The following is a 226892-nucleotide window of genomic DNA, read 5'->3' on the forward strand; positions in this document are numbered from 1 at the left end:
GCGGCGGCGGAGCGGCGAGATCCGGGTGCCGCGCGGGCGGCATGCGAGAGCCACATCCAGCTGGCAGGTGAGCTCGCAGTCGTCGCGTACACCGGTCGGCTGTCCGAGGCAATGGAGCCGACCACGTAGCCTGAGTTCTGTCATACGGTATTACGGAGATGTGGTTTTGCGTCACATTCGCGACTGTCAGACCCCATGGAGATGTACGTGAGCTCAACTCTTGATTCGGATTTCGACCGCAGGCGCCTCGCGCAGGTCCGTGAGGCGTTCTTCTCTGCGCCGTCTGTGACGGGCGTAGTCAGAGCGGATGTCCTCGAGTCCTGGCAACGTTCCAGACAGGCTCTGGGCACACCCACGGCGGTCTCGTCGGTTCCGCATGTCGGCGACGAATACCTCGACGAGGAACTGGTGACGATGTTCGCGGCACCTCTGGCGCGCGTATCGGAGGGGTTGGCGGACACCGACCTTGGTCTGGTTCTCGCCGACGCCCACGGCCGCGTGCTGAGGCGCTGGTTCCAGGACAGGACGGCAGCGGAGCATCTCGATCGGCTTGGCACGGTCCGTGGTGCAGTGCTCTCGGAAGACTCTGTGGGGACTAACGGACTCGGCACCGCAGCCGCCACGGGCCGGGTGACTCAGATTTCGGGGGCCGAGCACTTCGCGGAGTTTTACCAACAGGCCAGTTGTACGGGCGCTCCAGTCCGTCATCCGATTACCGGGAATCTGCTTGCTGTCATTACCATTTCCACCGGCGCCGCGGCGAATACGCACCTGCTGAAGCCGCTGGTCCATTCGGTCGCCGTTCAGTTGGAACAGCACGCGCTCGATGTGCAGCAACCCGCGGCTCGAGTGTTGCTTGACGCGTTTCTGGAAGCGTCGCGTGTCCATCTGCAGCCCGTCGTCGCCTTCGGCCCGCAAAACATCGTGATGCAGAGTGTGACAGCAGCGACGCTGGCGCCCACGGACATCGGAATCCTTCGGCAGCGTTCCGGGGACTCCGGGCACCGACATACCGCTCGGATACCAGTCGAGCTCTCGGTAGGTCAGTTCGACGCTCATGTCACTGCCCTCGGGAGTGGGGCGGGTTCAGTCGTCGTCCTCGAACGCCGACGGTCGTACAGCGCCGGCGGCGTCACCCACATTGAATTCCGGTTGGCGGGCGGCTCACGTTCGTGGGCTACGGTCGTGCAGCGCATCAACCAGCATGTACTCAAGGGGACTCCCGTCGTGGTGGGGGGAGAATCGGGGACTGGGAAGACTTCCGCGGTGATGGGCAGGCAATTCACACCTGGTGCACCGATGCCCAGAACGGTCGTGGACGCGGCTGAGCATCTCACTGTGGGCACCGCGGCGTGGCTCCAACGGGTGGCAGGGCTCATCAGTGGCACGACACCGGTGGTGATCCGTGGAATCGACGCGCTGGACGGCCCGCTCCTGACCGGGCTACGCGCCCTGCTTCAGTCGGAGGCGCGCCAGACCGCAGTCCTGCTGACCCTGGCTGCCGAGTCACCTATCGACACCGAGACTGTGGCAGGCAAACTCGAAGTCGACCATGTTTGGCTGCCGCCACTTCGCGACAGGTCTGCCGACATCGGTCCGCTCTGGCAGCAGTTCGTCGAAAAGTTGACATTGGGTGCTGGCATGCAATTGTCCGCGGAAGCTTTGGAGGTGATGACTGCGTACTCGTGGCCGGGGAACGTCTCGGAGTTGAGGTCCGCCGCAGAGAAGCTGCACCGCGCTGGAAAGCGGGGAGTGGTACGCGTTGCGGATTTACCTGCCGCTGTTCAGGGCGGCCGGGCTCTCACGATGATCGAGCGTGCCGAACTCGATGCCTTGCGCCACGCGCTCGAAGAAGCAGGCGGGAACCGCTCCAAGGCGGCGCAGATCCTGGGGCTGTCGCGTGCCACTGTCTACCGGAAGATGAAGGCGTATCGACTCGGCGCGTGACCGGAGGTCACTGGGCCAGGTAGCCGCCGTCGATGACGAGTTCGGAGCCGGTCATGAAGCTCGACTCATCCGAGGCCAGGAACACCACACCGTGTGCGATCTCCTCGGGCGTGCCTGCACGGCCCATCGGTGTGCGTGAAAGGACGAACTCGTTGACCGGCGCGGCTTGCGCTTCCGTCAAAGGAGTTTCGACGAACCCTGGGTGTACCGAGTTCACTCGGATGTTGTTCTCCGCGTAGCTAATCGCGGCGCTCTTGGACATGTTACGCACAGCGCCTTTCGTTGCGTGGTAAGCGTGGGCGCCCGCGACTGCGGCCGACCCCCAGATTGACGAGACATTGACGATCGACCCGCCGCCTTGCTCGATCATGTGAGGGACGACAGCACGCATGCCCAACCACGTTCCTGTCTGGTTGGTAGCGACTACCTCTTCCCATGCGTCCCTGGTTAGTTCGTGGAGCGCCTCGTACGCGATGATGCCGGCGTTGTTGACCAGAACGTCGATTCGTCCGTGTGTGCGGATGGCCTCGTCGACCACGCAGGCCCAGTCCTCCTCGCATGCCACGTCGAGTCTGCGGCTGAATGTCTGTTCGGAACTTGTATCGGACATGCTGCGGCCGGTGGCGATAGTGATCGCCCCTTCGCGGGCGAACCCATCCGCTATCGCTCGACCTATGCCTTGGCCGGCACCGGTGATGATGGCGACTTTTCCTTGCAGGCGGTTCATGACGGCTGAATGATTCCTCTCATGGTGGTGTCGGCCCTCCTGAGATAGCTGGAGTGACGGGTGCCACAGTGGGCCGGGTCTCAGCGTCATGGACGCGAACGGGCCATGTGCGGGATGAGTCGTGATGAGATCGCGGTGACTCATAATGCGACACTCCCGAAAAGCGTGATGCCAGGGGCGGCATCCTCGTGGTCGTGATGGACGTCACCGGTGAGGAATCAGGCTCTCGGCGCGTTTATCGATGACCGCACAGGAGCTTGCAATGCCGATAAATCGACCAACAGACCCACTGGGGCGCATTTACGCCGAATGGACAACGGAGTTCGAAGCCAATCCTGAGATGTCACTGCAGCTGATGCGGTGGGTCTTCGAAGACTGGCAGCGGGTGACCACGGAACCGGAGGGCGTGACCTACCGCTCCACGGAGTTCGGTGGTGTTCCTGGGATCTCCGTCGAGCCGCTCGACGCCGACCCGCGCGAGGTGCTGCTTGTGCTGCACGGCGGCGGTTTCGCGCTCGGATCATCGGCTAGCCACCGTAAGTTGGCAGGTCACTTGGCCAGGGCCTGCGGTGCCCGCGCTTTCGTCGCGGATTTCCGACGTGCGCCGGAACACCCGTACCCGGCGCAGCTCGACGACGTGACTGCCGTCTTCGAGGCGTTGCTCGCCGAGGGGATCTCGCCGCGCGACATCACATTCGTCGGCGATAGTGCGGGAGCCAGCTTGAGCGTCGCGACGACGCTCCGCCTGCTGGCGCAGGACCGGCCTCACCCCGGCCAGGTGGTGACGATCTCTCCGTGGCTAGACATGGAGAACTCGGGCGCCACTCTCGTGACGAACGACGACACCGATTTCCTGATCACCCGAGAAGGTTTGCAGGGCAACATCGACCGGTACCTCGCGGGTGGCGCCAGACCGACCGATCCGCTGGTCAATCCGCTGTACGCCGACTTCACGGGGTTCCCGCGGCTGTATATCACCGCGTCTGATTCCGAATCCCTGTACGCCGACGCGACGCGGCTGCACGAACGTGCCGTCGCGGCCGGAGCGGACGTCACCTTTGACAGTGCGTCGGGCGAACAGCACGTCTTCCCGCTTCAGGCGGGTCTTCACGAAGCGGCCGACGATGCCGTCGCCGCCATCGCGACCTGGTACCGCGCCGGCCGTGCAGTGGACGCAGCCGAGAGCACGACACACACCATCGCCTGAGCAGAAACCCGAAAGGACCACGTTCGACATGAGCAATTCTTTAACCCCCTCCCGCGATTACGATGCCGTCGTGATCGGTGCTGGATTCTCCGGTCTCGCACTGCTGCACCACCTGCGCGAGATCGGTCTCCGCACACTGGTCGTCGACGGTGAAGCCGGTATCGGCGGAACATGGTGGGTCAATCGGTACCCCGGAGTGCGTACCGACAGTGAGTACAGCTACTACTCGTTCTCGTTCTCGAAAGAGGTGCGCGAGGAATGGACCTGGACCGAGCGCTACCCCTCCGGGGGCGAGGTTCTCGACTACCTCAACTTCGTCGCGGATCGGCTCGATCTGCGCAAGGACATTCAACTGAACACGTGGGTGGAGTCGGCCGTATACGACGACACCGCAAACACCTGGATGGTGAGGTTCGCCGACGGCCGCGAAATCACGACCAAATATCTGGTCAGTGGGATGGGCGTGTTGTCGCAGGCCATCTATCCGGACATCGCGGGACTGGACACCTTCGCCGGCGAGAAGTACCACTCATCGCACTGGCCGAAGGACGGTGTCGACTTGAAGGGCAAGCGCGTCGGGTTGATCGGCCTCGGTGCGTCGGGCATCCAGATCGTTCCGAGGATCGCGCCCGAAGTGGCGGAGTTCTTCGTGTTCCAGCGCACCCCGAACTACGTCGTCGAAACCTCGAACGAGGCCGTGACCGCGGACGACATGGCGTACCTCCGGGAACACTACGACGAGATCTACGAGAAGGCTGCCAACCATCCGTTCGGGGTGGCGATGGAACCGGCGCAATACAGTGCGCTGGAGGTCGACGACGAGACCCGCCGCGAGATCTTCGAGAGCAAGTGGAACCAGGGCGGCTTCCACTTCGCCAACGAATGCTTTAACGATCTTGCCAGCAACCATGAATCGAGCGAACTGGCATCCGAGTTCATCCGCTCGAAAATCCGCGAGATCGTCAAGGATCCTGCGACCGCCGACCTGTTGTCGCCGAAGAACTACTCGTTCAACGGTAAGCGGGTTCCGACCGGCCACGGCTACTATGCTGCGTTCAATCTCGATCACGTTCATCTGATCGACGTGGCGGGCACTCCGATCTCCGCGATTACCGAAAAGGGTGTAATCGTCGGCGACACCGAGTACGAGATCGATGTGCTTATCTTCGCGACCGGGTTTGACGCCATGACCGGAACGCTGACCAACATCGACATTGTCGGCAGGAACGGAGTCACCCTGCGCGACAAGTGGGTTGACGAAGGACTTCGATCCAATCTGGGGATCAGCGCGCACGGGTTCCCCAACTTCTTCATGTCCCTTGGGCCGCAGACGCCCTACTCGAACCTCGTCGTCCCGATCCAGCTCGGTGCGCAATGGTTGCAGCGCGCCTTGGTCTGGGCCGCGGAGAATGGCGTCGAACGTTTCGAGGCCACGCCTGAGTCGGAAAGCTGGTGGGTCGAAGAGACCGAGCGAACGGGCAAGGCAACCGTGATGTACAGCGAGGGAAAGAAAGCCAAGGCCTGGTTCCTGGGCGACAACGTCCCTGGCAAGCCGGAGGAATTCCAGGTCTACATGGGTGGCGGGCACGTATACCAGCAGTACTGCCGTCAGGCTGAAGCAGACGGCTACACCTCATTCCTCGCCGACAAGGGCGCGCTCACCCACTAGTCCTGCAACGGAATCCGGACGCGACGTCGACGATGTTCGCCACGGGCCGACCATATTGTCCACCGCAGCCGGTGTCGTTTGTGGACACCACCGGCTGCGGTGAACAAGGCACGCGCACACTGCCGACGTCCAATATTTCGGTCCTGCATGGCAAGTGGAGGAATCAGATCGGGATCCTTCCACACATTCGAGTCCGACAGTGTGTGGTTGCAGTCGAGAAGTTTCCCACGTACGGACAGTCAACAGCTCTGTACGCCGCCCAAGCTTCGAAAGGAATTCTGTGAGTGACTCGAGCTCTGAACCCCAGAGCAGTTTTTGTCTACGTGGTCGCAAAGCGCTTGTCACTGGCGCCGGCCGCGGAATCGGCAAAGCCATTGCTAAAGCGTTGGCGGGCGCTGGCGCCGATGTCGTCCTGACCTCACGTTCAGTCGACGCGCTCAACATCACTGCCGGTGAAATCGAATGGATGGGCAGGTCGGCTGCTGTCATTGCTGCCGACCTCAGTGAGCATTCGAGTATCAGCGATTTTGTCGATCGGGCTGAGGAGGGTGGGCCAATCGACATTGTTTGCCATGCGGCTGGAGCCCAGCATCGGGAGGCGGCGACCACATTTCCCTTGGAGGAGTGGGAACACGTGCTGGCGGTGAATCTCACCTCCCCATTTCTGCTCAGTCAGGAAATCGGGCGACGACAGCTCGAGCGGCAGACATCAGGAAGTCATGTGTTCGTGGCCTCACTAACCTCGGTGCTGGGACTGCCCGATTTGGTGGCGTACAACGCCGCCAAATCAGGTTTGATGGGCGTCGTTCGCGCGCTGAGTCGTGAGTGGTCAGGCAGCGGTCTCCGGTTCAATGCTGTTTCACCCGGCTACGTGGAAACCGAGATGACGAAGGATCTCTTCGCGGACGAGCAGAAGAGAGCATCGCTGTTGGCACGAATCCCGATGGGAGAATTCGGAACACCCGAGCAGCTTGGCGCACCGGCCGTATTCCTCGCTTCTGACGCATCCGAGTACATGACAGGGCAACTACTCATCATTGATGGCGGGTGGGCCGCCGCCTAGCTAGCAGCGTGCTGATTAGCGTCTTGTGTCGTCATGCGGTCGGACTCGCAGGCGATGACGGCGGATGGAGTGGTGCAATGTCGACGGCAGGTGGTGGCTCGGCGCGGTAGTGATGTGCTCGGGACGCGGACCCACTGCTCAACGGCCAACGGCCAACGCGATGCGATCGCCAGCGAATTGCTTTTGTAGACGTCTGCGGCGGCCCGGAACAACTGTTGGGGCACGGTGTCGTCAAGCGGTGTGATCCCCGGGCACGTCGACAAGGTCGTCGAACGCCTGCTGAGGGCCAAATTCGCCGGTACCGCATCTGTACCCACCCTCGACTCCAGCGCGACACCGCTAGGACAGAGGCATGAAGGGACGGAGCGATACCGGCTTCCTTCGCTGATCGTAGGGGGGTTCTGCGTAGTCAGTTTCGGCAGATGTCGGCGCCGATACAGCGGTCACGCGCCGAGTTGTGGGCGATAGATCGTGCACGGTTGGTCAGCGTGCAGAGGACGATCGTGTGATCGTTGACGCCGTCGCTGCGATCTCAGGATGCTGGATCGGAAATCCGACGTGGACAGCAGGCCTCACAGGCCTGGCCGTATTCGCGATCGCTGACCGTTCTCTGGGGTCGGAAAATCTGCCGGTAGAAACCTGATGAAGTACTGCAAGCTGATAGATCAACTGTGTCGAGGAATCCTCCGGGTGAGTGATGGCACGCGCCAGCATCGATCCTGCGTGCTTTTGGGAATATGCTGGGAGTGCTTTTGGGACATTGGGTTGTACGGGGTTTGTGGTTCATATGGGAGACGAAGACTACTGCCGCACTCAGCGGGATGTTGGCGGCACTTCGGCTGCAATCGAATTGGTCGCCCACGGATTCGAGGATGTCACCGAGATCGGTCGTGGGGGATTCGGTACTGTCTTTCGCTGCCGTCAGCCGGACCTAGGCCGAGTTGTTGCTGTGAAGGTGCTGACGTTCGGGGATGAAACTGGATTTCATCCTGCTCTGAGCGAGCAGCTCGCGATGGGTCGACTTACAGGTCACCCGAACATCGTGGACATCTTCGATTTGAGCAGAACGAGGTCTGGTCGGGCATTTATCGTGATGCCCTACTTCGCATGTGGCTCATTGGATGCACTCATCCGCGAGCGCGGGCTCCTCAGCCTTGAAGACTCCCTTCGGATTGGTATCAAACTCGCGAGTGCGGTTGGAACTGCCCACCGCATCGGTATTGTTCATTGCGACATTAAGCCGGCCAATGTATTGGTGAGCGACTACGGTGAGCCCGTACTCGCAGACTTTGGTATCGCTCGCATCGCTGGGCACTCCGACGGCGAAGTCGGAGCGGTTGTCGGTTCGCCTGCATTCCTTGCCCCGGAACTGTTCAGCGGCGTGATGCCCACCCCCGAATCCGATGTGTACGGACTTGCCGCAACCGTCTTCTGTGCGCTGACAGGTCGGGCAGCATACGAAAGGCGCTCAGGCGAAACACTCGCTGACCAGGTCAAGCGTGTTCTTTCGCAGCCGGCACCCGATCCACGAAACAGTGGAATCCCAGCAGATGTCAGTACTGTCGTCCAGACTGCAATGTCGCGTTCCCGAAGTGAAAGGCCATCGGCCCTGCTATTTGGTGAACAGCTTCAGCGACTACAAGCTCGGCACGGATTTCCAGTAGACGAGATAGCGCTCTTCGCAGGCAGGGAACGTGCTCTGACAGGCGTTGCCAGACGTCCCATCCAGCCCGGCGAACAAAGAAGCTCACCGGCCACCATCGAAGGTAACTTGCCGTCCGAGCTGAACAGCTTTGTTGACCGCCGCAAGGAGGTTGGCGAGACAAGGAACTTACTTGGCCATGCGAGATTGGTGACATTGACAGGTGTGGGAGGCGTCGGTAAGACACGGTTGGCATTACGCATTGGGCAGAAGGTTCGCTCGGGGTTTCCGGACGGGGTGTGGATGGTCGATCTATCCGAACTACGGGATGGTTCGTTAGTCTCCGAAATCGTTGCTGAAACGCTGAAGCTGCGCACTCAGCCCACGCAAACGCCCGTGGATGCGTTGCTGAATCGACTGAACTCGAGTCGGACATTGCTTATCCTCGACAATTGTGAGCACTTGCTCCACGCCGTTGCGGTGCTAGTTGACACATTGTTGCGACGGTGCCCGGAGCTGCGGATACTCGCTACTAGTCGCGAAGCAATCGGAGTGGATGGCGAAGCAATCCAGCAGGTTCTCCCGCTTCCGGTTCCAGATGTCGAGAGCGGTGGTACCGGCGGCGTCGTGCCGAAATATGATGCTGTTTCGCTCTTTATCGAAAGAGCATCAGCGGTTTCCGGACTCGAAGTGACTACTGAGCAGTATGAGACAGTGGCGCGAATCTGTACCGAACTCGACGGCTTACCTTTGGCGATCGAACTTGCCGCAGCCAGGTCTAATTCTATGTCTGTCGATCAGATCCTCGAGAGACTCCCACATCGTTACGCGTTGCTGACGCGAGGACGGCGTGGAGCTCCTGAACGCCAACAGACGTTGCGCTCAGCGATTGACTGGAGCCACGATCTCTGCAGTGAACAAGAGCAACAGACGTGGGCACGCATGTCTGTTTTCGCAGGCAGTTTCGGACTGGACACTGCAGAAGACGCGCTGGAAGGACAATTGAACCCAGCCGAGGTACTCGATGTAATTTCGTCGCTAGTCGACAAATCGATCCTTCTCAAAGAAGACGTTGGCCAAGTCGTCCGCTTCCGCATGCTTGACACGATTCGAACCTACGGGCTCGAACGGCTCGAAGGTAGCGGAGAAAAACCGCTCTGGTATCGGCGTCACCGAGATTGGTATGCCAGGCTCGCAATTGACGCGAACTCAGCTTGGATCGCCGGCCAGCAGCGAGATTCCCACAATCGCTTGGCGCGCGAACTTGTCAACATCAGATGTTCCCTTTCATACGGTCTGACAGATCCTGGCGATATCTCTACTCTCCGGGTGGTGAATGCGCTGTTTCGGTTTTGGTTGGCTCGTGGAATGCTCACCGAGGGACGGTACTGGCTTGACCGTGCATTGCTGTCGGCGAATGAGTCTGAGTGTCAGCGAGAAGATCTCCTGGCAGCGTTGTGTGCAGATACCACCCTGGCTTCACTGCAAGGAGATCTGGAAACCGCACGATCCCTTGTTGCACGGGCGAGATCGCTTGACGTAGGGACCCAGGAGCCGGCGATCCACGGGTATGCGCTTCACGCAGAAGGATTCTTGTCGCTTTTCACAGGCGAATCCACAAAGGCCCAAAGGCTTTTGGAAAAAGCGCTTCAGGTCTTCGGGGACTTGCATGACACCAGTGCTCAATTCGAGGTCCTGGTGAAGCTGGGGTGGGCGTACGCCTTGGCGGACGACTTCGTCAGTGCCGAAGCGCACTTTGAGAAGGCTAGGTCAATCACCGAAACTCATGGTGAAGAGGTGTACCAGTCATATGCCCTTCGCGGTATCGGGTTTGCCTTGTGGAGACTGGGCGATCCCGAGGGTGCAGACCAGGCTCTGATTCAGGGCTTGAAGTTGGCAAGGCTGCGCGACGATCCGTTTGAAGCTGCACTCTGTATGGAGTCGATGGCATGGGTGGTATGTGATGAGGGGGACCCGGCTCGGGCCGCAACTCTGATGGCGTCTGCGAAATCGCTTGTCCAACAAGCTGGTAGTACAACTGTTGCGTTTCCCTCGCTGCTCCCGTACCACGATGCCTGTGCGCGAGCAGTCATGTCAGCACTGAGCCCCTCCACGGTCGAAGCCATACACAAGCGCGCGTCGTGGTGTGATCTCGCTTCGGCATCTGCCTACGCATTGAATGAAATGCGTGAAACACAATCCACAGGCAGTAAACAGCTGGCAGGGTTGACCAAGCGAGAATACGAAGTGGCCGAATTGGTTTCGGAAGGGTTGACCAACAAGGCAATCGCCGGAAAATTGGTTATCTCACTCCGCACCGTCGGTGGACATGTCGAGCACATCCTCACAAAACTCGGCTTCACCTCACGCGCACAAGTCGCAGCTTGGATGGCAATCAGGCGTCAATCCGGTTCCCGATAATGTCCCTTTCACTGATCTGTCAACGAGGGAGACCTGCCGGATTTTCCGTGACTCAGCCCGAACCTGCCGAGGAGCCCTGAAAGTCGATTCGAAAAAGTCGAAACATGAGCTGTTGCCAGGCAAGGTGCGATCGCCGGTCTACGCAGCTCCCCACGATCGAACGGTATCAGGTCGTTATCGGTGATTTGATCAAGTTTCAAGAAATGGATGGTGGACTGTGTCCGATCACATTGGCCCACAACCGAAGCCATGTATCGGACCACCGTCAGTGAGTAGTTGATCGTAGGATCGGTTTTTGTTGGGGCAAAAATCGGGCTTGGATGTCGACGATCTTGCGCCGAAGCGTCGCCTCGCGGGCATACGAATGCCGATCGGGAATCGATGTCGATGAACGCATGATCGGTGAGCCAATGGGAATATCAGCTCGGGAGGCAAGTGAGACGATGTGTCACGCAGTGATCCGAGTTGACGATCCTGCCCGAAGGTGGACTCGTGCAGCAGTATTCCGATTGTCGAGGGTACGTGGACGTTGCTGAACAGCCTCTTTGTGCCACCGTATGAAGTAGGTAAGGTCGTCGATGCTGTCCGCGCTGCGCACGTCCCGCCGATCGGTGTCGCTAATTCCGGTGCGGGATTTACCGCGTCGCCGTGATCTTCGTGGCGCTGATCGCGATCTGGTCGGAAAGTAAGTCTGGCTACTCGGCTAACCTCATCACGGGGACCAGCCCCGCTCAGAAACGATGTGGTTTTCGTCGAACAACAGCGGAGTCGTCGACGACCTTCTGGGACCCTTCCTGGAAGTGCCTTTTCTGAGATGGTGGACTTGTTGTGCTGGGAAGCAGTATGAATAGGTGGTTTCATTGACAACCACCTATTCATACTAACCAAGGACGGTGAGTAGATAAGCAAACCAGCACAACATCATATGTCGACGCGCCGGTTGTTTCGCGAGCGGAGATTCAACTATCGGTTGCCCGAACGACCGCAGCGGGTATTAATTGCAGTTGGCTGAGATCGGATTACTGGTTTGGACGGCTGAGTCGGTAGTGAAGCTAGGGCTATCACACCTGGGCTGCGGCCTCCTGTGATTTCCGGCTAAAGCGTCCCTCGGACTGATGGGCGCGGTATCCAGACCGCGTTCTGCCCTGGCCCGTTGTACCTCAGCTAACGCGCCGCTGTCGAAATATGTGCGAGCCGCTCGGGAAAACGCTGACGACGACCACTCAACACATCGGGGTGCGACCTCCGATGAACCGGAACTCCGGTCTCGAGGAGATCAACGATTATCGCTTTGGGGGAGGAGTTTCATTCGCATTCAACTCTAGATCTGCGTTTCGTGCGGTGGCAGTCCTGGTGCCGAGAGCTTCTCCGGTCCAGCGATCGTAGGGGTGTGGTTGCGGATCGTTCCGGATTCGTCGGACGGTGAACTTCCAGTCGCCTTCGAGTCGACGGAACTCGTCGAAGTACTTCCCGGACGCGAAAATGTGAGCAGGTCGTTCGTTAGTCACCGCGGGAAACACGGTGGATGTCGCTCGGACTGCAAGGTAGTCGCACGTTGCACGGGCTTCGTCGCCTGCACCTTCGACAAGTATGTTGTAAGTCATATGCCGTACGCTCCATCCCGCATCCGCCGAAGCTCGAAAGCTGTGGACGATGTCTGCGAGTTCGCCTCGGCCTCGGCGTGGGGTAGGTAGGGGTCCACCGGGTGGCCCGAAGGGCTCAAAGACCGCGTCCTCGGAGAAACAGTCGCTGAAGGTGTCGATGTCGAAGCTGTCGAGAGCGGCGCTGTACAGGGCTATTAGCTGCCTGATCTGGTCGCGGTCGTCGGCGGTGAGGGTGTTCTGAGAGAGTGCGATTGTGTTCATTCAATTACGACCTTTTCGGCGAAGACGTCTTTGAGGATTGTGGTGTCCAGAATTTGGTTCGGGTCGGGCAGTTCGGAGTAGCCTCCAAGTCGTAGCGCTTCCCACATCTGACCGGTGAAGAGGTCGGGGTCGATTCGCATGAGCCCATTTGCGACGGTGTAGTCGGACTGTGCCAGGTCGACGCCGAGTTCGTTGGAGCGGTTCGTCGAGGTTGAATCGAGGCCCAGACTTTTGCCGTACTGGTCCACTGTTAACTGTGCCCCATACTGTGGATCGCTGACGTTGTCTTGCCAGCCTTTGACCGTTGCGCGCATAAATCGCACGATCTTGTCTCTTTGGTTTCGTATCGAATCGCTTTTAGCGAACACGATATCGGCGTAGGCAGGTAGGCCCATATCTGCGAAGGTAGTCACTTCGTAGCCTGAGCCGCGTTGGAGACCGAACTTTTGCTCTAACACAACTGGCTGGTTAGTTACGAAACAAGTCAGACAGTCACCTTCGCCTTTTGCTAGCGGTTCCGGATCTACGCCGCTCGCGACCAGCTGATAGTCCGAGCTCACATTATTGACTCGGCACACTGCGTCGAGGGTTGGACGCATATTCACCTGGGTAAGTATGCGCGACTTTGACATCGCTTCAGCCGATGTAATTGGATTTTTTGCCAGCGAGAGCAAACCGATGGGTGAACGCTGGAAATCCGCTGCAAAAGCTACGAGGTCGTTACCTTGAGTGATCGATGTGGTCAGGTTCCCGAGGGATGCCTGCACGCCGATATCGGCGCGGCCTGCGGCGACTAAGGCCTCTGGAGATGGTGAGCTGGGGCCACCTGGAATGAATTCGACATCGAGACCTTCAGTTGCATAGTAACCCTTTGCGTCTGCGATGTAATAGCCCGCGAACTGTGCATTGAGGAAGTACCCGAACGCGACGCGAACGGTGTCGCCGCTCAAGGCGGAGTTGGACGCTCGCGTTCCCCCTGGCGCGCACGCAGCCAATGCGAGACTGACACTTCCCAGTCCAATCCCTGCAAGAATGGAGCGCCGGTTCACTAGGGCGTCGGTCATTTGGTCGACCACGGTGTCTCCTGCAAGGTGATATTCGTGGACTTGGGCGTCGAGACGGTATCGACATTGAAAAATGGCGGGTTGTCCGGTTTGCCTGCCATGGCGAAGAGGACTACCGCACCGTCCGGCGACAGATACTGAAGGTGGCTCCCGGCTGAAATTCCGAATGCAGTTCCGGCATTAAGAGTGACCGAGTCGTCGTTTTTCAGGTCGATGAGCGTAAGAGTTCCTGAAATGAGATATTTAACTTCGTCGCGTTTGCTCTCACTCGGGGTGAGGGGCGCCCCAGACGGAGTGTGGACAACGAATACGCCGCCGAAAAGTGGTAGTGAGGATCCCTCTTCGCTTTCAAAGAATCTCATATTGAGATTGCTGTCAGATGATCCGTAAGACCATTTCTCGAATATTGCCGAATCAATCGGTGTAACTGTTACTGTCATTGCATTTCTCCGAGGTTCCGTGAGTGCGGGTATTTAACAAGTTGAATGGTCTAAAGTTCGGACCACGAGGGGCTACTGAGAGGACGTCCGGTGAGGCCTTCGTCTCCGAAAGGTGCGTTGTCGTGGGGCTCTCCAGGGGCAGTTGCTGTCCACAGCACCGTTGCGCCTGTCTCCGAAGCATAAGAGACGGAATCACCGCGACGGGCGGTGAATGACTCACCAGGATTGAGCGTCCATGTACGGTTGGTGTCAATTTCCCGAATGACCAAAGTTCCTTGAATGACTACTTTCAGTTCGTCTCCGTTGATATTCGAAGCGACAAGGCACTCGCCCGGGGCCGTACAGACGGTGAAGATTCCGCCGAACACTGAGTAGGTGTCCGAAGAGAAGTGGAACAGCTTTGCGACATCGGTGTCACTGTTTCCGTATCTCCATCGCGCCATGTCGTCGGTCGAACGGGAGAGAATGGTAACGGTCATTTTGGTACTCTCATTTCTTTTTAATGGCTGGTGTCATGGTTTTCACAGGATGAGTGAAGAGATCGTGGAGGAGTCGCTGACCTCGGTCACGAGTGCGCGGACCCGTTCGAGTTCTTCTTTTGCGTGCTCCGGTGACGTCCAATCGAGCATGACGATGAGTTCGTCGAAGCCGAGTTCGTATGCGCGTCGCACCGTCGCAATGTTCACATCGCCAGAGGCGCCGATCGAGAGGAGACGTTCGAACCCGTGTCTCGTCGGTGCCTCTGGATCAAGCGCCGACCACGCTGTCCGAGACACAGTGGCCAATTGCTCTGGCCGGGCCAACGCGATCCAACCGTCGCCACGTGCCAGGGCACGTCGCTGTGCCGCGTTCGACATGCCCCCGATAAGGACTGGAATTGTTCCCGCCACCGGTCGGGGATAGCAACGCAACCCTTCGGGAAGATCGAAGACTGCTCCAGACAAGGCAGGGACGTCGCCTTGCCAACAGGCGCGAAGCACGTCGATGGCCTCGTTGAGGCGACGACCTCGGTCCTCGAAAGTCCAACCGAGCGCTTCGATTTCGCTGGTCTGCCAACCTGCTCCAACCCCCAGCCGGAGGCGCCCTCCCGAGAGGAAGTCCACAGTTGCCGCAATCTTGGCTGCCAAGACAGGGTGCCGTTGGGTCAGCACCAGGACATTTGTTCCAATGGTTGCCCGTGTGGTGCAGACGGCAACTGCCGCCAGCGTTGTGAGCGGCTCCAGCCATTGGGAGTTCAGACTCCAGCGGGCGATGCCCTCCGCGTCATAGGGGTATCGCGACTTGTCTGTCGCGGACAGCACTACGTGGTCGCCGATCCAGAGAGAATCGGCCCCCAACGTCTCTGCTTCACTCATTGTCTGCGCGAGGAATAGTGCGTCCCCGGCAGACGCCACGTTTGGGATGTTGCATCCGAACCGCACCCTGGTGCTCCTTGCTTTCGATAGCTGGTCTGTTGTTTGCCGTTGTGTGTTCTGGTGATCTACGTGGTGCGATTCCGTCCCCATGCTTCGAGGTGCTTCGAGAGTGAGAACGCGGCTATCGATATCCCCGTCGCAACTACCGCCAGTGACCATCCTTTGAGGACTTCCCCGTAGGCGATGGCGAGACCGAACGAGACCCCCAAACCGTCTTGGCCGATCAGGTACTCAGCGAGCATCGTGGCAACGATGGCCATGGGAGCTGTAGTTCGTGTCGCGGCGAGGATCGAGATCACCGCTTCGGGTAGCAATAGGCGGGTCATCAAGGTTCGCCGCCGTGCGCCTAACGTATCGAACAGATCGTGTGTCATCCCGCGGGGTTGCTGGAACGCAGCCAGCGTGAAGACGAAGACGGGAACCGTCGTGACAATTGCGCAGGCGACAATTACCGCGGGTCCACCATAGCCAGCTATCCGCGCAACGATTGGGATTAGCGCCACCATAGGTACAGACCTTGCGACAAATGTTGCGGGAGCGATCGCGCCAGCGGTCACTCGCGACCACCATGCACCCACCGCGAGAAGTAATCCCACCGCGGTACCGATGAGCAGTCCGGAAATGGCGCGGAACACAGTCGGAGATGCGAACTCAATTAGCTCCCAAGGGTGGCGGACGATGTACTCGAGTACATTCAGTGGTGACGGCGCAATGACGCCGACAAAGTTGTTGACTATCAGCCACATCCACCAAAGACCGATCAGGAAACTGACAAGCCAATATCGGTCTAAGAGTCGAAGGATACTATGCCAGAACCACTTCCGGAGTTCTGTGATTCGATCCCCCCGGGTTCTGATTGCGTCGGGCCTTACTTGAATCACGTCATCCGCCTTACAATTACGAAGCGGGCAAGACTGAGGACAATTTGCGCTGCGGAGACAAGCAGCGTGCACGTCAGTGCTGCCGCCCAAAGCAATTCGATCTGGACATTTTGCGCAGCATTTATGATGACGACACCTAGCCCTGCGTAGGCGCCAAACCATTCCCCGGTGAGGGCGCCCATGACAGCGGCAGCAACTGCCAATGCCAATCCGTCCAGTACTAGGGTGAGCGAAGAGGGGAGTCGCACCTCGATAAAGGCCTTGAATTGAGTCGCTCCGAACACCTCCACCATGTCCATGTGCTCTGGGCGGGCGCTTCGAAGCCCCGAACCCACGGCGATGAAGACAGCAAAACCGGCACCGACAGCTGCCGTAATACAGGGGGCGAGCCCCGGGCCAACCGTGATGGCTAGCAGCGGACCCAGGACTACGATCGGAACGGCATTAGCGAGGGCGGCGAAACGCTCAGTACCGTTATCGAGCTTCGGCACCAAGACCGATAGCGCGGCCAGGGTCAGTCCGATCATTCCCCCCATCAATAGACCGACGCCTGCCTCAATTATGGTGGTTCGGGTTGCGGACGTTAGCAGCGCGAAGACTTCAGGCCTAAAAGCCTCCGTCGCAACGGATGTTAGGGAAGGCCATGCTGAGCCCACCAGCTGTAATCGCCCAACGACTTCCAAAACTGCAAGGGTGAGAATCGCTCCCGACATCAGCCGAAAGTTTCGGGATGTTGAGTTTCTCAATCGAAAACTCCTTCCTCGAGCTGACGTGTCAACCGTCCGACCTTCGTGATGAATTCGCTTGTGTCAGTGAGCTCTCGCGTTCGAGGCCGTTCGAACTCACTGTGCTCCTTGTGTACGACCCGGCCAGGTCGCGTGCCCATGACTATTACGTGATCGGCAAGAAACACTGCCTCGTCGATGTCGTGGGTAACAAGCACAGTAGTGGTCTTCTCAGTCTCCAAAATGCTTGCCAGTTCTACGTTTAGCCGCCGGCGGGTGGGCACGTCCAGGGCTCCAAAGGGCTCATCGAGGAGTAGGACATCTGGCTGTAGGACGAGACTGCGCGCTATAGAAACCCTCTGCCGCATTCCGCCGGATAGCTGTTTTGGACGTGCGTCACCGAATCGGTTGAGCCCGACAAGGTCAATTAGGTGATCGACCCGCGCTGAGTCGATACGCTGACCTGAGATTCTGTATGGCAGTTCGATGTTCCGCCGTACACTGCTCCATGGCAATAGCGCGTGATCTTGGAAGGCGACGCCTAACCGGTGTTGTCGCGCTAATGCGGCCGGAGTGTCGCCCCCTATCGTGACTGTTCCTGAGGAGGGCTCGTCTAAACCGGCAATCATCCTGAGAATTGTGGATTTCCCGCATCCTGACGGACCCACAATGGCGAGAAATTGGCCTGCGTCGACGTCAAGACTCACATCCGTGAGCGCAGCCGTAGTTGAGCGCCGCGAAGTAACGAACTCCCTGCTGACAGCATGTAAAGAAATCGCTACTTCACGGTGCTGCGCGATGGAGCCCACGTTGGAGCTGTACGAGATTGTAGTCATGCCTGGCAACCTTCGATTCGGGTCCGACATGCGAAGGCATGCAGAGACGATGAGGGAGATATGCGATGTGAGGAAGAGCGACGAGTATCGGAGCAATCGTCAGCCAGCACGGAGAAGAAGCACCTGCAAACACAGAAGCAAAGCTGCGCAGTGCGTCTTCGAGAGGTAGGGCCGTAGTGGGCCGGCAATAGTTCAAATGAAGACCGGCAATAGTTCAATGAAGATACGCAACTGAGAACTGGTCATGTAGCTGAACGGCCCTGCAGATCAGTTGACTGGATTGACGCGACTCAGCCGCCGCCGCCGCCGCCGGCGATAAATTCGGAGGGCGCGAGGCGGCAAAGTTGGGCCACGGGAAGTCGGTTGCGACGAACGTGATTCCAGAACATCGGACTGACTCCTCCCGTGACTAACGAACACTTGCCCGTCTGTTCTTGAAGTTAACAAGCGCTTTGTTGCAAAATCGTTTCGGGGGAGTCAAATCTATGTCAGGCCAGACAGTCCGGGTGGCCGATGGTGACGCGTAGGGAGATCGGATGCTCCTACTGAACGCCAGCCGCTACTGCGGAATTGTGCCGGGTGTGCGAGATGCGCAGACCGTGCCCAGTCGCCGGTTTGGGCGCCTTTCCCCTCATCGATGTCGAGCTTGCGGTAACGAGGTGAGGGGTGCTCTTCCGGAGCGGCGGTGAAAGACTGAGCACCCAGCCGGTCTCTGCATATTTGAACTCGGCGACCCCGGTAGTCTTGACAGTTTGAAAGAGCAGATTTCGTAGTGCCCGTCTTCGCGATCACGCATTTGGGGATGGAGGAAATCAAAGGTGTTGCGATTGAACATCTTCCAAGTGACTTCCATGTCGGTGGCTTCGCAGTTCAACATCATCCCGTGCGGATCTACTCGGAACCAGTTCGGCAAGCATGGCCACGAAACGGAAGCCCGCCATTGCTAGACGATGTAGCATTGCGGCATCCGGTAACGATGCTGGCGCATCGGCGAAAACGGCGTCAGCACCTGTCCGGGACGTGAGAAATGTTGGGTTGTGCATCGATGGCTGCAATCAGGCGGAGACGTTGTCTGATCATCCGCTGATATTCCAGTGGTGGAGCCCCCCGCTGTATCGACGGAAACCATGGTCGGCACGCCATTGGATACGCTGACAAGGAGATCCGACGGTGAGGATGTTCGTAGTCCCTGATCGCCGTGCTACTCGGTCTGACTGTCGCCCTGCCGGCGGTCGGGGACCCAGTTCGCTGGTCGGGTGGACATGACTTCATAGGGCTTTATGATGTCTCGTCAGTGTTCTGTCGGCCTCCCGACCGGCGTCGACTTATCCGATCGGCACGGAATGCGCGACATCATGACAGTACTCACGAAGGAAGAAGCCCGGATTATCGGTGGTGCCGCCACTCATGCCTGCACCCTTCGCGGCGTGGCGATCAACCCTCTTGGTCGGGCACTCGGTGATTGCGAGTTCCCCACGACTCCTGCCGGTTCCGCGCTGCTCTGGAATTTCTGGGAGCTTTCGGTGTCGTGTCCTGCTTGGGTATCGAGGGCACCAGTTCCTCCGGTGCTGGGCTGACGAGCGCAGCACGCAGTGCCAGGATCACGGTTCGTGAAATCATCCGCCCCGGGTGGTCGGTTCGTCGCCTCCAGAGCAAGCACGATTCGATCGACGCATTGCAGGCTGCGCGGGCAGTGTTGTGAGATTGTGCTGAAGTTAGTCCAAGGACGAGGGATCGAGGTCCTGCATGCATTACACAATGCAAGTAAGTCGGCGGTAAAGCCCGCACTGCGGCAATGAACCAGATTCATCAGATGCTCGTCACCTCACCTGTAGATGGCTCTCTGTTAGACCTGCATCGACCACGGGTTGCCAAGGCGACTACCGTTCGCGAAATCCATGACCCCGGAGTTTCTTGTTACACGGCCAGCAAAACGCGGTTTGTGCGTGTTTGCCGGATTGTCGGGTCGAGGGTGAGACGCCGGCAAGAGTCGCCAGAGCGTCATAAGTCGGGAAGCGATTGCGGCAATCCCCGATCTCCGCAAGAAGGTTTGCAGCCCTGACTATTTCGGACCGTGCGATAGCATGCGAAGATCTTCTGATCGGGATGTGCGTCGAAGAGTGTTCGGATCGGTGGCTCGATCCGGCGATTTCCGCGGTCAGCGTTTCGATGGTGGTTGACCAAACTTGTCGTGATCTGACCGCGAGCCTCTGCTTCGGCTGGAGAAGGGGCAGGGCGCCGCGCTGTCGACGTGCCGGTACAGCGTCTGCGCGGCGATGCTGCCGGTGTAACCGACCGATCTGAGCCACCGAACACAGCGAGTCCGGCATCGATCAGGACCTTCCGCGACCGGCCCGTCGCCGCGCTCGACCGCTATTGTGTGCACCCTGGCCTTGCGGAACTTCAGTCACCATCACGCGCAGCGCATGTTGTCGTGCGTGACATCGAATCGCTCTTTCACCTTGCCGTCGCTCTCTGAGGTTCACGCTGCGTGAAGTTCAGCGGCACAGTCGATCCCATCTATGACACCTGATTCCTGGACATTCACCTTCTCCGCTTCGCCTTCGATGCTTCGCCAGGTGGGCGCTGGTGTTGGTCGCTCAGTGCACGGCGCTGATGAACGCACGGCGCTGTCGTCAGTTTCAACGCCGGGCCGCTGGGTTCTGCGGTGCTCCTATTGGCTCCCGATGGGCAAGCATTCACAGCAGTGCCCCATCGGCTGCCGGGTTCAGCACTAATCACCCTTTCAAAAGGCGGTCGGTACAACCATGGTTGTTCAGTGAGCTTCATTAGCGGAACGTCAGGAAGGTTGGGAAGGTAGCAAGTTAGCGGCGTTCTGGTCATACGAGACGACTGACGCACTGGCAGCGTCATCGTCTCGCCGGGTGCATTCTCTGGGAACTGCTGCCCATAGCGGTCGGCTGTCTACTTCGTCGATCGGATCATGTAGCTGAAGGTGAGTGTGTATCGAATTGTCGCGAGGTGCTCAACTTGGCGCGATAGCGAATTGATGAAAAGCGCACGTAGTCAACATGTTTGCTGCACCTCGCGGGAGCGGGCGAAAAACACCAGCTGTTCAGCCATGGACATCATCGAGTTCAGCACTGCCGGGTCCGCGACCTCACCCGCCTCGAACAAGGATCTGTCGGATGTGTTGAGCGCGATTCCGAGAGGAGTCGGCCATCCTCGCAGCGCATGCGTGATTTGCCTGAGAGTCGACAGTGTGCTCACCGCGCCTTGCCACCCGAATGCGGTTGCTATGCATCCGACGGGAAGTCCGTCGAAGTAGGTTCGGTCGTCTTCTCTAAGTTCCTCGGTGTAGTCGAGCGCATTCTTTACCAGTCCGGAAACTGATCCGTGGTACCCCGGCGATCCGATCACGACTGCGTCTGCTTTCCGAAATGCGTCGACGAGTCGAGCAGAGGAGGGTGAGTGCTCAGCGCCGGGTTCATAGGGTGGTAAGGCGAGTTCGGGGCCTGCGAACATCTCGGTGGTGCAACCGAGTTCCGCAGTCTTTGCGAGGATTCCGCGTGTCACCACTTCTGTGGATGAACCGCGCCTCGTTGATCCGCCGATTCCGACTATATGTAGTTGGTTCATGTCAGTCCGTTCTTCGGATGTGGTGTGCGGGTAGAACCTGTTAATCGCAGCGGGTTCTTGTAGGTCTCCTTCATCGGCGTGACGGATGCGGGGCAGAGAGTCGCTGCCGGAACTCCGAGAAGTGCTGGCGCGAAGTCGATCTGTTACCGCGGTGTCGCAACGCACTTCGTGGGCGAAACGGCGGTCCTCGTCTAGAAATTTGATGTCGTTGATTTCGGCGGATTTCTTTGAGTGCGATTAACGTCAATCTGCAAGTGGAACGGCGGGCCGATCGAAAGCGATGTACCAGGGTCATCCGCACCCCATCTCCGCTTCGAGTCTCAATCAAGTTCGAGTTAAATATATTGTCCTGCAATTACTTCCAATATGGTGTACCTGTCCGGATTTGCCGGTGTCGCTGCTCGAACCGTTCTGACTTTCGGATGTTGCGGCTCCGCCGTTTCGCCTACTGGTTGGAATCCGCGCTGTTGACTTCAGTTCGAGAAATCAATGCCGATCCGGCGGAATGTGCGTGTGCGGCCCGCCATCGTTTCACCCGGCGGTTATCCAACCCGGACGGTAGTCAAAATGTTGTATCCGCCATTCGTTGTCTGCCAGGGTGAGTTCGAGCCGGTAATGGGCTCCGTAGATGCGACGTCCATCCTCGTTGTGGTCTTGTTGAGGTATTACCCGTCCAACGATCATCGTGGCTCGGGATCCGTCTCCATGGATGGTGATTGCCAACGGGTGGCCGAAATGCTGCATGTACGGCCAATGTCGTCGGAATGCTTTTTGTTGGCCGATGATGTCGCGGCGTCCGTCGCGGTGACCCATCGGCGTGAATTCTCCGGAAGCGTCCGAGGAATACGCTGTGATCAAGAGGCTGATGTCTCCTTGATCGATGGCCCACGCGTAGCGAGTGAATGCGTCGGCGACACGCTGCTCTGGGGTGAGGTCGGTCAAGACCGGAACATTCCGGATCCACGGCGAATCGATTTCGCTGACGATTACCGGAGTCTCGTCGCCGACTTGCCATCCCACTGCTGCTGGCAGGTGCCAGCTGTCAACTTGCGCGAGATTGCCTTCGGTGAAGGTCACTTCGAGGCGTAGGTCGTCGAAGACCCATCGGTCGTCGCTGTGGCGCAATTCGCCGAGCAGGACTGCACCGAACACTGCGGCACTTTCTGTCTCGTCATTGGCGAGCACGCCATAGAGGTAGGCGGTTAATGTCGCTCGTGCGTCATTTCCGGCCACGTATGTGTTCGTCGAAACCAGCCGCGGCGGATTTGCGCGGGAGAAGTCTGACCGCAGGTGAGCAGCAATCTCGGAGGCACCGGACAAGGCTCCATGGGTGTTGCTGTGAAATGTCGCGTCCAACGTGAAGACGTCGGCCAGCTTGTCGTGGTCGTCCGAGCGCCAGTCCCGGGTGAACGTGTCAAGCGTCTTCAGCACTCCGTTCCTGATCGATGTGGTCATCGTTTCTCCTGTGCAGATCATTCGAGAGGTCTTCCGAGTGGGCGAAAGGCGCTGGAAGGGTTGAGATTTGGTTGAGTTTGGACGTAGCGTTAGACCCTTGCGGTGCCTCGAACTGTCATAGTCAGTTCGTAGGGTGTGGAAGTTCGAGGTCGTTGTTGCCTGGCAGTCCTCCACCGACCGCCGGCTCCGGCCATGTGACGTCCAGGCGGGTGCGGCTGATGCGCCACCCGTCGTTCTCGATGCGGTACTCGTCGGCGTAGGTTCCCAGCAGGATCCATCGGTCCTTCGAGGGATCGGTCTGCAGGTCGATCAGGTACGAGCGCCCCTCAGCGATAGTGGGCCCGGTGAATTCGACCCAGTGGTTCGTGATCGCGTGATGGAACGGGTAAATGCCGTCACCGGTCTGGTCGTACGCCGCGTACGCCTCCTTAAGTCCGGCGATGACGTTTTCCAGTCCTTCCCATTGGCCTCGGCCCGCGTCCACGATCGCGTCCGAGGTAAACACTTCGTCGAGTCGGTCGATGTTATTGCTGTCGAGTAGATGGGCGTATTTGATGCGGAGAGTACGGATTTCTTCCGTGGCGAGCAGGCGGTCGAGGGGGTTCATGAGGTTCCTATCGGTGGACGGGGGATGGGTTGATATCTGTAGCCGGCATCTGATGAAAGTGCGTTATCGAGACGGGTGTGGGCAGTGCCGCGTCCCAGCTGTCCTCGAATTGCCACCTTGATACTCGCGGTTCGCAATTCTGTTCCTGCACAGTGATTGTGGCGGTGTACGACGAGGCTGGTGCCGGCGCGGGTGCCCAGGCCTGGATTACCGCGTCGCTGGGAAATCCCAGCGCCTCTGCGGCGCCCGGATTGAGGTCCGGTGCGCTGAGCAGGGTGTAGAGATATGCCTGTGCTCGATGGGCAGCCCACGAAGCCTGATAGTTCGGTTCGGTGTTGGGTAGCACAGGCGTTTTGTCGAGTGCAGCGAACCGCGCAGTGCCGCCGTGGAACGTCACCGTTGTGGTGTACCTGATGATCGATCCGACCGGCGGGAGGTCCTCCCGGGGCGCTTGGTATGCGACGACGAAAGAGAGTGAGCCGCCATCGGGTCCACCGTCGGTCCATACGGAATGCAGGATGTGGTGTGAACTCGTCGGGTCGGGGACGGCAGCGAACCATGCCCTGAGCTCATCTCGATCTCGTGCGAACACAACCGTCCCATCGCGGCCCGACAGGGTAACCGACGGGTCGAACATCTCGAGGTGCTCGAGGGTTTCTCCCCATTCGGTCTCCAGGAACCCGAACCAGCGATGTGCTAGAGCCAGGGCTGCGTACCGACGGGATGCAATCGTGGTTTTCATCGAGGCGTCACGTCCTCGAGCAAAGTATCGCCGTCGATGACGTTGACAACGTGACCCACCGCTCGATCGGTTGTCGCGAGAAGAGCGAGGAGCGCTGCGGTGTTGGCGCGGCTGGTTGTCCCCTCATATACGTTCTCGCCGATCGTTACCCGTCCTGTTGCCGGATTGTCGTTCAAGAGGCCAGGACGCACAATGGTCCACCGCAGAGTGCTCGCCCGGAGTGCTTCGTCGGCAGCATGTTTCGCCTGTTGATACGCCACCATGTCAGGACTGGTACCCGGGGCGGATGGTTCGTCGGCTCCGAGGTACGAAACCTGGACGAAGCGCACGATATCGGCGAGCGCCGAGGCCTCCATTGCGAGAAGTGCACCGGCGCGATCGAGTGAGTCTTTGCGCTGCGGACCTGAACCGGCGCCTGACCCGGCCGTGAATATCGCGCTGTCAGCGCCGCGGATTGCTTCGGCAACATCGCTCGGCGTCGCACGTTCGAGGTCGAGAATAATTGCCGTCCCGCCATCGTCTTCAACGTCGTTGCGGTGGTCAGGATTTCGAATGGCAGCAAGGACAGTGTGGCCCGCGCTCGCCAGTGCGCGGGTTGTGAGACGCCCCACCTGTCCGTGTGCTCCGAAGATTGCGATGGTGCTCATGCTGCCTCTTTCGTCGGCTGATCGGTTTCGAGCTCGCGGGCCAGTCGCGCGAGGACTGCGGTTCGATTGCGCTCGTCGGGTACCATCGGATTGATCATCACCTCGTCCGTTCCGTAAGCGTCGGCAAGTTGACGGAGTTGTTCGACCACTCGCGTAGGCGTTCCGGAGATCAGCCGGCCGGCGTTCCGCTCACGAGTGGTTAGTTCGCTGTTGGTCCAGCGGTGTTCGCGGGTGGTCGCGATGGAGGGGATTCTGTCGAATGGTGTTGGACTCTCCGCGTGGGCGAGCCAAAGGTGGAATGCATCGGCAAGTTCAACCGCATCCTGCTCGGTATCGCCCACGGCTACGAACACCGCGACGATCACGGACGGTTGCGCGAGAAATGTGCTGGGTACGAAGGATTCGCGGTACTGTTTCGCGGCCGCCGCACCACGGCCTGACGGGTTGATGAAGTGCGCAAACGTGAAACCCAGGCCATACATACCGGCGAGGGCGGCGGTTGAACCGCTGGCCGCGAGCACCCATGGGACGGGTACGGTGGGCGCTGCCGGCGACGCTGTGAGACCCGTGTAGCCCGACGCTTCCGCGTGCCGACCCGTGAGGAACCCGACGAGGTCCTCCACCTTCGATGGATAGGGGAGCACGCCTGTTTTCTCGTCGTTGAGCGCTGCCGTCACCAGTCGGTCGGCTCCGGATGCGCGACCGAAGCCGAGATCGATCCGCCCGGGGTTCAACGCCTCGAGGGAACGGTAGTTTTCGGCAACCTTCATGCTGCTGTAGTGCGGGAGCATGACCCCGCCGGAACCGATCCGAATGGTTTTCGTGTGTGCAGCGATGTGCGACATGATTACCTCGGGACTCACACTCGCAAGTGCTTCAATTCCGTGGTGTTCGGATACCCAGAAGCGTGAGAAACCCAAACGTTCCGCCTCTTGAGCCAGGCGTGTCGATGAAGCGAGAGCCTCGCTGGCGGTGAGGTTTTCGTCGATTGGCGAGTAGTCGAGTACTCCTAGTCGCATGTGCTTGCTCCTTCTGCTGTGTTCTGACAATCAGAAGGCTAAAGCTTCACACCTATGTGAAGGTCAAGTCGAAGCGTGATCGGACCCGGATGTCGACTTCGCTTGCTCTAGATACCGTCGAATTGCCTCGGCTTGCTCAGTGAGCGTCGCCACCCGTTCCTCGATCGTGCTGAGCTCTTGGGCCAGGTTCGCGGCCATCTCCGGGTCGGACATTGCTCGCAACGTCTCGCCCTCCCCGGTGAAGCAGGGCAACAAGCGTCGTATGGCGCTTGTACTCAGACCGGCCTCCAGAAGTGCACGGATCTGAAGGACTCGTTTCACACTCAGTTCGTCGAAGTCGCGATAACCATTGGCCAGGCGATTCGGGTGGATGAGGTCTTGCTCCTGGTAGTACCGCAAGAGTCGGGTGGAGACACCCGTTCGTTGTGCAAGGTCGCCGATCTGCATGTCCTGATTCAACCCAAACCATGACATGCATGGCAAGGAGCGCGCCGTCGAGTCCAGGTCCGCTCCGGCAAACGATTCCACCAATTGACGTTGATGCCGAGTTCAGGGAATTTCTGCGTAGCCTCCGTGTATCGTCGGGATGCGCTGTCAGGTGAGAGGCGTTGGTGCGGGACTCTCACTGCAAGGCCCTTGAAGTGCATGGCCTTATCGCCAGCCTCAATGCCGGGTTCGCCGGGCCCTGCGATACTCGTCTCAGCCCTCGAAGGGTGAGGATCTGCGGCAGTGATTCAACGGCTACTGGGTTGCGCACCAACCACATTCCCTGAAATGGTGCCTGTGGAGGCATGGTCGTTCAGCGAGTATCCACTTGGAGCTGAGATTCACGATCAGTACACGCTGCACATGCCGTCGCTCGTGACCTCGTTCACGAGCGACTCCTGAACGAGCTCGGTCTTGACGGCGTGGTTGCGTTCAATCATGGACTTGTCCCTGTGGCAACTCGCGGTAGGTGAACTCAACAGCGATTGATGGGTGTACACCCTTCGTGGGGCAGATAACAATAGACTGGTGGTCTGATATTCTGGCCGGATGGTGGCGACTCACGGATTTCAGCGCGCGCGCAAACCGGAGCAGATCGAGGCTCGGCGATGCGCCATTCTCGACACCGCCCGCGCACTACTCGGATCCAGGTCCGTTGCAGACATCAGTTTGCGTGAACTCAGTGAAACCGTCGGACTGGCAAAGTCGAATGTGCTGCGGTACTTCGACAGTCGTGAGGCCATCTTCCTGGAAGTCTTGGACGAGAACTGGGTGGCGTGGCTCGGCGGTTTGGAAGCCTCGGTGATCCCGACCGACGACAGCTCGCCGTTTGCCGCCGAGATCCATCTGGCGTCGACCATCGCGGAATCGCTTGTCCCTCAGCGTTTGCTGTGCGAACTGCTGAGCGTGATGGGGAGTGTTCTGGAGAAGAACATTTCGGAGGACTTCGCCCGCGACTTCAAGAAACGTGCAGCGGTCAACACGACTCGGCTTGCATCACTTGTGCATTCGCAATTGCCTGATCTTGCAGATGAGGACGCGGCACATTTTGCCAAGGCAACTCTGGTGATCGTCGCAGGAATGTGGCCATACGCTGAACCGGCAAAGTCCATGGCTGTTGTTCTCGGTGAGATGCACGCACCACCCGCCGCGGAAATGTTTGCCACGGGGCTCCGGGAAGGTCTGGTCAATCAACTCGTCGGGTTGTCGGCACGGGCGGCAACCCGAACGAGCTGACTGACATCTCAGGAGCTGTGCAAGGTCAGTACGGTGATCTCGCTCGGCGCGAAGACTCGGAACGGTGGGCCCCAGAATCCTGTGCCACGGCTCGTGTACAGCTGGGTGCGTTCGCCGTGACGGCTGAGACCCGACACTGACGGTTGATCGAGTTTGACCAGGAAGTTGAAGGGCCAGATCTGACCGCCATGGGTGTGTCCGGCCAGCTGTAGATCAACTCCGGCAGAAGCGGATTGGGGAACCTGCTTCGGTTGATGGGCGAGCATCAGGATGGGCAGTTCAGGATCGGCTCCTGTCAATGCGTCCTCGAAGTTCGCACCGTGTCCTTCCAGTCGCGACCCCAATGCGGTGGCGTCGTCGACGCCGGCGATCACCAGACTGTCGCCGCCTTTGGTGACAACGATGTGGCGGTTGTGGAGCGAGTCCCAGCCGATCGACGTCATGTAGTCGAGCCACTCCTGTGCTTCATGGAAGTACTCGTGATTGCCGGTCACGTAGACGCGGGCAAGCCTGGCGTCCACCGAACTGAGCGGAGACGTTTGGTTGCGTCGCTGCTCGACTGTTCCGTCGGCGATGTCTCCGACATGGGCCACGATGTCCGCGTCGAGTTCGTTGACGGCGGCAACAACCCGAGACGACCACTTCGCCCGGTTGATCGGACCGAAATGGGTGTCGGTGATTGCGACGACACGAAGCTTGTCCATGCCGGCGCCGAGGCGCGGAATCGTGACGTCCACGTGCTTGATCCGTGGCAATCGCATCGCTTCGCGATAACCCCAGATCAGTAGAGCTGCCGAGATGATCAGTGCCGCAACGGCAACAACGCGTGCGCGAAGTGGGTTCTCCACCCCGCCGACGAGTAGGCCGAGCCGCAAGACCTCGCCGAGCAATGTCCAGACGAACACGACCCAGATGATTCCGAGGAGCGCATCGCCGACCAGTCGAAGTCGATCACGATCGGTGTGTCCGTTGCTCAGCACCATGCTGGCGGGCAGGGCGATCAGGAGGGCAGCAAACACGACGGTGCCGATAATCGTCACGGCGCCCGGCCAGTCCGGTCGAATGACCAAGCTCCACCAGGGATAGGCGAACAGCAATGCCAAGATCGAGGCGACGACCGCGCTGATGGCGACGATCTTCAGTGGCTTGCGGCGCTGGACGTGGGCAGCTTCGGTCGCCGGTGGTGTAGTCACCCCGTCCAGAGTAAAGGTCCAGTGGTCTATTAACAAGGGGACGGCGGTCCGCTATTTGGACGTCGGTACCTTCGGATAGGTTTCGAGGCGTTGGAACTCGACCCGAGACCAGGTGGGTGGCACATGGAAAAATTCGACGTCAAAAAGGCATACAAGGAACTGTATGCACCGAGTCGGCGCGATTTTTCGCTGGTGACCGTGCCGCGTTTCAGTTACTTTGCCGTCGACGGCCACGGTGATCCCAATACCGCCACCGAATACTCCGAGGCGCTCGACGCGCTCTATGCAGTGTCCTATGCCACCAAATTTGCGAGCAAGAAGGAACTGGACCGGGACTACGTGGTTGGCCCGCTCGAAGGATTGTGGCGGGCCGATGACCCCGAGGCGTTCGTAACGCGCGACAAAGCGTCGTGGGACTGGACGATGATGATCTCGCAACCGGAGTGGATCACGTCAGCCGAACTCACTGCCTCGATTGCCGCAGTCGGTGCAAAGAAGAACCTCGCCGCCCTCGACAAGGTGCGGTTCCTCGAACTGGAGGAGGGCCTGTGTGTGCAGATCCTCCACATCGGGTCGTACGACGACGAAGCTCCGACGTTGGATCGCCTGCACAACACCTTCATTCCGGCCAACAATCTGAGTTTCAACGGCGATCATCACGAGATCTACCTCAGTGATGCACGCCGGACGCAGCCCGAGAAGCTCAAGACGGTTCTGCGTCAGCCTGTTTCGAGGCCGTGACGGCGGATTCCGGCATACGCGCGTGGTGCATATCGTGCGCGAAGTGGCAGAAGATGCCAGAAACGATCCGACAACGTCAGGAAGCGCGCGAACCAGACGTAGATGCGCTCATCTCGCGGAGTCCATTCCCATTCGAGGGTCTGACGTGCCTTGTCGGGCATCAGTGCTTTGCAGATCCAGTTCGAGGCAGCAACCGTCGGGCGCGAGATGAGCGTCCACGCCCAACGTGGCACCTTGGGTGGTGGGGCGATTCGGTGTTCGGCGACGCGTGTCGACCACTTGGTGGTGTGGGTATTGATCAACTGATTGTCGAGCATGTCTTCCCAGTACGTGTGAAAGCTCGCGTAGTTGTCGAAAGCCGGCCGATCAGTGAGACCGTAACAGCGCCACCACGTTACAGCTTCGCGGACGAGTTGATCCTTCTGTTCTTCGGTGAATTTCTTGTACGCAAACCGCTCGTTGAAATCGAGGATTACCTCGAAGAACGTAACGTGGGTCCACCAGAAAGTGTCCGGAGCCAGTGCGTGATACCGCCGGCCGGTTTCGTCGGTTCCCTTGAGTTCGGTGTGAAAGTTGCGGACGAGCGTTCCGGTGCCGTGATCGTTCCGGTCGTACACAACTCCGTAAATGGAGGGAAGCGAGCGGAACAGTCGATCGAGAGGGTCGGTGAAGAAGTTCGAATGATCTTGCAGCGCACCGCTGACCGCTGGATGCATGTTCTGAAGAGTTCCGGCGCGCGCGAGGTACAGCAAGCCGCGAATGTCGCCGAAGTGCAACCACGTCAGGGAGCCTGGTCCGATGGGAGCAGCTCGAAGTGTTCGTGGCTCGGGATTACTGACCGACTTCTCGGAAACCGTATCTGCATCATTGGTCATTCGGGTGACCTCTTGCCTCTCGCGCGGACATGACAACGCATGTTGTCATGTTTTGACTTTCGCGTCACCGAGCAGAAATGTCAATCGTTATGCGGAGATCGACGGCACCGAAGTTCAGAGATCGATGCCCCGTAGTTTCTCGAGATCGCGTCGTTCGCGCTTGGTGGGGCGGCCCGCTCCGCGATCGCGCATCGGTATCGACGCCAGCAATTCCGGGGGTGGGGGCGGCGGTGAAATGTCCTTCAAACAATCGTCGACCAGCACTGCGCCAACCCGTTTGGTGATGGGCTTGACCACGACAACGATGCGTTCGACGCCCGAAACGCGTACCCGAACCTCGTCGCCGGCCTTCACCTGCTGAGCAGCCTTTGCCGAAGTTCCGTTCACCCGCACATGGCCGGATCGGCACGACGCCGCAGCCTGGGACCGGGTCTTGAAGAGGCGGACGGCCCACGTCCAACTGTCCACGCGGACACTGATCGCGTCGGGAGGTAGTTGGGCCATGGCTACGACGATACCGGCCGTGTGAGTGGTGATGCGACTACGGAACCTTGAGGGTAGTGGAGGCGCCCGCCGGCTCGTCTTGCTCGATGTCCGCTAGTTGCTCGATACCGGTCTTGGTGCCGAGAACGGCATTCGGGAGGAAGATGACGCAGATCAGGGCAATGACGGCGAACGGAATCGAAATGAGGAATACCTCCCCGACTCCCTGCCCATATGCCGATTCGACGATGTCGCGTACGGGATCTGACAACGTGTCGATGTTCGGGAGTGCCCCCTCCGTCAGTCCGCTTGCCGATCTCGCGATACCGGATTCTTGTAGCCCGTTCTCGATTTCGGTATCGACTCGCGCAGAGAGGGCTGCTCCGAGCATCGTCACACCAAGGACGCCGCCCAAGCTGCGGAAGAATGCGGCGGCCGAGCTGGCCGCGCCGATCTCGCGCACGTCCGTGGCATTTTGTACAACAAGGACAAGGTTTTGCAGCAGCATGCCGAGGGCGAGACCGACGAGCGGTAATGCAAGAAAGAGCACGACGATATTGGTGTCGACTCGCAAGGTCGAGAGCAGGATGCTGGCGACGGTAAGTAGAGATGCTCCCGTGATCAGCCAGGGTTTCCAGTGCCCGGTGCGCGAGATGAGCCCACCCACGACAGTGGATGCGATGAGGTTGCCTGCGACCTGGGGGAGGGTGATCAGGCCCGCTCCGGTGGCCGATGCGCCTCGGCTGAGTTGCATGTACTGGCTGATGAAAATGGCGACGCTGTAGAGGACTATCCCAACGCACACGCTGGCAACGATCGACAGGGTGAAGGTTTTTCCGCGGAACATATGCAGGGGGAGTACGGGGTACTTCACCTTGCTCTCGACAACCAGCGTCACGGCAATCAGCACCGCGGTGCCGATTCCCATGCACCAGGACGCCGCGGAGTTCCACTCGAATACCTTGCCGCCGAGCGAGAGCCAGATGAGGAGTGTCGAGATAGCGGCAGTGAGAAGGACCGATCCGACGTAGTCGATCCGTCCGGTGCCCTTTCGTCTCGGCAGGATGAGCTTCAACTGGATGACGATCATCGCGACTACCGCAAAGGGAATGACGATGTAGAAGTTCCAACGCCAGCCGATGGTATCGGTGACGAGGCCGCCCACGAGAGGTCCGCCGGCGGTGCCTGCCACGACGACAGCCCCGAGGACGCCCATGTACTTGCCGCGTTCGCGAGGGCTGATGATGTCCGAGATGGCGATCTGAGAGAGGGTGATGAGCCCGCCGGTTCCGATTCCCTGAACCAGCCGCGCTGCGATCATCAGGGTGGGTTCACTCGCGAAACCGGCCGCAAGTGAGCCGATCATGAAGATCAGGAGCGCGATGTGCAGTAGAAGTCGACGGCTGAAGAGGTCGGCCAGCTTGCCCCAGATCGGTGTGCAGACGGTGACTGCGAGCAGTGATCCGGTGACGACCCAGGTAAGGGTCGTCTGATCGCCATGGAGATCGGTGACGATGCGCGGGAGGGACGTGTTGATCACCGACGTCGACAACACGGCGACAAGCATTCCGATGAGGATTCCGCCGAATGCTTCGTTCACTTGGCGTCGAGACATTGTCGGCGCTGGTCCGCTTTCGCCGGTCGATTCCGTCATGGGGTTCCTCGCCTAGCCGTCAAAGTATGTGACCGAAGTCAATCACATTTAGTTGATTTCAGCAACTATATTGCGGAACGGGTGACGTGGAAGGTCCTATGCTGACCAGGTGAGGTCGACAAAACCTGAAGCTGATATTCACGCGATTCAATGGGCAATCCGGCGACTGGTGCAAGGTTCCCGGAAGACGCTGATCGCCGACGCGGGTGCGGCTGTACCGGAGATGACTCCCGCTGCTTTTGTCATCATGACGCGCGTCGTCGACATGTTTCCGGTGTCTCCCGCGGCCGTCATCGCGGTTACAGGTTTGGATCGAAGTGTCGTGAGTCGAAATCTGACTGCTCTTACCAAGCAGGGCTACGTGGTGTCCGAATCCGATCCGGATGACGGACGGGTCTCGCTGTTCTCTCCGACGCCGGACGCTGCGGCAAAGTTCGGTGAGGCGAGCAGGGCGAATCGTGATCGGATCGCCGCCGCGATCGACGACTGGTCCCCAGAGGATGTGTCGACGTTTGTCACATTGTTGGAGAGATTCAACAAGTCAGCCTACGAGAGCTGAAGGATACAGAAAGACTTTCGGCCCCACACCTTCGAAAAAGTATGGGGCCGAATGCAAATGCCGGACAGGTTACGCGTAGTCGTAGAAGCCGCGACCGGTCTTCTTGCCGAGGCGGCCGGCGTCGACCATGCGGCGCAGCAGTGCCGGGGGAGCGTAGTGCGGCTCGGCGAACTCTGCGTACAGCGACTCTGCCGCTGCGAGAGCAACATCGAGGCCGACGGTGTCGAGGAGCGTCAGCGGGCCCATCGGGTAACCGCAGCCGCCCTTCATTGCCTCGTCGATGTCTTCGGCGGTGGCGTAGCCGGAATCGAGCATCCGGATTGCCTGGCACAGGTACGGGATGAGCAGTGCATTGACGATGAAGCCCGAACGGTCGCCCGCGCGAACTGTCTTCTTGCGCAACGTGTTCTTCGCGTAGTCGGTGACCGCGAGGACAGTCTCTTCGGACGTGGTCAGGCTGACCACGATCTCGACGAGCGGCATGACCGGCACCGGGTTGAAGAAGTGAACGCCGACAACCTGGCCGGGGCGCGAGGTGGCCTTGGCGATCTTGATGACGGGGATCGACGACGTGTTGGTCGCCAGGATGCCGGCCGGCTTCACGATCTTGTCGAGCTTGCCGAAGATCTCGTACTTGAGTGCTTCGATCTCGGGAGCAGCCTCGATCACCAGATCGCGATCGGCGAACTCTTCCATGTCCAGGGTGACGCGGACGCGAGCGATGGCGGCGTCTGCTTCTTCCTGGGTGATCTTGCCCTTGGCTACGCCGCGGTTGATCGACTTGGCGATCCGCTCGCGTGCGGAAGCGGCAAATTCTTCCTTGGTTTCGAGCACCAGTACCGAGCTACCGGCTTTTGCACATACCTCGGCGATGCCGGCACCCATGGTGCCGCCGCCGATTACGCCTACAAGTTCCACAATTCTCCTCAAAAATTAGGGGCAAGCCCCTGTGCGCCTTTCCGGTAGTCAGAACTACCAGAAAGGCGCACGGGGCGCGAAGCGCCTTACTTCAACAGCGCACGCGACATCACGACGCGCTGGATCTGATTCGTGCCTTCGTAGATCTGCGTGATCTTGGCGTCGCGCATCATGCGCTCGACGGGGAAGTCAGTGGTGTAGCCGGCGCCGCCGAACAGCTGCACCGCGTCGGTGGTGACCTCCATGGCAACGTCGGATGCAAAGCACTTGGCTGCAGCGGAGATGAAGCCGAGGTTCTTCTCGCCGCGCTCTGCGCGAGCAGCGGAGGTGTACACCATCAGGCGAGCGGCTTCGACCTTCATCGCCATGTCGGCGAGCATGAACTGCACAGCCTGGAAGTCGCTGATGGACTTGCCGAACTGCTTGCGGTCCTTGGTGTACGCCAGTGCCGCGTCGAGGGCGCCCTGAGCAAGGCCGACGGCCTGTGCACCGATGGTAGGACGTGTGTGGTCGAGGGTTTCGAGTGCCGTCTTGAAGCCGGTGCCTGGTGCGCCGATGATGCGGTCGCCGGGGATGCGGCAGTTCTCGAAGTACAGCTCAGCAGTGGGGGAGCCCTTGATGCCGAGCTTCTTTTCCTTCGGTCCGACGACAAAGCCCTCGTCGTCCTTGTGGACCATGAAGGAGGAGATGCCGTTTGCACCCTTGTCGGGGTCGGTGACAGCCATGACGGTGTACCAGGTGGACTTGCCGCCGTTGGTGATCCAGCACTTGGAGCCGTTGAGGATCCAGTCGTCGCCGTCGGCCTTTGCGCGGGTGCGCATGGCGGCTGCGTCGGATCCGGCTTCGCGCTCGGACAGTGCGTACGACGCCATTCCGCCGTTCACGAGGTCCGGGAGAACCTTGGCCTTGAGCTCTTCGGAGCCCTTGAGGATCAGGCCCATGGTGCCGAGCTTGTTGACGGCGGGGATAAGTGAGGAGGAGCCACAGACGCGAGCAACTTCTTCGATGACGATGCAGGTGGCAACGGAATCGGCGCCCTGGCCGTCGTAGGCCTCGGGAACGTGGATGGCGTTGAAGCCCGACGCGTTGAGCGCGGTGAGTGCTTCCTCGGGGAACCGGGCGTTCTCGTCGACGTCCTTGGCGTGCGGCGCGATTTCCTTCTCGGAGAGTCCGCGGATAGCTGCCCGCAGCTCGTCGTGCTCTTCGTTCAGAGAGAAGAGATTGAAGTCTGGGTTTCCGGCCATGGGAGCACTCCTTGATGGAAGGTGGATCGAACGGCGCCAACAGAACCAGCATGGCTCGTCGGCGGACTGGTGCCAATGACGTCAGTCAAACACGGCACTCAGTGCCACGTCAAGGGAATGGGGTGTGACGTTGCGGTGTACGACAAGTATCAGCCGAGTTGTTCGTGAATTTTTTTGCTGATCTCTTCAGCTGAAGTTCCCGGAGGAAATGCCACTACCAGCACAGACTTCTCTTCTCGTGGACTGGACTTTGAACCAGGGGCAACGCCGTACGTGCGACGCACATTCAGCAGTGCTTGGCGCAGTGCGTCGGCTGTGGCGTCGGAATCGCCCTTGATCATGCTGCGCAAGAGGTAGTTGTGGCACGCGGTGACAGCGGCGGCGAATCCGACAACCTCGAGCACCGGTTCGCGCGGGACAGCGCTGCGCAGATAGTCGACAAAAAGCCGCTCGTACCGGAAACCTGTCACCAGTTCGCGGTCGCGCAAAGCAGGAACGTGCTGCACGACGCGGTATCGCCGCATCGACAGATCACGATTCTGCTGGAAGAAGTCGAAGACCAGACCGGCTGCTTCACAGACCGACGCCCACGGATCTGGCGACTCAGTGGACAGGAACTGCGCGACATGCGCGAGAAGCGACTCGTGATCGGCGAAGATCACGTCTTCCTTGGAACGGAACTGCCGAAAGAACGTGCGACGCGATACCCCGGCAGCAATGGCAATCTGTTCGACGGTGGTGGCTTCGTAGCCGTTCTCCGAGAACAACCGAATGGCTTGGGACGCGACATGGACGCGGAACTCTGTCGGATCGGTTCCGGGAATGTCTGGACGCTCATTCATGAATGCCAGTATCCACACTGCTTGTCGAATGACGGGCCTCGTACCTAGGACTCCGCTCGTAGTGCCGGCGAATCCCGCTTCGCCTACTCGGCTTCGATCGGCGCGAACGGTTGGCCGGGCAGAGTGTGTCCGGGCCCTGGCACAAACAGCGTGATCTCTGTTGGCGGACCAGTCGTAGTCGTCGTCTGAGGCTTTTCCGATCTCGACTGTGGCGCGGTAACGCCGATCGGAGGCGCTCCGATGGTGTCGTATAAACCGTAGTCGTCGGTGATGAGTTCACCGTCACTGAACAGGCTGAGCCCGAAGCTGATTCCGGTGAATCCGTCCGGAATCTGCGGAGTGGTCCATTCCGCTTCGGTGTAGCTGTCCTCAGGCCCGAACCAGGGACTCGCAGTCCAGTACGACCAGGCCCCAACAGCGTTACGCAGATAGACGGCAAACTGCGTGTTGGTGGTCGCGGTGTACCAAGCCCGTATTGAGTACGCATGACCTGGTGTGACGCTCGGTGCGCAGTTGCCGAGGTCGAGGGTCGGGATCAATTTACCGTCTCCGTCGACGTGTGCGGACATCGTCAGCTTCTGGGCTGTCGTGCCGGTTCTGCCGGGCGAAACAGGAGCGACGGCCCGGGAGTTGGTTCCGTACCCGCCTGCGCTCCAGCAGTCGGGAAGCCCTTGTGCTCCTGTGGTCTCGAGGCTTGGGTTCTGCAGTCCGTTGACGCCGGGGGCCGGAGCGGGCACAACCGCTCCGGGGTGCGCCGGCGTCGTGAATCCGCCGATTACCTGTCCGACGGTTTTCACCTCGGTTGTGTCGCTGCGCGCGGCAAGCCACGTGGCGAACTGTTCGAACAACGCCGGTGTGACGGCGAGTGGGCTGCAGTTGTCCGCGCATATGTTGTGGAAGGTCAGTTGTACCCATCCTCCACCGGTGTTCTCCGCGTTGGTCACGGTGTTTTGTAGATCTTCCAGCGTCCAGGTGTTGTCGACCTGTGCAGGTGCTCTGGTCGACAACCTGTTTCGGGGCGGCGTCGACTCCGCGTAATCGCAGTTTTCGCAACCGAACCGGGTCTTGAGATCCCCGAGTCTGCGGGCACTGTTGTATCCGCAGTCCGCGACAATCGATTGAGCCGCAAGGTTCATGGAGGCAAAGGGATAGGCGAAGTTGGCTGCGGGTAGACCCCAGTTGCTCAGATTGACTCGATCGTTGCACACCTGTCGAGTCACTTCCGCGGCCGGCAGTGCTGCAAGATCTGCGTGTCCCACTGTGTGTCCCGCTATCTCGTGACCGTCAGCGGAGAGAGATCGTAGATCGGCGAGGGTCAGGTGGCCTGGCGCGCCCACGAACCCGGTAATGACGAAGTACGTTCCCGCAAGGCCCTTCGACGTCAGCACCCGGCCGGCAGCAAGTGTGTCGGCATTGGAGTCGTCGAACGTCAAACTCACGATGGTGTTACCCGAATCGACGGGCGGGATGGTTGTGGGCGGCGAGGTTGTCGAATTGCCACCGAACGATCCACTCGATCCTGACTCGAACGGCGCTGCCTGCGCGACCGACCCGACGGGCATGTCGAACGCGACGAGGGCTGCGCTCGCCGCAACCATAGCGGTAGAAAGCAGTACTGTGGTAGTTCTTCTGCTACACAACAATATTCATCTCCATCGGTGTCGGGCAATCGATCTATTCCACGGTCACGGATTTGGCAAGATTTCGTGGTTTGTCGACATCCCTTCCCAGTTCGAGCGCGACGGCTCGGGCGAGAATTTGCAGTGGGACGACGGCTTCGAGCGGACCCCACGGAGTCGGTTCACCGGTGAGTACAGGAATTGTGCTTCCGTCATAGCCGACAGTGACGACTCGGGCACCGCGAGCACGAACTTCGGAAATATTCGCTCTCAGTCTCGGGTCGCCGTTTTCGACGGCAACCACGGGCGTTCCCGGCTCGATCAGCGCAAGTGGGCCGTGCTTGAGTTCGCCTGCGGGGTAGTGCTCGGCCCAGCGGTAGCTCAATTCTTTGAGCTTCAATGCGCCTTCCGCTGCGTAGGGGAGTGCGGAACCGCGTCCGAGGAAGAGGAAACCGCTTGCTGTGCTGAGATCGTGTGCGATCGCCGGCACTACGCGGCGCGAGATTTCGAGTGCGGTGGTCAGCTGTACCGGTAGTCGGCGCAACTGCTCGACAAGTTCGAGGGTTGCCGTCACAGAAAGTCGGCCCGATGACACCAGAGCAGACAACACAGCGCAGACTCCGACAATCACCTGGGCAACAAATGTTTTGGTCGCTGCGACGCCGATCTCTGGGCCGGCGGAGTATGCCAATACTGCGTCGGCGCGACGGCTCAGCGTCGAGTGCGGATTATTGGTCAATGCGAGTGTGCGCACTTCCGTCGGTACCGGGTGGTCGAGCGCTCGCAGGACGTCGGCTGTTTCTCCGGACTGGCTGATCGCGAGACGCAGGGTGCGAGGCAGGACGACGTCGTAGGCAACTTCGCTGCCGAGCGTCAGGGTTGTCGGAACTGCGGCGAGGCGCCCCAGTGTTTGCGCAATAACCCGTCCCGCATGCATCGACGTGCCGCAGGCGATGATCTGCAACGCGTCGAACGGGGGCAGCCCGAGCTCGTCCCACAATCGTCCGTTGGCGATGGCCGGACCCAGCTCGTCGATCAATTTTGCTGCCAGCACTGGCTGTTCGTCGATCTCCTGATCCATGAAGTCGGAGTGTCCTCGTAGTTCAGCCGGCGAATGCGTCCGGGCGAAATCGACGGGTGTCGGTGGATCGATCATCAGTCCGGAGTTGCGCCACCGAAGGGTCTCGCCGGCTTCGACCACATCGCCGTCTCTCAATATGTGGAATTCCGATGCCCACTCGGATACCGCTGCCGGATCACTGGTCACGAAGGTTCCGGCATCGTTGTGCGCCAGTAGCAGCGGTGAGTGATGAGCCGCTGCGACGAGCCGTCCCGTGCTTTCCTCGAGGACTGCCAGAGCCCACGAGCCTTCGAGTTGCGTCACGGCAGTCTGGACGGCATCGAATAAGTCGGACGATTCGGCAAGGCGCGCCTCGATCAGGTGGCAGACGACTTCGCTGTCCACGGCAGAGGAAAACTGATGCCCTGACGTCGTCAAGGTTGCGCGAAGCTCGTCGCAGTTCTCGATTATTCCGTTGTGCACAAGACTGATTCGTCCGGTGCAGTCGCAATGAGGGTGTGCGTTGGCTTCGTCGACGGCTCCGTGTGTGGCCCAGCGTGTATGGCCGATTCCGACGTTACCGAGTCGGGCTCCGTTCCAATCGTTCACCCGGTGTTCGAGGTCGTCGATACGGTGAACGGTGCGTATTCTCGCGAGAGTTCCTATCTCGGTGCTCACGGCGATTCCAACTGAATCGTATCCTCGGTACTCGAGATTCCGGAGTGCGGACAAGAGGACCGGCGCCGCGTGATCGCGGACTCGACACGCGACGATTCCGCACATCAGCGGGACTCGTGTCGCTGGAACATATTCAAGCGAGATGACGGGACGGAGAATGTGTTCACGGAGACTTCCTCGGAGAGTGGGGGTACGAGCGGTTGAAGTGATGTCGACGGTGACGGCAGGTCAGGAAACTACATCCCAGATTTCGGGGTCCTCGCCGCCGAGTCGCCACAGTGCGATCCCGTCCAGTTGATAGTGCTGTGCAACAGCGATTTTCGGCGCGATGCTGCGGGCGTCCTCGAACCAGACTTCGTGGGTTACGTCGCCTGTTCGATACGTGAAACGATTGGATCGACTGACCGGATCCCAGGCCGGTGTTGCAGAGTAGGTGACGCTCAGTTCCACCGCTTCCTTCCAGGTCAGTGGCGTGCCGCTAGCGCCGGTCCAGTCGTATCCGTACAGCGGGATTCCGAGCAGGAGCTTTTCCCGGGGTATCTGTTCTGTTGCGTACTGCACGACGCTGTTCACCCAGTCGTATGGTGCGATCGGACCGCTAGGGCTGTTCTCCCAATGCCGGTCGTACGCCATCACTACCACTTTGTCGGCAGAACGTCCGATAGCTGCGTAGTCCTGCGCCAGGTTGCGTGTGTCGTACCCGGCGTCGTCCTCTTTGGGGTGGACCGTGACATAGAGGACCTTGCCGATCTCCCGTATCCGGACGGCAAGATCGGATACGAAGGAGGAGAACAATTCTCGATCGTCGGTATGGAGATCCTCGTAGTCGATCTGAACACCGGAAAATGTATCCGACGCGGTGAGCGTGGTCAACGAATCGATATGCGCAGCGCGGAGAGACGGATCGCGCAGAATACGTGCCACGGTGGTGCGATCCCAGCGTCCAGCGGTGGTATTCGCGACCGAGGGCACAACCTGCAGATGGTCTGCCTGCGTGCGAATCTCGTCAATTCGATTGACGGCGTGTTCACTTGAAGGCTCTGGTACAATCGACCCGTCTGCGCCGACCGAATACACGAAGGGTGCGGCCACGTCGATGTCTTGGGACTGATCCTGCAGAGAATCCAGTGCGCTCTCCGAGTCCCAGTGTGGCAATGCGGCGACCACACGAGAGCCCGCGGGAACAACGGTGGTCGAACTCATGCCGAGGAGGCTGGCACTGCCGATGACGGCCGCTGCAGTAATTGCCACCAGAACTCCAAACCTGTTTCTCTGCATTGTGATCCGCGAATTGCGGCGTCCCAGCCTGGACATCCGGTCAGTGAACAGCGGGCGCCAGCGCTTTCAGGTCGCCGGTTATATGCAGGATGATTTCGTCCACAGTTGTCGTGGGACGAAATCCGACCAGATCACGAGAACGTGTGTTGTCGGGAACACGCCGACGCATGTCCTCGTAGCCTGCGGGGTACGCCTGGCTGTAGGGGACCAGGGTGACGGGGCTCGGGCTTCCGGTGAGCTCGATGATTCTACGAGCAAGGTCGAGAATCGAGATCTCCTGTGAGCCGCCTAGATTGAATGCCCGACCGAATGATTCGGGGGTTTCGAGGATGCGAACGATGCTCGGAACGACATCACCCACGTAGGAAAAGCAGCGTGTTTGGCGACCGTCACCGAACACGGTGAGAGGCTCTCCGTTCAGTGCTTGCTGCACAAGATTGGGGACAACCATCCCGTATCGACCGGTTTGGCGCGGTCCAACCGTGTTGAACAGTCGGACGATGGCCACATCCAGGCCGAGTTCGCGCCAGTACGCATGGGCGAAGGCCTCGTCGATTCCCTTTGCCGCAGCGTAGGTCCACCGCGAGATCAACGGGGATCCGAGGATACGGTCGGAATCCTCATGCAGGCTGTCGGAGGTGTTCTTTCCGTAGATTTCGCTGGTCGATACCAGGAGCATGTCCGCCCCGGCTTCGAGGGCAGCGTCGAGAACGTTCTCGGTGCCGTGGATGTTGGTGCGTAGGCTCTCGAGTGGCCGGTCGACGATCAGACGTACCCCGACCGCTGCTGCCAGGTGAAATACGCGGTCGACTCCTGCCATCACGTCGTGGACGCATCGTCGATCCGTGACGGTGCCCTCGACGAAACGAAAGTTCTTGTGTCCCGCGACAGTCGCAAGATTGTCGAGTGTTCCGGTGGAGAGATTGTCGAGGACGACCACGTCGTCTCCGGAGTCGAGGAGATGCTCGACGAGGTGACTTCCGACAAAGCCCGCTCCACCTGTGACGACAGTTTTCATGATGCGCGCCTTTCGTCGATGTTCGTTGTTTCAACCGTCACGGCGAGGGTTGTCTGTCGGTAGGTCATGTCGAGTACTGCTCGAGCGGCAGGCAGCCAACTGAGATCGACGTCGGAATGAGCGGTGTGCACGAGAATCAAATCTGCTCCGAATGCGACAGGATCGTCGATTCCTGTGAGTACCGCGCCGCTCCGTAAGGTGAGGGTCTCGAAATGCGGGTCGTGATAGACCACGTCGGCGCCCTCCGCAAGCAGGGAATCGAGGATTTCGAGTGCCGGCGACTCTCGGTGATCCCCGACATCGGGCTTGTATGCAACGCCGACAACAACTATGCGCGTCCCGCGCAGACCTTTGCCTCGATCGGAGAGGGTGTGGAGAATCTGTTCCAGGACACGGTGCGGCCGGGCCGAGATGGCAGTCATCGCCTGCTCGATCAGCGGCGCGCCGAGTCGCTCCTTACGTAGCTGCCACAAGAGATAGTGCGGATCGCAGGGTATGCAGTGCCCGCCAACCCCTGGTCCGGGATAGAAAGGCATGAACCCGTACGGCTTTGTGGCGGCAGCAGCGATCACGTTCATCACATCGATGTCGAGCGTGAGGCAGATTTCGGCAAATTCGTTGGCAAGGGCGATATTGACTGCGCGAAACGTGTTTTCGAAAAGTTTGGTTGCCTCTGCCACTTCGGGAGAGTCGACGCGGTGCAGCCGTGTCGTGTACCGGAGCAACACGGACGACGCCGCGTCTGTGCAGGCCGGCGTAGCTCCGCCGATCACTCGGGGAACCTCTTCGTGGCTGAATCGATCGTTGCCGGGGTCGATGCGTTCGGGGCTGAACGCGACGAAGACGGCCGATCCGACGGGCAGGTCACGGTCCGTGAGGGGATCGATCAGCAAGTCGCGAGTGCACCCCACATACGACGTCGACGTCAGCATCAGTACCTGGCCCGTGACCGCATGATCCACGACGGTGGAACAAGCGGCGCCGAGTGCTTGGAGATCCGGAGTCAGGTGCTGGTCCACCGGTGTGGGCACGCAGACGATGACGGCGGCAGCCTCACGCAGTCGGTCTGTGTCGGTGGTGGTTTCGAAGGCCGGATCATCGACTGCGACGGCAAGTCGAAGGCGATCGGTCTCGAGAAGATCGACATTCTTCTGATCGATCGCCACGAGCCGCTCTGTGCTGACATCGATTCCGAGGACGCGGGCGCCGGCTGTGTGAAAGGCCAACGCCGTAGGAAGGCCGACGTAGCCGAGGCCGACGATCGCCACGTCGAAGGAAAATGTCCCATGCGGGGGTGGACTGTCCGAGATGAGTTCGACCAGATTGCCATTATCCCGAGGAAACTCTGTGGCTGCTGACGTATTGGGTTGCATCACATTCTCTTTTCGATAAGACGGCGTCGTATGCAGCGCTGGTGTACCTGCATTCCACTGCGGAAGCAGTGCCGAGATTTCAAGCAGTAGTCGAGGTCAGGGAAGATACTGCGAATTTCCGATCCACCTCATGGCTGCGCAATCTGAACCTTGATGCGAGGAGGTAGCTGTGAACCGTCAAATCGGACGTTTCGGACTCGATATTTGCATGAATGCTCGGGGTCGTCAAGGTATGCGCGGGATTCAACTTGATAGCTGTCGAATGGTTTGAGGATGTTCGATTGGTGGTAACTGGAGATGTTACGACTGCAAAACCGAGCCTGCGTGATACGTAACCGCTGTTTGTGTCGCATTTTCTTGATGGGTATGTCTGCAAATCGGTACCGACGTGAACTGTGCCCTGGATTTGCGGAAAGTCGACGGTGTCAAGGTGAACTCTCGGAGTGGGCATCGTGGAGCGAGACTTCTCGTATAGGGGCGCGAGCCGCGAAGATTTACTGTAAGTTCACAAACGGGGCAATTCGTACAGTGATTATCTCCGGCAAGAATCACCGCTATTGATATTCGGGAATTGTCGATGTGATTATTTCGACGGGCTGGGGAGGTTTGGAATTAGTTCCGAGTGATTTCGTTTCTGGAGTCGATGCATTTGGTCGAGTGGATGGAATGTGGCTGCATGAATCAGTTTTGTCGTCTCACGAGTTCGCTGACGTCTGGGGGACCCGGGCAGGGTCCGACCTATTACGCCGGTCCGGTGTGGGCAGGAGGTGATCTGTGATAGCGATAGTCGTTCTGTCGATTGTCATGTTCGGGGTCAATGCGGTCTTCTGGTCTGCGGTGGGCGGGATGAGGAGGATCGAGCAGTTCCGGCAGGAGAGAATTGCCGGGCCATCCGGTGGGCAAGTAGCTGGTCGGGGAGCGCGGAGTGCCGAACGGTTGACCCCGGACGACGTAGCGATTCTCATTGCGGCCCACAACGAGGAACTCGTTGTCGAGCTCACCATCGCGTCTGCATGTTCGCTTGTTCCCGCATCGAACGTCCACGTTGTCTCCGATGGAAGTAGTGACCGAACAGCGGATCTGGCGCGGTCGGATGGTGCGCGAGTGCTGGAACTTCAGCCGAACGTGGGAAAAGCCGGAGCACTGGCTGCCGCGATCGAGCACTTCGGGCTTTCGGAAAAATACGCAGTGGTTCTACTGCTCGATGCAGATACCCGGTTGTCCGCCGACTACCTGGAAACGGGTCTACCCTATTTCGACGATCCGGATGTGGTTGCGGTGGCGGGCCGTGCGGCCACCAACGTCGATCCGACGCCAGCTACCCGGCTCGGTCGAATTCTGGTTGCGTATCGTGAACGTGTCTATGTCGCAATGCAATTGCTGATCAAGTACGGGCAGGCGGCCAAGCGTGCAAACGTGGTCTCGATCGTGCCGGGATTTGCGAGCATGTACCGGACAAACATTCTTTCCCGGATCGACATCGATGCTCCCGGTTTGGTGATCGAGGACTTCAACATGACATTCGACGTGCATGCTCAACAGTTGGGGAGGATCGCCTTTCATCCGAGTGCTGCAGTGGCTTACACCCAAGATCCGGACAGCTTCCGTGAATACACGAATCAGGTGAGGCGGTGGACACTCGGCTTCTGGCAGACCGTGCGCAGGCACCGTGTACGAGCCGACAAGTTCTGGCTGGCGCTGAGCTTCTACATTGCAGAATTGATAATCAGCAGTGTGGTGTTGCTGCTTTTTGTTCCGCTGCTCGTGGTATCACTGGCCGCTGCCGCAGCTGCGCGCTGGATGCCGGCACCACCTGAACCCCTTGTGGAATTTGCGAATACGCTACCGCCGCTGTACTTGGTGCTGGGATTGCTGATTCCGGATCTGATCCTTACTGTCCTTGCCGTGGTCACGATGAAACGGCCCCGGTATCTGTTGTACGCACCGATCTTTCCGTTGATTCGGATAGTCGACTCCTACCTCTGTCTGCGTTCCTTGGCGCAATCTCGGGCCGGCGGCTCGAGTGGAAGGTGGACCAGTCCGACGAGACGGGCAGTTGTGGATGGTCGTGCTTCCTATCCGGAAGAGTTGGTGTGACGGGCCAGGTCGACCAGTTCTGTCATGGCGCCGAGCCAACTTTCCGCGTGAGCACCTGCCGGGTTGGTCCGGAAGAAGTGCGTGATGATGATCGAGCGGAAGAACCCGGCCATCACTTCGGCGCGGTGGTCGAACACCGACTCGACCACGTCGAGTCGGCACTTGGTGGCATCTCGCATGCGCTCGGTGGCCTCGTCGGCTATTTCCGATGCGTACCGAGAGACTGCGGGCACAACCAGCAACGAGGTTCGCAGGTTTCGTCGAACAACGGTCTCCGGCGACAGTTCACGGGCGTCGAATTGCGTCACGACGCCCATCAACGCAGTGAGTGGATCAAGTTCTGGCGGTGCGGACCGATATCCGGCAATGATCTCCTCGAAGGATTCGAGTGAGAACAGTGTTGCTTCCTTGGTTCTGAAATAACGGAAGAACGTGCGCGGTGCGACTTCGGCAGCATCGGAGATCTGTTCGACGGTGGTGTCCGTAAAACCCTGGCGAAGAAAGAGTTCGACAGCGCATGATCGGATCGCCCGACGCGTGATGTCCTTCTTGCGTTCGCGTCGACCGATGTCCGATGCTGCCCCACCCGTGTTGTTCATAAAGGCATTTTGACGTAGCGACCCGCGTTTGGGGTACTCGAATCCTGTTGTTCACCATTTCGACGGCAACTTGTGGCATGAATGCCAACTGGCAGTCGTGCCACTTTGTGACTGTGTGTTCATGGCAACCTCCACTTCCGCGTTCGGGCTCCCGAACGGTCGACTACTGCTTGGGGATTCCGAGGCGTCGTATTCGGTATATCGCTCTGCTGCAGCAAGTTTGGCCACTTCCGATGAGCTTGCCGCGGCGCCGGACACAATGACCTGGCTCGATTTGCGGACACCGCAGGAGCAAGCCGCAGACAGTGGGCCAGGCCTACCGCCGAGTTGGGTGGTCGAACGGGTGAATGCGCACCCTTCTGGCGATCTGGCACTGACTGAGCAGAACGCGATAGTGCAGCAGTTCATCAACGGAACAGTATCTTTCGGCCAGTTCTACGTCGCTCTGCTCGAGCGATCCTCGGCCGAGTTGGCGCGCGCTGTCAGCGTTGTCGTGCGAGCGAACGGCCCGGTGCTGCTGACCTGTCAGGTCGGGCGTGATCGAACGGGAGTTCTCAGCGCACTCCTCTTACTCGCGGTCGGGGCTACGCGGGACGAGGTGATCGCGGACTACCTGCGAACAAACGACGCTCTCCTCGTTCTCGCCGAGCGGCTGCCCGAGATGCCGAAGGAGTTCGATTTGACGTGTCTGGCAACCGATATCGAGCTGGCGCTCGATTACATCGAGCACCGCGGTGGAGCGCAGTCCTATCTGATCGCTTCCGGATTGCCCCCTGAAGACCTTCACCTGCTGCTCACTCGATTCTCCCGCTGAACACACCAGCAACCCACACCAAAGACAGCCTTCGAAAGGATTTTCGTGAAGACCTCACGACGTCTCATCACCGTAGCTGCGGCCTTGGCCGTAGCGTCGACACTTGCCGCCTGTTCGTCCGGGGGAAGCGCAGCCACTTCGGGCGAGCCGGTCGACGGCGGTACGGTCACCGTCGGTATGGATCGTGACATCACGTCGCTCGATCCGGCCAAGGGGGCCATCACGCAGCAGCCCACATTCATTCTGGCGAACGCGTTGTTCGATCCGCTGTTCACCTACGCCGACGACGGCGCGGTAGTGCCACTCTTGGCGCAGAGTCTGGAAAGTGATGCTGCACAGACCAAATGGGTGATGAAACTTGCCTCCGACGTGACGTTCAGCGACGGCAGCCTGCTGGGAGCGCAGGCAGTGATCGACCACATCACTCGCTTGGCGGATCCGGCGACAGCGTGTGCGTGTGCACGGGACGCCAAGAGCATCGTCGAGATGACGGCCGTCGATCCGACAACCATCGACTTCACTCTCGACCGTCCGAACTCCGCCTTCAAGAATCTGTTCACCCGCCAACTCGGTTACGTGACGTCGCCGACGCTCGACGAATTCGGCGTCCCGCTCGGTTCCGGCCCGTACGTCCTGACCGGAAATCAGTCCGGAACGTCGATCACGATGGATCGCAACCCCGAGTACTGGGGCGAGCGTGGGCACGCTGACTCGCTCGACTTCAAGATCCTCCCGGACAGCGACTCCCGGTACCAGAGCCTGGTTTCCGGAGAGGTCGATCTCATCTGGTCCGAAAGTTCCACACAGTTCCTGTAGGCGCCCACTGACGGGTTCACGGCGTCGACCGCGGACACCGGAATGTCGACGGGCCTGTTCAATACCAAGGTGGCACCGTTCGACAGCCCTGTGGTGCGTCAAGCCGTTCAAGCCGCGATCGACCGGGACGTTCTGCGCAGCGTCGTGAACGAAGGCACCGGCGACGTGAGCTACGGGCCGATTCCGTCGACGTCGTCGTACGAGCAGACTGCCGAGTACCCTGCATTCGATCAGGATCGTGCCCGGAAACTTGTTGCGGAATACGGCAAGCCGATCTCTTTCACCTACACCTCCGACAACCGTCCGCAGTCGCAGCAGCGGGCAACCGTCATCAAGCAGATGCTCGCCGATGTCGGAATCGAGGTGACGCTCAACCCTGTGGACACGACCACGTGGGGCACGGTTCTGCGCTCCGGAGATTTCCAGATGGTCGACATGACGACCAGCCTTTTCGGTGACGCCGACTCCGGCAGCACCAGTTTCTTCGCCTCGACCGGAGTGTCGAACTTCTCCAAGTACGCCAACGCGGACGTCGATGCCTTGATCAGCGACATGCTCGGTGAGCAAGATCCGGATCAACGCTCCGAACTGCTCAACGATATTGCCGCGCAGGTCTTCGTCGACGCACCGGTGGTTTTCTACACCCAGAACGTCGACGGCTACATCATGTCCGATCGTGTCGGCGGAGTGCCGGATGTCTCTACCCGGTCGATCATCTCGGTTCGCCCGAGTGAGTTCTGGGCAGCCACGTCGTGATTCGCTCCACCGCTGTTCGAGGAGGGCGAGCGCTGCTCGTGCTCGCTCTCCTCGGGCTGGTGACCATGGCTTTGCCCGCACTGCTTCCCGGTTCGCCGGCCATCACTGTCCTCGGGCCGGAGGCCACGGCGGAACAGATCGCGCAGTTCACCAGCATGTACCACCTCGACGACAATGTTTTCGCGCGATTCGGGCGCTGGCTGAGTTCTGCCGTGACCGGTGATCTCGGCACGTCGATCATCACGAAGAACTCTGTGGGAGAGGAACTTCTGGAGCGTCTTCCGGTGACTTTGGAACTACTGGTGGCGAGTCAGATCATCGCACTGGCAATCGCGATCCCGGTTGCCCTGCGCTCGGCGTGGAAGCCTGGCTCGATCTTCGACCGGGTCGCCACCCTATTCAGCTACGTCACGCTGTCGACTCCGGGATTTGTTCTCGGGGTGCTGTTGATCTACATCTTTGCGATCTGGTTGGGGTGGCTACCGGCCACGGGATGGGTCAGTTTCACCGACGACCCCGTCGGCAACCTTCGCTTCCTGATCCTGCCGGCGTTGACGATGGGACTGACCGAGGCAGCCGTCTACACCCGAACACTGCGCTCGGATGCAATGGACACTCTCGACCAGACCTACATTCATGCTGCCCGCAGTCGGGGGATGAGCGGCACCCGCTTGCTGAGTGCCCGTGCTCTACGGCCGTCTTCCCTGCCGTTGCTGACCATGGTGGGCATCGCAGTCGGCGGGGCGTTCGGCGGAGCTGTACTGGTCGAAACTCTCTATGCCGTACCGGGAATCGGCCGACTGATACAGACGGCAATAGCCGGGCGTGACTTCCCCGTCGTCGAGAGTGTCGTGATCATTGCCGGTGTGGCCGTGGTCGTCGTGACGATTCTCGTGGACCTCACCTACCGATTGATCGATCCGAGGATTGCCCGTGAGCTATGAATCCGTTGCTGTCACAGAGCCTCGGTGGGACGTGCTGGGAGACCTGTGGCGCGGAGTCCGGCGAGCGCCGGGAATCACCCTTGCTTCGGTGTGGCTCGTCGCGCTGTTCGGCGCAATTCTTCTCTCCAACTTCACAGATCTCATGGATCCGCTCGAAGCGGACTTCGGTGCAGCCAGGCAAGCGCCGAGTGCCGCCCACTGGTTCGGTACCGACTCCACGGGCCGAGATGTCTTCGCGCGCACAGTTGCCGGTGCACAATCTTCGTTTGTAGTCGCCCTGATCACCTTGACGGTGGGCATGGTCGGCGGCAGCATCATCGGGATACTTTCCGGCTACCTTCGTGGGTGGACCGACCGTGTTTCCGGCTTGCTCATCGACGTGCTCATGGCGTTTCCCTCGTTGATTCTGGTGATGATCGTGGTGTCGTTCCGAGGCCCGAGCCTGCTCACGATCGGAACCACTATCGGAGTACTCACCACTCCGACCTTTGCCCGCGTCACGCGTGCTGCGACACTGAGCGCACGTGAACGCGAGTACATCCAGGCAGCACGTCTGATGGACACACCCCGGTGGCGAATTCTTCTGGGCGACATAGTTCCCAACGTCGCTCCGGTTGCCATCACCTTTTCCTTCACCGCGATGACCGGTGCCATTGTCGGGGAAGGTTCACTCAGCTTCCTCGGCTTCGGGCTGGTACCGCCGACGCCGTCCTGGGGCGGGATCATCGCCGACGGGCGGAGTTTGCTGGCCACCGCTCCCTGGGTGACCTTGGCACCTGCAATTGCGTTGTGCGTGACGGTGTTGTCGATCAACCTCATCGGTGAGAGAGTCAAGGAGAAACTTCGATGACCCAGGTCCTTCCGCCACTCCTGCGGGTCGAGAACCTGTCCGTTCAGTATACGAAGCCCACTGGCACTACCTACGTGTTGGAAGATGTTTCGTTGACTGTCCGGGCCGGGGAGTCGCTCGGAATCGTCGGTGAATCCGGCTCGGGGAAGTCGGTACTCGCGCGGATGATTCTCGGTGTCGAGTCTGCGCGGGCCGCAGCCAGTGTCCAAGGGGCGATCTACTTCGACAATCGCGAACTGACCGGCTTGGCAGCACGCGAGCGGGCCGGGTTGGCCGGTGTCGACATCGCAATGATCTTCCAAGACCCCATGACGTCACTCAATCCGGTGGTTCGGGTGCGACGCCAGTTGATGGAGTCGGTAAGCAATCGGCAGCGGCTGAGCCGAAAGGCGGAGCGGGAGGGCGCTGTCGAACTTCTCAGGGCGGTAGGGGTTCCGGATCCGGAGCGACGCGTCGACGCGTATCCGGCGGAGTTCTCAGGTGGTATGCGGCAGCGTGTCAGCATTGCTGCTGCCATCGCGGGCAAACCACGGTTGCTGTTGGCAGACGAACCGACCACTGCGCTCGACGTCACCATCCAGCGCAAAGTGCTGGATCTGCTCGACGGCCTGCGGCGCGATCTGGGCATGTCGATGCTGCTGGTCACCCACGATCTGGGTTTGCTGACCGGTCGAGCCGAGCGCACGGCGGTGCTCTACGCCGGGCGCATGATGGAGACGGGACCGACGGTCTCGGTGACCACCACACCGGCTCACCCGTACACGCGTGGTCTGCTCGATTCGATTCCGCGGGTCAGTGGCCCGTGGCGCCGTGAATTGCCGACCATCGCAGGTTCGCTGCCCTCGATGGCGGCGCCGCGGGTGGGGTGTCCGTTTGCCCCTCGCTGCCCGATTGCGTTGCCCCGCTGCTCGAACGAACGACCGCCGATGACCACCGTTGCATTCGGCCACGAGGCCGCGTGCTGGAATTTGGGCGAGAAGGGCACATCGTGATGACACAGGCAAATTCGGTCAGAGATCGGGTGGGAACCGCTGAACGAGACGGGAATCAGGCGCCGGCACTACGGACCGCCGGATTGTCCGTCAGCTTCGAAACTCCGCGAGGGGTACTGCGCGCGGTGACCGACGTTAATCTGACACTGCATTCCGGGCGAATCCTGGCGCTGGTCGGAGAATCCGGATCGGGGAAATCCACCGTGGCGCGGTCGGTTCTGGGTTTGACCGCCCGCACCGGTGGCGAGGTCTTCTACGAGGGCCGACCGCAAGCCGCGGTGCGTGAGCGTCGCGGCCGTGCCGATCGCAAGCAGATGCAGATGGTGTTCCAGGATCCGGTGGCCTCTCTCAATCCCCGTCGGCAGATTCGGGACATCGTGGCCGAGCCGCTGGTGGTCCGCAAGATGGATCGGGCGGCGCGGCGGGCGCGGGCGGAGGAATTGCTTGCCGAAGTGGGGCTTGATCCGGACGCGTACGGCGAGCGGTTGCCGAGGGAGATCTCGGGCGGGCAGGCTCAGCGTGTAGCCATTGCCCGCGCTGTGGCCGCAGAGCCGTCGGTTCTTGTTGCGGACGAGCCGGTTTCAGGTCTCGACGTGTCCGTCCAGGCGACTGTACTCAACTTGCTCCGGGAGTTGACCGACCGGCGGGGTCTGTCGATTCTGTTCATCTCCCACGATCTTGGTGTTGTTCGGGCGCTGTGTGACGATCTTGCCGTTCTGTACCTCGGACGAGTGTGCGAGACGGGCCCGACGGAGGAGGTGCTGGCAGCCCCGGCGCACCCGTACACCGCGGCTCTGCGTGCAGCCGTCCCGGAACCTGGTGAGATGCTCGGCGAACTCGGCTTGTCCGACGTTGAGCCACCATCACCACTGAATCCGCCGAGCGGCTGCGCTTTTCGAACTCGATGCCTCCGCGCTCACGACCGATGCGCAGCGGACATTCCGCAACTTCGCACTATCGCACCGGGTCGTCAGGTGGCTTGTCACAGCCCGCTTGTCGGATCCGACCAACAAGCAGTGAGGTGAAAGAACATGCGCGATTTCGGCCCGGAATTCCTCTGGGGGACGGCAACGTCGGCTTATCAGGTGGAGGGCGGTTGGAACCAGGACGGAAAGGGACCGTCGATCTGGGATGACTACGCGCACAACGGTTTGTGTACTCCGGATGGCACGAACGGAGATGTTGCTGCCGATCACTACAACCGGCTCGGTGAGGATCTCGACCTGATCGGGGCATTGGGAGCCAAGATCTATCGGTTCTCGGTGTCGTGGCCGCGGGTCCTTCCCGGTGGCACCGGGAAGGTGAATGCTGCCGGCCTGGACTTCTACGACCGCCTGGTCGACGGTCTTGGCGAGCGCGGTGTCGGTGCGGCGCCAACTCTGTATCACTGGGATCTACCGAGCGCGCTGCAGGAACGTGGCGGCTGGATGAATCGGGATATCGCGCAGTGGTTTGCCGAGTACACGGCGATTCTCGCGGATCGGCTCGGGGATCGGGTGGCCCAGTGGATCACACTCAACGAGCCGCTGGTCCCGACGGTGGGCGGGTACGTGGCCGGTGCGTTGCCGCCGCACCAGAAGCTGGGGCGCGCCGGACTGGCCAGTATCCATCACATGCTGCTTGCACACGGCCGGGCAGTCGAGACGTTGCGGGAATTGGGAGTGCCTGGCCAGATCGGGACGACGCTGTCGCTGTCCGGAGTCGAACCGGCAAGCTGGTACCCGGACGACGTGGAAGCGGCACGTAAGGCCGCACACTTCACCGAGGCGCTCTTTCTGGATCCGTTGTTGACCGGCAACCATATCCCGGAACTCGACGATGAACTGCGCTCTCAGGGCGTGGTGAAAGACGGCGACATGGAGACCATTTCGTCACCGTTGGACTACCTCGGGGTCAACTGGTACGCCACCATGGGAGCTGCCGCACCGCACAATGCGCATCGGTACACCGAGAACGTGCCAGACGCAGCACGGTTGTTCACGGGGGCGAACCCTGAACTCGAACGCTTCGGCTTTGCGATTGTTCCGCTACCGGGCTGGGAGTGGGGCGGCAGTCACCGGCAGATCACGCCGGGCGGTCTCGGGCATCTGTTGCGGTGGATCGACGACAGCTATCCCGATCATCCGCCCTTCGTCATCGGCGAAAACGGCCTTGGTCTCGTGGACGAGAGTGGGCCGTGCGGCCCGTACGACGACATCGTGCGGGTCGAGCACATCGACGCTGTGCTCGACGATCTAACCGAGGTCATCGCGTCGGGAATCGACGTTCGCGGTTTCTACGTCTGGTCGCTGATGGACAACGTCCAGTGGAATTACGGATTCACTCAACGGTTCGGATTGGTGCACGTGGACGCGCAGACATTGGTGCGTACCCCGAAGACCTCGTTCCGGTGGTACCGACATGTAGCAGGAGGAAACTGATGAGTGACAAGACACTACCGTCGTCGCGTTCGGTCGATCTGACCGCGGCACCATTCCATCTCGGGGTCGAGGACGTGGAATGGGTACGGACGACAATTGATTCGATGAGTCTTCCCGAGAAGATCGGGCAGCTCTTCGTCAATCACAATGCACATTTCGACAATGCGTATCTCGATCGCCTGGTTGACGAGTTCCGCGTCGGTGGGATACGGCATCACACCGCGCCGGCCGCCGAGGTTTCCGCAGTGGTGCGACGGGTGCAGGAGCGGGCGAAGGTGCCGCTGTTGGTGGCGGCAAACATCGAGGCCGGCGGCGACGCCACTGCCAGCGAGGGCATCCTGGTGGGCTCGGCACTGCAGTGCGCGTCGGCGCCCGACCTGACGGCGTCCCGCCGCATGGGATTTGTCGGCGGCGCGGAATCTGCTGCCGTGGGCTGCAATTGGTCGTTTGCCCCGGTCGTGGACGTGCACTACAACTGGCGCAACACGGTGATTGCCTCGCGCGCGTTCGGTGACGATCCCGACGTCGTGATCGATCATGCCCGGGCCTACTCCGAAGGAATTCGAGACGGAGTCGCCGAACGCCCGATGGCTCTGTGTGCCAAGCATTTTCCGGGTGACGGGGTGGACGAGCGGGATCAGCACATGGTCACCTCCGTCAACACGATGACAACGGCGGAGTGGGACAACAGTTTCGGGAGGATCTACCGGAACATGATCGAGGACGACATCGCCTCGATCATGATCGGACACATTGCGCTGCCGGAGTATTCGCGGCAGCTTCGCCCCGAGATCGACCGGATTCTGCCGGCGACCATAGCGCCGGAACTGGCCGACGACCTGTTGCGTGGACAACTCGGGTTCAACGGTCTGATCCTCACTGACGCCACTCACATGATCGGGTTCACCGCGGCATTGCCGCGGCGTGAATTGCTTCCGGCAGCAGTCAACGCGGGCTGTGACATGGTGCTGTTCTTCCGTGATCCGGTGGAAGATCTCGAGATCATGCGCACCGCCGTCGAAACTGGTGTGGTCAGTGCCGAGCGGCTGGATGTCGCACTCCAGAGAATTCTCGGACTCAAAGCGTCTCTCGGATTGCATCGAGCTCAGATCGCGGGAACACTTGTCCCTGACGACGACGCGCGGGCCGTGGTCGGCTGTGACGAGCATCGGGCCATCGCGGCTGACGTCGCCGATCAGACGGTGACGCTGGTCCGCGACACCGGCGTGTTGCCGCTCGACGTGGACACCCATCGCCGGATCCGGTTGATCTGCCCACCGGATCTGCTTCGATACGGCGCGCCGCCCAGCTACCAGGGCGCGATGAGGGCGGAACTGGAAGCTGCGGGGTTCGAAGTCGAGGACTATCCGCCGGCGTTGCCGAAGTCATTTGCCGAGATTCTCGACCACGTCGGCAGCTCCAACCGGGACTTCGGAAAGTCGTGCGACGCGGCGATCGTTGTGGCCGGGTTCCACGGGATCGGCCGGCAATCGTCGGTGCGACTTGCGTGGTCGATGCCGTTCGGTCCCGAAATGCCCTGGTACAGCGCCGAAGTTCCGACCATCTTCGTCTCGCTCGGGCTGCCCAACCATCTGGCCGACGTGCCGATGGTGTCGGCGCTGATCAATGCTCACGCGCCGACACCCGAGGTGATTCATGCCGTCGTACAGAAGATCCTGGGCCACAGTGAATTCCGGGGCTCGCACAACAACAAGGTGTTGTGCGGGTTGACCGAAATACTCTGAACTACTTCGTTATCGCCCGGAGCTCGAACTTGAGAACCTTGCCCGTCGGTGTGCGAGGAAGATCCAGGGGAAAGACGATGTCCCTCGGAACCTTGTACCCGGCGAGCAAGGACCGGGTGTGCGCGACAAGCTCTTCGGCGGTCGCAGTCATGCCCTTGCCGAGGACGACAAACGCTTTGGGACGCTCGCCCCACTTCTCGTCGGGAACCCCGATCACCGCAACGTCGATCACCGCGGGGTGGCTCATGATCGCCTGCTCCACCTCGACGGTGGAGATATTCTCGCCGCCGGAGATGATGATGTCCTTCGCGCGGTCCTTGAGCTGAATGTATCCGTCGGGATGCATGACGCCGAGGTCTCCTGAATGGAACCACCCGCCGGCAAAGGCTTCCGCGGTTGCAGCCTCGTCACGGTAGTACCCGAGCATGACGTTGTTGCCGCGGAGCACGATCTCGCCCATGGTCTGACCGTCGGCGGGAACGTCGTTCATGTCGGGGTCGACGACCCGTGCATTTTCCGCCTGGACCATGCCAACGCCCTGCCGGGAAAGCAGCGCGGCGCGCTCGGACTGTGGCTTCTCGTCCCAGGTTTCCTGGTATTCGCAGATCGTGTACGGCCCGTACACCTCGGTGAGGCCGTACACGTGGACGACGGTCACACCGATGTCCTCGAGCTTGCCGATGATCGTCGGCGACGGGGGAGCACCTGCGGTGGTGATGCGAAGGGCGTCGACCTTGTGGGCCTGATCCGCGTCGGCGATGGTGGAGCAGACAGTTGGTGCGCCGCACAGGTGGGTCACGCCCAAGTTGTCGATCGCATCCCAGATCGAATCGGCACGGACGGCGCGCAGGCAGATGTGGGTGCCGGCGGCCTGGGTCACTGCCCACGGTGTGCACCAACCGTTGCAGTGGAACATCGGCAGTGTCCACAGGTACTTGGTGGAGCCGCTGAACCCGTTGTGGAAGGTTTCGCCGAGGGAGTTCAGGTACGCGCCGCGGTGGGAGTACATGACGCCCTTGGGTTTTCCGGTGGTACCTGACGTGTAGTTGATGGCGATGCACTGCTGCTCGTCGTCGACCCCCCAGTGCAGTGGCTGATCGGCGATCGCTTCACCTTCTGCCAACAGATCGGCGTACTGCCCGGTGACGATTCCGGTGGGAACCTCGGGGTACGGGACGGTGGAGTCCGGGATCTCGATGATCTCGCGCAGGCTTGCCACATTCGTCTTCGACGACGCGACGGAACCGACGAACTCGGAGTCGACGAACAGGATCGCGGTTCCCGAGTGATCAAGGATGTACTCGAGTTCAGGTCCGGCGAGGCGCGAGTTGAGGGCGATCAGGATTCCGCCGGCCAGAGGCACGGCAAAATGCGCAAACAGCATTTCGGGAATGTTCGGCGCCAGGTAAGCGATGCGATCGCCGGGCTGGATACGGTCCCGCAAAACACGTGCCAGAGCGGCTACCTCGTCGCCGAACTCGCGGTAGGTGTACGTCCGATCACCGTGAATGACGGCGGTGCGATCTGGGAACACCGACGCGCTGCGTTCGAGAAAGCGCAGCGGGCTGAGCGGGGTGTTGTTGGCTGTGAGTGCGGCGGGTGCAGACACGGGTTCCTCCGAGGTTCGCGTGGTCGGACGTTGCAGCTCACCCGTCACGGTGAATGTGATCGGCGCTACAAACGCTCGTGTTGGACGATATTGGGCTAGCCCACCAGCCGCTACCCTACGAAGTGGGTATCCGCGTTTTCCCCGACCAGGAGTGCACGTGAACAGGGTTTTAAGGCCGAGCGACGACGACGCGTTGCGGGCGGCGCTGCGCCGGCTGCAGCCGCAGACGGAACTGCCGGTCCTGTTCGGTGGGGGAGTGAGCGGCAACTCCTTGACCATCACCAGCTACGTCGGGACGCACAGCACTCTGCTGCGCAACCTCGAGATCAACGCGGCATGCGGACTCGGTGGGCGGGCTATCGCCGAGCAGCGCACAGCTGTGGTGCAGGACTACGCCAATTCGTCTCAGATCACCCACGACTACGACTACGAGGTCGGCACCGAGCGAATCGAATCGTTGATGGCGGTTCCCGTGGTCGTTCGAGGGAAAACCCGCGGCGCGCTCTATGGCGGACTGCGCGCCAACCTGCCGATCGGAGATGTTGTTGCAGACAAGATGATGCGTGCGTCGTACTCGTTGGCACGCGAAATCGAGATCCGCGACGAGGTTGATCGTCGTGTCGCGATGATCGACACTGCTGCGGTGGAACAGGTTTCGAGCCGCGAGGCAAAAATATCGGAGACGTTGACGGAAAGTTTCCTCGCGTTGGGTGAGATCGCGGCAGGTCTGCAGGACGAGAAACTCAGTGCGCAGGTTCACGCCGTCGAGGCAAAACTTCGGGCCTTGACGGCGCCTGCAGAGATCGCGAGTGCGATAGTGCTGTCGCCGCGTGAAACGGACGTGATGAGGTACGTCGCGTTGGGGCTGCGCAACGCCGAAATCGCGGAGCGCCTGTCCTTGAGCGTCGAAACCGTCAAGACGTACATGCGCAATCTCATGGCCAAACTCGATGTGCGAAGTCGTCATGAGGCGGTTGTCGAAGCTCGTCGTCACGGTCTGATTCTGTGATCACGCACAAATAGAGGTGCAAAGATACCGGCATGGGTCGTCGCATCATTCTGAATACCGAACGACTGACGTTGACGACTTGGCTCCCGTCCGACTTCGAGGACCTCGCTGCGCTACACGCTGATGCCCTGACCATGCGGTTCATCGGGTACGGACGACCAGACACTCGGGATGAGGCGCAGTCGCGGCTGGACGGGTATCTCGATGAACAGAGAACTCGGGGTTGGACCAAGTGGCGCGTGGAGAACCGCGCCGGCGAAATGATCGGCCGGGCAGGATTCGGTGAATTCGACTCGAGTCGTGAACTGGCGTATGCCTTTCGGCGGGATCAGTGGGGACGCGGATTTGCTACTGAGGTTGCCTCGGCGTTGGTGGACTGGCACTTCGAATATCCGGCGTTCGACCTGTCGTCGCGTGGTCTGTGCGCGCATGTAGAGGCCCGACATCGAGCGAGTATGCGGGTGCTCGAGAAGGTTGGCTTCGATTTTGTGGACATGCGCGAGTACAAGGGTGTTACCTGTGCGTTCTTTCAGTTTCCCGTCGTAGCGCTGCCCGGGCCGGCCGGGAAATCCGACGCGTAGCCGATCTGGGACGTGAAAATTATTTTCGGCCTTCACGAACCCTTACCGGCGATGGCCTGCTTGATTGCGATCCGCCATCGCGCTTGTCCCGGTAAGCGGAATCCTCGAGACCCGCCGCCGTTGTGGTTGATATGACGGACCTCACAATCGCACAAGCAGCACACGAGTGATGAGGGCATCGATGCAGGATTTGTTCGACAACAGTGACATGACGGGCCTGGCCGGGGCGATTCGCAAGGGGGACGTATCCGCCAAGGAGGTCCTGGAGTTCAGCCTTGACCGGCTCGACGAGCGGAATCCGGCCGTCAATGCAGTGATCAGCGAGCGCCGCGACGAAGCTCGGAACGAGGTCGCTGCCGGTCTTCCCGAAGGCCCACTGCAGGGTGTGCCGTTCGTGATCAAGGACCTCGGACTTGATGTCGCGGGTCTGCCGAGTACCAACGGATCTCGTTTGTTCGCCGATGCTGTGGCGCAGGAGGATTCGGCGCTCGTCGAGCGATACCGTCGTGCCGGGCTGGTGATTGTCGGTAAGACGAACACTCCGGAGTTCGGCAAGAATGCGAGTACCGAACCTGCACTGTTCGGCCCCACCCGCAACCCGTATGCGCTCGATCGTTCACCCGGTGGGTCGTCGGGAGGCACGGCTGTAGCTGTTGCGGTGGGAATCGTGCCCGCGGGCCATGCCAGTGACGGCGGCGGCTCGATCCGCATTCCGGCGTCTGCGTGCGGCCTGGTTGGTCTCAAGCCGAGCCGTGGTCGTACCCCGACGGCGCCGGCACGAACTCTGTTTGCGTCGCCGATGGGTGTTCACCACGCGCTTACTCGCAGTGTGCGCGACACCGCTCTGCTCCTCGATCTTTCCGCTGGACCCACTGTGGGCGATCCGTACGTGATCCTGGCGCCGAAGCGGCCGTACGTCGAGGAAGTGGGCGCGGATCCCGGACGCTTGCGGATTGCTCTGAGCAACGCGCTACCGGACGGCACGCCGGTGGACCCGGAGTGTGCGGCCGTCACGTCGAGCGTCGCCGGTCTGCTCGAAGAACTCGGCCACCATGTTTCCGAAGGCGCCCCGGACTTTCCGCTCGATGCACTGACTTCCGGGCTTTCCGTGTTGATGGGCATACCGATGACCATCGAGGTCGATGCACGACTCGAGGCCGTGAACCGCGCAATCCGCGACGACGACCTCGAACCGATGGCTCGGATGATCTACGACCGCGCGAAGTCCGAAACCGCGACCAACGTAGTCAAGGCGCTGCAGGAACTCGAGCGAGCAGCGCAGGTGATCGGTGCGTTCTTCGTCGATCACGACCTGTTGCTGACCCCGACGATGGCTCGCCCGGCCGCTCCGCTTGGTCTCCTCGATACGGCAAATCCCATGTCGATCTGGGAGCACTCGGCCGGATACAGCGGATTGACCAGTCCGTTCAACAGCTCTGGTCAGCCGGCGATTTCGTTGCCGATGGGTCATGACTCGGCCGGTGTGCCTATCGGCGTCCAGTTGGTTGCCGCCTTCGGGCGCGAAGATGTGCTGATTCAGGTTGCGTCGCAACTCGAAACGGCGCGCCCGTGGTCCATCGCTCCGGTGTGGCCGCCGACCCAGGGATAACAGTGCGCAGTAGCGGTCCGGCGGTGGTTTCATGCCCGCTGCCGGGCCGCTTTGTCGTGTGTGGAGGCGTTCGACAAGCCCGTGGAAATTCAAAAAGTATTTCTAATCGAAATATCGCATATCGAACGACTTTTCTGCGTAGTATCCACAATGAGCGGTGGTGAGTAGTTGCGTCGGTGTGGAGCGAACAGGCTCCGATCCACACGGACGGGGCCGCCCAGCGCGATCGAACTGCGTTGTCACAGAAATGGATCAAGGATGGTCGTTCAACCGGACATGGCATATCGGCGCTCTCTGGCCGTGGCAGAACTGACAGGCCCGGGGCAGTTGTTCGAGGTGGCTGAAGAACCCGTGCGCGGGCACGTCATGCCGGTGTTCAAGAATCGTGCGCACACGCTCCGTGAGCTTCTGGCGGCGTCGGTCGAGCACGGCGACACCGAGTATCTGGTGTGCGACGAACTGCGGATTACCTTCACCGATCACTTCGCTCGTGTGGCATCACTGGCAGAGGAGTTGCGAAGCGCGTATTCGATCGGCAAGGGCGACCGCGTGGCGATTCTGTCTGCGAACAACGCACAGTGGATCATCACCTTCTGGGCGGCGACGTCCCTCGGGGCGATAGCGGTCGGGATGAACTCGATGTGGTCGGCTCCCGAGATCGACTACGGCATGCAGCATTCCACTCCGAAACTTGTTGTCGCCGATGCAAAACGACGAGAACTGCTCGGTGAGGTCGGCGTGCCGGTGCTGTCCACCGAAATCGACGTACCTCGCTTGTCCACACTGCATGCCGATGCAGCACTGTCGACCTGCGCCATCAACGAGGACGACCCTGCCGTCATCCTGTACACCAGTGGCACAACCGGGCGGCCGAAAGGTGCGACGCACTCGCACCGGAACATCATCACGGCAAACGACTTTCACCGATTCAACGATGCCTTGGCAACGCATTTCGGAAACCCACCCGCGAACCGTCGGTTTCTGCTGTCGAATCCACTGTTCCACATCGCGTCACTGCACAACCTTGCCGTGCCACGATTGTCGATCGGGGACACCGCAGTCATCTACAGCGGGCGATTCGAGATCGAACGCGTGCTGCGATTGATCGAGCGCGAGCGGGTCACCAACTGGGGTGCTGTGCCGACCATGGCGAATCGCCTTGTTTCACATGGTGATCTGTCTCGATACGATCTATCCTCGCTCAAGACGATGTCACTGGGATCGGCGCCGTCGTCAACCGCTCTGAAGGAGAAGGTTCGCGAACTGCTGCCGGTGGCGGGGCGTTCGTTGGGGACGACGTACGGGCTCACCGAGTCGTCGACCGGAGCCACCTTGGCGACAGCCGCCGATCTGGAGGAGTACCCGGATTCCGTGGGCCGCCCCGTCGTCACGATGAGCGTCGAGATCCGGGACGACAACGGTCATCGACTCCCGGACGGTTACGAGGGTGAGATCTGCCTGCGCGGACCGCACGTGATGGTGGGCTACTGGAACAACGATGCCGCGACGGCCGCCGCGCTCGACGATGAAGGATGGCTGCGTACAGGCGATTTGGGATTCATGGCCGATGGTCACCTCCGCGTCAGCAGTCGTAGATCGGACTTGATTCTGCGTGGTGGGGAGAACGTCTACCCCGTCGAAGTGGAGAACGTCCTGAGCGAGCACCCGTCGGTGCAGGAATGCGCGGTGATCGGAATTCCCCACGCGGACTACGGCGAAGAAGTGGCCGCAATTGTTGTGGTCGAGGAGCCGGGATCCGTCTCGGAGGCAGAGTTGCTCGGGTACGTGCGGGAGCGTCTCGCTAAGTACAAGGTGCCTTCCCGATGGCGACTGACCACAGAACCGTTGCCGCGCAATGCAACCGGAAAGGTCGTGCGTAAACAACTCGACGTTGACGGCGAACCGGCGATAGTCTCGGAGAATCGTCACGCGTGGACTTCGCTGCTGACGGCACTCGACGAGCGTCGTCGGGCTGCACAGGAGATGGGTGGCCCCGACAAGCTACTGCGGTACCGGCGGTTCGGGCGCGTTGATGCGCGCGAACGAGTAGCGAAGTTCCTGGACGAGGATACATTTCAGGAAATCGGCGTACTGGCCGGCGACGCGTCGATCCCGTCCGACGCCTTCGTTGCGGGGTCCGGACTTGTCGACGGCCGTCCGGTGCTGGTCGGTTCGGAGGATTTCACGGTTGCCGGCGGATCCATCGGAACGGCAGCGGCCACAAAACGCGCCCGCATCGCAGAACTTGCCAAGCACGAGCGGACTCCACTGGTGATGATGCTCGAAGGCGCCGGGCACAGGGCAACCAACGCACTGCACCCACACCGGCCGGCGCCCAACGATCTGCAGGCAATGGCCGAGCTTGCCGGATTGGTCCCGACGGTTTCGATTGTGTGTGGACCCTCGGCTGGGCACGGAGCTCTTGCCGCACCGATGTCGGATTTTGTCATCATGGTCAAAGACCACGGCGCGATGTTCACAGCCGGCCCACCGCTGGTGGAGGCGTCGCTCGCCGAGAAGGTGACAAAGGAAGACCTCGGCGGTAGCGCCGTGCACGCTGAGATGAGCGGAATCGCCGACAATGTTGCGGCGGACGTAGACTCGGCGCTCGAGTTGACGCGCAAATACCTGTCCTATTTCCCGTCGAACGCGTGGAGTCGCGCGCCACTGGCGGATCCTGACACTTCGGTTGCGGCGCCGCGCTCCCTCGATTCTCTTCTCGACGTAGTTCCGCCGAATCCTCGTATCCCGTACGACATGCACGATGTGTTGTCCGTGATGGTGGACGAGGGCACCCTGTTCGAGCTGCAACCGCAGCACGGTTCTTCTGTCATCACGGTACTGGCAAGGATGGGTGGCCGGGTTGTCGCCGTTGTCGCCAATCAGCCACTGGTGCTTGCCGGTGCGTTGGATGTGGCCGCGGCGGAAAAGGCCTGCCGGTTCATCGAGATGACCGGCGCTTTCCATATCCCGTTGATCTTCCTGGCCGACAACCCGGGCGTTCTTGCGGGAAGTAAGTCCGAACGGGACGGCATACTGCGGGCGAGTGCTCGGATGTTTGCGGCGCAGCATCGGTCCACCGTGCCGAAAATGCATGTGACAGTGCGCAAGGCCTTCGGATTCGGGGGCTCGGTCATGGGTCAGAATGCTTTCGACAATCAAACCGTGTCGTTGTCGTTTCCGGGAGGGATGCTGGGAGGTATTCCGGCTGCCGTGGGTGGGAGCACCTCGAAGGCGGACGGGCGGACACAGCGTGCATTGATCGAGAACGAGGCTGCAGGTCCGTGGCGTCTGGCAAGTTCGGTGACGTACGACGACGTCATCGATCCACGCGAACTACGCAACGCGCTGCTCGGTGCGCTGAGGCTGTCGAGTGGGCGAGATGCGGAGCCGGTTGCCCCGGTGGTGCACACCGGATACCTGCCCTAGTGAAATCCGACGTGCCACCGGGCTTTCGGACCAGATTCGGCGCTCGACTGCGGATTCCGCTGATCGCCGCACCCATGCTGAGAGTGAGCGGGCCGGACCTCGTGTCGGCAGCCTGCGCGGCGGGCGTCGTCGGCGCCTTTCCGACGGCAAACGCGCGCACGGCAGAGGAACTCGATTCGTGGCTGGCGACATTCGATCGTGCCCATGAGGAGAGCGGCGGAGAACTGGCACCGTACTGCCCCAATCTGATCATGAGAGCGCCGCGACTGGCAGACGACGTTGCGTGCTTGGTTCGCCGCCGAGTGGAAATGGTCATCGCGAGCGTAGGCTCACCGGCCCCGATCATCGGACCGCTCCACGATATCGGCGCTGCGGTCTTTGCCGACGTCGGCACGCTTCGTCATGCCGAAAAGGCAGTTGAAGCCGGTGCGGACGGACTCGTGCTGCTCTCGGCCGGAGCGGGTGGGCAGACGGGGTGGATGAACCCGTTTGCCTTCATCCGTGGTGTCCGTGAGTTCTTCGACGGTACAGTCATTCTCGCAGGTGGAATCTCCGACGGGCAGGCGTTGTGGGCTGCCGAGGTGGCAGGCTTCGACGCGGCGTACATGGGCACACGTTTCATCGCGAGCGACGAGAGTTCGGCGTCGGCGCCGTACAAGGACATGTTGGTCGAGAGCACGATGGACGACGTGGTGTTGACCAACGCTTTCACCGGACTGCGGACGAACATGCTTGCTCCGTCCATCAGAGCGCAGGGGCTTGATCCCGACACACTGAACGAGCAGATCTCCGTGAAAGAATCGGCCGAGCTGTTCGGACCGGGGTCATCAGAACCGGGGCCGAGAAGGTGGACCGACGTCTGGAGTGCGGGCCATTCGGTGTCGGGGGTGAAACGACGCAGCCCCCTTTCGGAAGTAGTTCGCGAAACAGTCGCAGAGTACGAGGACGCCCGAGCGAGAACACGTTCGGTGCTGGAGCAACGACGAGCAGCGAACGCAGACTCCTGAGCAGACGTATTTCGATAGTCACCTTCCCGGTGATCGGGACAAGGATGGATAACTCCTGTGCAGGTTGCCATTGTCAAAACTAGTTCCGAAAAAACGTATACCTAATAGACATATCCGGGTTAGTCTGCCTGTGAGCCGAAGAGACCGTGTGCGTGGGGTTTCTCGCCGACTTTGATCTATCTCGAGAGGGAATTCGATGAGCGGAAAATGGAACGGCAAAGGCAAAATTGCCGCAGTGTCGCTGGTGGCTGCCTTGGCCGTCGCGGGATGCGGCGGGGGCGGCGGCACCAGCACTGCAGGCGGCTCCACTGCATCGGCCGCGGATATCGACCGAGCGGCCGTACTTCGCGTCACCGCGTCTGCGCCGACCCGAAACCTCGATCCGTACCTCCAGACCAGCTACGGCGGTTGGGGATATCTGACTCCGATGTTCGATCGCTTGACCATGGTGGACAAGGACGGAAATCTTGTTCCGGGACTTGCGGAGTCGTGGGAGTTTTCCTCTGACGGTGGCTATCTCGAGCTGAAATTACGAGACGACGTTTCGTTCCACGACGGCACCAAGTTCGACGCCGCCGCCCTCGCCGCAAACGTCCAGCGTGGAAAGACGATGGCAGGCAGCACGGTTGTCGCCGCGCTCGACGACATTACGTCCGTTGATGTTGTCGACCCGACTACTGCCCGGCTGAACCTGACCAAGGGTTCCGGTGTGGAGCTACCCGGGCTGTTCAGCACCAATGTCGGCATGATGGTCAGCCCCAAGACCATAGAAGCCGGCACGGACATCCGAAATGATCCGGGCCAGAGCGGATCCGGACCGTACACCGTCACCAACTACGTACCCGAGGAATCTCTCGAGGTTACTCGTGCACAGGGCGACTACTGGGATCCAGCGGCCGGACTGCTCGGTGGAATCAGCTTCAAGACCATGCCGGACGCGACAACGCGTTTGAACGGAATGCAGACCGCCGCCACCGATATCAGCTGGGTGAGCTCGGCCAACGAGATCGTTCAGGCGCAGTCGCTCGCGGACCGCAACGTGCTGGGTATCGACAAGGTGAAGTTCCGCAATGTGCTTGGTGTCTTCATGCGAGCACGTGACGACCTCGCGAAACCCGAAGTGCGTCAGGCTGTTGCACACGCCATCGATCCCGAGGCCATCAGCGCGCTCTTCTCGGGAACCTGCACCCCGTACCGTCAGATGTATCCGGAATCGAGCTGGGCGGCCGACCCGTCGTACCAGTACCCGTATACCTTCGACGTGGACAAGGCCAAGAGCCTGGTCTCCAGTGCCGGTGGAGCCAAGATCACACTGACCTTCGGTGCCGGAACAAATACGGAAAAGCCTGCCAACGTTATCCAGTCCTCCCTGGCAGCAGCAGGATTCGAGGCGGAGCTCAATCCCGTTCCGAATACCCAGAACGAGCCCGGCTACATCGCCGGCACCTTCCAGTCGATGGTGTCGAACAGCTTCAGCCCCAAGGTAGACCCCGCTGAGACCGTCAATACCTTTGTCGTGGGTCCCTACGACTTCGGTAACGGCAATCCCGAGATCGCCGCACTGGCAACAAAGGCTGCCAACCCGACGTTGTCGCAGGATGAGCGGGCCGGGCTGTACCACGAGATCTGGTCGAAGACACTGGCCGAGGCCATGTTCGTCCCGATCTGCAATCAGACGAACGCGACGATCTTCAGTGACAAGGTAGTCAACGCCGACAACATCCCGTGGGTTGACACCGGAATCTTCGATCTGCGCTACGTCGGAATGACCAAGTAGCACTGCAGATTCAGAAATCTTGCTGATAGACCGATCTGCTTCGCAGGTGATGCGACAAAGAATTCACGCAGACGCATCACCTGCGAAGGGAACCGCCGACAAGACCGGCTGTAAGCGCCGGTGAGGGGTGCTTATGTTGCGTTACGCGGGGCGACGGCTGCTGGCGGCGGTGCCGCTGTTGTTGATTGTGCCTTTGATGATTTTTCTGTTGATCGATTTGGCGCCGGGGGATCCGGCTGCGATTCTTGCCGGTGATGATCCGACTCCGGAGCGGTTGGCCGAAATCCGGTCGACACTTCACTTGGACGACAACATCTTTCTGCGGTACGTCCGGTGGGTGGGCGGTGTTCTGCAGGGTGATCTGGGTACGTCGTTTCTGTCGAATCAGTCGGTGACGGAGCTGATTTTCCGCCGGATGGCGACGACGTTGTCGCTGGTTGTTTTTGCGATGGTGCTTGCGGTGACGATCGGGTTGATCCTGGGTGTTGTTGCCTCGCTTCGTCCCGGCGGAATTGTCGATCGTCTGGTGAATGTGGTGGCGTCGATTGCGATCGCGATTCCCGCGTTCTGGTTCGGTCTGGTGCTGGTGTCGGTATTCGCGGTGACCAATCAGATCTTCCCGGCCTTCGGGTATGCGCCACTCTCAGACGGGTTTGTGCCGTGGATTCAGCACCTCATTTTGCCGGGTACTGCGTTGGCGTTGTTGCCTGCGGCGGAGGTGACGTTGCAGCTGCGGTCGTCGCTCGGGCAGGTACTCAAGAGCGACTACATCCTCAACGCGGAGGCGAAGGGTCTCGGGCGCGGACGTGTCGTGTTCAAGCACGGACTCAAGAACGCGTGCATCCCGGTGGTCACGGTGCTCGGTTTCCGTGTCGCGGAAGTGCTGGGCGGGGCGGTGACCATCGAAATCATCTACAGCATGCCGGGGTTGGGCTCTCTGGCCGTGAACAGTGTCCAGAACCACGATATTCCGGTGTTGCTCGGGTTTGTCCTGTTCACCACCGTGGTGGTGGTGCTGGTGAACCTGCTTGTCGACATTTCCTACGGCTACTTCAACCCTAAGGTTCGCGCATGACTGATCCGAAGGTAGTGACCACATCCGAGACGGCGGAGCGGCCTGCGAGGGGCCAAGGCTTGAAGGCTGTTCTGCGTAAGCCGGTGACGATGGTCGCGGGTATTTTCATCCTGCTTCTGGTGATCATGGCGGTGTTCGCTCCGATTCTGGCGCCGCACGATCCGTACGTGCAGGACCTGGTCAACCGATTGCAGCCGCCGAGTGCAAATCATCTGCTCGGCACCGATGATTACGGCCGAGATGTGTTGAGCCGGTTGATCTACGGTGCGCGGATTTCGTTGACGGCGTCGTTGCAGGCGGTGAGTGTGGCGCTGATCCTGGGACTTCCACTCGGTGTCATCGCCGGTTATCGCGGCGGCTGGGTCGATTCGCTGATCACCCGGGTGATGGATGCGTTGATGTCGGCTCCGTCACTTGTGCTGGCGATCACGATCGTCGCGGTACTCGGTTCGGGAATCACCAACGCGATGCTCGCCATCGGTTTGGTCATGGCGCCCAGGTTTTTCCGGGTTGCGCGGGCGTCGACGATGGATGTGCGGCACGAGACATACATCGAGGCTGCAATCGCGTTGGGCTGTCGTCCGGGCAGAACCATTATCAGGCATATCCTTCCGAACGTGATGCCGCCGGTGGTGCTGGTCATCTCCGTCTCTCTCGGTGCTGCGGTTGCGGCGGAAGCGAGCCTGAGTTTCCTCGGTCTCGGGGCGAAGGCTCCGGCGGCGAGTTGGGGTTCGATGCTCAGCACCGCGGCGTCGAATATGCAGTTGGCGCCGTACCTGGTGTGGCCTCCCGGCGTGATGATTTTCTTGACGGTCCTGTCCTTCACCTATCTGGGCGACGGTGTTCGCCGATCTTTGCTACGGAGTCGTAATGGTGACAATGACTGATCTGATGCGTAAAGAGCAGTTCGATGCGAGCACTGAACCACTGTTGCGGGTTCGGGATCTGACCATCGAATTCCCCAGCGGCGGAGGCGGTTGGCAGACGACGGTCGAAGGTGTCTCGTTCGACGTCGGTGCCGGCGAGTCGGTGGCGTTGGTCGGTGAGTCCGGATCAGGCAAGACGGTGTCCTCGCTTGCGGTGATGGGTTTGACGCAGGCTACCGGCGGCCGGATTTCGCGGGGTTCCATCGAATTCGACGGTCGTGATCTGACGAAGGTTCCGGAGCGGGAGTGGCGCAAGCTCCGCGGTACCGGAATGGGCATGATTTTTCAGCAGCCTATTCGCAGTCTCAATCCGGCCTACACGGTCGGTGATCAGATCGCTGAATCCGTGCGCAAGCACTTGGGTTTGAGCCGCAAGGAAGCAATGGCTCGGGCGGTGGAGATGCTCGAATTGGTGCAGATTCCCCGGGCGAAGGAGCGGGTAGGCGATTATCCGCACGCGTTCAGTGGTGGCATGTGTCAGCGTGTGATGATCGCGATGGTGATGGCATGTAATCCGCGGTTGCTGATCGCGGACGAGCCGACCACTGCGCTCGATGTGACGGTGCAGGAGAAGATCCTCGATCTGTTGCGGGATTTGCAGGAGCAGACCGGTGTGGCGTTGCTGTTCGTCAGTCACGATCTTGCGGTGGTGGCGGAATTGTGTCAGCGGGTGGTGGTGATGTATGCCGGTGAGATCGCGGAAAACGCTGCGGCAGAAGAAGTGTTCTTCCGTCCCCAGCATCCGTACACGTCGGGTTTGCTGGCTTCGATTCCGCAGCCGGGACTGAATACGGATCGTCGGCTGCATGCGATCCCGGGCGGGATTCCCGCGGCGGCCGATTGGCCGACAGGATGCCGGTTCTCGCCGCGGTGCCCGCATGTGGCGCCGGGACTGTGCGATGTGGAGCATCCTGCGATGGCGCAGGTTCCGACCGGAGAGGCGCGATGCCTGCGTGTGCAGGACCTCGATCTGCAGGGAGTGAGTGTGCGATGAGTCTTCTCGAAGTGAAGAACGTGTCGAAGTCGTTTGCATCGGGCCGCGATTTTCTGGGCCGTCGCACCAAGTGGTCGCATGCGGTCAAGGACGTCAGTTTCAGTCTCGAAGCCGGTGAATGTCTTGCCGTGGTCGGGGAGTCGGGTGCTGGTAAGTCGACGGTGGGCCGGATCGCCTTGCGGTTGATCGAGCCGGATACCGGTTCGATCACGTTCGATGGCGTTGACGTGCGGGCCGCAAAACCTGCCGAGTTGCGTTCGATGCGCCGCGGTATGCAGATGATTTTCCAGGATCCGCACAGTTCTCTCAATCCGCGGATGACCGTTGTTGATGCTGTGGTGGAACCGCTGATCGTGCATACCGACATGGGTCGGGGTGAGCGTGAGAAGTTGGCGACGGCGATGTTGGACAAGGTGGGGATCGGTTCGCGTTATTTCGGCCGGTATCCGGCGGAGCTTTCCGGTGGTCAGCTTCAGCGTGTTGCTATTGCTCGGGCGTTGACGTTGAATCCGAAGATGATCGTCTGTGATGAACCTGTTGCTGCGCTGGATGTTTCGGTGCGTGCTCAGGTGCTGAACTTGTTGCGGGATCTGCAAGAGGAGTTGGGTCTTGCGTATCTGTTCGTGTGTCATGATTTGGCGTTGATCGAAGTGATCGCCGATCGTGTGCTGGTGATGGCGCGCGGTGAGGTTGTGGAAAGTGGGTCGGTGGAGGACATCTTCCGTCGCCCGCAGCAGGAGTACACCCGAACATTGCTCGACGCTATTCCGGTACCCGTTCCACGATCTGTCCGTGGGCAGGAATTCGAGGGCGTCCGAGCCGAACCTGTCAGTTGAGGAGAATTCGATGACATCGGCACCGATGGCAGTGGCACCCGCACAGTCTCGAACCATATTGCGCACCACGGAGTCCGGCGACTTCCTGATGAGTGACTATCTAGGTGAGCACTCCGACGGTTCGGCAACCGGGGGCTTTCAGGCGTATCTTGTCGGCCAGAAGGCGGAAAAGCTTCGGCCCCACTATCACGAGGTGGATCAGTTTCAGGTAGTTCTCGACGGCAGTGGACGCCTCGGTAGGCACGCCATCGGCGCGGGCACTGTGCATTACAGCGATGCGTACACGGTGTACGGGCCGATCTTCGCCGACGCTCCCGACGGTCTGTCGTACTTCACCCTTCGGCTCGACCCCGCCGCAGGATTGAACTACATGCCGGAATCACGAGTCAAAGGTGAGACGCGAGCCGGCGAACATTTCACCTGTGCGATCGACGACGCCGCAGGAGAGACGGGAAAGCTGGATCTACTGGCCCGTACCAGACGTGGCGCCGCAGCATTCGGTGTTGCGCTCGACCTCGGTGGGGTGTTGACCGCCGATGCACTCGCTGAATGTGTGGGTCGGGGGTATGCAGTTGTGTTGTCCGGCAGTGTTGCGTTCGGCGACCGTACATTGCCGTCGGGAAGTCTCATTCCGTTCGAGTCTGCTGTTGCACTGGAGGGGCTTTCGGGACAGTCCGATCGCACGAACCTGGCCCTGGTTGTCTTCGCGACGCTGAGTGAGCCCACTCAGTAGGAGCCGCCGAGTTGATCCGCCGCCGATCGGAGCAGCTCGCCGTACCGCGCGAAGTACTCCTCGGTGAGTCGAGTCGCCGGCCCACTGATCACGATCGCAGCCAGTGGCGATCCCGACGCATCCAGCACCGCTGCGGCGAGGCTGGTTGATCCTTGCTGGACGGCTTCCTCGCTTGCGGCCCATCCACGCCTGCGTATCTCCTGGTACTCGGCATCTGCGAGGAGGAGATCGGGCTGACCCGAGCTGTTCATGCGTTCTTCCTGCGACTGGTACGCGTGGATGACCCGTCCCGCTGCACTTGTCTCGGGTACGTGTATCTGCCCGGGCTTCAGGCCTGTCCGAACCATGTGGGTACCTTCAACCACCCCGAGGACGATCATGTGTTCTTCCTCCGCGACAGCGAGATGTACTGTCTCGCCGGTTGTATCCCGAATCTTGGTCATGACGGGTTGTGCTCGGGCAGCCAGCGACGAGCCGTTGTAGACCTGTCCGGCTACGACAACACAACGGGTGGAGAGCTCCCAGCGGGGTGGAGCCTCGCCGACAGGGTGGATCCATTGCGCTTCATGGAGGGTTGCCAGGGTGCGTTGCATGGCGCTTTTGTCGACCTCGAGTAGCCGTGAAAGCGCGGTCAAGCCGATTGGCTGATGGGCAGCAATGGCTTCGATGACGCGGAGTCCGCGCGTGAGTCCACTGATTGTCTTGACTGCGATCTGAATCACCCCTACTGTGATTAAAGAATTGATACACAGTATCACATAGAGATACTTGCTGTGAAGACGATCTTCCTGAAAGTTCGCACTTTCCTTCCCGCTGGCGGTCCAGTGCACTACCGAGAGGTTGCTGTGAAGAAGTTCAAACCCACTGTCGATCAATTGATCCCGAACCTGACGCCGGCGGAGGAGATAGTTCTGCTTGCGCGAGCTCTGTGGGCCGAGGGGTACCGGGATCATCTCGCCGGGCATATCACGTACAACCTCGGTGACGGCACCATGCTGTGCAACCCGTGGCTTCTCACCTGGGAGGAGATCCTCCCCGCCGACATCATTCGTATCGACGTAGACGGCAATGTCCTACAGGGCGATTGGCCTGTCCCGCTGGGAATTCCTCTGCACCTTGCGCTTCACCGAGCACGTCCCGACGTCGGCATTGCGCTACACAATCATTCGGAGTTCGGAACGGTCTGGGCTGATCTGGGCGAGGTTCCACCCGCTTACGATCAGAGTTCCAGCCTCGGCGGCGGTGAGGTAGTGCTGGTCGACGAGTACGACGGCGGCGTCGACAACATGGAGGCAGCCGAGGCCGCGATCCGGTCGATCGGGCCCGCTGATCGCGCACTCCTGGCAGGACATGGCGTTTTTGTCACCGGAAGTACCGCCGCAGCAGTCTATTTGCGGGCGGTCGCTCTCGAACAACGTTGTAAGAATGCCTGGATGATCCGGGTGGCCAGTGGACCGGAGAAGACAGCTCTGCCCGACTGGTGGCTCGATCGAATGGCCGGTAGTGACGGAAACAGCTACCACGGCTTCTGGGAGGCTGCGGTGCGCGCTGCGTTGCGCTCGGATCCTGAACTGGCCGAGAGCCTTCAGGCCTCCCAATGAACAACCAAGGCTCTGCGGCCATCAGCCACTCTGGAACGGATACCCATGGATTTTGAACTAGACGCAGATCAGCGAGCGTGGCGAGAGGAGATACGCACGTTCCTTCGCGACAATGTCACACCGGAACTGCGCGCGGAGATGGCCGAGCACGATCTCGAGTTCATCGGCGGCGAGCTCACGGCCTTTCGCCGGAAGATCGGGGCAAAAGGGTGGTTCGGGCTCAATTGGCCCAAGGAGTTCGGTGGGCTTGGTCTCGGTGCGGTGTATCAGCATCTTCTGGTCAGCGAATTCGAGTACTGGGGCGTGCCGGGACCGGACTTGACCGTTACGTCGGTGGCTCCGATGATCATGCGCCACGGCACGCAACAGAACCGGGAAGAATTCCTGCCGCCCATTGCACGCGGTGAACTGACCTGCGCCGTCGGTTATTCCGAACCCAATGCCGGAACAGACCTTGCGAGTCTGAAAACCCGGGCGGTGCGTGAGGGCGACGAGTGGGTAATCAACGGTTCCAAGATCTGGAACAGTATGGCGCAGCGCGTCACTCACGAATGGCTGTGTGTTCGCACCAATACCGAGGTGCCCAAACACAAGGGTATCTCGGTGATCATCGTGCCGATCGACGCTCCCGGTGTTGTGATTCGTCCGATCACCGCGTGGTCCGGATATCGAACCAACGAGACGTTCTTCGACAACGTCCGTGTCCCAGCGACCAACCTGATCGGTGAAGTCGACAAGGGATGGAAGTACATCACCGGTGCACTGGATCTCGAACGTGGTGCCCTCACGAATGCAGGTGACCTGCGCAGAGCCGTCGACGATCTGTTGATTCTCGCGCGGGAGATCCGAGAAGACGGAACACGTCCGCTCGACAACGCAGATGTACGCCGCAAGCTCGCTCAGTTGGATGCGGATGTCGAACTCGCGCAGCTCATGGGATTCGAGGCGTCGTCCCTGCTCGAAAGTGGAACCATTCCGTCGGTGCTCGTCAGCGTCGAGAAGATTTTCTCCAGTGAACTCAGACAACGGATTGCCGATGTCGGAACGGCGATGCTCGGTCCGGCAGGTTTGATCGCGGGATCGGACCCTCACGCAGTGATGGCAGGAAAATTCGAGCGACTGTACCGCGCCGCGCCACTGCTGCGATTCGGTGCCGGAGCCAACGAAGTTCTGCGAGATGTTATCGCCCAGCGCGGGCACGGCCTACCGAGTTACGGACGCTGACATGATTCCGACCTTCCTTGACGGCGTAGGAGTTTGCCGATGAAACTTGTTGCTAACCAAGACCAACTCGATCTGCAGGCAATGTCGGCTGCCGTCCTGGCCAAACAATGCCCGATCAGTGTGGTACGAGAACTGGCAGAACCGATGTCCGAAAGCAGCCCGGACAAACTGATGACGGCGCTTGCCGAGGTTGGTGTACTTGGCCTGGCGATCGATGAAGAATACGGCGGCGGTGGAGCCAGCCTGTACGAACTCGGTGTGTTCTTTCGGGAGGCCGGCCGGGTTCTCTGCCCGTCGATTGTCTACAGCACACTGCAATTCGGTATTGCCGTCGGGCGACTGGCTACGTCGGAACAACGCAGGCGTTATCTGCCTGCGCTGGCCGAAGGTCGACTTCGCGCCGGCGTTGCCGCCTGGAATCCCGGGGACGCCGGCGATATTCGACCCACTCTGACCGCAACACCAGCTCCGGGTGGGTGGCTGCTCAACGGAACCCTGCCATTTGCCGTGAACGCCTCGATGTCCGACGTGGTTCTCGTGACCGCTCGCACATCGGTGTTTGCCGAACCGGAACGGTTGATCTGCGCCTTCGTCGAGCCGACAGCCGAAGGTTGGAATGCCGTCCCATTGTCGAACATGTCCGGAGAGAGGCTATCTCGCGTCGAACTTGTCGACGTGTTCGCCTCGGACGCGGCCGTTTCTCTCGGGGGCAGCGGAAATGGGCTGAGCGCCGACGATCTTCGGTGGGTCGCCAATGCGGCAGTGGCGCTTCAATGCATGGAGATGGCAGGCGGCGGCGCCGCAGTTCTGGATCGCACCGTCGACTACATTGCCCAGCGTGAGCAGTTCGGGCGTCCGATCGGTAGTTTCCAAGCCGCACAACACATTGTCGCGGACATGCACATCGCGCTCGAAGGTGCCCGCTTGGCTGCCGCGCACGCGGTGTGGTGGGTGGCTCGCGGTGAATCCGCCACCCGTGCGGTCGCGATTGCAAAAATGCAGTGCAACGAGGCCTACAAGCGCGCGACCCTGGATGCACATCAATTGCACGGTGGTATGGGATACGTCCTCGAGACTGATTTGCACCTGTGGTCGGAGCGGGCGAAGGTCACGGAAATCCGATACGGCACAGCAGATATTGCGGCGGGTTGGCTGCAGAAGGAGCTGAACCTTGCCTAGCGAAGCGAAACCCGGACCGCGGCAGGCACTTCAGGATCTTCGGATCGTGGATTTGTCGAGGTGGGTGGCAGGAGAATACGCAACAAAGATGTTCGCAGATTTTGGTGCGGACGTTGTCAAAGTCGAAAAGCCGGAGACGGGCAGCTTGACGCGGGCGTGGGGACCGTTCCCCGGCGACGTTCCGAACGTCGAGCGAAGCGCACTCTTCCTGCATCTGAACACCAACAAGAAATCGCTTGTCCTTGACTTGACCTCGGATTCCGATCGGGAGGTTCTCCTGAACCTCGTGGACACGGCGGACGCGGTGGTGGAGTCCTTCCGTCCCGGCCAGCTGGAGAAATTGGGCCTGGGACCGGAAGTGCTGCACGCGCGCAACCCGTCGCTGGTGATCACGCGGATCAGTCCTTTCGGCCAGACCGGACCGTACCGGGATCGTGAAGCGAGCGGCCTGGTCCTTCAGGCTGCCGGTGGCCCGATGAACGCAACTGGTGCGGCTGATCGTGCGCCGTTGCGTAAACCGGGACTGCTCGAGCACTACACGATCGGCCGTACCGCCGGCGAAGCCACGATGGCGGGAATCTTCAGCGCCAAGCGCACAGGAGAAGGTTCCGTGATCGACGTGTCCGGGCAGGAGGTTCTGCTCGCCGGCGCCGACCGGCGAGCGTCGTACCTCGTTTCGGCGGCGTATTCCGGCATGAATGCTCCACGCGGAGTGCGAAGCCCGCACCGGCACGGCGCGACGTTCACCGGACCGTTCCGGGCCAAGGACGGATTTGTGATGCTGTACGTGACCAATCAGGCTTTCTGGAATCGGTTGGTCGACATAGTCGGCGAGCACGACGACGCGTTCCATACGCGGTACCACGGGCGCGAGACGATCATGGGAAGGGATCGTGACGAGTTCATGGAATATGTCACCGAGTGGTTCGCGCAGCGGCCCAAAGTCGCCATCATGGAACAGTGCGAGGCGGCACGTATTCCCGTCACGGCGTATCTCGACGTCTCGGAATTGTTGAGTCACGATCACTTTCGTAGCCGAGGCGCATTTGTCAGCGGTACACATCCGGTTGCGGGCACGTTGGAGTACACGGGTGCGCCGTGGCGGATGGCCAATGGGTACCAGTTGCGTCATACCGCACCAACTCTCGACCAGCACGGCCCACAGATCCGTGAGTCACTGACACAAACAGGGGAGCGAGTATGAGTTATCCGCTCGAAGGGATTCGTGTTGTCGACCTGACGGTTGTGTGGTCCGGCCCCGGAGCGACAGCGATGCTGGGGGACTTGGGCGCAGAAGTGATACGTGTGGAGGGGAACAACCGCGTCAGCCGACAAGTTTCGGCAAAGACAACGAAGGAATCGATCGCGCAGACCGGGTATCACGGCGGCACCTATCCGGAGAAGGATCCCGGCGAGCGACCGTACGACCGCACAGCTCTCTTCAACTGGCATTCCCGGAACAAACTGTCGGCGTGCATGAATCTCGATACCGCTGAGGGACACGCAGCTGTGATCGAACTGATCAAAGTCAGTGATGTTCTGGTGGAGAACAATTCCAACGGAACTCTCGAGAAGTTGGGGCTTGGGCACGAGCGTTTGCTCGCACTCAACCCTCGATTGATCGTCGCTCGCATGCCACCCCTCGGAATGGCCGGACCGATGAGTGACTATCTCGGTTACGGCCCCAATTTCAACTCGCTGGTGGGGATTGCCGCGATGGACGGTTACGAGGGTGAGGAAGCCGACTCGGCCGGCGAGAACTACCACATGGACGAGGCAGCTCCGGCAGGTTTGGCCTTTGCGGTGATGGCCGCGCTGTTGGACCGCGAGCACACCGGCGTTGGGGGACTTGTCGAGTTTGCGCAGGCGGAGAACGTCATGGCGGAGATCGGGGAGTTCGTGCTCGACGCGCAGGTGAACGGGAGAGTTCCGGAGATCCTCGGCAACTCCGATCCTCATGTGCTACAGGATGTTTACCTCAGTGCGGATGAGGATCGGTGGGTGGCGATATCCGTTCGCAGCGATCGCGAGTGGACGGCATTGGCCTCGGTAATCGGCGGGGACGAACTTGCCGAAATGGGCGCCGATACAGTCGCCAGACGGACAAACTCCGCGTCGATCAGGGATCGAATTGCGAGGTGGGCCCGCTCGATGTCGGCTTCCGAGGTTGTTTCGGTGTTGCAGGAGTGTGCCGTTCCCGCAGGTGAAGTGATGAGCGAAACCGGATTGCTCGAAGACCGTCATCTGCGCGAGCGTGACTGGTTCCAGGAGCGGTCACATCCGTCGGTGGGAACCTATCGGTATCCAGGACATCCCTGGCGGGTAGAGGGATTCGATCTGGCATTCGGACGGGTACTCCCAGGGTTCGGTGAAGACAACGAGTACGTCTACAAGAAGATCCTCGGCTATTCCGATGAGAAGTATGCCGATCTCGAGAATTCCGGACTGGTCACCGACCATCAAATAGCGTGAGAGAGAAAGAACATGACTGAAAGCGTAGCCGTGATTCCGGATTCGGAATCTCTGATCCCCGACAATGTTGCCGAGCGTGTCGGGGAGGTAGTCTCCCAGGCGAGCGGAGCTGTGGTCGCGCGGGACTGGCAACGGTGGGCTGTGTCCGTCGGCGAAACCAACCCGCTGTACTTCGACAGCAACTATGCCCGTGAGCACGGCTATCGCGATATTGTCGCTCCGCCGCTGTATTTGCAGTACGCGATTCTCGGGGTGACGCCGATACCGGAACTTCGGGTAGACGGCTCATCCGGTGCTGCCTCCGGGAATCTTGTTTTCCCGTTGTGCCCCAAGCGAATGGCGGGTGGCGAGAACACCACCTTTCTTCGGTCGGCCTACGACGGAGATGTGATCACCAGTGTGCGCGTCGTGGATTCGGTGGTTGAGAAGCGCGGTCGGTCCGGCCGATTCGTCCTGGTGACGTGGAAGACCACGTATACCAATCAGAACGACGAGGTTGTTGCCGAAGCGACCACCTCGATGATCGCCCGACCGTAGCGCGAGGAGTTGAAAGTTATGTCAACACAAGTATATTTCGATGATATCAACACCGGCGACACGATTCCGGTGTTGGCTGTCAGTGTCACTGCACTGCAGATGTTCCTCTTCAGTGCAGCGACGTACAACGGGCACCGCATTCACTACGACCGGAGTTGGGCTGTCGACGTCGAGGGCTATCAGGACGTCGTTGTACAGGGCCCGCTTCAGGCGGCGCTTCTGGCGCGCGTTGTCACCGACTGGATCGGTGGCGGGGGATCGTTGGTGAACTTCTCGGCCTCGAACCGGGCTGTGGCCTTTCCCGGCGAGCCGTTGGAATTCACGGGGACAGTGACCGGAAAACGCGACGAGAACGGTAGAGCGCTGGTCGATTTGGAACTTGCCGGAGTGCGGGGTGGTGAGGTGCTGATGCCGGGAACGGCCACCGTGCTGCTGCCACGCCGTGACAGTGCTATCTCCGCCGGAGCGTCCTGATGGCGGGACTGCGCGGTGAGGCCGCCATCGTCGGGTTCTGTGAATTGCCCGCCCAGCGCAAGCAGACCCGTCCTGAGTTGTTCACCATCGAGCAGTGGGCAATGCTCTCGAAGCTGGCAATCGAGGATGCGGGTCTGAAGGCGTCGCAGATCAATGGTCTTGTCACGCATGGTATTGCGGAATCCGATATGTTTGCCCCGGCCACGTTGTCCGAGTATCTCGGGATTCCCTTGAACTTCGGTGAGCGAGTAGACCTCGGCGGCGCAACGGCGGCAGGGATGGTGTGGCGAGCTGCCGCAGCCGTCGAACTCGGTATCTGCGACGCGGTACTGGTCATTGTTCCTGGGTCGTTCATGACACCGAAGTCGCAGATTCAGCCCGCTGTGGATCCAGGGTATCTCGGTGCCTCGAGTGGCAAGTTCGGTTCTCCTCAAGCCGAATTCGAGATTCCGTACGGTAATCTCGGTCAGAACGCGCCGTACGCCCAGATCGCTCGGCGGTATGCGTCGGAATTCGGGTACGACGACCGTGCCACCGCCAAGATCGCGGTGGACCAGCGAACCAATGCCTGCAGTACTCCCGGTGCGGTGTTCCATGGAAAGCCGATCACGATCGACGACGTTCTGGCGAGTCCGATGATCGCCGATCCCATTCGGATGCTCGAGGTTGTGATGCGGGTGCAAGGTGGAGCAGGCATTGTCGTGGCGAACGCTGACATCGCGCGTCGCGGTCGCAACAGGCCGGTCTGGGTCAAGGGGTTTGGCGAACACCTGTCGTTCAAGACACCGACCTATGCAGAAGACATGGTGCGCACCCCGATTGCGAAGGCTGCGGACACGGCATTCGACATGGCGGGTATCTCACGCTCGGCAATCGATGTCGCGTCGATCTACGACTGCTACACGATCACGGTGGTGATGAGCCTCGAAGACGCGGGCTTCTGTGAGAAGGGGAAGGGTATGGAGTTCGTGTCGTCGAGAGACCTGACCTTCCGAGGGGACTTCCCGTTGAATACCGCCGGCGGCCAATTATCCTACGGGCAAGCCGGAATGGCGGGCGGGATGCACCACGTATGCGATGGCGTACGTCAGGTGATGGGCCGATCCGGGGCGGCGCAGGTTGCCGACTGCAATACCGCTTTCGTGACCGGGAACGGCGGCATCATGAGTGAGCAAGTCGCACTGATACTCCAGGGAGATTAGGGATGTCGAACGAAAAGCCGTATCCGGAACCGACGCCGGTGTCCGCACCGTTCTGGAATGCTTTGCGAGAAAGCAAGATAAAGATTCAGTACTCGCCGTCATCGGACGAATTTGTCTTCTATCCGAGATTGCTGGCTCCGCGCACGTTGGCCGACGACCTCGAGTGGCGTGAGATCAGTGGATTGGGCACGCTGTACACCTATACGGTGGCTGACCGTCCCACAGCACCGCCGTGGTCGGATGCGTTGCCGCAGATGTTGGCGGTGGTGCAGTGGGACGAGGGGCCGCGGTTCAGTACCGAACTGGTCGATGTCGGCGATCTGGAACTGACTGTCGGTATGCGCGTGGAACCCGTGTTCTGCGACTATCCGGATCGAGACATCACGCTGCTGAGATATCGGCCTCGAGCGCTCTGCTGAGATATCGGCCTCTAGCGCTCTGACACCTTCAGTATCAGAGCGATACGAGCATTAGTCTTCGTGTTTGCGGAGCTCGTCCGGGGTACGGGGTTCAGGCTTCTTCCGGCGTGCTTTGCCGGCGCTGGATTTGTCGGATCCGAGTCGAGAAATGTTCTCCAACATCCAGTTTGCGCGGTCACGCTCGGATTCGTAGTACATCTCGGACCATCGCAGCACCAGTTCGGGATATGCCCATCCAGCTTCTTCGGACGCGCCTTCGGCGTCGGCAATTGCGCGGATGCGCATCTTCTCGGACTGGTCGCGATGTTCGGTGAGTACCGATTGCAGTTTGTCAGGGTCGGCCAGATGGCCGAGCCACATCCTGAGCATTACGCCGTGTTTGAGCACTGCGGGTTCGACCGGCGATTCGTTTGCCCACGTCGCTACCGCGTCGGTTCCGGCCGGAGTGATCGCGTACAGGCGCTTACTCTTGACGTCGTTTGTGCTCACCACGCGGGACGTGGCAAAGCCGTGCGCCTCGAGATTGCGCAGTTCGCTGTAGATCTGACTGTACGACGGTGCCCAGTAGAAGAATCGCAGGCTCCAGTCGGCCCATTTCTTCAGGTCGTAACCGGAGAGTTCGGATCCGAAGGACAGCAGACCCAGGACGGCCCAACTTGTCGGTCGCAGAGTGGGCGCGTCTGCAGGTGTTTTGTCCTTTGCCATAGTCGAAAGATTACCTGGCGGTAGACCTAAAGAGAGTATTTCGGTTAGAAATATGCTGGCAATATGTCGTAGAAGGTGCCTGTGAACAGCTGTCTGCGTGCCGCTCCCGTAGGACCACTGAGCGGGAGAGGCGTCAAGCCTACGTCGGCCGAGTGTTTCAATGCAGATATGCCGCGTGATCTTTTGGTATCGACGCTCGACGCGCTCTGTGTGGATTTGGCACACCGGTGCGGAGACCGGGTGGCATTGCTCGACGGCTGCCAGGAGATCACCTACGGCGAACTGACCGATCAGGCACTGCGAGTGGCCGCTGTTCTGGCAGATTCCGGTGTGCGACCGGGTGCACGGGTGGTCCTCAGCGGCCGGAATACCACCGACTGGGTCTGTATCGCACTCGGGATACTGTGCGCTGGGGCAACCGTTGTTCCGGTGGGCCACGGTGTCAGTGGTCCCGAATATTCACGGATCCTTGATGTCACCGAACCGGCGCTCGTAGTCGACCAACCACGGATCGCCGACATCATGGCAGCCGCCAGAACTACCGCCCCTCACCCGGATAGACCGGCAGCGGGGCCCGACGACATCGCGGTGATTCTCTCGACCTCCGGCTCGACCGGGGTGTCCAAGCAAGTTCCCATGACCCACGGACAGCTGTCGCGGTTGTACTCGGCAGTGGCGGACCGGCTCGAGCTGACCAGTGCGGATCGAGTGATCGGTGCCGTCCCGTTTGCACATTCGTTCGGTTTCAACGGTGTGCTGCTGACCGCAATGTGCGCCGGAGCCTCGGTGCGCGTCGTCGAACACTACGACAGAGCCGACCTTGCCGATGTGATCGTCCGTGACCGCGTCAGCGTGGTGATGGGGCCGCCGACCATCCTCTTCGATCTGGTCGGCAGTGGCCGCGACGACATCGGGTTGGTATGCAGAATGGCGGTGAGCGGCGGTTCCGAAGTGCCACTCGACAGAATGCGCGGAGCGTGCCGCGAACTCGGAATCGTGAATATGGTTGTCGGCTACGGGCTTACCGAAGCCTGTGGAACCGTCGCCATGGGCAGTATCACCGAAGGCGAATCGGGTTCGCTCGCGATGTTGACCCCCGTCGACGGACTCGAAATTCGGATTGTCGACGACTACGGCTATCCGCTGCCTCCGGACGAGGACGGCCACGTTCTCTGCTCCGGGTACAACATCATGCACGGATATCTGCGAGGGGTAGACGATCCGGAATCAACGCCCGACGACGCAGTAGACGGTGACGGTTGGTTGCGAACCGGCGACATCGGTTGGTCGGACGACGAGGGGCACCTGTATATCGTCTCGCGGGCAAAAGACACGGTGATCGTCAGCGGCTTCAACGTCTACCCGCAAGAAGTGGAGACGGTATTGATGGATCACCCGTTGATCCTCGAAGTCGCGGTGATCGGCGTGGCCGACCAACGGCAAGGCCAACGGCTGGTTGCCTGCATCATTCCGGTCCACGGATACTCCGTCGATTCCGAGGATCTGATCGATTTCTGCAAGGAACGGTTAAGTGCCTACAAGGTGCCGCGCATCTTTGTCGAGCTGGAGATGTTCCCGACAACGCACACCGGCAAACGATCACGAGAAGAACTACGCAAGCAGGTTTCGCAGAGATTGTGACCTGTACGCACAGGTGTCAGGCTACGAAATGAATAGGCCACTGGCCGTTCACATCTGACACGTCTTTCCCTTGACTGCTCAGAAACTCGGCAAAATCCCGTTGACGTTCGGCGTGCCACTGTGCCTGATCGACCATGAGATCAAGATCGTTGATCTCCGGAAAACGCAGTGCTAGTTCTCGTGCCAGAGCTGCCGCGGCCATCGCGTCGGCCTCTGCCTCGTGCGCGGATTCGAGTGTGATTCCGTAGAACTCGCAGACCGCAGACAACGTTCGTTTTCCCTTGCGGAACTTGTCCATCGCGCGATCGATCACGTAGGGATCGACAACCAAGCCGGGAACCAGCGCCGGTTTGCCGATTCGTAGGCCTTCGCAGTGCATGACCGTGAGGTCGTAGGACGCGTTGAACGCAACAACCGAATGATCACGTGCCCACGAATTGTGGAGAGCCTCACGGATCTCCTCGTAGCCCTCGGCGTAGTCCTGACCGTGCTCAGCCGCATATTCGGTGGTGATGCCGTGAATAGCGATGGCACCGGCCGGAATATCGACGCCCGGGTCGAGTAACCACGTGCGCGTTTCCACACTCGAGCCATCCACGACGGCAACACACGCGCTGACGATCCGGGCTGTGGATGGATCGCGCCCCGTGGTCTCGAGGTCGAACGCGCAGATCGGGCGATCGGACCAGTTGTTCATCGGGGGCCTTTCGGTGTTCAAGTTCATGTCCGGTTCACTATGCACGCAGGCACCGACAAGAACTGGCCCGAAGCCTCTCGACCTACATTGAGTCGGTCCCGACAGTCACATTAAGTCGGACCCGACAGTGAATCGCTCCAACACCTCCAGTCGCGGAGTCACACCGAAGCCCGGCCCTTGTGGCACAGCGATGTGCCCGTCCTCGATGACAAACGGTTCGGTGATGTCCTCGGCGAAGATCGGTCCGGTTGGCGGCGAAATTAAAAGTGCAGCAACGATATTCGTTTGTTCGAGCGACCCGTGGCCCGAGCTCGGGACCACGGGCGGCGACGTCCGTCAGGCTGAAGGTTGCTCGGCCACTGCCTTCCCCACGAAACGGTGGGTCTGATCGAATGCAGCGGCTACCTGGATCGAGTTGGTCATGTCACTGATTTCAGCCCAGCGTTCGGCGACCACCTCGGGCGAGAGCGCCTCCTGCGGGATGTAGACGCCCTGCGACTCCTCCATCCGGGCGATCGCGAACACGCCGGCGCCGGCGCTGAGGATCGTCTTGGTTGGTGCGTCCTCGGAGACCATGAACAGCGCGCCCGGTGAGATCGACTCGGGAGCAAGGAGTGCAAGGGTCTTCTCGTCGAGCAGGTCCTCGGTCATGCGGGTAGCCGCTGTCGGGGCAAGTGAGTTCACTCGAATGCCCTTGCGCTCACCTTCGATGGACAACACGTTCATCAAACCGACGACGCCCGACTTGGCGGCGCCGTAGTTGGCCTGGCCGAAGTTGCCGTAGATGCCCGACGCGGACGTGGTCATGAGAATACGGCCGTAGTTCTGCTCGACCATGTGCGGCCAGACAGCCTTGGACACGATGACCGAACCCATGAGGTGAACGTCGATGACCTTGCGGAAGTCGTCCAAGTCGGCCTTGATGAACGACTTGTCGCGCAGGATGCCGGCGTTGTTGATGAGGATGTCGACGCGCCCCCACTTCTCGATAGCAGCGGCGACCATGGCGGCAACTGCGTCGGCGTCGGTGATGTCGCAGTGATCTGCAAGCGCTTCGCCGCCAAGAGTCTCGATTTCGGCTACTACCTTCGCGGCTGCGGTATCGGCGCCGCCACTGCCGTTGACGGATCCGCCCATATCATTGACTACAACGCGTGCGCCGCGAGCGGCGAGCGCCATGGCGTGAGCTCGGCCGAGACCGCCGCCTGCACCAGTGATGATCGCGACCTTGCCTGAGAAATCCAATGACATGGGAAAAACCTCTCTGATCTGGGATACTACTGAGTATTACTATGTCAAAATGTGGAAACAAGTCAAGGCAGTGAAGGGCGAACGATGAGTGCTGACGCACCTGATATGCGCTCGGTGATCATCGAGACCGCGGCAGACGCATTTGCGGCAGACGGATATGCCGCCACGACCATTGACGACCTCGCCGATCGCGTCGGCGCCACCAAGGGTCTTGTCTACTACCATTTTCGGTCGAAATTCGATATCTACCTGGCTATTTTCGAGCAGGGTATGAGCAGGCTCAGAGCGGAAGTCGACGGAGAAGTGGCGGCGGGCGGCACCGGATTGGTCAAGCTCGCGGCGATGTCGCGGGCGCATCTGATCAATCTCATGACGCACCTCGGACATCATCATGCAATCCACCAGGGCGTGCGGGGGCAGATGAGTTCGGCGCTCAAGCCGCGCCAGCAGCAGGCGCTCGTCGAACTCAACGCTCTGCGCTTGGACTACGAGAAGCTTTTCGAACAGGTGATGATCGAAGGAGTCGCAGACGGTTCGATCCGCGCCTCGTCACCGCGCATGGCGGCAAAGGTTCTGCTCAGTAGCCTTAACGGTATCGATCTCTGGTATCGCCGTCGCGAGGGCCAGTCGGTCGCCGAAACCGAGGCGCTGGCAGACGAGATCGTCGAACTCCTGATCGGCGGGTTGCGCGCGGAACACTAGCGCGGCGCCAGACTGTCCGTAGAACTGACTGTCGTGGCAGACAGTCTGTCGGTTGTCGCAGCTCTCGCCGCACCCCAAGGTTCTCTTATGGCAATTACCGAGGGTGTAACCGGCGAGCAGACCGGGGTGGATCGCGAGTACGGAGATCGCGTACTTGCCGTCGAACCTGGCGGAAACGAGTTCATTCCCGACGAGGATCGCCACGGCACCCCTGGTCAGCTGTTCTGGACGTGGATGTCCCCGAACCTCGAATTCGCCACGATCTTCATCGGAGTTCTCTCCGTATCCGTATTCGGGATGACGTTCTGGCAGGCGACGCTCGGACTGGTCATCGGAACCGCTCTCGGTGCGGCCGCGCACTTCGTGCTGTCGGCACGCGGACCGTTGCACGGTGTGCCGCAAATGGTGCTCGGCCGATTGGGTTTCGGATACCGAGGTAACGCTCTGCCGTCGGCGTTCATGTCGATCATGTGCGGCGTCGGATGGTTTGCAACCAACAGTGTCAGCGGCGCTTTTGCGCTCAACACCCTGACCGGATTGCCGCCGGTGCCTTCACTGTTGGTGATCGTCGTCATCCAGACCGTGTTCGCTTTCTTCGGGCACAACCTGGTTCAGGCTTTCGAGCGATATGCGTTTCCCGTACTTGCCGTGATCTTTGCCATCACTGCGATTGTCATTCTGACAAAAGCCAATCCAGGTGCGCCGGCGATCGAGGGCGGCGTCGGTGGACTCGGCGGTTTCCTCCTTACCGTGGGCACCGCGTTCGGGTACGCCGCCGGGTGGACGCCCTATGCCGCTGATTACACGCGCTACCTTCCGGCGTCGGTCTCGACATTCCGAACAGGTCTGTTCGCGTCGGCCGGACTGTTTGTCTCCTGCGTGGCGCTGTCGGTGGTCGGTGCGGCATCGGTCACGATCGGCGCGCCGTCGTCGGATAACCCTGCCGACGCGTTCACATCCAATCTTCCTTCGGCACTTGCCAATCTGACGCTACTGGCCATCGCGCTCGGTGCCGTCGCCGCGAATGCGCTCAATGTCTACTCCGGCTCGATGGCCTTTGTGACCATCGGATTGAAACTCCCGGTGAAAACGCAGCGAGCCATGGTCGCGATGGTTTTCGGAGTTGTCGGATTCCTGGTTGCGTGGTGGGCACTCGCCGACGCAGCAGCAAGCTACGAAGCTTTCCTCCTTGTTGTCGCCTACTGGATCGGTCCGTGGCTCGGCATCATGTTCGCCGACCAATACCTGCGCCGCGGGCAGCGCATCGACAATCTCCTTTACGACCCGGAACACACCAACTGGGGTGGATTCTCAGCCTTCGTGATCGCACTCCTCACCTCGGTTCTGCTGTTCTCCAACCAAGAGAAGTTTGTCGGGTACGTCGTACGGTCAGTCCCCGAGCTGGGCGACATTACGTTCTTCGTGGGATTTGTCATCGCGGGCGGGCTTTACCTCCTCGTCAACGGTTCGAAGATCTCGCGCGACAAGCCGGTGAGCGCACAGCGCTAGAAGCAGAGTCGCGTACATCGACGGCGTCGACGGGTCGTATCCGAGTAGCGCCCGGATACGGTCGAGTCGCTGATAGAGCGATTGCCGGCCCAGGTGCAGCGCAGCCGCCGAACGTGTTGCGCTGCAACCATGACGGAGATGAACCTCGAGTGTTCTGGTGAGATCACTCGAATGGGTGTCGTCCCAGGAAATCAGGGGAGCGACGACGGCAACCATCCGCTCCCGAACGTCCACCGGCAACTGGTCCACCGCGAGTTCCGGGGCCAGTTCACGAGTGGTTGTCACCACGCGCCCGGCGAGCCAGGTCCGACGAGCCGACGTCGCAAGGCGAAGCCCTGATCGGGCAGCATGAAGTGCCGCACTGACCTCGGACGGAGTGAACGCACACGGGTCTCCGATCACCACCGTGACTCCGTCGGTGATGTTGGACGACAGGGATGTTCCGAATGCCGCACTCACGGCTCCGACAGCATCGATCGTCTTGGCCGGCACTGCAACAAGACCGAACGTGCTGGCATGTACTTCGGCTCCCAAGTTCGGTTGGCCGAGGAGTTTGGCCGCGGAATCGAGGAGGCGAGTGGCGATTCGCGAACCAGGGGAGTCGATCGCGATCGCAACGACGCGGTGGCCGGGAGTGGGATGGAACCCAGCGGCCGCGGATCTGACGCGAAGGTCGATCTGCCGTACGTCGGTGCGCTCCAGCAGATCCGACACGAGAGTAGCGGCCGCCCGCTGGGGACGACCGGTCAGGTTTCCCGAATAGGTCAGTGCCAACCCCAATGAACCGGCTGAGCGTTGCAACAGCCCGTGCAACGTTGCCGGATTCAGTGTCGAACCAGGCCCGGCCGTCAGAGTCCCCCAGGCTCCGTCTCTGGAATGGATAGCGGCAGTGGCAGTTCCGGCGTCAGCGGCACGCCAGGCGGACCGATCGTCGTCGACGCCATGTGCTGCGACGAGGGCGCCACTGCCGCTTGTCACGATCAAAGGGCACCCCGTTACGTCACTGATGCGCTCGAGCAGAGTGGCCACACCACTGCCTGCCATCAACTCGAGTTCGAGCACGCGAGCGAGATCATTTCCCAGGCGTAACACAGCGACTTCACGCGAAATGATTTCGGTATTTGCGTTCTGACACAGTTCGATGAAAGGGACAACAGTCCGGAGTGCGATCAGCGGCATTCCCATGATCGCCGCTTCCTCGATCATGTCCGACGGAATCGCGTCGAAGGTTCGGCCGAGTTCTACGGCAACTCCGGCGACGTTTCGGTTCCCGACCTCTCGCAGATAGTGCCGCCTGGTCCCCGGATCGACCCCGGACAGACCCAAGCCGGTGGTGAGCAACAGTTCGTCCCCGGACAGCAACGGGCTGATCTCGTAGATCTCGCTCGAATGGACCCAGCGGACCACACGTCCCAACTGGCTGCCACCGGCCAGAACCTGTGGATCGGCCCCACGGAACTGGTTGTCGAGCAGCTCGCGCACGGTCAGAGTCATCGGTTGGGCGTTCCTCACTCTGGGCGACAGTATGTCCACAATAAGGGCGGCTCGTTACAACAATGTGTCAGTTGTGGATGTAGTCCGAACAGCAGAAAGTAGAGGGATGTCGACGACTGTGACGAGCGCTTCCCGCGCTCTCGACCCCCAGACAATGTTGCAGGCAGCGATATCCGAGGCCGAACTCGGCCGCAGTGAGGGCGGAATTCCCATCGGTGCGGCACTCTTCGCGTCTGACGGCACCCTTCTCGGTAGTGGACGAAACCGTCGAGTCCAGCACGACGATCCGTCGGTGCACGGTGAAACCGACGCCTTTCGTGCGGCCGGAAGGCAACGTGACTACCGGCAGACCATCATGGTCACCACGCTCTCGCCGTGCTGGTACTGCAGCGGGCTCGTGCGTCAGTTCAACATCGGATCCGTGATCGTCGGTGAAAGCGTGACATTTACCGGTGGGCACGAGTGGCTCCGCGAAAACGGGGTGTCTGTCACCGTTCTGCGAGATCAACACTGCATCGATTTGATGACCGAGTTCATCGAAACAAACCCGGCACTGTGGAACGAAGACATCGGAGTAGCGGAATGAAGGCTGTATCGACCGTGGATATTTCCCTCTGGCGGGCGGGCGGTCCGGGCGCTGAAGCTGTCGCGCGTGAGGTGGACGAAGGGCTGCAACGTGCGGGCTTCCTTCTCGTGCGCGGGCATGGGATCACCCGCGAACTTGCCGCAGACGTGCGAGCCGCGGCCCGGAAGTTCTTTGCGCTACCCGAGTCGACCAAAGCAAAGTACGCCGCAATAGTCGGTGAACGCGGATGGATCGGCCCGGGGATGGAGGCCAACGGCTACTCGGAGGGAACCGAGACCCCGCCGGATCTCAAGGAGACCTTTGCGATCGGGGCTGAAACTCGGACGGGCGATCCGCTGGTCGACGACGTCTGGTTTCTCTCCAACGTCTGGCCGAGCGAGGTTGCCGAGCTACACGAGCTCTTGACCGTCTACACCGCGCAGATGCGTCGACTGTCGGACGATTTGCTGGAGATGTTCGCAGCTGCACTGGGTTTGGCGAACAACCCGTTCGACGGGCTTGCCGACCTCCCCACGTGGACGTGCAACATCAACCATTACCCACCGATGAGCGTCGTGGGTGAGCCTGAGCCGGGACAGTTCCGCATCGGTCCGCACACAGACTTCGGGACGGTGACAGTTCTCGATCGTGAGCTCGGATCCGGTGGACTGCAGGTGTACACGGACGAAGGCGGATGGGAAGACGCCCCGTACGACGCGGAAGCGTTGACGGTAAACATCGGAGACCTCCTCGAGTACTGGAGTGGGAAACGCTGGCCGTCGGGCCGGCACCGCGTACTTCCTCCCCAAACGGACGCTCCGGAGGAAGATCTGGTCTCGCTCATCTACTTCTACGAACTCAATCACGATGCGCTAGTCACCCCGTTGGAGTTGCCGATCGGCCGAGTGTCCGGCCTGGAACCCGTCGTGTCGGCCGATTTCATCAAACTCAGGTTGGACGCGATCACTCTCTAGTCGGCGAGAATCCCTGGTTTGTCCCGTTCTCGGAAGAGGGGTAGTGTGTGGGCGTCGTGCGCCGTCCGAGCGCATGGCGAACGAGCAGTAATTCAGGGAAGAGGAGGTGTGGCTTGTAATGCGTGGCCAACCTCCGAGTACCAACTGAAGCTGTAGACCGCCCGGGTCGCCGGGTATTTTGCTGCAGCTTCATCGTGTGTTCATCGGCCTCTGCTTCGCTGTGAAGCGCGCCTTGGCCGTTCACTCTTCCTTGAAAGCTGTTGCAGCATGTCTGAATTCAAGTCCCGCCGGTCGTCCTTCCCGCGTCGCTCGGCAGGTTTCGGTGATAGTCGAACCGGTCACACGCCCGTCGCCCGCGCCGTCGTGAAGGCCGCAACGACCGATGCGATTGCGCCTGTGGAAGCCACGGTCGTGAATAGTGGTGTGTACCGCGACGGAGCTCGGATCGCGTCGCCGTCCACCCTCGCCGAAGCGTTGTCGTGCCTGCCGGATTCGCAGTCGATGGCATGGATCGGGCTGTACCGTCCCGACGACACTCAATTGTACGCTGCAGCACAGCATTTCGATCTTCACGAGTTGGCTGTCGAAGACGCGATTGCCGCACATCAACGTCCCAAGCTCGAGCGATACGGTGAGACACTCTTTGTCGTGTTGCGCGCTGCGCGCTATCGCGACGAGACCGAACGCGTCGAATTCGGTGAACTGCATGTGTTCTGTGGTCCCAACTTCGTTCTTACTGTCCGCCACAGTGAATCACCGGATCTCACGGCCGTGCGAACCAGAATGGAGAACGATCCCGATCTCCTCCGTCTGGGGACCGAAGCTGTTCTCTACGCAATCCTCGACGCCGTCGTCGACGGCTATGCGCCGGTTGTCGCCGGCCTGCAGAACGACATCGACGAGATCGAGACCGAGGTATTCAGCGGCGATCCCGGAGTGTCGCGTCGTATCTACGAATTGACCCGTGAAGTGATCGAATTCCAGAGAGCCACACGGCCGTTGCTCGGCATGCTGCGTGGGCTGTCGGCAGGATTCGACAAATACCACACGGACGAAGAACTGCAGCGCTATCTTCGCGATGTCACCGACCACGCGACAACAGTGGTCGAGCAGGCCGACGGGTTCCGTCAACTGTTGGGAAACATCCTGACCGTCAATGCAACCCTGGTATCGCAGAATCAGAACGAGGAAATGCGAAATCTCACGCAGGCGAGTTACGCGCAGAACGAGGAGATCAAGAAAGTGTCGGCCTGGGCGGCAATTCTCTTTGCCCCGACACTGATCGGAACTGTGTACGGCATGAACTTCGACGACATCCCGGAACTTCACTGGCAGTTGGGCTATCCGTTTGCGCTCTCGATGATGGTGCTGACGTGTGGAAGTCTCTACACGATTTTCAAGCGGCGAGGCTGGCTCTGACTGTGCGCCTTTATCAACCGCGGGCGGTTGATAAAGGCGCACAACAGGTTAGAGCGTTGCCGTGCAAACGGTGAACTTGCGTTCGGCGTGCTCGAATCCCGAATCTGCTTCGGAACCACAATCTTCGATGGACGTCGAGCCCTGGAGGATTTCGATTACCTGGACTACGTCGCTTCCCGAATCGGCGCAGTCGATACGGGCCGGCTCGTCGTCGAGGCCACCCGGTCCGAGATCCATGCATCCGCCGACGACCCAGTCGATGTCGAGACAGACCGCGCCCTGTTCCTGGCCGAGCAGAGTCTCGTAGTAGGTCTGATCGATGTCGGACGCGCACTCATCCGACGTGGGGGCTTTGGCGACAACCTTGTAGTTGGATTCGTCGCTGCCGCACACGGCGTGGTCGATTTCGGCGTCGTTCGTGGTGCCGCCGATCTTGACGCAGTCGCCGATGTTCACGTCGATATCAACGTCGCCGCCCGCGTCGGTGCCCTCTTGGCCGTCGATCTTCGAGGTGGTGGTGCTCGCTGACGTGGTGGTCGAATCTGCCACGGTGGATGATGATTCCGCGATGGCTTTAGGCTCGACGTCAGATCCGCACCCGGTGGCGAAAATGGCGATTGCAGACGTCGCGATCAGTGCTGTGCACAGCCGTCCGACGATTCCGGACATTCAAGTCTCCCTTGCTGATCTTGGATTATTCGGGCTCTATTCCACTTCACTGCTAGTCGAATAGCGAATCGGGCTGTCAGTATGAGTGGGTGGACCTCCCTCAGATGCCGCCGCTCGCCCCGATGTTGGCGAAGGCCGCTACGACAGTGCCGGTACAACCCGAATCCGACCAGCCGACGTGGTCGTACGAACCGAAATGGGATGGGTTTCGGTCGATAATCTTCCGCGACGGGGACGAGGTAGTCCTCGGTTCACGCGGAGGAAAAGACCTGGCTCGGTACTTCCCCGAAATCGTCGAAGCGGTGAAGTCGGAACTGCCGGGCAAATGTGTGGTGGACGGCGAGCTTGTCGTGCCCCGGGAAGTGAACGGCGTGACGCGGCTGAGTTGGGAAGCGCTGTCCGAGCGCATCCACCCCGCAGCCAGTCGAGTGACGCTGCTCGCCGAACAGACACCAGCACAATTTGTTGGATTCGACCTGTTGGCGCTGGGAGATCGGGATGTCGCGGCCGAAGATTTCAGCGTGAGGCGAGCATTGCTGGTCGACACGATCGGCGGCGGTCCGAGCTGTCATGTCACGGCTGCAACTTTCGACAGCGGTGAGGCGATGCGGTGGTTCGAGATGTTCGAAGGCGCTGGTCTTGACGGTGTGATCGCCAAGAAGCTGGTCGGCCCCTACCTGCAAAACAAGCGCGAGATGATCAAGGTCAAGCACGCCAGAACCGCAGATGTCGTACTGCTCGGATACCGTCCGCACAAGAGTCAACCGGGTATCGGTTCGATGCTGCTGGGTTTGTACGACGGTTCCGAATTGAAAATGGTCGGTGGCGCTTCGGCATTCACCGCCGCGCGGCGAATCGAGTTGCTGGAAGAACTCGAACCGCTACGCGTCGGCGACGACGTGGTGGCGGAAGGCGAGGCAAGTCGATGGAAGTCGGCGGCCGATCGCTCGTGGGTCCCGCTCCGCCCGGAGCGGGTGTTGGAAGTGGCGTACGACCAAATGGAAGGGGAACGCTTCCGGCACGCAGCGCGTTTTCTGCGGTGGCGTCCGGATCGGGTTCCCGACGAGTGCACGTTCGATCAGTTGGAGGTTCCGGTGCGGTACGACTTCGCGGATGTCCTTGCAGGTGGTGTGTGATGGCCAGTCCGGCAGTGGAACTGGATGTCGACGGGATCGCGGTCCGTCTCTCCAGCCCCGACAAGATCTACTATCCGCAATTGGGCACCGACGGCGGGACCAAGCGTCATCTTGTGGAGTACTACCGCACAGTCGCGTTGCAGGGCGCCGCGGTGGCCGCCCTGAAGGATCGACCGACACACCTGCAACGCTTTCCCGACGGTATCGAGGGCGAAGAGGTCTACCAGAAACGATTGCCGGCAAAACGACCTGAACATGTCGAATCCTGTGAGGTGACGTTTCCGTCCGGGCGCAAGGCCGACGTCCTCCGAGTGCAGAACGCTGCCAACATCGTGTGGGCGGCAAACCTCGGAACCATCACGTTTCATCCGTGGGCAGTGCGCTGCCCGGACACCGATCATCCCGACGAATTGCGGATCGATCTTGATCCGCAGCCCGGAACCGGTTTTGCGGAGGCCGTCGCGATCGCCGACGAGGTACTGCGTCCACTTCTCTCGGAACTGGGCCTGGAAGGGTTCCCCAAGACGTCCGGTGGACGGGGCCTGCACGTCTACATTCCGCTCGCGCCGCGTTGGGATTTCATCGAGGTTCGACACGCGGGAATTGCACTGGCTCGTGAAGTCGAACGACGCAGCGGCGATCGGGCGACAACGGCCTGGTGGAAGGAAGAACGTGGTGAGCGGATCTTCATCGACTTCAACCAAAATGCCAGGGACAGAACGATTGCCGCAGCCTATTCTGCGCGCAAAACTCCGATTGCAACCGTGTCGACGCCGGTGACGTGGGACGAACTGCGCGACGTACACCCCGACGACTGCACGATCGCGACAGTCCCGAATCTGCTCGCCGACCGCGGTGATCCGATGGCAGCGATGCACGAGAAGGCCTTTGAACTCGATGTTCTCCTGGAAATGTTCGAGAAGGACATCGCAGCAGGATTGGGAGACCTCCCATATCCGCCCAACTACCCCAAAATGCCGGGTGAACCGAAACGGGTACAACCGAGTCGCGATCGAGATCGGAAGCAGACAGAAACCGAGTAGCGTCTGAATCGGACAAATCCGAGACTCGCGAGTGCATTGTGAGGTTGAAATGGATCACCGGGGCGCACGGGTTGCAGGATTGATAGTGGGCGGCGGGATAATCGCAGCTCTGAGCATTGTCGGCGCTGCTTCGCAGGCGTCGGCCGCAACATTGGACTGCTCTGCGAGAGGGCTCGATCAGACTCTGGTGGACGGGTCGTCGGCGTGCCGGGCGGTGGCCGATGCGGGCAGTTCCGCCATCTCGCATGTCGAAGGTGACGGAGTAGGGGCCGCAGACTCGCGCGACGGCGGCACGTCTGCTGGGCTTGCGATGTTCGGTGGCGTCGCGGCCGCGGAAACTCGCGGTGGAATGCTTGCTGCCGTTGCCTTCGGGCGGGATTCGTTAGCTCTCGGGCGCACCGCATCGCCGTTTGCGGTCGTCCTGGCAGGCCCAGGCGGTCGCGCTGCTGTCGGTGATGCCGACGTTGGCGCAATCTGCGCCGGGGGTCCTGCGCTGGTTTTCAATATCGCGACTGCTCAGGGATGTTTCAGCGATGGAATTTCGACCTGGACGCTGCCGTGACGGTGCCCCGCACTACAGTTCACTTCGTGACACCGGTCACAAAGATGTAAAGCTGTGGTGGGTCGATCAGGGCAGCTGCCGTGATCAAACGGGGATCGGAGGACGCGATGACTGCAAACGCACGACGCGGTTCACTCGCACGCACAGAGGTGCCGGCGCGGACCGAACTGTACGTCGATCGTCGATTCCTGCCACTGGCAGACCGGTTCTTTGCGATGTACCGGCAACCGCAGCAAGGCGGCGGCGCTTTGGTTGCCTACCAGGGCGGCGAGAAGGTCCTCGACATCTGGGCCGGATATGCCGACCGTGACCGCCGCTGGGACCACGACACCATCTCACTTTCGTTCTCCACGGGCAAAGGTGTGGCCAGTACCGTCGTACATCGTTTGGCTGAGCGTGGATTGATCGATTACGACGCGCCGGTCGCGCAGTACTGGCCCGAGTTCGGTGCCGCTGGCAAAGACAAGATCACCGTTCGTGACTTGATGACGCATCGCGCCGGCCTGCACAAGGTGCGTGGATTGATGCGCAATCCGCTCGATCTCATGGACTACGACGCAGTTGTTGCCGCACTGGCTGCGAGCAAGCCGGATCCGCGCCGGCTGAAGGGCCCCGGATATCACGCGGTGACATACGGATGGTTGGTAGCCGAATTGGTTGCGCGGGTGACGGGACTGCCCTTCACGGACGTCGTCGAGGCGGAGATCGCGAAGCCGCTCGGTGTCGACGAATTCTGGTTCCGCGTACCCATCTCCGAGCGGACGCGTATCGCGAAGCTGTTTCCGCACATCAATCCAGCGGGTCTCAACTGGGCGTTTGCGTCTACGGTTCTCTCTCATGTCGGCCCCACTCGCGGTCTGGCCGAGGCTGCGATGCCCGACGGATTCGACGTGATGGTTCGTAATCCGGCGGTGCATGACACAGTGATGCCCGGTTGGAACGGAGTCTTCAGCGCGCGGGCGCTGGCGAGGATGTATGCGGCAATCGCCAACGGCGGCATGCTCGACGGAAAGCGGTTCCTGAAAGAGTCGACCATCGATCAGATGGCGACCATTCAAACGCGAGAACGTGACTACGTACTCGCGGTTCGGCCCAATTGGGCGCTGGGTTACCACCCGCCGATCATCGCGGCACGGCGTCAACCGCGAAACGCCATCGGACACTACGGCGTCGGTGGGTCGGGCGCATATGCCGATCTCGACAGCGGCTTGTCGTTGGGTTTCACGACCAACCGATTGGGTAGTGCCGTAACAGCACTTGGCGACCTTCGTCTCGCCAGGCTGGGAGCCGAAGCACAGGAGCTCGCGCGTCGGGGATAACGAGTGAGGTGAAAATGGTCGTAGATCTTGCGGCAGCAACACGATTTCTGGCCGGCAACGGCCGGATACTCGACCGTCACCGGTTGAATTTAGTTCTGGGGCAAGGTGATCGAGATGCTGCATTGGCGGCGGTCGACGGCTACCGAAATCCCGACGGCGGATACGGCTGGGGTCTCGAGCCGGACCTGCGTTCGCCAGGTAGCCAACCCGGTGGAGCACTGCATGCGTTCGAGGTTTTTGCCGATGTCGCCGCGGTGACCCCGCGGGCCCTGGAATTGTGTGACTGGCTGCAGACGGTATCGACCGTCGACGGTGGTCTGCCCTTTGCTCTTCCGATTTCCGAACCGGCTGGGTGCGCACCGTTCTGGGTCGACGCGGATCCGTCGGAATCGTCGTTGCAGATCACGGCCATCGTGTGCGCCACGGCGTTGCGGGTAGCCGAATTCGATTCCGCAGTGGCCAAACATCCCTGGCTCGATTCGGCGGTTCGGTTCTGCCTGGGTGCGATCGAGCGTGCCGAGACGTTGAGTGCTCTCGAATTGGCATTTGCGTTGCAGTTCCTCGATGCGGCGAAAGAGGTCCGGTTGGTGGCAAAACTCGGTGCGCTCATTCCTGCGGACGGATTGGTGCACGTGGACGGGGGAGCTGTCGACGAGTACATGCGTCCGCTCGATTTCTCGCCGTATCCTTCAGGTCCGACCCGCACGCTGTTCAGTGCGGGAGTGATCGATGAGGAACTGTCCGCATTGGCGGCGAGGCAGTGCGACGATGGCGGATGGATGGTGGATTTCGACAGCTATTCACCCGCTGCCGTGCTTGAATGGCGTGGTCATGCCACAGTTTCGGCAGTTGCCCTGTTGAAACGCAATGGCGTGATCTGAAAACCGTTCTCGCGCCAAATTGGAACACGTTATAGTCTGGAAAGTGGATGTGCTTATGTGTTTCAGGGATAGGGGAGAGCTATGGCGTATGTGATCACGCAGCCGTGCTGTAACGACGCCTCATGTGTGGACGTGTGCCCGGTCAACTGCATTCATCCGACGCCTGACGAAGCCCAGTTCGCCACCACCGAAATGCTCTACATCGACCCGGACACCTGCATCGACTGCGGTGCGTGCGTGGATGAGTGCCCGGTCGATGCCATCTACTCCGACAACGAACTTGCTGAAGCCGACGCGCCGTACCTCGAGATGAACGCGTCGTACTTCGAGAAGCATCCGATGGGGCCGGACTGGCCGGAGCCGATCACCATGGCCAAGATCGCTCCCGAGTTGGGGACGCTGCGGGTCGCCATCGTCGGTTCAGGGCCGGCGGCGTGTTACGCGGCGATGGAACTGGCCGGCAAGCCGCGGGTCGAGGTCGACATTTTCGATCGCCTACCGACGCCGTACGGGTTGGTCCGAGCAGGCGTGGCTCCCGATCATCCGGGTACCAAGGGCGTCACCGACCAGTTCCGCGCTGTCGTGTCGAAGAAGACGGTGCACTGCCACTTCAATGTCGAGGTGGGCAATCATATTTCGCATACCGAACTGCTCGAGCATCATCATGCGGTGATCTACGCGGTAGGTGCGGCAGGTGATCGCAAGCTCGATATCCCGGGCGAAGATCTTCCGGGAAGCCATGCTGCAACCGAATTCGTGGCCTGGTACAACGGTCATCCGAGTTACGCCGATCGCAGTTTCGATCTGTCCGGGGAGCGGGCCGTCATCGTCGGCAACGGCAACGTTGCACTCGACGTCGCCCGCATCCTCGTCACCGACCCGGAGGTTCTGGCCAAGACAGACCTTGCGGATCATGCCCTCGAAGCGTTGCGCAACAGCAATATTCGTGAAGTGGTGATTCTCGGTCGTCGAGGTCCGGCGCAGGCCGCGTACACCAACCCCGAACTGCTGGCGCTGGGCCAGATGGCGGATGTGGACGTCATTGTGGATCCGGTGGAGGCAGAACTCGACGATTCGAGTCGGGCTTTTGTCGAGAGCGACGCCGCAGAGCCGTCGGTGTTACTCAAGGTGAAGCAGGCCCAGGAATTTGCCTCGCGCACAGCCGATCCCACACGTAAGCGCATAGTTCTGCGATTCCTCACCTCCCCGGTCGAGATCCTCGGCGACGGCAGTGTCGAGCAGGTTCGCATCGTGAAGAACCAACTGGTCGCAACACCCACCGGTCAACTGTCCGCACGGCCCACCGAGGAAACCGAGGCCCTCGACACCGGACTGGTATTGCGTTCGGTCGGTTACCGAGGAACGCCCGTCGCGGACCTACCGTTCGACGATGCTCGAGGCGTGATCCCCAACGAGAACGGCCGCGTGATCGATCCGGAATCGGGGATGCCCATGCCCGGCGTCTACGCTGCGGGGTGGATCAAGCGTGGCCCGACCGGTGTGATCGGCACGAACAAGTACTGCTCGGCTGAAACCGTGTCCATGATTTTTGACGACTTCGCAGCTGGGCGCCTTGCAACGCCAAGTGCGGAAGCGGAGAAGTTGACGGTACTTCTGGCCGACAGGTCACCGGATCAGGTGGACTACCAAGGTTGGCAGCGGATCGACAAGGCCGAGCGCGCATCCGGGGCGGCTGTCGGTCGTCCGCGAACCAAGCTCATTTCGATCGAATCGATGCTTGCGGCCGCTCGCGAGGAAAGCTAGCGGAGATCGTTCAACCTACGTGCTCGGTGAGAGACCACTGTCCCGAACCCTGCAGTTCGAGTTGGCGATTGTGAAAGACGTTGAGCGTGCTGCGGTGTCCCACGCTGACCATAATGCTGTCGGGCAGTTCGCTGCGCAGCATGCGGTAGAGCGTGTACTCGAGGCCTTCGTCGATCGCGGATGTCGCTTCGTCGAGGAACACGGTGCGGGGCTTGGCCAGAACTACCCGGGCGAACGCCAGTCGCTGTTGTTCGCCCGGAGAGAGGATTCGGGTCCAATCGGCTACTTCGTCGAGACGGTCGGTCAAATGCGGAAGATGCACCTGGTCAAGTACCGCTCGGAGCCTGCTGTCCTTGGCGATCGAACGATCCGGATACGCCAGTCCCGTGCGCAACGACCCCAGCGGCAGGTACGGGCGCTGGGAAAGGAAAAGCGACCTACCCACCGGCCGGGTAACCGAACCGTCCGCGTAAGGCCACAGTTGTGCGATGCTTCGCAGCAAGGTGGTCTTACCGCTTCCCGACGCACCTTTGACGAGCAGGGCGTCGCCGTGATCGAGTGTCAGATCCAGCTCGGCGATCAAAGTCTCTCCGGAAGGCTTGCATACGTGGAGTTTTCGGATGACAAGCTGATCTCCGGCGTCTGAAACGTCGAGCGTCGGTAGTGCCCGGGCTCGCTTGTCGGCGTCGGCGAGGCCGGTCAAGCGTATGAGGGTGGCGCGAAAGCTCGCGAAATCGGCGTACGACTCACGGAAGAACGACAAAGATTCGTGGACTTGGCCGAACGCCTGCGCGGTTTGCATGACGTCGCCGAAAGTGACCTGTCCCTTGAACAACCGAGAGCCCTGCACCAAGAACGGGAAGATGACTGCGGTCTGGTTCACGGCGAGATTGAAGCCACTGAACTTCAGCGTCCGGAACACGATGGCCCACATGTTGCGGATCACCGCAGCGAAGCGTGTTGCGAGCGTGCGACGTTCGACGTCCTCGCCGCGATAGAACGCGATACTTTCGCCGTACTCCCGCAATCGCACCAAGGCATAGCGAAAGGTCGCGCCGAGCTTCTCGTTCAGGAAGTTCAACATGATCAGCGGTCGGCCGATCCAGAATGCCAGCGCGGTGGTCACCAATACGTAGATGTAGACCAGGAAGATCATCGCGCGCGGAATCTCGGTACCGAAAATGGTCAGGGGTCCGGAGAGATTCCACAGGATCGCGGTAAAGCTCACTATCGACACCATCGCGGTGACCGCACCCATCGACAACGTGCGGGAATAGGTCACGAACGAGGTGATATCGGTCTGGATGCGCTGATCCGGATTGTCGATCGGGTTATGCAGGAACTCGCCGCGGTAGTACGCAAGACCGTCGAGCCAATCGTCGGTCAGGGTGTTGTTGAGCCAGATGCGCCACTTGATGTCGAGGGCCTGGCCGACGAAGTACGTGAGGAGCGAACTCACGACGTGGATGACCGCCAGGACGGCGAACACTCTGAGATAGTGCCAGAACCCGGCTTCGTCGAGGTTCTGAATCGTGTCGTAGAAATCCTTGTACCAGTAGGAGAACAACACCGTCACGCGCACAGCCCACACCGTGAGCAGCAGCAGTACTGCAAGAATCAGTATTGGAACGGGGCTGCGCCTGGGGTTGAAGTACGGCCAGGCCATCCGTCGAAACTGGCTGCCCCAGGCAGTGAAGCGGGCCAGCAGAATTGCCGTGATCGCGAGGGCGGCGGCGGTGATCGTATAAGCCTTCGCCAGCCACAGCGCACTGTCCGGAACTGCGGTGCTCCAGTTCACGTGCACCTCCGTCGCAGAACGGAAAAGGCGATCCCGTCGGGTACGGAAGCTGAAAAGCGGATTCACCGAAGTGGACGCCGCCAAACCTGGAAAACCGTGCTCCCCGGGCCGTTGACAGCTACGGTTCAGCGAACCTTCGTATTGCTGGATTTCTCGTTTTATGTGTTAATTACAAGGGAATTGTGCGGTTTGCTCCGAATGGTGCGTTGGCGTCGATGCCAGGCGGGTATCGACGCCAGCCTCGCATAACCAGCAAATGCACGTTGTCGAAGGAAAGTAGTGAGATGGTCAGCAAGCGAGTGCGTCGGACATCCCGGATAGCTGTAGCGGTTGTCGGAGTAGTGGCTGCAGGCCTCACATTTGCCGGACCGGCAGCGGCTTTCCCGCTCTTTCCCGGTGGTCCGGAGATTCCAGTACCCGTCGTCGCCGGTGTTGCCGGCCTTGATCCGGCGCTCCCGGGTTTCATGGGCACGGCGGATCAGATTCCCGCCCCGGTTCCCAACTTCTCGGCACCGTCGGTCAACCCGTCCAACGGTGAGCGTGTCGGAATCGCTCAGCCGATCATCATTCGTTTCAACGAATCGATCGACGACCGCGCCACCGCGGAACGCGCAATTCGCGTCACCACCAATCCGCCGGTCGAGGGAAACTTCTACTGGATCAACAACAGCCAGGTGCGGTGGAAGCCGACGCAGTTCTGGCCCGCGAACATCGCGGTGACCGTCGACGCCGGTGATTCACATTCCACGTTCAACATCGGCGATGCGCTCGTCACGGTTGCGGACGACAACACGAAGCAGATCACCGTCACTCGCAACGGTGAAGTGGTGCGCACCATGCCGACGTCGTTCGGCAAGCCGGGCCACGAAACGCCCAACGGCACGTACATCGTCGGCGAGCAACTGCGTGACATGTACATGGATTCGTCCACCTACGGCGTTCCGATCGATTCACCCGAGGGCTACCGGACCTACGTCGAATACGCGTCACGAATTTCCTACAGTGGAATCTTCGTCCACGCGGCACCGTGGTCCGTTGCGCAACAGGGATTCACCAACGTGAGCCATGGCTGCCTCAATGTCAGTACCGAGAACGCCAAGTGGTTCTTCGAGAACGCAGGCAAGGGCGACCCCGTCATCGTGCAGAACACTGCCGGTGGAATCCTCAGCGGCGCCGACGGACTGGGTGACTGGAACCGCTAGAAGCGCCTTACAGTTCTGGGCATGACCGTTGCTCGTTCGCTTCTGCTGTTCGTTCTTGCCGCCGTACTCGAAATCGGTGGAGCCTGGCTGGTGTGGCAGGGAATTCGCGAGAACAAAGGCTGGATCTGGGTCGGCCTCGGCGTGATCTCACTCGGCCTGTACGGGCTGGTCGCGACGATGCAGCCCGACGCGAACTTCGGTCGAATCCTGGCCGCGTACGGCGGCATATTTGTCGCTGGATCCTTGCTGTGGGCAGTGGTGATGGACGGTTTCCGCCCGGACCGTTTCGATATCGCCGGCGCGCTGATCTGCCTGGTCGGGGTTGGCGTGATCATGTATGCGCGGTAGGGCCTTCGGCCCTGTGCGCCTTTTTGGTAGTGGTCGCTACCAAAAAGGCGCACAGGGGCTTACCGCTAAGCCTTCGCCCGAACCACCAGAACAGTGCCGGGGAACTCGGCTGCAAGTTCGCGGCGAGCGTGCTTGATGCACGCGGTGCCGTAGCCCTTCTTCCGTGCCTGCGGAGCGATCCAGATCGCGACGTTCACTTCCTGATCGGTGAGCTCACCGAAAACCAGGCCGACGCTCTTCGGGGTATCAGACGAAAGGTCCTCGGCGACAAACCAAGCCGCGCTTTCGTCGTCGATCCGCCCCAAGCCTGCAGCGCGCTCCGATTCGACGCGATCCGAAGCCCACGGAGCGCCGCCGTCGTCGAACTGCTCCGTGGAGCGTTCCGCAAACAGTGCGGCATCGTCGGTGCTGTCGGTGAACGGGCGCAGGTTGAAGTTCGCGCCGCTGCTTGCGGGGCGATCCACGGCGGTCCATTCCAAGGTGGCGTCGAGGTTCTCGAGTTCGCCCTGGATACGGTCGCGTGCCGCCTTGGTCAGTGCGCTGAACTTGAGGCCCAACACGGCTTCCGCGTTGGACTCCGACGTCCCGAGCAGTTCTGCAACCGTCGCGACTGCTGCCTGATGATCGGCGCTGTCGACAACGGCGTCCAGGACCTCGTGTCGGCGTTCCAAGGCGCGAACAAGTGCGGCGGTGAGCTCGCGACGGTCCAGGATCTGATCTTGAATGTGCGTCGTCATAAATGCGACTCCTTGCTGTTCGAGGCTACGTTGTTCGAGGCTACAAACGATTGCCGTGCGGACCGTACTGGTCAATACTGCTCCACCTTGCACGTTATGGCACGTGTTCAGCCTGTGGTGCGGCGGACGAGCCGTTCGTAGCGCTGACGTGCAGCCTGGGTGCTGCCGAGCCCGAGTCCGAACGCGATGTCCTGCCACGTCATTCCGCGTTTGCGTGCGAGCGCGAGGAAGAGCGCTTCGTCCTGGTCCATTTCGGCGCGAGCCTTGGGGATGAGACTCAAGGCGGCCATGATGTCGGCGTCGTCGACGTCCGGTTCACCGGGTTCGCGTGTGCTGCTGCCCGCGGCGAGGCCGCCGACGACGCGGATCGCGCCGTACGGTTCGAGCATGTGGGGGAGGGATTGCCTGGCGCGTTGGCCCTCTGTTGATCCGTGGCGTTCGTTGATGCGAAAGAGCCCGGCGTACTCGCGATGTGCGCGCTCACGGCCGGGCTCGATCGGTCGAAATGGGTCATCGGTCATGCTTTTCAGGTTTGCACGATCCGTTGGCAATGTAAACACTTCGTTGTAAACAAGTTGTTCACTTGTTTGCGAGCGGCTCACAGACGACGACCGGGATAACCCGATCCGTCCAGGCTTGGTAATTGTCGAAGTCTGCGTACATCGCGACCAGTTTGGGCCAGAGTCGGGCGCGTTCCTCGTCTGTGGCGACACGAGCTTTCATCGACTGCACGCGCGACTTGATCTGGACGGTCACCACAGGATCGGCCTTGACGTTGAGGTACCACATCGGGTTCTTCGGCAGACCGCCTTGTGACGCCACCAGAATCACGTTGTCGTCGTCCTCGAGAAAAAGCAGCGGACTGATCCGTTCCTCGCCCGACTTTCGGCCAGTGGTTGTGAGCAGGCAGATCGGCAGCCCGCGTGGAAACGCGCTGCCGACCCGCCACTTGCTGCCCAGCATTCCGTCGGTCGCCCGATACATCGCGACGTTGGCTTTCGACATCCACTTGATGATCGTGACTGTCACCGGAGCGTCGAGTCCCTTGGGTTTAGCTGGGGGAGTACTCATGTCAGATGCGCTCGATGATCGTGCCGGTTGCCAGTGCGCCGCCCGCGCACATCGTGATCAACGCAGTCGAACCGTCGCGCCGCTCGAGTTCGTGCAGAGCCGTCGTGATCAGCCGCGAACCGGTGCTGCCGACCGGATGGCCGAGCGCAAGCGCGCCGCCGTTGACGTTGACGTTGTCGAAATCCGGTCCGTGAACCTGCGCCCAGGACAGTGCAACCGAAGCGAAGGCCTCGTTGACCTCGAACAGATCGAGATCGCCGATCTTCATGCCGCTCTTCTCGAGTACGCGGGTCGTGGCCTGAACCGGACCGTCGAGGTGGAACTCGGGTTCGGATCCGACGAGGGCCTGCGCGACGATGCGGGCGCGTGGCTTCAAGCCGAGAGCGCGGGCCTTGTCCTCGTCCATGAGCAGGACGGCAGCTGCACCGTCGGAGATCTGCGAAGACGTTCCGGCAGTGTGGATTGCGCCCTCCATGACCGGCTTCAACCGAGCCAGGGACTCGGCCGTCGTGTCACGCAGACCCTGGTCGCGATTGACCAGCTTGGTCTCGCCGGTCAGGTTGCCTTCCTTGTCGACCTGGGGTGCGGACAGTTCGAGCACCTCGCGGTCGAAGCGGCCTTCTTCCCAGGCCTGCTTGGCGAGGGCCTGGGAGCGGACGCCGAGAGCTTCGAGGTCCTCACGGGTCAGTCCGCGGCGACGTGCGATGCGCTCGGCGGCTCCGAACTGGTCGGGCATGTCGATGTCCCAGGTGGCGGGACGGCGTGGTCCGGCGAGAGTTCCGACATTGGCCCCAAGCGGGACCTGGCTCATCGCTTCGATGCCGCAGGCGATTCCGGCGTCGATCGCGCCGGTGGAGATCAAGCCGGCGATCAGATGGTTGGCCTGCTGAGCGGATCCACACTGGCAGTCGACGGTGGTGGCACCGGTCTGCCATGGCAGTCCGGCGTGCAGCCATGCGGTGCGGGTGATGTTGTTGGACTGTGCGCCGGCTTGGGTGACGCAGCCGCCGATCACCTGCTCGATCAACATCGGGTCGATTCCCGAGCGATCGAGAAGACCCTTCTGAGCAGCTCCGAGAATTTCGGCAGCGTGCAGGCCGGCGAGCCAGCCTCCACGCTTACCGATCGGTGTGCGGACGGCCTCGACGATTACTGGTGTGCCCACGGTGGGTTCCTTTCCTTGTATTGAAAAAGTAGAACAAGTTCTTAGCAAGAAGCAAGAGGTGTCTACTGTTTCCTTTCCTAGTAAGCAGGCTTGTGTTTCAATGTAAGTAGAACGTGTTCCACATTACGGATGGTCATCACCTCGGTGATGAAAAGGCTCATGGCAGGAGACATCAGTGGCACAGCCCGCAATCCCCCAGGGGATCGACTTCACGGACCCCGACATCTACGCAGAGCGGATGCCTTTCGAGGAATTTGCTCAGCTGCGTAAGACCGCTCCCGTGTGGTGGAATCCGCAGCCGCCGGAGATCGGCGGGTTCCAGGACGAGGGCTACTGGGTGGTCACTCGGCATGAAGAGGTCAAGGACGTCTCGCAGCGCAGTGACATCTTCTCGACCCACGAGAACACCGCGATCCCGCGTTTTGCCGACGACATCCCGCGTGAGAACGTCGAAATGCAGCGATTCATCCTGATCAACAAGGATGCTCCCGAGCACACCAAACTCCGCAAGCTGATTTCGCGCGGGTTCACGCCGCGAGCGATCAACAGCCTGCGCGACGAACTGACCGAGCGTGCCGAGCAGATCGTGAAGACCGCTGCCGAGAGTGGTGCCGGAGACTTCGTCACGCAGGTGGCGTCGGAACTTCCGTTGCAGGCGATTGCCGAGCTTCTCGGTGTGCCGCAGGAAGACCGTATGAAGCTCTTCGACTGGTCCAACCAGATGACGTCGTACGACGACCCGGAGTTCGACATCGATCCGCAGGCCGCGTCGATGGAGATTCTCGGGTACGCGTACCAGATGGCGGATCAGCGCAAGAAGTGTCCCGCCGATGACATCGTCACCAAGCTCATCGAAGCTGACATCGACGGAAATGAGCTCTCCCCTGAGGAATTCGGCTTCTTCGTGATCCTTCTTGCGGTCGCGGGAAACGAGACCACTCGCAATGCGATCACACATGGCATGGTGGCGTTCCTGGACAATCCCGACCAGTGGGAGCTGTACAAGAAGGAGCGACCCAAGACGGCTGCCGACGAGATCGTTCGTTGGGCCACGCCGGTCACGTCCTTCCAGCGCACCGCTCTCGAGGACACCGAGCTCGGTGGACAGCAGATCAAGAAGGGCGATCGCGTCGTGATGATGTACGCGTCGGCCAACTTCGATGAAGACGTCTTCGAGAACCCGACGAAGTTCGACATCATGCGCGACCCCAATCCGCACCTCGGATTCGGCGGCACCGGTGCGCACTACTGCGTCGGCGCGAATCTGGCTCGCCTCGAAATCGACTTGATCTTCAACGCGATCGCCGATCATCTTCCCGACATCAGCCGGCTCGGAGATCCTCGTCGTCTGCGCTCGGGCTGGCTCAACGGCATCAAAGAGTTTCAGGTTGATTACAAGACCGGCGGCTGTCCGGTCAAACACTGAACCAGCCCTATACTGAGAGGGTAACCGGCAGGTAAGTATGTGTATGTAGGTATGTGTACGGAATCGAAGGTTGGCGCTGCGCTTTCGACTGCACAGAACTACAGTTGACGTTCTGAGGAGCCACTAGCTGGCTACTTGGAACTACGGTGGCGTCTGTGGGATCCCTCATCTCCCGCAGGCGCCACCGTTTGTAGTTCCGGGGGCGGGTTGTTTCAGCCCCCGTACGGTTTTGTGATGGCTTCCAGGAAGTGCCCCGACGGGTCGAGGAAATAGACACCGCGCCCACCGTCATTGGTATTGAAGCCGGTGCTCGATTTCCGCGGATCGGCCCAATGATCGAGTCTCAGATCGAGTATCCGCTGGTAAATTCCGTCGAAGTCGTTCTCGGATACCAGGAATGCGTAGTGCTGCGGTGAAATCTCAGCGCCTTCGTCGACCTGCGCGTAGTCCAGCATCACTCCGTGCTCGAGTTCGACGGAGAGGAAGTATCCGGCCGGCACAGGATCCGGAAGACCAAAAATGTGGGTGAAGAACCACGCAGACTCTTGTCTGTCTTGCGCGGCGATGATGGTGTGATTGAACGAAATGGTCATTGAAGAACCCTTGGTGTACGACGCCTCCATGCCTGGCGCAGTCCGCCATCGACACGCGACGATAAAAACCAGGAAACCATTTTCGTGAAGCCGACGCAACAGTGAGGGCTCCGGTCAATATGACCGGAGCCCTCACTTGATCGTTTTGTTCGGTCAGGCTTTGCGAGCTGTTTTCATGGCGCGCTCCACTTCCCAGAACGCGCGAAGTGACTGGATTTTGCCCTCGTCGTTGACGCGGTAGACAAACACGCCTTCCGCATCGACGACCATGCCACCAACCGTGCTCCGAATCTTCCCGATGTTGACGTTCTCGTTACCGCACACCAGGGAATCGTCGATAAGGAATTCGAGCGACTCCGTCGTGGCGATCGTCATGTCGTAGAACTTGGAAATGGCTTCGCGGCCGTGATGGCCTTTGCCCTCGGGATCGAAGCCCGAAGGACCGACCGGATCTTCGACCCAGCCATCCTCGGCAAAGAGATCCAGCCAGGCTTCCTTGTTCTTCCCACTTGCCGCTGCCCGCGATGCATTGCCCGCTACACGGGCGGGATGTTCGGTGGTCATCGTTTCCCTCACTGAATGTATTTCTCGGCGAACCTGCGCATGGAATCCTGTTTTGCCTCGAGCGGCGCGTCGAAGCCGATGCCGTCGAAAACCCAAGGAACCGTGATGATGTCGGTGACACCGGCGTCCTCGAGTTCGGCGTAGCCGTCTTTTCCGAACCGGTCGACGCATACGGTCTGGATCTCGTACGGTTCGTTCTCCTTGCCGTACTCGGCGCGCAGTTCGCGCAGTCTGGCGATGACGCCGACCAGATCGTCGAACTTGATCATCGCCGACGTCCAGCCGTCACCCACCCGCGCCGCGCGCTTGAGAGCAACCTCGGTGTGGCCACCGACGTAGAACGGAACCGGTTTGGTGGGAGTCGGACTCATCTGTAGGCGATCGAAATCGAAGAACTCGCCGTGGTACTCGACCATACCGCCGCCGAGGATCAGCTTGATGACGTCGATCATCTCGTCTACCCGGGCACCGCGACGCTCGTAGGGAGCCCCACACCACTCGAATTCTTCCGGAGCCCAGCCGATTCCGACGCCGAAGCCGAAACGGTTGTTCGTCAAAGCGGCGACGGACCCCACTTGGCGGGCGAGGAGCACCGGATTACGGCTACCCAGCTTCAGTACCTGCGTGTAGAACTCGATTTTTTCGGTGACAGCGCCCATCGCGGCGGCGGCGATCAGCGGATCGACCCAGGGGGTTTCGGCAGTCCACATCCGAGACCCGTCCGGCGTGTACGGGTAGTCCGCCGTCTGGGTTTCCATGAAGAACAGTGAATCCGGCAATGCAATGGACGTAAAGCCGCACTCTTCAGCGGTTTTGGCGATACCGGGCAGCTGATCCAAGGGGTTCATCGCAACCCCGACGGTGTACTTCATTCTCGACTTCTCCCTGATCGACGGTTGGCGTGTTTACGTGGTGGGGCGTTCGGAGCCGACGACCCACATCGCGAAGTACTGTGAGCCACCGCCGTACGCGTGACCGAGGGCCTTGCGTGCATCGGCTACCTGGTGGTCGCCTGCCCTGCGCATTACCTGCATCGCGGATTCGGCAAACCGAATCATGCCGGACGCGCCGATCGGGTTGGACGAGAGAACCCCGCCCGACGGATTGACGGGGAGCTTGCCGCCGATAGCTGTTTCGCCGGCTTCGGTGAGCTTCCAGCCCTGTCCTTCCTCGGCAAATCCGAGGTTCTCGAGCCACATCGGTTCGAACCAGGAGAACGGCACATAGATTTCGGCGCAGTCGATCTCGCTGAGCGGATCCGTGATTCCGGCGGCCTTCCAGAGCGCTGCCGCAGCATCGCGTCCGGCCTGGGGGTTGACCTGGTCGCGACCCGCGTAGGTTGTCGGCTCGGTGCGCATCGCCGTTGCATGAATCCACGCGACGGTACGGCCTCGAGCCTCGACCTCGGCGGCGGCCTCTTCGTTGCCGATCACCAGCGCGCACGCGCCGTCAGAGGACGGGCACGTCTCGTCGTAGCGAATGGGATCCCACAGCATTTGTGACGCCTGAACGGATTCGACGGTGATATCGGGCTGCTTGAGGTGCGCGTACGGGTTGATGCTGCCGTTGAGACGGTCTTTTGCGGCAACAATGGCACCGATGTGCGAGGGTGCCCCCGAGCGACGGATATACGAACGGACGTGCGGCGCAAAGTAACCGCCGGCCCCGGCGCCGACCGGCATGTTGAAGGGAATCGGCGTGGACAGTGCCCACATCGCATTCGACTCCGACTGCTTCTCCCACGAAACCGTCAGAACCCGTTTGTGAACTCCGGATTTGACGAGGCTCGATGCCACGATCGCTGTCGAACCACCGACAGACCCGGCAGTGTGGACACGAAGCAACGGTTTCCCGTTGGCGCCGAGAGCATCCGACATGGCGAGTTCCGGCATCATCGATCCCTCGAACAAGTCGGGGGCCTTGCCGATCACCACGGCGTCGATGTCGTCCCAGCCGACATGTGCGTCGAGCATCGCGGCGTCGATCGCTTCGCGGACCAAGCCGGCCATCGACACGTCGTGACGCTTTGCGACGTAATGAGTCTGGCCGGTGCCGAGCACGGCCGCGAGTTGTGGCGTTCCGGCCATCAGTTCCGTCCCTCCAATACTGCTACCAGGTTCTGTTGCAGCACTGGGCCGCTGGTTGCATGGGCCAGTGCGCGATTCGCCTGGCCTCCCCAAATTGCCTGCGCTGCGTAACCGATACGTTCGAGACCACCCGCAAACATCGGGTTGCCGCTCAGTGGGCCACCAGACGGGTTGATCGTCGTTGCATCCGTGAGACCGATTGCCTCCTTGAGGATCAGTTCCTGATGGCTGAACGGTGCGTGGAGTTCGGCGATGTCGATGTTGCTGACATCGCCGCCCGTAGCAGCCTTCGCGGCGGATGCCGTCGACGGTGATGTCGTGAGATCACGTGCTCCGAGGTTCGGAGAGTCGATGCGGTGTTCGATGCCGGAAATCCAGGCCGGGCGCTCGCACAGGTCACGAGCGCGGGTGCCGGATGCCAGAACGATAGCGGCTGCTCCGTCGGTGATGGGCGCACAATCGTGGGCGCGCAACGGATCTGCGAGGAAGGGACTGGCAAGCAAAGCCTCGATGTCGACCTCGCCGGCGAGCTGCGCGTTGGGATTGCTCATCGCGTGACGACGGCTACGAGCGGTTACCTCGGCCATATCCTCGTGCGTCCACTTGCCTGCGTCGATACCGAGTCGTGCCTGCAGTCCGGCAATGGATACCGAGTCGGGCCACAGTGGCGCAACAAGATAAGGATCGAGTTGCATGGTGAGGATTTTGCGCAGGTGTCCTGCGGACGACTTGCCGAAGCCGTACACGAGTGCGGTATCGACCTCACCCGTCAAGATCTTGATCCAGGCCTCGTAGAACGCCCAGGCCGCGTCCATCTCGACGTGGGACTCGTTGATGGGCGGAACGGCACCGATGGAGTCGATAGCCGAGATGAAGGAAAACGATCGTCCGGCAAGATAATCGGAAGATCCCGAGCACCAGAAACCGATATCGGATTTGGTGATTCCCAGGTCTTTGTACAGTTGCTGGAAACAGGGGACCAGCATTTCGACGCCGTTGGTGGTGCCGTGGGTCTCGCGTACGTGCGGGGCTTGTGCAAAGCCCACCACTGCGATGTCTGCAGAAGTCATGTCAGAAGCCCTCACAGGTGGTGTTGGAAGGTGGAGTACTCGGCGTCGGGTTCACCGGTCGGCCTGAAGTATTCGATGTTTTCGAGCGTGTAACCCCACTCCTCGCGTGGCTTCCACTTGGCCTCGACGCGCATCCCCATGCGCACGTCGGCCGCGTCGCATTCCAAGATCAGATGCAGGAACGGAATGTCCGCGCCATCGAGCAGCACGTAAGCCGCGACGTACGGAGGCTTGATCCGCTGGCCGAGAAACGGAACGTTGACGATGCAGAACGTCGTGACAGTGCCCTTGTCCGGCAGTTCGACCTGTTCCTTCGTCGGAAATCCATTGGTGGGATTGGCGCCGCGCGGGGGAATGTAGACCTTGTCGCCCGGGCCGCTACGTCCGCCGATGAGTTTGCCCTCGGCGAGCCCGCGGAGGTAGAAGCTCTCCTCAGCCGACGCGGAGTGCATGAAGTTCAAGTCGATAGGCGTCGTGATCATGGTGACTGGATCCGCGCTCGAATCGACTGAGGCGATACCATTTTCGCTTTCGCCAGGCTCGAAGCACTCGATGTCCGTGATCTGACCGACTCGCTCCGACGCCCACCGAGCGCGCACGCGCATACCGGTGCTGATTGCGCTGGGGGAGTCGACGTCGACCGCGTGAAGCATTGCGGTGTCTGCGCCGTCGAGCTTGATGAGGGCCCACGCGAACGGCTTCGTGAGCGGTTGCCCGTCGATCGGTTCCGGCATCCACGACCAACTCACGACGGTTCCGCCGTCGGACACTCCGACGAAGTCTGTGAGTGGTTCGGCGGTATCCGGATCGAATTCGGGTGGCGGCACAAAAACTCGACCGTTCGACCCGCGCGCCCCGATCACCTTGCGATCACGCAAGGCAGTTACGAATGCGCCGATGGTCGGCCCCGTCGATCTGGTGTAGTCGAAATGGAGATTCAGTGGTGCGCTCAGTGGCTTTTCGGCCACCCCGCTCTTTCCGATGGTCACAAGATCGAGTAGAACAGGTTCTAGAGATTGTGGCAAGGGTCACTTCTGATCACCGGAGACGTGGAGGCGCAAGATGAAGCTTGGGTTGCAACTCGGATACTGGGGCGCACAGCCCCCCACGAACGCTCCGGAACTGATCGAAGCAGCCGAGAACGCGGGCTTCGATTCGGTCTTCGCCGCGGAGTCCTGGGGGTCCGACGCTTTCACACCACTCGCGTGGTGGGGATCGCGGACCGAGAACATTCGGTTGGGCACGTCCGTCGTCCAGATCTCTGCACGCACGCCCACCAGTTGCGCCATGCACGCGCTCACACTCGATCATCTCAGTGGAGGTCGGACCATCCTGGGGCTCGGCGTATCCGGGCCGCAGGTTGTCGAAGGGTGGTACGGGCAACCGTTCGAAAAGCCGCTTGCGCGCACTCGTGAATACTTGGACATCATCCGCCAGGTCCTCGCTCGCGAAAAACCCGTCGCCAGCTCCGGACCGCACTACCCGCTGCCGTACGACGGGCCCGGAAGTTCGGGTCTTGGCAAGCCGCTCAAGGCGATTACGCATCCATTGCGCGCCGACATCCCCATTTGGCTCGGCGCCGAAGGACCCAAGAATGTTGCCCTCGCCGGCGAAATCGCCGACGGTTGGCTAGCCATCTACTACACCCCGAGGCTCGCACCGATGTACAACAAGTGGCTTGACGAAGGATTCGCGCGCGCCGGAGCGCGTCGTAGCCGTGAAGACTTCGAGGTAGCTGCTACCTGCCAGGTCATCGTCACGGACGATCGCGCAGCAGCCATCGCCAAGCTCAAACCCATGACAGCCCTCTACGTGGGCGGAATGGGCGCACCGGAGTTGAACTTTCACGCCCAGGTCTACAAGCGCATGGGTTACGAGAAGGAGGTCGACGAGATCGGCCGGCTCTTCATGTCCGGTCGCAAGGAAGAAGCTGCGGCGGTCGTCCCCGACGAAATGGTCACCGAGACCATGATCATCGGCAACCTCGACGAAGTTCGAGCCGGCGTGAAGCGCTGGGAAGAGGCCGGCGTCACGATGCTCCTCGTGACCTGCCGCGACGCCGATCATGTACGGGAATTGGCGGCAGCGGTGCGGGGCTGACATTTTTTGAGCGAACGTACCTTTCAGCGCATCTGAGGCGATCAACGCCACTTTCGCACCGCGAAAGTTATCCACAGGTGCCGGTAAAACCCCAGGTCGCCGTCGATGGTGAGAGTGACGTGTGCGTCATGCTGCACTCATGCGTCGAGGCGAGTGGGGGCGGGACCCCGATGAGATTTACCGAGCCAGCACGAGCGGAGTAATCCGAGTGTCGGAGTTGGCGAGACTACGAGTGTCGAACTCAGCCGTTCACGGCAGATGCCGAGCCGGCGGGCCGTGGCAACGGATACTTCCCGGGGTCATCATGCTCGGAAACGGGCAGCCGACCCCACGGCAGCGGGCGGTAGCCGCGCTCATGTTCAGTGGCGCCGACGCGATGCTCACGGGTCGGTCCGCATTGGCAGAGTACGGATATCGCAGCAATTCGGGTGACGTGCAGGTTCTGATACCGATCCATCGACGTGCGCAGTCGGTCGGATTTGTGGTGGCGGAGCGCACTATTCGGCTACCTGAACCAGAGACGCGGAGCGGCCTGCGTTGTGCGCCGCTTCCGCGTTCACTGCTCGACGCGGCCCGGCGATGTAGGGGCATCGGTCCTACTCGGGCGCTGATTGCGGAGGTCATTCAACGAGGTGATGCGTCGGTGCGTGAACTCGCCAAGGAACTCGATGCGGGAAGTTGTCGTGGGTCCGCCCTTCCTCGGGCAGTGTTGCGTGAGGTGAACGCCAATCTGCATTCCGTCCCGGAAATCGAGGCGCGCGAATTGTGGAAGCGAAGTGGTCTGCCCGACATGTTGTTCAACCAAGAGATACGCGACGCGGACGGAAAATTCATCGCGATTCCGGATGGATGGATCGACTCTGTCGCATTCGCGTGGGACATCGATTCGTTGGAGTGGCACTTGTCGCCGACGGACTACAAACGCACGGTCGAGCGTCGGACGCGGATGCAAAACGCCGGAATTATCGTGCTTCCCACGGTGCCGAGCGCGCTGCGCACCGACCCTGAACGTGTCATCGACGACCTCAAGAGACATTTTGCGCTTGCTTGCTCTCGTCCGCGACCACAAGTGTCCGCCGTCATGAACTGATCAGAATCAGCATAAGCGGGACGAAGTGGACCGAAACAGACCAAGCGAACGTACCTTTCGTCGCCTTGGATGCGCCGAAAGGTACGTTCGCTCGAAAAGGGGAGTGGGAGGAGCCTCAGACTCCCTTGAACTTGGGCGCCCGCTTCTCGCCGAAGGCTCGGGGGCCTTCCTTTGCGTCCGCGCTCATGAAGACCTTCATGCCCAGCTCCGCGTCGATGCGGAAGGCTTCTTCCTCGTGCATGCCCTCGGTGTCGCGGATGGTCTTGAGGATTGCCTGGACTGCGAGAGGTCCGTTGGCGGAGATGAGGTCGGCAAGTTCGAGTGCCTTGTCGAGAGCTTGGCCATCCGGGACGACGTGGCCGATGAGACCGATTTCCTTGGCTTCCGGGGCTTTGATGTGGCGTCCGGTGAGCAGAATATCCGCGGCGATGGTGTACGGAATCTGACGGACCAGGCGCACTGCTGAACCGCCGAGCGGAAAGAGCCCCCATTTGGCTTCGGACACTCCGAATTTGGCGCTTTCGCCGGCGACGCGGATGTCGGTGCCTTGCAGGATTTCGGTTCCGCCGGCGATGGCGGCGCCCTCGACGGCTGCGATGAGGGGCTTGGTGAGCCGTCGGCCTTTGAGGAGACCTTCGATTTTGGACATGTCGACGCCGCCGCCGGCAAAGGCGTCTCCCGGGGGTTTGGCGGACATGTTCTTGAGGTCGGCGCCGGCGCAGAAATCGCCCCCGGCTCCGGTGAGGACGGCGACGCGGATGTCTGGGTCGTTGTCGACTTGATTCCAGGCGTCGACCATGATCGCCATCATGTCGCCGGTGATGGCGTTCTTTCGCTCGGGGCGGTTCATGGTGATGATCAGGACGTGACCGCGTTTCTCCACGAGGCAGTGCGGTGCAGTTTCCGAAGTGTCGGATTTTTCGGTCGTCGTAGAGGACACTGATGGCTCCTGGGGCGTCTGTGAGCTGGCTCTCAAATTGGGTCTTGCCAGAAAAGGTAACACGTTCTACTTTGAAGGGCGTGGCCCTTAACATCGCAGACTTCGTAGAGCACTCGATCGACCTCGTTCCGGACCGGGTTGCACTGGTCTCCGATGATCGGGAGGTGACGTACGCGCAACTCGAGGACCGCGCCAACAGGCTCGGTCACTACCTGCGCGAACATGGCGTGAAGCCGGGTGACAAGGTCGGCATCTACTGCCGCAATGTCATCGAGGCAATCGAGGCCATGGTCGCGATCTTCAAGATCCGGGCGGTGATGGTCAACATCAACTACCGCTATGTCGAGAACGAGTTGCAATACATCTTCGACAATTCGGACATGGTTGCGCTGGTCGCCGAGCGTCGATACGCAGACAAGATCAAGAACGTTCTCCCGAACGCGCCCCTCGTCAAGTCGGTTGTCGTCATCGAAGACGGCACCGACGGCGACTACTCGTCGTTCGGCATCGAGTACGAAGCCGCACTGGCGCAGAGTTCGGGCGAGCGCGATTTCGAGGATCGCAGCAACGACGACATCTTCATGCTCTACACCGGCGGCACGACGGGTAGCCCGAAGGGCGTCATGTGGCGCCACGAGGACTGGTGGCGAGTGCTCGGTGGTGGCATCAACTTCGTTACCGGCGTTGCGGTCGAGGACGAGTACGAGATGGCGAAGGTCGGCGCAGCCAACCCGAGCATGGTTCGCTACCCGATTCCTCCGATGATCCACGGCGGCTCGCAGTCGGCGGTGTTCCACAGTCTCTTCGGTGGCGGAACCTGTTTGATGCACCCTGAGTTCGACGCCCATGAGGTATGGCAGAACATCGACAAGCACAAGGTCAACCTCATCTTCATCACCGGCGACGCGATGGCTCGACCGATGCTCGACGCGTTGATTGCCGGAAACCCGGAAACGGGTGAGCCTTACGACCTTTCGTCGCTGTACGTCATGGCAAGCAGCGCGGCGCTCTTCTCACCGAGCATTCAGGAGCAGTTCCTGGAGCTGCTGCCCAACCGTCTGCTCACAGACTCCATCGGAGCGTCGGAGACCGGCTTCGGCGGCTTGGCGGTTCTCTCCAAGGGGCAGAAGCACACTGGCGGTCCGACGGTCAAGATCGACGCCTCCACAACGGTTCTCGGCGACGACGGCAACGAGGTCGAACCGGGATCGGGTCAGCGCGGAATGCTTGCGCGCAGGGGCAACATCCCGCTCGGTTACTACAAGGACGAGGTCAAGACGGCCGAGACATTCCGCACCATCAATGGTGTTCGGTACTCGATTCCCGGTGACTATGCACAGGTCGAAGCCGACGGCACGGTCACGATGCTCGGACGCGGTTCGGTATCCATCAACAGCGGCGGCGAGAAGGTGTACCCGGAAGAGGTCGAAGGCGCGTTGAAGGCGCACCCCGACATCTTCGACGTGCTGGTGGTCGGTGTCCCGGACGAGCGTTTCGGGCAGCGAGTTGCCGCGGTGGTTCAGGTCCGTGAAGGTACGTCTCCGACGCTGCACGACATCGCCACAGCAGCACGCAAAGAGATTGCCGGATACAAGGTTCCGCGCAGCGTGTGGTTTGTCGACCAGATCAAGCGCAACCCGGCCGGTAAGCCGGATTACCGGTGGGCGAAGGCCGAAACGGAGTCCCGTGAGGCCGACGACCACAACGGCAACGGTGCTCCCGAGGCAAACAGTGCAGAGAGCGTGGAAGCCTGATGAGATCCGATCTTGCCGACAAGTTCGGCATCGAATACCCGATCTTCGGATTCACGCCGTCGGAGCACGTAGCGGCTGCGATCTCTCGCGCCGGCGGACTCGGAGTCCTGGGTTGCGTGCGATTCAACGATCCCGAAGAACTCGAAGCTGCCCTGACCTGGATGGACGAGAACACCGACGGTAAGCCGTACGGCGTTGACATCGTCATGCCCGCAAAGGTTCCCACCGAGGGCGGCGCGATCGATCTCGACAAGTTGATCCCGGCCGAGCACCGCGCGTTTGTCGATCGCACCCTCGACGAGCTCGGTGTGCCGCCGTTGTCCGACGACGTCGAACATGCCACTGGTGTGTTGGGCTGGCTGCACTCCGTTGCCCGCTCGCACGTCGATGTTGCTCTGGGGCATCGAATTGCTTTGATCGCCAATGCTCTTGGTTCACCGCCGAAAGATGTCATCGATCAGGCTCATGCAAAGGGGGTCCCGGTCGCGGCGCTGGCCGGTGCTGTCGAACATGCCCGTCGTCATGTGGAGAACGGCGTCGACATCGTGATCGCGCAGGGCTACGAAGCCGGCGGGCATACCGGTGAGATCGCCTCCATGGTGCTGGTTCCCGAAATCGTCGATGCCCTCGGTGACTCTGCGGCCGTGTTGGCTGCCGGTGGAATCGGAAGCGGTCGACAGGTGGCTGCAGCTCTTGCGCTCGGTGCGTCCGGAGTGTGGATGGGTTCGTACTGGCTCACCACGTCGGAGTACAAACTGGGCAGCGCGTCAGGGGAAGGGCCGTCGGCAATTCAACGTGCATTGCTGAAAGCGACGTCGGCGGACACCGTTCGGTCCCGGATCTACTCGGGCAAGCCGGCGCGGTTGCTCAAGACGAAGTGGACCGAAGCGTGGTCGAAGCCCGGCGCACCGGACGCGTTGCCGATGCCGTTGCAGAATCTTCTGGTCAGTGATGCGCACCAACGTATTTCGGCGTCGGAGAATCCTGATGTCGTGGCAATGCCGGTCGGTCAGATCGTGGGGCGGATGAACGAGATCCGTCCGGTCGCCGAGGTTATGGCGGAGTTGGTTTCCGGATTCGAAGATGCGCGTGCGCGTCTCGACTCCATGAAATAGCAGACAGAGCAAAAGGCTCTCGGCCACAGTGGCCGAGAGCCTTTTGTTGTTTCAGCCCGCCAAGTCGTCCGGTCCGACGTTGTCGGCCAGCCATTCTCCGCGACTGAGCACGCCGCCGTCGTCTCGACGACGGGCGATCACGAAAATGACCAGGGCAGCGGCGGCGACCAACGCGAGGATGCGCGATGGCGTCAGGTTCGGATTCTTCATACTTGTAATTTTGCCGCAAGATCTGTCGGCATGGGAGATACCGTGTCGAAGATCAATGCTGCCTTGAATGTCCTAGGTCGATGTGTCCGCGTGCAGGTTTCCGATCCGCTGTCGTAGACCACCGAAATGCACGTCGAGAGTGTGCGCAGCTTCGATGGCATCGCCGGTACGAATAGCGTCGAGAATTGCGCGATGCTTCGACGCTATATCGACGAGCGGTGTATCCGAATGCCCGATTGCCTGCTGGATTTCGCTGTACACCTGCCAGAAGACATCCATCAATTGTGCAAGCACCTGATTGTCGAGCGGTGAATACAACCGGCTGTGGAAAGTCGCATCGATATCGGAGAAATTCTTTCCGGCTGCTGCGCGGACTTCCATCCCTGTGACGAGTTCGTCGAGTGCGTCGTGGTCCTCGGTGGTCATCTCTGCCATTGCGGCGCCGATCAGACCGGTTTCGAGAGCCTGACGGATATCGACCAATTCCATCGCTTCGTGGCCGGTGCCCTGAAGTGACAATCTGCCCCGGAACGTCAGGCCGTCGGCCAGAGCGTCGAAGTTACTCGGAGCGACGAACATTCCGAAACCGTGCCGGATTTCGACGACGCCCAAGGCCTGCAGAACCTTGAGAGCCTCGCGCAGAGTGTTCCTGCCGATTCCCAGTTCTTCGGAGAGTTCCGCCTCGGTGGGCATCGGATCACCGGGGGAGAGCCGACGATCCAGGATCAGGTTCATGATGTCTGATTGAAGTGCGCGCATGCGGTTCTGCGCGCTGAAACGAGCACGCGGTGTGCCACTCCGAACAGACATCGATTCCCCTTTTCCGAATTGAACGTCCTTCATCCTATGTCCGCTTGTCGACTCCATCGGGTATCACGCATCCACGGTGCGTTGCAGCAGGCTTGGGGCCGCGCCGAGCAGTTTTGCGGTGTAGGCGTCGGACGGGTTGTCGAACACTTCCTGCGCTGTTCCCTGTTCAACGATCCGCCCGGCATTCATCACGACAATGCTGTCGGAGACGTAGCGAACGGTCTGGATATCGTGCGAGATGAAGACCATTCCCAGCCCGAGTCGTGCCTTGATGTCGCTGAGCAAATTCAGGATCTGCGCGCGCACCGACACGTCGAGCGCGGATGTCGGCTCGTCGGCGACGATCACGTCCGGTTCGAGTGCCAGAGCACGGGCGATGGCAACGCGCTGGCGCTGTCCGCCCGAGATCTGACTCGGGATGACTTCGAGCGCGGATTGGGGAAGCCCGACCAGTCCGACCAGTTCGCGGACCCGAGCAGAGCGGGTGGAACGATTCCCGATGCCGTGTACGTCGAGTGGATCGGTGAGGATGTCGGCCACCGTCATTCGCGCATTGAGCGCGGTGGCCGGGTCCTGGAACACGATGGAGATAGCGCGCCCGAATTCCTTGCGGACCGACGCCGATCGGGTCAGAGCACTCTGTCCACGAAAGACGACGTCGCCCGACGTCGGCTTCTGCAGTCCGACCATGACCTTCGCGAGCGTCGACTTGCCGCAACCGGACTCGCCCACGATGCCGATCGTCGTCCCTCGTCGCACGGCGATACTGACATCGTTGACGGCGTGCACGGTTCCGGGTTTGAACAACGATCCCGAACGAGTCTTGTGGACGACGTGAATGTTCTTCAGTTCCAGGATGGGTGTTTCGGCTGTGGTCATCGCACGCTCTCCAATTCCGATTCTGCGGATACGGGTGCCGCGGACTGGTTGGCGAACCAGTGCTCGGTCCCGCCGATCCGAACCATCTCGGGCTTTCGGTGGGGATCGGAATCCGGACGCAGGGAACGTTCGGCAAAACGGTCACCGGTGGCGAAGCTGCCGGGCGACGGCACGGTTCCCTGGATCTGGTGGAGCCGCGGAGCCTCGTCCTCGATGGAGAGAACGGCGCCGAGGAGGCCCTGGGTGTATTCGTGACGCGGATCGATGAGCAGATCGCTGGTGGGCGCAGACTCGATGACCTGACCGGCGTACATCACCGTGATCTTGTGGGCGAGCGAAGCAACGAGTGCAAGATCGTGGCTCACGAAAACCATCGCAAAGCCGAGCTTTTCCCGCAGATCGTTGAGCAGGTCCACCACCTGAGCCTGGACGGTGACGTCGAGAGCAGTGGTGGGCTCGTCGGCGACGATCAGGCGCGGGCTACGCGTGAGCGACATCGCGATGAGGACGCGCTGGCGTTGACCACCCGACAACTCGTGCGGGTAGCTGGCAAGCGTGCGAACCGGGTCGAGTCCGACAAGTTCGAGAAGTTCCTCGGCGGTACGTGTTCCGCCTCTTTTGGTGAGCTGCTTGAACTGGGCGCGGATCAACATTGCCGGGTTCAGGGAGCTGAGTGCGTCCTGGTAGATCATGGCCATGTCGTGTCCGCGAAGCTTGTTTCGTTCCCGGTTGTTCAGTTCGAGGACGTTGACGCCGTCGAAGAGGATCTCACCGGTCACCACTGCGGTCTTGGGCAGCAGGCCCATGATCGCCAGTGACGTCAGCGACTTGCCACAGCCTGATTCGCCGACCAGAGCCATCGTCTCGTTCGGACGGACCGTGAAGCTGACGTTGTCGACGATCGCGGTGTCACCGTAGCGTTCCGGGAAACGGATCGTCAGATTGCGTACCTCGAGCAGTGGAGCGGCGTCGCCTTCGTAGACAAGACGATCGGTGCGTGTCCGTTCGGTTTCCGCCAGGATCTTCAGGTGCGTTTCGAGTGGCGTCGGCGCGACGACCGGTTTCAGCGCCTTGGTGACAATGACACTCGAGTCGGCGAAGTCATCACTGACAACCAGTGATTCGGCGTCTCGCGCGGCCTCTTCTTCCAGGATGAGCTCGTTGGACGTTTCCTCCGCAGCGGCGGTGCGGGCTGATTCGAGAGCTGTCTTCTTGGTCTTCTTCAGGCTCGGATCAGCCATCGCGTCGGTGAGACCCTCGGCGAGGACGTTCAGGGAGAGCACGGTCAGAAGAATCAGCAGACCGGGGAACACCGTTGCCCACCAACCACCGAGCAGGACCATGTTCTTGCCGTCGGCGATTACCGATCCCCACGACGGGTCCGGTGGTCGCACGCCCGCGCCGATGAACGACAGGCTGGCTTCGAGCACGATGGCGTCGGCAACCATGACCGTGCAGAACACGAGAACAGGGGCAGCGCAGTTGGTGACGACGTGCTTGACGACGATGTGGGAAGTGCTTGCCCCGATGACTTTTTCAGCGGCGACGTAATCCTCGCCGTACTGGGCGAGCACGTTGGCGCGAACGACACGCGCAACCATCGGGGTGTAGAGGAAGGCGATGGTGACGATGAGGACGGGGATCGAACCGCCGAACGCTGCAACGAGGACGGCTGCGAGCGCGATGCCCGGGAACGCCATGACGACGTCGAGCACACGCATGATGGTCTCGTCGACGGACTTTCGGCTGGTTGCGGCCACCGAACCGATGAGGGCGCCGGCGCACAGTGCCAGGAAGGTGGACCCGAGGCCGATAGTCAGTGACCAGCGTCCGCCGTACAGCAAGCGGCTGAACAGATCTCGGCCGAGACTGTCCTGGCCGAACCAGTGTTCCGCGCTGGGTCCGGACGTACCCACAGCTTGTTCGAGCGGGCTGTACTGCGTGATGAGCGGTGCGAACAGGCAGGCGAGGACGATGATCGCGAGGACGGCCATCGAGAGCCAGGCGGAGAGGGGAAACCGTGAAAAGGTGATACCGGGACGCGAAAGCTTCTCGGTGAGTTTTCTTCTCATCATGCTGCGCTCCGAAGTCGTGGATTGACAAGCAGGTAGAGGATGTCGACCGCGAGGTTGACGACGACGAAACCGACTGCGATGACGATGACAACACCCTGGACAACTGCGGGGTCGCCGTTGGTGACGCCGTTGATCATGAGCTGACCCATGCCGGGAAGGCCGAAGATTTGCTCGATGACAACGGCGCCACCCAAGAGATACCCGACGCGCAGACCCAGAACGGTGAGCGGGTTGATCAGCGCGTTACGCAACACGTTTCGCCCGATCACCACGGGGTAGGGCAGGCCGCTTCCGATGGCCGTGCGGACGTAATCCTTGTCCAATTCCTCGACCATGGACGTGCGGATGATGCGGGTGAGTTGAGCCGCGACGGGGAGTGACAGAGACAAAGCGGGGAGCGCCATGTACCACAGCCAGTCCGTGACCGAGTCGGCCGGATTGACGTAGCCGCCGGTGGGGAACCACCCGAGTTTGACAGCCAGATACTGAATCATGAGCAGCGCCAACCAGAATGACGGTGCGGCGACGCCGGCGAGTGAAACCACCCGGATGACCTGATCTGGCCAACGATCACGGAACAGGGCGCTGGTGACACCGAAGATCAGTGAGAGCACGATGGCGATCACCAGGCCCAGAACAGTGAGTTGAATCGTCAGCGGCAGTGCCGTGGAGATCGAATCCAGCACCGGGGTACCGGAAATCAGGCTGTCACCCATGTTCCCACTGAGGAGATCGGTGACGAAGTGGACGTACTGCAGCGGCAGTGGGTCGAGCAGTCCGTTCTCTTCCTTGAACTGCTGCAACTGTTCTGCCGTCGGGTTACCACCGTTGAACGCCGCCGTTGCGGGATCGGTGGGCGCGAACTGCATCACGATGAAAACAAACGCGATGATGCCGAGGATCAGGGGGATCAGTATCAGTAATCGCCTGATCAGCATGGGGAGGACTCTGGCCATCGGGGGATCTCTCAGTTGACGGGAAATTGCCGCGCGCGGGCGATCAGGCCGGCTTTGCCGCAAGCAGGTTGACGCCGGGGTACGGCAGCGGGGTGACGTCGGTGATCTTCTGCGGATCCCACGCGGTCAGCAGTTCCTGATGCAGAACCGGGTAGTAGACAGCGTTTTCGGCGATCTGGTTCAGGTACGACTGCACGAGGGTGCTGCGCTTGGCGGGGTCCGTCTCGCGAGTTGCCTCGTCCATCGTGGCGTAGATTCTCTGAGCCTGCGGCGTGTCGTCCCACTTGGCGTACGTCTTGGTCCACAGGCCGCCCTTGCTGTACGTGTAGCGAACGAGAAGGTCGACGTCGGATCCGAAAGCCTGCGGGTTCGACGTGCCGGCCGCGATCTGGAACTTCTGGCCACTGTTGAGCTTGCTGACCATCGCACTGGTGTCCTGCGGCTCGAGCGTGGTGTTGAATCCGACTGCGTCCCAGGACTCTTTGATAGTGGGGAGGCAATCGGCGAGCCAACTGACGTTGGTGGAGAGCAACGTGAGGTCGAGTCCGCTGACGCCGGCGGCAGCGAGGAGCGAGCGTGCCTTGTCCGGATCGTACGAGTAGACGGTGGACGCGCGCGAGTAGTCGGGATTGCGCTCGTACAGGTAGCTCGTGGCCGGAGCGGCCTTGCCGCCCAGGGCGATCTCGATCATCTTCGGAGTGTTGAGAGCGTAGAACATAGCCTGGCGAACACGAACGTCGTCGAACGGTGCCTGCGTCGTGTCGAAGAGCAGGTACATCAGGTTCATGCCCGGATTGCCCTCGACGGTACGTCCACCGGACGTCAGCGTCGGGACGTTCGCGACGGGGATGTTGTCGGCGAGCTGAGCGCCGGCATTGTTGCCCGATGCTCGTGCGATACGCGAGGACGTGTCGACGATGGACAGCCAGTTCATGGTCGTGAAGTTGGCCGGACGCGGGCCGTTGTACGCGGGGAAGGCTTCGAATGCCGTGTTGCTCTTGGGAGTATGGCTGGTCACCTTGTACGGACCGGAGCCGACCACGAGCGCGCCGGACTTGGCTTCGTCCCAATGGCCGTCGAAGACATGCTTGGGCATGATCTTGGCAATCGAAAGGCGTTGAGCGGCAGCGCTGAACGGGTAGTTGAAGTTGAGTGTCACGGTCTGGTCGTCGACCTTGGTGACGGACTGCAACCAGGAAGAGAAGAAGGCGCGGATCAGCACGTTCTGCTGGGGATCGAGAATGCGCTCGAAGCTGAAGACAACGTCGTCCGAGGTGACCGGGGTGCCGTCGTGCCAGGTGGCGCCGTCGCGGATCTGCATGGTCCAGCTCGACGCGGTGGCGTCGGTGGGAACAGTCTTCGCCAGCGCGGCATACGTCTCGCCGGTGGCCGGATCGTTCTCGAGCAGGCCTTCGTACACGTGGTTGACCGCGGCCATCAGGAAGCCGGATGCGGTCTGCATCGGATCGAAACTCTGGTCGTTTCCGTAACCGATGGCGGTGGTGAGGTCGCCCGTGGACGAGGAGCCGCCCACGGCCGAGGTCGACGAGGGGCCGCCGCCGCACGCTGCGAGTGTTGCGGTGATACCTGCAGCTGCTCCGAGCAGGCCGGTGTACCGGAACAGGTCCCGGCGGGTGATGGCGGAGCTCAGCGGTCGTTGGTTCTTCAAGGCGGCCTCCAAGGCGGGGAGCGGGACATCTCGGGTGGGATAGGGGATGTCCTATGTTCGACGTCCGATGTTGCGTAACCTACATTGTGGATCAGAACGCGTCTAGAGAGTCGTGAGAACTTGCGGGGAGAAATTTCGTATTTCGGCGAGTTTCATTCACCATTTAGTGCTCTCACCTGCATAGATGAAGACTGTGTTACCGACCTCGAATTGACGGTCGATCTCACTGGCCGTATAACATAGGACATCCCTTATCCAATCTTTGGAGACTTCATGACCCGATACAAAGTCGGCGTGGTCGGTTGCGGATTCTTCGGTAGTTCACTCGCACGCGAGTTTGCTGCCCATCCACGTTTCGAACTCACGATGCTCTGCGACCGAGATATAGAGCGGGCGACGGAAGCTGCGGGAGAATTCGGTGCGACCCCCACCAACGATCACGGTGCGGTGGCGGCTGAAGCGACGATCGACCTTGTTGTAGTCGCGACGCCCAATCACACCCATGCGGAACCGGCACTTGCCGCACTGACACAGGGCAAGGCAGTGTTCGTGGAGAAGCCACTCGCAGTCGAGCTCTCCGAAGCTCGCGGCATGATCGAGTGTGCCGACACCAACGGTTCGACGCTCATGGTCGGACACATCATGCGGATGATGCCGGGTGTGCGAGCCCTGGCCGCGTCGGTCCGGTCCGGAGACATCGGTGACGTCAACGCCATCGAGACATCGAGGTCCCGGTGGATAGACACCGCCGGCGCGGACCCACAGTGGTGGAAGCTCGACAAGAGTCAGACCGGCGGCGAACTCACTCACGAGATTCACGAACTGGATTTGATGTGCTGGCTCGGCGGTGACGTCGACGGCGTGTCGAGCATCGCGACACCGGACGACGGATTCCGGACGACGGTCGTGAAGTTCGCCAACGGCGCGGTCGGCACCCACACGATCTCGACCCGCTCGCACACGTCGTCGTGGGATCTGACGGTCAACGGATCGGACGGCGCGCTTCGGGCGGATTTCCGTACCGGACTTGTGCAGCGCTTCACCGGAGGTCAGGTTGTCGAATCCTGGCCCATCTTCGACGACGCGGACGAGAATCAGTCCTTGATCGACTCGGCAACCAAGACGCAGAAGTACAACTCCGGCGGCGGGGCGTCGTCGGTGTGGATGCAGGCCGCAATCCGCCACGAAATCGACGAGATCGCACGGGTTCTCGATTCCGGCGCCGAATCGCCCCTCACGGCGGACACCGACCGAGCACTGGTCGTGGCGCAGCAGGTGCGTCTCGGACAGGCCGAGCCCGCGGACATTCGAGCTGCGCGATGAGCGTCCGCGTTGCCGTGATCGGCAGCGGCGGAATCGCGCGGGACCACGTACGTTCGCTCGCCGGCCTGCCGACAGTGGAGGTCGCCTACGTAGTCGGTAGTGACTTGAACCGGGCTGCATCGGTGGCTGCCCTCGCACCGGGCGCGCAGGCGAGCACCGACCTGGACCGAGTTCTGGCAGATCCGTCGATCACGGCTGTCAACGTCGTCGGGGCAACTCCGGATCATGCGCCGGTGACGATTGCAGCCGGCCGTGCGGGAAAGCATGTCCACGTGGAGAAGCCGGCCGCGCTGAGCGTCGCCGACTTCGACGCCATGGTTGCAGCGACCGAAGGCAACGGTACGTCGTTGATGGTCGGTCAGACCGTGCGGTTCCAGCCGTCGATCACCTCGATCGGCGCTTCCGTCGCGCAGGGCGCTATCGGTGATCCCCGTTTGATCCATTTGAGTTGGTACACCGGCCACGTCTGGCCGGGCGGCTGGCGCGGGTGGCAACACGACAAGGAACGCTCCGGTGGGCATCCCGTTCACAACGGAACTCACGCACTCGATCTGGTGACCTGGCTGATCGACCGCAAGCCGATTCGCGTGTTCGCTCGCAGCTTTCCGACGTTTGCCGCCGGCATGCCCGTTCATGACAGCTTCCATCTGACCGTCCGCTTCGAGGACGGTTCCTTGGCGCTGATCGAGTTGGCGTACGCGCTGCCACAATCGGGAAAGATGGTGCGTCGCATCGTCGTCTCGGGCACGCAGGGCACTCTCGCGCACGACACGGGCGATGACCCGGGGCTCATGTCCGACATCACCAACGCGCCGCCGTCGTCGATCGAAGACGCCATGACGCATCAGATGCGCCACTGGATCGGCACTCTTGACGGTTCTCAGACGCCGTTGGTCCAGAACTGGCAGGTGCGCGCGGCGCTCGCCACAGCCGTCGCCGCGCAACAATCGCTTGATACCGGGCGCGCCGTTGCAATCGGAGGGCAGCAATGACCAGCACTGGTTCGATCCGTGTCGGATTCATCAGCGGCGTAAGGCATGCCGGGTCCTACGCGGACTTGTTGCGAGCCGACCCCCGCGTGCACCTGGTCGGTGTCGCCGACGAATCATCGGTGCCCGACTGGATCCGCGAAGACGGAATGAAGATGGCTGCCGGCGCCGACATCGCGTGGATCGACGACCTCGGTGAGCTTCTCGACCCCGACCGGATCGATCTGGCAGTGATCTGCAGCGAACCGGCTCGGCATGCGAGGCTCGCTATAGCTGCCTTGAACGCGGGACTTGATGTCCTCGTGGACAAGCCGGTGGGAATCGACGAGACAGAAGCCGCGGCGGTTCAGGAAGCAGCTGAGGCAAACGGGCGCATCTGCACCGTAGTAAACCGCACGCATTCACCCGCCCTGCGGAGACTGCGCCGCTGGATCGACGCGGGAAACCTCGGACTTCCACGCCACGTGGACATCGAGTTCCTCGCCAGCGGAACACATTTTGCGACATCCGTGGAACGGCCGGAGTTGGTTGTCGACCCAGCACTGTCCGGCGGGGGAGAAGTTGTGAACTTCCTTGGATACGCCGCCGACTACCTCCGTTACCTCACCGGACTCGACGTCACCGAGGTGTACGCGGAGACAAGCACGTTGTACGGCGGCGCACACGAGAAGTTCGGTGTGGAAGACACCGCGCTCATTTCACTCGCGCTGGCACACGGCGTCACTGCGACCGTCACAGTCGGAAGAATCCCCGCAGCACCAGGTTTCGGTGCCAATACCGCAACGGTTCGGGTACTCGGATCGCACGGTTACGCCAGTTCGGACGACGACAAACCAGCGCTCATGCAGTTCGGTGCTTCCGGTGATGTCACCGCACTACCCATCGGGGGCTTCGGATCCGACAATGCGGTGTCGAGCTTCCTCGCTCACCTACTCGATCGACTGCCGAACCGGATCAACCCCGATTACTCGGTTGCCGACGCTCGCGCATCGATGCGCGTGATCGACGCCGCATACCGGTCCGCCGCGTGCGGGCAGCCGGTTTCCGTGTGATCAACCTTCAAGTGTTTTGCCCCGCAATTTAATCCGATAATCAACGTACGGAGACCCCATGAGCACGGACACCACGACCTTCAGCGGAATTGTTCCTCCGATCGTCACACCCTTGACCATTGATGGCGACGTCGACACGAAGTCGCTCGAGCGACTCCTGTCGATGCAGATCGAGGCGGGCGTCGACGGCCTGTTCATCCTCGGTTCCTCGGGCGAGGTCGGCTACCTGACCGATGCTCAGCGCGCCCAGGTTGTGCAGACGGCCATCGGACATGTCGGCGGCCAGTTGCCGGTGTTGGTCGGTGTCAACGACATGACGACGAACCGCGTCATCGCCGTTGCCGAGCAGGCACGTGAGGCCGGTGCCGACGCCATCGTCGCTACAGCTCCCTTCTACGCGATCACCAATGCCGAAGAGACGGCCACGCACTTCCGCTCCATCCATGCGGCAGTGGACCTTCCGCTGTTTGCCTACGACGTTCCGGTCCGTGTTCACAGCAAGCTTTCCACCGCAATGCTGGTCGAACTCGGCCGCGAAGGTGTCATTGCCGGTGTCAAGGACTCGAGCGGCGACGACGTCAGCTTCCGCATGCTGCTGCGTCAGTCCGTCGGCCTGGAGAACTTTGCCGTCTTCACCGGCCACGAGGTTGTAGTCGACGGCTGCCTGCTCATGGGTGCATCAGGTGCGGTGCCCGGCCTGGCAAACGTCGATCCCCACGGCTACGTCCGGTTGTGGCGCGCCGCGCAGGCCGGCGACTGGGCTGCCGCCAAGGTCGAGCAGGACCGGCTCACGGATCTCTTCTCCATCGTCGACGCGCCGACGCCGGGCCGCGTCAGTGCAGGTGCTGCCGGATTGGGCGCCTTCAAGACTGCACTGGCTCTGCGCGGTGTCATCTCGAGCAACACGATGTGCGCTCCGATGCTGTCTCTCGACGAGTCCGAGGCCGCAACCATCAAGGTCATTCTCGAACGCGCCGGACTGATCTGACGATGACGCACGGGCAGGAGCGTTGGATCGGTGTCGACATCGGGGGCACCAAAGTAGCTGCAGCCGTGGTTACCTCCTCAGGTGAAGTACTCGAATCCGTACGCGCAGCAACACCGGCGGCGGGCCGAGACGCGGTGCTCGACACTACAGCTGCACTGATCGACCAGTTACGCGTCACACACACCGTTGACGGAATCGGTGTTGGTGCACCGGGAATCGTCGATCGGTCCAGTGGTCGAGTGGTGTTCGCTTCCGACATCCTGCCCGGGTGGATGGGCGCAGAGGTGCGCAGTGAGCTCGAAGCGCGTACGTCGCTGCCGGTGACCGTGGACAACGACGTGCGAGTTATGGCGCACGGGGAGAACATGATCGGTGCCGGCCACGGTCGGAGTTCCGTCTTGTTCGTCTCGATCGGCACCGGCATCGGTGGCGCGCTGTCCATCGGCGGTGAACTCCGTCATGGCGCTCACGGCACGGCAGGTGAACTGGCACATCTGCTCGTTCCCGCGGCCGGTGCCATCGGCTGTGGCTGCGGCCGCACCGATCACCTCGAAGCGGTTGCCTCCGGACCCGCCATGGCTGCCGAGTATGCCGCCAGGGCTGGTGTTCCCGTGCAGCCTTTGCCGAAGGTGGTTGCACTGATGCACTCGGGTGACCCGATTGCCCGCGCAGTGATCACCGATGCGGGTGAACTACTCGGCCGGGTTCTGGCCGGAGTGGCAACGGCCTTCGATCCCGAGGTGATCGTGATCGGCGGCGGCGCCGCCCAGATCGGAGCAGATCTGCTGTCGCCCTTGATGTCGGCATTCCGAGTCGAAGCGATGAAGCCGATCGCCGAGACCGCCATTCTCCCGGCACGGTTGGGCACCGACGCGCCATTGGTGGGCGCCGGACTGCTTGCCGCCGCAACACGAACAGAGGTATCACGATGACACTCGACGAGTTACTGAAGATCATCAGCGGAAAGCTGGTCGTCTCGTGCCAGGCTGGCCATGGGCACGCGCTGCGTGACACGGCAACAATCGAGCGGATGGCCAGGGCTGCCGTCGACGGCGGCGCTGCCGCGATTCGCTGCGGCGGAGTGGGCGGAACACCCGATGTCGCCGCTGTCGCCGCTGCTGTGACGGTGCCGGTGATCGGTCTGACGAAGATCGGATCCTCCGGGGTGTTCATCACTCCGACACGAGAATCCGCGTTGGACGTTGTCGACGCCGGTGCACAAATCGTTGCAGCCGACGCGACATTGCGCCAACGCCCGGACGGATTGACATTCGCGGATACCGTCGAGGCAGTCCATGCGCGAGGCGCTCTGGTGATGGCTGATTGTGGAACGCTCGAAGATGGCATTGCGGCCGCAGAGGCCGGCGCCGACATCATCTCGAGTACCCTTGCCGGTTACACCGAGAACAGTCGACGGCTCAGTGGTCCCGATCTGGAGCTGATCTCGGAACTGAGGAATGCACTTCCCGATGCAGTGCTGATCGCGGAAGGTCGCTACCACAGCCCGGAGCATGCAGCGCAGGCGATTGCGCTTGGTGCGGATTCGGTAGTGGTGGGTACCGCGATCACCGATCCAGCCTTCATTACCGCGACGTTCGCCAAGGCGATTGCGGGCGCGCGGAGCGATGGTCGATGACGGCTGAGCGTCGCAGAGTCGAAGCACTGCTGAAAAATTCGTCCACACCGATCCGGTGGGTGTTCACCGGCGACAGCATCACGCAGGGTTTGGCTCACACAAACGGGCAGCGCAGCTACGTCGAACACTTTGCGGAACGCATCCGTGGCGAGATGTCGTTGTTCAATCACATTGTGATCAACACCGGCGTGAGCGGTAACCGCTCGTCCGACGTCCGTGACGGATTTGCCCATCGCATCGAGATCTTCGAGCCGTCGGTGGTGTTGATCATGCTCGGCACCAACGACGCTCTCGGCGGCGGCGACGACCTCGAACGATTCCGGGAAGACCTGTCCGACATCATCTTCCGCTCACGTGCGCTCGGTGCCGTTCCGATTCTGCAGACGCCGCCACCCATCGACGTCCCGAACGCGCCGACGCGATCCGCGCTGATCGACTACGTCGAGATGACCCGCCAGGTTGCCGCGTCGACGCGCGCGATCTTCATCGATCACTACGAGCAGTGGTTCGCGGATTCACCGGAGGGGCCGCCGCCGTCACTCTTGGCTGATGCGTTCCATCCGAACGAGAACGGGCACTATGTGCTCGCGGACGCGGTACTTCGCGAGTTGGGGATCGCCGACATGGACAGTTCTGTTGCAACACAGGTGATGTCGTGATCCTGCGTGGAAAGCTGATCACCGGAGGCCGCATGCTGGCCGACGGAGTTGTCGAGACGTCCGGTGATCGAGTGGTGTGGGCCGGACCCGCGTCGGAGCGGACGGATCAGCTCCCGGAACCCGCTGATCCGGGCACGACGATCATTCCCGGTCTCGTGGACGTGCACTGCCATGGGGCCGGCGGATTCGGTTTCCCGGAAGCCGATCGTGACGGCTCCACCGCAGCGGCGGATCACCACCGACACAACGGAACAACCTCGGTGATCGGGTCGTTGGTGTCGGCGCCGCCGAATGTCTTGCATGGCCGCATCGAATTGCTGGCGTCGCTTGTGGAGCGCGGCACGCTCGCCGGAATCCATCTGGAAGGACCGTTCCTGTCGGTACTGCGGTGTGGTGCACAGGATCCTGCAAGCATTCTCGACGGCGATCCAGCCCTGCTCGAGTCGCTGTTGGCTGCCGGGCGCGGTCACATCCGTTCGATGACCATCGCACCCGAGACCGCGCATTTTGCCGAACTGTCGACCATGCTGACCGAGAACGGCGTAGTGGTCAGCATCGGTCACACCGACGCGTCCAATCCCACCGCCACCCGCTCGATCGCGCATTCCGCTCAGGCACCGCTCAGTGCCACACACCTTTTCAACGGAATGGCGCCTATGCACCACCGTGAGCCTGGCGCAGTGGCTGCCTGCCTGGCGGCCGCAGCCCGTGGCCAGATGGTGGTCGAGTTGGTCGGGGACGGTGTTCATCTGGCCGACGAAACGGTCTCCACAGTGTTCGATCTAGTCGGCCCACATCAGATTGCTCTGGTCTCCGACGCCATGGCGGCAGCAGGTATGCCGGATGGGCGGTACCCGCTCGGTCCACTCGACGTGGACGTTGTCGACGGAGTGGCCCGACTTGCCGGACAAGGCGACACTGCTATAGCCGGCGGTACCAGCAGACTGATGGATATCGTGCGGCGGACGGTGCTCGATGCCGGCGTTGATCTGCTCTCGGCGGTCACCGCCGCAACTGCAACTCCCGCTGCGCTGTTGGGATTGACCGGGATTGTCGGTGACCTCGTCCCGGGATGCCGCGCCGATCTTGTCGTTACCGACCAAAAACTTTTGCCCCGAGCAGTCATGGCTTCGGGAAACTGGCTTACGAACACCATGGAAAGCTGAGGGGAAGAACTCCGATGGAAATTGTCATCGTCAACGACGCGGATACAGCCGGCACGGTTGTCGCCGATATCTTCGACCACGCAGTACGCTCCGGCGCACGAACTTTGGGCTTGGCAACTGGATCGTCGCCGCTCTCCGTCTACCGCGAACTTGCGAGGCGCCACCGCGAGGAAGGCTTGAGTTTTGCCGGCCTGCAGGCTTTTCTGCTCGACGAGTACGTCGGCCTCCCGGATGGACACCCCGAGTCCTATGCGCAGGTAATCCGGACCGAGCTGGTCAATCACCTTGACCTCGACAGTGCTCGCGTGTTCAGTCCGAACGGAACTACCGGAGACCCGTTCGGCGCCGCCGCGGCCTACGATCGCGCGATCGCCGCCAACGGTCCGGTGGATGTACAACTCCTCGGCATCGGGGCAAACGGCCACATCGGATTCAACGAGCCGACGTCGTCGCTGACCTCACGCACACGGGTGAAAACGTTGACCGAACAGACCCGGATAGACAACGCACGATTCTTCGAGAGCCTCGACGACGTTCCGCGCCACGTCATCACACAGGGTCTCGGAACGATCTGCGACGCAGGACATCTTGTGATGATCGCAACCGGAGAACACAAGGCAGACGCGATCGCCGCCGCGGTCGAAGGACCCCTCGCCGCGGTCTGTCCCGCATCGGTTCTTCAATTGCACCCACACGCAACAGTTGTCGTCGACGAAGCCGCGGCGTCGAAGCTTCAGCTCACCGAGTTCTACAAGACAGTGTCAGCACACAAGCCGCTCGCGCAACACTACTGAGCCGACGCCGCACCTTCACTGTGCTCCGACCGTGACTTTCTCGAGAGTGAGCGCCCGCTCCGGCGTGAGCAACTGGAATTCGGCCTCGCCGCGTTGACGGATCCAGACCGGATCGCTGGTATTCCAGCGCTCCGCGCTCTGGGTTCGGGTGACAACTTTGAAGGTTGCGGTCCGCGGAAATTCGCTGCAGACCCGGATGAGTGTGGGCTTCTGCTTCGGGCCCAGCTCAGGACGTGAATCTATGTATGCGGCAACCGCTTCGGGATCGAAGTTGCTGACATCACCTACCGGGATGACCGACGCCATCACTCGGTCGCCGACATCGCTGTCCGGGACTGCGTAGACGGACACCTGCGCAAAGCCGGGGTAGGCGGTGAGCGCGCGTTCGATGGGGGCGGCGCCGATGTTCTCGCCGTCGACGCGCAGCCACCCGGAACTGCGCCCCGCGAAGTAGACATATCCGTCGGCGTCGGCGTACGCGAGGTCGCCGGTCCAGTACTGACCGTTGCGCATACGTTCGGCGTCGGCTTCGGGGTTCTTGTAGTACCCGGCGAAGGCTCCCGGACCGGTCACGTTGACCATTTCGCCGGTTGCCTCGTCTGCGTTGACGATCCGGCCATCCGCGTCGAATTCTGCAGGTGGGCAGGGAACTCCGGTTTCGGGGTGAAGAATCTTCACGCCTTCGGGGAGCAGTCCGAGAGTGCCGGCACGGGGGATAGGCGCTGCGCCGATCGACACTCCACCCTCGGTGGAACCGAATCCGTCGATGACGCGCGCGCCGAAGCGACGGACAAACGTGGCGACTGCGGGAGCGGCACCCTCGTTGCCGTACATGATCTTCAGAGTGTTGTCGTGATCGTCGGGCTGCTCGGGTGTCGCGGCGATGAAGGAAAGCGGTTTGCCGACGTAGTTGGAGTAGGTGATCCCGTATTTGCGGACGTCAGGGAGAAATCCCGAAGCGGAGAACTTGCGGCGCATGGCAATTGCGCACTTGCGATGCAGTGCGATTGCCCACGCTGCCATGATCGCGTTGGAATGGAACATCGGCATTGCCATGTAGATGACATCGCTCGGCCCGAGTTCGAATCGATCGCCGAGCATGATCGCGGGATCTGCGATCTTGGAGTGCGTGCAACGAACAGCCTTGGGATCGCCGCTGGTCCCCGAGGTGAAGATGAGCATCATCAGGTCGTCGGGAGAGACTGCGCAGGCGTTGTGCGGGGAACGGGCGAAGGGCGCCAACAGTTCCGCCCACTCCGGCGAGTCGACGTTGATTACCCGAACGTCGCCGAGGTCGACCCCGTCGAGAAGGTGCGCCTGACTGTTCTCGGTGAAGATGATCTGGCAGTCGGCCAATGCGACATCTCGAGCCAGCGCCGGCCCCCGCCTTGTTGTGTTGAGTCCGGCCAGCACCGTGCCGGAGAAGGCCGCGGCGCCCAACATCAGTGAGAACTCCGGAATGTTCTCCATCAACAAACCGAAGTGTCGTGGACGCTCGTGGTCGAGCACAGCATCGAGCATCGCGGCGCGGTCGAACGAGGCCTGGATATGCTCGCGCCAGGTGATGACCTGGTCCTCGAATCGGATGCCGTACGAGTCGATCTCACTGACTCCGAGGAGCAGATCTGAAACGGTGGGGCTCTCACTCATAATTGCATCATTACCGATTCGTCGAGGACCAGGTCCGGGTATTCCGCTTGGTGGGACTCCGCTTAATGAGACAAGCTCATGCGGGCTCGTCAGCGAGTTCCTTACCGAGACTGCGCAGCAGATCGGTGGTGTTGCCGAGCAGGAATTCGTGACGCTTGGCAGCGAGGAAGTACCGGTGGATCGGGTGATCCTCGTCCAATCCGACGCCGCCGTGGACGTGGACGGCGGTGTGTGCGACGCGATGGCCGGCGTCGGCTGCCCAGAACTTCGCGGTCTTGACGGACTCGCTGGCAGGGAGAGATTCGCTCAGCTGCCAGGCCGCTGCCCAGAGAGTCAGACGCACTCCCTTGACGTCGATGTACCCGTCGGCCAGTCGTTGAGCCACAGCCTGGAAGCTGCCGATCGGGCGACCGAACTGGACTCGCTCGCGCGCGTATTCCGCGGTCAATTTCAGGGCCTGATCGAGTACACCGTATTGGTATGCGCTGGAACCGAGTCGGGCACGTTCGACGATCCATTCGCTGATCTCGGAGCCCCGAGCCACCGAGCCGAGCACCCGGTCGTCCGGTAGTTGGACCGCATCGAGATCGACCTGGCCTGCGCTGCCGAAGTCGACTATCGACTGCCTTGTGACACTGACACCGACGTCGCCCGGCTGCACCAGGAACACGACAACACCGTCGTCGGTGCTTGCGGGGACCAGGAAGAGGTCGGCTATCGGTGCGCTGTCGACCACGATCTTCGTGCCGGTCAGCTCCCAACCGGTTTCCGTTCGGTTCGCACGCGTGAACGGGAGAGCCGGATTGTCGCCCCATTCTTCGGACAGCGCTGCTGTCAGGATCTTCTCGCCGCGTGCTGCGGGCGCAGCCCAGTCGGCGCGCTGGGTGTCGTCGCCGAATTCCGCGATCGCGGCGGCGGACGACACGATGGACGTCAGATACGGCACCGGCGCAACAGCCCGGCCCAATTCGACAAGAATGCTGCACTGCTCGAGCACACCAAATCCGTCTCCGCCCAGCGATTCCGGCAAGGCTGCGCTGAGAACGCCGGACGATGCGAGCGCCGCCCACAGTGTGCGGTCGGTGCGGTCCTGCGCTGCGTCGAGTTCACGGAGGCGGTCGTTGGTGACCAGTTCGTTGACAATTCCGCGGGTGAGGCCGGCCAGATCGTTCTGGGCCTCGGTGAAGGTGAAATCCATGTCGCGAGGTGTCCTTATCGCTTTGAGGGCGGCAAGCCCAGGGCCGTCATACCGATGATGTCGCGCTGCACTTCGTTTGTGCCGCCGCCGAACGTCAGGATCAACGAGGAACGGTGCATCCGTTCGATTCGTCCACGTAGGACCGCGCCGGGGGAGTTCTGCCGGATGACGGCCGACGTTCCGAGGATTTCCATCAGCAATCGGTAAGCCTCGGTGGCGAATTCGGTGCCGAACACCTTATTGGCCGACGCCGCTTCCGGGCCAGGAGCGTGATCGGTGGTCGACGCGATTTCCCAGTTCATCAGTTTCAGGTACTCGGCCTTGGCATGAACCCGCGCCAGGTTGATCTGCACCCATTCCTGATCGATCATGCGTCGGCCGTCGGGAAGCTTGGTGTTCTGGGCCCACTCGCGGACCTCGCGCTGCGCCGTCAGAATCGGACCGGCCGAGGTAAGCGCAACACGTTCGTGATTGAGCTGATTGGTGATCAGGCCCCAGCCGCCGTGTTCCTCACCGACGATCGACGACGCCGGAACACGCACATCCTGGTAGTAGGTGGCGCTGGTGTCCGGTCCGGCCATGGTGTGCACCGGTGTGTAGGAGAATCCTTCGGCGGTGGTGGGGACGATCAGCATGCTGATTCCCTTGTGCTTCTTGGCATCCGGATCGGTGCGGCAGGCGAGCCAGATGTAGTCCGCGTACTGGATGAGGCTTGTCCACATCTTCTGACCGTTGATGATGTAGTCGTCGCCGTCCTTGACGGCGGATGTGCGCAGCGATGCCAGGTCGGTTCCGGCTCCGGGCTCGGAATACCCGATGGCAAAATGCAGTTCGCCGCGCGAGATCTTCGGCAAGAAGAATGCCTTCTGCTCCTCGGTGCCGAAATGCATGATTGTCGGGGCCACGGAGTTGATGGTCAGGAAGGGCACCGGCGCTCCGGCGATCGCGGCTTCGTCGGTGAAGATCAGCTGGTCCATGGCGGATCGTTCCTGCCCGCCGTACTCCTTGGGCCAGCCGAGCGTGAGCCAGCCGTCCTGGCCCATCTGTGCCACAACTTCGCGGTAGACGTTTCCTTCGCCGTACTCGCCGGTGGTGGCTGCGAGGGCTTCGCGGCGAGCCGGGGTCATCAGTTGAGCAAAGTACGCGCGCAACTCCTCCTGAAGCGCTTGTTGCTCAGGTGTGTAGGTGATGTGCATGGTTGCCTCTCGAAGTAGAGATACAAATCGACTATCTGGCACAGGTTCTATAGGCAGGTTCTCCGGGCGTGGCACGCACGTGGGCGAATCCAGGCACTCGTTTCTGCTACTTTTCCGAATCATTGCACACGAGGTGGAACAGGTTCTAGTGTTATGGCAGGAACGGTGCGGAGCGCAGCCCTGCGATGCCCGTTTCTCCACTAGTCTGTGGCGCCCAAATGTGTGAGTAGAGAAGAGGAATACCCATGGAGGTCAGGGTTGATCTGGACCGTTGTGAGGCCAACGGAGTCTGCGTCGGTATCGCCCCCGATATTTTCGACCTCGACGACAACGAGGAGTTGGTGATCAGTTCGGCGCGTCCACCGGAGGATCGCTGGGAGGATGTTCGTTCCGCGATCGCCCAGTGCCCACGCGCCGCATTGACGGAACATCCGTGAGGGCTATTGCCCAAAACAGGAACACGTTCTAAAGTTGCGAAGTCGTGAGGCCCGACAGGCTCCGCCGAGACGGTCGGGTTCACGATCGCACAGAACTGGGAGAACGCGTCGATGAATGCTGTGAAGAGCGAGGACACCAGTCTCGAAGGCAAGGTCGCCATCGTGACCGGTGCCGGATCGGGACTCGGAAAGTTCGAGGCCATCGCCCTGGCGAAAGCCGGCGCGTCGGTGGTTGTCAACGATCTGGCGCCGAACGAGGCCGTCGAAACAACTCTCGACGAGATTCGTAGCCTGGGCGCCAAGGTCGAATTTGTAGCCGGCAATGTCGGCGAACGTTCCACGGCGGACGCGCTCATGGAGAAGGCGCAAGGCCAGTTCGGCAGTGTCGACATCGTAGTCAACAACGCCGGAGTCGTCCGCGATCGGATGCTGTTCAACATGTCCGACGAAGACTGGGATCTGGTACTCGAAGTCCATCTGCGTGGACATTTTCTGTTGTGCCGCAACGCCGCTGCGTATTGGCGCACCAAGTCGAAGGAAGCCGGCGCGCCGGTATACGGGCGCATCGTCAATACGTCGTCCGAAGCGGGATTGCTGGGGCCGGAAGGTCAGCCGAATTACGGTGCCGCCAAAGCGGGCATCACGGCGCTGACTCTCTCCGCCGCTCGCGGGTTGTCTCGATACGGGGTGCGCGCCAATGCCATCTGCCCACGGGCACGGACGTCGATGACCGAGGGTGTTTTCGGTGACGCGCCGGACGAGGGCATCGATCCGCTCTCACCCGAGCATGTGGCCTCGTTGGTGTCGTATCTGGCATCGCCGGCAGCAGACGCAGTCAACGGTCAGGTCTTTATCGTCTACGGCCCCATGGTCGCGCTGATGGCGGCGCCCGTGGTGGAGCGGCGGTTCGACGCCGACGGGGCGGCCTGGTCGCCCGAGTCGTTGTCCGTCGCGATCGGTGATTACTTTGCCGACCGGGATCCCGCCACGATGTTCTCGGCTTCTGCAGCTCTTCGGGAGTTGGGCTGACGCGGGTTGCTGCCGGCTTGCCCACGACACGAAACTCAAATTCACAGATATCGCCGTTGTCGTCGTGTTTTTTGGTAGAAAGAGCATGGTCACATGTCCGAATGACTGATTTGTCGCGAATACGAGACTGTCGGTCTTCAAAAAAGTGGACTGTGTTCTAATTTCGCGCGTCATGGGCAGGGTGGTAGAACCCGCGAACGGAGCGCGCGTTTTCTGATTGTTGACGGCATCGCCGATGTTGATCATCCGCCAAAAGTATTAACTTGCATGATATTTCGATCATTTGGCCGCAAATGGCGGACAGTATGAGGTGTGTTCGATGCAGGGTTTCCCGGTCGTGAAATTTGGCTATTCCCGGTGATATGCGCCCGTTTTTGACAGGTGAACACGTTCTAGTTAATATGACCTGAGTCACAAGCTGTCGGGGGCTGGACTATGCAAACAGACAGTGTTGCGGCAACAAGAGACGAGGAGGACGGATGGTAGACCTCGTCGAGGTGCCATTACGGGCGGTCGGTGGCTTCTTTCAGATGTCAGCGGAAACCTTGCGGGCAGTCTTTTCTCGTCCCTTCCAGCGTCAGGAATTCATCGATCAGGCCTGGTTCGTAGCCCGGGTCTCGATGGTCCCCACCGTGCTGGTCGCCATCCCGTTCACCGTGCTCGTCAGCTTCACCATCAACATCCTGCTGCGGGAGATCGGCGCTGCCGACCTCAGCGGTGCGGGAGCCGCGCTCGGCACCGTCACACAGGTCGGCCCCATCGTGACAGTCCTCATCGTCGCCGGCGCCGGCGCCACCGCAATCTGCGCGGACCTCTCCGCCCGTACCATCCGCGAAGAAATCGACGCGATGAGAGTGCTCGGCATCAATCCGATCCAGCGGCTTGTTGTGCCTCGGGTGCTTGCGTCCACCGGAGTGGCCCTGCTGCTCAACGGCCTGGTCATTACCATCGGCATCCTCGGCGGTTTTGTGTTCTCGGTATTCATCCAGGACGTCAACCCCGGAGCATTTGTCAACGGCATCACCTTGCTGACCGGATTCGGCGAGCTGATGCTCTCGATGGTCAAGGCTGGACTCTTCGGCATGATCGCCGGACTTGTCGCCTCGTATCTCGGGCTCAACGTCAAGGGCGGCGCCAAGAGCGTCGGCGACGCCGTCAACCAGACCGTCGTGTTCGCCTTCATGGCGCTGTTCGTCGTCAATGTGCTCATCACCACCATCGGTATCAAGTTGACGGCCGGATGAGGCGCACGGCGAGCAGGAGAACTGTGACACACCACGACGGACGGGAGGCGTACTGATGGCATTGGCAGCAGCAGGGCGTTTCCCGCGAACTCGGCGGCAGATTCGATCCGTCTCTCGCGGCGTCGACAGCATCGGTGATCAGGCACTGTTCTTCGCGAAAGCGATCGGGCATGCACCAAAGGCTTTGATGCGCTACCCACGCGAGACACTTCGCTTGATCGCCGAGATCAGCATGGGAACCGGAGCACTGGCCGTCATCGGTGGCACCGTCGTGATCGTCGGCTTCCTGACTCTCTTCACCGGAGCCACCATCGCCGTGCAGGGCTACAGCTCGCTCGGCAACATCGGCGTCGAGGCACTGACGGGATTCTTCGCAGCGTTCATCAACGTTCGTATCGCCGCACCCGTCATCGCGGGAATCGGTTTGGCCGCCACCATCGGTGCCGGCTCCACCGCGCAACTCGGAGCGATGCGTGTGTCGGAGGAGATCGACGCACTGGAGACGATGGCCATCCCATCCATCCCGTATCTGGTCAGCACCCGTGTCATGGCCGGCATGATCGCCATCATCCCGTTGTACTCGCTGGCAGTGATTGCGTCGTTCATGGCCAGCCGTTTTGCGACGGTGTACCTGTACAACCAGTCCGGCGGTGTGTACGACCATTACTTCACAACCTTTCTGATACCCACGGACATATTGTGGTCGTTTGCGCAAGCGATAGTCATGGCCCTAGCGGTCATGTTGATTCACACCTACTACGGCTTCAACGCGACCGGTGGCCCGGTCGGCGTCGGCGTCGCCGTGGGTAATGCGGTGCGCGCCTCACTGATTGCGGTTGTCACCGTCACCCTGCTCATCTCACTCGCCATTTACGGTGGGTCCGGCAACTTCAACTTGTCGGGATAGGGGACGGAGAGAATGACAGTTCCCAGGTGGCACAAGAAACTTGCCGCGGCCGGTTTGATCCTCGGACTCGCGGCAATCGTGGCCGTCGCACTCACCATGTTTGCGGGCGGCTTCACCGAGAGCACCCCCATCACCGTGATGTCCGCTCGCGCCGGTCTTGTCATGGAACCGGACGCCAAGGTGAAATTGCGCGGCGTGCAGGTGGGCAGCGTCGAATCGATTTCCCTCGACGGAGATCAAGCGAGTCTGCAACTGGCGATGTATCCCGACCAGATGTCGAAGATTCCGTCCAACGCCGGCGTGGAGATCAAGTCCACCACCGTCTTCGGAGCCAAGTACGTCAACATCGTCATCCCGGACGATCCGTCGACACAGCCCATTCAAGAAGGTGCGGTCATTACCTCCGACAGCGTGACCGTCGAGTTCAACAGTGTGTTCGAACATCTTTCGGAGGTACTGGCCCAGGTCGAGCCGGAAAAGCTGAACGCAACACTCGGTGCTATTTCGACGGCACTCAACGGCCGCGGCGAAGCACTCGGCGAGGTTCTCGAATTGGGCGACACCTACTTGCAGAAGATGAATCCCACGCTGCCGCAACTGCAAGAGGATCTGGCGAGCGCGGCCACGGTCACCAACCTGTACGCGGACGTGGCACCGGACCTACTGCGCATCCTCGACAACGCAACCACTACAAGTGGTTCCATCGTGGCCGAGCAGGCCAACCTGGATCTGCTGTTGCTCAACATCACCGGCCTCGCCAACACCGGTAACGCCTTGCTGACCGACAACGAGCAGGACCTCACCACGTCCCTGGACACCCTGACGGCAACCACGACGCTGCTCGAGGAATACTCACCCGGTCTGACGTGCTTCCTCGTCGGATTGAACGACGGGCGCATCAAATTCGAGCCGATGGCCGGCACCGGTGACAAAGCGGCCTTGATGCTCAGTGCGAGCTTCATGTGGGGTGCAAAGGCGTACACCAATCCGGAGTCCCTTCCCAAGGTTGCCGCATCGGGCGGCCCGAATTGTTACGGCTTCCCCACCTTCGATCCGAAGGTCGACGGTAAGGCCCCGTTTGCGGTCACCAACACCGGAAACGTGCCGTTCGTGCCCAACACGGAGTTCGAGGTGACGGTTCCGACGATCTTCCAGTTCCTCTTCGGGGACTCTTACGAACAGGACGGGGAGTGATGAGACCGACAACGGTAAAGCTCTTGATCTTCACACTCGTCATGTCGGTGATTTTTGCCGGACTGGCCATCGTGTTCAGTCAGGTGCGATTCAGCAGTAGCAACGGTTTTCACGCCACGTTCGCCGATGTTTCCGGTCTGAAGTCCGGCGACAAGGTACGGATCGCCGGTGTTCCGGTCGGATCCGTGACGGGCGTGTCCATCGACGATTCCAACCAGGCTGAAGTCAGCTTCGACGTCGATACCCAGTACTCGTTGATGAAGAGCACCAAAGCGACGGTCCGCTACGAGAACCTGGTCGGCGATCGCTACATGGAGCTACTGGAAGGCACCGGTTCGACCGAATCTTTGTCGTCAGGCGGTTCGATTCCGGTTGATCAGACATCGCCCGCTCTGGACCTGGATCTGTTGCTCGGTGGTTTCAAGCCGCTCCTGCGCGCGCTGGATCCTCAGCAAGTCAACGATCTGTCAGGAGCGCTGCTTCATGTCCTGCAAGGCCAGGGCGGAACTCTGGTTTCTCTTCTGGGAAACACCAATTCGTTCACCAATACGCTCGCGGATCGCGACCAGTTGATCGGTGACGTGATCACCAATCTCAACGACGTTCTCGGGACGATCAACGACAAGGGCGATCAGTTCTCCACCACGATCGATCAACTCCAGCAGTTGGTGAGTGGTCTGGCGCAGGACAGCGGTCCGATCGCAAATTCGATCACCGAAATCGCGGGTGCAACAGGGGATCTTGCGGCGCTACTGGGAGCTACCCGTCCGGACATTCAGACGTTGATCGGTGAAACCAACCGCACGATGACACAACTCGATCTGGGCAAGGAAGACATCAACACCGCACTCGCGCGTCTGCCCTCGGACTACCAGAAGCTGATCCGCGTCGGAACCTACGGTTCGTTCTTCCAGTTCTATCTGTGCGCCAACACCTTCAAATTCTCCGGCCCGGACGGAACCACGATCGTCCTGCCCACGGCAGTACAGACCACGGGAAGGTGCGCGAAGACACAATGAGTCCTGCCCGTGAACGAAATCCCGTACAGATCGGCGTCGTCGGTCTGGTCCTGGCTGTCGCGACGGTCGGTGCCACACTGCAATACGATCAGCTCCAGTTCCTGTCCGGCGGTATCCGGCACTCCGCTTACTTCGCCGACGCAGGCGGTTTGGTTGCCGGTGACAACGTGACGCTGGCCGGCGTCAACGTCGGCAAGGTCAGCGAGGTCGAACTCGACGATCAAAGCGTGCTGGTCACCTTCACCGTCCAGGACGGCATTGCACTCGGAGAACAGACGTCAGCCGACATCAAGACGAATACCGTGCTTGGCCGCAAGTCGCTGGCCGTTCGGTCCGAGGGGCCGGGGCTGTTGCGCACCGGTACGCCGATCCCCTTGGAACGCACCAACTCTCCGTACTCACTCAACGAAGCACTCGGGGATCTCGGTACCACCGCGGCGGAACTCGACACAGAACAGATCAACGATTCTCTCAACGCGATCTCGGATACGCTTGCCGACACCCCGCCGGAGTTGCGGGGAGCCCTCGACGGCATGACTCGGCTCTCGCAGAGCATCAACGCGCGAGACGAAGGTTTGCTCCAATTGCTCTCGCGCGCTGAGGACGTCACCAAGATTCTCGCGGATCGCAGCGGGCAGATCGACTCTCTGCTGGTGGACGGAAACAAGCTGTTCGGTGAGCTGAGCTTGCGCCGTGACGCGATCAGTGAGCTGATCGTCAACACCTCAGCGGTATCACGTCAGCTCTCGGGGTTGGTTGTGGAGAACGAGGCCCAGATGGGTCCCACCCTCGAGAAGCTGAATTCTGTTGCCGAGGTTCTTCAGAACAACAAGGACAACATCTCCGGCGCGCTCGACGGCCTCGGCCCGTACATCACGGCACTCGGCGAGACCGTGGCAAGCGGACCGTTCTTCGACGCCTTCATCATCAACATTCTTCCCAGTAACTGGTGGAAGACCCTGGTGGACAGCAGCGTTGATCCCGAACAAATTCCGTCGGATCTCGAGGACTTCTTTCCCGGGATTCCGCCGACGATCAGGGGGCCAGGAGAATGACCGACACAACAGCCTCCACCGGCTCGCGTAATAAGTGGGTACTGATCGGCGCTGCGGCGCTGGTCGTGCTACTCGTCGCGGCCGCGGCTTACCTTCTGATTCCGGGACTGGGCAAGACCAAGATCTCCGCCCACTTCGTGTCCACGACGGGACTGTACGAAGGCGACGTCGTCCGCGTACTCGGCGTCAACGTCGGCAAGGTCACGAAGATCGAGCCTCGAGATCAGGACACCTACGTCGAGATGGCTGTCGACCGCGGCGTCGACGTACCAGCGGACGCTCAGGCTCTCATCGTCGCGCAGAGCCTCGTTTCTGCGCGGTTCGTTCAGCTGACCCCGGTGTATTCCGGTGGTGACCAGATGCCAGACGGTGGCGTTATTCCGATCGAACGCACCGCGGTCCCGGTCGAGTGGGACGAGATCAAAACGGAACTTGCCAAACTCTCCGAGGCACTAGGCCCGGAAGGTATCGACGACGAAGGTTCATTGGGACGCTTCATCAATACGCTCGGCGACAACCTCGAGGGCAATGGAGAATCCATTCGGATGACGTTGCGCGAGTTGTCCGCCACCATGCACACACTGTCTGAAGGCCGGACGGATCTCTTCTCCACCATCCGTAACCTGCAGGCGTTTGTCACCGCGCTGTCCTCGAGCAACGAGCAGATCGTGCAATTCAGCGGACATCTCGCTTCGGTCAGCAGTGTTCTCGCAAGCAGCTCCGACGAATTGGGCACGGCCCTCAGCGATCTTGACCTCGCGGTGGGTGACGTCCAGCGGTTTGTCAACGACAATCAGGCAGCTCTGAGCGAATCGGTGGCGCGGTTGGCCGACGCGACCCAGGTCCTGACCGACAAGCGCCCCGAGATCGAACAGGTGCTCCACTCGGGCCCGACATCGCTGGCCAACTTCTACCAGATCTACAAGCCGGCGCAGGGCAGCATGACCGGTGCAATTGCACTGAGTAACTTCAAGAATCCGATTCAGTGGATCTGCGGATCCATTCAAGCCATCGATACCGGTCCAGCTGAGAGAAGTGCCGACCTGTGTAAGGAGTATCTCGGCCCGGTGCTCAGCACGCTCATCATGAATTACCCGGGATTCCTCTTCAACCCGGTCTCCGGAGTCCAGGCCTTCCCGGACCAGATCGTGTACACGGAGCCCGGTTTGGAAGCGGCGGCGAGCCCGGGTCAGGCCGCGTCGGCCCCGCAGGCGGCAGCAGATCCGTTGAACGGCGTGCCGATGCCGTCCGTGCCCAAGGACCTCACCGAACTCTTCAACATGGGGGGAGGCAACTGATGCGCGCCAGAGGTAAAGCAGTAGTGGTGACGTTAGCCGTCGGCGTTGCTCTCGGCGCCAGTGGTTGTGAATGGAACGGGCTGAACTCCGTGCCGATGCCCGGCACCCAGGGCCGAGGCGAGGGGTCGTACGAGGTTCAGATCGAGATGCCCAATGTCACTACCCTGTCGCAGAATTCACCCGTCCGGGTGGACGACGTGGCCGTGGGGAGCGTCTCGAATATCGAGGTCCAGGGCTGGCATGCTCTGGTGACGGTGTCGCTCAACCCCGAGGTCGAGTTGCCCGCCAACGCGACCGCGAAGATCGGGCAGACCAGTTTGCTCGGATCGCAGCACATCGAACTGGCTCCGCCGGTCGAGGAGGCGCCGGAGGGGCGTCTCGAGGCCGGCGACGTCATTCCCCTCGAACGAGCGGGTGCCTACCCGACCACCGAGCAGACGCTGTCTTCGTTGTCCGTCGTACTGAACGGTGGCGGACTAGCACAGGTGCAGGACATCACCACGGAATTGAACGCGGCACTCATCGGGCGAGAGGATGCTGTTCGCGACTTGCTCCCGCAACTCGACCAGCTCGTCGGAAGCCTCGACAAGCAACGCGGAGACATCATTTCGGCGATGGAAGGTATCGACCGGCTGTCGTACACCGTCGAGGCGCAACGTGACACTCTGAACAAGGCGCTCGACGGAATCCCCCCGGCACTGGACATCCTGGTGGCACAACGTCAGGACATCACCAACGCGTTGACGTCCCTCGGCGGCCTGAGTGAGGTGGCCAGTCGCGTCATCAACGAAAGCGGCGAGGATTTTGCCACCAATGTTCGGTCGCTGTCTCCAACTCTGAAAGCGCTGGCCGATTCCGGTAATGCGCTGACGCAGGTGCTCGGGGTTCTGCTCACGTTCCCGTTCCCGCAAAACGGAATCGACAACGTCATTCGAGGCGATTACGCCAACCTGGCCATGACCATCGACTTGACGCTGCCGCGACTCGACGCGAACTTCCTCACCGGTACACCGCTTGCAGGTTCCCTGGGCGGCCCGGAAGGTGTTCTCGGCACGCAAGCAGGGCTGGGCGGGCAGGCAGGCAACCCGTTGAGTGATCCACTCAGGCCGGCCGCAGTTCCGGCTCCCGCAGCCCCGGCAGCAGAGGCTCCCGCGGCGGACCCGAACACCATCACGATCCCGGGACTTCCGCCGATCACCATTCCAGGACTTCCTCAGGGGGCACCAGCACCATGATGCTCACAAAGTTCGTCCGCATCCAGCTTGTCATCTTCGCGGTATTGACCGTCATCGGTCTGGTCGTGATGGCAACACAATACGTACGTGTTCCGGCGATGATCGGGATCGGACGCTACGCCGTCACCGTCGAATTACCCTCCACCGGTGGGTTGTACAAGAACTCCAACGTGACGTACCGCGGCCAGAGCGTCGGCGTAGTGAAGGCCGTCGAGTTGTCACAAACCGGTGTGAACGCCCAGTTGTCCATGGACAGCGGAGTCGAGATTCCGGCCGACGTCGACGCCGTGGTCAAAAGCGTGTCCGCGATCGGCGAGCAGTTTGTCGATCTGATCCCGCACACCGACTCCTCCGGTGCCATCGTCGTATCCGGTCACCTGGAGAACGGCTCCGTCATACCGGTTGACCGCAGTTCCGTGCCCCAGGATGTCGGCGCGTTACTCGATCAGGCAGATCTGTTGCTGCAGAGCATCTCCGACACGAAACTCAAGACCGTCATCGACGAATCCTTCAAGGCGTTCAACGGTGCGGGACCGGATCTGCAGAAGCTGATCGACTCGGCTCGCCTGTTCGTCGAAGAAGCGAACAACAACTCCGACGCCACCAAGACACTGATCGAGCAGGCCGGACCGCTGCTCGACACCCAGATTGTCAGCAGCGACGCCATCCGTTCGTGGACAAGCGATCTGGTGACCTTCACAGACCAGTTGCGGGCCAGTGACCCGGATCTGCGGGCGATTATCCAGAAGGGCCCGGCAGCGGCGTCCGAGGCCAATGCACTTCTCCAGGATCTTCAACCCACGTTGCCGATTCTCTTGGCGAACCTGGTGTCCGTCGGTGAGGTCGGGGTGTTGTACAACAACGCAATCGAGCAGATCCTTGTGATCTACCCGCCGCTGTCGGCAGCGCTCGTTACGGTCGCCGGCTCCGGAAACCCCGCGGATGGCGCCTTGGTCGACTTCCACCTCGAAGTCAACGATCCGCCGCCGTGCACCACAGGATTCCTCCCCGCCGAGCAGTGGCGCAGTCCCGCGGACGAATCACCGATCGCAACTCCGTCGGATCTGTTCTGCCGCATAGCCCAGGACTCGCCGATCGCCGTGCGCGGTGCACGCAACCTGCCGTGCGCGGAATTCCCGGGGCGCCGCGCCGCGACAGTGGAACAGTGCAGGACCGGTTACGAGCCCCTGGGCACCAATCCGCAGACCGGGCCGCCGCAACCGATCACCGCGACCCCCAGTTCCTATGCGTCGGAGCCTGGCGTCACCGCACGTCGGTACGATCCGACTACAGGCACGTACATAGGACCCGACGGGAGGACGTACTCGCAGCCGAAACTCGGTGCCGGCGGAGACATCAGTCTCGAAGAGTTCATGAAGGGTCAGCAAGGTTGATGAAGGAAGAAGAACCCAAGCAGCGGGTGCGCCGTCGCGCGTCCCGGAGCGCCGGACCCACCGGCGCAGATACAGACGCAGCGTCGACGGTAGTGCCCAGTGAAACGGCAGTGCCCAGTGAAAAGGCAGTGCCCAGTGAAAAGACAGTGCCCAGTGAGAAACCGGCTGAACAACCTGTCGCACTGACCAAAACCGAAGCGAGTGTCAGTGCACCGAAGTCGCACGCTGAAGAGCCGAAGGCGCCTGCGGCGGTGTCACCGGATTCCGAACCTCCGGTTCCGGCAACAACGCCACCGAAGTCCGGGAAGTTGGTCGGCGGGATAGTCCTGGCATCCATTGTCGCGCTGGTGTTTGCGGTGGTGTCTGTACTGCTGTTGGTGGATCGCAGCAAGGCTTCCAGCGCTGAGGAAGAACGGTCCGCATATATCGCCGGTGCGCGGACCACAGCGCTCAACCTGACGACTCTGCATTCGGAGACTGCGGGCGCCGATCTCGACAAGTTCTTGGCCGGCACCACCGAGGAATTTCAATCGCAACTCGACGGACGTAAGGACTCGTTTGTCGACGTTCTCGGACAGGTAGGCGTCCAGACGGACGGCGAGATCCTCGAAGCCGGGTTGGAAAAGATCGACGGCGATTGTGGAACCTCGCTCGTCGCGGTGCGTGCAATGCAGAAAAACGCGGAGCAACCCGAGCCCGAGGAACGCAACTATCGCCTGCGAATCACCATGTGCGATACCGACGGGCAGCTCCTTGCCTCGAATGTGGAGTTTGTGCCATGACCCCGGAGACGACAGACCCAGCAACTACAGCTACAGGCGCGACGTCCGCGCGCGTGTCACCATTGACCATCGTCTTGTGCGTGATCAGCGCGCTGGCGATTGCACTGGCAGGCTTGTCGGCGTATCTGTACTTCGGTCCGGACGGAACTCGGGATCTGGCGGCCACGGACAACACCAGAGAAGAAGTGGTGCAAGTGTCCTCGGACCAGGCAGTCGCGATGTTCCAGTACGACCACAACAATGTCGATCAGCAATTGCACTCGGCAACAGAAGGATTGACCGGCGATTTCCAGAATCAGTTCACCGAGTTGATCGAGTCGGTCATCATTCCCGGCGCGCAGGAGAAGGCGCTGACCGTCCAGGTTGTCGTACAGGGCGCGGCAGTTCTCGATGCCGCACCGGATACCGCCACCACGATGCTCTTCCTCAATCAGATTACGACGTCGAAGGATTCGCCGGAGGCAGTCGCCAGTGGCAGCCGCGTCAAGATGGGGCTGGAGAAGCAGGATGGTCGCTGGTTGGTGAATAGCGTTCAGCCGTTCTGATCGACACATGCTCGACATGAAACAACCCGGCCGAGGGAGTCCCCTCGGCCGGGTTGTTTCATGCCGGCGTACTCAGTTGTTGTCGTCGATTTCGTGGTTCTCGTCCGGTGCGATCAGTGCCGGCCCCGCAGCGCCGCCGTGCGCGAGAGCGTCGAGGAACGAGTGAGCCCAACGGTCCACGTCATGAGTGAGTACCTGACGGCGCAGGGCGCGCATGTGGCGGCGTCCGTCTTCCTTCGGCTGGTTCAGTGCTTCCACCATGGAGTCCTTGACGTCGTCGAGGTCATGGGGGTTGCACAGGAATGCCTGACGCAATTCTGCTGCCGCACCGGTGAATTCGCTGAGCAGTAGAGCGCCGCCCAGGTCGCTGCGGCACGCTACGTATTCCTTGGCAACCAGGTTCATGCCGTCGCGAAGTGGGGTGACCAACATGAGGTCGGCGGCAACAAAAAACGCAATGAGTTCGTCGCGGTCGACCGGTCGGTGGATGTAGTGGACAACAGGGCGGCCGACTTCACTGAACTCGCCGTTGATGCGGGAGACCATCTGCTCGATGTCGCCGCGCATCTGGACGTAGCTTTCGACGCGCTCGCGGCTGGGAGTTGCCAACTGGATCATGACGGTATCGGCGGGATCTATCCGTCCGTCGATGAGTAGTTCGTGCAGTGCGTTCAACCGGACGTCGATGCCCTTGGTGTAATCGAGGCGGTCGACGCCGAGCATGATCTTCTTGGGGTTGCCGATTTCTTTGCGAATCTGCTTGGCGCGGTCGCGAATTGCCTTGGAGCGTGATCGCTCGTCGAGCTTGCCGGAGTCGATGGAGATGGGGAACGCGCCGACGCGGACGGTGCGGAAACCCACCTGCACAACACCAAGTTTGGAGCGGACGCCGACGTTGCCGCGTGAAGTTTGTTGTCCCGCAAGCCGCCTGGCGAGGAAGAGGAAGTTCTGTGCGCCGCCGGGAAGGTGGAAACCGATGAGGTCGGCGCCGAGGAGGCCTTCGATGATCTCGGTTCGCCACGGCATCTGCATGAACAGTTCGACCGGCGGGAACGGAATGTGCAGGAAGAACCCGATGGTGAGGTCGGGGCGCAGCATCCGCAGCATCTTCGGTACGAGTTGAAGTTGGTAGTCCTGGATCCAGACCGTCGCGCCGTGGGCCGCAGCCTTGGCGGTGGCTTCGGCGAAGCGGCGGTTGATCTCGACGTACGCGTTCCACCATTCGCGGTGGTACTCGGGCTTGACGATGACGTCGTGATAGAGCGGCCAGAGCGTGGCGTTGGAGAAGCCTTCGTAGTATTCGTTGATCTCGGTGGCGCTGAGCGGTACCGGGTACAGCTCCAGTCCGTCTTCGACGATGGGGTCCATGTCGGCGTCGGCAACACCGGCCCAGCCGACCCACGCACCTTGCTTGCTACGCAAGATCGGTTCGAGAGCGGTGACCAAACCACCGGGACTGCGCTTCCATCTTGTGGAACCGTCTGGCAACCGCTCCAGGTCGACGGGCAGGCGGTTCGCTACTACGACGAACTCGGCCTGCCCGGACACGGTCTTCTCTGCGGAGAGAGCAACTGCGTCGTCAGAGGGGATTGAGCTGGCCGATTCCGGACTGACAGACACGTGGTTCCTTCTCGTTAGGTATAGGTGAGAGACTCGATCGAGATTCAGTCGAGCTTGCTGACGGGGCTGATTCCGAGCATCGAGAGCAGCATCCTGCACTCGTCGGCGTCTTCCGCGTACGCAGCGACAACGCGCTGTGCCATACGGGCGGTTTCCTCGGCTACGGTCTCGATTTCCTCGTCCGGGATCTCGACTTCGGCTTCGACGGTCGTCTTCTCAGACATCATGTTCCTCTCGTGCTTGCCTGCACGGCGCAAGCAATGGTTCCGCAAGCAATGGTTCTACAGCGACTCTATGAGAACTGGGCACGTCAACGCTAGTTGCTCATGCATTAGGGTCGACTTACTTCTGTGTCTACCGGACATTCTCGTCCCTATCAATGCTTGGAGTTCCATGAGCACGACCCAGGTGAGTGAAGCCGTCGATTCGGGTGAATCAGGCGCAGGTAAAAGCAGTGGGGCTGCGATTTTGCGTCGAGTTCTCGTGCGTAATCGGGGACCGCTGGCCATCGGCACCGTTCTGGTGTGCCTGCATCAACTCGCCGAAACCGCGGTGCCGATTTCGATCGGTGTCATCATCGATCGGGCAATCGAGACTTCGGACACCACCACGCTCGTCGTGTCGATCTGTGCGCTCGGTGCGTTGTTTCTCGTGCTCACCGCAGCCTGGCGGTTCGGTGCTCGGTTCATCGTGACGGCGATGCAGCAGGAGGCACACAGATTGCGCCTCGAAGTGGCACACCGCGTTCTCGACCCGCGAGGTGTACACACGAACCTGCGATCCGGCGAATTGCTCACGGTATCGACGTCCGACGCGGAACAGGCGTCCTGGATAGCCGACATCGTGCCGCGGGCAGCAGCGGCACTGACCGCCGCGGTGGCGTCGGCTGTCGCGTTGCTGTGGATCGACGTCACGCTGGGGCTGGCGGTGTTGATCGGCACCCCGGTCATTCTCGGTCTACTGCAACTGTCGGCGCCGCTGATCACGTCCCGCGCGACGGGGAAGCAGGCGTCGATCGCCCGGGCATCGGCAATGGCAACGGACTTGGTGAGTGGACTGCGGCCGCTCCGCGGCATCGGCGCGGAGAAGTCGGCGTCCGATCGCTATCGCGGTGCAAGTCGCGAAGCCCTCGCATCTGCGGTCCACACGGCAAAGGCCACTGCGATCTACACCGGTGTGTCGGCGACGGTCAGCGCTTTGCTTGCTGTGGGGATCGCCGGTTGTGCCGGCTACTTCGCATTGCAGGGCCGAATCTCGGTGGGGGAGTTGATCACCGTGGTCGGACTGGCGCAGTTCTTTCTCGAACCGCTCGGCCTGCTTGCTTCTCTCCCCGGATATTTTGCGGTTGCCCGCGCGTCGTCCGATCGGTTGGCGTTGGTGCTCGACGCCGATCCGATCCTGACCCCGGGCTCGGTGACCGAGACACCGGGCTACGATCTGACTCTCGAAGGGCTGCAATTCCGTTCACTCGGCGGCGTCGATCTGCACTGCGACGCCGGCGAATTGTTGGGGGTCGTGGCGTACCAACCGCAGGACGCCGAGGCGCTGGCCACGGTGCTGTCCGGGCAACCGGGCGCACACGAGTACCGAGGTTCTGTGCGGATCGGCGGAATTTCGCTGCAGGACATGGACTTGGCACTGGCCAGGCGCACCGTGCTGGTGGAACCGCACCTGACCGATCTGTTCGGGGGTTCGCTTGGCTCCAATCTCGCAGCTGGCGCAGGCGATGCGCAGTCCTCGGATCTGGGGGAGGTGCTGGCTGCCTCGGCCGTCGCCGATGTCGTCGACTCCCATCCCCATGGACTCGACCTCGAGGTCACCGACCGCGGAGCCAGCCTGTCCGGCGGTCAACGGCAACGGGTCGCGCTGGCACGCGCGTTGCTCACGAAGGCGCCCGTGCTGGTGCTGCATGATCCGACAACCGCGGTGGACGCGGTAACGGAAGCGTCGATTGCGGCAGGCATCGCGGAATTGCGCCACAGCGGAACAGCGCTGCACACCACGATCCTGATCACGAGCAGCCCGGCGTTGCTGGCGGCAACGAATCGTGTGGTCGTTCTGGATCGGGGAGTAGTAGTGGCACAGGGGACGCATGCCGAACTCGCTCACCACGACACCGACTATCGAGGGGCGGTTCTGCGATGACCGGGAAAGAGACACGCGAACTGCTGCCGATCGCGGGCGGGCGCGAAACCTGGCAGTGGTTGAGGTCGGAGTTGGTGCAGCGGAAGCTGCAGAGTTTTCTTGTTGTGGCGGTGTCGGCCGCAGCGGCCGCGATGGCGTTGGTACCGATCTACGTGTTCGGTGTCCTGGTCGATCGGGTTCGTGAGGGTGCTCCCACGTCGACAATTCTGACGGTGGTGGCGATCATCGCGTCGGCGGCCGTCGTTGGTGGTGTTTTCACGGGATACGCGTCGTATCTGGTCAAGAGGCTGGGTGAGAACATCCTCGCGGATCTACGCGAGCGCACCGTCGACCGGGCACTGCGGTTGCCTGTGCCGACGCTGGAGAAGGTCGGTAAGGGTGATCTGCTTTCTCGCGTCGGCGATGACGTTGCCGTGATCGCCAAGGCAGTCTCCGAGGTGATTCCGAACCTGATCGGAGCCGTTCTGCTGGTCGCGCTCAGCATGGTGACCATGCTCGGTCTGGACTGGCGTCTGGGACTGGCCGGTCTGGTGGCGCTCCCGATGTACGCGATGGCGCTGAAGTGGTACCTGCCACGATCGGCGCCGATCTATGCGGCCGAGCGTGTGGCGATGGGTGCACGTTCGCAGGCATTGATCAGCAGCGTGCAAGGTGTCCGGACGGTGCGGGCCTACAGCCTGGAGAAGGAGCACCTCGGACGGATCGACGACGCGTCGGCGAAGGCCCGCGATCTTGCGGTGGGAGTGTTCGGCCTGTTCACCAGGTTCGCCGGGCGCGGGAACCGGGCCGAGTTCGTGGGCCTGTCCATGATCCTTGTTGTCGGGTTCCTGCTGGTGCGCGACGACATCGTGACTGTCGGCCAGACCACAACGGCAGCATTGCTGTTCCACCGCCTGTTCAATCCGATCGGTTCGCTTCTCTACACCTTCGACGAAGTGCAGTCGGCGGGCGCGAGCCTCGCACGCCTTGTGGGTGTCGTGGATATCCCGGAACCCGACCTCGCCGACATCGACGTGGCCGAACCTCACGATCGCTCACTGACATTGCGGGACATCAGGCACAGCTACGACGGCCGCGAGGTTCTCCACGGCGTCAGTCTCACTCTGGCCGCGGGGGAGCGGGTGGCGCTGGTCGGCTCGACCGGTGCCGGGAAGTCGACGGTGGCGGCGATCGCCGCCGGATCGTGGGCACCGACCTCGGGAAGCGTGCTGATCGGTGGTGTTGCGTTGGCCGGCGTCGCTGACCTACGACGCCACATCGGCATTGTCAGTCAGGAAGTGCACGTATTTGCCGGCTCGCTGATCGAGGACCTGCGTCTCGCAGCACCCGAGGCGTCCGAGGAGGACGTGATGTCGGCGCTGAAGACCGTCGGGGCGTCTGCGTGGGTGGCGGCCTTGAGTGACGGTCTTGCAACCGTTGTCGGCGAAGGTGGCCACGAGATGACGGCGTCGCAGGCACAACAGTTGGCGTTGGCGCGGTTGGTTTTGGCAGACCCGGCTGTTGCGGTGCTGGACGAGGCGACGGCGGAGGCCGGAAGTGCTGGTGCCCGCGAATTGGAGGCAGCTGCTGATGCGGCAACGGCCGGGCGGACCACTCTTGTTGTCGCTCACCGGCTTACGCAAGCGGCGGCAGCGGACCGGGTGATCGTGCTCGAGCACGGACGGATCGTGGAGGAGGGGCCGCACCTCGGGTTGGTGGCTGCCGGCGGGCGGTACGCGCACCTGTGGACAGCATGGGAAGGTCGCGAGACGCGATAGTGTTGCCGCAAGCGGGGGAGCTTCGGTCAACCCGAAATCAGGCTGAGAAATGCAGCGGCAGAACACGAGGAGGAAGGCAGCTATGACGGTCGCCACTATCAACGGAATCCCGATCAATTACCAGGTCAAAGGTGATGGGGATCTGGTGGTGCTCATCATGGGTACTGGAAGTCCTGGGCGGGTGTGGGATCTTCACCAGACCCCCGCACTCGTTGCGGCGGGGTACCGCGTCTGCACCTTCGACAACCGTGGAATCGCGCCGTCCGGTGAGAGTGTCAGCGGTATCACGATGCCGGACATGGTTGCCGACACCGCAGGATTGATCGAGCATCTCGGTGGCGGCCCTGCGTACGTGATCGGAACGTCGATGGGTGCCCGAGTGGCTCAGGAACTCACGTTGGCCCGTCCGGACCTGGTCCGCAAGGCAGTGTTCCTCGCCGGCCATGCTCGGATGGATCACTTCCAGCAGACGCTGTCCGAGGGGGAGCGCGAGTTGGTCGACAGTGGCGTCGAGTTGCCCGCAAAGTATCGCGCTGCGGTAACAGCAGTGATGAACCTGTCGCCCACTACCTTGGCTGACGAGCGCTCAGCCCGGGACTGGCTGGACATTTTCGAATTCTCCGGTGGCACAACAGCACCCGGCGTTCGAGCTCAGCTGAACATGGATCGCTCGTTCGATCGCCGTAGTGAGTACCGGGCGATCATGCGTCCCTGCCTGTCGGTAGCCTTCGCCGATGACCGGATGATTCCGCCCTTCCTTTCCCACGAGGTTGCAGACTGCATCGCTACCGCGACGTACGAAGAGATCCCGGACACCGGTCACTACGGTTACCTCGAGCGACCGGATGCCGTGAACAAGGTGCTGATCGACTTCCTGGCCGGATAACCGCTCAGGCCAGTGCGAGGAACAGTTTCTCGAGTTCGGCTTCGGTAAGAGGGTCCTTGCCTTCGGCGCCGGTCATGCATTCACGCAGGCCGGAGGCAACGATCTTGAAGCCTGCCCGGTCGAGTGCCTTCGAGACCGCGGCCAATTGGGTGACTACGTCCTTGCAGTCACGGCCGCTCTCGATCATCGTGATCACTCCGGCGAGCTGGCCGTGAGCGCGGCGCAGTCTGTTCAATACGAGCGCAATGCTCTCTTCGTCGCCGGTCATCGTGGCCCTTTCTCGAATGTTCGTACTCGGACGAGAGTACCCCGGGGGGCATGGCGGCTGATCGTGAAGGATTCTGCTCGCGCAGCGAGCAGAATCCTTCACGATCGAAGCCTCAGAGTGCGCTGATTGCGGCGCGTAGTTTGGTGGCCGCCTCGGTCGCGACCGCCTCGAGTCCGCTTTCGTCGGAAACCTGCACCATCACATCCGGATTCATGGCCTCGACATAAAACGAATCTTCGGCCGACGTGTCTTCGCGAACCACGACATTGCACGGCAGCAGTAGGCCGATTTGACGATCGACCCCAACGGCGCGGTGCGCGAGCTGCGGATTGCAGGCACCCAGGATCAGGTACTTCTCCATGTCTTCACCGAGTTTGGCCTTGAGGGTTGCTTGCATGTCGATTTCGGTGAGGATGCCGAAGCCTTGATCCGAGAGGGCTTCGCGAGTGCGGGCCACGACGTCGTCGAATGTTCCGCTGACCTTGGTGCCAAGAGCGATATCCATGGGAGTTCTCCTTCTGTCGTCTTCATTTCAGCATACCCCTAGGGGTATCTGGTTAACAGTGATGTCGGGTACATGATCTAGCCGTGCGAGAAGCTGATCTTCGGCAGAACCCGGCGCAGCCACGTGGGTGACCACCACGCCGCCTTGCCGGTAAGGCGCAGCGCAACCGGAAGAAGAACCAGGCGGACGAGGACGGCGTCGAGTACGACCGCGACGCCGAGGATGATTCCCATCTCCTTCGGTGGCAAGGGGTCTGCCAACGCGAAGGTGAAGAATACGGCCACCATCACGGCAGCCGCTGCTGCGATCACTCGGCCGGAGTGTGCCAGTCCGTCGATATGAGCGATCTTGGGATCGCCGGTTCGCTCGTAGTGTTCCTTGGCGCTCGAGAGGAGGAAGACGGTGTAGTCCATCGCAATCGCAAAGATCATCGCGAAGAAGAACACCGGACCCCATCCGTTCAAGAAGCCCTGAGGTTCGAAGCCGAGCAGGCCGGATCCGTGGCCGTCCTGAAATATCAGCTTCGCGACACCGAATGCCGCGCCGGTGGACAGCAGGCTCACCAACGTGCCGATGACGGCGATGAGCGGTGCCTGCAGTGCGATCAGCAGTAGGGCGAATCCGAGTGTCAGAATCACGGCAATCACGATCGGCAGGTAGTCGTTCAATGCTTGCTGAAGATCGAGATTCTCGGCTGGGGCGCCCCCGACACGCGCGGATTCGGGTAGTCGCTCTCGCAGGTCGGCGAGGATGCTCTCCATCGCGGGATCTGACGGGTCGACGCTCGGAACCGCCTGCAGCATAACCAGATCGGAACCATCTGCCGAGGGTTGTGCCGGAGTGAGCATCGCTATGCCGTCGACGGATTCGGCAACGCGCGCTGTCCCTTCTGCGTCCTCGGCGGTCGTGACAATTTGCAGCATTCCGGGAGCGCCGTCACCGAACTGCTGCTGTACCAATTCGTATCCCTGGCGGACCGGAGCGTCCTCGGGAACCACCGCGATGGACGGCATGGCCACTTTCAGTCCGACGACGGGGATGATGAGCGCAATCAGAATCAGCAGTGCGCCGATGCCGAACGGCCAGGGGTGCCGGTGCAGCAGTGACGCCCATGACGCGAACAGTGGGGAACGGTGTTGCTGGCGCCGCGCGTACGGGAGTGAGCCGGCGTTGACCTTTGCACCGATTGTGCCGAGAACTGCAGGGAGCAGGGTCAGTGTTGCAGCGAGAACGAAGATCACTGCGAGCATGATTCCCACCGCCATCGTGCGCACTGCGGGTGCGGGAACGATCAGAACCGCCGTGAGGCTGACGAGGACTGTCAGGCCGGACAGAACGACGGCTTTGCCTGCGGTGTCCATTGTTTCGGCAACAGCGGCTCGGGGGTCGGGGTTCTTTCGTAGCGCGTCGCGGAATCTGGCCACCAGGAACAGGGCGTAGTCGATGCCGAGTGCAAGGGCAAACATCATCGCGAAGTTCATGGCCCACACCGAGATCGGCGTGATCTCGTTGAGAATCACCAGTCCGCCGGCCGACGCGACGAGACCTGCGAGGGTCAAAAGCAGTGGCAATCCGGCTGCGACCAGGGAACCGAAAGCCAGCACCATGATCGCGAGAGTGACTGGCCACGACATCATTTCGGCCTTGATCATGGCTTCGTGATTGGCCTTGTTGAAATCGCTCCACAACGCCGACGCGCCGGTCGGGTACACCTCGATCTCGTTGGTCGAGAGGTCGGAGAGTTTTCCTCCGAGTTGGTCGATGGCGCTCACCATGTCGTCTGTACTCGCGTTGGCGCCGGCAATCAGGATGCCGGTGTGTCCGTCGGGGCTGATCGTCATGCCGGGTTGTGGTGCGACAACGTCACCGAATCGACTGTCTCCGGCGAACAGTGCCGTTGCGCGGGCGAGGGTGTCCTGCAACTCCGGATCGCTGATCTGCTGCGAATCCGAATGCACGACAACCTGGACTGCGGCCGAGGAATTTCCGCCGAAATGCTGCTCTGCCAACTCCCGGACCTGTACCGATTCCGACCCGTTCGCTTGCCAACCTGCGCCGGCCAATGACGTGAAGACACTTGGTGCTGCGGCGCCAAGTGCCACGAGGGCGATCAACCAGATGCCGATAACCCAGCGGGTATGCGTGGCCATGGTGCGTCCGAGTCGGGCGAGTGCTCCGTCGCGTGCGCCCTGGTCGGGTGGCGCCGAATCGGCGCTTGTTGCGGTCGTCATTCCAACTCCTGATACGGGTGGGGGTATTTACGATTTGCTGTCATGTATACCCCTGGGGGTATCTTGTTGTCACATCTCGGACCATGAGAAGTGCGGTACCGATGTCGGCTTAGGCTGTCGGCGGAGAGCGGCTGAGGCGTCGATTTCGGCCGGAAGATGAAGACACTCGTTCGGAAAGTGAGGAGACGCGCATGGATGCATCGGATTGGGACGAGCGGTACAGAGCAGTGACGCAGCCGTGGGGGATCGACCCGGCCGGAACGGTGGCTACGCGTGTGGCCGACCTGGACCCGGGAACTGCCGTCGACCTGGCGTGCGGCGACGGGCGTCATGCCCGCTGGCTGGCGGAGCACGGTTGGTCGGTGACCGGTGTCGACTACTCGTCGGTGGCGATCGACCGTGCGCGGTCGGCGGACGTGGACAGTGCCGTCAAATGGGAAGTCGGTGATGCGACGTCATGGACAACGGAAAGTGACGTTGACCTGGTTCTGGTGAGCTTTCTGCATCTTCCGCTCGCTGAACTTGTCGACACTTTGCGACGCGTCGCCGGGTGGGTCGCGCCGGGTGGGCGAGTGATGTACCTCGGGCATTCGATCGAGAACTATCACCGAGGGGTCGGCGGTCCGCCTGAGCCGGACATCCTGCCGGGCATTTCCGATCTAGCGCGAGCTGCCGAAGGCTTCCGCGTCTATGCGCTCGAACATGTGGTGCGTGCCCAAGATGACGGCTTTGCGATAGATATTCTGCTCGAGTTCGGTCCGTGGGACCGGCGCTGAACAGGCGATTCGCACCCTGGCCGACAAACTATGACGTGCGTCGCATTGTGGCAGGGCGCCAAGCGCTATGCGATGGGTCGCCATGTTGATACCCTCACCTAATTAAGGATAGCCTTTGCTTCTGACTTGGGATCGATGATCGGCCGCCTGGTCGTGATGTCGGGGATGGACAACCTGTATGAGTGAATCACCGAGTGACTTCAGTGCTGCATCTCTCACTGTCGATATTGTCGGAATCGGGTTCGGCCCCGCCAACCTCGCCTTGGCAATCGCAATCGAGGAACACAACGCAAACTGTGCAGCAGTTGATCGTGTCACCGCACGATTCTTCGAGAAGCAGGACGAGTTCGCCTGGCACCCGGGAATGCTCCTCGACGGAGCCACTATGCAAATTGCCTTCCCCAAGGATTTGGTGACGTTCCGCAATCCCCAGAGCGGATACAGCTTCTTCTCCTACCTTCACGAGCACGGGCGCCTCGTCGATTTTGTCAATCACCAGACTTTCTTCCCGACGCGTCACGAGTTCAACGATTACCTGTGCTGGGCCGCTTGTCGGGTTGATGCAGACGTGAGTTTCGGAACCGCGGTCGAAGCAGTCGACGGAAATCGAAACGGCGACGGCATTGTCGACCGTTTCGACGTTCGGCTAGACGATGGGACCGTGGTCACTGCGCGAAACGTCGTGGTCGCTGCTGGTCTGGTGGAGCGGATTCCCGACTGGGCGCAACTGTCCTCCCGCTGTTTCCACAACCATCAGTTCCTGTTCCATCTCGACGCGATGCCGGCACCGACACACAACCGGTTTGTTGTCCTCGGCGCAGGCCAGAGTGCCGCGGAGATCGTCGACTACCTGCATTCCCACTACCCGAACGCAGAAGTGCACAGTGTCTTTTCTCGTTACGGATACAGCCCCGCCGACGACAGTCCGTATGCCAACCGCATCTTCGATCCGGAAGCCGTCGACGCTCTGCACGGTGCAAGTGCCGCCGAGCGTGAGCGGATTCTGGCGCTGCACCGCAGTACCAATTACTCGGTTGTCGACATCGAATTGATCAACAGCCTCTATGCCACCGAGTATCAGGAAATGGTCCGCGGTCCGCGCCGGTTGTTCATGCACAAGGCGTCGGAGATCACGAGTGCCACCGAATCCGAATCCGGCATCGAACTGACCGTTCGTAGCAATCTCGACGGACTCACCGAGACACTCGAGTGCGACGCACTGGTCCTCGCTACCGGCTTCACTGCGGCCCCGCTGGATACGTTGTTGGGCGATCTCGTGTCTGATTCGTCCGTTCCGCGTACCGTAAGTCGGGACTATCGTATGGCTGTAACGGATGACGTGACGGGCGGTATCTACCTGCAGGGTGGTACGGAACGGACACACGGACTGACGTCGTCGCTGTTGTCGAACGTCGCGGTACGTGCAGGCGAGATTCTGGCGTCCGTTCTGAGCAACCAGAAGACGACCGGTGCGCTTGCTAGTCTGAGCGCACAAGAAACGTACGTAACAAGTGAGGCGAGATGAGCACTAATCCTTTCGATGACGAAGACGGACGCTTCTACGTGCTGGTGAACGACGAGGACCAGCATTCGCTGTGGCCCACGTTCTCCGAGGTCCCTGCGGGCTGGCGTGTGGTGTTCGGCGAAGAGAGCCGGGCAGCGTGCCTCGAGTACGTGGAGAAGAACTGGACCGACATGCGTCCCAAGAGTCTGCGCGAGGCGATGGAAGCAGACCAGGCTGCAGCAGGACGCAGCTCGGAGAGCTGATCCGTTCCTGGAACACGCGACAAAAGCTGGGCACCGACATAGGTGCCCAGCTTTTCGCGTTCGGCTAGTTCTACCTGCTGGCTGCCGGCGTGCGGCGTTTCCGCTTTCGGACCATGGGACGACGCAGTGAGTCCACACGCATGAGAATCCGGGGGCGTCGTAGCGTACGGGCCACCCACTCGCCGAGTGTGACGCCCGCGGCCAATGCGCAACCGATACCGAAGGCCGACAACAGGGCAGTCAACCCGACCAGCACCTGATCGTTGAGCAACGAATAGAGCCCCTTGTACAGCGAGAGACCGGGAAGCAGTGGCGTAATGCCTGCGACGGCCACGACAAGCGGCGGAGTCAGTGCCCGGCGCGCCATCAAACCACCGGCGAGGCCGACGACCGTCGCTGCGATTGCAGCCGCGATGACTGGCCCGACGTCGAGTGTCTGCACGTAGATCGAGACACCACTGCCCGCCGCGCCGCCGAGGAAGGCGGCTGTCAACGCTCGCCTTTCCGCATAACAGGCAAGTGCGTAGAACACCGACGCGAATGCGCCGGAGAGCATCAGCACCGGAAGCTGGGTGATCGGGGAGGCTTCGACGTTGATCGGTGGCAACGTCGAGCCCAACATTCCGGTGACGCGCAACGAGATCGCGACGCCGGCGATGATGCCGCCCGTCATCATCACGACTTCGAAGAAACGTGCCACTGCGGTGATGGGCGCGCCCATGATTGCGTCCTGCACCGAGCCGACCAACGACAGCCCCGAGAGCAGAACCACCACCCCGGCCGCGATGATCAGCGACGGTCTGATGCTGATCCCCAACTGTTCCTGAAAGGTGTACAGGGTTGCGGCCGGGGCAGCGGCGATCAGGCCGCCCATCACCTGCTGGAAGAAGAACGGCAATCCGAAACGGTTGAGAACCCGGTTAACTCGGTCGATCACCATCGTCGTCAGGAATGACACCGTGGCAACCAGGAGTCCGCCGCCGAGGAGCACGGACACCGACGCGGCCATCGCAGACCACGCCAGAGTTGCGGTCCAGCGACTGTACGGATGGGGCGCGGTTGTGATCGTCGTCAGTGCCTCGTGGGCCTGATTCGGGGTGATGGCCTCGCGTCTGATGCGACGCGTCAGACGGTCCACCGCAGCGAGGCGGGTGAAGTCCATCGAGCGGTAGTGGACGATACGCATCGTGCTGGCCGGCGGGCGGGTCGGTCCTCGATACGCGGACAGAACGATCGAGTTGTACGTGACATCGACATCGCACTGAGCCAAACCGTAGGTCGCTGCGATGAACTGAACCTGTTCGGCGGTGTCCATCGCCGCCGTTCCCGATGCGAGGAGCACCTCGCCGACCCGAACTGCCAGGTCGAGGACTTCGGCCACCACTGCGTCGTCGGTCAGGTCGATCGGTTGTAGAGGCGCGGGTGCCGACGTGACCGTGTCCAGCGTGGCCTGGCGGTGGCCGGTCAAACGGTCGAGGGCCTCGGCGAGTTTCGACATCAAGGGCGGCGCGTCGGTGGTCGACTCTGCGGGGTGCTCATGGGGCCCACGGTATCTAATGTGACCCGCGCGCGGCCACCGTGACGGCTTGGATATGATGGCTCCGCAAAGATCGTTCGCGGCGACGCGTGCGACTTCGCCTCCTTAGCTCAGTGGTAGAGCACTCGCCTTGTAAGCGAAAGGTCGTCGGTTCAATCCCGACAGGAGGCTCCAATACAGAGGGCGTCCACCCGGCAATCAGCCGAGGGGCGCCCTTTTTGGTGGTGGACCTAGTTGGCGGACGGCCTGGTGTCGTGGGTATCCGCGTTGGCCTGGCTCGGGTTGATCGCAGCGGCGATGTGTTGTTGCGCGACTACACGAAGTTTGATGTTGCTCGTCTGGGATTCTTGGATGAGGAGCGAGAAGGCGTCGTCGGCGGTGACGTGTCGGGTGCCCATGATGATGCCTTTTGCCTGCTCGATCACGCCTCGGGATTCGAGGGCGAGTTCGAGGTCCCTCGTGCGTGCTCGGGCAAGCTCGAGTCGATGCGAACTGCGCAACGCGAAGTACGCCGTGAGGGCAAAGAGTTCGATGATTGCAGCGTCGGCATCGGTGAATCCGTACTGGTCGCGGCTGTACAGATTCAGTGTCCCGAGCGGTTGCCCCTGTCCGGGGAGTGGTGCGGAGAGGAAGCTCGATACTCCGGCACGCCGCGCCTCACCGGCAAATTGCGGCCAGCGACGGTTGGCTTCGCTGGAGTGTGCGTGCACGACACATGAGGCGTGGGCGGATTCCACGGCGGGCCCGACTCCGAGCTGAAATTGCAGCTCGTCGACCGAGTGGACGAGATCGTCGGTCGCGGCGACGGTGCGATGGGTGGAGTCGGACTCGGCGACGGTGATGCCGGCATGGTGGGCGCTGTCGATAATGTCCACGGCATGGTTGCAGATTTGCTCGAGGAAGTGCCCGTCATCTGTGTGCTTATCGGGTTGCGCATAGAGTGAGCGCAGGGCGTCGGTGGTTGCCCTCAATCGGGCTGGAAGTACGAAAGTGCCTGCACTGTAACCGGTTCCATGGCAAATATCGGCGTGTGGCGGCGTCATAACTTGCACACCCTTCTTCCAGGCCCGCAAATTCGGGTGATTTGTCCCATTCTCGCACCTGGATACCTGGTCTGCAGTCTGTTTAGTCGCGGAACGAGTGGATTGCCGTCGGATTCGTTACCTTTGTCACGAATCGGACATCGAGCATATTGGCTGGTGACGTTTGGCGACGCGCAGAAATGGGTATGCGCCAGTTCGCTCTAAATCTGTTGTGCTGCAACACATCCGTAAGAAGTTGCGACTGTAGTACAAGATTCTTCGTCAAGTCCCCGGATGCTCCGTGCATGGCCTATTCTCAGCGCCAGCGCACAAACTTGTACGTGTAACCCGAAGACAGTGAAGGGGATACGACAATGAATGGACTTATTGCCGCATTGAACAGCGGATTCACCCTCGGCCTGGCGAACACGATCCTGACTTTCGGCGGAATTATCGTCAATCTCAATATCGTGATCAATAACTGACTCCGCGAAACTACTCTGTTATGCAGGTAAGAACCCGTTATGCGGGTTCGATGCCTACATCGGATATCGGCCGCTCGCTCTTGCCTTTGAGCCATCGGTTGGGGAGCTTTCCGGCAAGTTCTCCGAGTGGGCCCACCGCAGCACTCAGTACCGCGACGGTGTCCTGAAGTATTTCGATGCTCGCACTCATGCGTTCGAGGTTGGGGGCCAATGACGTCAGAGTGTCGGAAAGGGCAACAATCTGATCGAGTGGACCACCCTCGGCGATAAGTCTTTCGAATGCGCCGTTCTCTGCGAGCAGCGTTTCGAGGATTCCGTTTTCTGCCAGTGCGCGATCGATGACGCCGTTCTTTGCGGTGAGGCGCTCCACCGCGCCGTCCTGGGCCGTCAATCTTTCCAATGGGCCGTCTTCGGCCGTCATCCGGTCGAGTAGCCCACCGGGTGCAAGCAGTCGCTCCAACGCGCCGTCCTCGGCGAGCACTCGGTCCAGCGGGCCGCCCGGCGCGAGCACGCGTTCGAGCGGGCCACCTGGAGCTAGAAGGCGTTCGAGTGTTCCGTCCGGTGCAGTCAACTTGTCGACCGGTCCGCCGGGGGCCAACAGTCGATCGAGTGGCCCGCCGGCGGCGAGAGCCTGCCCGATGGGACGGTCGTCCGCTGTCAGTGACGACAACTGTTGAATCATCTGCAACGGCCCGCGCGGATTTGCCAGGGATGCCGCGCCGACCGTCGCGGCGCCTGGGTTCGAGATGACAACTCGTACGGTTGTCACCGTCAGTTCGGCAATACCCAGGCTGATTTCTGCGGCGGCGATGCCCGCGCGCACGGGTAGCGTGAGTATCTCGACCAGTCTCATTGAATAACTGTAACCGGTCACACACAAATACTCGCCCGGATAATGCGGGCGTCAGTGCAGAAGAACGTCAGTGCAGAACCTTGAGGCCGACCACTGCTCCGATGATGACCAGAATCAACAGGACTTTGACGATCGACGAGGACTCGGTACCCGTGATCATGGCGTATCCGACGGTCAGCGCGGCGCCGATGCCGACCCAGATTGCGTACGCAGTGCCGATCGGAAGCGTCCGCATTGCGTACGCAAGACCGGCCATGCTGACGATCAGACCGAGTATGAACACGATGGTGGGTGACAGCTTGCTGAATCCATCGGATTTGCCCAGTGCGGTGGCCCACACAGCTTCGAAGATTCCGGAAATTACGAGCACGATCCATGCCATGACGAACACTCCTAACACCGTCTTGTCGCTGGCCGGGTACGGTGTGCTCGTCCGGATGTCGTTACCGACTCACTTCACGATAGCAACGGAACGCAGGTCGAAGGCTGATTCGGGCGGTCAGACCAGTCACATCCGAAACCGTTCACAGGAACTTCCCAGGGAACACGCAGCGTGAATCCAGTAGGAGGGGAGAAGATCGTTTTTGTGACCGACAAGCCAAGTGAAGCCCGCATCCTCGTTGTCGACGACGAGCCAACCATCGTGGAGTTGCTCTCCGTGAGCCTCCGTTTTCAAGGTTTTGAGGTTGCCACCGCATCCAGTGGCGCCGAAGGCCTCGACGTGGCGCGGACATTCCGTCCCGACGCGATCATCTTGGACGTCATGATGCCCGGAATGGATGGCTTCGGACTGCTGCGACGGTTGCGTGCGGACGGCGTCGACGCCCCGGTGCTTTTTCTGACGGCGAAGGACGCGTTGGACGACAAGATTACCGGCCTCACGTTGGGTGCTGATGATTACGTGACCAAGCCGTTCAGCCTCGAGGAAGTGGTGACGCGGTTGCGCGTCATACTGCGCCGAGCAGGGCGCGGAGTTGCGCCGGAGCAGTCCCCTCGGGTTACGTTCGCGGACATCGAACTTGACGACGACACGCGTGAAGTGTGGAAGAGCGGAGAGCTGGTATCGCTGTCTCCGACGGAGTTCACTCTGCTGCGGTACTTCATGGTCAATGCCGGCACTGTCCTGAGCAAGCCGCGCATCCTCGATCACGTCTGGAACTACGACTTCGGCGGCGAGGTGGGTGTGGTCGAGTCCTATGTTTCCTACCTTCGACGCAAAGTCGACACGGGTGAGACTCCGTTGATCCACACGTTGCGTGGCGTCGGGTACGTGATGCGCGAACCTCGGCGATGACTTCGCAGTTGCAGACCGAAAAGCCTTCCTCGGGAGGGCGATTCCGTGTGCATGCGCTTCCGCTCCGATTCACGCTTGTGGCCGCACTACTCATTCTGGCTGGAATGGGTTTGCTCGCATCCGGAGTGGCGGTGACGTCTGCGCTCGAGAACTCGCTGACGCAACGTACCGATCGGACTCTGTACGAGGCCATCGACGGTTGGGCAAAGCCGCATTCGCGAGATGTCCAGCCGCCCAGCGCCGTCGGCCCGAATACCCGTCCGCCGAGCCCGTTCTTCGTGCGCACGGTGACTGCGGACGGAAAAATCATCACCCTGAACGACCAATCGTCGTCGACAACGCCGGACCTGTCTGTCGACGCGACGAACGGGCCGGTCACGACAGGTTCGACGGACGGTTCGGATGTGAAGTGGCGTGTGCTCTCCACTGTTCGAGACGGAACAACCACCACAATCGGCGTCCGCATGACGGATATCGAGCAGACTGTCGACGACCTGATCGGTCTCCAGTTCGGGATCGGTGTGGTGGTGTTACTCGTACTCGGCGGTGCGGCCTACTTCGTCGTCCGTCGTAGTCTTCGGCCTTTGGTAGAAGTTGAGGAAACTGCAGCAGCCATTGCCGCGGGCGATCTCCACCGACGTGTTCCAGAAAGGGACGATCGTACCGAAATCGGTCGATTGTCGGTGGCGCTCAACGGAATGCTGGCCCAGATTCAGCGGGCCTTTGCTGCAACGGAGGCGTCGGAAGAATCGGCACGCCGCTCGGAAGAGCGTATGCGACGTTTTGTCGGCGATGCGAGCCATGAATTGCGCACTCCGCTGACTACCATCCGCGGGTTCTCGGAACTGTATCGCCAAGGTGCCATGACGGATACGGCCACACTGATGAACCGCATCGAAGGGGAAGCGTCGAGGATGGGCTTGCTGGTCGAAGACCTCCTGATGCTCGCGCGACTCGACGAGCAACGTCCACTCGACAACAAGACGGTGGATCTCCTTGCCGTTGTGGCAGATTCGATTCAAGCGGCGCGGGCCATCGCGCCCGATCGGAGCGTCACGCTGGCGATGACGGGTGGGCCGGGGACCCCCGAGGTTGTCGGGGATCAGGCCCGCCTGCGCCAAGTAGTCGCGAACCTGGTCGGAAATGCAGTCAAGCACACTCCGCCGGACGCTGAGATCGTCATTCGGTTGGGGACTACCGAAGACACTGTGGTCATCGAGGTTTCGGATACCGGCCAAGGGCTCAGTGAGGAAGACGCGGCACGAATTTTCGAAAGGTTCTATCGCGCGGACACGTCCCGCACGAGGGAAACCGGCGGTGCGGGTCTCGGTCTGTCGATCGTGTCCGCGTTGGTGGAAGCACACCATGGAACCGTCTCGGTGACCAGCGCGCCCGGCGAGGGTGCGACCTTCCGGGTCGAACTGCCTCGCGAGCCCCACGAAGACTGACCTGGAGAGAAAACTGTGTAGCATCCACTGCGCAACACCACTCGAACGTCGTTGGCGCCAGACCGGTCACGAGGTAGTTCCGGGGCGACAAGATCGTGAAAACTGCTGCCGCCGAAGGTGAAAAAAAGAACGATTACCTGCGTTATCTTCGAACAAGTCCAGCGACAGGCACTTCTCGACGAAGTTGCACGCTTGTACGAGACAAGTGGTAATCGACGTTCGGCGTGTCGAGTGCCACACGCGGAGTGCGCGACCCACCGCTGCCGAGTTCGCGGAAAGTCCGGTCAGGCGACGTAGGACTCGAGGCGGGTTCTCACCAGGGTGTCGATGTCACCGCGACGCTTCTCCGAGACCACACCGGCAAGGAGCAGTACGAACAACTCGTCGATGCGCTCCGAGAGATCCGCTCGACGCGTCAGCACGTTCGAGACCATTTGCACGCCCGTGAATGTCGCCGTGACAACACGACCTACGGATTCGGGTGTGACGTCTTGGCGGATATCGCCTTCTTGCTGTGCGATGTCGGCCAGCCTTTGAAGTTCTCGAATCCAGGTGAGATAGGGCTCGAAGGGGCCGTCGGCAGTATTGAGCTCCAAGGTGAGTCGGATGCCGGCGCGAACGACTGGATCGGAGATCAATTGTCGAGCGATCTCGTTGCAGACCATGATGACCTGCTCCAATGCCGGGGCGCCGGTAGACGCAGCTGCAGAGAACGATGCCAGGGAAATGCGATGCTGCTCGTCGATGACGGCCTGGGCAAGTTCGTCTTTGGAGGAGAAGTGAAAGTAAACCGCGCCCTTGGTCATCCGTGACGCGGACACGATGTCATTCATGCTGGTGCTGCCGTACCCAGAGATTTCGAAACGGTCAGCCGCGCCGCGGAGAATCTGCTGGCGACTGATTTTGGCGCGTTCCTGCATTGCTTCCGTTCCTCCGAATGGTCCCAACTGGTGTGTCCCGTTGGGCGCTGGTCCTGCGACCAGCGCTCAACGGTAGCAGCGAAACTCGTTGTTGTGCGACAACGTAAACGGACTGTTCGGAATGTGGAAGTGCAGGTCACCGTCAATAAACGGAATAAAGTGGACGGCCGCAACACTGGATCGGACATTGCGGCAACTCTCACAGTTAACCGTCAGCGCGCTGAAACGTTGCTCGTATGTCCGATTTCGCGAAGTGCTGCCTTCAGACGTGCTTGGGCGTCTTCGAGAGATTCAGGCGACGGCGACGGATCGGCGCCACTGATGTCGAAATTTCCCATTGTGTATGCGGGAAAAACATGGACGTGCAGATGCGGCACTTCCAAACCGGCGATCAGGAGCCCGGCGCGCGGCGCGTCGAACGCTTTGCGCACGGCCTGGCCCATCGTGCGCGCAACTGCGGTCACTTTGGCAAAAAGTTCGGGATCGACGTCCTGCCACTGATCTACCTCGGTACGAGGAACTACCAGTACATGGCCCTGTGTCACCGGCGCGATAGTAAGGAAGGCAACGACGTCGTCGTCCTCCCACACAAAACGGCCAGGTAGGTCCCCGTTGATAATGGCGCTGAATACTGAAGGCATAGGTCAAAGGCTATCCCGCACAGTGTTTGGCAGGAAACCCGTCGTTGGGCAGGAAAGTTCGCAGGCAGGGAATCTGGTTGCCAGGAAACTCCCAGCCCGTGTCCAGAGTGATCACGGCGTAGCGGGCGATTCTGAGACGCATGACGACAGAAGCCATGCAGACCGTGGGCGCCACGGACGCTGGGGGACGTTCCACGACGGCGGTAGTGCTGGACGTGGTGGTCCCGGTGTACAACGAGGAAGCCGGCCTCGCCACGTGCGTTCGGCGGTTGCGCCACCACCTACGAACCCACGTTCCCTATCCGGCGCGGATAACGATCGCCGACAACGCCAGTGTCGACGGAACATTGGCAATCGGACACTCTCTCGCCGAGGAATTCGACGACGTCCGAGTTGTGCACCTGGACGAGAAGGGGCGGGGTCGGGCGCTGCGGCAGGTATGGAGTGCGTCCGACGCCGACATTGTCGCGTACATGGACGTGGATCTCTCCACCGATCTCAATGCATTGATGCCGCTGATCGCACCGTTGGTGTCCGGGCATTCGGATATCGCGATCGGATCCCGGTTGGCACGTTCGTCGCGGGTCGTTCGCGGCCCCAAACGTGAGTTCATCTCACGCAGTTACAACCTCATTCTGCGCAGCGCACTGCACGCCCGGTTCTCCGACGCCCAGTGCGGATTCAAGGCGATGCGCCTCGATGTTGCGCGCCAACTGCTTCCGTTGGTGGAGGACACAGGATGGTTCTTCGACACGGAACTGCTGGTATTGGCCGAGCGGTCCGGGATGCGAATCCACGAGGTACCGGTGGACTGGGTCGACGACCCCGACAGCCGAGTCGACATCGTTGCCACCGCAGTTGCCGATATCAAAGGAGTAGTGCGCGTGGGCCGAGCACTGTCGAGCGGATCTCTGCCCCTGGCGGACCTTCGGGCAAGCTTCGGACGGGAGCCGCTGGTTCCCGGTGTGCCACGCGGGATGGTCGGACAACTGGCCAGGTTCGCCGTTGTCGGTGTCGTCTCGACCCTGGCCTACGCACTCCTGTACCTCGCACTGCACTCCGTGATGGGTGCCCAGTGGGCCAACGCAGTTGCACTGTTGGTGACTGCGGTCTTCAACACCACGGCCAATCGTGCCTTCACCTTCGGTATTCGAGGTTCGGAAGGTTCCGGGCGCCATCAGGCACAGGGTCTGCTGGTATTCGCGTTCGGGCTCCTTCTCACCAGTGGATCGTTGTTCGTGCTGCATTCCGCGGCCCCTGACGCATCCAAACATATCGAGTTGGCCGTCCTGATCATCGCCAATCTTGTTGCCACAGTGAGTCGATTTGTTGCACTTCGCTGGGTATTCCGTTCCGCACAACCTGTAGGAGTTACTCGATGACCGCTACTGTCGAACAGGAGGGTGTCGTCGCGCCTCTTCCCGAACCGCCACGTTCCGTGCGCTGGGAGCCGTGGGCTTTGGGCGCGCTTCTTGTGGGTACCGGTGTTGCCTACATCTGGGGGTTGGGAGCTTCCGGTTGGGCGAACTCGTTCTATGCCGCTGCGGTGCAAGCTGGTTCGGTGTCGTGGAAGGCTTTCTTCTTCGGCTCTTCGGACGCGGCCAACTCGATTACCGTCGACAAGCCGCCGATGTCGCTGTGGCTCATGTCGTTGTCCGTGCGCATCTTCGGGCTCAGCTCGTGGGCGATGTTGGTGCCGCAGGCGTTGCTCGGTGTCGGTTCGGTCGCGCTGTTGTGGGCTACCGTTCGCCGGTACTTCGGCGCCGCCGAGGGACTCCTCGCTGGGCTGGTTCTGGCGCTCACTCCTGTTGCCGCACTGATGTTCCGGTTCAACAACCCCGACGCGCTGCTGGTTCTCCTCATGATCGCGGCAGTATGGGCGATGATGAGAGCCGTCGAAGACGGCCGAACCCGATGGCTCGTGCTGGTCGGTGTGTTCTGCGGCTTCGGCTTCCTGACCAAGCAGTTGCAAGTCATGCTTGTCGTCCCGCCGCTGGCTCTGACATACCTGATCGCGGGTCCTCCGAAGTTGGGCAAGCGGGTTCTGCAACTGTTTGCCGCACTCGGCGGTCTGATCGTTTCTGCCGGTTGGTGGTTGGCGATCGTGGAACTGTGGCCGGCTGATTCGCGTCCGTGGATCGGCGGTTCGCAGAACAACTCCATTCTCGAATTGACGCTAGGCTACAACGGATTGGGCCGATTGAGCGGCAACGAGACCGGCAGCGTCGGCGGGGGTGGAGCGGCACCGGGTGGTGCAGGCGGCGGTGGCGGCATGTGGGGTACCACTGGCATCACGCGGCTTTTCGAATCAGCCCAGGGCGGCCAGATAGCCTGGCTGATTCCGGCAGCACTCATTTTGCTTGTTGCCGGAATCGTAGTGCGGGGTAAGGCACCTCGTGTCGACACACAGCGCGCGTCGTTCATCGTGTGGGGTCTCTGGTTGCTGGTAACCGGACTGACCTTCAGCTTCATGGCCGGAATTTTCCACGCCTACTACACGGTCGCGCTGGCCCCGGCGATTGCCGCGCTGGTCGGATCGGGCTCCGTGCTCTTGTGGCGTCGCCGCGAAACTGTGTGGGTTCGTATCGTCCTGGCTGTTTCACTGGCGGCAACTGTGGCGATGGCATGGGTATTGCTGGGACGCGCACCGTCGTTTGTCCCGTGGCTGCGGTGGACCATTCTTGCGGTCGGCATTGTTGCCGCGGCGGCGATGCTGATTCCCGCGATCACTCGGGGACGACTGGCAGTAGCGGTGGTACTCGCGGCGCTGTTCACGGGACTCGCCGGGCCGAGCGCCTATGCGATCGACACGATCAACACTCCGCACACCGGTTCGATAGTCTCCGCCGGCCCCAGTGTTCAAGGTGGAATGGGTGGACCGGGTGGTGGTCGCGGGGGATTTGGTGGAGCAGGCGACGGCGGCATCCGACCTACTGGCGGCGCGGGCGCCACCCGACCTACTGGCGGCGCGGGCGCCGCAATGGGCACACCGCCTACCGGGATGGGTCAGGCCCCAGGTGCCGGCGCAACCCCGGGAGCTGCTGTCACGCCGGGGACTGCAATCGACGGCGCTCGAGGTGGCATGGGCGGTTCGGCAGGTGGGCTCCTGCGGGGCAGCACCCCCGGTGCGGCTGTGGTGGAGAAGCTCGAGGAGAACGCCGACCAGTTCACCTGGGTAGCGGCGGCAATCGGGTCGAACAGTGCGTCTGGATACCAACTCGCGACGGAGTCTCCGGTCATGGCGATCGGCGGCTTCAACGGTAGCGATCCGTCGCCGACGCTCGAGCAGTTCCAGCAGTACGTGGCGGACGGGAAGATTCACTTCTTCATCGCAGGCGGCGGAATGGGCGGCGGTATGAACGCCGAAGGAACGGCCACCGCGATCTCGAAATGGGTGACCGAGAACTTCACGGCGACCACAGTGGATGGAGTGACTCTCTACGACCTGACGGTCTGACACGCGCCGTCGGCAGGGTCGCGCAGTCCGGTCAACCCGATCGGACTGCGCGACCTTGTTCTGTCTTGTGTACCGGGAACCCCCAGGTGGCACACGCTGCGAGACGCACCGGTGTGGGGCCGTAGTCTGTTCACGTGCGCGTACTCGTAATCGGCTCCGGAGCCCGTGAACATGCCCTCCTTCTCTCTCTTGCTCGCGATCCAGGTGTCACGGCCCTGATCTGCGCGCCCGGTAATGCCGGTATCGCCAAGATCGCCGAGCAACACCCGGTCGACGTCGCGTCGGGCGAGGCTGTCACTGCGTTGGCGAAAAAGGTCGAGGCAGACCTCGTTGTCATCGGTCCTGAGGTTCCGCTGGTACTCGGTGTCGCCGATGCGGTGCGAGCAGCCGGTATCGCCTGCTTCGGGCCTTCTGCCGACGCAGCCCGCATCGAAGGTTCCAAGGCTTTTGCCAAGGACGTCATGGCTGTTGCCGGTGTCAAGACCGCTCACAGTGAGATCGTCGACAATCCCGCCAAGCTCGACGAGGCCCTCGATCGTTTCGGCCCCAACTGGGTGGTCAAGGACGACGGACTGGCCGCTGGCAAGGGCGTCGTAGTTACGACCGACCGCGGCGCAGCGCGTGACCACGCTGCCGAACTGCTCGAGAGTGGCCACCCGGTCTTGCTCGAATCATTCCTCGACGGACCCGAGGTGTCGCTCTTCTGCCTCGTCGACGGAGAGACGGTTGTTCCATTGCTGCCCGCGCAGGATCACAAGCGCGTCGGCGACGGTGACAGCGGACCCAACACCGGCGGCATGGGTGCGTACACCCCGTTGCCGTGGTTGCCGGACGAGATGGTCACGCAGATCGTCGACGACGTCGTGAAGCCTGTCGCCGCGGAGTTGGTTGCACGGGGCAGCGGTTTCACCGGCCTCCTCTACGCCGGCCTCGCGATGGGTGTCAACGGACCGGCCGTGGTCGAGTTCAACTGCCGATTCGGTGACCCGGAAACGCAGGCAGTTCTCGCGCTGCTCGAAACGCCGCTGGGCGGATTGCTCAACGCCGCGTCCACCGGCACGCTTGATTCCGTTGGTCCGTTGCAGTGGCGCGACGGCAGTGCCGTCACAGTCGTGATTGCCGCAGAGAACTACCCGGCGACGCCGCGCACAGGCGACGTGATCACCGGAGCAGACGCCGAGGGCGTTCTCCATGCCGGCACAAAAAAGCGTGACGACGGCGCCGTGGTGTCGGCCGGCGGTCGTGTGCTGAGTGTTGTCGGAGTGGGTAAGAATCTTGCCGAAGCACGCGACGACGCCTACGCGAAGATTGCACTCGTGAAGCTTCCCGGTGGGCATTTCCGAACCGATATCGGCCTCGGTGCCGTCGAGGGGCGTATCGCTCTTCCCTGATCCACATCTTCCTTAAGTGACCGGTGAACCGTGTGTTCACCGGTCACTTTTGTTTGAAATGAACGACTGCTCGATGTTACCGACGGGTATTGCTCATCGGAGTTGTTCGGGAACGGTATATCTCTGCGCGGGGGCCAACCGAACAAGAAGGAGTCACTTGAGCATTCGAGCTGGATCCAAGGACCGATACGCGCGTACCACTTCCGGGCTGACGCGTAGAAACTTCCTTGCCGCAACAGGATTAGCTGTAGGCGCTGCCGCATTGTCTTCGTCGTGGACGACGGCAGCGGCCTCGCCCCGACGGGCGCTGAGTGACGGTGACCGCGTTCCGGCCCTGGTGATAGGTAGTGGCTACGGTGGAGCAGTCGCCGCACTGCGATTGACGCAGGCCGGTATCGACACGCACATGGTCGAGATGGGCCGATCCTGGACCACCCCGGGATCCGACGGTAAGATCTTCTGCCCGACGCTCTCGCCGGATGGTCGTTCGTTCTGGCTCAGAGATCGCACAGTACAACCGGTTTCGCACTTCTCGGGCGGTTCGATCGACAAGAACATCAGCCGATACGTCGGCGTTCTCGACGCCGAGGACTTCGGTGGGATCAAGGTCTACCAGGGTCGCGGGGTGGGCGGCGGATCGCTTGTCAACGGCGGAATGGCGGTGACGCCGAAGCGTAACTACTTCGAGGAAATCCTTCCCGGTGTCGATTCCGAAGAGATGTACTCGACCTACTTCCCGCGGGCCAACGCTGCGCTGGGTGTGAACAATATCGATCCTGCCTGGTTCGAGTCGACCGAGTATTACGCATTCGCGAGAACCGGCCGGAAGACCGCCGAGAGATCGGGTTACACAACAACATTCGTTCCCAACGTCTACGACTTCAACTACATGAAGCAGGAGGCTTCGGGGGCGGTTGCCAAGTCCGCCCTGGCGTCCGAGGTCATTTTCGGAAACAACGCGGGCAAGAAGTCCCTCGACAAGACCTACCTCGCGGCGGCGTCGGCAACCGGACGCCTGACGATTTCCGCACTGCACGTCGTGACCAGTGTGTCGCCGGCAGCAACCGGCGGTGGGTATCAGGTAGTGATGAACCAGATCAACGAGCAGGGAAACACAGTCGGAACCAAGACGGTTGTTGCCGACAAGGTCTTCTTTGCAGCGGGAAGCATCGGAACCAGCAAGTTGCTCGTGTCGATGAAAGCGCAAGGGCAACTTGCGAACCTACCGGGAGCCGTCGGCCAGGAATGGGGCCACAACGGTAACGTGATGGTGGCCCGCGCCAATCACATGTGGGACGCGACAGGGGCAAAGCAAGCGTCGATACCGGTGATGGGTATCGACAACTGGGCCGATTCCACAGCACCCGTGTTCGCGGAGATTGCACCGTTCCCGGCCGGGACCGAGCTATGGGTGAGCCTGTACCTGGCAATTGCCAAGAATCCCGAACGTGCGCAATTCCAGTTCAACTCCACCACCGGCAAGGTTGGACTGAATTGGCAACGCTCCCAGAATCAACCGTCGATCACCATGGCCAAGAAGGTGTTCGACAAGATCAACAAGAAGGAAGGCACTATCTATCGCACCGATCTTTTCGGTCCGGTCCAGACGTGGGGCGATCAACTCACCTACCACCCGCTCGGCGGGTGCGTGCTGGGTAAGGCGACCGACAATTACGGCCGGCTTCCCGAGTATCCGGGACTCTATGTCATGGATGGCTCCCTGGTTCCAGGCAACGTCGGTGTGAATCCGTTTGTCACCATTACCGCTCTGGCGGAACGGAATATCGAGAACATCATCGCGAACGACATGCACTAGCTCAGCAGCAATGTGCACCGGGGCATGTTTCTGCCCCGGTGCACACGTTGGTTTTTCAGGCCGCTGTCGGCGGTGTGTTCCCGGGAACGGGAACTTGATACGTATCCACGGACATTGGCGGATAGAACCGGGTTTTTCGGTCGTCTCCGATGTCGACTCGCCACTCGGTGTGATGCATCATCCGATGGTGGTGACCGCACAGCAGGATCAGGTTGTCGAGGTCCGTGGGGCCGTCATCGAGCCAGTGGATCAGATGGTGGGCGTCGCACCAGCCTGGCGGGGTGCCGCAACCGGGGAAGGCACATCCGCCGTCCCGAACTGTCAGGGCCCGCCGCTGCGGGACGCTGGCAAGGCGTGCCTTCATGCCGTGATTGAGGGGAACACCGTTGCCGTCGAGGAGGATTCGGGTGCCCTCGCAGTCGCAGGCCAGCATTCGGGCGGTGTCGAGGCTGATGGGGCCGGCCCAGTTGGTGATCGCGTACCCGAGTTCCTCGGTGGAAGGCAACATGTCTTTGAGGGCTTGGAGATCGGTCATGTCTTTTGCGGTGGCGGTGATCGTCAGGTGCGGTTTCACGCCGCCTTCGACGGGACCGAGGCCCGCGGCTTCGTAGCGGCGCAGCATTTCGCAGAATCCGTCGGCGCGTCGAAGTGCCGGGGTGCGTTCGTCTTTCACACCGTCCTTCTCCGGTGTGGGCGCCGAGAGGGCGGACAGTAGTGCGATGAGACGGGCACCGTTGACGGCGTCGAGGTCACCTTTCACGCTGACTCGCCCGTACAGTCCGCGGGAGGCGTAGAACTCGTTGAGCTCGGAGTCTTCACCGGCCGGCACTCCGTCGGCGCGGTTGCCGTACTGCTTCTGGATCCGCCGAATGGCGGCGCGGACGGAATCGCAGTCGGTGATCTTTTTCGAGGCGAGGGTCAGGAGGATGTCGCGGGCTTTCTCGACGTCGGCGAGGTTCATGTTCTTGGGCGGGTGCTGGCAGAAGTGGGCGACCTGACGTGCTTTCAACGCGTCGATATCACCGTCGTGAAAGGATTGTCCGACAACAGGTTCGAGCATGAACAACCGCGCCAGGCCGACAAGTTGACTGCATTCGCCGATCTCGAGGTTGGTGGACAGGTGCAGCCACTGTGCGATGGCCCGGAATCCTTGGCCGCCGAGGGTGTCGCGGGTGAACATCTCGGTGATCATCACGACCATGCGGGACTGCATCTCGTGTCGGGCGCGAGCGAGGTCGAGTACCTCGGTCTTGAGGCCCTCGCCGTCGTATTGCCACGCTTCCCGACTGTCCATGAACTAATTTTAGTCGAACATAATTTCGATTCCTAGGGACATATCGGACAGGTTTGACGGAGATTTGATCGAAAACCATGTATTTGCACGGCTATTCAGCTCTTCGGCGGGAATCGATAAGTTCAAAAGCTTGATCGGACAATGTTGTCGGTGAATCCGCGAGCGAATCAACCCCCGTGAAACGGAGTCACCAATACGCAGGGCACGGCGCGGGTACTCTCCGAGTCCAAGGCGTTGAGCACGTGCCCTGTCGCAACCCGTGATGCCGCAATGGCAAGATGGTCCGAGAAGTCCAGCGAACATTCATCCTGCACAAAGATATTCGTAGCATTAGGAGCCTCGGCATATCCACTGGTGTACGGGATCACCAGTTGGTCGTACCGGGTCATGATGTTGGTGTACGTCACGCTTGGCGCGTAGAGGCCTGCATAACTCCCTGCGTCACTCGCCCACAGTTTCGCCAGGAAATCTGACGCCGGAAGCCCTTGTGGGCAACCAGCGCAGAACGGAATCAAAGTCCGTGCGTCGTCGGGAGCCAGATCAAGGATCCACTGGCCGTCGCCGTTCGGACCAGTACCCAGAGTACCCCTCCAGGCTGGACCCAGTGATACAAATTTATCCACAACGTGCGCTCCGTCAAAGTATTTGACGTAATAGTTGCCAACGAGGGTGCCCTCGGAAACGCCAACAATGCTGACCTTCTGCGCGCCTGTGGCAGTGCGAACACGCTCGACGAATTCCCCAACCTCTGCGGCGCTGTCCTCGAGTCGTCCCAGGCCGCCCACCGAATCGAACGGCGCCGGTAGGCTCGCGTTTTCCCCGAACGTCGGCGCAAAAACGCAGTATCCCTCGTTGGCTAGCAACGGTGAGATTGTGGTGAACATATTGAACCGGTTGGCACCCAATCCGTGTAGAAGAACCACAGGCTCTGGATGTGCGGCCGAAGGTACACAGTTCCAATCATTCGAGCCCGCCGCGGATCCGTATGGATCGCGGACCGAGTCCTGAACGAAGAGGTCATAGGGAACGGGATACTGAGGATCAGCTGTCGCAGTGGCACGGGATGAGCCGATCAGTAGTGCCAGGCCGGCCACCACAACCAGCATGGATCGAAACGCCGACATGCTCACCTCCGTGAATAGCGGACAATTGAATTCACGCTAACTGCCTTTGGTTGACAATGCGGAGGAATGATCAATACCTCTGGGTTATGGAATGACCTTGGCTTCAAAGGGGGTACGTGGCGTTTGCGACCCTCGCGTCATCGGTGGCGGGGGAGGGTCTGTCGTGTCGATGTCTTCCGGGGCGAGATGCGACAGTTCTCCGGCGATAAGTTATTGATGGCCGCCGCGTAGCCCGTCGAGCATCAGGTCGAACACCGCGGAAGCGCGGCTGTCGAGCTCGACAGCGTCGATCCCGAGGTCGCGGGCGATACTCTCACGAAATATGCCGTATCCGAGATATGTTGCAGCACTGAGCGCGTGCATCACATCGCCGTCCGCGTCGGCAGGGAGTTCGCCCGTCTTCTTGTCCCGTTCGAGCGCAATACGAGTGGCGTCGAGACCCGGGAAGATCTGAAAGTCAGGATCCTCGTCGAGGGCGAGGAGCGCCTCGAGCTTGACGAAATCGCGCTTGGACAGGGCGATCTGCCACATGGCCCGGCGACGGTCTGCAAATGGTTGGTCCCAGTGCGTTTTCGGGTCCGGGCGATTGCCTTCGAGTAGTCGCATAATCGCGGCGCGCAGCAGTCCTCGGCGGGTGCCGAAGTAGTGATAGATCTGCCCGTGGTTGACCCCGGCCTCTTTAGCGACCTCGCGCAGCGTGATTCCTGCCAGAACGCCATCGCGCTTGAGCAGTCGCAGCACTGCGTCGATCAGCTCGTTCTCGGTTTCTTCTCTGGTGCCTCGCGGGCGCCGGATGGGGGTCGAAGCATCTCTTTCGGACATGTTCTCCATGCTCCCAGCCTTCCTCGAAGCGTTCACGAGCACCGCTTGCCGTGACTCACTTCACAAGATACAGTCCACACCTACCAAACGTTAATAACGAACCGTTAATAGGTGGAACATGACCGAAACTGCGCTACCCCTCAAGGGAATCCGCGTCCTGGATATGGCAACGGTCCTGGCTGCGCCAGTGACCGCCACGTACCTCGGCGACTTCGGCGCCGAGGTCGTCAAGATCGAGGAACCCGGCACAGGTGACTTCATTCGTGGAGGCGGCGAGAGTAATTCCCTGCGATCACTGCAGTGGGTGCAAGAAGGACGAAACAAGAAATCGGTGACCGTCGACCTGCGCACCGAGCGGGGTCGTCAGCTGATCCGTGGGATGCTCCCGCATTTCGACGTGATCGTGACGAACTACCGTCCCCCCACACTGGAAAAGTGGGGATTGAGTCCCGAGACGATGGCCGAGATCAACCCCCGCGCCATCATTGTGTGCATCACCGGCTACGGCCTGACCGGCCCATATCGTGAGCGGGGCGCATTCGATCGCATCGCAAGCGCATTCTCCGGATTGACCTACGTCACCGGAGAACCCGAGCGAGACCCGGTGCGGTCCGGCTACTCGGTGATCGATTACATGTCCGCATATCTCGCCGCGTTCGCCGCCGTAACCGCCCTGTATCACCGCGACCAGCACGGTGGCCCCGGACAGATCATCGACCTAGGCCTGTACGAAGCAGGGTTCCGCGCGTGCGAGAACGCACTGCTGACCTACGGCGCTGAAGGACACGTACGTGAACGCGCCGGCAACCGCAATCTCGGCATCGTGCCGGCCAGTGACTTCGACACGGCCGACGGTCGCCGCATATCACTGCACGCCGGCACCGACGCCCTCTTCCGCAAGTTCGCCACGGTGATCGGCCAACCCCACCTCGCGACCGATCGACGGTTTGCCACGAGAGCGGACCGAGTCGCGAACCAACAGCACTTGTATCCGATCATCGCCGAATGGGTCGCTGGCCAGACTGCCGACGGCGCAGTCAAGTTACTCAGCGACGCTGATGTGCCTGCGGCGCCGCTCATGAGCATCGCCGATATCGCGTCCGACCCGCACTATCGCGAACGCGGCACCATCGTGACCGTCGACGACATCGAATACGGCGAGCTGCCGATGGCCGCTCCCTTTCCCAAAATGAGCGCCACCCCGGGCACGATTCGCACTCTGGGGCCAGGCCTCGGGGAACACACCGACGAGATTCTGGCCCAGCTTCTACACCTGGACGACAGTGAGCTCGCTGGCTTGCGCGCCGACGGAGTCATCTGACGTCTGCGTCGAATTCTCGTAACCCACTGCCTTACAAGCTTATTCGATCACCGAAATGAACGACGCACAGAAAGTTGGTTCGATGTCCCCCATCTCCACCGTCCCTGACACCCTGAGGGTGATCAATCCGGCCACCGAGGAGGTTGCAGCCGAGCTCACAATTGACGGCGCGGACGAATGCGCTGCCGCCGTCGACCGCGCAACCGAGGCGCAGCGGGTGTGGGCTGCGATGGCCGGTGAACAGCGCAGCGAGCTGTTGTGGCGCTGGGCCCAACTGGTCGAGGACGACTGCGCCGAGCTCGGACGGCTCGATACCGAGGACACCGGCAAAGTGCTCTCCGATGCACGTGCTCAGGCCCGCCGTGGCGCCCGCCACGCCCGGTACTGGGCAGGCAAGGCAGACAAGCTTGTCGGTCAGCAGTTCGGCGATGTGCCCGGCCAGTTCTCCTACACGCGGCTCGAGGCCCTCGGTACCTATGTGGTGGTGCTGCCGTGGAACGCGCCGGCTCATTCGTTCATGGCGCGGGCCTGTCCACCTCTTGCCTGCGGTAACTCCGTCATTGTCAAGCCGTCAGAGCTCTCCCCGCGCTCAGCGATCCGGTTGGCCGAACTTGCCGTACAGGCGGGCATACCGACCGGCGTTCTCCAGGTGGTCGTCGGAGGCGGCGCCACCGGCGGCGCCCTGTGCTCGCACCCGGACGTGGCCGGGATTTCGTTCACAGGGTCCGTCCCGACCGGACAGCACATCGCCCGCGCGGCCGCCGATACATTCAAAAAGCTCACCCTCGAGATGGGCGGAAAATCGCCGATCATCGTATTCGACGACGCAGACCTCGACTCGGCTGCTCGCGCAACGGTCCTCGGCATCTTGAACAACGCAGGCCAGGTGTGCGCCGCCGGCAGTCGGCTCCTCGTCCATGCTTCTATCGCGAAGGATTTCGTGGCAGAAGTGGCCGCGCGTATGAGCAAGGTGCGTGTCGGTGATCCACTCGATCCGCAAACACAGGTCGGCCCCGTCGTCAGCAGCGGTCAGCACGAAAAGATCCTCGGATTCCTTGACACCGCGCGCAGCGAAGGAGCGCGGATCGTGCTCGGCGGCGACCGGGTGACAACACAGCAACGTGGGTTCTACATCGCCCCGACGCTGATCGACCAAGTCGACCCTGCGATGACAGTCGCGAGCCAAGAGATCTTCGGTCCGGTGCTCAGCGTGCTGACCTTCGAGACCGAGGCGCAGGCACTCGAACTCGCGAACGCCACAGAATTCGGGCTCTCGTCCTATGTGTGGACCCGCGACCTGGGTCGGATGATCCGGATGAGCGAGGGAATCGAAGCCGGTGTCGTGCACGGTAATTCGAATCTCATGCTGGACTCGGGGCTGCCGTTCGGCGGTTTCAAACAGAGCGGTCTCGGTGGCGCCTATGGCGATGATGCGGTCTCTGGCTGCACCCGAACAAAACGCGTCACGCTTCGTACCGCCAATACCCCCCTGCCCGGGCCGTGGCCGGGAATCTGACGTCATCCCTCCCACCCCAACTTTGGAGACCACTCATGCCAATGAACACCCGCATCATCGTCCAAGACGCGACCGACGGCCCCCTCGCTCTACGCGAGGTGACGCTGCCCGACCCCGGCCCGCATGACGTTCTCGTGCAGATCCATGCCACCGGCGTGTGCCAAAGCCAGCTGTTCTGGATGCACGCCGATCACGCCGAACCGATGTTGTTCGGACATGAGGGGTACGGCACCGTCCTCGCCACCGGATCCGCCGTCACCCACATCGCGGCCGGCGAGGCCGCGATGATCACGTGGGTGCCCCGCACCGACGACCGCATTCCCACCCGCGCTTCGATCGATCTTCCCGACGGACGCACAGCTTACTCACCCAACGTCTACACCTGGGCCGAACACGCACTGGTCGACGAACTGTATGTAATGCCGTTACCTCCCGAATCGCGTGAGGACGTCGTCTCGGTTGTCGGCTGTGCGGTTGTCACCGGTGCGGGCGCCCTCTGCAATGCTGCCCCCGTCGAACCCGGCAACACGGTCGCGGTGTTCGGCGCCGGTGGAGTCGGCCTGTCCGCCGTCGCCGCTGCATCGATCCGTGGCGCGTCACGCATCGTTGCAGTCGATCTCGATGCCGAAAAGCTCGCCTTCGCCAAACAATTCGGAGCCACCGACACCATCGATGCTTCGGTGACGGACAACCCCGCCGCAGCTATCGTCGAACTGACGGGAGGGGTCGACATCGCCGTGGACTGCGTCGGGCTCACCTCCACCACCGTGCAAGCCCTCGACAGTGTGCGCGCCGGTCGAGTCGGCGGTCGGCGAGGTGGCACGGTAGTCCTCGTCGGACTCCCCAAGGGCCTCACCGAACTCAACCTCGCCGGTCTCATCGGCGGTCAGAAGCAACTTGTCGGAACCACCGCAGGCGGCTGCGGCCAAGACGACATCGGGACGTTCCTCGACTGGCACACTGAAGGACTGCTCGATCTCAACACGCTCGTCACCAACCGCTACATCCTCGAGGACATCGACCGAGCTGTCAGTGACCTCGCAGCCGGCAGAGTTCTCGGCCGCGCAATAGTCACGATGTGACGGGCGTTCAGAACCAGGTGTCATCACCGCCAAATTCCCTGTCGCTCCGCGACTTTCGAAAAGAAGGTTAGAAAAAGATGAGACGACCGTCTCTTGCACGTGCAGGCACCATGTTCACTGCGTTGGCAGCTACCGTGGTGCTGCTTTCCGGATGTGCCGCTACCACTGATTCGGCGACCGATGCGTCCGGTGTGACGTCCGGCCTGGTCGGCGAACAACCAGACGGCGGCGAACCTACCTCCGGTGGCACGCTGTCCTATGCCACGCTCTCCGGAATCAGCAGCCTGGACCCGGTCAACCGCCAGGACAGCGGGGCAACCGGAGGTAGTGAGATGGCCGCCATCTACGACCTGTTGATTCGCTACGACACGGACGCCAAGGAATACAAGCCCCAGTTGGCGCAGTCTCTGGCAGTGAATGGCGACAACACCGTCTGGACATTGAAGCTGCGACCCGATGCGAAATTCAGCGACGGTACCCCTCTCGATGCGGACGCGGTGCAATGGAGCATCAATCGCTACCTGGAGAAGAACGGTCTGCAGACACAGGTATGGAAGGCTTCCGTCGCAGACATGACATCACCGGACCCGGCGACGGTGGTCTTCACCCTGAAGCAGCCCTGGAACGAGTTCCCGATCATGTTCACCACCGGACCGGGCATGATCGTCGCGCCCTCGTCCATGGCGACCGGGACGTTCACCCCTGTCGGTGCAGGGCCGTTCACCGTGGAAAAGTTTGCATCCCAGGAAGAATTGGTTCTCGCGGCGAGTTCGACTTACTGGAACGGACAACCTCGCCTGGCGAAGTTGCGCTTCCCGGTTATCCAGGGCGAACAAGCCAAACTCGAAGCGCTCCACAGTGGCGGCATCGACGCAGCGTACGTTCGACGATCAGAGGCCGTCCACAACGCACTGGCTGCCGGCGACATCGGCTACATCCACACCGTCAGTCTGGGAACCATCGGTCTGATCAACCAGCGAGAGGGCCGCGCAGCATCCGACGAGCGAGTGCGCAAGGCGATCGTTGCCGCGATCAACCCCGCCGTCTACAACGAGCGGGCCGAGGACGGCTACGGCATGCCCGGTAGCGACATGTTCCAGTCGTGGTCCCAGTGGCACGGCACGGTTGCAGCTGCCGGCTACGATCCCGAAGCCGCGAAGAAATACCTCGCCGAGGCCAAAGCCGACGGCTACGACGGCAAGCTCACTTACGTCGGATCGAACAGTGCCGAGACCCAGCGAAATGCCCTCGCCTACCAGTCCATGTTGCAGGCCGTCGGGTTCACCGTCGAAATCTCTTACAGCCCAAGCATTACCGACCTGGTCAAGAGACTGTATGCCGACCACGACTTCGATGTCGCTCACGGGGGATTCAGTGTTCTCGAGGAGTCGCCGTTCGTGAGAATGTACGGCAATTTCCACAGCGAGTCCCCGTCGAACGTACTCGGCTACAAGAACGCGGAGATGGACCAGCTGCTCGCCCAACTGCAGACTGCGCCCAACGACGCCGACCGACTCGCCGTTCTCGAGAAGGTCCAAACCCTCGTCAACGACACGGCGCCCTTGGCCACTATCGGTGCCGGTAAGGTCCTCGTCACGTGGAGAAAGAACGTGCACGAGATCACGCCGAGCGCGGACGGAATCATGCTCTTCGGGAACGCCTGGCTCGCTGCCGATTCCGGGTCGTGAGCATGCCGCCACTTCACCCTTTACCCGCAGTCCGTCGGTTGCCCCCGGACAGGGAACGCCTGAAAGACACACCGCAAGAAATGAACTGGTTCCTGATTGGGATTATCCGAATAGGAACCTGAGCGGCAAGAGCTTGGACCCGGTGTTGCATCGGGTCCAAGCCTCTGGGGCGGTGCCTGAACCTGCTGGTGGCACATCGTCGACATGATTCTTCATGCCGTGTTCACAACGTGCGATATTCCGCAGCAGCAATTCTCGGGTCCGCCGAAGTCGACGGTGTGAGGGCGTCGTGTTTCGGGCGTGATCGGTTGTCGAGATACCGGAACGCCGCGCCGCCGATCGTGACGGCGAAAGTCGCGAGAGCTGCGCCGGCAACAACATCGGTGAGCCAGTGCACGCCCAGGTACAACCGAGTGAGCGCCACGACAAGAGTGACAACGACAGCCACGAGCATCAACAGCCGTTTGACTGAAGGTGTGTGCTGCATCGCAACAAGTAGAACAACGATGCCGATCAATGCCCCAGTGCCCGTTACATGTCCGGAGGGAAAGGAATGATCGGTCTCGAGGAGAACCTGAGAAGCTGTCGGGGGTCGCTCGCGAGCGACTACGGCCTTCATCACGGTGCTCGCCACCGCGGCCGAACCGACGGTGCCGACTACGACGATCCCGGGAATCACCGAGCGGGCCTGCCACGAAAGAACGGCGCCGGCTCCGATCCCGAGAATTGCTGTCGCAACTGGACTTCCGAGATCGGTCACGGCCACTGCAATCTGGTTGAGTCCGTGGCTTCGATGCGCGATCATCCATTCCGTCACAGGGCCGTCGAATCGGGACAACCACCCGTTGTGCATCACGGCAACGGAGAGGGTTACCAGAGCGACGATCAATCCGGTTGCGCGAATGACGCTCGATCGCAGCGTCGACGCCTGGTAGATCGAACCGAAAGCGAACAGAGCGGAAGCCAAGACGACAGCAGTCACAGCAATTTCTGCGCTGGAGCTTTCGGTCAGCACTTCGGTGACCGCGGTTCGCACGGCCGAGACAGTTGCAGGCATAGCCCGAAGTCTGCCGAGACGATGCTGAAGAAACGCTGAATGCACATTCGGTAACAGTGCGGGATCTGGTCTACTGGTTTCGGTATCGACGGAAATGGAGCCTGTGGTGCGAGTGCTGGTGGTCGAGGACGAGGTGCGCCTGGCTGAGACGATTCGGCGGGGGCTAGTGGCCGAAGGCTTTGTGACCACTGTCGAACACAATGGTGACGACGGGTTTGTCACTGCGTGTAGCAACGAGTTCGACGTGATAGTTCTCGACATCATGCTCCCCGGGAAACACGGTTACGACATTGTGCGTGACCTGCGCGCGCGTGCGGTCTGGACTCCGATCCTCATGTTGTCGGCGAAAGACGGGGAATACGACCTGGCCGACGCATTCGACCTCGGTGCCGACGACTACCTGGTCAAACCTTTTTCCTTTGTCGTGCTTCTCGCGCGCCTGCGCGCTCTGGTACGGCGCGGTGCTCCACAACGCCCGACGGTACTGACCGTTGGCGACCTTGCGCTCGATCCAGCTCGCCACCAAGTGAGCCGGGGTGCAACCGAATTGACGCTCACACCACGCGAGTACAGCGTTCTCGAATTCCTGATGCGGAACAGCGGAGTTGTCGTGACGAAGCGCGAGATCGTCAGATCCGTCTGGGATATCAATTACGAAGGCGACGAAAACATCGTCGAGGTCTACATCGGATACTTGCGTAAGAAGGTTGACGTACCGTTCGGGAAACACAGTATCGAGACGGTGCGAGGTGTCGGGTACCGATTTGTGAGCGAATCGGACTGAAGGTCAGTCTTCGGTCTTCGGGATCACAATCTCGAATCTACTTCCACCACCGAACCTTTCACTCATTGTGATAGTTCCACCATGCGCGGCGGTGATATCCGACGCGATGGCCAATCCCAGGCCGGTGCCGCCACCCTGCCGCGAGCGCGGGGAATCGAGCCTGACGAACCGGTCGAATATTCGCAGACGTTCGGCCTCGGGTATGCCCGGTCCGTCGTCCGCGATCACGATGTGTGCGCCGTCCTTGCTGTGGAAGCAGTGCAGCCACACCTGCGACCCAGCATGTCTGATGGCATTGTCGACGAGGTTGCGCACCAACCGGGTCAGCGAACGTGGGTCACCGCTGACTCGAACCGGCGCAATCTCCACTGTCACTGTGAGGCTCGAGATCCCGGCGATTCGGGTCTTTTCGGTGAGAAGGATGTCATCCAAATCGACATCGACTACGGCCCATGGGTGTTCGGCGTTGCTCTCGTCGGAACGGGCAAGTGTCAGAAGGTCGTCGATGAGTTGGCGCATTCGACGGGCCTCGGGCAGCAATGCATCTTCGATCAAGGCATCGTCGAGTAGTTCGGGGCGTCGATGTGCAAGTTCGAGAGCAGTTGTGATGGTGGACAACGGGCTTCGAAGTTCGTGGGAGGCGTCGCTGACAAACCGTTGCTGTGCTTGTGCGCCTTCGTCGAGGCGGGCCAACATGTCGTTCATTGTCCTTGCGAGGCGGGCAATCTCGTCGTTTCCCGACGGAACTGGCACTCGTTCGCCGCGGCTTCCGCTCGAGATCGACGCCACCCTGGATCGAATACGTTCCACGGGGGCAAGTGCTGAACCCACGAGGCGGTACGTCGCGAAAGCGGCCAACCCGAGAACAAACGGTCCCACCACCGCCAAAAGTATTGCCACAGCGGTCACTACGGATTCGACGGGTTCTCGGTCCGCCCCGACAAAGACGGTGACAGGCCCGGTAGGTGTCGCGACGCCGCGGCCGATAAGCCAGTAGTCGCCGTTGTCGTCCACTTCGACGCGACCGAGCGACGCAGCGTCTCCGGGTTCGAGCGTCTTTTGGGAAAGTAGTTGGTTTCCGGTACCGGGGGACTGCACCAGAACTCGATGATCCGGACCGACGATCTGAACGATCCCGACCTGGCTGTCCGTCGAGAGCAAGGACGGATCGAGATCGGCTGCGCTTTCCGCTGTGAGTTCCTGTACGAGTTGAGTGGCGCGAGTGTCCGCGGTGTCCTGCGCCGACAGTTGAAGCGAGTGTGCGAGAAGAAGTATGAGCGCGCACCCCGCTGCTACCAGGCAGAACGCTATGACCAGCGTCGACGCCACAGTCGAGCGGATACGAACACTCCACTGTGAGGGATGGAGAATCGACGACGCGAAGTTCATGCCGTCCAGTCTCGCCCAGGGAAGGAAGTATGCAAGATCCTTCTCAGCATCCTTTCAACTGAGGATCACTTATCGTGTGGTGTCGTTGGTGTCCGATAGTCGGGGGATTGCAATGGGAAACGTGCCAAGTGGTTCGCAAGACCTTCGTGTGGTCGGTGAGATTCAGGTGGACGAAGACGGCTTCTTCGCGTTGGTGAACGCTTCGACCTACGAGGGTTTTGTGGACGAGGACTGGAGCCTGCCGCAACTGTTGGAGCATTTTGCGGCCGCGCGTCGGCTCGCGTCGGCATTTGTTGTATTCGTGGGCCCGGAGGCCGATGGCACAGCGGTGAATGTCAGGCTCGGTCACCCGAAACGTGTTCCCGACGACGGCGCATCTGCCCGGATCGATGTTACCGATGGAGTGCTTTTTGTTCCGTCGTTCACGGATCTGACGATGGCGGCCCAGTTCGCGGACAGCGCCGTCGTCGAGCATCCGGAGCGCACCACTCAGGTACACGTTCCGGGTGGAACTTACGAGATCCTTGCTTGGCGAACTGGGGAGTCGTTGCATGTCTCGCTGGAGCGGGTGGGTGAGCAGCCTCTTGCTGTACCGACAGATCAGTGGGATGGCACGATTGCGTGGTTTTCCGCATAACTCGGAAATTAGCGTGATTGAATCGAAAAAGGTTTTAGGAGAGAGTGATTCGTCGCTAGGTTTCGAGGCGGCGTAGGGAGCTGTCGAGCGTGCTCATGAGTTGGGCAAGCCTGTTCTTCCCTATCGGGGCAGTCGGGTATCGCCCGAGGACGTCGACCAGCACAGAGGTCGCGCGATCGCAGGTCGACTTTATGGACTGTGCTGCGGCGGCTTCATCGCCGCCCGCCTCGAGTTCGGCTACTCGGGCGGCACACGCCGCCGCTCGCAAGATGTGGCCGACTTGCGTCGCTCTCGCGATGGGGTGCAGGTAGGCAGCAGCTGCGGCGTCACCGCAGGCCCGTGCCGCGAGCTGCCCGGCCTCGCTCGTGATCTCCTGTGCAGCCCGGTGTGCATCGAGGGCGGCGACGCGCTGCAAGATCGTTCTCGGCGCTCCGTCGGCGAAAGCCCGTGCGGCGTCGAGTGCAGCTCGCGGGCGTGGGTCGTCGGGTGCTTCGGCCTCGAAATAGGGCAGTAGCTGCTGAGCGCTTTCGGCGGCGAAGCTTGCGACTGTGCGTAACTCGTCTGCCGTCAATGGGAAGTCGCTGTGTGCCTGTGTCATCGCTTCGATTCTCTCAGGTGGCTTCCGGACCGTAATGCTACTGATCGAGAACCCGCTGACACCCGATTGCCTGTACCGACTACCGTCGAGGTGTGCGCTCAGAATCTCGTCGATCGAACATCCAGACTTTCCACGTCATGGACGTGTGGAAAGCCGCCACCGAACGTCAGCGGACTCATGGTGACGTCCTGACGCTGGCGGCCGGCCAGCCGTCGACGCCCGCGCCCACCCCGGTGCTGGCCGCAACGCGCGAGATCCTCGGCACAGAACTGTTGGGATACACCGAGACGTTCGGCATTCTTCCGCTTCGTGAGGCCATCGCCCGGTACCACGCGCAGAGTTCGGGAATCACCGTCGACGCCGATGACGTCGTTGTCACCACCGGATCTTCGGGTGCATTCACCTTGCTGTTCCTGGCGGCGTTCGACGAGGGCGATACCGTCGTCGTGGCGCGTCCAGGCTACCCGGCCTACCGCAATACGCTTGCGGCGCTGGGATGTAACGTCGTGGAACTCGATTGTGGCCCAGCTACCAGGTACCAGCCGACCGTCGAGATGCTCGACGCGCTGCCGACGCCGCCGGCCGGACTGATCGTTGCCAGCCCCGCCAACCCGACGGGTACCGTCATCGCACCCGAAGAGCTTGCCGCGCTGGCGAAGTGGTGCGACAAGAACGGAACATTGCTGATTTCCGACGAGATCTATCACGGCATCGGCTACGGAGACCAGCAGACGTCGAGTGCCTGGGAAACGTCCCGCGAATCCGTGGTCATCGGCTCGGTGTCCAAGTACTTCTCCATGACCGGGTGGCGTCTCGGCTGGATGCTGGTGCCCACTTACCTGCGTCGCCCGCTACAGAGACTGGCGTCGAACATGACCGTGTGCCCGCCCGCAATTTCGCAGTACGCCGCAATCGAAGCGTTCTCGGCGGAAGCGAAGATCGAGCTGGACGGCCACGTCGAGCGGTACGCGCTCAACCGTGAACTTCTGCTGACAGGCCTGCCGAAGCTCGGCATCACCGAACTTGCTCCTGCGGACGGCGCTTTCTACGTGTACGCCGATATCGGGCATCTGTGCGGCGACGAGGGTGCAACTGCCTGGTGCTCGCGGTTGCTGACAGATACCGGAGTTGCGCTTGCCCCGGGAATCGACTTCGACACGGTGCACGGAGATCGGATGGTTCGTCTCTCGTTTGCTGGTGCCACCGCGGATATCGAAGAGGCACTACGACGCCTCGAAACGTGGCTCACGTAACAATCAACAGGGCGTTCGGGCTGTTTTCCGGTGCCGACACTGCTGCTCCTGGCACGATGGAAACGTGTCGGGAGCCGCAACACCCAAGGGAGCAAAACGTCGCCAAGCGTTGGTGGCGTCTGCTGCTGAACTTTTGCTGGAGGGTGGATTCGACGCGGTTCGTCATCGCGCGGTCGCTGCCAGGGCCGGTCTTCCGCTGGCCTCGACAACCTATTACTTCGACTCACTCGACGATCTCATTGCGTGTGCCGTCGAGTTGAACGGTAATGCCGACATGGATGCGGTTCGGGCCCGTGTTGCGGCGGTGACGCAGCGTCGACGGGGACCGGAGTCCACCGTCGACCTGCTGGTGGAGGTGCTACTCGGCGAGGACGAGAAGCGGCCGGAGAGCCGGGAACGATTGATCGCGCGGTACGAGAGATTTGTGGCGTGCGCCCGCCATCCGGCACTTCGTGAGGTGCAGTTGCGATTGCGCGCGCAACTGGACGAGGCGCTCACCGAGGCATTGGCACGGTCGGGTCGCACCAGCTCGGAAGGGCAGTTGCGACGCCTTGTTGCGATGGTCGACGGCGCCATGATCTCGGCACTGGGGGAGTACGACCCCGACCCACGTGGATTGGCGCGCGGAATGCTCCTCGAATCCATCGACGTGATGGCCCCACCTGCGTAGGGGTAACAGCACTGTTCACGCACCGTTAGACTGAGGCCTCGTGAGCCGCATCCCGAATGTCCTTGCCAACCGTTACGCCAGCCCGGAGCTTGCAGCTCTGTGGTCTCCCGAGCACAAGATCGTGCTCGAACGACAGTTGTGGGTGGCGGTGTTGCGGGCACAGGCTGAGCTGGGCATCGACATTCCGGCCGACGCTATTGCCGATTACGAGCGAGTCATCGACAACGTCGATCTTGCGTCCATCGCGGATCGTGAGCGCGTCACCCGCCACGACGTGAAGGCACGTATCGAGGAGTTCAACGCTCTTGCCGGTCACGAGCAGGTTCACAAGGGCATGACCAGCCGCGACCTCACCGAGAACGTCGAGCAGTTGCAGATCGTCCGCTCACTCGAGCACGTCTACAGCCACGGCATCGCCGTCGCCGCCCGTCTGGGTGAGCGCGCTGCCGAGTACTCGTCCATCGTGATGGCCGGACGCTCACACAACGTCGCAGCTCAGGCGACGACATTGGGCAAGCGTTTTGCTTCCGCAGCCGACGAACTGCTGGTCGGGCTGACCCGTCTGCGTGAGCTGATCGACCGTTACCCGCTGCGCGGAATCAAGGGCCCGATGGGTACGGCTCAGGACATGCTCGACCTTCTGGACGGTGATGCGGCGAAGCTCGAGCAGCTCGAGACGAAGGTTGCCCAGCACCTCGGGTTCACCAACGTTCTCACCAGCGTCGGCCAGATCTACCCGCGCTCGCTCGATCACGACGTCATCTCCGCGCTCGTTCAGGTGGGCGCAGCGCCGTCGTCGTTCGCTCACACCATCCGTTTGATGGCCGGCCACGAACTGGTGACTGAAGGCTTCCAGCCGGGCCAGGTCGGCAGCTCCGCGATGCCGCACAAGATGAACACCCGCTCGTGCGAGCGCGTCAACGGCCTACAGGTCATCCTGCGCGGCTACGGGTCCATGGCTGCCGAGATGGCGGGCGCTCAGTGGAACGAAGGCGACGTCTTCTGCTCCGTCATTCGCCGAGTCGCATTGCCTGACGCATTCTTTGCGATCGACGGCATGTTCGAGACGTTCCTGACCGTGCTCGCCGAAATGGGCGCGTACCCGGCCGTCATCGAGAAGGAACTGACCCGCTACCTGCCGTTCCTCGCAACGACGCGTGTACTCATGGCAGCAGTTCGCGCCGGTGTCGGACGTGAGACCGCGCACGAAGCCATCAAGGAAAATGCTGTCGCCGTGGCACTCGCGATGCGTGAAGAGGGCAAGGAACCCGATCTGCTCGATCGCCTGGCTGCGGACGACCGACTTCCCCTGGATCGCGCTGCCCTCGACGAGGCACTCGCGGACAAGGCGGCCTTCATCGGTGCCGCGTCGGCTCAGGTCGACGCCGTAGTGGCCGAGGTACAGAAGCTTGTCGACGCCAATCCTGAAGCTGCGGCATACGCGCCGTCGCCGATTCTGTAGGGGCTACCCCCCGTGCGCCTTTTTGGTAGTGGCCACTGCCGAAAAGGCGCACAGGGTCGAAGACCATGAACTGCATCTTCTGCTCCATCATCGCCGGCGAAGCCGAGGCAAGTGTTGTCTACGACGACGCGAATGTACTTGCCTTCATGGATATTCGGCCGTTCACGTCGGGGCATCTGCTGGTGGTGCCGAAGCGTCATGCCAGCGGATTGTCGACCCTCGATTTCGACGAAGGTGCCAGGATATTTGCAGTCGCGCAAAAGATCGCCACAGCGATGCGTACCGGACATCTGCCCGTCGACGGGGTGAACCTGCATCTCTCTGACGGAGCCGTTGCAGGGCAGGAAGTTTTCCATGTTCATCTGCACGTCATTCCGCGCAATCGGGGCGACGGTTTCGGGCTTCGTGCAATTCCGCGCACACCCACCAGGTCAGTTCTCGACAGTACGGCTGCTGTCATCCGAGACGCCCTGATCCAGTAGTTCACCCGACGTGGGTGCTTCGGGGACTTTGGTTATCGAGCTACCGTGGGGCCGACTGCTGGTGGTATCGCCGTTGATGCACATCATGGTTCTCGTATTTCCGCTTCTACGGTCCGCTGGAACCCTATTTCGATCGAAGTCGGAAACTGGGAGATATCACTCTGGTCCGGTGAGGCCGAAATATACCGCGGTTATCGAACGTAAACGGGCAATCCGGCAAATCGGTGTAACTGTGCGTCTGTCATCATCGAGATCGATAACGTGGTTTAAATACCACCGAGCTGGAGGATGATCGCGTGATTACAGTTCTCATCGCCGACGATCAGCAGGTTGTCCGTCAAGGGTTCGAGCTTTTCCTCACCGATCACCCTCGCATCGAGGTCGTCGGCCATGCGGCATCGGGATTCGAAGCACTTCAGCAAGTCCGATTGCTTCAACCGGACGTGGTTCTCATGGATATCCGCATGCCGCACGGTGACGGGCTGACTGCGACTTTCGAGGTTCTGAAGGAATTCCCGAAAACTCGCATTATCGTCGTAACGACGTTCGACCTCGACGAGTACGTTTTTGGTGCGCTCGACCTAGGCGCGGTCGGGTTCCTGCTCAAAGACACCGACCCGGACGATTTGGTGGACGCGGTCATTGCCGCTGCAGACGGTGGCTCGGTATTGTCGCCGAAGCTCACCCGCAGAATGGTCGCCGAATTCGCGCGTCGTAAACCGTCTGCCCCAGTCGAATTTCCCGACCACGGATTGAGCGTTCGGGAAATGGAAGTGGTCCAGCTACTTTCGAGTGGGTTGGGTAACGGTGAGGTGGCCGACGCGATGAAACTCGAACTGAGCACGGTGAAATCGCATATCGGCAATATCTGCCGGAAACTCGATGTCCGCACGCGGGTGCAGATTGTCATCTGGGCGTATCGGAACAATATGGTGAGAGATTCACGGGTTCGATAAGAGCACGTGGTGCCCGCCTCCGCAAAGCGGCGACGAACACCACGTGAGAGTGCACTTATCCGAGCAGCTTTGCCTTCAGCGTTGCGATAGTCGACCGACTGAGCCCGAGGCCCTCGGTCAGGTAGCGATCGATGGTTCCGTAAGAGGATTCCACTTGATCGAGTCCGGCTTCGATGTAACCGGCCTCGACTCCGAGGAGAGGCTCCATATTGGTTGCCACTGCCGGACCAGCCACGCTGGAGATGTACGCGAGTGTCGCCTTGATGCTTTCGGTCGAGTACTCGTTGGTCAGCATGTAATCACTCATGATCGTGGCGCGGTCGACGCCGGCGATGCTCAGAAGCAACATCGAGGCCCAGCCGGTGCGGTCCTTACCGGCGGTGCAGTGAAAGACCTGTGGCCCATCGGTTTCCGCGAGCGACGTGAGCAGTTGAGTGAATCCGGCCCGTTCTGCGGTGCCCGTGACAAACGCGCGGTTTGCATCCTGCATCAACGACCGGGCTTCTTCGGGCGACTTGATCTGGAATGCCATCTGGTAGATGTCGCCGGCCAGGACCGGGATGTTCTCGTAAGCGACCCCGGCAGGCAGAACATCCGGCTTGTCGGCGATTTCGGCTGCGGTGCGCAGGTCGTAGACCTTGGTCAATCCGAGTGACTCCAAGGCAGCCATGTCGGCGCCCTTCGGTGTGATGGCATTGGCCCGGTAGAAAACACCCTTGTTGACGTGTTGGCCGAAGGAGCCCGAGTACCCGGATCCGGTCCCGGCGACGTCGCGGAAGTTGTCGATACCCACCAGGCGCGGAGCATCGGCAACCTGCTGTGAGCTGCCGAAATCCAAAGAGCCGAAGTCGAGCGAGCCGACGGGCGGCTGGGGAGCAGCCTGGGCAAGTGCAGCGCCGCCGATCAGGAGACTGCTCGAGATCGCCAGTGCTGCGACGGCACGGACGCCGGTGTTGCGTGAAGTTCGTGACATGTGAAAGTCCTTCGTGGAGAGGGAATCTGAATTCGCGAGAGGCTCTGAATCGAGTGTGGACCCGCGAAACCCGCAAATTCGATGGGCCTCCCACCCAATGGGAGATCTGCTTCGGCGGGGTTGTCTGCAAACTGGCAGTTCATCAACTGTGACGGCGGCCTCTCGCGCACCGGGCCTGGCTAGCTGCATTATCCGGTTAAGCAGGGCAGACGGCTCCCCGGACGGGGAGTCTCTGTACCCGTCCTGGCTACCAGGGTTCTGTACGAACTGCGAACGCCCGATAGGGTGATAAGCGTGCGTCCTACACTTGATTCCTACACTCATCTGGCCGGTGGCAAGGTCCGTGACCTTTACACGATCGACGACGAGCACTTGCTGCTGGTCGCGAGTGATCGGATCTCGGCCTACGATCACGTGCTCAGCACGCCGATTCCGGACAAAGGCCGCGTCCTCACCGCGATGAGCGTGTTCTTCTTCAACGTCCTCGGCGGCAACAATCACCTCGCAGGTGAGCCGGACGACGACCGCATCCCCGAAGAGGTTCTCGGGCGTGCGCTGGTTGTGCGCTCGCTCGACATGATTCCCGTCGAATGTGTGGTCCGAGGATTCCTCACGGGTTCCGGTCTGGTCGATTACCAGAAGACCGGCGCGGTGTGCGGCGTCAACCTTCCGGAGGGCCTCGTGGAAGCGTCACGCTTGCCCGATCCGATCTTCACCCCGGCGTCCAAGGCTGCTCTCGGAGATCACGACGAGAACATCAGCTTTGATCAGGTAGTGGAGAAGGTCGGTCAGACGCTCGCGATTCAGCTTCGTGAGGACACCCTCGACGTGTATGCGCGAGCATCCAATTTTGCCGCTGATCGCGGAATCATCCTCGCCGACACCAAGCTCGAGTTCGGTCTCGACGGGGGCGGCAATCTCGTGCTGGCCGACGAGGTGCTGACACCTGATTCCTCGCGGTACTGGCCACTCGAAGGCTACGAGCCTGGCAAGGTTCAGCCGAGCTTCGACAAGCAGTTCGTTCGCGACTGGCTGACCGGCCCCGAATCCGGATGGGATCGGGCGTCCGATACCCCGCCGCCGGCTTTGCCGCAGGAGATTGTCGACGCGACCCGTGCGCGCTACATCGAAGCGTACGAACGTATTTCCGGATTGTCCTTCGCAGATTGGGTCGGTCCCAGCGCATGAGCCTCGTCCCGCCGGTCGCGAAGAAGGTTCCCACCGAACGCACCCATCACGGACACACGTTCGTCGACGAGTACGAGTGGCTGCGGGACAAGGACAACGCCGAGGTAGTGGCGTATCTCGAAGCCGAGAATGCGTATACCGAGGAGCAGACGGCGCATCTGGAGCCGTTGCGCGAGAAGATCTTCCAGGAGATCAAATCGCGCACCCAGGAAACGGATATGTCGGTACCCACCCGGATGGGTAAGTGGTGGTACTACGCCCGTAGCGTCGAAGGTAAGTCGTACAACGTTCACTGCCGTTGCCCGATCGCCGACGACGGTGACTGGACGCCGCCCAACTTGACCCCCGGGGTTGAACTGGACGGCGAACAGATCCTCATGGACGGCAACCTCGAGGCAGAAGGGCACGACTTCTTCTCTCTCGGCGCGTTTTCCATCAGCGAGGACGGCACCCTGCTGGCGTACTCCGTGGACGTCGTCGGTGACGAGCGGTACACGCTGCGGTTCAAGAACCTCGAGACCGGGGAAATCCTCGGTGACGAGATTCCCGACACCGCTCCCGGCGCAACCTGGGCACTTGATCACAGCCATGTCTTCTACATGACTGTCGACGAATCCTGGCGTCCGGACACCGTGTGGCGCCACAAGCTGGGAACGCCGCAGAGCCAAGATGTTTCGGTGTTCCACGAACCGGATGAGCGGTACTGGGTGTCGGTCGGTTCGACGCGCAGCGAGAAGTACCTGGTGATCTGGGTCGGTTCCAAGGTGACCAGCGAGGGCTGGATCCTCGAATCGGCCAACCCGGAAGGTGACTTCCGTGTGATCATTCCGCGTCGTGAAGGCGTCGAATACGGCGCGGAGCATGCCGTGATCGGGGGAGAAGACCGCTTCCTCATCCTCCACAACGACGTAGTGGACGGTGTGAAGGCCGAGAACTTCGTGCTGGTGGAGGCTCCGGTATCGGATCCGACGAACATGACGACGTTGATCGCGCACAGCGACGACGTGCGGCTGGAAGAAGCCGAGGCTTTTGCCGGCCACATCGTGCTGAGTTACCGCCGCGAGGCGTTGACCCGAGTTGCCGTGTGGCCGTTGACAGCTGACGGCTACGGCGAGCGTCACGAGATCGATTTCGACGAAGAGCTCTTCAGTATCGGAATGGGATCGAATCCGGAATGGGCGCAGCCCACCATCCGGTTGGGCTTCACGTCTTTCATCACTCCCGGTCAGGTGTACGACTACTACGTCGCCAGCGGTGAACTGGCGCTGCGGAAGTCGCAGCCCGTGCTCGGCGATTTCGACGCGAAGAACTACGTGCAGCGACGTGATTGGGCAGTGGCCGAGGACGGTACCCGCATTCCGCTCTCGATCGTTCGCAAGGCCGGCGCCCCCGAAGGTCCGGCGCCGTTGCTGTTGTACGGCTACGGTTCCTACGAGGCCAGCATCGACCCGTCGTTCTCGGTTGCGCGGTTGTCGCTACTCGATCGCGGTGTTGTGTTTGTTGTCGCGCATGTACGCGGCGGCGGTGAGATGGGCCGGCATTGGTACGAGAACGGCAAGACTCTTACCAAGAAAAACACGTTTACCGACTTCGTCTCCTGTGCACGGCATTTGATCGATACCGGCGTCACCGCCGCCGATCGTATGGTTGCCGACGGTGGTAGCGCGGGTGGCCTACTCATGGGTGCTGTAGCCAACCTCGCACCGGAACTCTTTGCCGGCATTCTTGCGAATGTGCCGTTTGTGGATCCGCTGACGTCCATCCTCGACCCGTCGCTGCCGCTGACGGTCATCGAGTGGGACGAGTGGGGAAATCCCTTGCACAACAAGGCTGTCTACGAGTACATGCACTCGTACAGTCCATACGAGAACGTGGAAGCCAAGGACTACCCGGCGATTCTGGCGATCACCAGTATCAACGACACCCGAGTGCTGTACGTCGAACCGGCAAAGTGGGTCGCGAAACTGCGTGCCACCAAGACCGGCGACGCTCCACTTCTTCTCAAGACCGAGATGAGCGCAGGACACGGTGGTGTCAGCGGTCGTTACGAGAAGTGGAAGGAAGTTGCCTTCGAGTTCGCGTGGGTCCTCGACACTGTCGGGGCGGCGAACTAGCTTCTGCGGTAACGGACCTGGGGGCGCCCAGCACGTCCGTATTCGGTTTCCCGGGTGAGCAGACCGTCGTCTGCCAGTTTTTCGAGGTAGCGCCACGCTGTCACCCGGGATACGCCGACGGAAGCGGCAACTTCTGCTGCGGTGAGCGGAGTGTCGGTATCCCGAACGCACGCCGATACGAGTCCGAGCGTCTGGGAGGCAAAGCCCTTCGCCGACGCGGCCCGATCGTCGGAGGTGCGTAGTGCGGCCATCGCGCGATCGATGTCGTATTGACTCGCTGCGGATTCGCCGGCGGGCAGCGCTGCGCGGTACTCCACATACCGTTCGAGCTTGTCGCGGAATGCCGCAAACGTGAACGGTTTGAGCAGGTAGAGAACAATTCCGCGGGCAACGGCGGTTCGCACCACATCGAGGTCGCGCGCGGAGGTCACCGCAATGATGTCGGGGCTCGGACGCAACCCACCGAGCGCCGATGCAACATCGAGTCCGCTTGCGTCCGGTAGGCCGATGTCGAGGAGCACCAGATCGATGGACTCACCGGCGGCGTGCGCTTCCGTGACCGCTCGCAGAGTGGCCTGACCGCTGTGAACCACACCGTGCACGACAAACCCCGGCACTCGCTCCACATAGGATCGGTGCGCCTGCGCGATCAGTGGTTCGTCGTCCACCACGAGTACCCGGATCACCGCTGTGCCTGCCGTAGCGGGATGCGCACGACCAGCATGGAACCCAGCCCAGGCTCGCTCACGAAGGTGCCGCCGTGGCGTTTCACGATCTGCGAAACCAACGCGAGGCCGATGCCGCGGGATCCGGATTTGGTGGAATATCCACGCTCCTTGGCCCTTTCGAGCGCATCGGGCGTCATGCCTGGCCCACCGTCGGCCACCGCAACCACCATTGTCGAATCCTCTTCCATGACCGTCACTTCCACCCACGGCTGCTCGCTGGTCCGCGAGGCGTCAATGGCATTGTCCACCAGATTGCCGACCAGTGTGACCAACTCACGGGACGTGAGCGGCGTGAGAGCACCGAGTGCGGTGTCCTCGGTGACGGTCAACTCCACTCCGCGTTCGGTCGCCTCACTGAGTTTTCCGAGCAACAGAGCGGCCAGAGCCGGTTCCTGAACGGCATTGACGAGACGATCGATCAACTGCTGAGACAGCCGTAATTCGTTGGTGGCAAAGGAAACCGCCTCGTCGTATTTTCCAAGCTCCACCATCGTGATGATGGTGTGCAGGCGGTTGGCGCTCTCGTGGGCCTGCGAGCGCAGCGATTCTGCAAAATCGCGAACCGAATCGAGTTCGCCGAGAACATTCTGCAATTCGGTGTGATCGCGAATAGTCAGAACTGTGCCAATTCGCTTGCCCTCCCACTCAACCGGGTGCTGATTGACCACGAGTATTCGTTGATCGGTGAGATGGACCTGATCAGTGGCTGAACTTGCGTCGACATCCCGCAACGTGGCCGGAATCGAGGACAGATCGACTCGGCCTTCCGGTAGATCGAGAAGGCGACGCGCTTCGTCGTTGACTATGTCCACCTGAGCCGTCCCGCCCCGTCCCCGACCGATGACCACCAGTCCCTCACCGATGCTGTGGAGAACGGCGTCGTGATGCTCGTACATCGTGAGCAGTTCGTCGGGTGCCAGACCCAGGGTCTGACGTCTGATTCGCCTACTTACCAACAACGAACTCAAAACAGCTGCAATCAATCCCGCGGCAGCAATTGTCAGGATGGTCGGAATGCTCTGGGCGAATTGCTTGCTGATCTCCTCTCGGGTGACGCCGACAGCCACCAAACCGACAAGCGTCCTACTCGCGTCGTAGACCGGTGTGACCGCGCGAATCGACGGGCCCAACGAACCTGCGTACGTCTCGGTGAACGTCTCACCTGCCAGCGCCCGGTCGATGTTGCCGGTGAACAATTCGCCGATCAGTTCGGGACTGGTATGGGTGTACCGGGTGCGATCGGGCGCCATCACCACGATGAAGTCGACGCCGGTGGCCATGCGAATTTTCTCGGTCTGCGGTTGCAGAATCGCGGTCGGGTCGTCGCTGGAGAGCGCCTGCGCGGTGGAGTCCGTCAAGGCCAGTGTCTCGGCGATCGAGCTCACCTGCCGACTAATGGCGTCGTCGCTGTCACCTCGCTCGTCCACTACGGCCAGTGCCGCTCCCGCGCCGATGACCAGCGACAACAGCGCAAGCTGCAGCAGCAGGATCTGCCGGGCGACGCTCATGCGTCGGCGACTGCGTCGTTGGACCATCGGTTACTCCTGAACGTTATGAACACAAACTTCACGCCTTACACATTTCCAACAAGAATTCTCCACGAACTCGAGTGATCCCCATCACTTCACTGATTTCCATCAAAGGACATCCCCATGAGCGTCACGGCAACAGGGACAGTAAACGATTCACCCCAGCCGAAGGGCACTCCGGCGAAGCGCGACAAGACGCATTGGCTCTACATGAGCGTCATCGTCGCCGTCATCGGAGGCATTCTCGTCGGTTGGCTCGCGCCCGAATTCGGCAAGTCGGTCGCCGTGTTGGGCACATTGTTCGTCAGCTTGATCAAGATGATGATCAGCCCGGTCATCTTCTGCACCATTGTGCTCGGCATCGGCTCGGTGCGCGCAGCAGCCAAGGTGGGCAAGGTCGGCGGACTGGCGCTCGCCTACTTCATCGGTATGTCCACTGTTGCCCTGGCGATCGGCCTGGGTGTCGGTAATCTTCTCAACCCGGGCAGCGGCCTGAACATCGAGCCGAACCCGGCGTCCGTCGAGAAGCTCACCACGGCAGCGCACAGTGCCGGTGGAACGTGGGACTTCGTCGCGTCGATCATCCCGACGTCGTTGCTGTCGTCCCTGACCGCGGGCAGCGTGCTGCAGACACTGTTTGTCGCCCTGCTCGTCGGCTTCGCGATCCAGTCGCTCGGCAAGTCCGGTGAACCGATCCTCAAGGGCATCGGTCACCTGCAGAAGCTGGTCTTCAAGATCCTGACCATGATCCTGTGGCTCGCCCCGATCGGTGCCTTCGGTGCCATCGCCGGCGTGGTCGGCCAGACCGGACTGAACGCAGTGGTCCAGCTCGGGACACTGATGATCGGCTTCTACCTGACCTGCTTGATCTTCATCTTCGGTGTCCTCGGCACCCTGCTGCGCGCCGTCACCGGATTCAACATCTTCAAGCTGGTCAAGTACTTGGCCCGCGAATACCTGCTCATCTTCGCGACGTCGTCCTCCGAGTCGGCACTCCCGCGTTTGATCGCCAAGATGGAGCACGTGGGCGTCGAACGCTCCACCGTCGGCATCGTCGTCCCGACCGGCTACTCCTTCAACCTCGACGGCACCGCGATCTACCTGACCATGGCCTCCATCTTCATCGCCGACGCGATGGGTCAGCCACTCGCGTTCGGTGAGCAGCTCTCGCTGCTGGTGTTCATGATCATCGCGTCGAAGGGCGCAGCCGGAGTCAGTGGCGCCGGACTCGCGACCCTCGCAGGCGGCCTGCAAAGTCACCGTCCCGAACTACTCGACGGGGTCGGCCTGATTGTCGGTATCGACCGCTTCATGTCCGAGGCTCGCGCTCTCACCAACTTCTCGGGCAACGCAGTCGCCACCCTGCTCGTCGGCTCCTGGACGAAGACCATCGACAAGGACCGCGTCGTCGATGTTCTGGACGGCAAGATTCCGTTCAACGAGGCGACCATGCTGGACGACGAGGACGAAGCCGAACAGCACAAACTCGAAACCGCGCCGACTGGCACCCAGCAGTCCTTCGTGAGCCACCACTAGAGGTTTGACCCCTCCGCTGGAGCGGAACCCGTACTTCAGATCAGTGATCCTGGTCGGAGAATGACGAACGAGACCGTTGCACTCACCGTGCGGCGGTCTCGTTCCTCGTTCGTGGCAGGCTTTCCGTCATATCGATTCGCATTCCCGACATCGGTGGGTGCTTAAATCGCGATACCGGAGCGGAGCACGGCTCATTCCCACAGACCGCCGTCCAGAATCGAACGTTTCCGACCGGCGCTAATGGTGCGAGACGGCCTGACCTACCGTGGGGCCATGTGCCTTCACCTCGACGCAACCGCCGCGCTGTCGATCGCAGGCTGGGTTCGCGAAGAACCTACTCGATCGGCCTCTGCCCCAGTTCCGCAACCGCTGGTCGGCGCTTGTGATCAACTCATCGTGTGGGCGAGTTCGTTCTCCGTGCTTGCCAGTTCCGACGACCAGGTGTGGTTTCTCTCGGCGGAGAACTATGCCGGTGGGGTCGGCATCAGCGATGAGGCGTTTCCCTGGGATGCGTTCCGGCACGAGAGTCTGGCGGTTGCTTCCGGGCCGGCTGAGCGCGCGGCGATCAACGCCTTCTGGTCCACTCACCTCCCGGTCCTGCTGTCGGTACGCAATGGGTACGAGTACCTGGCGATCGCACCGGACGGTCAGGTTGTCCGTGGGGGAGAGCCGGAGTTCGAGGAGGTCACCATCGTCGCCGCTGATTTCGACGCTCTGCTTCGGGGTGTAGCCGCAGGCGTCAGCACGGCAGACCCCCTCGCCGATGCACTGCTTGGAACAGTGGCTATTGCCCGGCCGGGCAGTGACCGGTAGCTCTGAGGGAGGCTGAGTTGATTGCTCGACTGTGTTCCTATCGAAGCCGCTGTGTCTGTCAACCGATCTTTTCTCGGACACTGATCGGTGAAAGAAGCCCGAACGGTCCTCCACCCCTACGGAAGGCTTTGGAGGACAATGTTTTTGAGGGGTAGCCTGCACTGATGACGCGTGCGCTGTCGGGAAGGTCAGCTGCCGAAGAACGAGTTCAGAGAGCCAAGGGATCCGGTGACGGGTGGTTCGCCCCAGTTCGGTCCGGGGATGACGTAGACGGTGAAGTAGCCATAACTGCCGCTGGAGGAAGTGGCGACGTCGCATTTCACGACCGTGAGCTCGGTGGGAAACTTTGTCCCGGAGGGATAGTCACAGGCGCCGAATTCCACTCCGGTGGGCATACTGGGAGTGGCCCATGTTACGTAGGCCCCGTCGTACGACCATCCGGCATCCATAACGTCCACAGTGATGTCGGCAGGCACTAGAGCTGAGCCGGTCAGGTTCAGGTCGGTCAGGTTCGCGCCGGTAAGGTTCGCGCCGGTTAGGTTCGCGCGGGTCAGGTTCGCTTCGGTGAGGTTCGCGCCGGTGAGGTCAGCTTCGGTGAGGTTCGCGCTGGTCAGGTCAGCGTCGGTGAGGTTCGCGTTGGCCAGGTTCGCGCCGGTCAGGTTCGCTTGACCCAGGTACGCGGAGTCCATGTTCGCGCCGGTCAGGGTTGCGTTGGCCAGGTTCGCGTCAGCCATGTAGGCGCCGTGCAGGTCAGTGCCGGTGAGGTCAGTGTCGGCGAGGTTCGCTTCGGTCAGGAACGCCCAGGACAGGTCCACGCCGGACAGGTCTACGCCGGACAGGTCCGCCCCATCACAATGGCTTCTGGCGGCCTCGTAGGGTTGGGGGTTGGCGATGTAATTTGCGCACCGACTGGCAAGGAATTCGGCGGCGGTTTCTGCTGACGCAGGTCCGACCGCGGTACCGAACGTCATGGAAGCGGCAAGCGTGATCCCGCCGACTAGGGCGGCGAGGCGGGCGCTACCAAGGCGAGTCCACCCAGAGCGAGAATCAAGAGTCGTCATCTATTTGGCCTTCACAATTTGGTCCCCGCACCGTGCGGCATGGCACCAGAAAGCAACCACTTCGCGAACATAACGGACATTTGGGCATCAAACACCCCGAAGCGGTGGCCCCTTTAGGTCACTCTTCGGCAATGGACTTATGTGGCCGGAAGTGCCCTGGTCGACATGTCGTACTGGATCACCGGCGTCGGACCGCTCGGTGGCTCACCGTTCTGGACGACCTCGATCGCATTCTCGGAGCATCGACGTAGCGGTGGGCGAGATAGTCGCTAAGTTGGACATCATGACAACTCCAGTACAGAACATCGTGATCAACACCCTCGGCGGCGTACCCACTTCGCTGGGCGAATACGGCGGCCGGGCAGTGCTCGTTGTCAACGTCGCGTCCAAGTGCGGCCTCACCCCGCAGTACGCCACGCTCGAGAAGCTGGCGAGTGAGTACGCAGATCGCGGCCTGACCGTGATCGGTATCCCGTGCAACCAGTTCATGGGCCAGGAACCGGGCACCGCCGAAGAGATCCAATCCTTCTGCTCCACCACCTACGGCGTCACGTTCCCGATGATGGAGAAGATCGAGGTCAACGGCGAGAACCGTCACCCGCTGTACGCAGAACTCACCAAGACTCCCGATGCAGACGGCGAAGCAGGCGACATTCAGTGGAACTTCGAAAAGTTCCTCATCGCGCCGGACGGAACCGTCGTCAACCGTTTCCGTCCGCGCACCGAGCCGGACGCTCCCGAGGTCATTGCCGCCATCGAAGCGGTTCTGCCGCACAACTGACCACCACCTGCCGCCGGATGATCATCCGGCGGCAGTGTGTTGTTCACCCGGAGCTGCCACCATCAGAGGTATGTCTGCTGAACTGATCGTGTCAGTGTCCGGAATCAGAGACGAGACATGTTATCTCGCTGCGGGATTCGCAGACGAGATGGATGCAAGGGGAGTGCGGCTTTCCCTCCTCGTGGCACCCAGGCTCAAAGACAAATACCGACTCGCCGACGACGCCGTCACCGCTGCCTGGTTGCGTGAACGCCGCGAGCACGGGGATGCCGTCGTATTGCACGGTTACGATCAGGCGGCGACCAAGCGTCGACGCGCGGAGTTCGCGACGCTGTCCAGGCATGAGGCAAAACTCCGTCTGCTGGCAGCAGATCGAGTGTTGGAGCAGGCAGGATTGCGCACCAGAGTGTTCGCTCCGCCCCGCTGGGTGGCCTCCACCGGAGCGATGTCGGTGTTGCCGGAGGCCGGATTTCGCTCGATGGCCGGACTCGGCGCCGTGCACGACCTTGCGCGAGGAACATCGCAGCGAGGTCGTGTGCTCGGAATCGGTGAGGGTTTCAAAGTCGAACCGTGGTGGTGCCGAGCCCTGATCCTCGGGGCCGGCCGCAGCGCAAAGCGCGGCGGCCTTGTCCGACTGTCGATTTCGGCCAAGCAGTTGGGGAACGAAGGGCCGCGTCGGGCGATGCTCGACGCGATCGACCTTGCGCTCTTCCATGAAGCGACATCGAATGTGTACCGGTGGAACTCATCGGCGTCGGAACTGGGTGCGGCCTAGCGAAGAGCGGTCCGTACCACCAGCGCTGTTGCCGCGGATGCTGCGCCGAGAACGATAATGGCGGGCGGCAATCCGCCGAACAGTGCAGCCAATCCGATGACAAGAATGGGACAGATGAACTCGCCGGTAAAGAGGCTGGCGGTCCACGCACCCGTTCCGCGCCCGCGCTGTTCGAAATCGAGTTGAGACAGTACCCAGGTGACGAGGGTTGGTAGCAGAACGCCTGCGCCGGCAGAGGCGACGATTGCGCCGGCCGCAATCGACGTGGCAGTATTGCCGACGCCCATTCCCGCGAGTCCGGCACCGATCAACAGGAATGACGCGGCAAGAAGCCGTCGTGGGCCCCACGTGGATATTCGGCTGAACAGTAAGGCTCCGAGTGCTGTTGCGGCAGAGGCGAATCCACTTACAAGGCCGATGATACCCGGTGAGCTGACTCCGATCGCATCGAGTAGATACGACAATTCGACGATGGGTGCGTAGAACAAAATTCCGCCGACAAACGTTACGGCGAGAGGGATCAGGAGTGGACGCCAACGCATCGGAACGTCGCGGGATGCATCGGCTGCGGCGGCAACCGGCCGCCACAGGAGTAGCGGGCACAGCACGGCAAAAACGAGACTGACGCTGTACAGCCAGAACGGTGCACGCCAATCCACTTGTCCCAGAGCGCCGCCGACCGCGATGAACACAACTGCGGACAGGGAAGTGAAGACCATCTGGAGGCCGAGATAGCGATCTCGTTCCTTACCTTCGAAGTAATCGGCGAGCAGTGTGGTGCAGCACGTCATGATCGCCGCTTCCGCCGCTCCCACACCGAAGCGACTCGCGACTATCAGCGGCAGGCTGTTCAGCCAGAGTGGAGCAGTGCCGAAAGCAGCGTAGACGACGAGCGCGGCAGTGAGGAGTTGGAGACGTCCCACTCGATCCACAATTCGTCCCGCCACAGGCGCCAGCAGGCCGATCATCAGGGCTGGCACCGTGATGACCAACGGAACGAGAGCTGCGACACCAGGTTGATCTGCAAAAGCATCGACCATGCGAGGCTGCATCGGCGCCAGCAACACAGCTCCGAGCACCGACAGGCAGCTCATGGACAGCAGTAGAACACCTTGGGCTGGTCCCGCGCGTCGGATACTTGCACTGCTCGCGCCGGTGTTCGGCGAGGTAATTCGTGTCATGACTTCCCCTTGTCCTTCTCGGCATGACCTGCATCACAGGTCATCTCGAAGTGTGCAGGTGGAAGCCGTTGCAGGGAAATCACTTTCGCGGGTAGTTGACATCAGTCCGAGTGATATCGACAGAAACGGGGCGTCTGTTCAGGTTGTGTGGGGATCGGTCGACACCGACTCGGCAACGGAGGCAAGGACATCACGCATGAAGCGATGTTCGACATCGCGATCGGACAGCGGATGCCACCACGCCGCCTCGACCAAAGGTACGACGTCGAAGGGTACCGGCCAGATAATCACGCCGAGTTCGGGAGAGATGCGCCTTGCCAGCCTTTCCTGAACCAGTGCGATGCGATCGGTACCGGAGATCATGGCCGCGATGGTGATGAACGAATCCGTGATCACCTGGATCTGCGGGGTGATACCCAACAGCTCCATCTGTCGAGTGGCAGGCGTGTACGCCGTGGGAGTTTGGTAATTGACAACCCAAGGAAGGGTGCGGAGATTCTCCACCGTCAGCTCTTCCGTGATTGCCGGATTGTTCGTGGCTGCAACGCACACCCACCGATCCGTGTACAGGTCCATATGTGGCAGGTCGCTGAGGAATCCGTGTGGAAGCCAGATGGTGTCGGTGACGCGGAGGCGCTCGAAGGCGTGATCGATTATGTCGGGAGAGTGCTGTTCGAACCGGATTTGGACTCTCGGTGCGTGCCGAGCCATTGCAGCCGCAAAGTCGGGGCCCAGAATACTCAGTCCGTAATCGGATGTGAGGATAGTGAATTCGCGCTCGCACTCCGCTGGATCGAAGTGCGCGGTGGCCGCAAAGACCCTTTCGACGTCCGACAATGCTAGAGCGCACCGTTCGAGCAATTGACTGGCCAGGGGAGTGAGCAAGTAGGAATTTCCTGATCGCACCAGAAGTTCGTCGGCGAAGTGCTTGCGGAGTTTGCCCAATGCCGCGCTCAACGCGGGCTGGCTGAGGTTCATCCGGCTTGCTGCACGGGTGACGCTCCGCTCGCGTAGCAATGCGTCGAGCGAGACCAACAGGTTGAGGTCCAAGTTACCCAGGTTCATGACGCTCCCGTGTTTGTGCGGTTCGATCAGTATCAGCCATACCGCGTGGATCAAACAGGCTCACGCGCCAGGAAGTACCGCCGACCAGCCGCCGTCGATCATCAGATTTGCACCGGTCACGTAGGACGCTTCTTCGGAGGCCAGGAAGAGGGCACAAGACGCCACTTCCTCCGGCAGTCCGACTCGGCCCATGGGTATCTTCAGCGCGATCCGACCCATCGGATGACCGTCGGAGAGAAGGTCGGCCTCGGTGGCGGGCGTGCGAATCATCCCCGGGCTTACACAATTGACTCGAATTCCGCACGATGCACCTTCCGCGGCCAACTGTTTGGTCATCGCTACCACAGCGCCCTTGGTGGCGGTGTGGGCGATGCGAGGATTGGTTACCGAGCCCGATACGCCGGCTGTGGACCCAACCAGGATGACGGCTCCGGCCTGTGAGCGCTGCAGGTGACGCCACGCATGCTTGACGGGTAGGAACACCACGTCTAATTCGTAGGTCAGCACGAATTTCCAATCCTCGAGGGATGTGTCCGCGACGGGGGAGAACCGGGTGGCGCCCGCGTTGGCGTACAGAATGTCGATTCGACCGTGTTCTGCGGAAACCGAGTCCAGCCAGACGGATACCGCGGCGGGGTCCGTGAGGTCGAGCGGTGAGCTGTCGATCATCAGGCCTCCGGACGATTCGACGAGATCAGCCGTCTCGCGAGCCTCGTCGACCTTGATGTCGCACCCGTAGACAATCGCACCCTCCGAAGCGAAGAGTAGTGCCGCTGCACGCCCCTGCCCACCAGCGGTGCCGGTGATGACGGCGACCTTTCCGGCCAGTCGACCACTGTCGCTGCTCATTTCACCGCGATGGGGTTGACCGGAGATCCCACAGCTCCGGTTACCGGAATCGGTGCTGCGGTGAGGAAGAATTCGTAGACACCGTCGCGGGCGCAGTCCTCGGCCAGAGCATCCAGATCCCACATCTCGCCGAGAAAGAGCCCGATGTTCGGGATAGCAACCTGATGCAGCGGTTGGAAAGCGTCGTCGAACTCGTTGGGACGCACCTCGAATCCCCACGTGTCGGTGGCAATTGCCGCAATCTCGCTTTGGTGCAGCCAGTCGGCTGTCGTGAACGAGAGACCGGGTGCAGCGCCGCCGGCATAGTCGCCCCAGCCCTCGCGTCGAGTGCGGGCGAGTTGGCCCGTGCGCACCAGCACTATGTCGCCACGCTCCACCTTGGCCGACGATCCCTGCGCCATGGCGGTACTGACCAGATGTTCGGTCGTGATGGGGAATCCGTCGGGAAGTTCACCGTCGCCGATATGGCGACCGACGTCGAGAAGCACTCCGCGCCCGACGATTACATCGGAAACTGTCTCGATCCCGGTTACTCCGTCGCCGAGGCTGGTGACAACCTGATCGGCCGGCCGGCCGTTCCAGGCCTTTCCATGATCGAAGATGTGACCGAGGCCGTCCCATTGAGTCGAGCATTGCAGCGGCATCGACACCACGTCGTCGGCGCCGCCGATTCCGTGGGGAAATCCCTGCACTCCGGCTACGGCATCCGTTCCCGTGTCGAGCATCGTGTGGACGGGATTAGTGCGACGACGCCACCCTTTTTGCGGGCCGTCCATATCGAAACTCTGTGCCAGGGAGAAGGAGACTCCTCTCGTTATCAGTGATGCAGCTCCTACTCGCTTCGACTCGTCGAGGAAGTTCATTGTGCCTCGAACGTCGTCGGGACCCCAGCGTCCCCAGTTGGAGCAGCGCTTTGCGGCGGCCGCGATGGCCGCTTCCGGATCTGATCGGTCCAGTTCGTATTCGGTGTCCACGTCTAATCCTGTTCGTGTCGGGAGCGAATTGAATCTTCGTGCAGAGCGTCGGAAATGGATTTCACACCGCCGTGGCCCGATGCGCCTCCGTCGACGGCGATCTCGGCTCCACTCACGAACGAAGCGTCGTCGCTCAGTAGGAACGCCACCACCCGCGCAACCTCATCCGGTGAACCTGCTCGGCCCATAGGTGTTTCGGCGATCGAACCGAGACGAAACGCTTCGGACGCGGAGGCCGTCATCGGTGTGTCGATGAAACCCGGATGCACGATGTTGACGCGAATCCCGCGCGATCCCAGTTCGAGGCTCGCGGATCGTGTCACACCTCGAAGCGACCATTTGCTTGCCGTGTACGCGATGGGGTAATGCCCGGTTACCGAAGCGAGCGACCCGATGTTGACGATCGATGCACCGGCCTGCATGAGGGGAGTCAATGACTGAATGGCGAGTAGCGGACCCATCACGTTCACAGCCTGTACGCGTGCAAAATCGGAGGCGGTGACTTCGCCGAGGCGCGAACGCCAGGTTATCCCAGCACAATTCACCAGACCATGCACCACGACGGCAGAAAGTTCGTCCCGAAGTTCCGCCCAAGCCGTCGAATCGGTGACATCGAAAGACTTGTGGGTGGGTCCGGATTCGACTGGGGGTGCAACGTCCAACCGGATTACCCTGGCTCCCCGTGCATGTGAGACGTTCGCGACGGCAGCGCCGATCCCTGCAGCGGCCCCGGTGACTACGATGATCTTGTCTGTGAGGTCGGTCATCGGGCGGCCCGAAGGCTCGCTCGAGCACGAGCATGATCGCGGCGCCGGACAGGAGGCAGTGCCGGTGCGGGAAGTTCGGCGACAACGGTGTTGGCGAGTGTTCCGAGCACATCGACAGACAGGACGACTCGGTCACCGACACGTAGGGGTGCTGGCGTTCTCTCTCCGTTGCGTCCCCACAGTTCAGCGAGACAACCCCCGTTTCCGACGGTCCCGGAACCGAGAATATCCCCGGGGTGCACCCACGTGTCTCGTGAGGCGTACGCCGTCATGGTCTCGAAGGTCCAGCCCATGTTGGACAACATATCCCGGCCGACCTCAACACCGTTGACACCGACGGTGCACTCGAGATCGAGGAAGCCCTGACTGTCTCGATACGGGTCGAGTTCGTCGGCGGTCACCAACCACGGTCCGATCGACGTTGCAAAATCCTTGCCCTTCGACGGCCCCAGATTCACCTGCATCTCGCGGCTTTGCAGATCGCGGGCGGACCAGTCGTTGAGGATTGTGTACCCGAATATGTGGTCGGTCGCTTCCTTCACGGTGATGCCGGACCCGGATCTGCCGATCACCGCGGCCACCTCGAGTTCGAAATCCAGCGCTGCGCATCCGTAGGGCACACGCACCTGCTCATCGGGACCGACTATCGCGTAAGGATTGGTGAAGTAGAACCGAGGCGCTTCGTACCAGGCTTCCACCACCCCGGCTTGGCCGTCGATGCTGCGCCGTACGCCTTCGACATGTTCTTCGAAAGCAACGAAGTCTCGAAGGGTCGGCGGTTGCAGCGGTGCACGCAGTGAAACTCTCTCGAGTGCAACACTTTTGCCCATGCTGAGGGCGCTATCGCCGGCGTGAAGAGCACTGTCGAGGCCTGATGTCACGAGATCGAGTACCGAAGGATTCCCCGCAATCGGAAATACTCGCGAGCCTGAGACGACACCGGACTGCTCGACGTCCTCGTGGAGATACGTAACAAACTTCATGGCAATCCCTTACACCGGTGGGGCAACGAACAGGCCCTTGTCAGGGTCGTTGAACGACTTAGTTGCGACGAACTCATCCATCGCGTTTGCCGTGCCCCATTGGTCGGAGACGGCAGGATCGGAGAAATCGTAAAGGTGCGGGTGCCACGAGTCCTCGTCGAGAACCTCGAGTTCCGTGGTGTATTCGACAGTGTTGCCGTTGGGATCGAGGAAATAGGAGAAAGTGTTGTTGCCGGCGAGGTGCCGCCCGGGCCCCCAGATCTTCTCGGTTCCGTTGCGCAACAATCTTCCGGTTCCCCGCATGTACTCGTCGATACCACGAAGCTCGAAAGAGGCATGGTGCAGCGACACATGTGGTCCACGCGCGACAGCCATACTGTGGTGATGCGAGTTGGTTCGAAGGAACCACATCATCTCGCCCATCCGTGGATGCATGAGAGTGTCCGACAACCGGAACCCGAAGTGCTTGTCGTAGAACGATACTGTGCGTTCAGGATTGGGGGAATTGAGCACGACGTGTGAAAGTTTGACCGGAATCGACTCGCCCTCTTCCACTTTCCGATGCGTTCGGACGGCGACATCGGCGGATACCTCGACGGTACGGCCGTCGACATCGAAGAATCGGAACCCGTATCCGCCACCGGGCGTTTGCATAGTGTCCGGTTCGCCGACGAGTTGTACATTGTCCTGCGCGAGGCGTTCGGCGAGTTGATCTACCTGTAGAGCGTCTGCGACACCGTAGGACACCAGGTCGAGGCGCTTGTCTTCAGCGCGGCGCAATCGCACGACGTACTGCTCAGGCGACCCCTCGGCCGCCAAGTATGCGACATCACCATCTGTTGCGGTGACCGTCAACCCCCATTGCTTGCTGTAGAACTCGACTTGAGCGTCGTAGTCCGGCACTGCGAGATCGACGTGACGCAGGTGAGTGAATGCGTAACCGCTCATGAGGGAACTCCGGGAGTGTGTGATCGGGTGTTGTCGGGAATCAGTCCGAGTCGGGCAGCGTTTCCACCGAGCAGACGTCGGCTCGCGGCGAGATCGAATCCGGCCGAGTTGATTTCGCCCACAGGGTCGTCGGATCCCATGTCGAATGGATAGTCGGACCCGAGAACTACCCTTTCGGAGCCGACAGCTTCGACCAGGGCACGTAGTGCGCCGGATCCGTGAACCAGAGAGTCGAAGGTAATGCGGCTGAGATAGCTGCTCGGAAGTTGTGCGCATCTGCGCGCTTCGGGGCGCACCCGCCAGGCGTGATCCGAACGTCCCAAGTAAGTGGGCAGGTAACCGCCGCCATGCGCAGCGATGATTTCGAGTGCCGGATGGCGGTCGAGAACTCCGGAAAAGATCAAGTGCGACAGTGCAGTTGCGTTCTCCACCGGCTGTCCCACGGTATTGGACAGGTAGAAACGATCAAGCCTGGCGTCGAGCGTGCAGCCGAAGGGGTGCAGAAATATGACTGCGCCGAGTTCCTCCGCACGCTCCCAGAGCGGTTCCAGGCGGCTGTCCGACAGTTCGACAGTTCCCTCGCCCTCGGCATACTGCGCATGTGAGGATATTTCGATGCCGGCCAGTCCGCACCCGTGGACCGCGTCATCCAAAGCCGCCACACACAAGTGGGGGTGCTGCAGTGGAGCGAGACCAAGACCCACGAATCGATCGGGTTCTTCGGCGACCAAAGCAGCGATCCCACGGTTTGCGCTGCGGCACAAAGTCATTGCCAGATCTTCATCTGCCCAGTAGTGGTATTGCGACGGTGACGGCGACACCACCTGCACGTCGATGCCGGCAGCGTCCATATCGCGCAAGCGGCGCTCGACGGAGGTCAGCTGCGGAATGCGTTGCGCCACCATCTTTCCGGATACGGCGAGCGATTCCTCACCGTTGCGCTGCGCGTCGAGCAGGCGATGCCGGGCCAGCCCTTCCTGCCCTGCGACAACTGCTTCCACTTCCGGAATGATCGCGTGGGCATGAACATCCGTCACCGGGGTTGTCATGCCGGCTCGCTGACAAGCGCTGCGATACGACCCATGAGGGCGGGTACGTCCGCGTCCTGGTCGTGATCGAGCATCCACGTGCCCAGTTGCAACGACGCTTCGACAACGGCCTTCGCGCGCGGGAATCGCCGATTCATGAATTCGTCCCAGAGATGTTCGTCGACAACGCTTCTGTCGAGGAGCAGTTCGGCGAGTACCGCTGCGTCTTCGAGTGCTTGCGCGCCTCCTTGTGCGAGGGTGGGAGGGCAGGCATGCGCAGCGTCGCCGATCAGGACGACGCGGCCTCGGTTCCACGGTTGGTCCAGCACGTGAGACTCGAACCATGTGTAGTTGACAGCCGCGGGATCGGTCAGTTGCTCGCGGATTTCGTCCCAGGGGCCGTGATAGTTCGACGCGAGTTCCCGCATCACCGCGAGTTGCTCCTCCGGGCTGAGGTTGCTGCGATCCCGAGCGTCCTCGACCAGATATGCGTACAGGCTGTCCTCCCCGGTGGGGCAGTAGCCCGCGATATAGCACGCTCCGCCGTAGTAGAGGTCGGTCCGCGTCACGGCCGCAGGACGGTGGCCGATCAGTCGCCAGATTCCCATCCCGGTCGGCTTGGTGTCCAACGGAATGCCCAGCGCGCGCCTTGTCCAGGACCGGATTCCGTCTGCGCCGATCACTACGTCGTAGCGACGCGTCGAACCGTCGGAGAAAGTGACGTCGACTCCCTGATTATCCTGCACCAGGCCCGTTGTCGTGGTGCAGAATTTCATCTTGACGCCGGCGCTCTCGGCATTGGCATGCAGGATCTCCGCGAGTAGCGGACGCTCGATACCCAGTGTCGCGGGGAGGTCAGGGCCACCGGTTCGCGCATCCGGCATCTCGACGAGAACTGTGCCGTCGGCATCCGGAGCGCGAAGCCCCAGAGTGTCGAATGCAAACCCGTTGTCGGCGACTTGGTCCCAGACTCCGAGGTCTCGAAGGACTCGGAGTGCGTTTCCTTGCAACGTAATACCGGAACCGAGTGCGCTGTTGCGTGGTTTGATCTCGACCAGGTCAACTTCTACGCCACCGCGCGCAAGCGTTGCCGCAACGGCAGTTCCCGCGATGCCTGCTCCGACGACAAGAACCGACGTAACCGCTGCGCCACTCATCGGGCGTCGCTAGCGATTGTTGCCTGCACGACGGGGGTTCGTTGGTAACCCAAGCCTGTAATTGTCGATTCCATGACGTCGCCGTCGCGAAGGAGCCGGCCCCAGTGCATCCCGTTGCCCGCGGGACTACCGGTCAGGACAAGGTCACCCGGAAGCAACGTCACGGTTTGCGATACCGCTGAAATGAGCTGAGCCGTATCGAAAAGCATGTCCTTGGTGGATTCGTCCTGCATCACTTGCCCATCCAGTTCCAACGTGAGACGAAGCTCCGACAGATCGCCGACCTCCGCGCTCGGCACTATCCACGGGCCGAGGGGGAGGAAACCGGGTGCATTCTTCGCGCGCAGCCAGTCCGTGCCGATTTCGGGCATGTCCCGGCGAAAGACGAATTCACGCGTGGTCAGGTCATTGACGATGGTGTAGCCGGCAACTGCGGTGAGAGCGTTCTCGGGGCTCAGTCGATGGGCGGGTCTTCCGATTACGGCCGCCAGTTCGAGCTCCCAGTCGTTCGTCGTGGTGTTCTGTGGCAACGTCACGGTGTCGTACGGGCCGGTGACTGCAGATGGCAGGCCGATGAAGAAGTACGGATCTCCCTCTGCTGCGCGCTTATCCATCATCGCCGCTGTCTCGATGCGAACTTGCTCCTCCGAACGTCCGTTGGCGATGTCGGCATGCTTGACCGCAAGGTCGATGACATGGGTGCGGTAATTGGCGCCCGCCTGCAGGATCTGGCGAGGCTCGAGCGGTGCCGCAGCAGTCACCGAATCAACTGGCACCCAACAACCGGCGTCGACGCCCAGCCCGCGCAGGATCGGTTCGGTTCGGTCCCACGCATCGAGAACTGCGCGAATCGTGATCGGTGTCTCCAGTGCGAGCGTGTCGGCGACCGTGTCGAGGTCGAGCACCATGGTGTCGACGAGTAACGCGGCATACGAGCGATCGGCGCTCCTGACGGTGCCAAGTGCGAATGTCGGATGGGGGATGGCGGAAAGGTCCATGAGACTGACCCTTTCGGTGTGGGGATTGCGCCACATGCTTGTGACTCCCACCACTATCGATCGGCCAATGGTGATAAGGGAAGATGAATATGCTGATAGCCGGGATCAGCATTACTGATAGCGAATGCCGCCAACCTCTTGCGACCGTGTTCGCTGCGTTTTCTGTTCGGATTGTCGACGGGATGATTGACCGAGCTATAGCAACTATTGAGTAGCTGGATTAGCTGCCTGCGCCCTCGGCTAGGTATCGGAATGTACGTTCAATACCTTTTATGTGATCAGCGATGGTATTTTCGGACTCTCAACAATTTGCGGGCAAAGTGGACAATCATCCTCGGGGGTGTGGTCGACGCCTCGGTTCGGTGCTACGGTGCTTCCAGTTAATTTACCGCTAGTAGATCGGGCTGGGATACAACCATGCGCGCACGAGTGTTCTCGAAGTCGACTAATCGACGTATTGTCGCGGCAGTGGGCGCACTCGCCTGCGCGGCACTGGTACCCACTGTGGCAACTGCGGCACCGGTCGACCTGGGTTCGCTGTCCACTGGCAGCCTGGATGGCGGATCGAGCGAATCGGGCCAGGGCGCCCTCGTTGCAACCGTCGATGATCAGGGCTCGTCCTTGACGTTGCGGTTGGACAAGGTAGATCTGCGCGGCAAGGATTTTCGTATGGACGTGCAGAAATCCGGTGGCGCCCTTGTTGATTCGGAGTTGCCTGCACCACGTTCGTATCTCGGAAGCGTCGACGGTCATCCAGACGCAGTTGTTGCCGCCATCGTCGACTCCACCGGAACCCTTCGTGGACAGGTGATCTTCGATCGAGGCGCCTCTATCGATTTTGTCGGCTCGTCGGTAGTGGGCCGTACCTCCGCGCCGACCGACGCGGCCCCCACATGGCCAACCGCTGCTATCGCGCCCGCGTCGGCTGCATCAGTGGGAAAAACCATGAAGCAGTTCGACATCGGATTGGATCTGAGCGGGGAGTGGTACTCGGCGCACGGCAACGGCAGTCCTGCAGTTGCATTGGATCGCGTCGAGGAATCCATCGCGCGAACTGCGGTGATCTGGATGAGGGACGTGGGAATTCGGCCGGTCGTCGGTCAAGTCGTGCTGCGGGCCGATGCAGCCAGTGATCCGTACAAGACCTCCTGCGAAAACTTTGATGCTCTCGAGAGCGAGTGGTCCGACAAAGTCGGCACCACCGTCGATCAGGCGACAGTCGTGTGCAAGTCCGGTGGCGGAAACGCCTACTACTCCAAGTTCCTCATCGATCACAGCTACGCGCACGTCGGCGCGGAAGGCGACGGTAACTTCTCCCGGGTACTCCGTCACGAACTGGGACACAATTTTTACGCCGATGACTACCACGGAGGTAGCGCGGAGGGCCGCACGATCATGAACGGCAATGATCTGGCCCGCTTCGACGGAACAGAATTTGCCGCCATCGTCGATGCCGCCGAGGTCGCGTCGGCTCGACTCGATGACCTGGGCCGGTACACCGCGACAGCGTTGCCGCCCTACGCAGCACTCGACACCGCAGAAGTTCGATCCGGTGCTACGGCCACGATCGACGCAGTCGCGAATGATCATGACAGCAACGGAGATTCGATCTCCGTGACCGGTGTCGAGGCAACGTCACTGCTCGGTGGCACCGTGAAGCTCGAAAACGGCAAAGTGGTGTTCAAAGCCGGAACGAAGACGGGCACCGACAAGATTCTCTACACCCTTACCGACGCGAATGGTGGGACAAGCACCGGCTGGATCATCGTCAAGGTGAAGGCATAGAAGAAACTCGCCTCGGAAAACTCCAGCTACGCAATCTCGACGTCGGACTCCTCGTCGAGCACCCGGAACTCGGTGCCGGCGGGGGCCATGTCGGAGTAACGACCGTAGAAGATGCCCGATGCCTCCTCGCGGAGTATGCCCTGATGAATAGGCACCGCGACACGAGGAGCTACCGCTCGGAGATAGTCGACGGCTTCCCAGATCTTCAACCACGGCGCAGCGGCAGGCAAAGCAAGAACATCAACGGACTGCTCGGGCACGACCAACGAGTCACCCGGGTGCATGAACTGTGCCGGATTGACGGCATCGCCGAGTAGGAAAGCAGTGTTGTCGATCATCGGCAGATCGGGATGAATGATCGCGTGCTCGCCGCCTGCGCCGGTCACCTGAACCTCACCGATGCTGAAGTGCTCACCCGCCCGAACGGCACTCCACCGGCCACCGAGCTTGGCCGCAGTTTGCGGATCGCTGTACAAAGCCGCGTCGGGATTCGCGTCGACGAGAGCGGGCAGACGCTCTGGATCCGCGTGATCCGGGTGCTGATGCGTTACGAGAATGGCGTCGAGGCCGGTCACGCCCTCGAAACCGTGCGAGAAATTGCCCGGATCGAAGAGGATTTTCGAATCGTTCAATTCGACAAGTACACAGGAATGGCCAAAATGTGTCAGTCGCATGATTTCGAGTATGCCTTTTACAGGTGGTGGGCGTCACCCCAGCTCTCACTCGATGCGAAGGTTCCAGACTGCGCCCGGTAAACTCGTCGATACCCGGTGTTTCACTCTGGGTTCGCGCACTAGTACCGAGGAGCAGCACGTGGCCCGTGTCGTCGTCGAAGTCATGCCCAAGGCCGAGATTCTCGACCCCCAGGGACAGGCCATTGTCGGGGCACTGTCTCGCCTGGGCTTTGCAGGAGTATCCGATGTCCGTCAGGGCAAGCGGTTCGAGTTGGAAATCGACGGCAGCGTCGAAGATGCCGAGCTCGAGAAGATCGCCGAAGGCCTACTGGCCAACACGGTGATCGAGGATTGGACCGTCAGGCGAGTCGAGGCATGAGCGCACGAATCGGAGTCATCACCTTCCCGGGCACACTCGACGACGTCGACGCAGCTCGCGCGGTGAACTTGGCCGGCGGTGAAGCTGTGGCACTGTGGCACGGCGACGCCGACCTCAAGGGCGTCGACGCAGTCATCGTCCCCGGTGGATTCTCCTACGGCGATTACCTTCGCTGTGGCGCGATCGCACGGTTCGCTCCGGCCATGGGCAAGGTTGTCGAAGCAGCCAAGGGCGGCATGCCCGTCCTCGGCATCTGCAACGGCTTCCAGATCCTCTGCGAAGCTGGTTTGCTCCCCGGAGCCCTCACCCGCAACCAGGGTCTGCACTTCATCTGCCGCGACGAGTGGCTGACCGTCGAAGCCACCAACACGGCCTGGTCTTCACGTTACGAGGCCGGCGCGCAGATCCTCATCCCCCTCAAGTCGGGTGAAGGTCGCTTCCAGGCATCCGAGAACGTTCTCGACGAACTCGAAGGCGAAGGCCGCGTCGTATTCCGTTACTCGGAAGAGAACCCCAACGGCTCACAGCGTCGTATCGCGGGAATTTCCTCCGCCAACGGTCGTGTCGTCGGACTCATGCCGCACCCCGAGCACGCCACCGAGGCTCTCACCGGCCCCAGTGACGACGGACTCGGTTTGTTCTACTCGGCATTGGATTCCATCGTCAACGCCTGATACATCTTTTCGGCAGCGCCCGCCCACCAGTTCACCTGGTGGCGGGCGCTGTTTTTCATGTGTCTGATGCGAGTTGCCCGGGCAGTGCAAGTTCGAGGATGGTGCCGCCGAGCGGATTCGGCCGAGCCGTCAACGAGCCGCCGTGGGCGCGTGCGAGACTCCGCGCAATGGTGAGTCCCAATCCGGAACCGTCGGAACTCTCGCCGCGATGAAACCTGTCGAACACAGACTCGAGTTGATCCTCCGGGATGCCCTCACCGGTGTCGCTGACAGCTACCGAAATGTGGTCGGGCGATTCTGTGACGGCTACGGCGACGCTTCCCCCGCCTGGCGTGTGCCGCAATGCATTCTCGAGAAGGTTGGACAGAATTTGTTCGATCCGCTGGCGATCGACGCGAACTCTCACCGGGTGCGCAGGTGTTGCCGTGGACAGCGTCACGGCGCGTTCCTCGAACCGTGGTGCGACCGCAGTTGTTGTGCTGCAGACGATATCGCTGAGGTCGTCGGCTGCGAGAATGAGATCCAGGGCGTGCTCGTCGGCCGCCGAAACATCGGAGAGATCATGAGCGAGCCGTCGCAGTCGTTCCAGTTGATCGCGCATCACTGCCCATGACGTGCCATCGGCCTCGAGCACACCATCCTCGAGGCCGTCCACGTAAGCTGCCAAAGTTGATACCGGAGTGCGTAATTCGTGGGCCAGATCCGCCAACAGGCGCTTACGGACGCGATCGGAATGATCAAGTCGCTCGGCCATGTCGGAGAATGCGCCTTCCAGGCGCGTGAAATCCGAGTCGACATCCGAATGCTCGATGTGGACGTCGTACTTGCCTTCGGCGACGCTCTGCGCCGCGACCGCGAGTCGACTGATAGGTGCGGTAATCCGCCGAACGACGTACACCGCAGCGATACTCGCGCCGACGAGTGCAACCGCTATGCCACTCAACAGTGCCACGAATATTGTTTGGCTGAAGGCTTCTTCGGTGTGCAGGCGGACGTTGTCGTCTTCGATCCCGGCCATCGCGAGGTGATTGTGGAACAGAGGAGCCGCGATTGCGACAGCGACCGCAGCGATCGTCACGCAACACACCAGTAGAACGACAATCTGAGCGACCAGCAACCTGCCGCGCAGGCCGAGGCGGTTCATGACGACCTCAATGCATAACCCATACCGCGCACGGTCCGGATGAAACGGGGATCTGCTGCGTCGTCGCCGAGTTTGCGTCGGAGCGCGCGGATGTGGACGTCGACGATGTGCTGATCGCCGAACCACGAGGAACCCCAGACTGCCGTGATGATGTCGCTTCGGCTCAGGGCGGCGTCGGGTCTGGTCGCCAGGGCAGTGAGAAGTTCGAACTCGGTGGGGGTGAGTTCTACGGGCGCTCCGTCGACGCGCACGGTCCGCGCGATGAGGTCGATATCGAGGCCGTCCGGCGTCGGCAACGGTTCGGACATCAGGCTCGACGCCCGGGGTCTACGCAGAAGCGCTTTGACGCGCGCGACAAGTTCGCGCGGTCCGAAGGGTTTGACCACGTAGTCGTCCGCACCGGCTGCGAGTCCCGCGACCTTGTCGGACTCGTCGCCGCGGGCCGACAACATCAGAATGTAGGCATCGGAGAAACTGCGGATTCGTCGGCAGACTTCCATGCCGTCGAATCCGGGAAGCATCAGATCCAGAACGACAAGCGAAGGTTCGAAATCATGGGCAGCCGCGACGGCAGTCGGACCGTCATGCGCGATGCGAACGTGAAAACCTTCGCGTGCAAGGTAATTGGCTACCACCTTGGCGAGTGCCGGTTCGTCCTCGACCACCAGGACGCGGTCGGCTCCCTCGGCGCGTGAGTGTCCGGATTCGGAGTTCATGTTGTCAGGTTAGCCCAGCAGCGAGGCGATATCGGCGCCTTCAGGTGGACTGTGAAGATTCGATGAAGGTACTCCGTTTCGATCGGTTATCACGGGCTTCGGCGCACTCTCGTCGGTAGGGTGGTGGACGCACGCTTCGAAGGTTAAAATTTCCGAAGCCGTTGCACAGTAATAAGTTTCGTGTGAAGTCGGATTTTCAGGAGTGTTGTCGTGGTGTTCTCTCTCAAGAGTGGTTATGTGAAGTTTGTTCCCGTCTTGGCAGCAGGTGCGTTGGTGATCGCCGGTTGTTCGGACGGCGGTGATTCGGCGCCCACAACTGCAGCGGAGACATCGATATCCGCCTCCCAGACTGCGGTCCCGCAGGGAGTCAATGCAGCGGACATCGAGTTCTTGGAGGGGATGTACCCGCACCACGCCCAGGCGCTCGACATGGCAAAAATGGTTGAGGGGCGGACGGATAACGCTGAATTGATCGCGCTGGCAGCGCAGATCGAAGCTGCTCAGGACCCGGAAATGCAGCAGATGTCGGAAATGCTGACACAGTGGGGGCGCCCCGACCCGGCGTCCAACCCCACAGGCGGCATGGACCATTCCGGTCACGGAGTAGGAATGGCGGACATGCCGGGCATGATGTCGGATGACGACATGGCCGCGATGATGGATGCCCAGGGTGTCGAGTTCGACAAGATGTGGCTGACCATGATGATCGAACATCACTCCGGCGCGATCACCATGTCGCAGACCGAACTCGACTCCGGGTTGGATCCAACTGCCGAGAAGCTGGCAGAAGAGATCATCGCTGCTCAGCAGGCCGAGATTGTGCAGATGCAAGCGATGCTGGCCGCTTTGTAGCGGTGCCCGCGATTGTCGAGGTGTTGATTCGGGCATTCGTTCAGGACATGGACGAGTCCATGATCACCGGTGAGTTGAAAACGGTGCGGCGCACAATCGGTGATCAGGTGGTTGCGGGCACTGTGGCCTGCGCATGTTCTCGAGCGCCATGCGGTCGGTAATCAGAATCCCCGCTCGCGCAGCATGTTCCGTGGCAATCGACCCTACCAACGGGATTGCCAGCCCCAGCGCGTGCGGACACGCAATCACCAGCACGGTGATGGTGCGGGTCGGAATCCGTGGCTGAGGTGATTTCAGGTAGCGATCACTGGTTGGGTGAAGGCTCGACGGTGCTGCATGTATTGAGGGGCAACGTCGTGATGGGGCGTTGGCCCAGGCCGATGTCGGTATCGCCAGTGGCGCCGGCACTGACGTGGCGATCGCGTCGGCGGGAGTTGTTCTGGCCAGCGATGATCCGCGAGCGGTAGCCTCGGTTATCGAGCTGTCGCACGCAACCTGCCGGAAAATGGTTCAGAACTTGTGGTGGGCAGCGGGTTACAACGCGATTTCGGTTCCCTTGGCTGCGGGTGTGCTGGCGCCTGCCGGGTTTGTGCTGCCCATGGAAGTGGGGGCAATCCTGATGTCGGTATCGACCGTGGTGGTTGCGGTCAACGCTCAATTGCTTCGACGGTTGGATCTGCGGCAACCACCCGTCCCCGCGGGGGAGTCGAAAGTCCTCACGCCGCAGCTTTGAATGGATCGTGTTCCGCGATCAGTTTGTCGAGCCTGGCTTCATCCATACGAACCCGGACGGTGGAGGCTTCCTGCTGATCGCGAATCACCTTTGCCAAGGTGAATGTGCTGGTCACCAGAAACAGTAGAGACATGCCGAGGAATCCGCGCTGCCAGGCGTCGATCGGTAGGTAGGCGATGCCCACGAGGGTGCCTACGAAGCTCACGGCAAACGCTATTCCGGCCTGTGCAAAAAATGCGGCGGTGCTCTTCGAGGGTGTTGTCGGTGTGCTCATGACAATAAGTCTGCAGGTCCGAGCGCCTTGGCTGGATGCGTAGTCCTACTCGAGTTCTCACGGTACTTACCCGGCAGGTACCGGGCATAGTTGTATACATACCAACCGGTACTTTGTTGTATGTAGATAGTTCACTACAAAAGAAGTTTTCGGGCGAATGTAACAAAACACTTGCCGTTTCTTTACAGATCTGGGTAACCTGTAACGGTAAGCCTGGTGGACAGGCTGAATGTCTACGGCATCCGATGGCGTATGGATGACCGTTGTGACAAGACCGTTATTGCGAAATCGGTGGAGGTAGCATCATGGAAGGCGTTCCCATGTCTCGTCAGGCAATCAGTCTCGGCAGCTCGAATGGGTTGTCCGACAATGACAATCGGCAATACGGCGGCGGGGGTTTAGCAGATCGCCTTGGTGTCCTGTTCCAATCGGCGGCCGAATCGGGGACGGTACTCACTCGTGGGCACCTTGCGGCAGTGTTGTCCTGCTCGGATGCTCAGTGGGAGATGGCTGGTGGAGTGCTGACCGATGGTCGCGAACTCCTGGGGCAAGACCCCCGGAAGATCGTCCTGGAATGGTTGGGCGAGATGGGTGGCAGCAACGAGGTCGAGGTATCGGACGTCTGGGCGCTGCGATTCATGCGTGTCGCGGAGGGGTTGTCCAGTGAGTCACTTGCACTGTTGGTGCAGGCGTGTGCTCACTTGGCGCAGTCGGAACGCAGCGAGAACCACACTGCAGTTTAGGTAGTAGCAGCTAGACCGGTTGGGCCGTGAGTTCGTCGACAAGTGCCTGTACATGGGCCTTGATCTTGTCCCGGATAGGTCGGACGGCGTCGATGCCCGCTCCAGCCGGATCATCGAGAACCCAGTCTCGGTAGCTTGTACCCGGGAAGACCGGGCAAGTATCACCGCAACCCATCGTGATGACAACGTCCGAATTCTGCACTGCATCGGCGGTGAGAATCTTCGGAGTTTGGTCGGAGATATCGATACCTAGCTCCGCCATCGCTTCGACCGCAGCGGAATTGACGCTCTCGGCCGGCGCAGATCCGGCTGAGCGAACCTCGATGGCATCGGCGGCGAAATGACTCAGGAATCCGGCCGCCATCTGTGACCGGCCGGCATTGTGGACGCACACGAACAGAACACTGGGCTTGTCGGACATGAGTTTTGGGTTCCTTTCACGAACCAGCTCTAGGACGATGCGTTTGTAGAGTCGGCAGATTCGAGTGAAATATCCTGGGTGGCAAAGCGTTTACGTAGAGCGAGTGAGACGTAGACCAAGCCGACCAGCACCGGTACCTCGATCAGTGGGCCGACAACACCGGCGAGTGCTTGGCCGGACGTGGCGCCGTACGTGGCGATGGCAACGGCGATTGCCAATTCGAAGTTGTTGCCGGCTGCGGTGAACGCGAGTGTTGTGGTGCGTTTGTATCCCAATCCCATTGTGGCACCGAGGATGTAGCCACCGCCCCACATCAGGGCGAAGTAAGCCAGCAGGGGAAGCGCTATGCGGACGACGTCCCACGGCTGCGAAGTGATCTGCTCGCCTTGCAGCGAAAACAGGACAACGATAGTGAACAGCAGACCGTAGAGCGCCCACGGGCTGATCTTGGGAATGAACGTGTTGTCGTACCAGTCTCGTCCTTTCGACCGCTCGCCGAAAAAGCGGGACAGGAAGCCGGCGAGCAACGGGATGCCGAGAAAGATCAGCACGGATTTGGCGATCTGCCACGGGGACGTGTCGATCGTTGTCTGCTCGAGGCCGAGCCACCCGGGCAGAACCGAGAGGTAGAACCAGCCGAGCACGGCGAACATGACTACCTGGAAGACCGAGTTGATGGCTACCAATACCGCGGCGGCTTCGCGGTCTCCGCAGGCCAGGTCGTTCCAGATGATGACCATTGCGATACAGCGGGCCAGGCCGACGATGATCAGACCCGTCCGGTATTCGGGGAGGTCAGGCAGGAAAAGCCAGGCAAGGGCGAACATCAGTGCCGGTCCGAGGATCCAGTTCAGGAACAGCGATCCGGCAAGGAGTTTCTTGTCGCCGGTGACGGTGTCGAGGCGGTCGTATCGGACTTTCGCGAGTACTGGATACATCATGATCAGCAAGCCCAGCGCGATCGGCAGCGAGATACCGTCGATCTGCACCTTTTCGATTGCTGTGTTCAAGCCTGGAACCCAACGGCCCAGGAGCAGTCCGGCAACCATCGCGACACCGATCCACGCCGGAAGAAATCGGTCGAGAGTGGAGAGTTTGCCGACAACGGCTGGATTCTTGGTTGTGGCAGCGTTGCTCATGCCGTGACCTCGGCGCATTCGTCTGCGGCGGATCCTTCGACCAGGAGAACCGCTGAAAGCTGTCGTAGTGCAGCAGGAACAACCCAGTAGTACACCCAGGTGCCACGTCGTTCGCAGTCGAGCAGTCCGGCCTGGCGCAGCACCTTGAGGTGATGCGAGATTGTCGGCTGAGACAGATCGAACGTGTCGGAAATGTCGCAGACGCAGGCTTCTCCACCCTTGTGGCTGGCCACCAGGCTCAACAGGCGCAGTCGCACGGGGTCGCCGAGTGCCTTGAACATCCGGGCCAAGTCACCGGCCCAGTCCTCGGTCAACGGTTCGCGGACAAGTGGGGTGCAGCACGCGTCGGATTCCGGCACGTCTTGATTCGACATTCGTCAATATTGACAGATGTCGAAATAGGGCGCAATTCGGCGATGGCCGAACCGTCGCTCGAAGACCTCAGGCGGACTCGGCCGCTGATCTCCGTTCGAGAAGAACGGTGTCGCGCCAGATGCCGTCGAGTTGGGCGATCTTCTCGCGGATGCCGATGGTGCGGAACCCGGCGGAGTGATGCAGTGAGATCGAAGCGCGGTTTTCGGGGAAGATCGAGGTCTGCAAGGTCCAGAAGCCGTCATCGTCGGCGGACATAACCTGCTTGCGTAGCAGTGCTTTTCCGACGCCTCGGCCACGCATCCCGTCGGCTACATAGACGGAATTCTCGGCAACCCCGCGGTAGCAGTCTCTCCCGGAAGCTTGGCTCAGAGTCGCCCATCCCACGACGACATCGTCGATGGTCGCGACCCAGCGGTGATTTGGCAGCCACTGCACATCGAGTTGCTCGCGGGTGGGAACCTCGACGGCGAAGGTGGCGTTGCGGGTGTCGATCCCTTCGCCGTAGATCCGTAGGACCGCGTCCCAGTCTTTGTCGGCCATCGCCCGCACGGTGACGTCGTCGGGTAGATCGGTCGGGCAGCAGGGCCGCGGCGCGAGAACTCCCATGACGATGTCGGCCGGCTGCGGCAAGGCAACGCAGCACGTCGGACTCATCGCAACAACGGTGCTGGTTCCATCCTTGCGCAGATCTACGAATCCCACGTCGGCGAGCTTGCGTAGATGGTGGGAGACGGTTGGTTGTCCGATTCCCAGAGCTTCTGCGAGTGCGCCGACGGTAATCCCGCCGGTAGCGCTCGCGACCCGGTGCAGGAGTCGGACCCGCATCGGCTCGGCCAGGCAAGCGAACCACTGTGCATACGTGTCGGCGTCACTCTGTTCGATCAGGTTCGAATCGATCTGGCCCTGAGCCGAATCGCCGATGCGAACGGCCGGAGTCTGCAGCGATGTCATATTCACACTATATCGATAACGGTCGATGGTTGCATTCATCGACGTTCGTCAATATAGTCGGATTAAATATTGATGACTGTCGATGAAGGAGTGTTGGTGATGGATGAACTACCTGTTGTGGTGATCGGAGCCGGACCGATCGGTCTCGCTGCCGCTGCGCAGTTGCGCGAGCGCGGCCTCGCACCGCTGGTGTTCGAGCGCGGCGATGTGGCGGGCGCAGCGATATCCGAATGGAATCACGTGCGGCTGTTTTCGCGTTGGTCCGAACTTGTCGACCCGGCGGCTCGGCGCCTGCTCGAGCAGAAGGGATGGAACTCGCCCGACGCCGATACTTACCCGACTGGGCAACAATGGCGACGGCTCTACCTCGAGCCGCTCGCCAAAGCCCTCGGCGACGTGGTCCAGTTTGGCACCGAGGTGGTCGGCGTTGCTCGGCGCGGCCGCGACCTGGTCGTTGACGACGGCCGGGACTCGGAACCCCTCTCGATTCATATTCGTCGTACCGACGGGACCGAGGATCGAGTCTTCGCTCAAGGTGTTGTCGATGCGTCAGGGACCTGGGGAGAACCCAATCCTCTTGGCGGGGAAGGTTTGCCGGCGCTCGGGGAAAATGCGGCCGGGGATGTGATCACGTACCGTGTCCCCGATCTCGACGACGAGGCCGTGCGCGCACGTTTCGCGGGAAAGCACACCGTCATCGCGGGCAGCGGTCATTCGGCGCTGACGGCGATGGTCGCTCTGGCCGCACTCGAGGCGGAGGGCACCCGAATCACCTGGGTGGTCCGGCGGGGGAATGTCGGTTCCGCGTTCGGCGGCGGCGAGTCTGACGAGCTGCCCGCTCGCGGTGCGCTCGGACTGCGCGCGAAGAAGGCCGTCGACGACGGGCTCCTCACTG

212 protein-coding genes, 1 tRNA gene, 3 pseudogenes and 1 riboswitch (2 of these 217 only partly in view) are annotated in these 226892 nt (G+C 61.1%); of the genes and pseudogenes, 118 read left to right on the forward strand and 98 right to left on the reverse strand.

The window, feature by feature from the left end; genetic code table 11:
* Both KYT97_RS23835 and KYT97_RS23840 read left to right on the forward strand, forming a co-directional pair.
* Window positions 1-129, forward strand: the end of a protein-coding gene (locus KYT97_RS23835; RefSeq protein ID WP_219110810.1) for a GntR family transcriptional regulator. Its footprint begins 567 nt before the window's first position; only the last 129 of its 696 coding nucleotides appear in the window; its start codon lies off the left edge, out of view; the stop codon is at window positions 127-129.
* Between the two features lie 78 nt (window positions 130-207).
* Complete coding sequence (locus KYT97_RS23840; protein ID WP_219110811.1) at window positions 208-1947, forward strand: sigma-54-dependent Fis family transcriptional regulator; 1740 nt, start codon at window positions 208-210, stop codon at window positions 1945-1947.
* Window positions 1948-1954: 7 nt separating this feature from the next.
* On the opposite strand, the gene KYT97_RS23845 is transcribed toward KYT97_RS23840, so the two are convergent.
* Complete coding sequence (locus KYT97_RS23845; protein WP_219110812.1) at window positions 1955-2674, reverse strand: SDR family NAD(P)-dependent oxidoreductase; 720 nt, start codon at window positions 2672-2674, stop codon at window positions 1955-1957.
* A 262-nt stretch (window positions 2675-2936) separates the two neighbouring features.
* On the opposite strand from KYT97_RS23845, the gene KYT97_RS23850 reads away from it, so the two are divergent.
* From KYT97_RS23850 to KYT97_RS23865, 4 genes are all read left to right on the forward strand, one after another.
* Window positions 2937-3881 carry an alpha/beta hydrolase gene (locus KYT97_RS23850; protein ID WP_245005913.1) on the forward strand — a complete coding sequence of 315 codons (945 nt, stop codon included), beginning with the start codon at window positions 2937-2939 and terminating at the stop codon, window positions 3879-3881.
* A 28-nt stretch (window positions 3882-3909) separates the two neighbouring features.
* Entirely contained in the window at window positions 3910-5550 is a 1641-nt protein-coding gene (locus KYT97_RS23855; RefSeq protein WP_219110814.1) for a flavin-containing monooxygenase, read from the forward strand.
* Window positions 5551-5830: 280 nt separating this feature from the next.
* Window positions 5831-6613: an SDR family NAD(P)-dependent oxidoreductase gene (locus KYT97_RS23860; RefSeq protein ID WP_219110815.1), complete on the forward strand. Its 783-nt coding sequence runs from the start codon at window positions 5831-5833 to the stop codon at window positions 6611-6613.
* A 787-nt stretch (window positions 6614-7400) separates the two neighbouring features.
* On the forward strand, window positions 7401-10676 hold the full coding sequence (locus KYT97_RS23865; RefSeq protein ID WP_219110816.1) for a protein kinase domain-containing protein: 3276 nt from the start codon (window positions 7401-7403) through the stop codon (window positions 10674-10676).
* 1283 nt (window positions 10677-11959) lie between these two features.
* Here the strand turns inward: KYT97_RS23865 and KYT97_RS23870 are convergent.
* The 8 genes from KYT97_RS23870 to KYT97_RS23905 form a co-directional block, all read right to left on the reverse strand.
* Window positions 11960-12541 carry a nuclear transport factor 2 family protein gene (locus tag KYT97_RS23870; protein ID WP_219110817.1) on the reverse strand — a complete coding sequence of 194 codons (582 nt, stop codon included), beginning with the start codon at window positions 12539-12541 and terminating at the stop codon, window positions 11960-11962.
* The gene (locus tag KYT97_RS23875) at window positions 12538-13617 is read right to left on the reverse strand and encodes an ABC transporter substrate-binding protein (protein WP_219110818.1); all 1080 of its coding nucleotides are present in this window, start codon (window positions 13615-13617) and stop codon (window positions 12538-12540) included. Before KYT97_RS23875 ends, KYT97_RS23870 begins: the two co-directional genes overlap by 4 nt.
* Complete coding sequence (locus KYT97_RS23880; protein ID WP_219110819.1) at window positions 13602-14045, reverse strand: cupin domain-containing protein; 444 nt, start codon at window positions 14043-14045, stop codon at window positions 13602-13604. The genes KYT97_RS23875 and KYT97_RS23880 overlap by 16 nt, the downstream gene beginning before the upstream one ends.
* Window positions 14046-14095: 50 nt before the next feature.
* Window positions 14096-14524: a hypothetical protein gene (locus KYT97_RS23885; RefSeq protein ID WP_219110820.1), complete on the reverse strand. Its 429-nt coding sequence runs from the start codon at window positions 14522-14524 to the stop codon at window positions 14096-14098.
* A gap of 42 nt (window positions 14525-14566) precedes the next feature.
* Complete coding sequence (locus tag KYT97_RS23890; RefSeq protein ID WP_219110821.1) at window positions 14567-15439, reverse strand: TIGR03619 family F420-dependent LLM class oxidoreductase; 873 nt, start codon at window positions 15437-15439, stop codon at window positions 14567-14569.
* Window positions 15440-15525: 86 nt separating this feature from the next.
* Window positions 15526-16206, reverse strand: a complete 681-nt coding sequence (locus tag KYT97_RS23895) for an ABC transporter permease (RefSeq protein ID WP_219110822.1) — start codon at window positions 16204-16206, stop codon at window positions 15526-15528.
* A 131-nt stretch (window positions 16207-16337) separates the two neighbouring features.
* A complete protein-coding gene (locus KYT97_RS23900) occupies window positions 16338-16868 on the reverse strand; it encodes an ABC transporter permease (RefSeq protein ID WP_219110823.1) in 531 nt (176 codons plus the stop codon).
* Between the two features lie 215 nt (window positions 16869-17083).
* Window positions 17084-17932, reverse strand: a complete 849-nt coding sequence (locus KYT97_RS23905; RefSeq protein WP_342393896.1) for an ABC transporter ATP-binding protein — start codon at window positions 17930-17932, stop codon at window positions 17084-17086.
* Between the two features lie 1325 nt (window positions 17933-19257).
* Here KYT97_RS23905 and KYT97_RS23910 point away from each other — a divergent pair.
* Window positions 19258-19479, forward strand: coding sequence for a hypothetical protein (locus KYT97_RS23910; protein ID WP_219110825.1), 222 nt, complete (start codon window positions 19258-19260; stop codon window positions 19477-19479).
* Window positions 19480-19782: 303 nt separating this feature from the next.
* Here KYT97_RS23910 and KYT97_RS23915 read toward each other — a convergent pair whose 3' ends face one another.
* The 9 genes from KYT97_RS23915 to mftA form a co-directional block, all read right to left on the reverse strand.
* Window positions 19783-20232 (reverse strand): transposase, encoded by a 450-nt coding sequence (locus tag KYT97_RS23915; protein WP_219110826.1) that lies wholly within the window; start codon window positions 20230-20232, stop codon window positions 19783-19785.
* Between the two features lie 697 nt (window positions 20233-20929).
* On the reverse strand, window positions 20930-21502 hold the full coding sequence (locus KYT97_RS23920) for an NADPH-dependent FMN reductase (RefSeq protein WP_219110827.1): 573 nt from the start codon (window positions 21500-21502) through the stop codon (window positions 20930-20932).
* A gap of 531 nt (window positions 21503-22033) precedes the next feature.
* Entirely contained in the window at window positions 22034-22957 is a 924-nt protein-coding gene (locus tag KYT97_RS23925; RefSeq protein ID WP_219110828.1) for a nuclear transport factor 2 family protein, read from the reverse strand.
* A gap of 121 nt (window positions 22958-23078) precedes the next feature.
* Entirely contained in the window at window positions 23079-23564 is a 486-nt protein-coding gene (locus KYT97_RS23930; protein WP_219110829.1) for a nuclear transport factor 2 family protein, read from the reverse strand.
* Between the two features lie 7 nt (window positions 23565-23571).
* Window positions 23572-24306 carry a hypothetical protein gene (locus tag KYT97_RS23935; protein WP_219110830.1) on the reverse strand — a complete coding sequence of 245 codons (735 nt, stop codon included), beginning with the start codon at window positions 24304-24306 and terminating at the stop codon, window positions 23572-23574.
* A complete protein-coding gene (locus KYT97_RS23940; RefSeq protein ID WP_219110831.1) occupies window positions 24303-24953 on the reverse strand; it encodes an NAD(P)H-binding protein in 651 nt (216 codons plus the stop codon). The genes KYT97_RS23935 and KYT97_RS23940 overlap by 4 nt, the downstream gene beginning before the upstream one ends.
* Window positions 24950-25972 (reverse strand): LLM class flavin-dependent oxidoreductase, encoded by a 1023-nt coding sequence (locus tag KYT97_RS23945; RefSeq protein WP_219110832.1) that lies wholly within the window; start codon window positions 25970-25972, stop codon window positions 24950-24952. Before KYT97_RS23945 ends, KYT97_RS23940 begins: the two co-directional genes overlap by 4 nt.
* Window positions 25973-26035: 63 nt before the next feature.
* Entirely contained in the window at window positions 26036-26419 is a 384-nt protein-coding gene (locus tag KYT97_RS23950) for a MerR family transcriptional regulator (protein ID WP_219110833.1), read from the reverse strand.
* Window positions 26420-26805: 386 nt separating this feature from the next.
* Window positions 26806-26898 (reverse strand): mycofactocin precursor MftA, encoded by a 93-nt coding sequence (gene mftA, locus KYT97_RS23955; RefSeq protein WP_219110834.1) that lies wholly within the window; start codon window positions 26896-26898, stop codon window positions 26806-26808.
* 109 nt (window positions 26899-27007) lie between these two features.
* Between mftA and KYT97_RS23960 the strand changes: the two genes are divergently transcribed.
* A complete protein-coding gene (locus tag KYT97_RS23960) occupies window positions 27008-27694 on the forward strand; it encodes a TetR/AcrR family transcriptional regulator (RefSeq protein WP_219110835.1) in 687 nt (228 codons plus the stop codon).
* 8 nt (window positions 27695-27702) lie between these two features.
* Here KYT97_RS23960 and KYT97_RS23965 read toward each other — a convergent pair whose 3' ends face one another.
* Window positions 27703-28887: a metallophosphoesterase gene (locus KYT97_RS23965; RefSeq protein WP_219110836.1), complete on the reverse strand. Its 1185-nt coding sequence runs from the start codon at window positions 28885-28887 to the stop codon at window positions 27703-27705.
* A 123-nt stretch (window positions 28888-29010) separates the two neighbouring features.
* Here KYT97_RS23965 and KYT97_RS23970 point away from each other — a divergent pair, with 123 nt between their 5' ends.
* Complete coding sequence (locus tag KYT97_RS23970) at window positions 29011-29628, forward strand: GyrI-like domain-containing protein (protein WP_219110837.1); 618 nt, start codon at window positions 29011-29013, stop codon at window positions 29626-29628.
* Here the strand turns inward: KYT97_RS23970 and KYT97_RS23975 are convergent.
* The 3 genes from KYT97_RS23975 to KYT97_RS23985 all read right to left on the reverse strand — a co-directional run bounded on the left by KYT97_RS23975 (window position 29607) and on the right by KYT97_RS23985 (window position 32640).
* A complete protein-coding gene (locus tag KYT97_RS23975; protein WP_219110838.1) occupies window positions 29607-30503 on the reverse strand; it encodes an oxygenase MpaB family protein in 897 nt (298 codons plus the stop codon). The two genes, KYT97_RS23970 and KYT97_RS23975, sit on opposite strands and share 22 nt — an antisense overlap.
* 114 nt (window positions 30504-30617) lie before the next feature.
* Window positions 30618-31007, reverse strand: a complete 390-nt coding sequence (locus KYT97_RS23980) for an RNA-binding S4 domain-containing protein (protein WP_033232374.1) — start codon at window positions 31005-31007, stop codon at window positions 30618-30620.
* A gap of 37 nt (window positions 31008-31044) precedes the next feature.
* Complete coding sequence (locus tag KYT97_RS23985; RefSeq protein ID WP_219110839.1) at window positions 31045-32640, reverse strand: MFS transporter; 1596 nt, start codon at window positions 32638-32640, stop codon at window positions 31045-31047.
* Between the two features lie 109 nt (window positions 32641-32749).
* Here KYT97_RS23985 and KYT97_RS23990 point away from each other — a divergent pair, with 109 nt between their 5' ends.
* Window positions 32750-33199, forward strand: a complete 450-nt coding sequence (locus KYT97_RS23990) for a MarR family winged helix-turn-helix transcriptional regulator (RefSeq protein ID WP_139053185.1) — start codon at window positions 32750-32752, stop codon at window positions 33197-33199.
* 69 nt (window positions 33200-33268) lie between these two features.
* Here the strand turns inward: KYT97_RS23990 and KYT97_RS23995 are convergent, their stop codons facing one another.
* From KYT97_RS23995 to KYT97_RS24030, 8 genes are all read right to left on the reverse strand, one after another.
* Window positions 33269-34117 carry a 3-hydroxybutyryl-CoA dehydrogenase gene (locus KYT97_RS23995; RefSeq protein ID WP_033232372.1) on the reverse strand — a complete coding sequence of 283 codons (849 nt, stop codon included), beginning with the start codon at window positions 34115-34117 and terminating at the stop codon, window positions 33269-33271.
* 86 nt (window positions 34118-34203) lie between these two features.
* The gene (locus KYT97_RS24000) at window positions 34204-35361 is read right to left on the reverse strand and encodes an acyl-CoA dehydrogenase (RefSeq protein WP_045068613.1); all 1158 of its coding nucleotides are present in this window, start codon (window positions 35359-35361) and stop codon (window positions 34204-34206) included.
* A 149-nt stretch (window positions 35362-35510) separates the two neighbouring features.
* On the reverse strand, window positions 35511-36203 hold the full coding sequence (locus KYT97_RS24005) for a TetR family transcriptional regulator (protein WP_172935841.1): 693 nt from the start codon (window positions 36201-36203) through the stop codon (window positions 35511-35513).
* An 83-nt stretch (window positions 36204-36286) separates the two neighbouring features.
* Entirely contained in the window at window positions 36287-37801 is a 1515-nt protein-coding gene (locus KYT97_RS24010; protein ID WP_172935840.1) for a polysaccharide deacetylase family protein, read from the reverse strand.
* A 76-nt stretch (window positions 37802-37877) separates the two neighbouring features.
* Complete coding sequence (gene glmS, locus KYT97_RS24015; RefSeq protein ID WP_219110840.1) at window positions 37878-39665, reverse strand: glutamine--fructose-6-phosphate transaminase (isomerizing); 1788 nt, start codon at window positions 39663-39665, stop codon at window positions 37878-37880.
* A gap of 123 nt (window positions 39666-39788) precedes the next feature.
* Window positions 39789-40811: a glycosyl hydrolase family 18 protein gene (locus KYT97_RS24020; protein WP_172935838.1), complete on the reverse strand. Its 1023-nt coding sequence runs from the start codon at window positions 40809-40811 to the stop codon at window positions 39789-39791.
* Between the two features lie 67 nt (window positions 40812-40878).
* Complete coding sequence (locus KYT97_RS24025) at window positions 40879-41856, reverse strand: NAD-dependent epimerase/dehydratase family protein (protein WP_172935837.1); 978 nt, start codon at window positions 41854-41856, stop codon at window positions 40879-40881.
* Window positions 41853-43229: a nucleotide sugar dehydrogenase gene (locus KYT97_RS24030; RefSeq protein ID WP_172935836.1), complete on the reverse strand. Its 1377-nt coding sequence runs from the start codon at window positions 43227-43229 to the stop codon at window positions 41853-41855. Before KYT97_RS24030 ends, KYT97_RS24025 begins: the two co-directional genes overlap by 4 nt.
* 774 nt (window positions 43230-44003) lie before the next feature.
* Between KYT97_RS24030 and KYT97_RS24035 the strand changes: the two genes are divergently transcribed.
* Window positions 44004-45326: a glycosyltransferase family 2 protein gene (locus tag KYT97_RS24035; protein ID WP_219110841.1), complete on the forward strand. Its 1323-nt coding sequence runs from the start codon at window positions 44004-44006 to the stop codon at window positions 45324-45326.
* On the opposite strand, the gene KYT97_RS24040 is transcribed toward KYT97_RS24035, so the two are convergent.
* Entirely contained in the window at window positions 45305-45925 is a 621-nt protein-coding gene (locus KYT97_RS24040; protein ID WP_172935835.1) for a TetR/AcrR family transcriptional regulator, read from the reverse strand. The genes KYT97_RS24035 and KYT97_RS24040 overlap by 22 nt on opposite strands.
* Before the next feature lie 121 nt (window positions 45926-46046).
* On the opposite strand from KYT97_RS24040, the gene KYT97_RS24045 reads away from it, so the two are divergent.
* The 8 genes and pseudogenes from KYT97_RS24045 to KYT97_RS24085 all read left to right on the forward strand — a co-directional run bounded on the left by KYT97_RS24045 (window position 46047) and on the right by KYT97_RS24085 (window position 55262).
* Complete coding sequence (locus KYT97_RS24045) at window positions 46047-46739, forward strand: tyrosine-protein phosphatase (RefSeq protein WP_172935834.1); 693 nt, start codon at window positions 46047-46049, stop codon at window positions 46737-46739.
* Window positions 46740-46916: 177 nt separating this feature from the next.
* Window positions 46917-48311, forward strand: a pseudogene (locus tag KYT97_RS31020) (ABC transporter substrate-binding protein).
* Window positions 48308-49255, forward strand: a complete 948-nt coding sequence (locus KYT97_RS24060) for an ABC transporter permease (RefSeq protein ID WP_219110844.1) — start codon at window positions 48308-48310, stop codon at window positions 49253-49255. The pseudogene KYT97_RS31020 and the gene KYT97_RS24060 overlap by 4 nt, the downstream one beginning before the upstream one ends.
* Window positions 49245-50105 carry an ABC transporter permease gene (locus KYT97_RS24065; RefSeq protein WP_172935831.1) on the forward strand — a complete coding sequence of 287 codons (861 nt, stop codon included), beginning with the start codon at window positions 49245-49247 and terminating at the stop codon, window positions 50103-50105. Before KYT97_RS24060 ends, KYT97_RS24065 begins: the two co-directional genes overlap by 11 nt.
* Entirely contained in the window at window positions 50102-51097 is a 996-nt protein-coding gene (locus tag KYT97_RS24070) for an ABC transporter ATP-binding protein (RefSeq protein WP_219110845.1), read from the forward strand. Before KYT97_RS24065 ends, KYT97_RS24070 begins: the two co-directional genes overlap by 4 nt.
* Window positions 51097-52122 carry an ABC transporter ATP-binding protein gene (locus KYT97_RS24075; RefSeq protein ID WP_172935829.1) on the forward strand — a complete coding sequence of 342 codons (1026 nt, stop codon included), beginning with the start codon at window positions 51097-51099 and terminating at the stop codon, window positions 52120-52122. Before KYT97_RS24070 ends, KYT97_RS24075 begins: the two co-directional genes overlap by 1 nt.
* A 6-nt stretch (window positions 52123-52128) precedes the next feature.
* Window positions 52129-53517 carry a glycoside hydrolase family 1 protein gene (locus tag KYT97_RS24080; RefSeq protein ID WP_172935828.1) on the forward strand — a complete coding sequence of 463 codons (1389 nt, stop codon included), beginning with the start codon at window positions 52129-52131 and terminating at the stop codon, window positions 53515-53517.
* Window positions 53517-55262 (forward strand): glycoside hydrolase family 3 protein, encoded by a 1746-nt coding sequence (locus KYT97_RS24085; protein WP_219110847.1) that lies wholly within the window; start codon window positions 53517-53519, stop codon window positions 55260-55262. Before KYT97_RS24080 ends, KYT97_RS24085 begins: the two co-directional genes overlap by 1 nt.
* A gap of 1 nt (window position 55263) precedes the next feature.
* Here KYT97_RS24085 and KYT97_RS24090 read toward each other — a convergent pair whose 3' ends face one another.
* Window positions 55264-56871 carry an acyl--CoA ligase family protein gene (locus KYT97_RS24090; RefSeq protein ID WP_219110848.1) on the reverse strand — a complete coding sequence of 536 codons (1608 nt, stop codon included), beginning with the start codon at window positions 56869-56871 and terminating at the stop codon, window positions 55264-55266.
* Between the two features lie 157 nt (window positions 56872-57028).
* Here KYT97_RS24090 and KYT97_RS24095 point away from each other — a divergent pair, with 157 nt between their 5' ends.
* The 12 genes and pseudogenes from KYT97_RS24095 to KYT97_RS24150 all read left to right on the forward strand — a co-directional run bounded on the left by KYT97_RS24095 (window position 57029) and on the right by KYT97_RS24150 (window position 70847).
* The gene (locus KYT97_RS24095; RefSeq protein ID WP_045069672.1) at window positions 57029-57880 is read left to right on the forward strand and encodes a LuxR C-terminal-related transcriptional regulator; all 852 of its coding nucleotides are present in this window, start codon (window positions 57029-57031) and stop codon (window positions 57878-57880) included.
* Between the two features lie 32 nt (window positions 57881-57912).
* Window positions 57913-58461, forward strand: a complete 549-nt coding sequence (locus KYT97_RS24100; RefSeq protein ID WP_219110849.1) for a GNAT family N-acetyltransferase — start codon at window positions 57913-57915, stop codon at window positions 58459-58461.
* Between the two features lie 181 nt (window positions 58462-58642).
* Window positions 58643-60070, forward strand: coding sequence for an amidase (locus KYT97_RS24105; protein WP_219110850.1), 1428 nt, complete (start codon window positions 58643-58645; stop codon window positions 60068-60070).
* A gap of 258 nt (window positions 60071-60328) precedes the next feature.
* Window positions 60329-61963, forward strand: a pseudogene (gene casG / locus KYT97_RS24110) (steroid-24-oyl-CoA synthetase); the annotation flags it as partial.
* A 90-nt stretch (window positions 61964-62053) separates the two neighbouring features.
* Window positions 62054-63499 (forward strand): acyl-CoA carboxylase subunit beta, encoded by a 1446-nt coding sequence (locus KYT97_RS24115; RefSeq protein WP_106939838.1) that lies wholly within the window; start codon window positions 62054-62056, stop codon window positions 63497-63499.
* 11 nt (window positions 63500-63510) lie between these two features.
* Window positions 63511-64506, forward strand: coding sequence for an NAD(P)H-dependent flavin oxidoreductase (locus tag KYT97_RS24120; protein ID WP_245005914.1), 996 nt, complete (start codon window positions 63511-63513; stop codon window positions 64504-64506).
* A gap of 196 nt (window positions 64507-64702) precedes the next feature.
* A complete protein-coding gene (locus tag KYT97_RS24125) occupies window positions 64703-66283 on the forward strand; it encodes an ABC transporter substrate-binding protein (RefSeq protein WP_045068624.1) in 1581 nt (526 codons plus the stop codon).
* Between the two features lie 133 nt (window positions 66284-66416).
* On the forward strand, window positions 66417-67358 hold the full coding sequence (locus KYT97_RS24130; RefSeq protein ID WP_033232363.1) for an ABC transporter permease: 942 nt from the start codon (window positions 66417-66419) through the stop codon (window positions 67356-67358).
* Window positions 67355-68245 (forward strand): ABC transporter permease, encoded by an 891-nt coding sequence (locus KYT97_RS24135; RefSeq protein ID WP_080711646.1) that lies wholly within the window; start codon window positions 67355-67357, stop codon window positions 68243-68245. The genes KYT97_RS24130 and KYT97_RS24135 overlap by 4 nt, the downstream gene beginning before the upstream one ends.
* Window positions 68229-69278, forward strand: coding sequence for an ABC transporter ATP-binding protein (locus KYT97_RS24140; RefSeq protein WP_045068627.1), 1050 nt, complete (start codon window positions 68229-68231; stop codon window positions 69276-69278). The genes KYT97_RS24135 and KYT97_RS24140 overlap by 17 nt, the downstream gene beginning before the upstream one ends.
* On the forward strand, window positions 69275-70114 hold the full coding sequence (locus tag KYT97_RS24145) for an ATP-binding cassette domain-containing protein (RefSeq protein WP_051730357.1): 840 nt from the start codon (window positions 69275-69277) through the stop codon (window positions 70112-70114). The genes KYT97_RS24140 and KYT97_RS24145 overlap by 4 nt, the downstream gene beginning before the upstream one ends.
* Before the next feature lie 10 nt (window positions 70115-70124).
* Window positions 70125-70847, forward strand: a complete 723-nt coding sequence (locus KYT97_RS24150; RefSeq protein ID WP_051730356.1) for a hypothetical protein — start codon at window positions 70125-70127, stop codon at window positions 70845-70847.
* Here the strand turns inward: KYT97_RS24150 and KYT97_RS24155 are convergent.
* Window positions 70841-71569, reverse strand: a complete 729-nt coding sequence (locus KYT97_RS24155) for an IclR family transcriptional regulator (RefSeq protein WP_033232627.1) — start codon at window positions 71567-71569, stop codon at window positions 70841-70843. The two genes, KYT97_RS24150 and KYT97_RS24155, sit on opposite strands and share 7 nt — an antisense overlap.
* A gap of 123 nt (window positions 71570-71692) precedes the next feature.
* Between KYT97_RS24155 and KYT97_RS24160 the strand changes: the two genes are divergently transcribed.
* Genes KYT97_RS24160 through KYT97_RS24200 form a run of 9 tightly spaced genes read left to right on the forward strand, consistent with a single transcriptional unit; the run spans window position 71693 to window position 79955 of the window.
* On the forward strand, window positions 71693-72448 hold the full coding sequence (locus KYT97_RS24160; protein WP_219110851.1) for a class II aldolase/adducin family protein: 756 nt from the start codon (window positions 71693-71695) through the stop codon (window positions 72446-72448).
* 45 nt (window positions 72449-72493) lie between these two features.
* Window positions 72494-73672 carry an acyl-CoA dehydrogenase family protein gene (locus KYT97_RS24165; RefSeq protein ID WP_095968543.1) on the forward strand — a complete coding sequence of 393 codons (1179 nt, stop codon included), beginning with the start codon at window positions 72494-72496 and terminating at the stop codon, window positions 73670-73672.
* Window positions 73673-73711: 39 nt separating this feature from the next.
* Entirely contained in the window at window positions 73712-74851 is a 1140-nt protein-coding gene (locus KYT97_RS24170; protein ID WP_033232360.1) for an acyl-CoA dehydrogenase family protein, read from the forward strand.
* Window positions 74844-76055 carry a CaiB/BaiF CoA transferase family protein gene (locus KYT97_RS24175; protein ID WP_219110853.1) on the forward strand — a complete coding sequence of 404 codons (1212 nt, stop codon included), beginning with the start codon at window positions 74844-74846 and terminating at the stop codon, window positions 76053-76055. The genes KYT97_RS24170 and KYT97_RS24175 overlap by 8 nt, the downstream gene beginning before the upstream one ends.
* Entirely contained in the window at window positions 76052-77323 is a 1272-nt protein-coding gene (locus KYT97_RS24180) for a CaiB/BaiF CoA transferase family protein (RefSeq protein ID WP_219110854.1), read from the forward strand. Before KYT97_RS24175 ends, KYT97_RS24180 begins: the two co-directional genes overlap by 4 nt.
* Before the next feature lie 12 nt (window positions 77324-77335).
* The gene (locus tag KYT97_RS24185; RefSeq protein WP_219110855.1) at window positions 77336-77860 is read left to right on the forward strand and encodes an FAS1-like dehydratase domain-containing protein; all 525 of its coding nucleotides are present in this window, start codon (window positions 77336-77338) and stop codon (window positions 77858-77860) included.
* An 18-nt stretch (window positions 77861-77878) separates the two neighbouring features.
* Window positions 77879-78334 (forward strand): hotdog family protein, encoded by a 456-nt coding sequence (locus KYT97_RS24190; protein ID WP_095888248.1) that lies wholly within the window; start codon window positions 77879-77881, stop codon window positions 78332-78334.
* Window positions 78334-79536 (forward strand): thiolase family protein, encoded by a 1203-nt coding sequence (locus KYT97_RS24195; protein WP_033232354.1) that lies wholly within the window; start codon window positions 78334-78336, stop codon window positions 79534-79536. Before KYT97_RS24190 ends, KYT97_RS24195 begins: the two co-directional genes overlap by 1 nt.
* Before the next feature lie 2 nt (window positions 79537-79538).
* Window positions 79539-79955 carry a Zn-ribbon domain-containing OB-fold protein gene (locus tag KYT97_RS24200; protein ID WP_095888249.1) on the forward strand — a complete coding sequence of 139 codons (417 nt, stop codon included), beginning with the start codon at window positions 79539-79541 and terminating at the stop codon, window positions 79953-79955.
* Between the two features lie 51 nt (window positions 79956-80006).
* Here KYT97_RS24200 and KYT97_RS24205 read toward each other — a convergent pair whose 3' ends face one another.
* A complete protein-coding gene (locus KYT97_RS24205) occupies window positions 80007-80660 on the reverse strand; it encodes a PadR family transcriptional regulator (protein ID WP_033232351.1) in 654 nt (217 codons plus the stop codon).
* 168 nt (window positions 80661-80828) lie between these two features.
* Between KYT97_RS24205 and KYT97_RS24210 the strand changes: the two genes are divergently transcribed.
* Complete coding sequence (locus tag KYT97_RS24210; RefSeq protein WP_033232349.1) at window positions 80829-82301, forward strand: class I adenylate-forming enzyme family protein; 1473 nt, start codon at window positions 80829-80831, stop codon at window positions 82299-82301.
* Window positions 82302-82317: 16 nt separating this feature from the next.
* On the opposite strand, the gene KYT97_RS24215 is transcribed toward KYT97_RS24210, so the two are convergent.
* Window positions 82318-82998: a 3'-5' exonuclease gene (locus KYT97_RS24215; protein WP_095888250.1), complete on the reverse strand. Its 681-nt coding sequence runs from the start codon at window positions 82996-82998 to the stop codon at window positions 82318-82320.
* A 336-nt stretch (window positions 82999-83334) separates the two neighbouring features.
* Complete coding sequence (locus KYT97_RS24220) at window positions 83335-84249, reverse strand: SDR family NAD(P)-dependent oxidoreductase (RefSeq protein ID WP_033232345.1); 915 nt, start codon at window positions 84247-84249, stop codon at window positions 83335-83337.
* An 84-nt stretch (window positions 84250-84333) separates the two neighbouring features.
* Between KYT97_RS24220 and KYT97_RS24225 the strand changes: the two genes are divergently transcribed.
* Both KYT97_RS24225 and KYT97_RS24230 read left to right on the forward strand, forming a co-directional pair.
* The gene (locus tag KYT97_RS24225; protein WP_033232344.1) at window positions 84334-84951 is read left to right on the forward strand and encodes a TetR/AcrR family transcriptional regulator; all 618 of its coding nucleotides are present in this window, start codon (window positions 84334-84336) and stop codon (window positions 84949-84951) included.
* A gap of 87 nt (window positions 84952-85038) precedes the next feature.
* Window positions 85039-86460, forward strand: a complete 1422-nt coding sequence (locus KYT97_RS24230; protein ID WP_116102375.1) for a purine-cytosine permease family protein — start codon at window positions 85039-85041, stop codon at window positions 86458-86460.
* On the opposite strand, the gene KYT97_RS24235 is transcribed toward KYT97_RS24230, so the two are convergent.
* Window positions 86341-87954 carry a PucR family transcriptional regulator gene (locus KYT97_RS24235; protein ID WP_116102301.1) on the reverse strand — a complete coding sequence of 538 codons (1614 nt, stop codon included), beginning with the start codon at window positions 87952-87954 and terminating at the stop codon, window positions 86341-86343. The genes KYT97_RS24230 and KYT97_RS24235 overlap by 120 nt on opposite strands.
* Window positions 87955-88060: 106 nt before the next feature.
* Between KYT97_RS24235 and KYT97_RS24240 the strand changes: the two genes are divergently transcribed.
* The 3 genes from KYT97_RS24240 (at window position 88061) to KYT97_RS24250 (ending at window position 90912) form a co-directional block, all read left to right on the forward strand.
* A complete protein-coding gene (locus tag KYT97_RS24240; protein WP_033232343.1) occupies window positions 88061-88540 on the forward strand; it encodes a nucleoside deaminase in 480 nt (159 codons plus the stop codon).
* Complete coding sequence (locus KYT97_RS24245; protein ID WP_219110857.1) at window positions 88537-89493, forward strand: isopenicillin N synthase family dioxygenase; 957 nt, start codon at window positions 88537-88539, stop codon at window positions 89491-89493. Before KYT97_RS24240 ends, KYT97_RS24245 begins: the two co-directional genes overlap by 4 nt.
* A 267-nt stretch (window positions 89494-89760) precedes the next feature.
* Window positions 89761-90912: a magnesium and cobalt transport protein CorA gene (locus tag KYT97_RS24250; RefSeq protein ID WP_219110859.1), complete on the forward strand. Its 1152-nt coding sequence runs from the start codon at window positions 89761-89763 to the stop codon at window positions 90910-90912.
* 48 nt (window positions 90913-90960) lie between these two features.
* On the opposite strand, the gene lppU is transcribed toward KYT97_RS24250, so the two are convergent.
* Entirely contained in the window at window positions 90961-91581 is a 621-nt protein-coding gene (gene lppU, locus KYT97_RS24255; protein WP_092806276.1) for an LppU family putative lipoprotein, read from the reverse strand.
* A gap of 89 nt (window positions 91582-91670) precedes the next feature.
* On the opposite strand from lppU, the gene KYT97_RS24260 reads away from it, so the two are divergent.
* The 6 genes from KYT97_RS24260 to KYT97_RS24285 all read left to right on the forward strand — a co-directional run bounded on the left by KYT97_RS24260 (window position 91671) and on the right by KYT97_RS24285 (window position 98286).
* A complete protein-coding gene (locus KYT97_RS24260) occupies window positions 91671-92717 on the forward strand; it encodes an ATP-dependent DNA ligase (RefSeq protein ID WP_219110860.1) in 1047 nt (348 codons plus the stop codon).
* Window positions 92717-93760 (forward strand): non-homologous end-joining DNA ligase, encoded by a 1044-nt coding sequence (gene ligD / locus KYT97_RS24265; RefSeq protein WP_033232336.1) that lies wholly within the window; start codon window positions 92717-92719, stop codon window positions 93758-93760. The genes KYT97_RS24260 and ligD overlap by 1 nt, the downstream gene beginning before the upstream one ends.
* A 49-nt stretch (window positions 93761-93809) precedes the next feature.
* Complete coding sequence (locus KYT97_RS24270) at window positions 93810-94322, forward strand: DUF6764 family protein (protein WP_245005915.1); 513 nt, start codon at window positions 93810-93812, stop codon at window positions 94320-94322.
* A gap of 107 nt (window positions 94323-94429) precedes the next feature.
* Window positions 94430-95641: a serine hydrolase domain-containing protein gene (locus KYT97_RS24275; protein WP_219110861.1), complete on the forward strand. Its 1212-nt coding sequence runs from the start codon at window positions 94430-94432 to the stop codon at window positions 95639-95641.
* Window positions 95642-95655: 14 nt separating this feature from the next.
* A complete protein-coding gene (locus KYT97_RS24280; RefSeq protein WP_219110862.1) occupies window positions 95656-96522 on the forward strand; it encodes a hypothetical protein in 867 nt (288 codons plus the stop codon).
* Between the two features lie 81 nt (window positions 96523-96603).
* The gene (locus tag KYT97_RS24285; protein ID WP_141486508.1) at window positions 96604-98286 is read left to right on the forward strand and encodes an FAD-dependent oxidoreductase; all 1683 of its coding nucleotides are present in this window, start codon (window positions 96604-96606) and stop codon (window positions 98284-98286) included.
* A 10-nt stretch (window positions 98287-98296) separates the two neighbouring features.
* Here KYT97_RS24285 and KYT97_RS24290 read toward each other — a convergent pair whose 3' ends face one another.
* On the reverse strand, window positions 98297-100084 hold the full coding sequence (locus tag KYT97_RS24290) for an ABC transporter ATP-binding protein/permease (protein ID WP_141486507.1): 1788 nt from the start codon (window positions 100082-100084) through the stop codon (window positions 98297-98299).
* Between the two features lie 284 nt (window positions 100085-100368).
* On the opposite strand from KYT97_RS24290, the gene KYT97_RS24295 reads away from it, so the two are divergent.
* Both KYT97_RS24295 and KYT97_RS24300 read left to right on the forward strand, forming a co-directional pair.
* Window positions 100369-101286, forward strand: a complete 918-nt coding sequence (locus KYT97_RS24295; protein ID WP_092806282.1) for a L,D-transpeptidase — start codon at window positions 100369-100371, stop codon at window positions 101284-101286.
* A gap of 21 nt (window positions 101287-101307) precedes the next feature.
* Complete coding sequence (locus tag KYT97_RS24300; protein ID WP_033232329.1) at window positions 101308-101634, forward strand: YnfA family protein; 327 nt, start codon at window positions 101308-101310, stop codon at window positions 101632-101634.
* A gap of 65 nt (window positions 101635-101699) precedes the next feature.
* On the opposite strand, the gene KYT97_RS24305 is transcribed toward KYT97_RS24300, so the two are convergent.
* The 4 genes from KYT97_RS24305 to KYT97_RS24320 form a co-directional block, all read right to left on the reverse strand.
* Window positions 101700-102371 carry a GNAT family N-acetyltransferase gene (locus KYT97_RS24305; protein ID WP_033232328.1) on the reverse strand — a complete coding sequence of 224 codons (672 nt, stop codon included), beginning with the start codon at window positions 102369-102371 and terminating at the stop codon, window positions 101700-101702.
* A 107-nt stretch (window positions 102372-102478) separates the two neighbouring features.
* On the reverse strand, window positions 102479-102892 hold the full coding sequence (locus KYT97_RS24310) for a hypothetical protein (protein ID WP_033232327.1): 414 nt from the start codon (window positions 102890-102892) through the stop codon (window positions 102479-102481).
* 58 nt (window positions 102893-102950) lie between these two features.
* A complete protein-coding gene (locus KYT97_RS24315; protein WP_033232325.1) occupies window positions 102951-103442 on the reverse strand; it encodes a nitroreductase family deazaflavin-dependent oxidoreductase in 492 nt (163 codons plus the stop codon).
* A gap of 1 nt (window position 103443) precedes the next feature.
* Entirely contained in the window at window positions 103444-104607 is a 1164-nt protein-coding gene (locus KYT97_RS24320; RefSeq protein WP_045068661.1) for a steroid 3-ketoacyl-CoA thiolase, read from the reverse strand.
* A gap of 175 nt (window positions 104608-104782) precedes the next feature.
* Between KYT97_RS24320 and KYT97_RS24325 the strand changes: the two genes are divergently transcribed.
* Complete coding sequence (locus KYT97_RS24325; RefSeq protein ID WP_033232323.1) at window positions 104783-106033, forward strand: cytochrome P450; 1251 nt, start codon at window positions 104783-104785, stop codon at window positions 106031-106033.
* A 212-nt stretch (window positions 106034-106245) separates the two neighbouring features.
* Here KYT97_RS24325 and KYT97_RS24330 read toward each other — a convergent pair whose 3' ends face one another.
* The 6 genes from KYT97_RS24330 to KYT97_RS24355 form a co-directional block, all read right to left on the reverse strand.
* The gene (locus KYT97_RS24330; RefSeq protein WP_033232620.1) at window positions 106246-106626 is read right to left on the reverse strand and encodes a VOC family protein; all 381 of its coding nucleotides are present in this window, start codon (window positions 106624-106626) and stop codon (window positions 106246-106248) included.
* 153 nt (window positions 106627-106779) lie between these two features.
* On the reverse strand, window positions 106780-107190 hold the full coding sequence (locus tag KYT97_RS24335) for a nuclear transport factor 2 family protein (RefSeq protein WP_033232322.1): 411 nt from the start codon (window positions 107188-107190) through the stop codon (window positions 106780-106782).
* 8 nt (window positions 107191-107198) lie between these two features.
* Complete coding sequence (locus tag KYT97_RS24340; RefSeq protein WP_033232321.1) at window positions 107199-108062, reverse strand: TIGR03619 family F420-dependent LLM class oxidoreductase; 864 nt, start codon at window positions 108060-108062, stop codon at window positions 107199-107201.
* A 33-nt stretch (window positions 108063-108095) separates the two neighbouring features.
* Window positions 108096-109277, reverse strand: coding sequence for a thiolase domain-containing protein (locus tag KYT97_RS24345; protein ID WP_033232320.1), 1182 nt, complete (start codon window positions 109275-109277; stop codon window positions 108096-108098).
* On the reverse strand, window positions 109277-110347 hold the full coding sequence (locus KYT97_RS24350; protein WP_033232319.1) for a thiolase domain-containing protein: 1071 nt from the start codon (window positions 110345-110347) through the stop codon (window positions 109277-109279). The genes KYT97_RS24345 and KYT97_RS24350 overlap by 1 nt, the downstream gene beginning before the upstream one ends.
* Before the next feature lie 11 nt (window positions 110348-110358).
* Window positions 110359-111336, reverse strand: coding sequence for a Zn-ribbon domain-containing OB-fold protein (locus tag KYT97_RS24355; RefSeq protein WP_179300839.1), 978 nt, complete (start codon window positions 111334-111336; stop codon window positions 110359-110361).
* Between the two features lie 73 nt (window positions 111337-111409).
* Between KYT97_RS24355 and KYT97_RS24360 the strand changes: the two genes are divergently transcribed.
* Both KYT97_RS24360 and KYT97_RS24365 read left to right on the forward strand, forming a co-directional pair.
* Window positions 111410-112447: an LLM class F420-dependent oxidoreductase gene (locus KYT97_RS24360; protein ID WP_219110863.1), complete on the forward strand. Its 1038-nt coding sequence runs from the start codon at window positions 111410-111412 to the stop codon at window positions 112445-112447.
* 139 nt (window positions 112448-112586) lie between these two features.
* On the forward strand, window positions 112587-113537 hold the full coding sequence (locus KYT97_RS24365; protein ID WP_045069691.1) for a hypothetical protein: 951 nt from the start codon (window positions 112587-112589) through the stop codon (window positions 113535-113537).
* 115 nt (window positions 113538-113652) lie between these two features.
* Here the strand turns inward: KYT97_RS24365 and KYT97_RS24370 are convergent, their stop codons facing one another.
* Window positions 113653-114477, reverse strand: a complete 825-nt coding sequence (locus KYT97_RS24370) for a crotonase/enoyl-CoA hydratase family protein (protein WP_219110864.1) — start codon at window positions 114475-114477, stop codon at window positions 113653-113655.
* Between the two features lie 80 nt (window positions 114478-114557).
* Between KYT97_RS24370 and KYT97_RS24375 the strand changes: the two genes are divergently transcribed.
* Window positions 114558-116231, forward strand: a complete 1674-nt coding sequence (locus tag KYT97_RS24375; protein WP_045068668.1) for an acyl-CoA synthetase — start codon at window positions 114558-114560, stop codon at window positions 116229-116231.
* Window positions 116231-117346 (forward strand): NAD(P)H-dependent flavin oxidoreductase, encoded by a 1116-nt coding sequence (locus KYT97_RS24380; protein ID WP_033232313.1) that lies wholly within the window; start codon window positions 116231-116233, stop codon window positions 117344-117346. Before KYT97_RS24375 ends, KYT97_RS24380 begins: the two co-directional genes overlap by 1 nt.
* Before the next feature lie 51 nt (window positions 117347-117397).
* On the opposite strand, the gene KYT97_RS24385 is transcribed toward KYT97_RS24380, so the two are convergent.
* The 6 genes from KYT97_RS24385 to KYT97_RS24410 form a co-directional block, all read right to left on the reverse strand.
* On the reverse strand, window positions 117398-117556 hold the full coding sequence (locus KYT97_RS24385) for a hypothetical protein (protein ID WP_165826328.1): 159 nt from the start codon (window positions 117554-117556) through the stop codon (window positions 117398-117400).
* A 72-nt stretch (window positions 117557-117628) separates the two neighbouring features.
* Window positions 117629-118366, reverse strand: coding sequence for a FadR/GntR family transcriptional regulator (locus KYT97_RS24390; protein ID WP_033232618.1), 738 nt, complete (start codon window positions 118364-118366; stop codon window positions 117629-117631).
* 63 nt (window positions 118367-118429) lie between these two features.
* Window positions 118430-119245 carry an ABC transporter ATP-binding protein gene (locus tag KYT97_RS24395; RefSeq protein ID WP_033232312.1) on the reverse strand — a complete coding sequence of 272 codons (816 nt, stop codon included), beginning with the start codon at window positions 119243-119245 and terminating at the stop codon, window positions 118430-118432.
* A complete protein-coding gene (locus tag KYT97_RS24400; RefSeq protein ID WP_181933009.1) occupies window positions 119242-121317 on the reverse strand; it encodes a dipeptide/oligopeptide/nickel ABC transporter permease/ATP-binding protein in 2076 nt (691 codons plus the stop codon). Before KYT97_RS24400 ends, KYT97_RS24395 begins: the two co-directional genes overlap by 4 nt.
* Complete coding sequence (locus KYT97_RS24405; protein WP_033232310.1) at window positions 121317-122276, reverse strand: ABC transporter permease; 960 nt, start codon at window positions 122274-122276, stop codon at window positions 121317-121319. The genes KYT97_RS24400 and KYT97_RS24405 overlap by 1 nt, the downstream gene beginning before the upstream one ends.
* Window positions 122277-122319: 43 nt before the next feature.
* The gene (locus tag KYT97_RS24410) at window positions 122320-123945 is read right to left on the reverse strand and encodes an ABC transporter substrate-binding protein (protein ID WP_219110865.1); all 1626 of its coding nucleotides are present in this window, start codon (window positions 123943-123945) and stop codon (window positions 122320-122322) included.
* Between the two features lie 273 nt (window positions 123946-124218).
* On the opposite strand from KYT97_RS24410, the gene KYT97_RS24415 reads away from it, so the two are divergent.
* The 9 genes from KYT97_RS24415 to nagB are packed head-to-tail and all read left to right on the forward strand — an operon-like array spanning window position 124219 to window position 132552.
* Complete coding sequence (locus KYT97_RS24415; RefSeq protein WP_092806296.1) at window positions 124219-125268, forward strand: Gfo/Idh/MocA family protein; 1050 nt, start codon at window positions 124219-124221, stop codon at window positions 125266-125268.
* Window positions 125265-126260: a Gfo/Idh/MocA family protein gene (locus KYT97_RS24420; protein ID WP_219110866.1), complete on the forward strand. Its 996-nt coding sequence runs from the start codon at window positions 125265-125267 to the stop codon at window positions 126258-126260. Before KYT97_RS24415 ends, KYT97_RS24420 begins: the two co-directional genes overlap by 4 nt.
* Window positions 126257-127309 (forward strand): Gfo/Idh/MocA family protein, encoded by a 1053-nt coding sequence (locus tag KYT97_RS24425; protein ID WP_219110867.1) that lies wholly within the window; start codon window positions 126257-126259, stop codon window positions 127307-127309. The genes KYT97_RS24420 and KYT97_RS24425 overlap by 4 nt, the downstream gene beginning before the upstream one ends.
* A gap of 58 nt (window positions 127310-127367) precedes the next feature.
* The gene (locus KYT97_RS24430) at window positions 127368-128297 is read left to right on the forward strand and encodes a dihydrodipicolinate synthase family protein (protein ID WP_033232306.1); all 930 of its coding nucleotides are present in this window, start codon (window positions 127368-127370) and stop codon (window positions 128295-128297) included.
* A gap of 2 nt (window positions 128298-128299) precedes the next feature.
* The gene (locus KYT97_RS24435) at window positions 128300-129229 is read left to right on the forward strand and encodes an ROK family protein (protein WP_033232304.1); all 930 of its coding nucleotides are present in this window, start codon (window positions 128300-128302) and stop codon (window positions 129227-129229) included.
* A complete protein-coding gene (locus tag KYT97_RS24440; RefSeq protein WP_033232303.1) occupies window positions 129226-129933 on the forward strand; it encodes an N-acetylmannosamine-6-phosphate 2-epimerase in 708 nt (235 codons plus the stop codon). Before KYT97_RS24435 ends, KYT97_RS24440 begins: the two co-directional genes overlap by 4 nt.
* On the forward strand, window positions 129930-130592 hold the full coding sequence (locus tag KYT97_RS24445) for an SGNH/GDSL hydrolase family protein (RefSeq protein WP_219110869.1): 663 nt from the start codon (window positions 129930-129932) through the stop codon (window positions 130590-130592). Before KYT97_RS24440 ends, KYT97_RS24445 begins: the two co-directional genes overlap by 4 nt.
* Window positions 130589-131758 (forward strand): N-acetylglucosamine-6-phosphate deacetylase, encoded by a 1170-nt coding sequence (locus KYT97_RS24450; RefSeq protein ID WP_245005916.1) that lies wholly within the window; start codon window positions 130589-130591, stop codon window positions 131756-131758. Before KYT97_RS24445 ends, KYT97_RS24450 begins: the two co-directional genes overlap by 4 nt.
* Before the next feature lie 14 nt (window positions 131759-131772).
* Window positions 131773-132552, forward strand: coding sequence for a glucosamine-6-phosphate deaminase (gene nagB / locus KYT97_RS24455; RefSeq protein WP_033232300.1), 780 nt, complete (start codon window positions 131773-131775; stop codon window positions 132550-132552).
* Between the two features lie 15 nt (window positions 132553-132567).
* Here nagB and KYT97_RS24460 read toward each other — a convergent pair whose 3' ends face one another.
* The 3 genes from KYT97_RS24460 to KYT97_RS24470 all read right to left on the reverse strand — a co-directional run bounded on the left by KYT97_RS24460 (window position 132568) and on the right by KYT97_RS24470 (window position 136596).
* The gene (locus tag KYT97_RS24460) at window positions 132568-134202 is read right to left on the reverse strand and encodes a long-chain-fatty-acid--CoA ligase (RefSeq protein WP_219110871.1); all 1635 of its coding nucleotides are present in this window, start codon (window positions 134200-134202) and stop codon (window positions 132568-132570) included.
* 76 nt (window positions 134203-134278) lie between these two features.
* Window positions 134279-135400, reverse strand: coding sequence for an acyl-CoA dehydrogenase family protein (locus KYT97_RS24465; RefSeq protein WP_219110872.1), 1122 nt, complete (start codon window positions 135398-135400; stop codon window positions 134279-134281).
* A 14-nt stretch (window positions 135401-135414) separates the two neighbouring features.
* Window positions 135415-136596, reverse strand: coding sequence for an acyl-CoA dehydrogenase family protein (locus KYT97_RS24470; protein WP_219110874.1), 1182 nt, complete (start codon window positions 136594-136596; stop codon window positions 135415-135417).
* A gap of 245 nt (window positions 136597-136841) precedes the next feature.
* Between KYT97_RS24470 and KYT97_RS24475 the strand changes: the two genes are divergently transcribed.
* The 12 genes from KYT97_RS24475 to KYT97_RS24530 all read left to right on the forward strand — a co-directional run bounded on the left by KYT97_RS24475 (window position 136842) and on the right by KYT97_RS24530 (window position 148735).
* Complete coding sequence (locus tag KYT97_RS24475) at window positions 136842-137033, forward strand: ferredoxin (RefSeq protein ID WP_033232296.1); 192 nt, start codon at window positions 136842-136844, stop codon at window positions 137031-137033.
* Between the two features lie 111 nt (window positions 137034-137144).
* Entirely contained in the window at window positions 137145-138062 is a 918-nt protein-coding gene (locus KYT97_RS24480; RefSeq protein ID WP_033232295.1) for a 3-oxoacyl-ACP reductase, read from the forward strand.
* A 479-nt stretch (window positions 138063-138541) separates the two neighbouring features.
* Complete coding sequence (locus KYT97_RS24485) at window positions 138542-139306, forward strand: MlaE family ABC transporter permease (RefSeq protein WP_033232294.1); 765 nt, start codon at window positions 138542-138544, stop codon at window positions 139304-139306.
* A gap of 55 nt (window positions 139307-139361) precedes the next feature.
* Window positions 139362-140213: an MlaE family ABC transporter permease gene (locus KYT97_RS24490; protein WP_033232293.1), complete on the forward strand. Its 852-nt coding sequence runs from the start codon at window positions 139362-139364 to the stop codon at window positions 140211-140213.
* 12 nt (window positions 140214-140225) lie between these two features.
* Window positions 140226-141407: an MCE family protein gene (locus tag KYT97_RS24495; RefSeq protein ID WP_033232292.1), complete on the forward strand. Its 1182-nt coding sequence runs from the start codon at window positions 140226-140228 to the stop codon at window positions 141405-141407.
* The gene (locus KYT97_RS24500; protein ID WP_033232291.1) at window positions 141407-142426 is read left to right on the forward strand and encodes an MCE family protein; all 1020 of its coding nucleotides are present in this window, start codon (window positions 141407-141409) and stop codon (window positions 142424-142426) included. The genes KYT97_RS24495 and KYT97_RS24500 overlap by 1 nt, the downstream gene beginning before the upstream one ends.
* The gene (locus tag KYT97_RS24505) at window positions 142423-143481 is read left to right on the forward strand and encodes an MCE family protein (protein WP_219110875.1); all 1059 of its coding nucleotides are present in this window, start codon (window positions 142423-142425) and stop codon (window positions 143479-143481) included. The genes KYT97_RS24500 and KYT97_RS24505 overlap by 4 nt, the downstream gene beginning before the upstream one ends.
* A complete protein-coding gene (locus KYT97_RS24510; protein ID WP_095888277.1) occupies window positions 143478-144779 on the forward strand; it encodes an MCE family protein in 1302 nt (433 codons plus the stop codon). The genes KYT97_RS24505 and KYT97_RS24510 overlap by 4 nt, the downstream gene beginning before the upstream one ends.
* Entirely contained in the window at window positions 144779-146014 is a 1236-nt protein-coding gene (locus KYT97_RS24515) for an MCE family protein (RefSeq protein ID WP_219110876.1), read from the forward strand. The genes KYT97_RS24510 and KYT97_RS24515 overlap by 1 nt, the downstream gene beginning before the upstream one ends.
* Complete coding sequence (locus KYT97_RS24520) at window positions 146011-147408, forward strand: MCE family protein (protein WP_116102277.1); 1398 nt, start codon at window positions 146011-146013, stop codon at window positions 147406-147408. The genes KYT97_RS24515 and KYT97_RS24520 overlap by 4 nt, the downstream gene beginning before the upstream one ends.
* Window positions 147408-148190, forward strand: coding sequence for a hypothetical protein (locus tag KYT97_RS24525; protein WP_219110878.1), 783 nt, complete (start codon window positions 147408-147410; stop codon window positions 148188-148190). Before KYT97_RS24520 ends, KYT97_RS24525 begins: the two co-directional genes overlap by 1 nt.
* On the forward strand, window positions 148187-148735 hold the full coding sequence (locus KYT97_RS24530; RefSeq protein ID WP_033232284.1) for a twin-arginine translocation pathway signal: 549 nt from the start codon (window positions 148187-148189) through the stop codon (window positions 148733-148735). Before KYT97_RS24525 ends, KYT97_RS24530 begins: the two co-directional genes overlap by 4 nt.
* A 72-nt stretch (window positions 148736-148807) precedes the next feature.
* Here the strand turns inward: KYT97_RS24530 and KYT97_RS24535 are convergent, their stop codons facing one another.
* Window positions 148808-150283 (reverse strand): alpha,alpha-trehalose-phosphate synthase (UDP-forming), encoded by a 1476-nt coding sequence (locus tag KYT97_RS24535; protein ID WP_275586642.1) that lies wholly within the window; start codon window positions 150281-150283, stop codon window positions 148808-148810.
* A gap of 116 nt (window positions 150284-150399) precedes the next feature.
* Window positions 150400-150579, reverse strand: coding sequence for a hypothetical protein (locus KYT97_RS24540; RefSeq protein ID WP_371851322.1), 180 nt, complete (start codon window positions 150577-150579; stop codon window positions 150400-150402).
* Window positions 150580-150748: 169 nt separating this feature from the next.
* On the opposite strand from KYT97_RS24540, the gene KYT97_RS24545 reads away from it, so the two are divergent.
* From KYT97_RS24545 to KYT97_RS24555, 3 genes are all read left to right on the forward strand, one after another.
* Complete coding sequence (locus KYT97_RS24545) at window positions 150749-152500, forward strand: ABC transporter ATP-binding protein (RefSeq protein ID WP_219110880.1); 1752 nt, start codon at window positions 150749-150751, stop codon at window positions 152498-152500.
* Window positions 152497-154257 (forward strand): ABC transporter ATP-binding protein, encoded by a 1761-nt coding sequence (locus KYT97_RS24550; protein WP_219110882.1) that lies wholly within the window; start codon window positions 152497-152499, stop codon window positions 154255-154257. Before KYT97_RS24545 ends, KYT97_RS24550 begins: the two co-directional genes overlap by 4 nt.
* An 82-nt stretch (window positions 154258-154339) precedes the next feature.
* On the forward strand, window positions 154340-155143 hold the full coding sequence (locus tag KYT97_RS24555) for an alpha/beta fold hydrolase (protein WP_219110884.1): 804 nt from the start codon (window positions 154340-154342) through the stop codon (window positions 155141-155143).
* A 4-nt stretch (window positions 155144-155147) separates the two neighbouring features.
* On the opposite strand, the gene KYT97_RS24560 is transcribed toward KYT97_RS24555, so the two are convergent.
* From KYT97_RS24560 to KYT97_RS24570, 3 genes are all read right to left on the reverse strand, one after another.
* Window positions 155148-155411: a metal-sensitive transcriptional regulator gene (locus tag KYT97_RS24560; protein WP_033232278.1), complete on the reverse strand. Its 264-nt coding sequence runs from the start codon at window positions 155409-155411 to the stop codon at window positions 155148-155150.
* A 112-nt stretch (window positions 155412-155523) separates the two neighbouring features.
* Complete coding sequence (locus tag KYT97_RS24565; protein ID WP_116102270.1) at window positions 155524-155916, reverse strand: DUF302 domain-containing protein; 393 nt, start codon at window positions 155914-155916, stop codon at window positions 155524-155526.
* Window positions 155917-155993: 77 nt separating this feature from the next.
* Complete coding sequence (locus KYT97_RS24570) at window positions 155994-158147, reverse strand: MMPL family transporter (protein ID WP_116102268.1); 2154 nt, start codon at window positions 158145-158147, stop codon at window positions 155994-155996.
* Between the two features lie 191 nt (window positions 158148-158338).
* On the opposite strand from KYT97_RS24570, the gene KYT97_RS24575 reads away from it, so the two are divergent.
* From KYT97_RS24575 to KYT97_RS24585, 3 genes are all read left to right on the forward strand, one after another.
* The gene (locus KYT97_RS24575) at window positions 158339-158923 is read left to right on the forward strand and encodes a class I SAM-dependent methyltransferase (protein ID WP_033232274.1); all 585 of its coding nucleotides are present in this window, start codon (window positions 158339-158341) and stop codon (window positions 158921-158923) included.
* A gap of 178 nt (window positions 158924-159101) precedes the next feature.
* The gene (locus KYT97_RS24580) at window positions 159102-160448 is read left to right on the forward strand and encodes a lysine N(6)-hydroxylase/L-ornithine N(5)-oxygenase family protein (protein WP_045068727.1); all 1347 of its coding nucleotides are present in this window, start codon (window positions 159102-159104) and stop codon (window positions 160446-160448) included.
* Window positions 160445-160690, forward strand: coding sequence for an MbtH family protein (locus KYT97_RS24585; protein ID WP_033232272.1), 246 nt, complete (start codon window positions 160445-160447; stop codon window positions 160688-160690). The genes KYT97_RS24580 and KYT97_RS24585 overlap by 4 nt, the downstream gene beginning before the upstream one ends.
* Before the next feature lie 70 nt (window positions 160691-160760).
* Here KYT97_RS24585 and KYT97_RS24590 read toward each other — a convergent pair whose 3' ends face one another.
* Complete coding sequence (locus tag KYT97_RS24590) at window positions 160761-162188, reverse strand: threonine/serine exporter family protein (RefSeq protein ID WP_033232271.1); 1428 nt, start codon at window positions 162186-162188, stop codon at window positions 160761-160763.
* A 138-nt stretch (window positions 162189-162326) separates the two neighbouring features.
* Here KYT97_RS24590 and KYT97_RS24595 point away from each other — a divergent pair.
* Window positions 162327-162401 (forward strand) — tRNA-Thr (locus tag KYT97_RS24595).
* A gap of 56 nt (window positions 162402-162457) precedes the next feature.
* Here the strand turns inward: KYT97_RS24595 and KYT97_RS24600 are convergent.
* From KYT97_RS24600 to KYT97_RS24610, 3 genes are all read right to left on the reverse strand, one after another.
* Window positions 162458-163270 (reverse strand): GAF and ANTAR domain-containing protein, encoded by an 813-nt coding sequence (locus KYT97_RS24600; protein WP_052683578.1) that lies wholly within the window; start codon window positions 163268-163270, stop codon window positions 162458-162460.
* A 501-nt stretch (window positions 163271-163771) separates the two neighbouring features.
* Window positions 163772-164587: an ABC transporter gene (locus tag KYT97_RS24605; RefSeq protein ID WP_116102262.1), complete on the reverse strand. Its 816-nt coding sequence runs from the start codon at window positions 164585-164587 to the stop codon at window positions 163772-163774.
* A gap of 67 nt (window positions 164588-164654) precedes the next feature.
* Window positions 164655-164969, reverse strand: a complete 315-nt coding sequence (locus KYT97_RS24610) for a DMT family transporter (RefSeq protein ID WP_033232602.1) — start codon at window positions 164967-164969, stop codon at window positions 164655-164657.
* An 11-nt stretch (window positions 164970-164980) separates the two neighbouring features.
* Window positions 164981-165043, reverse strand: a riboswitch (guanidine-III (ykkC-III) riboswitch).
* 130 nt (window positions 165044-165173) lie between these two features.
* Here KYT97_RS24610 and KYT97_RS24615 point away from each other — a divergent pair.
* Together KYT97_RS24615 and KYT97_RS24620 are read left to right on the forward strand one after the other, a co-directional pair.
* A complete protein-coding gene (locus tag KYT97_RS24615) occupies window positions 165174-165881 on the forward strand; it encodes a response regulator transcription factor (RefSeq protein WP_219113111.1) in 708 nt (235 codons plus the stop codon).
* Window positions 165878-167329: a sensor histidine kinase gene (locus KYT97_RS24620; protein ID WP_219110885.1), complete on the forward strand. Its 1452-nt coding sequence runs from the start codon at window positions 165878-165880 to the stop codon at window positions 167327-167329. Before KYT97_RS24615 ends, KYT97_RS24620 begins: the two co-directional genes overlap by 4 nt.
* A 284-nt stretch (window positions 167330-167613) precedes the next feature.
* Here the strand turns inward: KYT97_RS24620 and KYT97_RS24625 are convergent, their stop codons facing one another.
* Together KYT97_RS24625 and KYT97_RS24630 are read right to left on the reverse strand one after the other, a co-directional pair.
* Window positions 167614-168249, reverse strand: a complete 636-nt coding sequence (locus tag KYT97_RS24625; RefSeq protein ID WP_033232267.1) for a ScbR family autoregulator-binding transcription factor — start codon at window positions 168247-168249, stop codon at window positions 167614-167616.
* Window positions 168250-168461: 212 nt separating this feature from the next.
* Window positions 168462-168890: an HIT family protein gene (locus KYT97_RS24630; RefSeq protein ID WP_116102257.1), complete on the reverse strand. Its 429-nt coding sequence runs from the start codon at window positions 168888-168890 to the stop codon at window positions 168462-168464.
* Window positions 168891-169030: 140 nt separating this feature from the next.
* On the opposite strand from KYT97_RS24630, the gene KYT97_RS24635 reads away from it, so the two are divergent.
* The 4 genes from KYT97_RS24635 to KYT97_RS24650 all read left to right on the forward strand — a co-directional run bounded on the left by KYT97_RS24635 (window position 169031) and on the right by KYT97_RS24650 (window position 175554).
* Complete coding sequence (locus KYT97_RS24635; RefSeq protein ID WP_219110887.1) at window positions 169031-170272, forward strand: bifunctional glycosyltransferase family 2/GtrA family protein; 1242 nt, start codon at window positions 169031-169033, stop codon at window positions 170270-170272.
* The gene (locus KYT97_RS24640) at window positions 170269-172347 is read left to right on the forward strand and encodes a glycosyltransferase family 39 protein (RefSeq protein ID WP_219110889.1); all 2079 of its coding nucleotides are present in this window, start codon (window positions 170269-170271) and stop codon (window positions 172345-172347) included. Before KYT97_RS24635 ends, KYT97_RS24640 begins: the two co-directional genes overlap by 4 nt.
* A 134-nt stretch (window positions 172348-172481) precedes the next feature.
* Window positions 172482-173738, forward strand: coding sequence for a phosphoribosylamine--glycine ligase (purD, locus tag KYT97_RS24645; protein ID WP_033232262.1), 1257 nt, complete (start codon window positions 172482-172484; stop codon window positions 173736-173738).
* Window positions 173739-173895: 157 nt separating this feature from the next.
* Complete coding sequence (locus KYT97_RS24650; protein WP_033232261.1) at window positions 173896-175554, forward strand: GMC oxidoreductase; 1659 nt, start codon at window positions 173896-173898, stop codon at window positions 175552-175554.
* A gap of 55 nt (window positions 175555-175609) precedes the next feature.
* On the opposite strand, the gene KYT97_RS24655 is transcribed toward KYT97_RS24650, so the two are convergent.
* The 3 genes from KYT97_RS24655 to KYT97_RS24665 all read right to left on the reverse strand — a co-directional run bounded on the left by KYT97_RS24655 (window position 175610) and on the right by KYT97_RS24665 (window position 178794).
* On the reverse strand, window positions 175610-176848 hold the full coding sequence (locus KYT97_RS24655) for an HNH endonuclease signature motif containing protein (RefSeq protein WP_072782592.1): 1239 nt from the start codon (window positions 176846-176848) through the stop codon (window positions 175610-175612).
* Between the two features lie 167 nt (window positions 176849-177015).
* A complete protein-coding gene (locus KYT97_RS24660; protein WP_219110891.1) occupies window positions 177016-177972 on the reverse strand; it encodes an esterase/lipase family protein in 957 nt (318 codons plus the stop codon).
* Window positions 177973-178182: 210 nt separating this feature from the next.
* A complete protein-coding gene (locus tag KYT97_RS24665; RefSeq protein ID WP_162487754.1) occupies window positions 178183-178794 on the reverse strand; it encodes a TetR/AcrR family transcriptional regulator in 612 nt (203 codons plus the stop codon).
* Between the two features lie 118 nt (window positions 178795-178912).
* On the opposite strand from KYT97_RS24665, the gene KYT97_RS24670 reads away from it, so the two are divergent.
* The 4 genes from KYT97_RS24670 to KYT97_RS24685 all read left to right on the forward strand — a co-directional run bounded on the left by KYT97_RS24670 (window position 178913) and on the right by KYT97_RS24685 (window position 184401).
* Complete coding sequence (locus KYT97_RS24670; RefSeq protein ID WP_033233912.1) at window positions 178913-180115, forward strand: CaiB/BaiF CoA transferase family protein; 1203 nt, start codon at window positions 178913-178915, stop codon at window positions 180113-180115.
* An 82-nt stretch (window positions 180116-180197) separates the two neighbouring features.
* Window positions 180198-181631: an aldehyde dehydrogenase family protein gene (locus KYT97_RS24675; RefSeq protein ID WP_072782643.1), complete on the forward strand. Its 1434-nt coding sequence runs from the start codon at window positions 180198-180200 to the stop codon at window positions 181629-181631.
* 35 nt (window positions 181632-181666) lie between these two features.
* Window positions 181667-182713 carry a zinc-binding dehydrogenase gene (locus KYT97_RS24680; RefSeq protein WP_033233913.1) on the forward strand — a complete coding sequence of 349 codons (1047 nt, stop codon included), beginning with the start codon at window positions 181667-181669 and terminating at the stop codon, window positions 182711-182713.
* Between the two features lie 77 nt (window positions 182714-182790).
* Window positions 182791-184401, forward strand: a complete 1611-nt coding sequence (locus KYT97_RS24685; RefSeq protein WP_033233914.1) for an ABC transporter substrate-binding protein — start codon at window positions 182791-182793, stop codon at window positions 184399-184401.
* 223 nt (window positions 184402-184624) lie between these two features.
* Here the strand turns inward: KYT97_RS24685 and KYT97_RS24690 are convergent, their stop codons facing one another.
* Entirely contained in the window at window positions 184625-185458 is an 834-nt protein-coding gene (locus KYT97_RS24690) for a phosphatase PAP2 family protein (protein WP_072782646.1), read from the reverse strand.
* 106 nt (window positions 185459-185564) lie between these two features.
* Here KYT97_RS24690 and KYT97_RS24695 point away from each other — a divergent pair, with 106 nt between their 5' ends.
* A complete protein-coding gene (locus KYT97_RS24695) occupies window positions 185565-186242 on the forward strand; it encodes a response regulator transcription factor (RefSeq protein ID WP_033234324.1) in 678 nt (225 codons plus the stop codon).
* A gap of 3 nt (window positions 186243-186245) precedes the next feature.
* On the opposite strand, the gene KYT97_RS24700 is transcribed toward KYT97_RS24695, so the two are convergent.
* Window positions 186246-187631 (reverse strand): sensor histidine kinase, encoded by a 1386-nt coding sequence (locus KYT97_RS24700; protein ID WP_219110892.1) that lies wholly within the window; start codon window positions 187629-187631, stop codon window positions 186246-186248.
* A 112-nt stretch (window positions 187632-187743) separates the two neighbouring features.
* Between KYT97_RS24700 and KYT97_RS24705 the strand changes: the two genes are divergently transcribed.
* Window positions 187744-188268: a hypothetical protein gene (locus tag KYT97_RS24705; protein WP_033233916.1), complete on the forward strand. Its 525-nt coding sequence runs from the start codon at window positions 187744-187746 to the stop codon at window positions 188266-188268.
* A 55-nt stretch (window positions 188269-188323) separates the two neighbouring features.
* Here the strand turns inward: KYT97_RS24705 and KYT97_RS24710 are convergent, their stop codons facing one another.
* Entirely contained in the window at window positions 188324-188866 is a 543-nt protein-coding gene (locus KYT97_RS24710; protein ID WP_033233917.1) for a putative immunity protein, read from the reverse strand.
* 92 nt (window positions 188867-188958) lie between these two features.
* Here KYT97_RS24710 and KYT97_RS24715 point away from each other — a divergent pair, with 92 nt between their 5' ends.
* From KYT97_RS24715 to KYT97_RS24735, 5 genes are all read left to right on the forward strand, one after another.
* Complete coding sequence (locus tag KYT97_RS24715; RefSeq protein ID WP_033233918.1) at window positions 188959-190119, forward strand: pyridoxal phosphate-dependent aminotransferase; 1161 nt, start codon at window positions 188959-188961, stop codon at window positions 190117-190119.
* Between the two features lie 64 nt (window positions 190120-190183).
* Window positions 190184-190789, forward strand: a complete 606-nt coding sequence (locus KYT97_RS24720; protein WP_141486485.1) for a TetR/AcrR family transcriptional regulator — start codon at window positions 190184-190186, stop codon at window positions 190787-190789.
* A 40-nt stretch (window positions 190790-190829) separates the two neighbouring features.
* The gene (gene purB, locus KYT97_RS24725; RefSeq protein ID WP_172935789.1) at window positions 190830-192251 is read left to right on the forward strand and encodes an adenylosuccinate lyase; all 1422 of its coding nucleotides are present in this window, start codon (window positions 190830-190832) and stop codon (window positions 192249-192251) included.
* A 65-nt stretch (window positions 192252-192316) separates the two neighbouring features.
* A complete protein-coding gene (locus KYT97_RS24730; protein ID WP_033233921.1) occupies window positions 192317-192733 on the forward strand; it encodes an HIT family protein in 417 nt (138 codons plus the stop codon).
* 296 nt (window positions 192734-193029) lie between these two features.
* Complete coding sequence (locus KYT97_RS24735; protein WP_033233922.1) at window positions 193030-193689, forward strand: response regulator transcription factor; 660 nt, start codon at window positions 193030-193032, stop codon at window positions 193687-193689.
* 55 nt (window positions 193690-193744) lie between these two features.
* Here KYT97_RS24735 and KYT97_RS24740 read toward each other — a convergent pair whose 3' ends face one another.
* Window positions 193745-194662 (reverse strand): tyrosine-protein phosphatase, encoded by a 918-nt coding sequence (locus KYT97_RS24740; RefSeq protein WP_092806376.1) that lies wholly within the window; start codon window positions 194660-194662, stop codon window positions 193745-193747.
* A 294-nt stretch (window positions 194663-194956) separates the two neighbouring features.
* Here KYT97_RS24740 and KYT97_RS24745 point away from each other — a divergent pair, with 294 nt between their 5' ends.
* A complete protein-coding gene (locus KYT97_RS24745; RefSeq protein ID WP_045068766.1) occupies window positions 194957-195850 on the forward strand; it encodes a phosphoribosylaminoimidazolesuccinocarboxamide synthase in 894 nt (297 codons plus the stop codon).
* A complete protein-coding gene (locus KYT97_RS24750) occupies window positions 195847-197964 on the forward strand; it encodes a S9 family peptidase (RefSeq protein WP_033233925.1) in 2118 nt (705 codons plus the stop codon). Before KYT97_RS24745 ends, KYT97_RS24750 begins: the two co-directional genes overlap by 4 nt.
* On the opposite strand, the gene KYT97_RS24755 is transcribed toward KYT97_RS24750, so the two are convergent.
* A complete protein-coding gene (locus tag KYT97_RS24755) occupies window positions 197961-198650 on the reverse strand; it encodes a response regulator (RefSeq protein WP_033233926.1) in 690 nt (229 codons plus the stop codon). The genes KYT97_RS24750 and KYT97_RS24755 overlap by 4 nt on opposite strands.
* Window positions 198647-200227 (reverse strand): ATP-binding protein, encoded by a 1581-nt coding sequence (locus KYT97_RS24760; protein WP_219110894.1) that lies wholly within the window; start codon window positions 200225-200227, stop codon window positions 198647-198649. Before KYT97_RS24760 ends, KYT97_RS24755 begins: the two co-directional genes overlap by 4 nt.
* Window positions 200228-200344: 117 nt before the next feature.
* On the opposite strand from KYT97_RS24760, the gene KYT97_RS24765 reads away from it, so the two are divergent.
* Both KYT97_RS24765 and KYT97_RS24770 read left to right on the forward strand, forming a co-directional pair.
* Entirely contained in the window at window positions 200345-201757 is a 1413-nt protein-coding gene (locus tag KYT97_RS24765; RefSeq protein ID WP_219110896.1) for a cation:dicarboxylate symporter family transporter, read from the forward strand.
* Window positions 201758-202030: 273 nt separating this feature from the next.
* Window positions 202031-202570 carry a hypothetical protein gene (locus KYT97_RS24770; protein WP_233364177.1) on the forward strand — a complete coding sequence of 180 codons (540 nt, stop codon included), beginning with the start codon at window positions 202031-202033 and terminating at the stop codon, window positions 202568-202570.
* Window positions 202571-202758: 188 nt separating this feature from the next.
* Here the strand turns inward: KYT97_RS24770 and KYT97_RS24775 are convergent, their stop codons facing one another.
* Entirely contained in the window at window positions 202759-203631 is an 873-nt protein-coding gene (locus KYT97_RS24775) for a pentapeptide repeat-containing protein (protein WP_051730457.1), read from the reverse strand.
* A gap of 141 nt (window positions 203632-203772) precedes the next feature.
* Here KYT97_RS24775 and KYT97_RS31140 point away from each other — a divergent pair, with 141 nt between their 5' ends.
* The 3 genes from KYT97_RS31140 (at window position 203773) to KYT97_RS24785 (ending at window position 205187) form a co-directional block, all read left to right on the forward strand.
* Entirely contained in the window at window positions 203773-203904 is a 132-nt protein-coding gene (locus tag KYT97_RS31140) for a hypothetical protein (protein ID WP_255285226.1), read from the forward strand.
* Between the two features lie 10 nt (window positions 203905-203914).
* Window positions 203915-204412 carry a glutathione peroxidase gene (locus KYT97_RS24780; protein ID WP_141486480.1) on the forward strand — a complete coding sequence of 166 codons (498 nt, stop codon included), beginning with the start codon at window positions 203915-203917 and terminating at the stop codon, window positions 204410-204412.
* Between the two features lie 70 nt (window positions 204413-204482).
* The gene (locus tag KYT97_RS24785) at window positions 204483-205187 is read left to right on the forward strand and encodes a DUF2334 domain-containing protein (RefSeq protein ID WP_033233929.1); all 705 of its coding nucleotides are present in this window, start codon (window positions 204483-204485) and stop codon (window positions 205185-205187) included.
* Here KYT97_RS24785 and KYT97_RS24790 read toward each other — a convergent pair.
* From KYT97_RS24790 to KYT97_RS24835, 10 genes are all read right to left on the reverse strand, one after another.
* Window positions 205184-206368, reverse strand: coding sequence for an MFS transporter (locus tag KYT97_RS24790; protein ID WP_219110899.1), 1185 nt, complete (start codon window positions 206366-206368; stop codon window positions 205184-205186). The two genes, KYT97_RS24785 and KYT97_RS24790, sit on opposite strands and share 4 nt — an antisense overlap.
* A gap of 138 nt (window positions 206369-206506) precedes the next feature.
* Window positions 206507-207433 carry a LysR family transcriptional regulator gene (locus KYT97_RS24795; RefSeq protein ID WP_219110900.1) on the reverse strand — a complete coding sequence of 309 codons (927 nt, stop codon included), beginning with the start codon at window positions 207431-207433 and terminating at the stop codon, window positions 206507-206509.
* Between the two features lie 60 nt (window positions 207434-207493).
* Entirely contained in the window at window positions 207494-208282 is a 789-nt protein-coding gene (locus tag KYT97_RS24800) for an SDR family NAD(P)-dependent oxidoreductase (protein ID WP_219110901.1), read from the reverse strand.
* Window positions 208279-209256, reverse strand: coding sequence for a cyclase family protein (locus KYT97_RS24805; RefSeq protein ID WP_219110902.1), 978 nt, complete (start codon window positions 209254-209256; stop codon window positions 208279-208281). The genes KYT97_RS24800 and KYT97_RS24805 overlap by 4 nt, the downstream gene beginning before the upstream one ends.
* A gap of 2 nt (window positions 209257-209258) precedes the next feature.
* Window positions 209259-210023, reverse strand: a complete 765-nt coding sequence (locus KYT97_RS24810) for an SDR family NAD(P)-dependent oxidoreductase (RefSeq protein WP_219110903.1) — start codon at window positions 210021-210023, stop codon at window positions 209259-209261.
* Window positions 210020-211006: a fumarylacetoacetate hydrolase family protein gene (locus KYT97_RS24815; RefSeq protein WP_245005917.1), complete on the reverse strand. Its 987-nt coding sequence runs from the start codon at window positions 211004-211006 to the stop codon at window positions 210020-210022. The genes KYT97_RS24810 and KYT97_RS24815 overlap by 4 nt, the downstream gene beginning before the upstream one ends.
* Window positions 211007-211015: 9 nt before the next feature.
* The gene (locus KYT97_RS24820; RefSeq protein ID WP_219110904.1) at window positions 211016-211954 is read right to left on the reverse strand and encodes a VOC family protein; all 939 of its coding nucleotides are present in this window, start codon (window positions 211952-211954) and stop codon (window positions 211016-211018) included.
* Window positions 211951-213003, reverse strand: a complete 1053-nt coding sequence (locus tag KYT97_RS24825) for an amidohydrolase family protein (RefSeq protein ID WP_219110905.1) — start codon at window positions 213001-213003, stop codon at window positions 211951-211953. The genes KYT97_RS24820 and KYT97_RS24825 overlap by 4 nt, the downstream gene beginning before the upstream one ends.
* Window positions 213000-214139: an FAD-dependent oxidoreductase gene (locus tag KYT97_RS24830; RefSeq protein WP_219110906.1), complete on the reverse strand. Its 1140-nt coding sequence runs from the start codon at window positions 214137-214139 to the stop codon at window positions 213000-213002. Before KYT97_RS24830 ends, KYT97_RS24825 begins: the two co-directional genes overlap by 4 nt.
* Window positions 214136-215137 carry a fumarylacetoacetate hydrolase family protein gene (locus KYT97_RS24835; protein ID WP_219110908.1) on the reverse strand — a complete coding sequence of 334 codons (1002 nt, stop codon included), beginning with the start codon at window positions 215135-215137 and terminating at the stop codon, window positions 214136-214138. Before KYT97_RS24835 ends, KYT97_RS24830 begins: the two co-directional genes overlap by 4 nt.
* A gap of 417 nt (window positions 215138-215554) precedes the next feature.
* On the opposite strand from KYT97_RS24835, the gene KYT97_RS24840 reads away from it, so the two are divergent.
* Window positions 215555-216922, forward strand: coding sequence for an Ig-like domain-containing protein (locus KYT97_RS24840; RefSeq protein ID WP_219110910.1), 1368 nt, complete (start codon window positions 215555-215557; stop codon window positions 216920-216922).
* A gap of 26 nt (window positions 216923-216948) precedes the next feature.
* On the opposite strand, the gene KYT97_RS24845 is transcribed toward KYT97_RS24840, so the two are convergent.
* Window positions 216949-217596, reverse strand: coding sequence for an MBL fold metallo-hydrolase (locus KYT97_RS24845; protein WP_219110912.1), 648 nt, complete (start codon window positions 217594-217596; stop codon window positions 216949-216951).
* A gap of 139 nt (window positions 217597-217735) precedes the next feature.
* Between KYT97_RS24845 and purS the strand changes: the two genes are divergently transcribed.
* Together purS and purQ are read left to right on the forward strand one after the other, a co-directional pair.
* On the forward strand, window positions 217736-217975 hold the full coding sequence (gene purS / locus KYT97_RS24850) for a phosphoribosylformylglycinamidine synthase subunit PurS (protein WP_003945817.1): 240 nt from the start codon (window positions 217736-217738) through the stop codon (window positions 217973-217975).
* Window positions 217972-218649 carry a phosphoribosylformylglycinamidine synthase subunit PurQ gene (purQ, locus tag KYT97_RS24855; RefSeq protein WP_033233932.1) on the forward strand — a complete coding sequence of 226 codons (678 nt, stop codon included), beginning with the start codon at window positions 217972-217974 and terminating at the stop codon, window positions 218647-218649. Before purS ends, purQ begins: the two co-directional genes overlap by 4 nt.
* A gap of 55 nt (window positions 218650-218704) precedes the next feature.
* Here purQ and KYT97_RS24860 read toward each other — a convergent pair whose 3' ends face one another.
* Both KYT97_RS24860 and KYT97_RS24865 read right to left on the reverse strand, forming a co-directional pair.
* Window positions 218705-219793, reverse strand: coding sequence for a sensor histidine kinase (locus tag KYT97_RS24860; protein WP_219110913.1), 1089 nt, complete (start codon window positions 219791-219793; stop codon window positions 218705-218707).
* On the reverse strand, window positions 219790-220509 hold the full coding sequence (locus tag KYT97_RS24865; protein WP_033233934.1) for a response regulator transcription factor: 720 nt from the start codon (window positions 220507-220509) through the stop codon (window positions 219790-219792). Before KYT97_RS24865 ends, KYT97_RS24860 begins: the two co-directional genes overlap by 4 nt.
* Window positions 220510-220719: 210 nt before the next feature.
* On the opposite strand from KYT97_RS24865, the gene KYT97_RS24870 reads away from it, so the two are divergent.
* Together KYT97_RS24870 and KYT97_RS24875 are read left to right on the forward strand one after the other, a co-directional pair.
* Complete coding sequence (locus KYT97_RS24870) at window positions 220720-221361, forward strand: DUF305 domain-containing protein (RefSeq protein ID WP_233364166.1); 642 nt, start codon at window positions 220720-220722, stop codon at window positions 221359-221361.
* A 364-nt stretch (window positions 221362-221725) separates the two neighbouring features.
* Window positions 221726-222094 (forward strand): annotated as a pseudogene (locus tag KYT97_RS24875) (heavy metal translocating P-type ATPase); the annotation flags it as partial.
* Here the strand turns inward: KYT97_RS24875 and KYT97_RS24880 are convergent.
* Window positions 222078-222368, reverse strand: coding sequence for a YiaA/YiaB family inner membrane protein (locus KYT97_RS24880; RefSeq protein ID WP_033233936.1), 291 nt, complete (start codon window positions 222366-222368; stop codon window positions 222078-222080). The pseudogene KYT97_RS24875 and the gene KYT97_RS24880 sit on opposite strands and share 17 nt — an antisense overlap.
* Before the next feature lie 305 nt (window positions 222369-222673).
* Here KYT97_RS24880 and KYT97_RS24885 point away from each other — a divergent pair, with 305 nt between their 5' ends.
* Complete coding sequence (locus KYT97_RS24885; RefSeq protein WP_033233937.1) at window positions 222674-223111, forward strand: hypothetical protein; 438 nt, start codon at window positions 222674-222676, stop codon at window positions 223109-223111.
* Window positions 223112-223121: 10 nt separating this feature from the next.
* On the opposite strand, the gene KYT97_RS24890 is transcribed toward KYT97_RS24885, so the two are convergent.
* The 4 genes from KYT97_RS24890 to KYT97_RS24905 form a co-directional block, all read right to left on the reverse strand.
* On the reverse strand, window positions 223122-223532 hold the full coding sequence (locus KYT97_RS24890; protein ID WP_219110914.1) for an arsenate reductase ArsC: 411 nt from the start codon (window positions 223530-223532) through the stop codon (window positions 223122-223124).
* A 29-nt stretch (window positions 223533-223561) separates the two neighbouring features.
* Window positions 223562-224671 carry an ACR3 family arsenite efflux transporter gene (gene arsB / locus KYT97_RS24895; RefSeq protein ID WP_033233939.1) on the reverse strand — a complete coding sequence of 370 codons (1110 nt, stop codon included), beginning with the start codon at window positions 224669-224671 and terminating at the stop codon, window positions 223562-223564.
* Complete coding sequence (locus KYT97_RS24900; protein WP_033233940.1) at window positions 224668-225045, reverse strand: ArsR/SmtB family transcription factor; 378 nt, start codon at window positions 225043-225045, stop codon at window positions 224668-224670. Before KYT97_RS24900 ends, arsB begins: the two co-directional genes overlap by 4 nt.
* 67 nt (window positions 225046-225112) lie before the next feature.
* Complete coding sequence (locus KYT97_RS24905) at window positions 225113-225997, reverse strand: helix-turn-helix domain-containing GNAT family N-acetyltransferase (RefSeq protein WP_219110915.1); 885 nt, start codon at window positions 225995-225997, stop codon at window positions 225113-225115.
* A gap of 99 nt (window positions 225998-226096) precedes the next feature.
* On the opposite strand from KYT97_RS24905, the gene KYT97_RS24910 reads away from it, so the two are divergent.
* Window positions 226097-226892, forward strand: partial view of an NAD(P)-binding domain-containing protein gene (locus KYT97_RS24910; protein ID WP_219113117.1) — the 5' portion only. Its footprint extends 551 nt past the window's final position; only the first 796 of its 1347 coding nucleotides appear in the window; its start codon is at window positions 226097-226099; its stop codon lies off the right edge, out of view.

Origin of the sequence: Rhodococcus globerulus, from assembly GCF_019334125.1 — a bacterium.
GTDB classification, from domain to species: domain Bacteria; phylum Actinomycetota; class Actinomycetes; order Mycobacteriales; family Mycobacteriaceae; genus Rhodococcus_F; species Rhodococcus_F globerula.

What these genes read in the sequence shown, in the direction of transcription:
- ligD (WP_033232336.1), top strand. Translation starts at nt 92,717, where the DNA reads ATGGCCAGTCCGGCAGTGGAACTGGATGTCGACGGGATCGCGGTCCGT.
- KYT97_RS24510 (WP_095888277.1), top strand. Translation starts at nt 143,478, where the DNA reads ATGACCGACACAACAGCCTCCACCGGCTCGCGTAATAAGTGGGTACTG.
- KYT97_RS24150 (WP_051730356.1), top strand. Translation starts at nt 70,125, where the DNA reads ATGACATCGGCACCGATGGCAGTGGCACCCGCACAGTCTCGAACCATA.
- KYT97_RS24845 (WP_219110912.1), bottom strand. Translation starts at nt 217,596, where the DNA reads ATGCGACTGACACATTTTGGCCATTCCTGTGTACTTGTCGAATTGAAC.
- KYT97_RS24740 (WP_092806376.1), bottom strand. Translation starts at nt 194,662, where the DNA reads ATGTCACGAACTTCACGCAACACCGGCGTCCGTGCCGTCGCAGCACTG.
- KYT97_RS24610 (WP_033232602.1), bottom strand. Translation starts at nt 164,969, where the DNA reads ATGGCATGGATCGTGCTCGTAATTTCCGGAATCTTCGAAGCTGTGTGG.
- KYT97_RS24395 (WP_033232312.1), bottom strand. Translation starts at nt 119,245, where the DNA reads ATGACCACAGCCGAAACACCCATCCTGGAACTGAAGAACATTCACGTC.
- KYT97_RS24635 (WP_219110887.1), top strand. Translation starts at nt 169,031, where the DNA reads ATGACGACAGAAGCCATGCAGACCGTGGGCGCCACGGACGCTGGGGGA.
- KYT97_RS23920 (WP_219110827.1), bottom strand. Translation starts at nt 21,502, where the DNA reads ATGAACCAACTACATATAGTCGGAATCGGCGGATCAACGAGGCGCGGT.
- KYT97_RS24305 (WP_033232328.1), bottom strand. Translation starts at nt 102,371, where the DNA reads ATGACGACGCACATTCAAGATCAGATCCTGGACCGTCGCGAGCTCACC.
- KYT97_RS24210 (WP_033232349.1), top strand. Translation starts at nt 80,829, where the DNA reads ATGCCGCGTGATCTTTTGGTATCGACGCTCGACGCGCTCTGTGTGGAT.
- KYT97_RS24200 (WP_095888249.1), top strand. Translation starts at nt 79,539, where the DNA reads ATGTCGAACGAAAAGCCGTATCCGGAACCGACGCCGGTGTCCGCACCG.
- KYT97_RS24130 (WP_033232363.1), top strand. Translation starts at nt 66,417, where the DNA reads ATGTTGCGTTACGCGGGGCGACGGCTGCTGGCGGCGGTGCCGCTGTTG.
- KYT97_RS24495 (WP_033232292.1), top strand. Translation starts at nt 140,226, where the DNA reads ATGACAGTTCCCAGGTGGCACAAGAAACTTGCCGCGGCCGGTTTGATC.
- KYT97_RS24750 (WP_033233925.1), top strand. Translation starts at nt 195,847, where the DNA reads ATGAGCCTCGTCCCGCCGGTCGCGAAGAAGGTTCCCACCGAACGCACC.
- arsB (WP_033233939.1), bottom strand. Translation starts at nt 224,671, where the DNA reads ATGAGCAACGCTGCCACAACCAAGAATCCAGCCGTTGTCGGCAAACTC.
- KYT97_RS23900 (WP_219110823.1), bottom strand. Translation starts at nt 16,868, where the DNA reads ATGATCGGACTGACCCTGGCCGCGCTATCGGTCTTGGTGCCGAAGCTC.
- KYT97_RS24115 (WP_106939838.1), top strand. Translation starts at nt 62,054, where the DNA reads ATGGGTGGCCCCGACAAGCTACTGCGGTACCGGCGGTTCGGGCGCGTT.
- KYT97_RS24790 (WP_219110899.1), bottom strand. Translation starts at nt 206,368, where the DNA reads ATGACACGAATTACCTCGCCGAACACCGGCGCGAGCAGTGCAAGTATC.
- KYT97_RS24340 (WP_033232321.1), bottom strand. Translation starts at nt 108,062, where the DNA reads ATGAAGTACACCGTCGGGGTTGCGATGAACCCCTTGGATCAGCTGCCC.
- KYT97_RS24000 (WP_045068613.1), bottom strand. Translation starts at nt 35,361, where the DNA reads ATGGCCGGAAACCCAGACTTCAATCTCTTCTCTCTGAACGAAGAGCAC.
- KYT97_RS24710 (WP_033233917.1), bottom strand. Translation starts at nt 188,866, where the DNA reads ATGACACAGGCACACAGCGACTTCCCATTGACGGCAGACGAGTTACGC.
- nagB (WP_033232300.1), top strand. Translation starts at nt 131,773, where the DNA reads ATGGAAATTGTCATCGTCAACGACGCGGATACAGCCGGCACGGTTGTC.
- KYT97_RS24480 (WP_033232295.1), top strand. Translation starts at nt 137,145, where the DNA reads ATGAATGCTGTGAAGAGCGAGGACACCAGTCTCGAAGGCAAGGTCGCC.
- KYT97_RS24135 (WP_080711646.1), top strand. Translation starts at nt 67,355, where the DNA reads ATGACTGATCCGAAGGTAGTGACCACATCCGAGACGGCGGAGCGGCCT.
- KYT97_RS24330 (WP_033232620.1), bottom strand. Translation starts at nt 106,626, where the DNA reads ATGACCATTTCGTTCAATCACACCATCATCGCCGCGCAAGACAGACAA.
- KYT97_RS24460 (WP_219110871.1), bottom strand. Translation starts at nt 134,202, where the DNA reads ATGAGTGAGAGCCCCACCGTTTCAGATCTGCTCCTCGGAGTCAGTGAG.
- KYT97_RS23980 (WP_033232374.1), bottom strand. Translation starts at nt 31,007, where the DNA reads ATGGCCCAACTACCTCCCGACGCGATCAGTGTCCGCGTGGACAGTTGG.
- KYT97_RS24425 (WP_219110867.1), top strand. Translation starts at nt 126,257, where the DNA reads ATGACCAGCACTGGTTCGATCCGTGTCGGATTCATCAGCGGCGTAAGG.
- KYT97_RS24530 (WP_033232284.1), top strand. Translation starts at nt 148,187, where the DNA reads ATGACCCCGGAGACGACAGACCCAGCAACTACAGCTACAGGCGCGACG.
- KYT97_RS24125 (WP_045068624.1), top strand. Translation starts at nt 64,703, where the DNA reads ATGAGCGGAAAATGGAACGGCAAAGGCAAAATTGCCGCAGTGTCGCTG.
- KYT97_RS24315 (WP_033232325.1), bottom strand. Translation starts at nt 103,442, where the DNA reads ATGAGTACTCCCCCAGCTAAACCCAAGGGACTCGACGCTCCGGTGACA.
- KYT97_RS24420 (WP_219110866.1), top strand. Translation starts at nt 125,265, where the DNA reads ATGAGCGTCCGCGTTGCCGTGATCGGCAGCGGCGGAATCGCGCGGGAC.
- KYT97_RS24580 (WP_045068727.1), top strand. Translation starts at nt 159,102, where the DNA reads ATGAGTGAATCACCGAGTGACTTCAGTGCTGCATCTCTCACTGTCGAT.
- KYT97_RS24835 (WP_219110908.1), bottom strand. Translation starts at nt 215,137, where the DNA reads ATGGACCTTTCCGCCATCCCCCATCCGACATTCGCACTTGGCACCGTC.
- KYT97_RS24345 (WP_033232320.1), bottom strand. Translation starts at nt 109,277, where the DNA reads ATGGCCGGAACGCCACAACTCGCGGCCGTGCTCGGCACCGGCCAGACT.
- KYT97_RS24585 (WP_033232272.1), top strand. Translation starts at nt 160,445, where the DNA reads ATGAGCACTAATCCTTTCGATGACGAAGACGGACGCTTCTACGTGCTG.
- KYT97_RS24690 (WP_072782646.1), bottom strand. Translation starts at nt 185,458, where the DNA reads ATGCCTGCAACTGTCTCGGCCGTGCGAACCGCGGTCACCGAAGTGCTG.
- KYT97_RS24415 (WP_092806296.1), top strand. Translation starts at nt 124,219, where the DNA reads ATGACCCGATACAAAGTCGGCGTGGTCGGTTGCGGATTCTTCGGTAGT.
- KYT97_RS24140 (WP_045068627.1), top strand. Translation starts at nt 68,229, where the DNA reads ATGGTGACAATGACTGATCTGATGCGTAAAGAGCAGTTCGATGCGAGC.
- KYT97_RS24905 (WP_219110915.1), bottom strand. Translation starts at nt 225,997, where the DNA reads ATGACATCGCTGCAGACTCCGGCCGTTCGCATCGGCGATTCGGCTCAG.
- KYT97_RS24440 (WP_033232303.1), top strand. Translation starts at nt 129,226, where the DNA reads ATGACACTCGACGAGTTACTGAAGATCATCAGCGGAAAGCTGGTCGTC.
- KYT97_RS24625 (WP_033232267.1), bottom strand. Translation starts at nt 168,249, where the DNA reads ATGCAGGAACGCGCCAAAATCAGTCGCCAGCAGATTCTCCGCGGCGCG.
- KYT97_RS24500 (WP_033232291.1), top strand. Translation starts at nt 141,407, where the DNA reads ATGAGACCGACAACGGTAAAGCTCTTGATCTTCACACTCGTCATGTCG.
- KYT97_RS24235 (WP_116102301.1), bottom strand. Translation starts at nt 87,954, where the DNA reads ATGACTCTGACCGTGCGCGAGCTGCTCGACAACCAGTTCCGTGGGGCC.
- KYT97_RS23935 (WP_219110830.1), bottom strand. Translation starts at nt 24,306, where the DNA reads ATGAAAACCACGATTGCATCCCGTCGGTACGCAGCCCTGGCTCTAGCA.
- KYT97_RS24405 (WP_033232310.1), bottom strand. Translation starts at nt 122,276, where the DNA reads ATGGCCAGAGTCCTCCCCATGCTGATCAGGCGATTACTGATACTGATC.
- KYT97_RS24310 (WP_033232327.1), bottom strand. Translation starts at nt 102,892, where the DNA reads ATGACCGATGACCCATTTCGACCGATCGAGCCCGGCCGTGAGCGCGCA.
- KYT97_RS24660 (WP_219110891.1), bottom strand. Translation starts at nt 177,972, where the DNA reads ATGTCGGCGTTTCGATCCATGCTGGTTGTGGTGGCCGGCCTGGCACTA.
- KYT97_RS24360 (WP_219110863.1), top strand. Translation starts at nt 111,410, where the DNA reads ATGAAGCTTGGGTTGCAACTCGGATACTGGGGCGCACAGCCCCCCACG.
- KYT97_RS24195 (WP_033232354.1), top strand. Translation starts at nt 78,334, where the DNA reads ATGGCGGGACTGCGCGGTGAGGCCGCCATCGTCGGGTTCTGTGAATTG.
- KYT97_RS24335 (WP_033232322.1), bottom strand. Translation starts at nt 107,190, where the DNA reads ATGACCACCGAACATCCCGCCCGTGTAGCGGGCAATGCATCGCGGGCA.
- KYT97_RS24885 (WP_033233937.1), top strand. Translation starts at nt 222,674, where the DNA reads ATGGAAGGCGTTCCCATGTCTCGTCAGGCAATCAGTCTCGGCAGCTCG.
- KYT97_RS24075 (WP_172935829.1), top strand. Translation starts at nt 51,097, where the DNA reads ATGACACAGGCAAATTCGGTCAGAGATCGGGTGGGAACCGCTGAACGA.
- KYT97_RS23945 (WP_219110832.1), bottom strand. Translation starts at nt 25,972, where the DNA reads ATGCGACTAGGAGTACTCGACTACTCGCCAATCGACGAAAACCTCACC.
- KYT97_RS24765 (WP_219110896.1), top strand. Translation starts at nt 200,345, where the DNA reads ATGAGCGTCACGGCAACAGGGACAGTAAACGATTCACCCCAGCCGAAG.
- KYT97_RS24045 (WP_172935834.1), top strand. Translation starts at nt 46,047, where the DNA reads ATGGCAACCTCCACTTCCGCGTTCGGGCTCCCGAACGGTCGACTACTG.
- KYT97_RS24185 (WP_219110855.1), top strand. Translation starts at nt 77,336, where the DNA reads ATGACTGAAAGCGTAGCCGTGATTCCGGATTCGGAATCTCTGATCCCC.
- KYT97_RS24465 (WP_219110872.1), bottom strand. Translation starts at nt 135,400, where the DNA reads ATGGATTTCACCTTCACCGAGGCCCAGAACGATCTGGCCGGCCTCACC.
- KYT97_RS24775 (WP_051730457.1), bottom strand. Translation starts at nt 203,631, where the DNA reads ATGACGACTCTTGATTCTCGCTCTGGGTGGACTCGCCTTGGTAGCGCC.
- KYT97_RS24520 (WP_116102277.1), top strand. Translation starts at nt 146,011, where the DNA reads ATGATGCTCACAAAGTTCGTCCGCATCCAGCTTGTCATCTTCGCGGTA.
- KYT97_RS24670 (WP_033233912.1), top strand. Translation starts at nt 178,913, where the DNA reads ATGACCGAAACTGCGCTACCCCTCAAGGGAATCCGCGTCCTGGATATG.
- KYT97_RS24640 (WP_219110889.1), top strand. Translation starts at nt 170,269, where the DNA reads ATGACCGCTACTGTCGAACAGGAGGGTGTCGTCGCGCCTCTTCCCGAA.
- KYT97_RS24825 (WP_219110905.1), bottom strand. Translation starts at nt 213,003, where the DNA reads ATGACAACCCCGGTGACGGATGTTCATGCCCACGCGATCATTCCGGAA.
- KYT97_RS24295 (WP_092806282.1), top strand. Translation starts at nt 100,369, where the DNA reads ATGGTCAGCAAGCGAGTGCGTCGGACATCCCGGATAGCTGTAGCGGTT.
- KYT97_RS24605 (WP_116102262.1), bottom strand. Translation starts at nt 164,587, where the DNA reads ATGAGACTGGTCGAGATACTCACGCTACCCGTGCGCGCGGGCATCGCC.
- KYT97_RS23960 (WP_219110835.1), top strand. Translation starts at nt 27,008, where the DNA reads ATGGTGGCGACTCACGGATTTCAGCGCGCGCGCAAACCGGAGCAGATC.
- KYT97_RS24280 (WP_219110862.1), top strand. Translation starts at nt 95,656, where the DNA reads ATGGTCGTAGATCTTGCGGCAGCAACACGATTTCTGGCCGGCAACGGC.
- KYT97_RS24555 (WP_219110884.1), top strand. Translation starts at nt 154,340, where the DNA reads ATGACGGTCGCCACTATCAACGGAATCCCGATCAATTACCAGGTCAAA.
- KYT97_RS23895 (WP_219110822.1), bottom strand. Translation starts at nt 16,206, where the DNA reads ATGTGGCTGATAGTCAACAACTTTGTCGGCGTCATTGCGCCGTCACCA.
- KYT97_RS24475 (WP_033232296.1), top strand. Translation starts at nt 136,842, where the DNA reads ATGGAGGTCAGGGTTGATCTGGACCGTTGTGAGGCCAACGGAGTCTGC.
- KYT97_RS24270 (WP_245005915.1), top strand. Translation starts at nt 93,810, where the DNA reads ATGGATCACCGGGGCGCACGGGTTGCAGGATTGATAGTGGGCGGCGGG.
- KYT97_RS24080 (WP_172935828.1), top strand. Translation starts at nt 52,129, where the DNA reads ATGCGCGATTTCGGCCCGGAATTCCTCTGGGGGACGGCAACGTCGGCT.
- KYT97_RS23850 (WP_245005913.1), top strand. Translation starts at nt 2,937, where the DNA reads ATGCCGATAAATCGACCAACAGACCCACTGGGGCGCATTTACGCCGAA.
- KYT97_RS24795 (WP_219110900.1), bottom strand. Translation starts at nt 207,433, where the DNA reads ATGAACCTGGGTAACTTGGACCTCAACCTGTTGGTCTCGCTCGACGCA.
- KYT97_RS24600 (WP_052683578.1), bottom strand. Translation starts at nt 163,270, where the DNA reads ATGACGCCGCCACACGCCGATATTTGCCATGGAACCGGTTACAGTGCA.
- KYT97_RS24350 (WP_033232319.1), bottom strand. Translation starts at nt 110,347, where the DNA reads ATGACTTCTGCAGACATCGCAGTGGTGGGCTTTGCACAAGCCCCGCAC.
- KYT97_RS24285 (WP_141486508.1), top strand. Translation starts at nt 96,604, where the DNA reads ATGGCGTATGTGATCACGCAGCCGTGCTGTAACGACGCCTCATGTGTG.
- KYT97_RS24545 (WP_219110880.1), top strand. Translation starts at nt 150,749, where the DNA reads ATGAGCACGACCCAGGTGAGTGAAGCCGTCGATTCGGGTGAATCAGGC.
- KYT97_RS24820 (WP_219110904.1), bottom strand. Translation starts at nt 211,954, where the DNA reads ATGAGCGGTTACGCATTCACTCACCTGCGTCACGTCGATCTCGCAGTG.
- KYT97_RS23880 (WP_219110819.1), bottom strand. Translation starts at nt 14,045, where the DNA reads ATGACAGTAACAGTTACACCGATTGATTCGGCAATATTCGAGAAATGG.
- KYT97_RS24705 (WP_033233916.1), top strand. Translation starts at nt 187,744, where the DNA reads ATGGGAAACGTGCCAAGTGGTTCGCAAGACCTTCGTGTGGTCGGTGAG.
- KYT97_RS24225 (WP_033232344.1), top strand. Translation starts at nt 84,334, where the DNA reads ATGAGTGCTGACGCACCTGATATGCGCTCGGTGATCATCGAGACCGCG.
- KYT97_RS24025 (WP_172935837.1), bottom strand. Translation starts at nt 41,856, where the DNA reads ATGAAAACTGTCGTCACAGGTGGAGCGGGCTTTGTCGGAAGTCACCTC.
- KYT97_RS23915 (WP_219110826.1), bottom strand. Translation starts at nt 20,232, where the DNA reads ATGCCGGACTCGCTGTGTTCGGTGGCTCAGATCGGTCGGTTACACCGG.
- KYT97_RS23930 (WP_219110829.1), bottom strand. Translation starts at nt 23,564, where the DNA reads ATGAACCCCCTCGACCGCCTGCTCGCCACGGAAGAAATCCGTACTCTC.
- KYT97_RS24245 (WP_219110857.1), top strand. Translation starts at nt 88,537, where the DNA reads ATGAAGGCTGTATCGACCGTGGATATTTCCCTCTGGCGGGCGGGCGGT.
- KYT97_RS24655 (WP_072782592.1), bottom strand. Translation starts at nt 176,848, where the DNA reads ATGGACAGTCGGGAAGCGTGGCAATACGACGGCGAGGGCCTCAAGACC.
- KYT97_RS24685 (WP_033233914.1), top strand. Translation starts at nt 182,791, where the DNA reads ATGAGACGACCGTCTCTTGCACGTGCAGGCACCATGTTCACTGCGTTG.
- KYT97_RS24030 (WP_172935836.1), bottom strand. Translation starts at nt 43,229, where the DNA reads ATGCAACCCAATACGTCAGCAGCCACAGAGTTTCCTCGGGATAATGGC.
- KYT97_RS24300 (WP_033232329.1), top strand. Translation starts at nt 101,308, where the DNA reads ATGACCGTTGCTCGTTCGCTTCTGCTGTTCGTTCTTGCCGCCGTACTC.
- KYT97_RS24215 (WP_095888250.1), bottom strand. Translation starts at nt 82,998, where the DNA reads ATGAACAACTGGTCCGATCGCCCGATCTGCGCGTTCGACCTCGAGACC.
- KYT97_RS24890 (WP_219110914.1), bottom strand. Translation starts at nt 223,532, where the DNA reads ATGTCCGACAAGCCCAGTGTTCTGTTCGTGTGCGTCCACAATGCCGGC.
- KYT97_RS24100 (WP_219110849.1), top strand. Translation starts at nt 57,913, where the DNA reads ATGGGTCGTCGCATCATTCTGAATACCGAACGACTGACGTTGACGACT.
- KYT97_RS24700 (WP_219110892.1), bottom strand. Translation starts at nt 187,631, where the DNA reads ATGAACTTCGCGTCGTCGATTCTCCATCCCTCACAGTGGAGTGTTCGT.
- KYT97_RS24230 (WP_116102375.1), top strand. Translation starts at nt 85,039, where the DNA reads ATGGCAATTACCGAGGGTGTAACCGGCGAGCAGACCGGGGTGGATCGC.
- KYT97_RS24250 (WP_219110859.1), top strand. Translation starts at nt 89,761, where the DNA reads ATGTCTGAATTCAAGTCCCGCCGGTCGTCCTTCCCGCGTCGCTCGGCA.
- KYT97_RS24005 (WP_172935841.1), bottom strand. Translation starts at nt 36,203, where the DNA reads ATGAATGAGCGTCCAGACATTCCCGGAACCGATCCGACAGAGTTCCGC.
- KYT97_RS24560 (WP_033232278.1), bottom strand. Translation starts at nt 155,411, where the DNA reads ATGACCGGCGACGAAGAGAGCATTGCGCTCGTATTGAACAGACTGCGC.
- KYT97_RS23925 (WP_219110828.1), bottom strand. Translation starts at nt 22,957, where the DNA reads ATGACCACATCGATCAGGAACGGAGTGCTGAAGACGCTTGACACGTTC.
- KYT97_RS24590 (WP_033232271.1), bottom strand. Translation starts at nt 162,188, where the DNA reads ATGTCGAAACTCGCCGAGGCCCTCGACCGTTTGACCGGCCACCGCCAG.
- KYT97_RS23885 (WP_219110820.1), bottom strand. Translation starts at nt 14,524, where the DNA reads ATGACCGTTACCATTCTCTCCCGTTCGACCGACGACATGGCGCGATGG.
- KYT97_RS24570 (WP_116102268.1), bottom strand. Translation starts at nt 158,147, where the DNA reads ATGACGACCGCAACAAGCGCCGATTCGGCGCCACCCGACCAGGGCGCA.
- KYT97_RS24470 (WP_219110874.1), bottom strand. Translation starts at nt 136,596, where the DNA reads ATGCACATCACCTACACACCTGAGCAACAAGCGCTTCAGGAGGAGTTG.
- KYT97_RS24485 (WP_033232294.1), top strand. Translation starts at nt 138,542, where the DNA reads ATGGTAGACCTCGTCGAGGTGCCATTACGGGCGGTCGGTGGCTTCTTT.
- KYT97_RS24365 (WP_045069691.1), top strand. Translation starts at nt 112,587, where the DNA reads ATGCGTCGAGGCGAGTGGGGGCGGGACCCCGATGAGATTTACCGAGCC.
- KYT97_RS24430 (WP_033232306.1), top strand. Translation starts at nt 127,368, where the DNA reads ATGAGCACGGACACCACGACCTTCAGCGGAATTGTTCCTCCGATCGTC.
- KYT97_RS23855 (WP_219110814.1), top strand. Translation starts at nt 3,910, where the DNA reads ATGAGCAATTCTTTAACCCCCTCCCGCGATTACGATGCCGTCGTGATC.
- KYT97_RS24730 (WP_033233921.1), top strand. Translation starts at nt 192,317, where the DNA reads ATGAACTGCATCTTCTGCTCCATCATCGCCGGCGAAGCCGAGGCAAGT.
- mftA (WP_219110834.1), bottom strand. Translation starts at nt 26,898, where the DNA reads ATGATTGAACGCAACCACGCCGTCAAGACCGAGCTCGTTCAGGAGTCG.
- lppU (WP_092806276.1), bottom strand. Translation starts at nt 91,581, where the DNA reads ATGTCCGGAATCGTCGGACGGCTGTGCACAGCACTGATCGCGACGTCT.
- KYT97_RS24165 (WP_095968543.1), top strand. Translation starts at nt 72,494, where the DNA reads ATGGATTTTGAACTAGACGCAGATCAGCGAGCGTGGCGAGAGGAGATA.
- KYT97_RS24680 (WP_033233913.1), top strand. Translation starts at nt 181,667, where the DNA reads ATGCCAATGAACACCCGCATCATCGTCCAAGACGCGACCGACGGCCCC.
- KYT97_RS24830 (WP_219110906.1), bottom strand. Translation starts at nt 214,139, where the DNA reads ATGAGTGGCGCAGCGGTTACGTCGGTTCTTGTCGTCGGAGCAGGCATC.
- KYT97_RS24180 (WP_219110854.1), top strand. Translation starts at nt 76,052, where the DNA reads ATGAGTTATCCGCTCGAAGGGATTCGTGTTGTCGACCTGACGGTTGTG.
- KYT97_RS23905 (WP_342393896.1), bottom strand. Translation starts at nt 17,932, where the DNA reads ATGTCGGACCCGAATCGAAGGTTGCCAGGCATGACTACAATCTCGTAC.
- KYT97_RS24620 (WP_219110885.1), top strand. Translation starts at nt 165,878, where the DNA reads ATGACTTCGCAGTTGCAGACCGAAAAGCCTTCCTCGGGAGGGCGATTC.
- KYT97_RS24665 (WP_162487754.1), bottom strand. Translation starts at nt 178,794, where the DNA reads ATGTCCGAAAGAGATGCTTCGACCCCCATCCGGCGCCCGCGAGGCACC.
- KYT97_RS24575 (WP_033232274.1), top strand. Translation starts at nt 158,339, where the DNA reads ATGGATGCATCGGATTGGGACGAGCGGTACAGAGCAGTGACGCAGCCG.
- KYT97_RS24515 (WP_219110876.1), top strand. Translation starts at nt 144,779, where the DNA reads ATGCGCGCCAGAGGTAAAGCAGTAGTGGTGACGTTAGCCGTCGGCGTT.
- KYT97_RS24785 (WP_033233929.1), top strand. Translation starts at nt 204,483, where the DNA reads ATGTCTGCTGAACTGATCGTGTCAGTGTCCGGAATCAGAGACGAGACA.
- KYT97_RS24540 (WP_371851322.1), bottom strand. Translation starts at nt 150,579, where the DNA reads ATGTCTGAGAAGACGACCGTCGAAGCCGAAGTCGAGATCCCGGACGAG.
- KYT97_RS23865 (WP_219110816.1), top strand. Translation starts at nt 7,401, where the DNA reads ATGGGAGACGAAGACTACTGCCGCACTCAGCGGGATGTTGGCGGCACT.
- KYT97_RS24630 (WP_116102257.1), bottom strand. Translation starts at nt 168,890, where the DNA reads ATGCCTTCAGTATTCAGCGCCATTATCAACGGGGACCTACCTGGCCGT.
- KYT97_RS24070 (WP_219110845.1), top strand. Translation starts at nt 50,102, where the DNA reads ATGACCCAGGTCCTTCCGCCACTCCTGCGGGTCGAGAACCTGTCCGTT.
- KYT97_RS24190 (WP_095888248.1), top strand. Translation starts at nt 77,879, where the DNA reads ATGTCAACACAAGTATATTTCGATGATATCAACACCGGCGACACGATT.
- KYT97_RS24760 (WP_219110894.1), bottom strand. Translation starts at nt 200,227, where the DNA reads ATGGTCCAACGACGCAGTCGCCGACGCATGAGCGTCGCCCGGCAGATC.
- KYT97_RS24170 (WP_033232360.1), top strand. Translation starts at nt 73,712, where the DNA reads ATGAAACTTGTTGCTAACCAAGACCAACTCGATCTGCAGGCAATGTCG.
- KYT97_RS24435 (WP_033232304.1), top strand. Translation starts at nt 128,300, where the DNA reads ATGACGCACGGGCAGGAGCGTTGGATCGGTGTCGACATCGGGGGCACC.
- KYT97_RS23870 (WP_219110817.1), bottom strand. Translation starts at nt 12,541, where the DNA reads ATGAACACAATCGCACTCTCTCAGAACACCCTCACCGCCGACGACCGC.
- KYT97_RS24445 (WP_219110869.1), top strand. Translation starts at nt 129,930, where the DNA reads ATGACGGCTGAGCGTCGCAGAGTCGAAGCACTGCTGAAAAATTCGTCC.
- KYT97_RS24780 (WP_141486480.1), top strand. Translation starts at nt 203,915, where the DNA reads ATGACAACTCCAGTACAGAACATCGTGATCAACACCCTCGGCGGCGTA.
- KYT97_RS23910 (WP_219110825.1), top strand. Translation starts at nt 19,258, where the DNA reads ATGACAGTACTCACGAAGGAAGAAGCCCGGATTATCGGTGGTGCCGCC.
- glmS (WP_219110840.1), bottom strand. Translation starts at nt 39,665, where the DNA reads ATGTGCGGAATCGTCGCGTGTCGAGTCCGCGATCACGCGGCGCCGGTC.
- KYT97_RS24505 (WP_219110875.1), top strand. Translation starts at nt 142,423, where the DNA reads ATGAGTCCTGCCCGTGAACGAAATCCCGTACAGATCGGCGTCGTCGGT.
- KYT97_RS23985 (WP_219110839.1), bottom strand. Translation starts at nt 32,640, where the DNA reads ATGACGGAATCGACCGGCGAAAGCGGACCAGCGCCGACAATGTCTCGA.
- KYT97_RS24380 (WP_033232313.1), top strand. Translation starts at nt 116,231, where the DNA reads ATGAGATCCGATCTTGCCGACAAGTTCGGCATCGAATACCCGATCTTC.
- KYT97_RS24865 (WP_033233934.1), bottom strand. Translation starts at nt 220,509, where the DNA reads ATGAACTCCGAATCCGGACACTCACGCGCCGAGGGAGCCGACCGCGTC.
- KYT97_RS24145 (WP_051730357.1), top strand. Translation starts at nt 69,275, where the DNA reads ATGAGTCTTCTCGAAGTGAAGAACGTGTCGAAGTCGTTTGCATCGGGC.
- KYT97_RS24800 (WP_219110901.1), bottom strand. Translation starts at nt 208,282, where the DNA reads ATGAGCAGCGACAGTGGTCGACTGGCCGGAAAGGTCGCCGTCATCACC.
- KYT97_RS24525 (WP_219110878.1), top strand. Translation starts at nt 147,408, where the DNA reads ATGAAGGAAGAAGAACCCAAGCAGCGGGTGCGCCGTCGCGCGTCCCGG.
- KYT97_RS23950 (WP_219110833.1), bottom strand. Translation starts at nt 26,419, where the DNA reads ATGCAGATCGGCGACCTTGCACAACGAACGGGTGTCTCCACCCGACTC.
- KYT97_RS23940 (WP_219110831.1), bottom strand. Translation starts at nt 24,953, where the DNA reads ATGAGCACCATCGCAATCTTCGGAGCACACGGACAGGTGGGGCGTCTC.
- KYT97_RS24810 (WP_219110903.1), bottom strand. Translation starts at nt 210,023, where the DNA reads ATGACCGACCTCACAGACAAGATCATCGTAGTCACCGGGGCCGCTGCA.
- KYT97_RS24565 (WP_116102270.1), bottom strand. Translation starts at nt 155,916, where the DNA reads ATGGATATCGCTCTTGGCACCAAGGTCAGCGGAACATTCGACGACGTC.
- KYT97_RS24840 (WP_219110910.1), top strand. Translation starts at nt 215,555, where the DNA reads ATGCGCGCACGAGTGTTCTCGAAGTCGACTAATCGACGTATTGTCGCG.
- KYT97_RS24010 (WP_172935840.1), bottom strand. Translation starts at nt 37,801, where the DNA reads ATGGTTGCGGCGAGCGCAGCCCTCGTCGCGTTCGACATGCCCGTCGGG.
- KYT97_RS24815 (WP_245005917.1), bottom strand. Translation starts at nt 211,006, where the DNA reads ATGAAGTTTGTTACGTATCTCCACGAGGACGTCGAGCAGTCCGGTGTC.
- KYT97_RS24880 (WP_033233936.1), bottom strand. Translation starts at nt 222,368, where the DNA reads ATGAGCACACCGACAACACCCTCGAAGAGCACCGCCGCATTTTTTGCA.
- KYT97_RS24860 (WP_219110913.1), bottom strand. Translation starts at nt 219,793, where the DNA reads ATGAACCGCCTCGGCCTGCGCGGCAGGTTGCTGGTCGCTCAGATTGTC.
- KYT97_RS24390 (WP_033232618.1), bottom strand. Translation starts at nt 118,366, where the DNA reads ATGTCTGTTCGGAGTGGCACACCGCGTGCTCGTTTCAGCGCGCAGAAC.
- KYT97_RS24085 (WP_219110847.1), top strand. Translation starts at nt 53,517, where the DNA reads ATGAGTGACAAGACACTACCGTCGTCGCGTTCGGTCGATCTGACCGCG.
- KYT97_RS23975 (WP_219110838.1), bottom strand. Translation starts at nt 30,503, where the DNA reads ATGACCAATGATGCAGATACGGTTTCCGAGAAGTCGGTCAGTAATCCC.
- KYT97_RS24550 (WP_219110882.1), top strand. Translation starts at nt 152,497, where the DNA reads ATGACCGGGAAAGAGACACGCGAACTGCTGCCGATCGCGGGCGGGCGC.
- KYT97_RS24675 (WP_072782643.1), top strand. Translation starts at nt 180,198, where the DNA reads ATGTCCCCCATCTCCACCGTCCCTGACACCCTGAGGGTGATCAATCCG.
- KYT97_RS24490 (WP_033232293.1), top strand. Translation starts at nt 139,362, where the DNA reads ATGGCATTGGCAGCAGCAGGGCGTTTCCCGCGAACTCGGCGGCAGATT.
- KYT97_RS24385 (WP_165826328.1), bottom strand. Translation starts at nt 117,556, where the DNA reads ATGAAGAATCCGAACCTGACGCCATCGCGCATCCTCGCGTTGGTCGCC.
- KYT97_RS24770 (WP_233364177.1), top strand. Translation starts at nt 202,031, where the DNA reads ATGTGCCTTCACCTCGACGCAACCGCCGCGCTGTCGATCGCAGGCTGG.
- KYT97_RS24105 (WP_219110850.1), top strand. Translation starts at nt 58,643, where the DNA reads ATGCAGGATTTGTTCGACAACAGTGACATGACGGGCCTGGCCGGGGCG.
- purQ (WP_033233932.1), top strand. Translation starts at nt 217,972, where the DNA reads ATGAGCGCACGAATCGGAGTCATCACCTTCCCGGGCACACTCGACGAC.
- KYT97_RS24900 (WP_033233940.1), bottom strand. Translation starts at nt 225,045, where the DNA reads ATGTCGAATCAAGACGTGCCGGAATCCGACGCGTGCTGCACCCCACTT.
- KYT97_RS24205 (WP_033232351.1), bottom strand. Translation starts at nt 80,660, where the DNA reads ATGGCAAAGGACAAAACACCTGCAGACGCGCCCACTCTGCGACCGACA.
- KYT97_RS23845 (WP_219110812.1), bottom strand. Translation starts at nt 2,674, where the DNA reads ATGAACCGCCTGCAAGGAAAAGTCGCCATCATCACCGGTGCCGGCCAA.
- KYT97_RS23970 (WP_219110837.1), top strand. Translation starts at nt 29,011, where the DNA reads ATGGAAAAATTCGACGTCAAAAAGGCATACAAGGAACTGTATGCACCG.
- KYT97_RS24040 (WP_172935835.1), bottom strand. Translation starts at nt 45,925, where the DNA reads ATGAACAACACGGGTGGGGCAGCATCGGACATCGGTCGACGCGAACGC.
- KYT97_RS24240 (WP_033232343.1), top strand. Translation starts at nt 88,061, where the DNA reads ATGTCGACGACTGTGACGAGCGCTTCCCGCGCTCTCGACCCCCAGACA.
- KYT97_RS24275 (WP_219110861.1), top strand. Translation starts at nt 94,430, where the DNA reads ATGACTGCAAACGCACGACGCGGTTCACTCGCACGCACAGAGGTGCCG.
- KYT97_RS24220 (WP_033232345.1), bottom strand. Translation starts at nt 84,249, where the DNA reads ATGTCATTGGATTTCTCAGGCAAGGTCGCGATCATCACTGGTGCAGGC.
- KYT97_RS24400 (WP_181933009.1), bottom strand. Translation starts at nt 121,317, where the DNA reads ATGAGAAGAAAACTCACCGAGAAGCTTTCGCGTCCCGGTATCACCTTT.